Origin of the sequence: Bremerella cremea, assembly GCF_003335505.1 — a bacterium.
Lineage (GTDB): Bacteria > Planctomycetota > Planctomycetia > Pirellulales > Pirellulaceae > Bremerella > Bremerella cremea_A.
The window spans coordinates 1,268,774-1,499,459 of sequence record NZ_QPEX01000010.1 but is presented as its reverse complement, the minus strand read 5'-3'; the positions used below and the strand labels follow the sequence as shown (position 1 = coordinate 1,499,459).

General features: G+C 52.7%; 190 protein-coding genes, 6 tRNA genes and 1 other RNA gene (2 of these 197 cut by a window edge). 86 read left to right on the top strand and 111 right to left on the bottom strand.

Annotation, left to right across the window (positions count from 1 at the left end; all coding sequences use genetic code 11):
* Positions 1-1,999, top strand: partial view of a DEAD/DEAH box helicase gene (locus DTL42_RS07170; RefSeq protein WP_114367947.1) — the 3' portion only. It extends 128 nt beyond the left edge of the window; 1,999 of the gene's 2,127 nt are visible here — the last part of the coding sequence; its start codon lies off the left edge, out of view; it ends in the stop codon at positions 1,997-1,999.
* A 43-nt stretch (positions 2,000-2,042) separates the two neighbouring features.
* Here the strand turns inward: DTL42_RS07170 and DTL42_RS07165 are convergent, their stop codons facing one another.
* The gene (locus DTL42_RS07165) at positions 2,043-3,104 is read right to left on the bottom strand and encodes a tyrosine-type recombinase/integrase (protein WP_114367946.1); all 1,062 of its coding nucleotides are present in this window, start codon (positions 3,102-3,104) and stop codon (positions 2,043-2,045) included.
* 416 nt (positions 3,105-3,520) lie between these two features.
* Here DTL42_RS07165 and DTL42_RS07160 point away from each other — a divergent pair, with 416 nt between their 5' ends.
* Positions 3,521-3,865: a hypothetical protein gene (locus DTL42_RS07160; protein WP_114367945.1), complete on the top strand. Its 345-nt coding sequence runs from the start codon at positions 3,521-3,523 to the stop codon at positions 3,863-3,865.
* Positions 3,866-3,905: 40 nt separating this feature from the next.
* Here DTL42_RS07160 and DTL42_RS07155 read toward each other — a convergent pair whose 3' ends face one another.
* The 4 genes from DTL42_RS07155 to DTL42_RS07140 all read right to left on the bottom strand — a co-directional run bounded on the left by DTL42_RS07155 (position 3,906) and on the right by DTL42_RS07140 (position 8,945).
* Positions 3,906-6,506 (bottom strand): S8 family peptidase, encoded by a 2,601-nt coding sequence (locus DTL42_RS07155; protein ID WP_114367944.1) that lies wholly within the window; start codon positions 6,504-6,506, stop codon positions 3,906-3,908.
* 5 nt (positions 6,507-6,511) lie between these two features.
* Positions 6,512-7,504: an AAA family ATPase gene (locus DTL42_RS07150; protein WP_114367943.1), complete on the bottom strand. Its 993-nt coding sequence runs from the start codon at positions 7,502-7,504 to the stop codon at positions 6,512-6,514.
* 49 nt (positions 7,505-7,553) lie between these two features.
* Complete coding sequence (locus tag DTL42_RS27075) at positions 7,554-7,796, bottom strand: ArsR/SmtB family transcription factor (RefSeq protein WP_114367942.1); 243 nt, start codon at positions 7,794-7,796, stop codon at positions 7,554-7,556.
* A gap of 249 nt (positions 7,797-8,045) precedes the next feature.
* A complete protein-coding gene (locus DTL42_RS07140; RefSeq protein WP_114367941.1) occupies positions 8,046-8,945 on the bottom strand; it encodes an ArdC family protein in 900 nt (299 codons plus the stop codon).
* Positions 8,946-9,739: 794 nt separating this feature from the next.
* On the opposite strand from DTL42_RS07140, the gene DTL42_RS07135 reads away from it, so the two are divergent.
* Complete coding sequence (locus DTL42_RS07135; RefSeq protein ID WP_114367940.1) at positions 9,740-10,264, top strand: hypothetical protein; 525 nt, start codon at positions 9,740-9,742, stop codon at positions 10,262-10,264.
* Here DTL42_RS07135 and DTL42_RS07130 read toward each other — a convergent pair.
* The 15 genes from DTL42_RS07130 to DTL42_RS07050 form a co-directional block, all read right to left on the bottom strand.
* A complete protein-coding gene (locus tag DTL42_RS07130) occupies positions 10,261-10,524 on the bottom strand; it encodes a hypothetical protein (RefSeq protein WP_114367939.1) in 264 nt (87 codons plus the stop codon). The genes DTL42_RS07135 and DTL42_RS07130 overlap by 4 nt on opposite strands.
* Before the next feature lie 777 nt (positions 10,525-11,301).
* On the bottom strand, positions 11,302-11,628 hold the full coding sequence (locus DTL42_RS25960) for a hypothetical protein (protein WP_147274187.1): 327 nt from the start codon (positions 11,626-11,628) through the stop codon (positions 11,302-11,304).
* 233 nt (positions 11,629-11,861) lie between these two features.
* Positions 11,862-12,359: a hypothetical protein gene (locus tag DTL42_RS07115; protein ID WP_114367936.1), complete on the bottom strand. Its 498-nt coding sequence runs from the start codon at positions 12,357-12,359 to the stop codon at positions 11,862-11,864.
* A gap of 169 nt (positions 12,360-12,528) precedes the next feature.
* The gene (locus tag DTL42_RS07110) at positions 12,529-12,996 is read right to left on the bottom strand and encodes a type II toxin-antitoxin system VapC family toxin (RefSeq protein WP_114367935.1); all 468 of its coding nucleotides are present in this window, start codon (positions 12,994-12,996) and stop codon (positions 12,529-12,531) included.
* Positions 12,997-13,009: 13 nt separating this feature from the next.
* Positions 13,010-13,261 (bottom strand): hypothetical protein, encoded by a 252-nt coding sequence (locus tag DTL42_RS07105; RefSeq protein WP_114367934.1) that lies wholly within the window; start codon positions 13,259-13,261, stop codon positions 13,010-13,012.
* A gap of 75 nt (positions 13,262-13,336) precedes the next feature.
* Positions 13,337-13,771 (bottom strand): hypothetical protein, encoded by a 435-nt coding sequence (locus tag DTL42_RS07100; RefSeq protein WP_114367933.1) that lies wholly within the window; start codon positions 13,769-13,771, stop codon positions 13,337-13,339.
* A 2-nt stretch (positions 13,772-13,773) separates the two neighbouring features.
* Positions 13,774-16,482, bottom strand: coding sequence for a MobF family relaxase (gene mobF, locus DTL42_RS07095; RefSeq protein ID WP_114367932.1), 2,709 nt, complete (start codon positions 16,480-16,482; stop codon positions 13,774-13,776).
* A gap of 105 nt (positions 16,483-16,587) precedes the next feature.
* Entirely contained in the window at positions 16,588-16,920 is a 333-nt protein-coding gene (locus tag DTL42_RS07090) for a hypothetical protein (RefSeq protein WP_147274186.1), read from the bottom strand.
* A gap of 159 nt (positions 16,921-17,079) precedes the next feature.
* Positions 17,080-17,475, bottom strand: coding sequence for a hypothetical protein (locus tag DTL42_RS07080; protein WP_114367929.1), 396 nt, complete (start codon positions 17,473-17,475; stop codon positions 17,080-17,082).
* Positions 17,472-18,122 (bottom strand): hypothetical protein, encoded by a 651-nt coding sequence (locus tag DTL42_RS07075; protein ID WP_114367928.1) that lies wholly within the window; start codon positions 18,120-18,122, stop codon positions 17,472-17,474. The genes DTL42_RS07080 and DTL42_RS07075 overlap by 4 nt, the downstream gene beginning before the upstream one ends.
* The gene (locus DTL42_RS07070) at positions 18,123-19,556 is read right to left on the bottom strand and encodes a TraM recognition domain-containing protein (protein ID WP_114367927.1); all 1,434 of its coding nucleotides are present in this window, start codon (positions 19,554-19,556) and stop codon (positions 18,123-18,125) included.
* Positions 19,553-20,365, bottom strand: a complete 813-nt coding sequence (locus DTL42_RS07065; RefSeq protein WP_114367926.1) for a ParB/RepB/Spo0J family partition protein — start codon at positions 20,363-20,365, stop codon at positions 19,553-19,555. Before DTL42_RS07065 ends, DTL42_RS07070 begins: the two co-directional genes overlap by 4 nt.
* Before the next feature lie 37 nt (positions 20,366-20,402).
* On the bottom strand, positions 20,403-21,146 hold the full coding sequence (locus DTL42_RS07060; RefSeq protein ID WP_114367925.1) for a hypothetical protein: 744 nt from the start codon (positions 21,144-21,146) through the stop codon (positions 20,403-20,405).
* Positions 21,147-21,156: 10 nt separating this feature from the next.
* Positions 21,157-21,984, bottom strand: a complete 828-nt coding sequence (locus tag DTL42_RS07055) for a hypothetical protein (RefSeq protein WP_147274185.1) — start codon at positions 21,982-21,984, stop codon at positions 21,157-21,159.
* 309 nt (positions 21,985-22,293) lie between these two features.
* A complete protein-coding gene (locus tag DTL42_RS07050) occupies positions 22,294-22,821 on the bottom strand; it encodes an RNA polymerase sigma factor (RefSeq protein WP_114367923.1) in 528 nt (175 codons plus the stop codon).
* 166 nt (positions 22,822-22,987) lie between these two features.
* Between DTL42_RS07050 and DTL42_RS07045 the strand changes: the two genes are divergently transcribed.
* From DTL42_RS07045 to DTL42_RS07035, 3 genes are read left to right on the top strand one after another with little or no spacing between them, the layout of a single operon-like run.
* Complete coding sequence (locus DTL42_RS07045; RefSeq protein WP_114367922.1) at positions 22,988-24,004, top strand: hypothetical protein; 1,017 nt, start codon at positions 22,988-22,990, stop codon at positions 24,002-24,004.
* 3 nt (positions 24,005-24,007) lie between these two features.
* The gene (locus tag DTL42_RS07040; RefSeq protein ID WP_114367921.1) at positions 24,008-24,991 is read left to right on the top strand and encodes a hypothetical protein; all 984 of its coding nucleotides are present in this window, start codon (positions 24,008-24,010) and stop codon (positions 24,989-24,991) included.
* Positions 24,992-25,017: 26 nt separating this feature from the next.
* On the top strand, positions 25,018-25,776 hold the full coding sequence (locus DTL42_RS07035; protein ID WP_114367920.1) for a hypothetical protein: 759 nt from the start codon (positions 25,018-25,020) through the stop codon (positions 25,774-25,776).
* Positions 25,777-26,341: 565 nt separating this feature from the next.
* Here the strand turns inward: DTL42_RS07035 and DTL42_RS07030 are convergent.
* Both DTL42_RS07030 and DTL42_RS07025 read right to left on the bottom strand, forming a co-directional pair.
* Positions 26,342-26,414, bottom strand: a tRNA-Ala gene (locus DTL42_RS07030).
* 75 nt (positions 26,415-26,489) lie between these two features.
* Entirely contained in the window at positions 26,490-27,995 is a 1,506-nt protein-coding gene (locus DTL42_RS07025) for an ABC transporter substrate-binding protein (protein WP_147274184.1), read from the bottom strand.
* Positions 27,996-28,184: 189 nt separating this feature from the next.
* Here DTL42_RS07025 and DTL42_RS07020 point away from each other — a divergent pair, with 189 nt between their 5' ends.
* Positions 28,185-28,952, top strand: coding sequence for an SDR family NAD(P)-dependent oxidoreductase (locus DTL42_RS07020; RefSeq protein ID WP_114367918.1), 768 nt, complete (start codon positions 28,185-28,187; stop codon positions 28,950-28,952).
* Positions 28,953-28,957: 5 nt separating this feature from the next.
* Here DTL42_RS07020 and DTL42_RS07015 read toward each other — a convergent pair whose 3' ends face one another.
* Positions 28,958-29,461 (bottom strand): TrmH family RNA methyltransferase, encoded by a 504-nt coding sequence (locus DTL42_RS07015; RefSeq protein WP_199590043.1) that lies wholly within the window; start codon positions 29,459-29,461, stop codon positions 28,958-28,960.
* Positions 29,462-29,584: 123 nt separating this feature from the next.
* On the opposite strand from DTL42_RS07015, the gene DTL42_RS07010 reads away from it, so the two are divergent.
* Entirely contained in the window at positions 29,585-30,187 is a 603-nt protein-coding gene (locus DTL42_RS07010; RefSeq protein ID WP_114367917.1) for a TlpA family protein disulfide reductase, read from the top strand.
* A 92-nt stretch (positions 30,188-30,279) separates the two neighbouring features.
* On the opposite strand, the gene DTL42_RS07005 is transcribed toward DTL42_RS07010, so the two are convergent.
* A complete protein-coding gene (locus DTL42_RS07005) occupies positions 30,280-30,771 on the bottom strand; it encodes an ArsR/SmtB family transcription factor (protein ID WP_234824098.1) in 492 nt (163 codons plus the stop codon).
* Between the two features lie 498 nt (positions 30,772-31,269).
* Here DTL42_RS07005 and DTL42_RS07000 point away from each other — a divergent pair, with 498 nt between their 5' ends.
* Genes DTL42_RS07000 through DTL42_RS06980 form a run of 5 tightly spaced genes read left to right on the top strand, consistent with a single transcriptional unit; the run spans position 31,270 to position 37,499 of the window.
* Entirely contained in the window at positions 31,270-33,273 is a 2,004-nt protein-coding gene (locus DTL42_RS07000; protein ID WP_114367916.1) for a peptide ABC transporter substrate-binding protein, read from the top strand.
* Entirely contained in the window at positions 33,270-34,193 is a 924-nt protein-coding gene (locus DTL42_RS06995) for an ABC transporter permease (protein WP_234824097.1), read from the top strand. The genes DTL42_RS07000 and DTL42_RS06995 overlap by 4 nt, the downstream gene beginning before the upstream one ends.
* A gap of 24 nt (positions 34,194-34,217) precedes the next feature.
* The gene (locus DTL42_RS06990) at positions 34,218-35,390 is read left to right on the top strand and encodes an ABC transporter permease (RefSeq protein WP_234824096.1); all 1,173 of its coding nucleotides are present in this window, start codon (positions 34,218-34,220) and stop codon (positions 35,388-35,390) included.
* Between the two features lie 8 nt (positions 35,391-35,398).
* On the top strand, positions 35,399-36,457 hold the full coding sequence (locus DTL42_RS06985) for an ABC transporter ATP-binding protein (protein ID WP_276527737.1): 1,059 nt from the start codon (positions 35,399-35,401) through the stop codon (positions 36,455-36,457).
* A gap of 22 nt (positions 36,458-36,479) precedes the next feature.
* A complete protein-coding gene (locus DTL42_RS06980) occupies positions 36,480-37,499 on the top strand; it encodes an ABC transporter ATP-binding protein (protein ID WP_114367915.1) in 1,020 nt (339 codons plus the stop codon).
* A 46-nt stretch (positions 37,500-37,545) separates the two neighbouring features.
* Here DTL42_RS06980 and DTL42_RS06975 read toward each other — a convergent pair whose 3' ends face one another.
* The 8 genes from DTL42_RS06975 to DTL42_RS06940 form a co-directional block, all read right to left on the bottom strand.
* Positions 37,546-38,067 (bottom strand): YcxB family protein, encoded by a 522-nt coding sequence (locus DTL42_RS06975; RefSeq protein WP_114367914.1) that lies wholly within the window; start codon positions 38,065-38,067, stop codon positions 37,546-37,548.
* A 51-nt stretch (positions 38,068-38,118) separates the two neighbouring features.
* Positions 38,119-38,496: a hypothetical protein gene (locus DTL42_RS06970; RefSeq protein WP_114367913.1), complete on the bottom strand. Its 378-nt coding sequence runs from the start codon at positions 38,494-38,496 to the stop codon at positions 38,119-38,121.
* A complete protein-coding gene (locus tag DTL42_RS06965) occupies positions 38,493-39,848 on the bottom strand; it encodes a M20 metallopeptidase family protein (RefSeq protein WP_114367912.1) in 1,356 nt (451 codons plus the stop codon). The genes DTL42_RS06970 and DTL42_RS06965 overlap by 4 nt, the downstream gene beginning before the upstream one ends.
* A gap of 136 nt (positions 39,849-39,984) precedes the next feature.
* The gene (gene rdgB / locus DTL42_RS06960; protein WP_338065618.1) at positions 39,985-40,668 is read right to left on the bottom strand and encodes an RdgB/HAM1 family non-canonical purine NTP pyrophosphatase; all 684 of its coding nucleotides are present in this window, start codon (positions 40,666-40,668) and stop codon (positions 39,985-39,987) included.
* A gap of 85 nt (positions 40,669-40,753) precedes the next feature.
* Positions 40,754-41,878, bottom strand: a complete 1,125-nt coding sequence (locus DTL42_RS06955; protein WP_114367910.1) for a hypothetical protein — start codon at positions 41,876-41,878, stop codon at positions 40,754-40,756.
* A gap of 164 nt (positions 41,879-42,042) precedes the next feature.
* Entirely contained in the window at positions 42,043-42,999 is a 957-nt protein-coding gene (locus DTL42_RS06950) for a chemotaxis protein (RefSeq protein ID WP_114367909.1), read from the bottom strand.
* A gap of 135 nt (positions 43,000-43,134) precedes the next feature.
* Complete coding sequence (gene mtaB, locus DTL42_RS06945; protein ID WP_114367908.1) at positions 43,135-44,424, bottom strand: tRNA (N(6)-L-threonylcarbamoyladenosine(37)-C(2))-methylthiotransferase MtaB; 1,290 nt, start codon at positions 44,422-44,424, stop codon at positions 43,135-43,137.
* A gap of 86 nt (positions 44,425-44,510) precedes the next feature.
* Positions 44,511-44,870 carry an ATP-dependent Clp protease adaptor ClpS gene (locus tag DTL42_RS06940; protein WP_234824095.1) on the bottom strand — a complete coding sequence of 120 codons (360 nt, stop codon included), beginning with the start codon at positions 44,868-44,870 and terminating at the stop codon, positions 44,511-44,513.
* Positions 44,871-45,057: 187 nt separating this feature from the next.
* On the opposite strand from DTL42_RS06940, the gene DTL42_RS06935 reads away from it, so the two are divergent.
* Positions 45,058-46,428, top strand: coding sequence for a dipeptidase (locus DTL42_RS06935; RefSeq protein ID WP_114367906.1), 1,371 nt, complete (start codon positions 45,058-45,060; stop codon positions 46,426-46,428).
* A 23-nt stretch (positions 46,429-46,451) separates the two neighbouring features.
* Positions 46,452-47,732, top strand: a complete 1,281-nt coding sequence (gene serS / locus DTL42_RS06930; protein WP_114367905.1) for a serine--tRNA ligase — start codon at positions 46,452-46,454, stop codon at positions 47,730-47,732.
* A 93-nt stretch (positions 47,733-47,825) separates the two neighbouring features.
* Here serS and glmM read toward each other — a convergent pair whose 3' ends face one another.
* Entirely contained in the window at positions 47,826-49,169 is a 1,344-nt protein-coding gene (gene glmM / locus DTL42_RS06925; RefSeq protein WP_114367904.1) for a phosphoglucosamine mutase, read from the bottom strand.
* Positions 49,170-49,390: 221 nt separating this feature from the next.
* Here glmM and DTL42_RS06920 point away from each other — a divergent pair, with 221 nt between their 5' ends.
* Positions 49,391-51,208, top strand: coding sequence for a phospho-sugar mutase (locus DTL42_RS06920; RefSeq protein WP_199590042.1), 1,818 nt, complete (start codon positions 49,391-49,393; stop codon positions 51,206-51,208).
* A gap of 142 nt (positions 51,209-51,350) precedes the next feature.
* Here the strand turns inward: DTL42_RS06920 and DTL42_RS06915 are convergent, their stop codons facing one another.
* Positions 51,351-52,928 (bottom strand): sulfatase family protein, encoded by a 1,578-nt coding sequence (locus DTL42_RS06915; protein WP_114367903.1) that lies wholly within the window; start codon positions 52,926-52,928, stop codon positions 51,351-51,353.
* A gap of 543 nt (positions 52,929-53,471) precedes the next feature.
* On the opposite strand from DTL42_RS06915, the gene DTL42_RS06905 reads away from it, so the two are divergent.
* From DTL42_RS06905 to DTL42_RS06895, 3 genes are all read left to right on the top strand, one after another.
* Entirely contained in the window at positions 53,472-54,821 is a 1,350-nt protein-coding gene (locus DTL42_RS06905) for a DUF3237 domain-containing protein (protein WP_234824094.1), read from the top strand.
* A gap of 135 nt (positions 54,822-54,956) precedes the next feature.
* The gene (locus DTL42_RS06900) at positions 54,957-57,284 is read left to right on the top strand and encodes a sialate O-acetylesterase (protein ID WP_114367901.1); all 2,328 of its coding nucleotides are present in this window, start codon (positions 54,957-54,959) and stop codon (positions 57,282-57,284) included.
* Between the two features lie 64 nt (positions 57,285-57,348).
* Positions 57,349-59,682, top strand: coding sequence for an endo-1,4-beta-xylanase (locus DTL42_RS06895; protein ID WP_114367900.1), 2,334 nt, complete (start codon positions 57,349-57,351; stop codon positions 59,680-59,682).
* A gap of 139 nt (positions 59,683-59,821) precedes the next feature.
* Here DTL42_RS06895 and DTL42_RS06890 read toward each other — a convergent pair.
* From DTL42_RS06890 to DTL42_RS06875, 4 genes are all read right to left on the bottom strand, one after another.
* Positions 59,822-59,894: transfer RNA gene (locus tag DTL42_RS06890), tRNA-Asn, on the bottom strand.
* A gap of 148 nt (positions 59,895-60,042) precedes the next feature.
* Complete coding sequence (locus DTL42_RS06885; RefSeq protein ID WP_114367899.1) at positions 60,043-60,468, bottom strand: ATP-binding protein; 426 nt, start codon at positions 60,466-60,468, stop codon at positions 60,043-60,045.
* Between the two features lie 163 nt (positions 60,469-60,631).
* Entirely contained in the window at positions 60,632-60,991 is a 360-nt protein-coding gene (locus DTL42_RS06880) for an STAS domain-containing protein (RefSeq protein WP_114367898.1), read from the bottom strand.
* A 310-nt stretch (positions 60,992-61,301) separates the two neighbouring features.
* Positions 61,302-61,718 (bottom strand): hypothetical protein, encoded by a 417-nt coding sequence (locus tag DTL42_RS06875; protein WP_114367897.1) that lies wholly within the window; start codon positions 61,716-61,718, stop codon positions 61,302-61,304.
* Positions 61,719-61,980: 262 nt separating this feature from the next.
* On the opposite strand from DTL42_RS06875, the gene DTL42_RS06870 reads away from it, so the two are divergent.
* Positions 61,981-62,913, top strand: coding sequence for a hypothetical protein (locus tag DTL42_RS06870; RefSeq protein ID WP_114367896.1), 933 nt, complete (start codon positions 61,981-61,983; stop codon positions 62,911-62,913).
* A 50-nt stretch (positions 62,914-62,963) separates the two neighbouring features.
* Here DTL42_RS06870 and DTL42_RS06865 read toward each other — a convergent pair whose 3' ends face one another.
* Entirely contained in the window at positions 62,964-63,308 is a 345-nt protein-coding gene (locus tag DTL42_RS06865) for a hypothetical protein (protein ID WP_114367895.1), read from the bottom strand.
* Between the two features lie 270 nt (positions 63,309-63,578).
* Here DTL42_RS06865 and DTL42_RS06860 point away from each other — a divergent pair, with 270 nt between their 5' ends.
* Positions 63,579-63,974 (top strand): response regulator, encoded by a 396-nt coding sequence (locus tag DTL42_RS06860; protein ID WP_114367894.1) that lies wholly within the window; start codon positions 63,579-63,581, stop codon positions 63,972-63,974.
* 206 nt (positions 63,975-64,180) lie between these two features.
* Positions 64,181-68,014, top strand: a complete 3,834-nt coding sequence (locus DTL42_RS06855) for an MFS transporter (RefSeq protein ID WP_114367893.1) — start codon at positions 64,181-64,183, stop codon at positions 68,012-68,014.
* Positions 68,015-68,222: 208 nt separating this feature from the next.
* Here DTL42_RS06855 and DTL42_RS06850 read toward each other — a convergent pair whose 3' ends face one another.
* A complete protein-coding gene (locus tag DTL42_RS06850; RefSeq protein WP_114367892.1) occupies positions 68,223-69,284 on the bottom strand; it encodes a hypothetical protein in 1,062 nt (353 codons plus the stop codon).
* A 34-nt stretch (positions 69,285-69,318) separates the two neighbouring features.
* Here DTL42_RS06850 and DTL42_RS26230 point away from each other — a divergent pair, with 34 nt between their 5' ends.
* Positions 69,319-69,585, top strand: a complete 267-nt coding sequence (locus DTL42_RS26230) for a hypothetical protein (protein ID WP_114367891.1) — start codon at positions 69,319-69,321, stop codon at positions 69,583-69,585.
* Positions 69,586-69,697: 112 nt separating this feature from the next.
* Positions 69,698-70,675 (top strand): HEAT repeat domain-containing protein, encoded by a 978-nt coding sequence (locus DTL42_RS06840; RefSeq protein ID WP_147274183.1) that lies wholly within the window; start codon positions 69,698-69,700, stop codon positions 70,673-70,675.
* A 246-nt stretch (positions 70,676-70,921) separates the two neighbouring features.
* On the opposite strand, the gene DTL42_RS06835 is transcribed toward DTL42_RS06840, so the two are convergent.
* Complete coding sequence (locus DTL42_RS06835) at positions 70,922-71,224, bottom strand: hypothetical protein (RefSeq protein WP_114367889.1); 303 nt, start codon at positions 71,222-71,224, stop codon at positions 70,922-70,924.
* 1,030 nt (positions 71,225-72,254) lie between these two features.
* Positions 72,255-72,336 (bottom strand) — tRNA-Leu (locus DTL42_RS06830).
* Positions 72,337-72,526: 190 nt separating this feature from the next.
* Between DTL42_RS06830 and DTL42_RS06825 the strand changes: the two genes are divergently transcribed.
* The 10 genes from DTL42_RS06825 to DTL42_RS06780 all read left to right on the top strand — a co-directional run bounded on the left by DTL42_RS06825 (position 72,527) and on the right by DTL42_RS06780 (position 89,192).
* Positions 72,527-73,192 carry an HAD family hydrolase gene (locus tag DTL42_RS06825; protein WP_114367888.1) on the top strand — a complete coding sequence of 222 codons (666 nt, stop codon included), beginning with the start codon at positions 72,527-72,529 and terminating at the stop codon, positions 73,190-73,192.
* A gap of 134 nt (positions 73,193-73,326) precedes the next feature.
* Complete coding sequence (locus DTL42_RS06820) at positions 73,327-74,100, top strand: cytidylyltransferase domain-containing protein (protein ID WP_114367887.1); 774 nt, start codon at positions 73,327-73,329, stop codon at positions 74,098-74,100.
* Positions 74,101-74,328: 228 nt separating this feature from the next.
* Complete coding sequence (locus tag DTL42_RS06815) at positions 74,329-74,580, top strand: hypothetical protein (protein ID WP_147274182.1); 252 nt, start codon at positions 74,329-74,331, stop codon at positions 74,578-74,580.
* Between the two features lie 148 nt (positions 74,581-74,728).
* Positions 74,729-76,474 (top strand): Nramp family divalent metal transporter, encoded by a 1,746-nt coding sequence (locus DTL42_RS06810; RefSeq protein ID WP_199590040.1) that lies wholly within the window; start codon positions 74,729-74,731, stop codon positions 76,472-76,474.
* A gap of 233 nt (positions 76,475-76,707) precedes the next feature.
* Positions 76,708-77,904, top strand: coding sequence for a glycosyltransferase (locus DTL42_RS06805; RefSeq protein ID WP_199590038.1), 1,197 nt, complete (start codon positions 76,708-76,710; stop codon positions 77,902-77,904).
* A gap of 127 nt (positions 77,905-78,031) precedes the next feature.
* The gene (locus DTL42_RS06800; protein WP_158545267.1) at positions 78,032-80,815 is read left to right on the top strand and encodes a PD-(D/E)XK nuclease family protein; all 2,784 of its coding nucleotides are present in this window, start codon (positions 78,032-78,034) and stop codon (positions 80,813-80,815) included.
* Entirely contained in the window at positions 80,812-83,973 is a 3,162-nt protein-coding gene (locus DTL42_RS06795; RefSeq protein WP_158545266.1) for a UvrD-helicase domain-containing protein, read from the top strand. Before DTL42_RS06800 ends, DTL42_RS06795 begins: the two co-directional genes overlap by 4 nt.
* Positions 83,970-85,229: a metallophosphoesterase family protein gene (locus DTL42_RS06790; RefSeq protein ID WP_114367883.1), complete on the top strand. Its 1,260-nt coding sequence runs from the start codon at positions 83,970-83,972 to the stop codon at positions 85,227-85,229. The genes DTL42_RS06795 and DTL42_RS06790 overlap by 4 nt, the downstream gene beginning before the upstream one ends.
* Positions 85,226-88,786 carry an AAA family ATPase gene (locus DTL42_RS06785; protein ID WP_158545265.1) on the top strand — a complete coding sequence of 1,187 codons (3,561 nt, stop codon included), beginning with the start codon at positions 85,226-85,228 and terminating at the stop codon, positions 88,784-88,786. Before DTL42_RS06790 ends, DTL42_RS06785 begins: the two co-directional genes overlap by 4 nt.
* Positions 88,779-89,192 (top strand): gamma-glutamylcyclotransferase family protein, encoded by a 414-nt coding sequence (locus tag DTL42_RS06780; protein ID WP_114367881.1) that lies wholly within the window; start codon positions 88,779-88,781, stop codon positions 89,190-89,192. The genes DTL42_RS06785 and DTL42_RS06780 overlap by 8 nt, the downstream gene beginning before the upstream one ends.
* Here the strand turns inward: DTL42_RS06780 and DTL42_RS06775 are convergent.
* From DTL42_RS06775 to DTL42_RS26225, 5 genes are all read right to left on the bottom strand, one after another.
* Positions 89,177-90,199, bottom strand: a complete 1,023-nt coding sequence (locus DTL42_RS06775; RefSeq protein WP_114367880.1) for a helix-turn-helix transcriptional regulator — start codon at positions 90,197-90,199, stop codon at positions 89,177-89,179. The two genes, DTL42_RS06780 and DTL42_RS06775, sit on opposite strands and share 16 nt — an antisense overlap.
* 68 nt (positions 90,200-90,267) lie before the next feature.
* A complete protein-coding gene (locus DTL42_RS06770) occupies positions 90,268-91,653 on the bottom strand; it encodes an excinuclease ABC subunit UvrC (protein ID WP_199590036.1) in 1,386 nt (461 codons plus the stop codon).
* A gap of 165 nt (positions 91,654-91,818) precedes the next feature.
* Entirely contained in the window at positions 91,819-92,625 is an 807-nt protein-coding gene (locus DTL42_RS06765) for an FHA domain-containing protein (protein ID WP_158545264.1), read from the bottom strand.
* A 71-nt stretch (positions 92,626-92,696) separates the two neighbouring features.
* Positions 92,697-96,074, bottom strand: coding sequence for a serine/threonine-protein kinase (locus tag DTL42_RS06760; protein ID WP_158545263.1), 3,378 nt, complete (start codon positions 96,072-96,074; stop codon positions 92,697-92,699).
* A 276-nt stretch (positions 96,075-96,350) separates the two neighbouring features.
* Positions 96,351-98,015, bottom strand: coding sequence for an alpha/beta hydrolase (locus DTL42_RS26225; protein ID WP_158545262.1), 1,665 nt, complete (start codon positions 98,013-98,015; stop codon positions 96,351-96,353).
* Between the two features lie 226 nt (positions 98,016-98,241).
* Between DTL42_RS26225 and DTL42_RS06750 the strand changes: the two genes are divergently transcribed.
* The 3 genes from DTL42_RS06750 (at position 98,242) to DTL42_RS06740 (ending at position 102,987) form a co-directional block, all read left to right on the top strand.
* Positions 98,242-99,126, top strand: a complete 885-nt coding sequence (locus DTL42_RS06750) for an alpha/beta hydrolase (protein WP_114367877.1) — start codon at positions 98,242-98,244, stop codon at positions 99,124-99,126.
* Positions 99,127-99,388: 262 nt separating this feature from the next.
* On the top strand, positions 99,389-100,837 hold the full coding sequence (locus DTL42_RS06745; RefSeq protein ID WP_114367876.1) for a Gfo/Idh/MocA family protein: 1,449 nt from the start codon (positions 99,389-99,391) through the stop codon (positions 100,835-100,837).
* Positions 100,838-101,028: 191 nt separating this feature from the next.
* Positions 101,029-102,987, top strand: a complete 1,959-nt coding sequence (locus tag DTL42_RS06740) for a glycoside hydrolase family 32 protein (protein WP_114367875.1) — start codon at positions 101,029-101,031, stop codon at positions 102,985-102,987.
* A gap of 49 nt (positions 102,988-103,036) precedes the next feature.
* On the opposite strand, the gene DTL42_RS06735 is transcribed toward DTL42_RS06740, so the two are convergent.
* The 3 genes from DTL42_RS06735 to DTL42_RS06725 all read right to left on the bottom strand — a co-directional run bounded on the left by DTL42_RS06735 (position 103,037) and on the right by DTL42_RS06725 (position 110,032).
* Complete coding sequence (locus DTL42_RS06735; RefSeq protein ID WP_114367874.1) at positions 103,037-104,149, bottom strand: AAA family ATPase; 1,113 nt, start codon at positions 104,147-104,149, stop codon at positions 103,037-103,039.
* The gene (locus DTL42_RS06730; protein ID WP_114367873.1) at positions 104,146-104,886 is read right to left on the bottom strand and encodes an RNA ligase family protein; all 741 of its coding nucleotides are present in this window, start codon (positions 104,884-104,886) and stop codon (positions 104,146-104,148) included. Before DTL42_RS06730 ends, DTL42_RS06735 begins: the two co-directional genes overlap by 4 nt.
* Positions 104,887-105,109: 223 nt before the next feature.
* Positions 105,110-110,032: a DUF7133 domain-containing protein gene (locus tag DTL42_RS06725; RefSeq protein ID WP_158545261.1), complete on the bottom strand. Its 4,923-nt coding sequence runs from the start codon at positions 110,030-110,032 to the stop codon at positions 105,110-105,112.
* Positions 110,033-110,387: 355 nt separating this feature from the next.
* Here DTL42_RS06725 and DTL42_RS06720 point away from each other — a divergent pair, with 355 nt between their 5' ends.
* The 6 genes from DTL42_RS06720 (at position 110,388) to DTL42_RS06695 (ending at position 116,949) form a co-directional block, all read left to right on the top strand.
* A complete protein-coding gene (locus DTL42_RS06720; RefSeq protein WP_261341593.1) occupies positions 110,388-111,824 on the top strand; it encodes an L-serine ammonia-lyase in 1,437 nt (478 codons plus the stop codon).
* A gap of 279 nt (positions 111,825-112,103) precedes the next feature.
* Positions 112,104-112,982, top strand: a complete 879-nt coding sequence (locus tag DTL42_RS06715; protein ID WP_158545260.1) for a DUF1587 domain-containing protein — start codon at positions 112,104-112,106, stop codon at positions 112,980-112,982.
* Between the two features lie 99 nt (positions 112,983-113,081).
* Entirely contained in the window at positions 113,082-113,627 is a 546-nt protein-coding gene (locus tag DTL42_RS06710; protein WP_158545259.1) for a DUF1592 domain-containing protein, read from the top strand.
* A gap of 27 nt (positions 113,628-113,654) precedes the next feature.
* Positions 113,655-114,416, top strand: coding sequence for a DUF1588 domain-containing protein (locus tag DTL42_RS06705; RefSeq protein ID WP_114367869.1), 762 nt, complete (start codon positions 113,655-113,657; stop codon positions 114,414-114,416).
* Between the two features lie 36 nt (positions 114,417-114,452).
* A complete protein-coding gene (locus DTL42_RS06700; protein WP_199590035.1) occupies positions 114,453-115,730 on the top strand; it encodes a DUF1552 domain-containing protein in 1,278 nt (425 codons plus the stop codon).
* A gap of 196 nt (positions 115,731-115,926) precedes the next feature.
* Complete coding sequence (locus DTL42_RS06695; protein ID WP_114367867.1) at positions 115,927-116,949, top strand: ThuA domain-containing protein; 1,023 nt, start codon at positions 115,927-115,929, stop codon at positions 116,947-116,949.
* Between the two features lie 78 nt (positions 116,950-117,027).
* Here the strand turns inward: DTL42_RS06695 and DTL42_RS06690 are convergent, their stop codons facing one another.
* The 4 genes from DTL42_RS06690 to DTL42_RS06675 all read right to left on the bottom strand — a co-directional run bounded on the left by DTL42_RS06690 (position 117,028) and on the right by DTL42_RS06675 (position 121,413).
* Positions 117,028-117,981, bottom strand: a complete 954-nt coding sequence (locus DTL42_RS06690) for a PQQ-binding-like beta-propeller repeat protein (protein ID WP_114367866.1) — start codon at positions 117,979-117,981, stop codon at positions 117,028-117,030.
* Positions 117,982-118,438: 457 nt separating this feature from the next.
* A complete protein-coding gene (locus DTL42_RS06685) occupies positions 118,439-119,287 on the bottom strand; it encodes a TIGR01457 family HAD-type hydrolase (RefSeq protein WP_114367865.1) in 849 nt (282 codons plus the stop codon).
* Between the two features lie 458 nt (positions 119,288-119,745).
* Positions 119,746-120,123, bottom strand: a complete 378-nt coding sequence (locus tag DTL42_RS06680; RefSeq protein WP_114367864.1) for a hypothetical protein — start codon at positions 120,121-120,123, stop codon at positions 119,746-119,748.
* Between the two features lie 183 nt (positions 120,124-120,306).
* On the bottom strand, positions 120,307-121,413 hold the full coding sequence (locus DTL42_RS06675; RefSeq protein WP_114367863.1) for a slipin family protein: 1,107 nt from the start codon (positions 121,411-121,413) through the stop codon (positions 120,307-120,309).
* A 131-nt stretch (positions 121,414-121,544) separates the two neighbouring features.
* Between DTL42_RS06675 and DTL42_RS26220 the strand changes: the two genes are divergently transcribed.
* Positions 121,545-121,712 carry a hypothetical protein gene (locus tag DTL42_RS26220; RefSeq protein ID WP_158545258.1) on the top strand — a complete coding sequence of 56 codons (168 nt, stop codon included), beginning with the start codon at positions 121,545-121,547 and terminating at the stop codon, positions 121,710-121,712.
* Between the two features lie 151 nt (positions 121,713-121,863).
* Here the strand turns inward: DTL42_RS26220 and DTL42_RS06670 are convergent.
* The 3 genes from DTL42_RS06670 to DTL42_RS06660 form a co-directional block, all read right to left on the bottom strand.
* A tRNA-Pro gene (locus DTL42_RS06670) sits at positions 121,864-121,937 on the bottom strand.
* 143 nt (positions 121,938-122,080) lie between these two features.
* Positions 122,081-122,152, bottom strand: a tRNA-Cys gene (locus DTL42_RS06665).
* Between the two features lie 301 nt (positions 122,153-122,453).
* A complete protein-coding gene (locus tag DTL42_RS06660) occupies positions 122,454-123,149 on the bottom strand; it encodes a protocatechuate 3,4-dioxygenase (protein WP_114367862.1) in 696 nt (231 codons plus the stop codon).
* Between the two features lie 238 nt (positions 123,150-123,387).
* Between DTL42_RS06660 and DTL42_RS06655 the strand changes: the two genes are divergently transcribed.
* A complete protein-coding gene (locus tag DTL42_RS06655; protein ID WP_234824093.1) occupies positions 123,388-125,367 on the top strand; it encodes an ATP-binding cassette domain-containing protein in 1,980 nt (659 codons plus the stop codon).
* A gap of 25 nt (positions 125,368-125,392) precedes the next feature.
* Here DTL42_RS06655 and DTL42_RS06650 read toward each other — a convergent pair whose 3' ends face one another.
* The 14 genes from DTL42_RS06650 to DTL42_RS06585 all read right to left on the bottom strand — a co-directional run bounded on the left by DTL42_RS06650 (position 125,393) and on the right by DTL42_RS06585 (position 141,843).
* Positions 125,393-125,995, bottom strand: a complete 603-nt coding sequence (locus tag DTL42_RS06650; protein ID WP_114367861.1) for a cytochrome c oxidase subunit 3 — start codon at positions 125,993-125,995, stop codon at positions 125,393-125,395.
* 69 nt (positions 125,996-126,064) lie between these two features.
* Positions 126,065-126,424 carry a cytochrome C oxidase subunit IV family protein gene (locus tag DTL42_RS06645; protein ID WP_114367860.1) on the bottom strand — a complete coding sequence of 120 codons (360 nt, stop codon included), beginning with the start codon at positions 126,422-126,424 and terminating at the stop codon, positions 126,065-126,067.
* 20 nt (positions 126,425-126,444) lie between these two features.
* Positions 126,445-127,326, bottom strand: coding sequence for a cytochrome c oxidase subunit 3 family protein (locus DTL42_RS06640; RefSeq protein ID WP_114367859.1), 882 nt, complete (start codon positions 127,324-127,326; stop codon positions 126,445-126,447).
* 55 nt (positions 127,327-127,381) lie between these two features.
* Positions 127,382-129,094, bottom strand: coding sequence for a cytochrome c oxidase subunit I (locus tag DTL42_RS06635; protein ID WP_114367858.1), 1,713 nt, complete (start codon positions 129,092-129,094; stop codon positions 127,382-127,384).
* Between the two features lie 25 nt (positions 129,095-129,119).
* Positions 129,120-130,130 carry a cytochrome c oxidase subunit II gene (coxB, locus tag DTL42_RS06630; protein ID WP_234824092.1) on the bottom strand — a complete coding sequence of 337 codons (1,011 nt, stop codon included), beginning with the start codon at positions 130,128-130,130 and terminating at the stop codon, positions 129,120-129,122.
* Between the two features lie 105 nt (positions 130,131-130,235).
* The gene (locus DTL42_RS06625) at positions 130,236-131,057 is read right to left on the bottom strand and encodes an SCO family protein (protein ID WP_114367857.1); all 822 of its coding nucleotides are present in this window, start codon (positions 131,055-131,057) and stop codon (positions 130,236-130,238) included.
* A 23-nt stretch (positions 131,058-131,080) separates the two neighbouring features.
* Positions 131,081-131,440, bottom strand: coding sequence for a hypothetical protein (locus DTL42_RS06620; protein WP_114367856.1), 360 nt, complete (start codon positions 131,438-131,440; stop codon positions 131,081-131,083).
* Positions 131,441-131,454: 14 nt separating this feature from the next.
* Positions 131,455-132,678, bottom strand: a complete 1,224-nt coding sequence (locus DTL42_RS06615; RefSeq protein WP_234824091.1) for a quinol:cytochrome C oxidoreductase — start codon at positions 132,676-132,678, stop codon at positions 131,455-131,457.
* A 35-nt stretch (positions 132,679-132,713) separates the two neighbouring features.
* The gene (locus tag DTL42_RS06610) at positions 132,714-134,120 is read right to left on the bottom strand and encodes a quinol:electron acceptor oxidoreductase subunit ActD (RefSeq protein ID WP_114367854.1); all 1,407 of its coding nucleotides are present in this window, start codon (positions 134,118-134,120) and stop codon (positions 132,714-132,716) included.
* Between the two features lie 49 nt (positions 134,121-134,169).
* Positions 134,170-135,603: an NrfD/PsrC family molybdoenzyme membrane anchor subunit gene (nrfD, locus tag DTL42_RS06605; protein ID WP_114367853.1), complete on the bottom strand. Its 1,434-nt coding sequence runs from the start codon at positions 135,601-135,603 to the stop codon at positions 134,170-134,172.
* A gap of 65 nt (positions 135,604-135,668) precedes the next feature.
* Positions 135,669-138,884: a TAT-variant-translocated molybdopterin oxidoreductase gene (locus DTL42_RS06600; RefSeq protein ID WP_114367852.1), complete on the bottom strand. Its 3,216-nt coding sequence runs from the start codon at positions 138,882-138,884 to the stop codon at positions 135,669-135,671.
* The gene (locus tag DTL42_RS06595; RefSeq protein ID WP_114367851.1) at positions 138,881-139,564 is read right to left on the bottom strand and encodes a cytochrome c3 family protein; all 684 of its coding nucleotides are present in this window, start codon (positions 139,562-139,564) and stop codon (positions 138,881-138,883) included. Before DTL42_RS06595 ends, DTL42_RS06600 begins: the two co-directional genes overlap by 4 nt.
* Positions 139,565-139,826: 262 nt before the next feature.
* Complete coding sequence (locus DTL42_RS06590) at positions 139,827-140,360, bottom strand: response regulator transcription factor (RefSeq protein WP_114367850.1); 534 nt, start codon at positions 140,358-140,360, stop codon at positions 139,827-139,829.
* Between the two features lie 94 nt (positions 140,361-140,454).
* Positions 140,455-141,843, bottom strand: coding sequence for an ATP-binding protein (locus tag DTL42_RS06585; RefSeq protein ID WP_114367849.1), 1,389 nt, complete (start codon positions 141,841-141,843; stop codon positions 140,455-140,457).
* A gap of 80 nt (positions 141,844-141,923) precedes the next feature.
* Between DTL42_RS06585 and DTL42_RS06580 the strand changes: the two genes are divergently transcribed.
* The 3 genes from DTL42_RS06580 (at position 141,924) to DTL42_RS06570 (ending at position 143,964) form a co-directional block, all read left to right on the top strand.
* Positions 141,924-142,406, top strand: a complete 483-nt coding sequence (locus tag DTL42_RS06580; RefSeq protein WP_114367848.1) for a hypothetical protein — start codon at positions 141,924-141,926, stop codon at positions 142,404-142,406.
* Between the two features lie 143 nt (positions 142,407-142,549).
* On the top strand, positions 142,550-143,608 hold the full coding sequence (locus tag DTL42_RS06575) for a 3-deoxy-7-phosphoheptulonate synthase (protein WP_276527736.1): 1,059 nt from the start codon (positions 142,550-142,552) through the stop codon (positions 143,606-143,608).
* 14 nt (positions 143,609-143,622) lie between these two features.
* Entirely contained in the window at positions 143,623-143,964 is a 342-nt protein-coding gene (locus tag DTL42_RS06570) for a Rieske (2Fe-2S) protein (protein WP_114367846.1), read from the top strand.
* 8 nt (positions 143,965-143,972) lie between these two features.
* Here the strand turns inward: DTL42_RS06570 and DTL42_RS06565 are convergent, their stop codons facing one another.
* On the bottom strand, positions 143,973-144,956 hold the full coding sequence (locus tag DTL42_RS06565; protein WP_114367845.1) for a 3'(2'),5'-bisphosphate nucleotidase: 984 nt from the start codon (positions 144,954-144,956) through the stop codon (positions 143,973-143,975).
* A 147-nt stretch (positions 144,957-145,103) separates the two neighbouring features.
* Between DTL42_RS06565 and DTL42_RS06560 the strand changes: the two genes are divergently transcribed.
* From DTL42_RS06560 to DTL42_RS06545, 4 genes are all read left to right on the top strand, one after another.
* Positions 145,104-145,991 carry an SMP-30/gluconolactonase/LRE family protein gene (locus DTL42_RS06560; RefSeq protein WP_114367844.1) on the top strand — a complete coding sequence of 296 codons (888 nt, stop codon included), beginning with the start codon at positions 145,104-145,106 and terminating at the stop codon, positions 145,989-145,991.
* A gap of 169 nt (positions 145,992-146,160) precedes the next feature.
* A complete protein-coding gene (locus DTL42_RS06555; protein ID WP_234824090.1) occupies positions 146,161-147,243 on the top strand; it encodes a PA0069 family radical SAM protein in 1,083 nt (360 codons plus the stop codon).
* A 103-nt stretch (positions 147,244-147,346) separates the two neighbouring features.
* A complete protein-coding gene (locus tag DTL42_RS06550; protein WP_114367843.1) occupies positions 147,347-147,997 on the top strand; it encodes a 3-keto-disaccharide hydrolase in 651 nt (216 codons plus the stop codon).
* Positions 147,998-148,429: 432 nt separating this feature from the next.
* The gene (locus tag DTL42_RS06545) at positions 148,430-149,383 is read left to right on the top strand and encodes a hypothetical protein (RefSeq protein WP_114367842.1); all 954 of its coding nucleotides are present in this window, start codon (positions 148,430-148,432) and stop codon (positions 149,381-149,383) included.
* Between the two features lie 91 nt (positions 149,384-149,474).
* Here DTL42_RS06545 and DTL42_RS06540 read toward each other — a convergent pair whose 3' ends face one another.
* Positions 149,475-150,725, bottom strand: coding sequence for a PQQ-like beta-propeller repeat protein (locus DTL42_RS06540; RefSeq protein ID WP_114367841.1), 1,251 nt, complete (start codon positions 150,723-150,725; stop codon positions 149,475-149,477).
* A 167-nt stretch (positions 150,726-150,892) separates the two neighbouring features.
* Between DTL42_RS06540 and DTL42_RS06535 the strand changes: the two genes are divergently transcribed.
* The 3 genes from DTL42_RS06535 to DTL42_RS06525 all read left to right on the top strand — a co-directional run bounded on the left by DTL42_RS06535 (position 150,893) and on the right by DTL42_RS06525 (position 153,296).
* Positions 150,893-151,495, top strand: coding sequence for an HAD-IA family hydrolase (locus DTL42_RS06535; RefSeq protein WP_234824089.1), 603 nt, complete (start codon positions 150,893-150,895; stop codon positions 151,493-151,495).
* A 14-nt stretch (positions 151,496-151,509) separates the two neighbouring features.
* Positions 151,510-151,932 (top strand): acyl-CoA thioesterase, encoded by a 423-nt coding sequence (locus DTL42_RS06530; RefSeq protein ID WP_158545257.1) that lies wholly within the window; start codon positions 151,510-151,512, stop codon positions 151,930-151,932.
* A gap of 134 nt (positions 151,933-152,066) precedes the next feature.
* Complete coding sequence (locus tag DTL42_RS06525; RefSeq protein WP_114367838.1) at positions 152,067-153,296, top strand: HEAT repeat domain-containing protein; 1,230 nt, start codon at positions 152,067-152,069, stop codon at positions 153,294-153,296.
* Between the two features lie 11 nt (positions 153,297-153,307).
* Here DTL42_RS06525 and DTL42_RS06520 read toward each other — a convergent pair whose 3' ends face one another.
* From DTL42_RS06520 to DTL42_RS06475, 10 genes are all read right to left on the bottom strand, one after another.
* Entirely contained in the window at positions 153,308-154,222 is a 915-nt protein-coding gene (locus tag DTL42_RS06520) for an aminotransferase class IV (RefSeq protein WP_114367837.1), read from the bottom strand.
* Positions 154,223-154,271: 49 nt separating this feature from the next.
* Positions 154,272-154,505 (bottom strand): FeoB-associated Cys-rich membrane protein, encoded by a 234-nt coding sequence (locus DTL42_RS06515; protein ID WP_114367836.1) that lies wholly within the window; start codon positions 154,503-154,505, stop codon positions 154,272-154,274.
* A gap of 64 nt (positions 154,506-154,569) precedes the next feature.
* Positions 154,570-156,786 (bottom strand): ferrous iron transport protein B, encoded by a 2,217-nt coding sequence (feoB, locus tag DTL42_RS06510; protein ID WP_114367835.1) that lies wholly within the window; start codon positions 156,784-156,786, stop codon positions 154,570-154,572.
* A gap of 91 nt (positions 156,787-156,877) precedes the next feature.
* A complete protein-coding gene (locus tag DTL42_RS06505; RefSeq protein WP_114367834.1) occupies positions 156,878-157,102 on the bottom strand; it encodes a FeoA family protein in 225 nt (74 codons plus the stop codon).
* Positions 157,096-157,335, bottom strand: coding sequence for a FeoA family protein (locus DTL42_RS06500; RefSeq protein WP_114367833.1), 240 nt, complete (start codon positions 157,333-157,335; stop codon positions 157,096-157,098). The genes DTL42_RS06505 and DTL42_RS06500 overlap by 7 nt, the downstream gene beginning before the upstream one ends.
* A gap of 213 nt (positions 157,336-157,548) precedes the next feature.
* The gene (locus tag DTL42_RS06495; protein ID WP_114367832.1) at positions 157,549-158,358 is read right to left on the bottom strand and encodes a transglutaminase-like domain-containing protein; all 810 of its coding nucleotides are present in this window, start codon (positions 158,356-158,358) and stop codon (positions 157,549-157,551) included.
* Between the two features lie 290 nt (positions 158,359-158,648).
* Complete coding sequence (locus DTL42_RS06490; protein WP_114367831.1) at positions 158,649-160,352, bottom strand: FAD-dependent oxidoreductase; 1,704 nt, start codon at positions 160,350-160,352, stop codon at positions 158,649-158,651.
* Positions 160,353-160,402: 50 nt separating this feature from the next.
* Complete coding sequence (locus DTL42_RS06485) at positions 160,403-162,166, bottom strand: arylsulfatase (RefSeq protein WP_114367830.1); 1,764 nt, start codon at positions 162,164-162,166, stop codon at positions 160,403-160,405.
* A 393-nt stretch (positions 162,167-162,559) separates the two neighbouring features.
* Positions 162,560-163,546, bottom strand: coding sequence for a bestrophin family protein (locus DTL42_RS06480; protein ID WP_114367829.1), 987 nt, complete (start codon positions 163,544-163,546; stop codon positions 162,560-162,562).
* 73 nt (positions 163,547-163,619) lie between these two features.
* Positions 163,620-164,435, bottom strand: coding sequence for a universal stress protein (locus tag DTL42_RS06475; RefSeq protein WP_114367828.1), 816 nt, complete (start codon positions 164,433-164,435; stop codon positions 163,620-163,622).
* 327 nt (positions 164,436-164,762) lie between these two features.
* Between DTL42_RS06475 and nhaR the strand changes: the two genes are divergently transcribed.
* Positions 164,763-165,725, top strand: a complete 963-nt coding sequence (nhaR, locus tag DTL42_RS06470) for a transcriptional activator NhaR (RefSeq protein ID WP_114367827.1) — start codon at positions 164,763-164,765, stop codon at positions 165,723-165,725.
* A 444-nt stretch (positions 165,726-166,169) separates the two neighbouring features.
* Here nhaR and DTL42_RS06460 read toward each other — a convergent pair whose 3' ends face one another.
* The 7 genes from DTL42_RS06460 to DTL42_RS06430 form a co-directional block, all read right to left on the bottom strand.
* Positions 166,170-167,168: a glycoside hydrolase family 43 protein gene (locus DTL42_RS06460; protein WP_114367825.1), complete on the bottom strand. Its 999-nt coding sequence runs from the start codon at positions 167,166-167,168 to the stop codon at positions 166,170-166,172.
* A 184-nt stretch (positions 167,169-167,352) separates the two neighbouring features.
* Complete coding sequence (gene groL / locus DTL42_RS06455; protein ID WP_114367824.1) at positions 167,353-168,966, bottom strand: chaperonin GroEL; 1,614 nt, start codon at positions 168,964-168,966, stop codon at positions 167,353-167,355.
* A gap of 73 nt (positions 168,967-169,039) precedes the next feature.
* Positions 169,040-169,372, bottom strand: a complete 333-nt coding sequence (locus DTL42_RS06450) for a co-chaperone GroES (protein WP_114367823.1) — start codon at positions 169,370-169,372, stop codon at positions 169,040-169,042.
* Between the two features lie 622 nt (positions 169,373-169,994).
* Complete coding sequence (locus DTL42_RS06445; protein WP_114367822.1) at positions 169,995-170,312, bottom strand: hypothetical protein; 318 nt, start codon at positions 170,310-170,312, stop codon at positions 169,995-169,997.
* A gap of 170 nt (positions 170,313-170,482) precedes the next feature.
* Positions 170,483-170,788 (bottom strand): hypothetical protein, encoded by a 306-nt coding sequence (locus DTL42_RS06440; RefSeq protein WP_114367821.1) that lies wholly within the window; start codon positions 170,786-170,788, stop codon positions 170,483-170,485.
* A gap of 57 nt (positions 170,789-170,845) precedes the next feature.
* Positions 170,846-171,889 (bottom strand): Gfo/Idh/MocA family protein, encoded by a 1,044-nt coding sequence (locus tag DTL42_RS06435; protein WP_114367820.1) that lies wholly within the window; start codon positions 171,887-171,889, stop codon positions 170,846-170,848.
* 144 nt (positions 171,890-172,033) lie between these two features.
* On the bottom strand, positions 172,034-173,527 hold the full coding sequence (locus tag DTL42_RS06430; protein WP_114367819.1) for a rhamnulokinase: 1,494 nt from the start codon (positions 173,525-173,527) through the stop codon (positions 172,034-172,036).
* Positions 173,528-173,795: 268 nt separating this feature from the next.
* On the opposite strand from DTL42_RS06430, the gene DTL42_RS06425 reads away from it, so the two are divergent.
* From DTL42_RS06425 to DTL42_RS06415, 3 genes are all read left to right on the top strand, one after another.
* Positions 173,796-175,430 carry a cation:proton antiporter gene (locus tag DTL42_RS06425; RefSeq protein ID WP_114367818.1) on the top strand — a complete coding sequence of 545 codons (1,635 nt, stop codon included), beginning with the start codon at positions 173,796-173,798 and terminating at the stop codon, positions 175,428-175,430.
* 169 nt (positions 175,431-175,599) lie between these two features.
* A complete protein-coding gene (locus DTL42_RS06420) occupies positions 175,600-176,415 on the top strand; it encodes a phosphoadenylyl-sulfate reductase (RefSeq protein WP_199590034.1) in 816 nt (271 codons plus the stop codon).
* A 7-nt stretch (positions 176,416-176,422) separates the two neighbouring features.
* Positions 176,423-176,851: an RrF2 family transcriptional regulator gene (locus DTL42_RS06415; RefSeq protein ID WP_114367817.1), complete on the top strand. Its 429-nt coding sequence runs from the start codon at positions 176,423-176,425 to the stop codon at positions 176,849-176,851.
* Between the two features lie 9 nt (positions 176,852-176,860).
* On the opposite strand, the gene ribA is transcribed toward DTL42_RS06415, so the two are convergent.
* Positions 176,861-178,066: a GTP cyclohydrolase II gene (gene ribA / locus DTL42_RS06410; RefSeq protein WP_114367816.1), complete on the bottom strand. Its 1,206-nt coding sequence runs from the start codon at positions 178,064-178,066 to the stop codon at positions 176,861-176,863.
* 151 nt (positions 178,067-178,217) lie between these two features.
* On the opposite strand from ribA, the gene DTL42_RS06405 reads away from it, so the two are divergent.
* The 5 genes from DTL42_RS06405 to DTL42_RS06385 all read left to right on the top strand — a co-directional run bounded on the left by DTL42_RS06405 (position 178,218) and on the right by DTL42_RS06385 (position 184,287).
* Positions 178,218-179,057 (top strand): alpha/beta hydrolase, encoded by an 840-nt coding sequence (locus DTL42_RS06405; RefSeq protein WP_114367815.1) that lies wholly within the window; start codon positions 178,218-178,220, stop codon positions 179,055-179,057.
* Between the two features lie 125 nt (positions 179,058-179,182).
* Positions 179,183-180,064 carry a hypothetical protein gene (locus DTL42_RS06400; protein WP_114367814.1) on the top strand — a complete coding sequence of 294 codons (882 nt, stop codon included), beginning with the start codon at positions 179,183-179,185 and terminating at the stop codon, positions 180,062-180,064.
* An 808-nt stretch (positions 180,065-180,872) separates the two neighbouring features.
* Positions 180,873-182,741: a 2-oxoacid:acceptor oxidoreductase subunit alpha gene (locus DTL42_RS06395; protein WP_114367813.1), complete on the top strand. Its 1,869-nt coding sequence runs from the start codon at positions 180,873-180,875 to the stop codon at positions 182,739-182,741.
* Between the two features lie 58 nt (positions 182,742-182,799).
* Complete coding sequence (locus DTL42_RS06390) at positions 182,800-183,819, top strand: 2-oxoacid:ferredoxin oxidoreductase subunit beta (protein WP_114367812.1); 1,020 nt, start codon at positions 182,800-182,802, stop codon at positions 183,817-183,819.
* 264 nt (positions 183,820-184,083) lie between these two features.
* Positions 184,084-184,287 carry a hypothetical protein gene (locus DTL42_RS06385; RefSeq protein ID WP_114367811.1) on the top strand — a complete coding sequence of 68 codons (204 nt, stop codon included), beginning with the start codon at positions 184,084-184,086 and terminating at the stop codon, positions 184,285-184,287.
* 151 nt (positions 184,288-184,438) lie between these two features.
* Here DTL42_RS06385 and DTL42_RS06380 read toward each other — a convergent pair whose 3' ends face one another.
* Positions 184,439-186,091: a hypothetical protein gene (locus tag DTL42_RS06380; protein ID WP_114367810.1), complete on the bottom strand. Its 1,653-nt coding sequence runs from the start codon at positions 186,089-186,091 to the stop codon at positions 184,439-184,441.
* Between the two features lie 279 nt (positions 186,092-186,370).
* Here DTL42_RS06380 and DTL42_RS06375 point away from each other — a divergent pair, with 279 nt between their 5' ends.
* Positions 186,371-186,850: a thiol-disulfide oxidoreductase DCC family protein gene (locus DTL42_RS06375; protein WP_114367809.1), complete on the top strand. Its 480-nt coding sequence runs from the start codon at positions 186,371-186,373 to the stop codon at positions 186,848-186,850.
* A 37-nt stretch (positions 186,851-186,887) separates the two neighbouring features.
* A complete protein-coding gene (locus DTL42_RS06370) occupies positions 186,888-187,256 on the top strand; it encodes a hypothetical protein (RefSeq protein ID WP_114367808.1) in 369 nt (122 codons plus the stop codon).
* 33 nt (positions 187,257-187,289) lie between these two features.
* On the opposite strand, the gene DTL42_RS06365 is transcribed toward DTL42_RS06370, so the two are convergent.
* Complete coding sequence (locus tag DTL42_RS06365; protein WP_114367807.1) at positions 187,290-189,320, bottom strand: ABC transporter ATP-binding protein; 2,031 nt, start codon at positions 189,318-189,320, stop codon at positions 187,290-187,292.
* Positions 189,321-189,524: 204 nt separating this feature from the next.
* Positions 189,525-190,448, bottom strand: a complete 924-nt coding sequence (locus DTL42_RS06360) for a sialate O-acetylesterase (protein WP_158545256.1) — start codon at positions 190,446-190,448, stop codon at positions 189,525-189,527.
* A gap of 174 nt (positions 190,449-190,622) precedes the next feature.
* Between DTL42_RS06360 and DTL42_RS06355 the strand changes: the two genes are divergently transcribed.
* Positions 190,623-190,997: a hypothetical protein gene (locus DTL42_RS06355; RefSeq protein WP_147274179.1), complete on the top strand. Its 375-nt coding sequence runs from the start codon at positions 190,623-190,625 to the stop codon at positions 190,995-190,997.
* Between the two features lie 61 nt (positions 190,998-191,058).
* Here DTL42_RS06355 and DTL42_RS06350 read toward each other — a convergent pair.
* A tRNA-Gly gene (locus tag DTL42_RS06350) sits at positions 191,059-191,129 on the bottom strand.
* 219 nt (positions 191,130-191,348) lie between these two features.
* On the opposite strand from DTL42_RS06350, the gene DTL42_RS06345 reads away from it, so the two are divergent.
* Complete coding sequence (locus DTL42_RS06345) at positions 191,349-192,455, top strand: hypothetical protein (RefSeq protein ID WP_114367804.1); 1,107 nt, start codon at positions 191,349-191,351, stop codon at positions 192,453-192,455.
* Positions 192,456-192,687: 232 nt separating this feature from the next.
* Positions 192,688-193,149: a hypothetical protein gene (locus tag DTL42_RS06340; RefSeq protein ID WP_114367803.1), complete on the top strand. Its 462-nt coding sequence runs from the start codon at positions 192,688-192,690 to the stop codon at positions 193,147-193,149.
* 34 nt (positions 193,150-193,183) lie between these two features.
* On the opposite strand, the gene DTL42_RS06335 is transcribed toward DTL42_RS06340, so the two are convergent.
* The 3 genes from DTL42_RS06335 to DTL42_RS06325 form a co-directional block, all read right to left on the bottom strand.
* Complete coding sequence (locus tag DTL42_RS06335) at positions 193,184-195,214, bottom strand: redoxin domain-containing protein (protein ID WP_199590033.1); 2,031 nt, start codon at positions 195,212-195,214, stop codon at positions 193,184-193,186.
* A 124-nt stretch (positions 195,215-195,338) separates the two neighbouring features.
* Positions 195,339-196,472: a polysaccharide biosynthesis/export family protein gene (locus DTL42_RS06330; protein WP_114367802.1), complete on the bottom strand. Its 1,134-nt coding sequence runs from the start codon at positions 196,470-196,472 to the stop codon at positions 195,339-195,341.
* 23 nt (positions 196,473-196,495) lie between these two features.
* On the bottom strand, positions 196,496-198,265 hold the full coding sequence (locus tag DTL42_RS06325) for a tetratricopeptide repeat protein (protein WP_114367801.1): 1,770 nt from the start codon (positions 198,263-198,265) through the stop codon (positions 196,496-196,498).
* Positions 198,266-198,614: 349 nt separating this feature from the next.
* Between DTL42_RS06325 and DTL42_RS06320 the strand changes: the two genes are divergently transcribed.
* Positions 198,615-200,258: a diguanylate cyclase gene (locus DTL42_RS06320; protein ID WP_114367800.1), complete on the top strand. Its 1,644-nt coding sequence runs from the start codon at positions 198,615-198,617 to the stop codon at positions 200,256-200,258.
* A gap of 41 nt (positions 200,259-200,299) precedes the next feature.
* On the opposite strand, the gene DTL42_RS06315 is transcribed toward DTL42_RS06320, so the two are convergent.
* The 4 genes from DTL42_RS06315 to hisI all read right to left on the bottom strand — a co-directional run bounded on the left by DTL42_RS06315 (position 200,300) and on the right by hisI (position 203,053).
* Positions 200,300-200,896, bottom strand: coding sequence for a hypothetical protein (locus DTL42_RS06315; protein WP_147274178.1), 597 nt, complete (start codon positions 200,894-200,896; stop codon positions 200,300-200,302).
* A gap of 67 nt (positions 200,897-200,963) precedes the next feature.
* Positions 200,964-202,074, bottom strand: a protein-coding gene (gene prfB / locus DTL42_RS06310; RefSeq protein ID WP_338065617.1) for a peptide chain release factor 2 whose coding sequence is annotated in 2 segments (ribosomal slippage) — positions 200,964-202,004 and positions 202,006-202,074 — 1,110 coding nt in all. Because the reading frame shifts where the segments join, the coding sequence is not laid out codon by codon here.
* Positions 202,075-202,177: 103 nt separating this feature from the next.
* Positions 202,178-202,645 carry a RidA family protein gene (locus DTL42_RS06305; protein WP_114367797.1) on the bottom strand — a complete coding sequence of 156 codons (468 nt, stop codon included), beginning with the start codon at positions 202,643-202,645 and terminating at the stop codon, positions 202,178-202,180.
* Positions 202,646-202,663: 18 nt separating this feature from the next.
* Positions 202,664-203,053 carry a phosphoribosyl-AMP cyclohydrolase gene (hisI, locus tag DTL42_RS06300; RefSeq protein ID WP_114367796.1) on the bottom strand — a complete coding sequence of 130 codons (390 nt, stop codon included), beginning with the start codon at positions 203,051-203,053 and terminating at the stop codon, positions 202,664-202,666.
* Between the two features lie 349 nt (positions 203,054-203,402).
* On the opposite strand from hisI, the gene DTL42_RS06295 reads away from it, so the two are divergent.
* Positions 203,403-204,017, top strand: coding sequence for a glycosyltransferase family 2 protein (locus DTL42_RS06295; protein WP_147274177.1), 615 nt, complete (start codon positions 203,403-203,405; stop codon positions 204,015-204,017).
* 526 nt (positions 204,018-204,543) lie between these two features.
* Positions 204,544-205,077 carry a helix-turn-helix domain-containing protein gene (locus DTL42_RS06290; RefSeq protein WP_114367794.1) on the top strand — a complete coding sequence of 178 codons (534 nt, stop codon included), beginning with the start codon at positions 204,544-204,546 and terminating at the stop codon, positions 205,075-205,077.
* 94 nt (positions 205,078-205,171) lie between these two features.
* Here DTL42_RS06290 and fhcD read toward each other — a convergent pair whose 3' ends face one another.
* Positions 205,172-206,056, bottom strand: a complete 885-nt coding sequence (gene fhcD / locus DTL42_RS06285) for a formylmethanofuran--tetrahydromethanopterin N-formyltransferase (protein WP_114367793.1) — start codon at positions 206,054-206,056, stop codon at positions 205,172-205,174.
* Positions 206,057-206,236: 180 nt separating this feature from the next.
* Between fhcD and hemG the strand changes: the two genes are divergently transcribed.
* Complete coding sequence (gene hemG / locus DTL42_RS06280) at positions 206,237-207,682, top strand: protoporphyrinogen oxidase (protein ID WP_114367792.1); 1,446 nt, start codon at positions 206,237-206,239, stop codon at positions 207,680-207,682.
* On the opposite strand, the gene DTL42_RS06275 is transcribed toward hemG, so the two are convergent.
* Together DTL42_RS06275 and DTL42_RS06270 are read right to left on the bottom strand one after the other, a co-directional pair.
* Positions 207,664-208,251 (bottom strand): hypothetical protein, encoded by a 588-nt coding sequence (locus tag DTL42_RS06275; protein WP_114367791.1) that lies wholly within the window; start codon positions 208,249-208,251, stop codon positions 207,664-207,666. The two genes, hemG and DTL42_RS06275, sit on opposite strands and share 19 nt — an antisense overlap.
* A 455-nt stretch (positions 208,252-208,706) precedes the next feature.
* Positions 208,707-209,843 (bottom strand): glycosyltransferase family 4 protein, encoded by a 1,137-nt coding sequence (locus DTL42_RS06270; RefSeq protein ID WP_114367790.1) that lies wholly within the window; start codon positions 209,841-209,843, stop codon positions 208,707-208,709.
* Positions 209,844-210,207: 364 nt separating this feature from the next.
* Here DTL42_RS06270 and xylB point away from each other — a divergent pair, with 364 nt between their 5' ends.
* The 4 genes from xylB (at position 210,208) to DTL42_RS06245 (ending at position 215,085) form a co-directional block, all read left to right on the top strand.
* Positions 210,208-211,734, top strand: coding sequence for a xylulokinase (gene xylB / locus DTL42_RS06265; RefSeq protein WP_114367789.1), 1,527 nt, complete (start codon positions 210,208-210,210; stop codon positions 211,732-211,734).
* Positions 211,735-211,758: 24 nt separating this feature from the next.
* Positions 211,759-212,718 carry an ornithine cyclodeaminase family protein gene (locus DTL42_RS06260; RefSeq protein WP_114367788.1) on the top strand — a complete coding sequence of 320 codons (960 nt, stop codon included), beginning with the start codon at positions 211,759-211,761 and terminating at the stop codon, positions 212,716-212,718.
* 635 nt (positions 212,719-213,353) lie between these two features.
* On the top strand, positions 213,354-214,682 hold the full coding sequence (locus DTL42_RS06250; protein ID WP_114367786.1) for a sensor histidine kinase: 1,329 nt from the start codon (positions 213,354-213,356) through the stop codon (positions 214,680-214,682).
* Position 214,683: 1 nt separating this feature from the next.
* A complete protein-coding gene (locus DTL42_RS06245; RefSeq protein WP_158545255.1) occupies positions 214,684-215,085 on the top strand; it encodes a response regulator in 402 nt (133 codons plus the stop codon).
* A 29-nt stretch (positions 215,086-215,114) separates the two neighbouring features.
* Here DTL42_RS06245 and DTL42_RS06240 read toward each other — a convergent pair whose 3' ends face one another.
* Complete coding sequence (locus DTL42_RS06240; RefSeq protein WP_114367784.1) at positions 215,115-216,788, bottom strand: hypothetical protein; 1,674 nt, start codon at positions 216,786-216,788, stop codon at positions 215,115-215,117.
* A 269-nt stretch (positions 216,789-217,057) separates the two neighbouring features.
* Here DTL42_RS06240 and DTL42_RS06235 point away from each other — a divergent pair, with 269 nt between their 5' ends.
* Complete coding sequence (locus DTL42_RS06235; protein ID WP_114367783.1) at positions 217,058-219,052, top strand: vWA domain-containing protein; 1,995 nt, start codon at positions 217,058-217,060, stop codon at positions 219,050-219,052.
* 41 nt (positions 219,053-219,093) lie between these two features.
* On the opposite strand, the gene DTL42_RS06230 is transcribed toward DTL42_RS06235, so the two are convergent.
* Positions 219,094-219,711 carry a hypothetical protein gene (locus DTL42_RS06230; RefSeq protein WP_114367782.1) on the bottom strand — a complete coding sequence of 206 codons (618 nt, stop codon included), beginning with the start codon at positions 219,709-219,711 and terminating at the stop codon, positions 219,094-219,096.
* 235 nt (positions 219,712-219,946) lie between these two features.
* On the opposite strand from DTL42_RS06230, the gene DTL42_RS06225 reads away from it, so the two are divergent.
* The gene (locus DTL42_RS06225) at positions 219,947-220,318 is read left to right on the top strand and encodes a hypothetical protein (protein ID WP_147274176.1); all 372 of its coding nucleotides are present in this window, start codon (positions 219,947-219,949) and stop codon (positions 220,316-220,318) included.
* Positions 220,319-220,481: 163 nt separating this feature from the next.
* Complete coding sequence (locus DTL42_RS06220) at positions 220,482-221,795, top strand: leucine-rich repeat domain-containing protein (protein WP_114367780.1); 1,314 nt, start codon at positions 220,482-220,484, stop codon at positions 221,793-221,795.
* 69 nt (positions 221,796-221,864) lie between these two features.
* Here the strand turns inward: DTL42_RS06220 and DTL42_RS06215 are convergent, their stop codons facing one another.
* From DTL42_RS06215 to DTL42_RS06205, 3 genes are all read right to left on the bottom strand, one after another.
* Positions 221,865-222,692 (bottom strand): DNA alkylation repair protein, encoded by an 828-nt coding sequence (locus DTL42_RS06215; protein ID WP_147274175.1) that lies wholly within the window; start codon positions 222,690-222,692, stop codon positions 221,865-221,867.
* Between the two features lie 14 nt (positions 222,693-222,706).
* A complete protein-coding gene (locus DTL42_RS06210; RefSeq protein ID WP_114367778.1) occupies positions 222,707-223,030 on the bottom strand; it encodes a Dabb family protein in 324 nt (107 codons plus the stop codon).
* A gap of 162 nt (positions 223,031-223,192) precedes the next feature.
* The gene (locus DTL42_RS06205) at positions 223,193-223,603 is read right to left on the bottom strand and encodes an FHA domain-containing protein (protein ID WP_114367777.1); all 411 of its coding nucleotides are present in this window, start codon (positions 223,601-223,603) and stop codon (positions 223,193-223,195) included.
* A 117-nt stretch (positions 223,604-223,720) separates the two neighbouring features.
* Here DTL42_RS06205 and DTL42_RS06200 point away from each other — a divergent pair, with 117 nt between their 5' ends.
* Entirely contained in the window at positions 223,721-224,662 is a 942-nt protein-coding gene (locus DTL42_RS06200) for a TIGR01212 family radical SAM protein (RefSeq protein ID WP_234824088.1), read from the top strand.
* A 30-nt stretch (positions 224,663-224,692) separates the two neighbouring features.
* On the opposite strand, the gene rnpB is transcribed toward DTL42_RS06200, so the two are convergent.
* Positions 224,693-225,098: RNase P RNA component class A (rnpB, locus tag DTL42_RS06195), an RNA gene on the bottom strand.
* Between the two features lie 196 nt (positions 225,099-225,294).
* Here rnpB and DTL42_RS06190 point away from each other — a divergent pair.
* From DTL42_RS06190 to DTL42_RS06170, 5 genes are all read left to right on the top strand, one after another.
* On the top strand, positions 225,295-226,047 hold the full coding sequence (locus tag DTL42_RS06190; RefSeq protein ID WP_114367775.1) for an NIPSNAP family protein: 753 nt from the start codon (positions 225,295-225,297) through the stop codon (positions 226,045-226,047).
* A gap of 137 nt (positions 226,048-226,184) precedes the next feature.
* Entirely contained in the window at positions 226,185-227,789 is a 1,605-nt protein-coding gene (locus DTL42_RS06185; RefSeq protein ID WP_114367774.1) for a M48 family metallopeptidase, read from the top strand.
* A 90-nt stretch (positions 227,790-227,879) separates the two neighbouring features.
* Complete coding sequence (locus DTL42_RS06180; protein WP_114367773.1) at positions 227,880-228,407, top strand: ATP-dependent zinc protease family protein; 528 nt, start codon at positions 227,880-227,882, stop codon at positions 228,405-228,407.
* 123 nt (positions 228,408-228,530) lie between these two features.
* Complete coding sequence (locus DTL42_RS06175; RefSeq protein WP_114367772.1) at positions 228,531-229,727, top strand: RimK family alpha-L-glutamate ligase; 1,197 nt, start codon at positions 228,531-228,533, stop codon at positions 229,725-229,727.
* Positions 229,728-230,373: 646 nt separating this feature from the next.
* On the top strand, positions 230,374-230,686 hold the 5' portion of the coding sequence (locus DTL42_RS06170; protein ID WP_158545254.1) for a putative transporter. The gene runs 1,364 nt beyond the window's last position; the window shows 313 of its 1,677 coding nt (coding positions 1-313); its start codon is at positions 230,374-230,376; its stop codon lies beyond the right edge, outside the window.

Sequence of the window (230,686 nt, the reverse complement as noted above, 5' to 3'; positions counted from 1 at the left end):
CTCGGAGGTTCATGAGAATCCCACACCATCGGTTCAGGCGATGTATGTTGGCCCCCTCAAGGCACTCATCAATGACCAATTTGGAAGATTGGAAGATCTATGTCAGCGTGCCGAGATCGATGTTCACCGTTGGCACGGTGATGTCGATGCAGGCAAAAAGAATCGGCTGATGGAGAAACCGTCCGGTGTGCTCTTAATTACGCCTGAATCGATTGAGTCGCTAATGATCAATCGAAACACGCGACTACCTTCCGTGTTTCGCGGACTCAAGTATGTCGTCATCGATGAAATTCACGCCCTGATTGGAAATGTTCGAGGGACACATTTAAGGAGTCTCCTCTTCCGATTGCGGCGATATGTGGAGCACGACTTTCGAATAGTTGGGCTTTCCGCGACTTTGGGCAACGCTTTCTCAGACTACGCCGAATGGATGCGACCTGATAGGGATCGCGAAGTATCACTCATCTCGGCGAAGGACGAAGGAAAGCAGTTACTCTACAAGATTCACGCCTACACGATCTCCAAGCCTGATGCTCACACTTCCTGCTCAGCTGACGAATCGTACAAGTCGACCGGTGCCATGCCGCAGGACATGTTTCGACACTTTTCAGGTCACAAGAATCTGATTTTCGCGAATAGAAAGTCGGATGTTGAATGGTTCGCCGATGAGCTCAATTCACAATGTCGAGCCAAGAACCTACCTGAGGAATTTCTTGTGCATCACGGCTCGCTAAGCAAAGAGATTCGCGAGTACACTGAACAGGAGATGCAGAAGGAGCGTCCGAGGACTACCGTCTGTTCATCGACTCTGGAATTAGGTATCGATATCGGAAACGTACGATCCGTCGGTCAAGTCGATCCGCCATATTCGGTGAATTCTCTGGTTCAACGCCTGGGGCGAAGCGGTCGGAAGAAAGGCGAGCCTCAACGAATGCGACTCTACATACGGGAGGAAGATGTTGATGAACAATCCGAACTAACGGACCGTCTTCATCTTGATTTGCTTCAAGCTATCGCTTTGTCCGAATTGCTGCTAAGTAGGCCTCGATGGGTTGAACCACCACGACTGGTGTCTTGGGACCTTAGCACACTCACGCAACAGATTCTCAGTACGTTGGCGGAAACCGGCGGATGTCAGGCCGGCGTAATCTTTGAACGCCTTTGTCGGCGTGGCGGCTTCAGATCAATGCCGCCGAATGTCTTTAGCGAGCTCCTACGCGGACTCGGAAAACGCCAAATAATAGAGCAGATGTCGCAGGGCGATCTCATTCTAGCTCCCGATGGCGAAAAAGTCGTGGGGCACTACTCGTTCTACAGTGCTTTCCAAGCCCCCATCGAATTCAACGTAATTGCCGGAAGCGAAACAATTGGCAGATTGCCAGTTGAGTCACTTCCACAAGTGAACGACCACCTTCTCCTTGCGGGGCGTCGGTGGCAGGTTGTAGCCATTGACGATGAGCAGAAGGTGATTCTCGTACGTTCGTCGCCAGGCAAAGCTCCCCCAAGGTTTCTGCCCAATGGTGGCGATATCCACGAAAGGGTTCGTCAAAAAATGCGAGAGGTACTGTTGGCGTCCTCGCCAGTGTCCTACCTCGATTCCACCGCCAGTCGATTACTTCAAAACGCCAGAAATGCTGCGGCATTCAGTGACATCGCGAAAGGCTCAATAGTGGCGTTGTCACCCAATAAGATTCTTTGGTTCACTTGGACTGGCACGAGAACTCAACGAGCATTAATGCTAATTGCGGAAGTATTAAAGCTACGCCCCGTGGATCATCATGTAGCTTTGGAGTTGGCATGTTCCCAAACCGAAGCGACCGAAAAATTCTCTGCTTATGCCAAGTCAACTCCAAATGCCATTCAGTTGGCGGAGGAGTTGCCGTTCAAGCACATCAACAAATTCGACTACCTGGTTGATGATACGTTGCTTGTCCAAGGCTTAGCCAGAGACTACCTGGATCTCGACGGTGCCCTGTGGCTGATCGAGACTATTTCGTAGGATTTTGATGCGATCAGGAATCAAGACCTGACCCACGGCGGAGTCAGACCGGCATGTCGTGGCTGGCACTTTCCGAGGTGGAACGCCTACGCTTGTCATAAATCTCTGTCGTGGTGATGTGCCTGTGCCCCAGAAGTTCCTGTACTTTTCGGATATCGACGCCAGATTCAAGTAGCAACGTTGCCGTTGTCGCACGGAGGCTGTGAGTACTGTAAACGCACCGCGAGATGCCGTCACCCGATTTTGCTAGACCACTGGGGAGTCTCTTCAGGTAGCTCCGTACGATATGTTGCATCCCGCTTTCGGACAGGCGATCGTCCGAAAGCTTGTCTGTATTAGGACCCTTCCGGGGCCGGAAGATCGGACCGTCCTCAATCCCGGCTTCTTTCAAGTATTCTGAGAGTGCTTCTGCCGCAGCGAAGTGAAGACCAATTGTGCGACGCTTATCTCCCTTTTCAACAATGCGGACCGTCGCTTCTTCTCCATCGATATGAAAATCGTCTACGTTCAACCGACACGCCGTACTCAGCCGGACGCCACTATAGACATACCATTTCAAAATCGCTCGATCACGATAGTCCACGAGCGACTGTCCCGCTGGCAGTCCCATTAGTTGCCGGGCACGCGTGGCTGAAAGATGTTTCGTTTCGTGGACCGGATCGGTTGAAGCCCTCGAAATAAACTGAGCATGAGCTGGATTCGGCACAGTAATCGGCAGCCTCAACTCCGCCGCCGCTCCCTGAAGATACTTAAAGAAGCTGGAAACCGACGAAACCCGCCGATTCAATGTCTTAGGAGCTTTTCCCTCGGCAATGAGCTGATCTCGCCATGCCTGAACATCGGCGACCGAAAGTCGGAGTAGTTGAAGGCTGTCTTCTGGCCAGCGAATACCCAAGAACTTCAAAAGGGACTCGATGTCCTGCCGGTAGGCCCGCTGGGTATGGCAGCTTTGCCGTCTGGCAATCCACCGCTCAAGCATTTCGTCCAGAGAAAGGTAGAACCGCTCAACCTTCCTTTGAACTTCGATCGTCTGCTGGCCGGACAAAATCGGAGGTAAGAAGTCTGAGGGTGCTGCAATATCATCCGGGGCGAGTAGGGTGGTCATAAGTCGGCTCCTTCCTGGTTGACTTCATCCGAGCGTTACGCTGCTGATAAAATCTGTTATCTGGAGTGACAATGCCACGAGTGAGAGTGCCAGGCAAGCGAATTCAACTGGCTATCACAGAAAGCAGAATCTAAATAGGTTGGAGGCAGGCGAAAAGTTGTGCCATTTAATCTTGAACAAAATGATTACATATGAGATCACCAATGCTTGAGGACGCCCAACAAGTCTGTGCATCTCCCAGTAGATGCACATGCGTTCAATTCCTCGTTTTAATATAGGAAGTGAGTCAGTTGCCCTGGTGAAGCGTCGAGGCAACATCTATCTGCCTAAAGATAAGCAGTCACATTGATCGTCCCTGTTCGCTGAGGACAGGGGTACTAGAGCAATTTAAACGACAGGAATTAGGAATTTACTGGATGTTAACATGCATTTTTCGAGATGAGATCTGGCTGACGATCTATCATGTCATTTTGGTTGCCGCCTTCATCTACGCACTATTTCGGGAATTGAAACCATCTGATGCAACCGTCACCGTAAAACGCGGCGAGCAAGCCTGGACTTGGTTTGTATTCACGTGGGGTATTCTTTCGCTGGTTTCGCAGCAGATACTCAGGGTTAGCGTCGCAGCTATCGGATTTAAAGTCCTTCTTAGTCTCGTGGATTTAGCGATCCTAGCATTTCTATGTTTCTACAGCGATTGGTTCCGTAACCGACTTATAGCCCTATCGATTGTTGTAAAAGACAAGGAAGAAAAAATTTGACCTACAAGCTGTTAAAGGTATGCATGCACCGAAAGTCTTCCTAGATGAAGACCTCCGCCTCGGCTTCGCCGATACCCAGCTCTGCTTCCAACTCTTCAACGGCAACGCGAAAAGGATCATAAATGGCGATTTCTTTCCCCGTGATATCGAAGGTGACGGCTAGTGTGTAATTGGCGATATTATCGGGGTCGGTACTCCATCCCTTGTGCCCGCGGACGGCAATACAAAAATCTTGCGGTAGTTGATTCGACCGGATAATTGCCCAATCTTTCTGGAGTGTACCGATATTTCGTCTCACATTGGGGACTTGGCCATCGGATGAACGGGCATGGATCATCCACGGAAAACTCACTCCCTCGCGAATTGCATCCTCATCATCTTTGACGGCTCTGGAAATGAAGGAGTCAAGTGATTCTTCACGACGGTTGCTCAGCCAGTCGAGCCACGTAGAAAGGTAACCACGATGTCCCATGCGGGTTCGGCGGGGTTCAGCTGCATACGACAGTGTCACATCGACGCGAATTGAGTAATCAGATCCTGCCGCCCGGACGGACGCAGGGATAGGCACTTGGTAAATATGGCATTCGCCCTGTTTGATTTCCTGTTCTTGATTGGTGATAAAGGTCGTCCTGAAGTCGTTATTTGTTGTGGCAACCTCAATGTTTGGAACGCCATAGCCGATGCGTGAAATCAATGCGGCTTTCTCTTCCGCACGAAGTGCCCCGGCCCAATCCGGCCAACGGGCCGATTGCACAATCAATGCCCGATAAAGTAGGCATGAGGCCTCAGGTAGTATCGCTGCAAGTCGCGAAGCGATTCGCGTGACCATTGGTGCCGAAAAGGATGTTCCGATGTCATCGCGATCAAACGCTGGGCCACCACCTAGCGTCGAACGGACAAGCGAAGGATAACAGTCTTTCGCATGAGATGGAGCCGAGACGCTCGGTGATGCACCCGCTGTGCGGAGGAAATCGCCACCAAACTCAACCACCTCCGGCTTGATCGAATTCCAAATTCCAAGACCCGCACGGCTAAACGCGGAGGGATCACCTTTACGAGCACTGAAGCTTCTCCAACCGCCATTTTCATAGGCACCATGACCGACTGATCCGACAGTCAAAGCTTGGAAGCTCTGGGAAGGATTGGCTAAGCGAGAACAAGCTTCTGTGAAATAGTCAGGATAGTCTTTGCCACCATTGACAAGCTCGAAGACTCCGAGCTTGGGAGCAGGACTGGTCATCGCAAGATTGCCGATACTTTGAATAACCAAAATGTCATACTCGTTAGAAAGCCGGTCGATTTCAGCAGCCCAGGCAGACATATGCCGGCGGCGGCACGGCATATCGGCATTGATCGAATGATTGAAGATCCGGGTTTGGCTTGGACCTTCGTGAAAATGTTTTACCACTTCGCGGATGAGGGCGGGAGGCAATAGGGCGACCGGCATACGACAATGGTCGTCGAGAACCCTCGCATTTTGAATCCATGTTTCAAGGTCAATGGACCCGCGGTCCGGAATCATGTTGCCGTAAAGCACCGCACCGGCCACTCTCGTGCCATGTCCTCCGTTGACTACGTAATCCGCCACGTCAGCGGGTGAAATGCCAGGTAGAAAACAATAGGAAGCGTCCTTCTCGATTGCCTGTGAAAGCAGAATGTGTTCTTCTTGAATACCGCTATCAATTACACAGACCCGCGGGGCATCGGCGGCTGGGGGATTGAGAGTAAGCTGGGCGGCAATATCTTCGAGCTGTCGTGTATGGCCTTGGGGTAATTCAATATCTTCCGGTTCGACCACTTCGAAGATATAGGGATGGTTAAGCAAGAGATCCTTAAGTCCCCGGGCAGGCAGGCGAAGACGAAGCTCAAAATAGTCTGGCGGAGCGTCTGAGTTTGGGGCGGCGTCGCCGAGAATCTCACCCTTGTAGAACGTGATAAACTCCTGGATGGTTTCCATTCGTTCATCTTTGAGCTCATCCCAGTGCTCATAAGCCCTTGCCCGTGCTTCCGACCACTCTGCCTCTTTCTTGGCCCATGTCTTGTCTAACATGCGGCCTCGCTTGGGCTTTTTGGGCAACTCGATGTTGCCCTGACAAGAGATACTGATATCGACAATGTACGGGGCATCCCCGTCTAACTTGGGCAGTTCAGCGAAGAGCGTATCTGACAGAATTCTCTTGAGACGGTCTTCTTGCGTGAAGTCAGTCTCTAGTTCATGAATTTTGGCGATCCCTGCCGATCCGGTAATACTGCCGACGAAATCACTAAGTTTCTGCTGAAAAAAAGCAAGCGATCGATCTTCAGATGCCACAATGACAAAGCCGTCGTCCTGTTCCGAGACTACTTCAAACTGAAAATAGTGTCGGAGGGAATCTACGTCGTAGGATTCGTCGATTTGAAGCAGCAGCGGAATACCTTCACCGACGGGCGGTAGATTGTTGTATTCTCGCTTTTGCCGTTCGCCATTCCAGAAAGACGTAACCGCAGAAACCTGGCTCCCCAGATGGGCGGAGTGTTTTGGGCGATCGTCCCGATTTGCACGGGTTTGATCGCTTTCCCGAAATCTGGGCTGACCATAGCGAGCAGGACCTTCTTCCCGCCGAATGAGAGTGAGATACTCAAAGTCGTGGCTACCGGGCATTCCGCTTAACCTTCCTTCAGAAACTCAGACCTCTTTTGGTCGGCGATGGCGTTTTCGAGATACTCACTGGTAACAATCTTCTTGCCGGCAAGAACGGCAGACTTCGCTGCTTCTTCGGCCGTCTTGCAGACCATCGCGGCAGAGGCTCCTTCTAGCGAATGAATGAGATTGTGCCAGCGAATGTCTTTCGCGGTTGCGACAGAAGATAAGCGAGTCTTCAAGAGTTCTTCTATCTGCTCCGGGCCAGGAGTTGGAACAAGAAAGACATCGTCAAATCGCCGGAATAGGGCAGCATCTAGGGACTCTTCGATATTGGTTGTTGCAACCAGTAGTCCTGGGGCATCGTATTCTTCCATCAAGGTGAGAAGCGAGTTGACGATCCGATTGACTTCTCCGATATCTTTCGAATTTGCCCGCGACCGAGCGATAAAGTCACACTCATCGAGCAATAGTACACAAGGTCGTTCCCGCGCGGCATCGAATACTGATCGCAGATTGCTGGCAGATTCTCCAAAGAACGATGAAATCAGGGCGTCGAACCGAACCTTCAAGAGTGGTAATCCAACATTCCAAGCTAATCGCTTTGCCCCTAGCGATTTGCCGCAGCCAGGGGGACCGTAAAGCAAAACCGTTTTTCTCGGTTTTAGCCCGTAAGCCCCCAATCTTTCCCGGGCAGCAAACTCCTGTTCGATTCGGGCGAAGCGTACCTCGATCTCCCGAGGCAGCACCATGTGGTGCTCTAGGGATTCTCTTGGCATGAGAGTCAGGAGCGACTCACCGTGTCGGCGACTGGTGGGAAGTTCGCTCAATTCCCGGGAAGAAGCATCCGGATGCCGTTTGCTGCGAGACCGTGACAAGATGTTTTCCAGCTGATTGGCGAGTCGGGTATGGCCGATTCTTCGCTCGGATTCCACGATCGTGCGCGCAAGCGAATCCAGGTCGCCCTGGGAGCCCTCGGCGATTGCTCGAACCACACGTTTTAGGATGTCAGCATTCATAAATTCAAGCTCTCGCCATCATTCGACTCTTTCTGTGTCCGAGCAAACCTCATTCATGTGATATGTCGACGTTTTCGGCTTCATTGGCCAGCACATAATGCCATTCAGTTCCTCGCCGCTGGGCCTTAATCGCATATCCTCTATTTTTGAGGACCTTGACGGACCGCGAAACTGTAGGCACTGATACCTCCAATGCTTCCGCTAGCTTAGGCGTCGAATAGCCGCCAGCCCGAATCAGGTGCAAAATGTCGTCAAGTCGGCTCTCGATTTCGCGTGATCTGTCATAAAGCATAAAAAACGCCTCTGATCTAGCAGTAAATCAAGTCAGTCATTAATTGATAGACTTGGCGACGGACAAAGTCAACTAGGTGATTGCATGCCCCCAAGCATCAGGGTGTGAGATTCCGTGATTCGATAGATCAAGAGATCCTTCGCCAAGGGGCGTCATTCAAAGAGCTTTACCCTTGGCTAAAGAATGAAAAAAGTGAAAGGAAAGACGCCAGGCCGCTGATGAGCGGCCTGGCGAATTTTGCGAGGCACCTTATTCTTCCGGGGCTGGCTGCCGCCCATGCAAAAACTCCACCGCCTTGCTCGCATAAGACGCAGCCGAAAAAATCGCCCGCTTATCCTCCTTAAGCACTTTCAGCCAACTACCGATATAGTCGGCATGACCTCCCCGCACCTCCGGCGTAATCGCCAGATCCGCACACAAAAACGCCGAACCCAACTCGGCCACAAGCTCCTCCATCGCATACCCTTCATCTCCCCACTTCTTCCGCCCCAAATCTCGATCCAACCGCGAAGAATGCCGCGTCCAGTGGGTGAGCTCATGGGCCAACGTTGCCGCATGTGACTCGGCATCCCGAAAACACTCAAACGGCGGCATGCGAATATAGTCGTCCCCAATCGCATAATAAGCCTGATTGCCCCCAGTCCGAATCTCCGCCCCCGTCGCCGCAAAGAATTTGTCGGCTCGCTCAATCCGCTCCAGCGTTTCCGTTGGCTGCTCCGCCAACGCATAAAAATGCTCCGGCAATCCCTCCACCTGGCACGCATTAAAAACGGTGTACTCCTTCAAGTACGGAATCTCCGCTTCCACCTCCTGTCCATCCTCATCGGTCTCGGTCTTCTTGAGCGTATTGGCATACACGACCGGCGAACCTTTTTCCCCCTTGCGGACGAACCCGCCCAACTCCTTAGCCTGCCGAAACGTCATCCAATAAGGGCAGTGAAACCCAAATGCCTCCGCTGCCATCCAGAGCACCAACACGTTGATGCCCGAATAGTGCTCCCCATTGTGCCGCAGCGGCCGCGACACGCGTCCCGCTGCATGCTCCGCGTTCCAAGGCTTGAACCAGGGCCGCACCCCTGCCTCCAAATCGGCAACAATCTTATCGGTAACCCGCGAATAAACATCACCCTTTTTAACCGTCTGACCCATCACAAAAACCTCCGTCCAAGAAATGAAAAGAACCCCGTGCCAAAAAGCACTTGCTTTTGGGCAGGGGGGACGAAGGCCAAAACAAGAACGGGGACAGGCTGTCACAGGCCGAGCGACGGGGAGGGGCACCCGGTCTACACAAGCGAGTGACAACGAGCGCGGAAGATCGGGGAGGAAACCCCACAGCGAGCGCGGCCCCGAGCCTTGACAGCCTGGGGGTGTCCCCTGAAAGAAAAAGAGCCGCCCGATAGGGCGACTCCTTGAGGCCGAAGGCCGACCCTCGCAATTGTCAGCTTAAGTTGAACTTACGAAACGCTAACATTGGTCCCGTTGCCCAATCTGGCTCATAGGCTTCCACATGAATGAGGCTGATTTTCGAAGGTCGAAAATCAAGTTTTAACTAAGTCCGATGCTTGCGTCGATTTTTTCAATAAAAGTACGGGACCTAAGACCGTTTAGGTAAGATCTCTTCCGTTTTAGAGGCATACCCTCAGGCGTATGCCGGGGTGTACATGGCAGGTTTATGGCTCTGAACAAGAGTCAAACTGGGATATTTGCAAAGCTTAGGGGCATAAGTTTGCGAATCCCGTTCCATATAGAATTAAGAAGCAGTAAAACATGCATGCCATACGCGATCGCCATCTCAAAATTTCTATAGACAAAACCTGCTATTAACTACTACTCTATTAAGGCAAGGATGCTCCTCGGCAAGCATGGAAGCAACCCGCCTCTCCCCCTCGCCCGGTATTAGCTGGGTCTTTTCTGCCAAACGCCCCTGCCTTTGAAAGCTTGCCATGCAAAAAAGAGAGTGGACAAGTGTCGCCTGGGAAACCGACGGAACGGGAAGCGATCAGTCATTGCTTTTGTTGCTCGATGCCATTGAGCAAGTAGCAGGGTCGATGCGGCGGGAATTTGTAGATGGCATGTGGGAAGACGCGGTTGCTAACGCTTGGCTTGACGCATTTGAGTCGGGGCAGGACCGTTTTACTTGGTCAGAACTGCAAAACTTCGTTAATAATCACCGCAGGAGGGATCTTCGATCAAGTCAAAGTCAACCTATTGCACATCCAGTTGCGGATCGCCACTCTATCGCTCGCGAGATCCCCGATGAGATCTTAAAAGAAGCTTTCTCGCAGTCTATGGCAACCAAACTGACGCACGAGTACTACCACAATCCGCTCTCAGATCAATCAGTGGGCATCCGTCAAGCGTTGATGCAAAAGTATGGGCTGTCACAGTCGAAGTTCTACGATCTACTTGCCGAGGGCATCTCGCTCGTGCTGAAGTTCCTCGAAGAAAATGGATACTTCTCAGATTAGCGGGATACGCCGCGATCTTGGGGCAGTCCGAGTCGCTTCTCAACGATTGCGAGCGCCGAACGCCAAACTGGGGAAGAGATGTAAAGCTTGTGGAGTTTTTCCTCTTCTTCGTTGGAAAGCTCCCCTTTGAGCTGAGATTCAATCAGTGCCAGATCAGGCCGCATCCGATCGCCAGCGAGTTCTTGTTGGCCAGTATCTTGCAGCATCCGCTGGAATACTTGCTCTCCGCTCTGAGAATCTGGTAAGTCGTCGTGATTCATCGCGGTCCCTTCCTTGGTCACTTGCGATTGTTGACTTGACGTGTTCCTACCAGTCCTCTTCTGCCGTGTCAATCGATGATTCTTAGTCTTTCCCATGCGTGTTCCGTGAACCCGCCTACCACAGGCGATCCGTAAAATGTTTTCGGAAAATATGGAAGCTTAACCAAAATGACGTGCAGGTAAGTGGCCTTAGAAAGTGAGGGACGTAAACGGGCGTCCTAAAGTTCCCCCTCTTTTTTTAAGGCTTAGCGTTATGTCTTACCAATTCCTCCTGGTTTTACAAGGTATTGCGGGAGCGTCTTGTCTGATTGGGTATTCATGGCTTGCCGTGAATTGCGGTCAGCATAACGAACCTCACACATTTCCTTACTGTATTCTTGCCCTCGCAGCCTTGCTTGAATTTGTCATTTTTATCCGCCGCCGAAGAGGGTAAGCAAGTAAATTCTTCCCCGGCGACGTGAGTAGGCAAAAAAATATGGGAAGAGAAATCCCATATTTTTGGGCCCGCGAATTCATCTATAAAACCAAGTGTTCGCAACGCCATCGTTATTCGCGAGTTTCATGGAATAGCGGCTGATTCCGTGCCATTGTAATTCGATCTACTACGTTTTGAACGGCGTCCTCTAAAGAACGACGGACTGCGGAATCTTCTCCTCGGAAAGGACGTTTAATGCCGGGACTTACAATAGTTCACGATCAGCCGCCTCGGATGGCTAGGGGACAGCGTTGCCCCGACTGCCCGAAAGCCCACTTAGCAATCGGCCACAATTCCAAGGCTCATTTTAGCTGGATCAGCCCTTGTAACGTAGATTCGTCAGATGGTGCCGTGCGAATCGGCTCCGTGATAGGTCCCCCCAAGAATTCGACACCTTCTTGGGGAGTGACTCCGCCGAACATTTTCATGAACGATTGTCCTGACGATTTTGAATCCGCCTCTAGCTTCCGAAAATGAACAGTTTCTTTGGTTGTGACCTTGTAACCCGTCGTTTGGCCAGCAGCATCGAGAGTCCGTTCAACGACCGCATTCGGCCCCGCAGGATCAGTCGTGGCCAGGGTTAGGATGGTCAAAGTAAACCGCGTGAAATCATCCAGGTTTTCGGGCATGACCCACACGTATGTGTCGCAGTAGCGACCTACGTAACAGGCACATTTCGGGACGTCACACTTGCGGCCGCTATAAAACCATCCCCTCGGAAAATTGCAATTCAGCGATTGAAGGAGCAACTCCGCCTCTTTCTGTTCCCGTGATTGTTCGCTGTCGCTGGTCGCTGGCGAAGGTTCCCCGCTTTGGGGAACTGCCGCAATCGCATCCATTGGCTCCGGCGGAGGCACCTTAATCAGACCAACTTTCTTAAGTTGATCGATACACGCAACGCAAGTTGATCGATACACGCAACGCAGTCCGAGTCGTAATCCACTTCTCCTCTCGCACCAACGGCAAGTTGGTAAGCGCATCGCATTCGCTGCAATCGGCCAGGATCATTGACAGGTTTTATTACCCAGTTCTCCTGCTCAGTCGTGTTTCCCCCTAAATTAAATCCCCAACCGTTAAACAGGGCTCGAGTGTAACTGAAGGTCATACCCCCGCTGGCTTGCGCAGCCATTTGTGTAGTCCCGGTATCAGGGATCGAAAAGTGTGGCAATGCGGCCGGATTGACCGAAAACTTAGCAAGGTTGTCGATGACTTGCTGGTGCTCTATCTCTGAAACGGTGGTCGACTGATCCAGAAAATTTTTCTGGAGCGGCACGTGAAGGCAGCCGCTCAATGTCGTGAGAACAAGAAGAAGTAAGCTGAACCTGAGCATTTTGCCCCCCCACAATGGCGTTGCGATCATAATAGCCCTATCGGAAGCTTTACTTCGCGAAAGCCAGCAAATCCGACGTTTTCGTTGTTCACGATGCCACGTTGGAGTGCGGTGAGTTAGGAGGCAATTGTAGCAGTCAGCGTTTCGGGAGTTGCTAGCAAGACACCGCCGTGATCCTCAAAGCAAGCAATAATGTCATCTAGTTCGCTACGATATCGTCTGTCACTTCCAACACTTTCTGCGGCGTCACGATGGTGATCTCGGCATACCGCTGAAAATCCTTAGGATTGAGCGTCAGCACATGAGAAATCCCATGCCGCAGCATGCCCGCTACTAACCGAGTATCATGGGCCTGCTTCCCAATCACTTGATACTGGGTAACTAGCTCCTGCCACTTCTCAAAGATGGCCCGCTCATCCTTCAGGAGCTGAAATAGACTGGCTAGCTGAGCCATTTCAAAGGTCGCCTGCTCGGCGTCCAAACCCAGCCCATTCTGAGCCGCTGGCCGCGTCGCCACGACCCAGTATTCATAGAAGACTTGCGGGACGAGACATCCCTCAAATCCCAATCGAGGCAGTCTAGCCACCGAGTCCCGCACCAAAGAAAAAACGGGAGAGTCGACCTGCGAAGAGCGAACCAGAATGCTCGTATCGACTAAGATCTTCACGCGAGTTTATCCACTAGTAGATGCTCTCGCGGCTGTCATCGACAAAATGCCCCACCGGCTGATGGCCATCCGCCCAGGCCCGAAACTGTTTGCCCCACTGCTCATGCTCAGGAGCCGACTTGGGCTTGGCCCGCTGCGATTCCGACTGCTCGATCGCCAACAGCTTCAAAGCATGCCGCAAGGCCTCTTCCGGGCTCCCAAAGGCCCCATTGGCCACCGCCTGCTGAATCACGGCTTCATATTCACTAGGGACATCAAGCGTCATATCGGACCTTTCCAATCGATTTCTTCCTATCTTGAGAATGTCACGCTTTCCCCAAAAAGTCAATCGAAACCAGGCTTAGCCTGGCTCCGCCGAGAGCAGACCAGGAGCATTATCCTCAATCCGAATCTCGGTAATCACCGGCTCATTCTCCGGCACCAGCCGGGTCGTGGCGTGATCCGCTTCCGCAAAATAAACCACCCGAAAACTCAGTAGCTTAGCATAGGCCTCACCCAGCCTCCGACCGTGAACGGTGACCCGCTTGCCATAAAATTCCAAGCGGATGACGTCTCCGGGCTCCAAGCTCGAATCAACAATCTGGCTATAAGGCAGCCCCCGCTGCTGCCCTGTCTTGAGCACGAAGTTCAATAGGGGAGGACCGCCCCACGGTTGCCGATGTAGACCAAAGGCTTGGTAGGGAGCATCGTCCTGATAGTTCTCGATCTCCTGCTCAGAAGCCTCGGGCCTTAGCCCCAAGCGGTCCAACACCCCGGATGATTCATGATTCGCCATAATTACCTCGCCATTTCTACGTGCTCATGGGCCAGCCACTGTCGCAATTTTTCCGTCTGTTGGTGAGCGAAATTCTCGGCGAAGCGTCGAATCGAAGTTGCCCGCTCCGACCAACGATTTTGAGTCACGATTGTAGGCCGAAGTTCACTCGCATTCTTCACGATCCGTTCCCGCCCAATCGCAGACCGCAGCGTCTGCTTGTCGTCGGTATAGACCGTTAGCTGGCCCCGTCCCCTCGAAGCACTCACATAGGCCTGTTCGGCTGAACTGGCGGGTAGGGAGAGACTGCTCTGAGCCAGGAACACCCGATGGACCGTTTTCCCTTGGCTGGCATAGGACGTCACGGTCACGCCATGCTCGATATGCCCCCACGAAGCGGGAATGGTCTGACCATTGCTGAGCTTCAAGTCCCCCGACTTCGTAAAACCGGTCAGTTCAAACAGCGAACCATTATTGAGCCGCTTCTCGCTGGAATCTTTCGAGGGTCGACGGTTCTTAGTCACACGAACCCGATCCCCGGCCGCAAAGTGTTCCACACGTTCCCGATACACATCAAACGACTTGGGAGACTCAATCGGAACCGCAACTTTTCCACTTTGTCCCTCCGCCCAGACCCGACCGTCGTGAACTTCGGCCACACGTAAGCGATCCCCGGCCTTGTAGCCCCCTTTACCTTTGGTAACGAACTCCACGACATCCCCCGGGGCAAAGGAAAGCGAGTCGCTTCGCTGAGCTTCGGTTAGCCGTTTCGATTGAAGTACCGTCATCTCATGTTCAGGACCATGAATCGTCCCTCGAGCCTTGAGTTCCTGGCGAATGGCGGCTGTCACCTGTTCTCGCTCTACATGGGAAGGAGCGATCACCAAGCTCGACTTGTCTGGCGACAGACTATCGGCATAGTCCTGGGCCAGTTGTCGGTTTCGCAGATCGTCATCGGCGATCTCTTTAATGAAACCGAGATCGTCCAGCTTCTCAAAACCTTCAACGACCTTGCCTTGACTAAGGAGAGTGACCGCCTCCCGGTAATCACCTTCCTGACGACGAATTCTATGGATTGTAAACGGTTGGATGCCCGCTTCGCTTTCCAATAGCTTGAGCGGCGTGCCTCGCGAGACAGCCTTATGCTGCCGCTCATCTCCGCTGAGCACAATGCGGGCGTCAATCCTCTGACCGATGGTCGCCAACTTGGCCATGTCCGAAGTTCCCAAAAGCCCGGCTTCATCAACCCAAACAACACCTCCAGCCGCCGACGCCTGGGCCTTTTCATTCATGAGGAAGGATGCCAGAGTCTCCGCGTCGAATCCTTCCTTCTCTCGCAAGACGCCATGAGCCGCTTCAGCGGTCGGAGCGAGAACGGTCACGTTTCGGCCCGTGTTCTCGATCGCCTCAATGGTCTCCTTCATGAGGGAAGTCTTGCCAACCCCCGCCTTACCAGAGACGATCATCAGTCGGTCATGCGAATTCAAGATTCCGTGAACAGCGGTTTGCTGTTCGTCACTTAACCAATCCCGAGCAATCGCATGCTGCGGAGCGAGTGGGGCCAGCTTACCGCGTCCCGAGCGAGCAAAAGTGAGGAGGGCTTGTTCCTCGGTCAATACCTCTCGCGTTGAAATGAGAGCTTGCTCGTCCTGGCCCTCCCGAATCCATTCTCGCCTTACCACCTCGTTGTGAACCTGCTCAACGGAGACCTGGCCGATTCCATGGAGCATGGCTTGCCTCAGTAGTTCCCGTTCGCGGACGACCGAAGCTCGCTCAAAGACATGTCCTTTCGCAAAGTCCACCGCCGCTGCGGCACTCATCTCGGGTTGATCCGAGATGGCCTCACCTCGCGACAGGCGATCAAAGTGATCGGCTTCTTCCTCATTCAATCGACTTCGCCAAACGCTTGGAAGCTCATCCGGTGGAACCAGTTGATTTTTCTTTTCCCGGGTCTTGGCACCGAGTTGCCCTTTGCTTTCCGGGGAAGTGATCCCATGTTCTTCGGCCATCTTTTCGATGAGACCGGTCCGACGCGAAAACTTTTCAATCGTTTCGCGACCGACTCCCGCAACTTCGAAGTCCCGTTCACTTCGCTCGACCGGATATCCCAGCTCGAGCATTTTTTCCGCGAGTCGAGATTGGAAGATCGCCTCGTAGTAGCCCGAGTCACGGACGACGGCTGAGAGGTCAATGGCCGTCCAGCGTTTTCCGGTATGCGTGGCATTAAGGACGAAGCCATGCACGTGGAGCTGGCAGTCTGGATGGCCATCCACAGGCCGGGCCGTTGTATGGAGCCAGGAGGCTCCGACAATATTGCCAGTCTTTTCCCACGTCAGAACACCGCGGGAGTGATTCACGCGTGTGAGAGCATCTTTCTCCAGATCGGAAAACGTCTCATGGGCCGCCTTCTGCACTGCCTCCAAGATTCGATCGTCCTGAGTAACACCCCACAGCAGCGAAACCGATTTCGGGGCAGAGAGGGTAATATCGGTGCCGACCCGACGGTCGGCACGCTGCCTTTGCGTGAGGCGAGAATCTTCAAACGGATGCTGATTGTCGACGAGGCGATCGAAATGATTCTTGTCGACCTCGCCGGAGAGTCCAAGTAATGCGGCTCCTTTGCCGAACCAGGCCCCTTTGAGCTGGTTCGGACCGGAGTCATAGTAGTCGCTGAACGCATAGTAAGCCTTGGCGTCCGCACTACTCTTGGAATGAGTCACCCGCATGGGCATGACAATAGTCCGGAATTGTGACAGTTCGATGACAGTCCGTATCCCAGTTTGAAACAAAAGCTCGAAACAGGCACACGGAGCTTCGCTCCGACTTGTGTTACGCGTCTATGTCGAGCTTTCTGGTGGGAACCTTTTATTGGTGGAGGCGTTTTGCCGGTCTTGATAAGACTGAATGTACAGTTGGTAGATGATTCGCTTGGCTTCTTCATGAACGTGACGGCGATAGGCTCGACCACTACCAGCATCGGCGATAAAGAAGAAACCGAAACCAACGAAAAACATGAAGATCGTCATCAACAGGAAGCAGTCGCCTCGAAGCGGATGACCGGCCGGTAATATGAGGCCGTGCCAAGCAATTGCCATGCTAGAAATCGTGAGGATGATCAAGCACACGCCTAAAATCAGGAAAGTTAGTAAGTGGAAGATTTTGCGAGTCATCGTTTGAAGTCTCCTGCCGCGCCAACGCGGCTTGATAGGCTTGCCACATTTCAGGCGTGATCAGATTTGGATAGCGATAGACTGCCAGCTTCCGCTGGAGAATCTCCCGCTCCGAAAATGGGAGCGGGGTTTCGGGTTTGTTTTGGGGGGAACCAGGCATCACTGACCCATCTCCTGCTCTTGTTCCGGTTCTTGGAACTCCGCCTGTTGCTGGGCATGCTGGACCAGGTCATCCAGGATGCTAGGCTGCTGGTCGTTCGCCATCTGAACTTCAGCTTGATTCGGTTCGGGCGTGTTCATGGTCGAATGGGTCTCCGGCTGCGACTGGTAAAAGTGGACGGGCTGACTAGCCCCCGTTTGACGGCTTATGGATTGCTGCGTGGCCCTGGCCATTTGTCCAGGCTCTTCCACAAGAGGGGAATGCCCCGGAAATGCGGCAATGATGTTGCCGAGTTCCTTGAATCCCTGTCGCCCAAAGGCCGCGATTGCCCCTTGGCCGATCTTCGGCTTTTCCGGCTTCTGATTCGTGTGGTCGTTGGGTTGCTGTTTGCTCATAGTTGACGCCTCCCACGCACTTCAGTTCGCCACCCGGCCGATCGTAATTTGGCGGCATCTACTCTCTTTCTGAGGTACCATTGGTGCAGAAAAAAGGCGAAGTGGCAGATCAAAATCCAGCCGACCATGACCAGATACCAGTTGGACTGAATGGGCGAAGCACAGAGCCGCAGTAGCCCGGCCAGGGCAAGCCCAACACCGACGTCCGATACTATTCCCGCCGCCGGAGTAGAAAGCCGAGGAAAGTAGCGAGACAGGACACCGCGTCCGAGATCACTATCCCGTGCCTGAGTACGGTAAAGAATATGGATGAACGTTAGAACGAGCCCCACGAGCCACCATACAACTTGAGCGGCGATCAATAGTTCAAAGGGAATGGCATCGATTCGTCCGTGCTTTTGCATGTGTCCGTGCAGGTAAAAGCCTTGCACAAACACGGCGAAAGCCCACGCCACCACCAGAATGGAACCGGCCGAGCCAGGCGTACGGCTGAAGATTTGCAGCGTTCTCCCCATCGCAAACCCGGCGATCAGGAATCCGCCGATTCCATTGCGGATGCTGCGGATTTCTTCTTCCTGGTACTCCTCCGGCTGCTTGGTCGGAGGTGGCCGGTCAGGACGAACGGGTTCATTGTCAAAGTGTGTCATCTAGATTTGCCTCAACGTTTTTAAGGTGAATGGATCGCCTTGCGGTCCATAGGTGCGACCCGCCTGGCTGAGAAAGAAATCAACGAGAAGTTTGTTGTGTGGCCCTCCGCGACGAAGTGATAGAAACCTCTCAGGAGGACAACGAGGAGCCATCTGTTCGGAGATAGAAAATAGAAACCGATCATTTCCCATCAAGAAATTAAGCAGGTCGAACTTCTCTTCTTCCTTCGTCTCGCTGACACTGACGAAGTCTTCCCGATGCTGCCCCCAGCTTTGACTGAAGTAGTCATTGGTCCTGGCACAATGGTTGGAGAGAACCAGTTTCGTCGAATAGTTGGCAAACACGGAATGAAGTTCCTGTTCCGCCTGGTTACCGCCCATGGCGGACTGAAGTGTTGGTAAACTTTGGCAGCCACTGACAAACGCCAGGCGTTGGCTCCGTGAGACCGACTGAATCATTGCTTCCTTGGCGGGATTGTTGATAAGCATCTGGAGTTCGTCCCGCACGACGATCGTCGTCGTCTGCGGATTCAAGCGGCGGAGAGCCGCCTCGCTCAACTGGGTTGTCACGATGCTTTGTAGGAGCATCCCCGCAGGGCCGTGCGACATGATGGGGGCCGCGAGAACAACACAGACCCCGTCCAGAGCCATCTCAGGGGAGAACGTGGAATGTTCGGCACAAACGGTTTCGTACATGGGCGAGTTGAGAAAGGGCACGAGCACCGCCGAGCCTTCACTGATCGCCGCCCCACGTGCCTTCGAGCCAATTTGAATGAACTCGGACAGCAGAAAAGAAGCGGACTGTTTGTATTGCCGCATTTCCCCCGCATTTCGGATTCCATTCTCCGCCTGTTGGAGCAATTGAAAAGCGTACGAACTCGACTGAAAGTCGGCTGAAGCCACTTGAGCGAATGCCGCCGGTAGAGAGAGCATCACGCGGTGAACATCTTCGATGGTTACCTTTTCTCGTTTGGCCAGCCAACCGATGGTAATGCAGCAGGTGAGTAGCATGGCATACAAGTTGGCCCAGAAACTGTCTTGATGTTCTCCTTTGGATTGATTGAGTTGATTGTTGAGATCCTGCAAGAGCTGGGTGGCCGTTGTAGGCGAACCATTTTGGCGAGTCAATTCGAAAGAGAGGAAGTTGTAAGTGAATTCGCCGGGCACCAAGATCAACAATCGATCCTGGGCTCCGGCGAGTTCGATCACACGGCACGCGTTGGCCGCCTCGTCCGGTTTGACGCAACACCACAGGCAGCCGATGTTCGGCCCTCCGCGACGAAGAATGTCGCGGAGGAGAATCTTTAGAACGGATGTCTTGCCGCTTCCCGTGCCGCCAATCGCGAAGATATGGGAGCACACATCCTCCAACGAGATGCCGAGTAAGTCGAGCGAATCTCGGGCTTTCCAGAACGTGAAGCCAAACCAGTTCATGCCATTACCTCCGCAAGCACGTGGATGGGGAGGTTCTGCTTGGCGTGAACTTGAATTCCCGCCTTGAGTTTGGCGATGGCGTCAAACAACTCCTCATAGGAGATCGTACGAGGGAAGGTCAGTTGAAACGCGACCTCATCCATCTTCAGTTCAAAGGTGACTTGCTTGGGGGCCTTCGACTTTTTGCCGCCCGACATCCTGATGATCGCGTCCCGTGACATCCGACCGGCCGCATGTTCCTTCAGCCAGGCTGTCTGCTCGTCTTCCGTCTTGGCTCGGCGAGCCACTTCGTAGGTGATAGCGACACCGATTTTGTTCTCGCGGGCCACTTTCAGCGCCTCCGGGCAAAGCTTTCCAACTGATTTGCGGATCTTGCTCAGGGTCCCCGGAGTAACGCATGCGTGGACCGCGGCTTCTGTAAAGCTACAGCGATGATAACGAGCCAGTTCCGTGACTCGCTTAAAGGTATCTTCTACAGACTCGTCCTTTCGGAGATGGTTCTCGTGTAGGGAAAAGACGAGCATTTGCTCGGGTGGCGTACCCTCGGGCCAAACCAGAGCATCAATCTCAGTGTGTCCCAGTCGCTTAGTTACTTCGTGGCGATGATTGCCGATACAAAGCAGAAAGCGGTTACCGACGGCAACGAGACCAACAGGTTGCAAGACCCCGTTCTCTGCGATGCTAGGTTCGAGGCGCCGGAGATTCTCTTCATCTAACGGACGTCGATTCTCCACCAAGTCGATCTGAGAAAGAGAAACCCGCCGCCACGTGGGTGTGGCGGCGGGCACGTTTTCGGGTTTAACAATCATGACTTCATTCCTTACTTTGCTTGAGAAATCGAGGGAGTCAAGAAGTGATCCTCCGCCAGGCTAACTCGAACCATTTCACGCAGCGGTCGAATTGACTTGACCTGCACCAGACCGCCAAGGCGATCGAGAGTGACACGGGGATCGCCAACAGAAATAGGCCCATCCCCCAGATGCTCGTGCGAGCGACGACCGGAGCCACCACATGTTGCATACTCGATTCGATAACAGGGCGAGCGACGTGTTCAGCCGCTGCCTTCGCGATGTCATCGCCGTGAACCACCAGGGCAGTGATCGCCGCACCTGCGGCGATCTTCTCCCGGTGTTTCCAGAGCATTTCGAGGAGCTCGCCCGGCTTAGGGCTCTTGTTGACCAATGTCGTGACTTCGGCCAGCTTGCCCTGCTTTTTGAGCACAGGAACCAACATTTCCAGTCTCCGCCCATTCCGGGCGGAGACCTTCGTGGTGGCCATGACAACATCGTCCGCCAGCGTGACAGCTTTCCCGGCGACGGACCGCACGATCCGTGCGGCATCGTCTCCTAGCAGTCGTGTCAAGCGAATGGCCGTCTGGCGGGCGGCCGCTTCGGCGGTCTTTCGTGCGAGAGCGGACGTAGCCTGTTTCCCAGCTTGCTGAACCGCTTGCTTGGTGGCAGCCGAGGCTGCCTTACCCGTGAGAATCTTGGCACCAGTCTTCACGGCCCCCGACAAAGGGCCAGCCATTACTGGGCAGCCCGATGCCAGGACGGAACACAGCACGATTAGTGTGAGGACAAAACCTTTCATGGAGACTCTCCTACTTTTGAGGTTCGATAGAAACGTGATCGTAGTAGGCAAGGGCCCAGTCCAAATCCACTCCCAGGTCGCGGATAAAGAGGGCGGCCATGGCGACTTCTTGCTGACGGATCGACTTGACCATTTCGTCGATCAGTACATCGGTCGGGGCCCCGTTGCCGAGGCAATTGACGAGCAGTCGGTTTGTACTCTTTTCGAGTTCGTCGGTGAGATGTTTGCGAGTTTCGAGAGCCTCATTGGCTGCCTGATCGATTGCGTAGTCAGCACCGAAGCCGATCCCAATGGCAAATAACTCCCCGAACAAGGAGACATTGCCTTGTTCGTCACGCATAGCTTCTCTAGCAGCATTGCCCGCGATGACCGCCCCTGCAGCACCCGCAGCAAAAGCCTTGAGTTGACGATAGGTTGATTCCTTGACAGCCAGCATTACGGAATCAATTTCGCGGTCCACGGCTTGATGGAAGCGAGCAAGATCGAGCGGCACGGGGCGGAACTTGCGAGGAATCTCTTCCACATCAAGCATCTGCTCCACCACCAAGTCATGGTCAATCTGCGCGAGCACCTTCGTTAAGGCATCGGAGGTGACTTTCACCTGCTGCTGTAAAAGATTCACCGGTAGGACTTGGTCGACATACAGTCGTCGAAGCCAAGTTTGGTGGCCCTGGGAATCCGTCAGCATGAGCTGTTTCGAATTCAATCCAAGGGCCGCGTCCGTAAACGCGTCGCGACCACTCTTAGTGGCCAGTTCGGCGGCCGAAGATCGCAACTGGTTCAAGAGGAGATCTGCAGCGGCGATCCGCTTCTGATGTGCCTGCTTGAGCGCTGGCACGACTTTCGCCCACGCCCGTTCCTCCTCGGTCTGCGGACCATGCGGAGCAGGTTTCGGTGACGGAGGGCTTTGGGCCTGGCATGCCTGGACGGCTAGCACGGCCATCAAAACGGGGACAGTAAAACGAGACAGAGATACCATGAGAGAGTCTCCAAAAAATGGAACGAAAGGAAGGAGTTGACCCGGATTAAGCCAGGCCAACCAAACGGTTCAAACTGCAAGACAGGACTTGCCGAGCATTGCGGATCTCAGATCCTGAGAAATCCGCAACGAAAATCGGAATACCTCGTTCGGATTTAGAGAATTGAGCTAATGAGCTTGCTTGACGAGCAGCGCCAGACGACCAATGGCCTCGTCGAATCGCCGCTTGACCGTTTTGTCCGAGAATTCAATCCGGCGATGACGGGAAATCTGGCGAAAGCTGTTGCCTCGAAACCGCAGGATTACGATTCGACGGTCGAGTCGATTGAGTCCGAACAGAAACGAGCGAGTGATCGCGAAGAGCTTTTCAGCAGGAGGTCCTTGCAGCAGTTCCCTTTCCGGAGCGGCAACCATGTCCGCTGGAAAGTCACTGATGTTAAGCCGCGGAGATCGGGCACGATTGGTAAGCTCGTTCCGTAGCATCTTGGTTAGATAGCCAGCGATCGAAGAATTGATCGTTCCCCCTTTCGATTTCCAAATGTAATATTGGAGATAAACGGTCTGGACCACATCCAGAGCGTCCGCCTCGCTCAGCCCCGAGCGAAGGGCGAGGCAATACAGGAGTGCATAGAGATCTTCGGGAGCGAATTCTCCCGAGGCCAAACGACCCGTCTGGGTGAAAGGATTGTGATTCACTGATCAACTCCACATCGTTAATACAGTCGAAATGAACCCAAAGTCCTGGACGTGTCATCCGTCCAAGATGCTGAACAGGATTCTGAGTGGCGGGGAGAAAGGAATCGCGCAAGGTTTCTTTTGCGAGGCCAAAAAAGGTCGACGTTTAAATTGAAGGGATGGATCAATGAGGCATTCGGCGAACTGGTCTTCGGTCGGCAGCCACTCGCTGCAGAGCATCACCAGCATTTTCGATGAGCTAGGCGAGTATCGAGAAATCCCGCCGAAGGTTTTGCACCTTCAGGAAGGCCCCGTGCTCGTCGATGAGGATGGCCGAGGGCTTAAGATCCCGTGCAATCTGCTGGTGAGACAAGCTGGAAGAAGTGATTTGATTGCGTCCCGCCGCCGATTCAGTTTGATTAGAAGTAATGTGCTGAGCGACATCGAAGCGATGCACGATCGCCTGCCAGAACCTTGGAGAAGTAGTTGGATAGGACCGCAAAGGTCCGCATTAGAGGAGATCGTGAATCGCTTCTTCGGAAATCGCGATCGAGAATTCGGGACGTTTTCCCTTGTTTATGCACGACGCACCAAGGCAAATCGTTTTCGGGAAACGAATGTGATTCTTCAAGCCCATAAGTTTCGAAGCACATCGGTCGTAGGATTCTGTGGAGGATCGCCCGGTCGCGAGTCGGAACTGGGGGCACGCGTTCGCTTTGATTTATCACGTCTCCAGTGGAAAAAGTTTCGTGATCAAAGAATTGTCGACGGTGATATGCCTCGAATTGCATGCGTGTGCCATGAAATTCGCCTGTCGCACGCCGATTTTCAACATCAGCTCCGAGCCTATCACGAACACCGATGGACGATGGCCCGGTGCCGAAAGTCTTCTTCCGGACGAACGATCGTGAGTCCGCAAGATGATGCTGCCCTGAAGAACGGCGTTATTCCGGTATTAGCCGAAGAAGAAAACTCGGAACTTTACCGCGACCACATGTCTCAGACACTTCTGATTAGTCTTACTCGGTTCGAGCTTGATAATCGATACGCCGAAAACCTAACACTGGAATTGGACCCCCGGACGCTCGAATTGATTTCAATACGGCAGTATTATGAGGAAACTGCGGTCGAGATCGGAGTCGGTGGGACATTCGATCAGGCCTTGCTCGGTGCGTCCGCACTTGAATTTGCCTACAGTGTTTGAACCATGACGATTGATATTCGTAGTATCGCCGAGACGCTGGACATCGTTTTTCAGGCCAAGATGGTGGTCTTGAATAGCGGTGAATTGGAAATTGCTCCGAATGAGGATGAGGAGCCCAAAGTCGTCTTAAATATCGCCCTGAAACACTTCAATGCGACTCACTCTGTTTCCTCTGGCTTTCCCGGGGAAATCGAAGTTCTCATACGGGGCAAACAACCGCCGGATCTTGGGACTTTGCTCACTAGTCTGAGCGGCTGTGCGGCAGCCATTGTCGGCCCGGATGAAGCGAATCACGAAATCTATCTTCCATCTGGGCAGAAAAAGGGAGAGTTCATTGTCGAATGTCGCTACATTCCGTCACAAGAATTCGCCCAACAGGACGAAATATTAGAAGGGGAGAGAAGGGGTATCGAAAGCGAATCTTCACGAGACTTGCGGATTGATCCTCCGAGTATGGATTTTGTTGACAATGAGGAGGATTCTTGGCAAGTGTCACTTATGGAAGAAGTTTATTCGCCAGACGAACTCGAGCAGCAAGCTTCAGCGCCTGGATATGCTAGGCGAGTTGAATTCGTAACAGAATTCAATAAGGATCTTGAGTGTCCGCTGAGCTGGATTTTCTATCGATCGATTCACCCTAAGGATCGCCCCGACAATCTCGAAGCATCGGGACCGGAGGAGCCAACGGACGAAGAATCCTGGCGGGCATATCAGATCAACGGATTTGCTGTGCAGTTCATTGAAAGTGAAGACTTTCGGAGCTTGAGGAACCTAGAGATTCTAATGATCAATAAGGCTCTCGCGTGGAAAAAAACAATCTCGAATTCACAGGTAACCGACGAGCACGGGGCGTTCGAGCGAGATGTTCGTGATTTACTAACACTGATTGACATGGTCTCGTCATATATTGGCGAGGCCTGCAAGCCCACGGCAGCAGATAAGAACACACCAGGTCGGGATCGCGGCGAGGATACGCGGGGTCGTTAGAACTTACGAATTAGAAAGTTTCCGGAATGAGTCTTACCTCGCGGGATCGACCTGCGATTGCCCGCATTTTCGCAAATCTAGTGCGAAGCTGGCCGACCTGCCGCGAGATTGCATCTCAGGATGCCTTGCGGGAATTAAGCCAGCTAGAAGCGTATCGAATGGAGGCACTGCGGGGAGCCGACGAAATCGCCAGTTCGCCTGAGAACAAGAAATTAGATCTCTCCACACTGGATCTTGTCCGTCTGCAAGGGGAGCACTTAAGGATCTGGTTTTTGGACCAACTGATGTCAGCGCATCTCGACTCGCAGGATTTATTTTTGCAACTTAAGGCTGAGATCGATGATGCGTATCAGCGTTGTATCTTACGCAATAAGTCAGAGCGTGGACCGGAAAGAGGTCCTGATTTCAAGGCTTACTACTTAAACATGGTCGTTCCGTCGCCGGATCAGGATGAGGGAGAGGTCACTCGAGAAATCGATGGGAAACACGTACCCTTGAACTTCAAAATCTCGGATAAGAAACGTCGAAAGGCGATTCTGTATAAACTGTGGCAAGCTGGTGAGAAAGGAATGTCGCGTGACCAACTGATTCCATTTGTCTACGATGTTGGGGAAGTTGCGAATACAAAGAGTAGTTTGAGGGCTACGGCAACCCAGTTGAAGCCTATCCTAGCGACAATTGGACTTGCAATTGCTAAGAGCCGAAAGGGCACATGGTACACACTCGTAGACCAAGGTTCCTTACACGGATCACATGGCGGCGTAGATCAAGATGAAGACGCCTAATCAAGGCTTTACGGGTAGGGATGTCAGGACGGAAGCCCGCAGCAACGGGACGTTCATATCGTGAAGACGCATGCTACTCGTGGATTGGCCGGAACGGCAAGACAGAACGTATTGCCTGGATTGAAAGAGAACGTTGAAGCATACGCCTTCTCCTCCGAAGGCAAGGGTATTTTTAGAAACCCATTTTGGAGGATTGAGTCCAAGTTGGTCGGACACTATCTGGACACAACGGATCAAATCTTTGGGGGGACAGCATCCCGCCTCTTTATCTCGCTCTAGCCATTCCATCGAACAACTCCCGTGCAGAAGAGTAATTCAGTACAGGGTCATTTGAGCGATAGAAGCGTAAGGTTTGGCGAAAGACTTCCTTACCCACCTTCCCGTTTGTGATTCAGAACCTAATTTTAGCGGATCTGCAGAAAACGGGTACCAGCCTAGAAATTACGTCGGTATGCTAACGGGCAGAGATAAGGGCAGAGTTAATGAGTGAAAACTACTCTATTTCTCTGCCCTAGGGTCCATTTTCAGTTTCCTGAAAGTCGCAGAAAACCCCGGTTTTATCGAGTGGAGCTGATGAGGATTGAACTCACGACCTCTGCATTGCGAACGCAGCGCTCTCCCAGCTGAGCTACAGCCCCGAATTTGGGTTAATTTTAGGTTGGATTTTCTGGGCCGTCCAGATCTGGCGGCGAGGAAAATCATGGGAGGGGAATTTAAAAAGCGGAGTTGGCGGTTCCTTGGCTGTTGTGGTAGGCGTTGGTTTGGTTCTCTTGGCCTTGTTTTTCTGAAATGGTGTCCCAGGTTTCTCCGGCTTGTTTTAAGGCTGTTTCGGCGTTGGGGGGATTGGGCCCGATCAGCGACAGCAAAGCGGTCCGCAGGGCCTCTTCGTACTCTTGACGATGGGCAATTCGGATGTTGACCATCGAGTTAGGCGACTGAAGTTGGTCGATGCTAATTTTAGCATATTGCCGCAAGGCACCGCCTGGCAGGCCTTTGGGAAGCCAGGCTTCGGCCATTGGTAAAGACGATGTTCGGTAGAAAGTGGTTCGCTGCGATGCCGGAGAAATCAGGCTGCAAAGTTCTGGCCCGGTAAGTAAGACCAGCAAATCGGCTGCGTGCATAGTTTGGCCGGAAGCGGAAGTAACCGAGCCGACCATGCCGGAGGTAGAGAGAAGGGGAACGCTGACCGGTTTGTTGCCTGAGCGGGGAACCCATTGATTGCCTTGAGATTGATAGATCTCGGCTGAGCCTGGCAGGGGGGCGAAGGCAATGTCTGGGGGAAACGTTTCGGGGACTTTCGTCTTGGAATTGAGCCATCCGATGGCCATCACGGACTTCCCAGCCAAAAAGGCCTCTGCGGCTGATTGGGGATCAAGCGTTTTGAATTCTCCAGGGGTTGTCTGGGCCGCCTGGGCGAGTTCTTCTGCGGCTCGCACGAAGCCCGGAGAGGTTAGCCGGGACTTGCCATTGGTAAAGTCGAAGTAGGTCGAGAGGTTCTCGCTGTGTTTCACGTAAGCGGCACTGCGGGCCAGGAATAGGCTGGGAAGGTAGGCTTCGCCAAAGGGTTCAATTGTGGCGGCGCCTACGGTGTCGTTTGACTTGAGGAACTCGCTGTTGTGGATCGCCTCGACGACGGCAGCATACTCTTGCCAAGTGGTAGGCGTTTCCAGATTCAATTGTTTTAAAATGTCGGTTCTTACCATCAGCATCAGCACTGGGCTACCGAGTGGCAGCGCATACGTTTTCTCGCCCCAGTGCATTTCGGTTTGGCGAACACCCAGCACGATGTCATCTAACGCTAGGTCTTGTAACGACAAGATTGACGAAGGAATCGGTGTCAGCCAATTACGCTGGATGAGATCACCCATCATGGCAGGCGGGTAAATCAGTATGTCCTTGGTCTGCCGTTGCTGGTTGAGGAAAACTTTTCGTGGGATGGTCTCGACCGTGATTTTTTCTTCTGTGCGGGCAGACACTTCCAAGCGAATGCGTTCTGCCAAGGCTTCGTCGGCCACCACTCCAATCGAGAGAGGAGGCGTTTCAAGTTTGGGGAGATCGCCGCTGTTTTTCTTTGTGTTATTACACCCGACGACAGATAGAACGATGAAAAGCAGAATCAGCAAAAAGCGGCTGGTCATTGGGCTCACGTCGATGAAGCGAGGAAGAAAAGCGAAGCTTGATTGAACCCGCATGGTAGTCGGATAATGGGTATGCGACAATTAGCAATCGTATGGAAGAAGGTGAGAGAGACCAAGAAAATCAGGCTTTGTCAGGAAACTATACCTGGCTTCAGGCTTGGCGAAATGAGCCCTGGTTTTCACTTGTAAACCTATAAGAACGTTAAGAATGATGATAGCTAGGCCGAGGGTATTACTTCTCAGGCCGAAGAATCAGCGAAAGTGGCGGATATGCGATTTCAAGATAAGGTAGCGATTGTTACGGGAGGGGCGAAAGGGATCGGGGCTGGCTGCGTCAAAATCCTAAGCAAGGAAGGGGGCAATATCGCGATTCTTGATATCGACTCCCAAGCATCCCAACGGCTTTGCCAAGAGATCAACGAGCAAGGGCGGGGCCGAGCTTTTTTCATTCCTTGCGATATTGCCAATCCAGAACAGCTAAAAGGGGCAATCGATGAAGCGGCAAACCAATGGGGACGTCTCGATTGTTTGGTGAACAACGCCGGTATTCATCCCCCAGCGACGACGCTAGAAGAAACCACGCCTGAGCTGTTGCGGAAGGTGTTTCAAATCAATTTCGATAGTACCTTCTTCGCATGCCAGTTTGCTCTGCCGTATCTAAGAAAGTCGCGTGGGACGATTGTAAACATGAGTTCCATGACGGCTGTGCTGGGGCAGAAACACTCGACAGCATACGCGGCAAGCAAAGGGGCGCAGCTTAGTTTCACGAAGGCGTTGGCGATTGAACTGGGGCCGGAAGGCATTCGTGTGAACGCTGTGTTGCCAAGCAATGTCGACACGCCCTTGATGCGGCAGTGGGCCAACACGTTGGAAGATCCCGAATCGGCATTGCAGCAAATCGCCGACCTACAGGTTTTTGGCCGTATGGCCTCGATTGAGGAAATCGGCCGCGTTGTGTTATTCCTGGCAACCGATGATTCCAGCTTTGTGACCGGGCAGGGGATTGAGGTGGAGGGAGGGGCCAGCCTCGACTATTAACTTTCTTAGCCTTCAGGAAACTGGCGACAAAATTCGTACAAGGTCATACAGGTTGCCGTAGCAACGTTAAAACTGTAAGGCATACCGTAAACGGGAATCTCGACCACCGCATCCAGCAACGAGAGGATATCTTCGGTGATTCCTAGACGCTCGTTGCCGATAACCAGCACCGTTTTACGCACAAATGAAAAATGGTGAATATCGTGCGAGTTGGTGGTCTGTTCGAGGCCAACCAGTGTGTAGCCTTGCTGTTTATAATCTTTCAAGACCGGCGCAAGACTGCGGTGACGCGAAATGGGGAGCTTTTCGGCGCCGTCGCGAGCAATCTTGGGATCGATCTTGGGATTGCCGCACACCACCACCTTGCTGACGGCGCAGCACGAGGCAGCGCGGACGATTCTCGAAAGATTTACGTTGCTACGCATCGGGCAACACGCCACGATTAGCTCGCGCGGTTGATCCAACGCAGTGGGGGGCTTATGACGTAAGTGCTCGAAGTCAGGGTCCATGGCGAAATGTTCGTTCTGGCGTGCCGACTTGATCGAGCACGCTTGGCTGCGATAAAAACGAAGTATCGAAAACAATCTCGTATCGTAATGCGAGAGCTTTAACCTGTGGAAGGTGGTTCCCTGATGAATAGGCATTGGTTGGCAATTGGCTTTGTGGTGCTGCTGGCGGGCTGCGGTGGTGGTTCTCCGGCGGAAACGGGAAAACCTGCCGCCGAGGTGACACTTCCTGCAACCGAAACGAAGGAAGTTACGACGAAAGTGATGGACTACTCCGGAATTCAAATGTTAATTGAGTCGTACCGGGGAAAAGTGGTCGTGGTCGATATCTGGTCGACTCAGTGCCCACCATGTATCAAAGAGTTGCCAGGCTTGGTGGCTTTGGATAAAGCGTATTCGGACGAGGACGTGAAATGCATTACGGTAAGTCTTGATTACGGTGGTATTGCTGGGGAAACACCTGACCAATATCAAGCGGCAGATGGCCCTCTGATGAAGATTTTGACCGGACTTGGCGTCACCTGCGATAATATCATTGCGGCGGACGATTCCGAGGCCATGCTCAAGAAGCTTGACCTATTGGCCCCCCCAGCAGTGCTTGTCTATGGTCGAGACGGCAAGCTGGCTAAGCGATTTGATAACGAAGGGGAAGGCGTTACCGAAGAGACCGCATTCACTTACGAAGACATCAAGCCGTTGGTCGCAGAATTGGTCAAAGAAAAGTCGTAACCTTCTGCAGCAGGGCAAAAAAAGAAGGCCATCCTAGGACACGAATAGGATGGCCTTCATGCGAGCCTCGATTATTGAGGTGAAGAAGTGAGCTAGTGGATCGCTACAACTGGCGATTCGTGTTCCACTTCTAGGCGAATGGTGGCCTCGCCAAAGTCCATTTTGTCCTCTTCGAGGCCTGGTACCTGGCGGAACAATACTTCCGCGAAACGGCCGAATTGTTCCGGCATGACACGATAGAAGTTGTTCTTCCCATCACGCCGCGATTCGATCAAACCGCATGTTTTCAGCAAGGCTAAGTGATGGCTAACCGCTGGCTGGCTTTGCTCGAGTAGATCGCAAAGCGAACGCACGTTTAACTCGCCTGCCTGCATTAAGTAGCTAAGAATCTTCAGCCGAGTCTCGTCGGCTAATAGTTTAAAGATTTGCACCAGTTGCCGAGCAACATCTTCGTTTAAGGGTTCGTACGGGGAAACTTCCTTGCCTGGGACGTTAGGCTCGGAAACGGGATCAGGACTATCGCTATCGGGATAGTATCCTTTGGACAACGAGTGCCCATTGGCTGGAGTAGCCAAGAACATCATGGCAGTTCTTCTCCGTGAAAGTAATGCTTGGGGCCTTACCTGAAAAGCTGAGTCTACTGGCCCTAAAAGTGGATAAGTTCGACACTTCGGAGATAGCTTACGCGGCCGAATGCTTATCCCCTGGCGGACCGAAGAGAGGCCTACACGGAGAACGGCAAGTTCCAACGAAGACGCGATAAGTTATTCGAGTGACGCCGAGCGAATCCAAAGTTTCAGGAGACCCAAGCGCTTAAGGCTCTTCCAAAACTGAGCCTCGCCCCCAACGTACGATTGCAGGCGCGAAGTGGTTCGCTCATTTCCGGAGTATCAACCAATTCGAAGCAAACTGCAACTTTTTCCCTGATTAGAGGGGTTTGTTTTGCGCACTTGGGGCGTGTGGCTTGATTGAGATCAGCATATCGTCACGTCTTGCGGAATTTGATACGATCAGGTCATGCAAGCGATGATAGGACTTCGCCAAAGTTCCGCGGCCCGCCCAATCGAGCGAGAAAGCACCGGATGAAACTGACGCTAAGAGGTTTATTTCCTTATCTATTCCCCTTAATTTTCGTGGTTGCGCTGTTGCTGGCCTTGCAGATGGGGTCTTTGCCCCCTGCTGATTTTACGTTCTCGAACGGAACGGAACCGCAATCGGTTGATCCTGCGAAGGCAACTGGGGCCCCGGAAGGAAGGATATTAGATGCCATTTTCGAGGGGCTGTACCGCAAGCTGCCCGATCCGGAAGATCCCTACAAAATGAAGCCCATGCCAGGCATGGCGATCTCGCACGATCTTTCAGACGACAAACGTATTTATACGTTTCACATGCGGCCAGGTGCCAAGTGGACCAATGGCGAGCCGGTAACCGCTTACGATTGGACCTTCTCGTGGATGCGTTTTCTGCATCCGGAATCGGCTTCGCAATATGCGTATCAACTGTGGTACATCAAAAATGCGAAACGCTACACGACAATGGAAGTCAATGTTGGCGACAAAGTGGAAGTCGAATTAACCGACCGCCCCAATAGTGCCCAGTTGTTCCCCCGAGGAACCATCGTTTCCGGCATTGTCACCAAGATTGACGAGAAAACTATCGAGCCGGAAGAAAAGAAGAAAGACGGGGAAGAGGGCAAGGAAGAAAAGAAAACCTACAAGTTTTATCACGTCGATTGCGTTCCTGATGTGGCTGGCGAGCCAGATTGGAATGCCGGTGCGACCAAGCGGGTTTTTTATCTCAAGAAAACGCCGGACAAGCTAGTTGCCGAGTACGCCAACTCAGAGTCTGCTCATAATGTTCTGCTGCATTTTAGTGAAGTGGGGATTAAAGCTCCGGACGAGATGACGCTGGTTGTGGAACTCGACTATCCCACTCCTTATTTTCTAGATTTGGCCGCTTTTTACCCAATGCACGCGGTTAATCGAACTTGCATCGAAAAGTACGGCTACCCCAATTGGACCAAGCCAGAAAATATTGTCACAAGTGGCCCTTACAAGATCCAAACGCGTCGTATTCGCGACCGGATTCGCTTGGTAAAGAACCCTGACTATTACAATGCGGACACGGTCAAGCTTGATGTCATTGATGTTTTGGCGATTCAATCGGATACGACTCAGTTAAATATGTTCATGAGTGGTCAGCTTGATTGGGCTACCACGGTGCCTAGTACCGTCATTCCAGAGCTGGAAGAACTCGACGATAAGAAGCAGGAAGAGCCACGCTACAAAGGCTTGCGGAAAGATCTTTTGCTCAAGCCGATGCTGGCGACCTATTTCTACCGGGTCAACACTCAGCGACCACCGCTCGATAATCCGAAAGTGCGTCAGGCCCTGGATCTGGCGATTAATAAGCAAGAAATTGTCGATCACGTGACGCGTGCTGGTCAGGTTCCGGCGAATTCTCTGGTTCCGCCGGGATTGCCGGACTATACCGGGCCGGAAGCCCCAGGCTACGATCCCGAGCGGGCTCGGCAACTGCTGGCTGAGGCTGGCTTTCCTGATGGCAAGGGAATGCGGAAGATTCAGATTTTGTACAACACTTTGGAATCGCACCGAGCGATTGCGGAAGTGATTCAGCAGCAATGGAAAAGTAATCTCCATATTGATGTCGAGCTTCGCAACGTCGAGTGGGGCGTGTATCTCACGACGATGCGTGAAATGGATTACGATGTTGTGCGGGCTGGATGGATTGGTGACTATCCGGACCCCAATACATTTCTGGATATGTTCGTCACCGACGGCGAGAACAACCAAACCGGTTGGAGTAACAAGGAATACGACGAACTAATCCATTCCGCCATCCAAGAGCCCGATGTGGATAAGCGTCGCCAGATGTTGTACGACGCCGAAAAGATCTTGAACGAAGAGCGTCCGATTCTTCCGATTTACTATAACGTTTCGTTGAATATGGTTCGGCCGTACGTGAAGAACTTCTATCCGAATCTACAAGACCTTCACCCTCTGCAAATCCTGGAAATCGATAAGGAACTACGCGAGAAGATTCGCGAGTGGGAGGACTTGAAGTGATCCGATTTTTAGCTAAACGATTAGTCTGGTTGGGCATCACCATGTGGGTTGTGTTCACCGTAAGTTTCTTTCTGATGTGGATCGTCACGCCAGAAGGGGCCACGCTGTCCGAGCGACAGTTGCCGGCTGCGGTTGAGCAAAATATTCGTGCCTATCACGGCCTAGACAAGCCGCTGCACGAACGTTACTTCCATGAGATGTGGCGGTTTGCCCACTTTGATTTTGGTCCCAGTGGACGCCTGCAAGATAAGACAGTCAACGAAATCCTGCAGGAAGGCTTTCCGATTTCCATTTCCCTGGGAACGCTCGCGTTATGCTTTGCGATGCTATTGGGCTTTGCCACGGGGATTGTTTCCGCACTTAAGCGTCAGTCGTTCATCGACGTGACGTTTCGTTTGGTTGCGACGCTGGGAATTGCGATTCCCAACTTTGTGTTGGCCGGATTCGCGATCATCATCTTCGTGTTCTGGCTGAAGTTGTTCCCCGCAGCAGGTTGGGGGCGTCCCATCGATTTGGTACTTCCCTCGCTTTGTTTGGCGGCTCCGTTTGCGGCTTATATCTCGCGCTTAACACGTACCGGCATGCTAGAGGTGCTCGGCCAAGATTACATTCGCACCGCTTACGCCAAAGGTTTGATGCCGACGACCGTGGTCATGAAGCACGCGTTTCGGGGGGCTATTTTGCCGGTGGTTTCTTACTTGGGACCAGCCACTGCCGGGATTTTGACAGGCTCGCTCGTGCTAGAGCGAATCTTCTTCATCCCAGGGCTGGGCAGCCACTTTATTGAAGCGGTAATGCAAAAAGATCACCAGGTGAGCTTGGCCGTGGTGATGGTGTATACCGTGTTGCTCTTCACCATGAATACGTTGGTCGACCTTTCGTACGGGCTGATCGATCCGCGAGTTAAATTGGACAAATAACGTTTCTCTGAGAAGGCCAGATAGTTGGATTCCTTAGAAAAGAACGATCCTTACGCCGCCGCGTTGCCGCCGATTGAAAAGTATCGGGAGATGTACAACGAGGCCAAATCGATTCGAGGCATCTCGTTATGGCAAGATGCCTGGCGAAGATTGCGCCGCGACTGGGTTTCGATGACGGCGCTGAGCTTTTTGGTGCTGCTGGGCTTGGCGGCTATCTTTACGCCGCTAATTCCGCTTCAGTCACCTCAGCTTCAAGATCTGGGGAGTCGAACCGGCAAGCCGCCAGAGTTCTCCTCGATGACGAAAGTCACCAACGAAAAGGGGGAAACCGTTGAGATCCCCGTAAGTTTGGGGCTGGTTGGAAAGACAGGGGATGATTATACCCGCCGAAAAAGCGAACTTTGGTCCGATCTGACAACCTTCGATGTCATGTTGTTGAATGTTCGTTTGGCCATCTTTGGCGACTACTGTCTGCCAAGTTTGTGTGGCACCGATATGTTGGCCCGCGATCTCCTTTCGCGTCTCTTCTACGGGGCGCGCGTTTCGTTGATTGTGGGGATTGTGGCGACTTTGGTGTCGTTGATCATTGGGGTCAGTTATGGGGCGATTGCCGGCTACGCTGGCGGGATGGTCGACGACTTCATGATGCGGATTGTTGACATCATGTACTCGGTCCCGTTTATCTTTGTCGTGCTATTTTTGATCACGGTTCTCAGCGAAGAAGGGGTCAAGCAGCAGCTTGAAGCCTATGGGATCAGTCGCATTGTGATCTTATATATCGTGATTGGGGCCGTCTATTGGCTGACGATGGCTCGGGTGGTACGTGGTCAGATTATCAGCTTGAAGAACGAACAATTCGTCGACGCGGCACGCACGATTGGAGCGAGTGGCTTGCGAATTGTTTTTCTGCATCTTGTTCCGAACGTTATGAGTATCGTCATTGTTTACCTGACGCTGACCATTCCGGCGGTGATGCTATTCGAGGCGTTTCTCTCCTTCTTGGGGCTGGGGGTCGAACCACCGGCGGTGAGTTGGGGCGTGCTGGCGGAAGAAGGTTTGCGTGTGATTACTCCGGTGAAGATCTATTGGTGGCTGGTCGTGTTTCCGGCGCTGGCCTTGGCATCGACGCTTTACTCCTTGAACTTTCTCGGTGACGGTTTGCGAGATGCCCTCGACCCGCGCATGAAGAACCGATGAGGTAATTGATGGCTGCAGATACAATGAATGCCACCACCAAGAACAGTGGTTCCACCAAAGGGCGAACGCTGCTTGAAGTTCGCGACTTGGCGGTCGAATTCCGGACTGAGGAAGGAGACGTCAAAGCCGTGCGCGGGGTGAACTTCGACCTCCGTGCCGGCGAAACGTTGGGAATCGTGGGCGAGTCTGGCTCGGGGAAGTCGGTAACCAATTTAGCCATGCTGGGGCTCATTCCTCAGCCCCCAGGGCGAATCACCGCTGGTTCGGCGATGTATGGCGGATACGACTTGCTCAAGATGACGGACCGAGAGTTATCTCGTATTCGAGGCAACCGAATCGCGATGATCTTTCAAGATCCGATGACCTCGCTCAATCCGTTTCTGACCATCGACGAACAACTGACCGAAGTAACCCGCAAGCATCTGGGACTTTCTTACAAAGAGGCCTTAGATCGAGCGATCGAGATGCTAGAAAAGGTTGGCATCCCTGGCGCCACGAGACGCGTGTTTAATTATCCGCACGAATTTTCTGGCGGAATGCGGCAACGGGTGGTGATCGCCATGGCGTTGTCGTGCGACCCCGAAATCTTGATTGCCGACGAACCGACGACCGCTTTGGATGTGACGATTCAGGCCCAAATCTTGGAGCTGATGCAGAAGCTTCAAGAGGAACACAACACCGCGATCGTGATGATCACGCACGACTTAGGCGTTATCGCCAATATGGCGACCGACGTGCTGGTGATGTATGCCGGGCGAAAAGTGGAACAAGCGAAGGTGAACGATCTGTTCTCGGATCCGCGGCATCCTTATACGCTGGGGCTGCTCAATTCGATTCCACGCATCGACGAGCATGTGGGGGCTCAGCTGACCCCAGTTTATGGTCAGCCGCCTGATATGAGTCAGCCGATTGTTGGCTGTGCGTTTTATCCACGCTGTCCCTACCGAATTGATGAATGTCTGGCCGTTGATCCCCCCTTGGTTCAGGTTGATTCGGGGACTCTGCACGCGTGCATTCGCGATGTCACGCAGCTTGAAAAGCCGACTCCTCAGGTAACCCCTTCCTAACGTCGAACGAACTGACAGCAAGATGCCGCAACCAGAGCAAGATTCTCCCGTTCTCGAAGTACGCAACTTGAAGGTCCACTTCCCGGTGCGACGCGGAAGCTGGTTTTCGTCGCAAACGGAACTGGTGCGGGCCGTCGATGGAGTGTCGTTTAATGTGAAGCCAGGCGAAACGTTCGGGCTAGTGGGCGAAAGTGGCTGCGGCAAATCAACCACTGCCAGAGCGATTATGCACCTGGTAAAGCCGACCGAAGGAGAGATCCTCTTAGATGGTCATCGGCTCGATAATCTTTCTGCGGATAGCATGCGGCAGTATCGCAGCGACTTGCAGATGATCTTTCAAGATCCGTATGCTTCGCTCAATCCGCGTATGACCGTGGGGAATATCATCGGAGAACCGCTGTCGATTTTCGGCCTGAAATCGGGTATCGATAAGAAGCTGGAAGTGATGCGGCTGATGGATGTCGTGGGCTTGAACCCCCGCTATGTCAATCGTTATCCGCACGAGTTTTCCGGTGGTCAGCGGCAACGTATTGGAATTGCTCGGGCCTTAGCTGCTCGCCCCAAGGTCATCATCTGCGACGAGCCAATTTCTGCCCTCGACGTTTCCATTCAGGCCCAGGTGATTAACCTGCTGATGGATTTGCAGCAGAAGCTAGGCGTCGCTTATGTGTTTATCGCCCACGACCTTTCGGTTGTTCGCCACATCTCGCATCGTATCGGTGTGATGTACCTCGGGCGGATCGTCGAAATGTCGGAGTCACAAGAACTGTTCAAGCACCCCCTTCATCCCTATACGCGGGCCTTGCTATCAGCCATTCCTGTGCCAGATCCGAGTGTCGAACGGCAGCGGAAGCGAATTGTGCTGCAGGGCGAGGTCCCCTCTCCAGATCAGTACTATGGTGGTTGTGCGTTCGCCGACCGTTGTCCGATTGCGAAGGTAGAGACCTGTACTACTAGTCGTCCTCCGCTAGAAGGAACGCCTCACCCGGCAGCTTGTTTCTTTCCCGGGGAAATGACCGAAGAGGGAACGAGGAAGGAATAAGAACCTCGTTCTTGTTTTAACTTCAAGAATTCGAGACCGGCCAAGCCTAGGCCGAGTGCTTGGAATCAACCGGTTGTTGTGTCTGTGACGATCCGTCTGCCATTCTCATAATCGAAGAACCGGTTCTTAGTCTGCGAGATTCCATATAGAAACGGACGGTCGCTTCTAGTTCGCTATTCAGTTTGCGACACGCTAGGTCGATGGAGGCGAAGCCTGCCAAGGGGGAGTCGTCGCGGGTCAGGTACAAAATCACACCGTGGGGATGCGTTTCATAGCGAACAATCTCGCGCCATGGTGTTTTGCGGGTGCCCAGGATCGACGTCTGAATGATTCCGCGCGGGCCGAGATCTATGCGAACTGGGATAAAGAGCTTCCAGGTTGCCAGCAGACACATCAGAACCACGGCAAGCGAACCCCAGACGCTAACGGTGTCCGAGTACGTTAGCAGGGCGAGAACGCTCAACAGAACGGCAATCGCGGCTTGGGCGATGTGGTCGTCGCGGATCGGCAGCCGAACCAGGGATAGCTCTGGCGACTGGCTCTCGAATTCTCGACTCGATGGAGACATACGTCGCCAATCCAACGGCGCCTGCAAGCAGGGCCAACTTAGGTGTCAAAATCAATGGGGCGCATCGTTATTGGGTGACGCAGGAAGTTGATTGGAGGTTCGTATCGCCCCAGCAATCATAATTCCTACGCTCCAGTATAGGATACTCAGAAAAACGACTGCCCAGGTCACAACCGTTGGAAAGTTCTCAGAAAAGAGGATCTTAATTGGTGGTTCGACGCTTCGTTTGGGGGGGCTCGGTTGCGACAGATTTTCCGCCTTCTTTTTTTCGTGCAAAGCCTCGCGAAGCTCTTGCCAATTCTCGGTGGCCTGGGGGGTATCGTAGGTCTTAGCAACCCACGAGCGGGTTTCGAATAACCCCCAAACCGTTAGCCCAACGAGAATTGTGTAAACGAAGGCAAGAATCAGCAGCGTTCGTCGAGGCATCATCGATTGTCCGAGTTCGTCTCGAAGAGGTTGAGCAGGGCAGCCGCCGAGGCCGTTACACCGGTCGTTAGGCAATCTTCCGCATCGGGATAGTAAAGGGGGGAATGCAGCGAGGGAGGCTGCTGGCCGAGTTGCTCGAAGCGGGCCAGACGCTTGGCGTCGACCGATCCAAGGCGAAACATAAAAATGGGTACGCCAGCCAAGCCGTAGCGGCTGAAATCTTCGCCTCCCATCGAGGGATCGACTGGAACGACATTCTCGTCGCCGAGAACTTCGTTGAGGATTTCCACGGTTGAATTGGTCAGACTTTTATCGTTGAAGAGGCTCGGAGTCCCTTCTTTGACGGTAATGTCTGGCATTTCAGCACGGAAGCTTTCGGCGGTTGCATTTGCTTTTCGCTTGATCGCATCCAGAAGTTTTTGACGGACCTCTTCCCCGTAACTGCGGACGGTAAGCTGCAAATGGCATGAATCGCCGATGACATTGTGCTTGGTCCCCCCATGGATGGCACCAACGGTCACGACGGATGGTTCGGACGGGGCAATTTCGCGACTGACGATTGTTTGCAGGTCCATTACTAGCTGTGCGGCTTGCACAATTGGATCGACGGTCATGTGTGGGTAGGCTCCGTGGCCTCCCTTTCCTTTGACCACAATATCCACACTATCGACGTTGGCCATCGCGTACCCAGCACGATACCCGATCGTGCCGGTAGGCAGGGTCGGATCGACATGAAGTGCTAAGGCAAAGTCTGGTTGGGGGAAACGCTCGAAAAGCTTGTCGGCGAGCATCGCCTTGGCACCTTCTCCTTTTTCTTCCGCAGGCTGGCCAATAATCATCAGTGTGCCGTGCCATAAGTCTTTGTGGCTGGCCATGAACTGAGCGGTACCGACCACGTTTGTCATGTGAATATCGTGCCCGCAGGCGTGCATCACTCCGGTCGGCGTGCCATCTTCTAGCGTGACCTTCTTTTGCGAAGCGTAAACAAGCTCAGTCGCCTCGGTTACCGGTAGGGCGTCTAGGTCGGTTCGGAACATGACGGTTGGGCCGGCTCCATTCCGAAGAATGGCTACCAGGCCGTGCCCACCTATGCCAGTTGTGACTTCGTATCCGGCGTCCTTAAGCAGTTGGGCCAGGCGATTGGCCGTTTCTTTTTCGTGAAACGACAGTTCGGGATTGGCATGAAACCATCGATAAATATCGATGAATGAAGCGGAGGAATCGGTGACCCATTTTTGGATCGGTTTAAGCTTCTCTTGAGGGGATTCGGCTTGGCTGAACGGGGGAGGAAAGAGGCAGAAGATAGCGATGGATAGCCAGCAAAATGCCATCGGGTGAGAACGATATCGATTCATTTTTGAATCTCAGCGAAACGAAGGAATTGCCACTTGCACTGCTGGCACGAAAAGGAGTAATATCTCGTTCAGATTATAACACGTTCTAATTTTATTCGAGCGGATGTCTGCGCTTCATTCAACGGCATCCGCTTATTTATTTCTTGCTCAACAGCTGCGGGTTCTTGCGCAGCAGCCCATTTAGTTGGGCAACAAACTCACGAGTGGCTTTGGCCCGGTGGCTGAGTAGCCCTTTCACGGCGGGACCGAGTTCGCCAAAGGTGAGATGGTATTCTGGGATCAAGAACAGTGGGTCGTAGCCAAAGCCATGCGTGCCGTGACGCTCGTGAGCAATTCGACCGTGACATTTGTCTTCGGTCTGGAGAATGGCGTTTCCGGAAGGATCCGACAGCGTGATGTGGCATACATAGTGGGCCCCACGTTTTTCATCGGGTAGCCCTTGAAGCTTTTCCAGCAGCAAATCGTTGTTCGATTCGTCGGTGGCCTCTTCGCCTGAGAAACGTGCCGAATAGATGCCGGGTGCCCCTTTCAAGGCGTCGACGCACAAACCGCTGTCCTCTGCTAAGACCCATCGTCCTAAATGAACGGCCTGCTCGGTCGCTTTCTTGGTGGCGTTTTCGGTGAAAGAAATTCCATCCTCCTCCACTTCGATCGCGTCAGGGTACTCTTTGAGCGTTTGCAACTCGATGCCTAAGGGGGCAAGTAGTTGCTGCAGTTCAGTTCGCTTCTCTTGGTTGTAGGTGCCCAAAACAATTTGCCGCGTGTGGTCCATCGCCGATCGATCATTAGGGGTTAGGCGTATAAAAGGTTCGCCTGTCATCGTAGCGGGATTCGCGCGCACAAAAAAGGTTCCACGTAGTACGTGGAACCTTGTGGTTGTTGTTGGCGGGTAGTTGTCTGCTCGCCTAGCGAGTCGTTCTGCGTGCATAATCGGCGGCAACGCTTACGCGGGGGACTTGGACGGGGACCGGTTGGACATCGAAAGTAATACCCGCCAAGATTTTGGGCTCAAAGGTCGGCAAACCAGTGGCTGAGGGTTGCGAGCTGGCACTTCCCTTGTAGCCATCCATGATGCGTTTGACTTGCGGGTTGATTTCAATCTTGCCATCGCGGCGAGGTGTTCCCACCGACTCGAAACTGCCAACGGTAACGATGCTCTCAGAACGATCGTGGAACGTGTAAGCTTCGACACCTTGCTTACGCAGGGCAGCAGCCAGTTTTTCAGCCTTTGCTGCTGCAACGGCAAGGCGGCTGCCACCAACGATGTTTTTGGCTTCGATTTCTTTGATCTTGTTTTGGTCCAACTCGACGGCACCGCGGAAGGTTGCCACGCGAACGGTGTACTTACCCGGGCAATTTAGCAAGTTGTAAGGGGTGTCTTTGTTCATGCCGATCACAAGTTGATCGGGACCCTGAGGACGGAAAAACTCTTCTGGAAGCAAGGGGTTGCGTGTGACGAACGCATTGCCCATTGGTCCTTTTTCCTTTTTTTCCTCGGTGTTGATCGCGTCTTTAATCTTTTCACGCATGGTCTTGATAGCGTCCGACTTTACGCTGTAGCCGGTTTGGAAGACCTTGGGATGCGCCGTCTTGATTTTGTTAAGCGTACTTTCCACACCGCTGGCATCGACCGAATCGTAGTTGCCCACCATCACGGCGTAGCTGACGAAACTGGCGTCGTTCATGTAGCGCATTTTTTTCGGGTCACCGTAGCGATCGTAACCCTTGCCGACCACACTGTCGGAGAAGTCGTACTTTTGTTCAAAGACGAACGCTTCCATGCCGAAGTCTTTGCGAAGTTCGATAACCAAATTCTTGGCGTCGTTCGCGGCACCGGGGCCGTTGAAGCTACTGGCCATGATCATCCAAGGGCCATTGGCTTCGGTCAATTCGTACGTCTTGTTGACGTCGGCTTCGACCTTTCTGAATGGAATCAGGCTGGCCCAAGGTGGGGCAGCTAGTGACGTGGAACCGAGTGTGGCAATCAGGCCAAACGCCACGGCAAGTCGTAGTTTCGTGCGGACAAACATCCTTGCTTGATCCCCTCATGAGACAATTAGAGCATCGACACCGACCGCCAAGTGGGCCGGAAAATGTCGGGGAACATTAGCAAGTCCCCCTCGGTCGACACAAGGTGGATCTTGAGAGAATTCCGAGGATTTCTCTCAAATGGTTCGGCTCGGTGCTAGCTAGGCTACACTTCAAGCAACTGCGTCATGCCAAGCAGTTGGCGGGCCGTAGCGACAAGCTCGGCGTAGCGTGGTTTCGAGACCTGAGCATCGACCCCGACCTGAGCCCCTTTTTTCTGGTTGTCTTTAGAGACCAGCGACGAGAAGATCAAGATTGGCAATTGGCCTAATACCGGGTGCATGCGGATGTGTTTGGCGAGGCTGAAACCGTCCATCCGTGGCATTTCGATATCGGTAATGATGATACCAACATGGTCGCGAATCGTATCACAGGTTTGATTTTCGGCCAGATTCTCGAGGTATTCCCAAGCTGCGCAACCATCAATGAAACTGTGAACGTTGCTGAATCCGGCTTCTTGGAGGTGGTCGTTGATCATTTCCGAAATCATGCGAGAGTCTTCGGCGAAGACAATCGGCACGTCAGGTGCCTCAATTTTGGTAATCGTGGCATCTTCGAGGTGCTGTTGCTCGGAAATCCCGGCGACTTCTGAACCGATCGACTCGAAATCGAGGATTTGAACCAGCTTGCCGTCGATCAGCACCACACTGGTAATTGGCGCGTTCATACCCATGGTGTTCGGTAATGGGCGAGTCGCTTTCCAACTAACGCGATAGATTCGATGGACGCGATGGACCCGGAAAGCGAGGGGCCGCTGGTTGAACTCGAGGAGCAGCAAGCAGTCGTTGTCTTTGGCCTGAGCTTCCTCGACGTTACCGTACAGAAAGTAAGTCAGGTTGATCAGGGTGACAACGTCTTGGCGAATTCTTACGACGCCTTCAATGGAAGGATGGCCTTCTGGAAGACTGGTGACTTTGCTGATGCCTAGGACTTCTTTTACTTTGGCAACGTTCACCCCAAATGTTTGCCCGGCAACCTCGAAGACAAGGATCTCGGCTTCGTTTGTACCAGCTTCGAGAAGGATGCCCGTGTTAATGCCCAGTTTCGATGACTGTGTCGTCATGTTTATACCGCTTGCAGAGAACTTTAGGTGGTGTTATCCGAAAGGGATGGGGGCTAACATCAATCCTTTCTTCGGCGTGCTAGCAAATGTAGGCCAGCAATTCGGGCATGCGGCAAAAGGTGTCGAATAAAATGATTAAATCGATGAAATGAGAGATCCGAAAAGGCCCTGTGATTGGGCCTGATCGATTCGAACTTGGTATCGCTGGCCGATTTCGACTTGGCTGCGATCGCACGAGACTTGGGCATAGCGGCAAGAGGTGCCGGTGGCCAACAGTGGGTTTTGCCGATCTTCTGCTTCGATCAGCACATCTAATTTCTCGCCCACTAAGCTGCGATAATACGCCTCGCGGGCACGGTCTTCCACTTCTGCCAGGCGTGCTCGTCGGTCGGCTTTGATATCGCCTGGAATTTGGTCAGGCATTTCGGCGGCGGGGGTGCCTCGCCGTGCGCTAAAGGGGAAGATGTGAATTTTGGAGAAACCAACTTTCTCGGAGACGAGGCAAGTCTCTTGAAATTCGGCCTCGGTCTCGCCGGGGAAACCGACAATGATATCGGTCGAGATGGACGGTTTGTCCAGTGTGTCTTGCAGTAGCTTGCAGCGATCGACAAAACGCTGACTTCCCCACCGGCGACGCATCCGACGAAGAACCGAGTCGGAGCCACTTTGCATCGAGATATGCAGGTGAGGGCAGATTTTGTCGGGGTACTTGGCCATTACCTCGATCAGTTCTCGTGTAACTTCGGTCGCTTCGATGCTGGAGAGTCGAATTCGGAAATCAGTTTCGATACGGGAGAGCATTTCCATCAACTGGGCCAAGCGAACCCAGTCGGTTTTCGGTTTCCCTTTGTTGAGATCGACACCATAGTGCCCCAGGTGAATCCCGGTTAGCACAATTTCGCGAAAGCCGTTCTCTGCCAAGCGGCGGACCTCTTCCACGATTTCGCCTGCTGGTCGGCTGTACATCTCGGGCCGAACGTATGGGATAATGCAGAAGCTACAGCGTAAGAGACAGCCATCTTGCACTTTGACATAAGCCCGGTGGCGATCACCAAAACGGGAAATGCCATCTGGAATGTCAATCACGCCCATTCGGCCCAACAAATCAGGAATTTCCCGTTTGTCGGTGACGACTTCGGACACATTGGGCAGCTGCTTCAATTCGTCCGGGGCACGTGTGGCGTAGCATCCCATGACAACGATGCGAGAATTAGGGTTATCCTTGGCCAGCCGCCGAATCGCTTGACGGCTTTTTGAATCCCCTTCGTTGGTAACCGTACAGGTATTTACCACACAGACGTCTGCCGCCTCTGCGGTGTCTGCGTCTCGATATCCGCCGCGGACCAAACCTTCGCGAACAAGTTCGGTTTCATATTGATTGACCTTGCACCCCAAGGTGAGGGTCTTCAGTTTGAGATCGCTCATCGGCAGATAAAATAGGTGAGGCCGCGACCTGCAGGAGATGGCGACCTCTTTAGTAAGGATTGGGGAGGCAACAGGAATCCCCGATTCTAGCACTCTGGCTCGATCGTGGAAGACATCGAACCGCGGCAACGAGCGATCAGTTCATCCTTGCCATAAGCATGGATCTGTTCTCGTTTAAGCTCAGCATGTTCTTTGGTGGTGGTCAAGCAGATTGCGCGGCCATCGGAATCAACGGTCTTGGCAATTTGAAACCCTTTTTCCACGGGGTGCCCAAACAGCTCATGCATCATCAAGATGACATACTCGTAGGTATGATCGTCATCGTTCCAAAGCACGACATGATAGCGTGGCTGACGCTTTGGTTTTGGCTTTTTCTTGGGTTCCGTCTTGGTCGAAACGACCGTTGCTTCCCCAGGTTCAGCTACAGACGTATTTGAATCGCCCACTGGTACTTTCTCAAAGGTCCACGTGAAACTATTGCTTGGCGAAGTCGACCGAATTGACTCGCCAAGTACTGGGTGGAATGTCCAATTCCTGCGTATCGTATTATATTGTACGGCTTTGCCGGTCGGAAGGTAATTTCGGCGTTTCCGGTTGTAAACCACCCGCCACCAGATGCCAATTGGATAAGACATGCCGGATCTGAAAACTTTTCTAGAAGACAACCGCCAAGCATTCGTTGAATCGCTTAAAGAACTGTTGCGTATTCCCAGTGTCAGTACGGACAGCCGCCATAAAGAAGATGTGAAGAATGCGGCTGAATGGGTTGCGGAGCGGTTTCGGGAACTCAATTTCAAGACGCAAGTCGTTTCAACGCAAGGGCATCCAATTGTTTATGCCGAAAGCCCTCCTGTTCCAGGGAAGCCGGTGGCGTTGGTTTATGGACATTACGATGTGCAGCCCCCAGAACCGCTAGAACTGTGGACGACTCCCCCCTTCGAGCCTACAGAGCGAGACGGCAACATTGTTGCACGCGGGGCGACCGACGATAAAGGTCAGATGTTGACCCATGTGCTCGGTGCAATGGCATGGATGAAGTCGGTCGGCGAGTTGCCGATTCAGGTCAAGTTTCTCATTGAGGGGGAAGAGGAAATAGGCAGTGCTAGCCTCCCGCCTTTCATCGAGGCGAACAAAGAACTGCTCGCCAACGATGTGGTGGTGATCAGCGATTGTTCCCAATTTGGGCCTGGACAGCCGGCAATCACCTACGGGCTAAAGGGAATTGCGTATTTTGAATTGAAGCTAACGGGGCCCAATCGCGATTTGCATAGTGGCACCTTCGGGGGCAGTGTGCGGAATCCGGCTAATACGCTCTGTACGATGCTGGGCTCGTTGGTCGACGAACATGGCTGGATTCATATTCCTGGCTTCTACGATGACGTGATCCCCATGACTGGCGACGAACGCGAGAATTTCGCCGAATTGCCGTTTGATGAAGAGAAGTTCAAACAACAACTCGGAATCGATCAAGTTCATGGTGAAGAAGGCTACACTACACTCGAACGTCGCTGGGCTCGACCAACGTTAGATATCAATGGCCTGACCAGCGGTTATCAAGGGGAAGGGGCCAAAACGGTTCTGCCGGGGGTTGCTTCGGCCAAGTTCAGTTGCCGACTCGTTCCCAATCAAGAGCCTCACAAGATCGCAGAAGCGCTGCGCGAACATCTCACCAAGATTTGCCCTCCTGGTATCAAGATGGAACTGAAGGCCCATCATGGCTCGCCAGGGTTTGTGGTTTCCACCGACAGCCCTTACATTCAGGCGGCCCAGGTGGCGATCGAGAAAGGGTTTGGCAATGCCCCGGTACTGATCCGCGAAGGGGGCTCGATCCCGATTTGTTCCGAGTTCGCCAAAGAACTCGATTGCGATGTGCTGCTATTGGGATGGGGGCTAGATGACGATAACACCCACAGTCCCAATGAGAAGTTTAATCTCGGAGACTTTCAACGCGGCATCGAAGCCAGCGCCCAGTTGTGGGCGGAACTCGCCAAAATCACCAAGTAGGATTCAACCCAAAGACCTCACCCATGCTCGACCGGAAGTTTGTTGTTGATAACGTTGAACTCGTTAAGAAGAACTGTGTCGACCGAGGCGTCACCGCCGACGTCGATCAGATCGTCGCACTCGAAACCGCGCGCAAGGCAAAGCTCCAAGAGGCGGAAGAGTTCAACCGCCAGGCGAACGAGATCAACAAAAGCATCGGCAAAGCCTCGGCAGAAGAACGCCCCCAGATCATTGCCGAAGGAAAACGCCTGCGCGAGCTAAAGGATGCGGCATCGACGGAGGTCGACAAGTTCGAGGAACAGATTACGGATATCCTCCGCCTGATTCCCAACTTAACCCATCCTGAGGCACCGATCGGGGAAGACGATAAAAGCAATCTGGAAATCAAACGCGGGACAACCGAGCCACGCAAGTTTGATTTTCCTGTTCTCGATCACGTCGAGCTAGGCGAGAAACTCGACCTAATCGACTTTGAAGCCGGAGCCCAAGTTGCCGGTGCTGGGTTCTACTACTTGAAGAACGAAGCGGTCCTTTTGGAACTGGCTCTGCAGCAGTACGTGCTCAGCGTGTTGATGAAAGAAGGCTTCGTACCGACGATCACGCCTGATATGGCACGAACCGAAATTTTGCATGGCGTCGGATTCATTCCGCGAGGGCCAGAAACACAGATCTATAGCATCGAGAATACCGACCTCAACCTGGTTGCGACGGCTGAGATCACTTTGGGCGGGATGTACGCCGGCAAGGTCTTGGAAGCAGAAGACTTGCCGCAACTGTTCTGCGGAATTAGTCACTGTTACCGCACCGAAGCAGGCGCCGCCGGTCGGGCTTCGCGTGGTCTGTATCGCGTGCATCAATTCACCAAGGTCGAGATGTTTGCTTTCACGCTGCCGGAAGACAGCGAAGCGACGCTCAACAAGTTCTGCGAATTGGAATGCCGCATCTTCGACGGCTTGAAAATCCCTTACCGTGTGGTCGATACGGCCACCGGAGACCTGGGTGGCCCTGCCTATCGCAAGTTCGACCTAGAGGCCTGGATGCCAGGGCGTGGCGAAGCTGGCGAATACGGGGAGGTGACCAGCACCTCGAACTGCACCGACTACCAAGCTCGCCGACTCAATATTCGCTACAAGGTGAAGGGGGAGAAGGGAACCCACTTCGCCCACACGCTCAACGGCACGGCGATCGCTTTGAGCCGCGGTTTAATCGCGGTGCTGGAAAATTACCAGCAGGCCGATGGCAGCATCGAAGTGCCGGAAGTTCTTCGGCCCTTCATGGGCATGGACAAGATCGGCCCCAGATAACGATTGGCTGTCGTGCATGGTGCCATGCCGTTGTTTCGTTCGGCATGGCATTCTGGTTAACGTTCTTTAAGATCCAAGCGTGGCGTGGGTAGGCTAAATGCCCCGCAGCGTGCGTGTTGCCGAGATACACATATCTTCGCTCTCGTCTGCCGATTTCGATTCGGCGATCACGCGGACAATAGGCTCGGTATTGCTGGCACGCGCGATCAACCAGCGGTTTTTCCAGGTAAAACGGAGGCCATCCCCTTCTTGGACTTGGGCATCTTTGTACTGGTATTTTAGGCGATCGAAGCCTTCTTCGAGTTGATCAGGATCCATCTCGACTTTGTGCTTGACGATCTCGTAACGGGGCAGGGCGTCAGCCAGCTTGCTGATAGGTTTTTTCTTTTTGGTCATCAGTTCCAGGATGTTGGCCATGCCGACGAAGCTGTCGCGAATGTAGCCAACTCGGGGGTCGATAGGACCGCCATTTCCTTCGCCACCGAACACCGCATCGCGAAACATCATTTCTTGGGTTACGTTCGCTTCACCCACCGCCGAGCGATAGATGGGGCACTTATATTCTGCTGCCACGTCCTCGTTCATGCGACTGGTCGCACCATTGATGACAACGGGCCCTTTTCGTTTAAAGAGCACGTTTTGCAGGCAAAGAGCCACCGTGTATTCTTCGCCAATATATCGCCCATTCTCGTCGATTACCGCCAAGCGGTCGGCATCTGGGTCTTGGCAGAAAGCGACTTGAACTCGTGATTCGCGGACCCGGTGAGCGACGGTCTGCAAGTTCTCGGCGGTTGGTTCAGGGGAGTGCAGGAACTCTCCGTTAGGTTCTCCTCCCAAGAGTTCTACATCGCAGCCAAGGGCTTCTAAGAGCTTTACGCCCACGATGCTGCCGGCTCCTCCGTTCGAGTCGAGCAGAACGCGGTATTTTTTCTTTTGGATTAGACCTGAATCGATCGTTTCGAGAACTTTCTGGATATGTTCGCTAGTGGTGTCCTCACACAGCGAGGTGTTACCGACCTCGTTCCAGGGGGCCCATGTGGTCGGCTGTTCTTCGTAGGCAGCTTTGATCTGGGCCCCTTTATCGGCAGAGACGACTCGCCCATCGGCCCCCATTAATTTCAGCCCGTTGTACTCTGGGGGGTTATGACTCGCCGAGATTTGGATCGCCCCCATGCAGCGATATTGCCGCAGCAGCACACCGACCGTGGGGGTTGCGGCGATGCCTGCATCGATGACGTCTCGACCGAGTAGGTTGATTGTCCCTTGGACAATATCGCCCAATGCTTTTCCACTGGGGCGTCCATCGCGCGAGAGAAGGATGCTGCCATCGGGCAATTGCTCGACAAAAGCTGCTACATAACGGCTGATTGTATCGGGCGAGAGGCTTTGTCCTAAAATTCCGCGTAATCCGGAAACGCTGATGATCGGGTCTGGCATCGTTGTCTTGTGGGTTCGGCAATAGGTTGTTGGGATCTACCGTCGGCAAAAGCCAAGCGAGTTTCACTACTATAAAACATATTGTGGCTTTCTGCCGCAATCGTTTCGATCGGCACATCACGAAAGTAAAGAATTCACACACCGCTGGTTGCCTGATTGATGATAGCCAGGGTATTGCCTTAAAATCGGGCAATTCCGGCAGTCTTTCCATGGGGACAACTATGAGCGGCAGTAAGATCGATACGAAATCACTTCTCCAACTGGTCAAGCAGGCCACCGCTGATGGCAAAATCACCGCCAGTGCGGCTGATAACATCGAAATCTGGCTAACCGAAGACCGTTATGCCCGCTATGCCGAGCAGGTCGCCGAGCATATCACCTCGGAAAAATGGAAAGAACTCGACGACGCTTTCTGGACGATCATCCCTTTCGGCACTGGCGGGCGGCGCGGAAAGATGTATCCGATCGGCTCGAATGCAATCAACGAGCGGACGATCGGCGAGAGTGCCCAAGGCTTGGCCGAGTATGTAAAGGAAACGGTCAGCGGAGACTTGTCGTGTGCGATCGCCTACGACACCCGGCATCGCTCGCGTGAATTCGCTGAGTTGTGTGCCCGTATTATGGTGTCGAACGGATTCAAGGTTTATTTCTTAGACGACTATCGCAGCACGCCGGAACTGTCGTTCCTTGTTCGATTCAAGAAGTGTTCGTGCGGAATCATGGTGACGGCCAGTCACAACCCACCCAGCGATAACGCGGTGAAGGTTTACTGGTCGACCGGTGGTCAGGTTATGCCTCCGCACGACAAGCAAATCATCGATCGCGTGATGAACGTGCAGGAAATTCCCCTGGGTGTGGAATTCGACGCGGCGGTTGCCGATGGCAAGGTCGTCATCTGTACGGCAGAAACGGACGATGCGTTCATCAACGCCGTTCAGCAGCAGAAATTTGACGGACCACGCAATCTGAAGATCTTGTACTCGCCCCTTCATGGTGTTGGCGCTTCGGCTGTCATGCCTGCGTTGGCCGCCGATAATTTCAAAAATGTCGCGATCTTTGGCCCACACAAAGAACCGAGTGGTGACTTCCCCAATGTGCCGGGGCACGTTTCCAACCCCGAGAATCCGGCTGTCTTTGATGCGATTATTGAGCAAGCCAAGACCGACGGTAGTGAGTTGATTTTGGCGACGGACCCCGACTGCGATCGGGTTGGCTGTGCCGCACCGAAAACGATGGACGTGACCGGCGAGTGGGGGACATTTACCGGCAATCAAATTGGTGTGCTGTTGGCCGATCACGTTCTTTCCGAACGGAAAAAAGGTGGCGGGCTGACTCCAGAGCATTACGTCGTTAAAACCTTGGTTACCACCGAGATGGTTCGCCGGATCGCGGACAGTTATGGCGTACGCACGTGCGGTAACCTGCAGGTTGGTTTCAAGTGGATCGGCGGCACGATGGATGCCGAGGGGCCAGATAAGTTCCTCTTCGGTTGCGAAGAATCGCACGGTTACTTGGTGGGGCAGTATGCTCGCGATAAGGACGCCGCAGTCGCCGCGATGTTATTGGCCGAGTTAGCAGCCAACTGCAAGCAGGAAGGGAAATCGCTGCACGAGAAGTTGGAATCGCTGTGGTGGCAACATGGCTACCATGCCGAGCGTCTTTTGAATCAGAAGATGCCTGGCAGCGAAGGGATGGCCAACATGCAGAAGCTGATGGGCAAATTCCGCGAGGCACCGCCACAATCGGTGGGTGGCTTGAAGTTGACCGCCGTGCGCGACTACCAGAACGATACCATCACTACCCCGGACGGCAAGAGTTCTCCGCTTAATGGTCCTAAGGGGAACATGGTCATTCTCGATTTAGAAGATGGCAACTACGTAGCCGTGCGTCCTTCAGGTACCGAGCCGAAGGTGAAGTTCTACATGTTCAGCTACGTACCGGCCGAGCAGCTTTCGCTACTAGACGCTGCCCAGGAAGAAATGGAAGCGCGGCTCGATGCGTTTGAAAAGGATCTGGTCGCCTTTGCGGACAGCGTTTAGTTGAGTGTGCCACTTGCTGAAAAGCAAGAGAAGTCTTCATTCGAACAACTCGTAAATGCCCCTTTCACGCCTAGCGAGAAAGGGGCATTTAACTTTCGAAACGTCCGTTATTATGCAGTCTCCTAAGCTGCAGTGGCTCAAGCTACTTTGCCTGAGCTGGTTGGGGCAGGGGAGGGGCTTGGTAGACTTTTCGTAGTCGATGAAACTCTTGGGTGAGATTCTCTCGAATCTCCTGAGCGGCTGGGTCCTCGTAGATACTGACCATCTCTTGAGGATCGGTTTGTAGGTCGAACAAGTTCCATTCGTTCGTTAGGGGAAAGTGAATCAACTTGTATCGCTGAGTGCGAACCCCAAAATGCTGCGGAACGGCGTGCTCGCCAAGTTCATAGTAGGCGTAATAAAGGGAGTCGCGCCAAGCGACTGGTTCCCCTTTCAAAATCGGCACCAAGGAGCGGCCTTGAATCTCTGGCGGAATCTTCTCGCCGGCAACTTCCAGCAATGTGGGGGCATAGTCGATGTTTTGCACTAACTCGTCTGGCGTGGAGTTAGGCTGAGTAACGCCAGGCCAGCGAATAATTAATGGCATCTGAAACGACTCTTCAAACATCCAACGTTTGTCATACCAGCCGTGCTCGCCGAGGTAGAAGCCTTGATCGGAGGAATAGATCACAATCGTGTTCTCGGCCAGGCCGTTATCGTCAAGATACTTGAGCAAGCGGCCAACACTTTCATCTACGGCTCTCACCGCGCCCAGGTAGTCTCGCATATAGCGACGATACTTCCAGCGAACAACATCCTGCTCAGAAAGTTTGCCTGCTTGAAAGTCCGCGAGAAAGGCCTGGTTTTGTGGGCCAAAGTGGGCATCCCAGGCCTTTTTCTGGGTCGCATTCATCCGGTTGTATTCCGGCGTGCCATAGCGATCAGGGGGCGGTAGGACAACCTTACCTCGTTCATCCTTGCGCAGCTTGAGGTCATAGGCCCAGTCCATGTGCCGATCGATTTCCATTTCATTATTGGCAAGCGTTGTGCTGCGATTGGCGTAGTCGTCGAACAAAGTTTCTGGTTCGGGGATTTCGACGTCATCAAAGGCGTTTAAATGACGCAGGGGCGGAGCAAACGTGCGATGGGGAGCCTTATGTTGGCACATCAGAAAGAATGGTTTCGAGGAATCCCGTTCGTTGAGCCAATTAATCGATTTGTCGGTGATTAAGTCGGTAACGTACCCTTCAAAACGTTTCGTTGTGCCATCTTGTTGAATGAAATCTGGATTGTAGTAGTTGCCCTGCCCGGGCAGGATTTCCCAGTGATCGAAGCCCAGGGGATCGGTCTTCAGATGCCATTTACCGATGATCGCCGTGTTGTAGCCGGAGGCTTGCAAGGCCTTCGATAGCGTCCACTGCGATTGATCCATGCCTTGTCCTGTGTTACGCATGAATCCATTTTTGTGGCTGTGCTTGCCCGTCAAAATCGTCGCACGCGAAGGGCCGCAAATTGAGTTGGCACAAAAGGAATTGCGGAACAACATACCTTCCTGAGCTAAGCGGTCGATGTTCGGAGTCGGAGCAACTTCAGCCAACGGGCCACCATACGCGGAAATAGCATTCAGGGCGTGGTCGTCCGAAAAGAGAAATAGGATATTGGGCCGTTGGGCCTTTTCCTCAGCCGCGACCATTGCCGTAGCGCCAAAAAGCACCAGTAAGACTAGGAAAGAGCGAATCATGTTGTGTGCTTGCCTGTTTTAGGAGGGAAGTGCGGCGAGGCTTTTCAAAGCGTCTTGTTAGGCATAAGTGGACGCGGTCAGCTTGCATTCTAGCGGAGTTTTTTTCTCGGTACAGGAATTACTTGCTCGGGATATCGCTGGTGTATTCCAGGGGAAGGCATTAGGCAGGCGATTCGCTCTTGCTTCTCTACTGCTCATCGCAAGGGACGATGTGTGTGAAAAATGCCTGGTCGGGTGAGAAAATACTCATGGGTTCGTGGGGGTAAGTCAGGGTTAGAATGGGGGTCTGCGCGGAATACCCCAAACTTTTCGTACCCCTTATGTTCTGACAGCGGGCCTTAAGTAGGCCTCAGCGTTTCCAATCGCTTCTTTCGAGCCGGCCCCAAACCATTTTTCGGCTAATTCGACAAGCTTGCAAGCCACGTCACGACGTGTGTTATGGGCGAACGATTCGCTCGTTAAGTTTTGTTGCTGGCCGCGCTGGTACTTGCTGTTTAGGACCAAATGATTCGTGGGAAAGCTTGTAATACACAGGAACGTTGAATGAAATCGAATTTGAATCTGCTGGTCCCGTTGATACTGAGTGTGCTGTTGCTGCCGGTCTCAATTGCCGTTGCGGAAGATGCTCAAGGAACACCTGTTCCGCAGGGAGAGAAGCTGTTTTATGCCTCGCATAGCTTGATGTGGTATGTGCCAGAGCTCCTGGGCGAATTGGCAGCGGCGCGAGGCATTGAAGGTCACCAACTGCTGGGGCTACAGAAGCTAGGGGCCTCGCGGACACTGCAACATTGGCAACTTCCGGACGGTGACAACAAGGCCAAGCAAGCCTTGAAGACAGGCCAGGTCGGCGTCTTTGTGATGTCGCCGATTCAACTGCCGGATGAAGGATTAGAGAACTTCGTTAAGCTTGGTCTGCAGCACAATCCCGATATGCGTTTTTTGGTGCAGCTCTCTTGGGGTGGAGGTGACATCGACAATCAGGAATTTCCGAAGGGAGCTTGGAGTGTCCCTGATCGAAATAAGACGCCAGAACAACTGGCCAAGATGAATGTTCCTAACATCAAAGCAGGGGAAGCCCAGATCAAAGAACTGAACAAGCGATATGGGAAAGGGAAGGATGTTGTCTTTCTTATCCCCACGGCACAAGCGGCTGCTGAATTAAGATCGAGAATTTACCGCAAAGAAATCCCTGGGTTGACCAGCCAAGACGAACTATTCGTCGATCCGGCGCACCCCTCTCCTCCACTGGAAGCCTTGAACACGTACTTGCATTACGCGGTGCTGTATCAGGAGAGTCCGGTTGGCTTACCGATGATCGATTTGTTGAAACGTGCTAACCGCCCAGAGTGGGACGAAAAGCTCAATCGAACATTGCAAGAGATTGCCTGGCAAACCGCACGCAACTATCCCTATTCGGGGATCAAAGAACCCAAATCATCGCAGGTATCTGGGAGTTTACCTGCGGAGAAATCGTTTGCGGTACCGGAGTTGGAATTGGTCTATACCTCGTACGTCGACATCGGGAAGCCGCTGCATGTCGGAAAGATGCCAGAGGGAGAACGCCGCGTTATCCCGATCACTGGCGGTACTTTCAAAGGGCCCAAGATGCAAGGAGAGATCATACCAGGCGGAGCTGATTGGAACCTCTCTCGTGCCGACGGAGCGACGGTTGCCGAGGCGAATTACTTTCTCCGCACAGACGACGGAGTGGTAATTCGCATTTCTAACTGGGGCGTAGGCGCCCCGCCGACCGGTTTGCGTTTTACAAATCCAAGATTTGAAGCCCCACATGGCAAGTACGACTGGCTAAATCAATCGGTCTTCGTCGGCACGTTGGACGTTGATTTTAGTCAGCCACATCCGATTTGTATTCGTGTGTTTTGCCTGAAGTAAATCGGGTTTGAATTGTGTCCGTTCAGACAGACGCGCGATTGGGAAAATAACCTCAAACGGGAATCGTTTGGCACTTTGTTTCATGCGATTGAAGTTCTTTCTCGTCCCCTCCTTTTCTCAGCGAAAGATCACATCATGCGAAAACTCTTCTTTTGGTTAGCCCTCGGTATCATGCCGATAGGCATGCTCCCCGCACAAGAAGCGACGACAAACTCGGAAAGCTCTCAGGAAGCGATCAAAGACGATTTTAAACCTGCGGTAACCAATCAGGCAGGTCACGACTATCCGCAGGTCAACTCCGAGGGACGAATCAAGTTTCGTATTGTGGCCCCGGATGCCAAGAGCGTCAGCACGACGTTTCGTGATAGCACCGAGTTTGTTAAAGGGGAAGATGGTGCTTGGACCGGTTATTCTCGCCCGCTGGACGAGGGCTTCCATTACTACATGATCAAGATCGATGGCGCGGAAGTCCCCGATCCCAACAGCAAGTATTACTTCGGAGCAATGCGATGGGGAAGCGGAATTGAGATCCCGGCCCATGATCGCGATTTTTATGCATTGAAGAATGTGCCCCACGGCCAGATGCGTGAGATCTTCTTTCATTCGCCGAGCACCGACTCGGAGCGGCGCGCGTTTGTTTACACGCCGCCTGGTTACGACGAGAACTCGGAAGACCGCTACCCTGTGCTCTACTTGCAGCATGGTTGGGGAGAGAATGAATACGGCTGGAGCGTGCAAGGGCATGCCGGGCGAATCATGGATAACCTGATCGCAGAGCAGAAAGTTCGGCCGTTTATTATCGTGATGACGTATGGCATGACCAATGAAATTCGTTTCGGAGGGCTGCGCAATTTCGATATCAGTGACTTTGAAACGGTTCTTGTAGACGAGTTGGTGCCGTACATCGATACGCATTTCCGCACGTTGACCGATCAGCCCAACCGGGCAATGGCGGGCCTTTCGATGGGAAGCATGGAGACCAAGGCGATTACGTTGCGCAACCTGGACAAGTTTTCTCACATTGGACTCTTCAGCGGAGCGACCATCAGCAAAGAGGATGCGGAGAACACAAAAGGTTTTGCAGACCAGGTGAAGCTTGTTTTTGTGAGCTATGGCAGTAAAGAAGTCGGAGGCGATCGGGCGCGTCGTGGTGGCGATCCAGCAGAAACCGTCAAGCAGTTGAAAGAGATGGGAATTGATGCCCATTACTATCTGTCACCAGAAACGGCGCACGAGTGGCAGACTTGGCGGCGAAGCTTAAAAGAGTTTGCTCCGCTGTTATTTCAGACCGAAGATAAGCTCTCAGGAACTTGGCAGGTTGATTTTGAGACGCGTATTGGCTTGCAAAAATATGTCCTCACGTTCGACAAAAAAGAAGGGCAGTTAACGGCAAGCGGTAAAGCAGAGGTGGATGGTCGCACTCGAAACGTTGAGTTTCAAGAGGTGCAAAGGGAAGGTGATACGGTCTCGTTTGTCGAGGTGCTAAACTTCGGCGACAACCAGATTCGTATTCAGTACACCGGCAAGGTTGCTGGCGATTCAATGAAGCTTCAACGGAAGGTGGGAAACTTCGCCAACGAAGAGGCTACGGCCAAGCGTGCGGCAGCTTCGTCCGATAAGGTCTCGTTCTCCAATGCAAAGCCATTGTCACCGCAGCAGGCGGTGGCAATGGAGGACAAGGTCGACCCCAACTTTCAGGTCTACCTTTGCTTGGGGCAATCGAATATGGAAAGCGGCGGCCGTATGAACGACGCCGACCGCGAAGTGGACGAGCGTCTGTTAGTGATGGCCGATTTTGATAATCCGGCTCGCGGCTGGCAGAAAGGGAACTGGTATCATGCCGTCCCGCCAATCTCCGCCCGAGGGCGAGGTATCTGCCTGGTCGATTCGTTTGGAAAAACGTTGGTGGAGGGACTGCCAGAAGATGCCCGTGTTGGCATTATCAAAGTCAACGTGCCAGGTTGTAAGATCGAATTGTTTCAGAAAGACGCATTCCAAGCCTACATCGATGGCGAGCAGGATTGGATGAAGAATATCGTAAAAGGCTACGATGGAGACCCTTATCAGTACCTGATTCACATGGGAAAAGAAGCCCAGAAGCACGGCGTGATTAAAGGGGTTCTGCTACACCAAGGTGAGTCGAATGCCGGCGATCAGCAATGGCCAGCAAAGGTCAAAACCGTGTACGACGCGATTCTTACAGATCTCGATTTGAACGCGGAAGAGGTGCCCTTAATCGCTGGGGAACTTGTCCATGCCGATCAAGGAGGACGCTGCGCTGGCTTCAACGAGATTCTTGCCGACCTGCCAGATACAATTCCCACCGCGCATGTGATTTCTTCGGCAGGTTTCAGTACCGATGACAAACTTCACTTTAACTCCGAGGGATCGCGTGAGTTTGGTAAGCGATATGCCCAGAAGGTGCTTGCGCTGCAGAACGTGAAGACCGCGAAAGATCAATAAGCTGTTACCTCGCTTCAGACGAGTCCTTGCCACTTTTACCGGCGCTCTTTTGGATATCACCCCAATGTCACTAAGAACAATTATCTTTGCCAGTTGCGTGTTGCTGGGTACCGCCATGGTTTTTGGCCAGGAACAAACGCCGACAAAAGAGCCTACGCCAGCAAAAACAACGCTCGCCGGTACTTGGTACGCACAGTTTGAAACGCCGTTTGGAATGCAAACGTATCAATTGCAATTTACGCCCGAAGGCGACGCAGCAGCAAAAGCGACGGCCCACGTTGAGGCCGAGGGGGAAAAACGTGACGTTGAATTTACCGAGGTGAAAATCACTGACGATACGATCTCTTTCGCCGAGGTTCGCCAGTTTGACCAGCGGGAACTGCGGATTGAGTACTCCGGCAAACTAAAAGGAAACGACCTCGTCCTCAGCCGCATGTTCGGAAATCGGAATGGCCAGGAAGTCGTAGCCACACGACAAGTGCCAAAACGACAGCCTACGACAGAAGTGGCACCCCTGGTTGAAGTGAAGATTGATCATTTGCTCAAGGATGCTGGTAAAGATTTCTTTTTGATCGGCATGGCAGGCGACCTCCCGGCCCGTTATTCCGCAGAGGAACTGGCGCTCGCCGCTGAGCATTTTGCCGCAATAACACCTGAGAACTGCATGAAGCCAGAGCGACTTCATCCGCAGGAAAATCAATGGCAATTCGAACGGGCAGACGCCTTGGTGGAGTGGGCTCGTCAGAATCAGATGACCATTCACGGTCATACGTTGGTTTGGCATGCTCAAACGCCTGGGTGGTTTTTCGAGGGGGACGACAAGGAAGTAATTAAGCAGCGGATGAAGGAGCATATTCATACGCTCGTCGGACGCTATAAAGGGCAACTGCAAAGCTGGGATGTGGTGAACGAGGCCATCGACGATCGAGGCGGTCCTCAGGCAGCAAAGACCGAGAACCTGCGAAACTCGAAATGGCTGCAAGCGTTGGGTCCGGAATTCCTTACTTTGGCGTTTCAGTACGCCCACGAAGCCGATCCTACGGCAGTCCTTTATTACAACGACTACAACATTGAATCAGGTTCCAAGCACGAGAGTTCGATGGTGTTGCTACGGCGGCTTTTGGCTGATGGAGCACCAATTCATGCGGTTGGCATTCAAGGTCACTGGCGCAGTGGTAGTGTTCCTTTTAAAGAGATCGAAAAGGCGATCACCGACTATGCTTCTCTCGGTTTGAAGGTCAGCATCACCGAGCTTGATGTCACCATACGTGGCGCTTCTGGCGGGCAGTTTGGGGGCGGATTCAATCGACGCGGTTTCCGTAGCGCAACGCCTCCTTCCCTGGAGGATCTCAAGCAACAAGCGGACGACTATGCCCAGCTCTTTGCCATCTTCAAGAAGCATCAAGATGTGATTGAACGAGTTACCTTCTGGGGATTGAATGATCGTCGGACGTGGCGTTGGGGGCAGCATCCTTTGCTTTTCGATGCCGGCAACCACCCTAAGCCTGCCTATGTGGCGATTGTCGATGAACTGGAAAATCGTGATTCGAGTAAGGCCACTGAACCTCCCCAACAGATCAAGATCGAAGACGGAGGCCAAGGGCCTTTCTCAGCCATTGCTACAGAAGACGCAAGCTTGGCGGGCATTACCATCTATCGCCCGCAAGATTTGTCACCGTTCGGTAGGGAAGCAAAACTACCAATTCTGCTATGGGGAAATGGAGCCTGTGCGAACACGACTGAGGAACATAAAAACTTCCTCAGTGAAATCGCTTCCCAAGGTTACATTGTTCTCGGGATCGGCCCGCTCGATCAACTAACAGATCGCAACGAAGCCTCCCGCCAAAGAACGCAAGCCAAACAGCTATTAACGGCCTTGGATTGGATTATTGCTGAAAATGAAAAGGCCGACAGCACGTATGCAGGCAAGATAAACACCACGAAGGTTGCCGCGATGGGAATGTCTTGCGGCGGGCTGCAGGCCATTGAAATATCGAGCGACCCCAGGATTACGACCACCATCGTGTGCAATAGTGGCATCCTGGCTAATCCGTCACAGATCCCAGCAATGCCCAGCTTGCAAAAGGAAGATCTGAAAAAGTTTCACCGGCCGGTTCTGTACATCATGGGGGGCCCGTCCGACATTGCCTACAACAATGCGATGGACGACTTCGCGCGGGTCGATCACGTTCCCATCGTAATGACAAACTTAGACGTCGGGCATGGGGGAACGTACCGCCAGCCCCACGGTGGCGAATACTCCCGTGTAGCCTTGGCGTGGCTCGATTGGCAGCTTAAAGGGAAGCAAGCCGCATCGAAGATGTTTCTCGGCGAAGACAGCGAACTCAAACAGCACGACCGTTGGTCTATCGAAGTAAAGAACTTCGACTCCCCGTAAATGCCCAAGGCGGGTGAATCAAAGCGTTTACTATCTCCGCTACACTGCAACCAGAAAACAAAAAAAACGCCGAAAGCAAATGCTCTCGGCGTTTTTTTGTAGCTTCAATTTCCAGCGCGTATTCCGCTGCAAAGAAAGGCTCCCCCGGCAGGACTCGAACCTGCGACAAGGCGGTTAACAGCCGCCTGCTCTACCAACTGAGCTACAGGGGATCAGAAGTGACTAAGTTTACTTTTTTCCTTCGTCCTTTCAAGACCACCTCTAACGAAAGTTTTCAGAGTTGGCTTGGGAGAAGGTAGGTTTGTATCGAGAATGACAGGCTAGGACAAAAACGGGTTCGCAGGAAAGGCCCAGAATGATCTAATTCGACTTGGTTTTCGTCATACGAACCGAGTTTCCTTGCTCGTTGTATTGGACGTCCGTCATGTAAGCTTTGATGAGCATTACACCTCGGCCAGAGGGGACGTCAAGATTTTCGTCCAAAGTTGGGTCTGGCACGGCTTCCGGGTTAAAGCCGGGGCCTTCGTCCGTGATATGGATCATGACCTCTTGCTTGCCCACGCGGATGTCGACATGGACCGATTTGTTGGGGTCTTGCTTGTTGCCGTGTTTAATCGCGTTGACGATTGCTTCTTCAGCGGCCAAGTGAATGCCAAACGAATCGTGCGAGGCCCACTCCGCTAGTTCAAGCTGGGTGAGCAACTCTTTGATAAGACGTTGGCCTTCCCCCGTATCGCTAGGGATTGTCTCCACGGTGGACCAGAGCCAGTTATTGTCGTCGCCCATAACTAAGCGCAATCACAAATGGGAGGAGTGTTACGGGAATAGGCAATCAGGTTTGCCTGGCACCTGATTGGAGATCAGCTGGCCACAAAACATCGCACCACCGGGTGGGTGATAGCAATAGTGTAGCGATAAACCCGGGGGTGCGAAAACAGCAGCCACGCAATTAACCACGAAAAGCGGCCAAAGCGTCCGGAACATCTTCTTTGATGTCAAAAAGCTTGTTCAGCCGAGTGATCGCGAAGACTTCCATGATTTCAGGACGGATATTGCTCATTTTGAGCGTTCCGTCTTTCTGCTTCACGTGCTTATCCAGGCTAATCAGCTTACCCAGCGCCGAACTGGATAGGAATTCGACGTTAGAAAAGTTCAATAGAATTGTACGCTTGCCGTCGACCTCGACCAGGTCGCTAAACTCTTGCCCGATCTCTTGAATTTGGATGTCGTCCAGAATCTTGCGATCCTTGAACTCAACCACGGTGACGCCATCCACGTCCGAGATTTTAAGGCGTTTTTGATCCGACATTGATTTGGTTCCCTTTACCTGAAGACTTCGCAGAATTCTAACGTAGCGAGATTCACGAATACAAAGGAAAAACGAAGCATTCTGAGAATCTTTCAGGCCACTTCAGCGCCAGAATCGTTTCTAACGCTAAACCCTATGATAATTTTCACTTATGTAGTGTCAACGACCTATAGATTATCGATCCCAAGATGCGATCACCAGTCAGTAGCCCAGCGAACCGGGGGAGATAACGATCTTGTCGATTGATTGCCAGAGTTCACTAGCTAGCTGCACTTCAGACGTTGGATTAGGCAAACGCTCGAAAAGCGAGCTAGTCGTTCCGTTTTCCGTCTAAAATCACATGCTTCATCAGCAAGAAATTACCGCCGCGGTATTCGGTAATGTTGCCGGTGACCACCCAGATGAGTTTGCTTGTCGAGTTTTCCTGGGCCTGGACGACACGTTCCATCATGCGGTTTTCTAGGATTTTGAAGGTGTGATCCCCATTTTCGGGGGAGAAGCTGAGTCGATCTCCGACCCATTCAAAACTGCCGATCTCATCGACAACTTCCGCGCCTTCACGAAGGCGATTCTTCTTTTGAAACATCTCTTCGGCTTGCTGGGCCCTATCGGTGATGTTGGTATCGGCTTCCTGAGCGGAAACGTTCGGGCGAGAAGGGGGGGCCGTCGCCAAGAAAAAAGCTGCCACGCACAAAAGGCTGACAAAACAAGGTAGCCATTTATTCATGCTGATCACTCATCATTTGATTATTCGTGCTGTTTCCTCAAGATTAGGTTGCGATTGGCGGAGATGCGTTCTTCCCTCATCAATGTTGCGAAAAATCTCTCAGGTGGTGAAAAAGAAACATTCGCGAGTTAGTGTGTGTTCGTTGCAAAGCCTTTGAGTAAATTGGTTTATGTTGTTTGTGTGGCGTCTGGATGGAGTTGGCATTTCGGCTGCATATAGAAGGGGGAAGTAATCTGCCTCTTCCTCTTGCGTAAGATTAGCCATGCACGAATCGATCCTCCCATATTCCTTGGCGCCCTTTGTGGTGGCGCTGCTGTTTGTCCTGAGCGGGCTGATGGCGATTGGGTCGAATATGGTTCTTGCTCAGGATCTTTCGACGAAATCGATTGTCGAGCTAACCACCGCTAGTGGACGCACATTTCGAGGGACTCTATCGCCAAAAAGCAATTTCGATACGGTTCGAATTACCTCGACGCGTGGCTCGATCGAGCTGACTCGCCCTATTGCTTGGAAGGCAATCCGCGAGTTAACGATCAACGAGCAGCCAGCCTCGTTCGAACAACTGAAAACACTGATCCACCGTGTTCACGAAGCAGGTTCGCCCACTGGGATTTCATCAGGGCTGCTAACGATCGGCCCTTCGACTGCTTTCAGCAACGAAAATGAAGTGGCTGTCATTCAGAATGAAGACAGTCAAAAATCGGCTCCCATTGCTTCTCTGTCGGCCTGGGCTACCTATAAAAACTGGGATCAGAACCCTACGGTAGATGGCCTGGAAGTCACTTTTTCGGCGGAAGATGCCGAAGGGATGCCTACGGTAGCGCAAGGGTACTTAGAGGCGGAGTTATATGCTTTTCAGAGTGAGAGCTATTCCGGAGTACCGCAAGGTCAAGGATCTCGATTTGAACGAGTCGGGGCATGGCGAATTCCTTTGAATCAAACCACCGCACGTTACGACTCACGAGTTGCTCGCTTGCCTTATCAGGGGAATTCACCGGCGACCGATGGTGGTATTTCTCCGCATGGCATCCTGGTGTTGAAGCTCATTGTGCCAGGGCAGGGGACTTTTGCGGCTAGCCTCGACGACGTACGACTTCGTCCCTACAGTGCGTTACGCGACGCAAACCAGCTAACTGGGAATCCTCGCTTTACCCGGGGTGAAAATCCCAGGTATCGCCCCTACAAAAACCCGTAAACGCTGGCGGTCTAACGTGTGTTTTCTGCCGTTCCAGAGCTTGGTAGGGATTATCCCGGTTTGGGCATTGCCAGACTATGAAGAACGAGCACTCCCCCCATCGAGATTAAAGCCCAGCCTAGCCACTGGGGAGGCTTGACCGTTCGCTTGGGAGAAATCTGAGCCTGTTCGGCTGCGGCGACGAAAGCGGTAGGAACATCGGAAGTTTCCGCACTTTTCGCGGCAAAACGTTTGGCGAGGAACTGACTTGCTTCTGAAGTCAATGTAACCGAGTCGATCAGGCGAAACTGGATTCCCAGTGCCAACAGCACGATTCCAATCATAAAGTATTGGTTGCGATTGATTTCCACGATTCCGCTCCGCTGTTTCGCTGAACCTAAAGATTCGAGATTCATCCGGCAGAACAACCCGCCACTCTATAAATTCGTGAAATAGGACAGGCCACGACGAGCATTTCTCGTTGAACGACTTCTACACCCTTGGTGATGATTACAACGAAACGGACGATCAAAGCAAATTGAGTGATCAGCGCGAGCAATGCTCTGCAAAGAGAGCGCAAAGTTGAGAGAGGCCCCCCTTGCTTGTCACAACAGTGACCTAGGAATACTAGGAGCGATATGATCCGCGACTTTCTTTGACACGGTTATCACGAAAGAAGTTTTGCCATGAACACATCCGCACCTTCACGTGGGCGAGCATTGGTCTGCGATGATTCTATGTTGATGCGCAAGCTCGTCATCGATTCGCTCACCGAAGATGGCTGGACGATTGTGGGTGAAGCTCAAAATGGGCAAGAAGCGGTCGACATGTATAAAGAGCTCAAGCCTGACATCGTTACAATGGATATTGTGATGCCGGAGCATGACGGTATCCACGGGCTCACCGAGATTATCGCCTGCGATCCAGATGCCAAAGTGGTTATGGTTAGTGCTTTGAACCAGACGACGTTGGTTGCCGAAGCGGTCCGCAAAGGGGCTCAAGATTTTATCGTGAAGCCCTTCCTTCCCGAGCATCTACAGGAGACCATTCGTCGCCTGATTGATGTCGATCTGCCTGCCTAAGTGGCGATTGATTTCGCCGTAGCTGCCTAAAGTGCCCAGGTTCAGGGAAGTGAGTATCCCTGATTTGCCGCATTTTCATGTTATTTCCGCGTAGAAAAGCGTTGGCAAAATCATGCCATCAGCTGGCTTGTGGCGTTGGTTTAACGCCTCAAATCGGCTAGTCTTACGGAATTGCAACCAAGGCATGCAACGCGCGGAATAGACGAATGGCCCCTGGCGTCCACGAGCCCACCATCCGAGAACAAGACGACGAGCGGAAAAACCTTACGTCAATGAGCTTCATTGGCTTGGTTTTAACGCAGTTTCTCGGAGCCGCGAATGACAATATCTTTCGTTGGTATGTCATCGGAATTGGCAAGGAAAAATACCCAGAAGATGTCGGGGCCATCCTTATGGCGGGAACGGCCTGTATGGTTGCTCCTTACCTTTTCTTTGCCCCCCATGCGGCTTTCTTTGCCGATCGATATAGCAAACGTTCGGTCATTCTCGCGTGTAAGATCGCCGAGATCGTCATCATGTTGCTGGGGCTTTGCCTCGCTTGGAATGGACATCTCCCTTGGCTGTTTAGTGTGGTCTTTCTTTTGGGGGCTCAAAGTGCGATGTACGGCCCCGCCAAGTTGGGGGCCATCCCTGAAATTTTAAAGACCAAGCATATCTCGTCCGCAAACGGCATTATTGGCTTAGCGACCGTGGTTGCCACTGCGTTGGGGACCATTGTCGGTAACCTGCTTAGCGACGTTACCAAGCAAGGCACCACCAATCTTTGGATCGCTGGCCTGATTATGGTAGGTTGCGCTGCGATCGGGATCTGGACGAGCACTTGGATCCAGCGACTGCCGGTAAACCAACCAGATTTAAAGTTTCCCTGGAATCCTTTCCGGAGCGTCTGGAAGGACTTGAAGGTGTTGCGTATGAATCACGCGATTTTCCATGTGGCTGTGGGAAGCGCGTTTTTCTGGACGCTGGCCGCCTTAGCTCAGTTGAATATCGATCAGTTTGCCTCCGAAAGCGGAACCACTACCCAGTCGGACGTCGGCCCTCTGCTGGCGGTGCTGGTGGTGGGAACAGCAGTTGGTTGTGTGTTGGCCGGTTATTGGTCGCAAGGACACGTCGAAATGGGGATTCTCCCATTAGGAGCGACTGGGCTGGCCATCTGTTCCTTTCTGCTGTTTCTTACGCCTTCGAATATCGTGAATGAGGTTGGTAGCTGGAACTTCGTTTTCGTTTTCGCGAGCCTGTTATTGTTCTTCATGGGGCTTTCGGCCGGGCTGTTTGAGGTTCCGTTGGCGTCTTTCCTACAGCATCGGGCCCCGGCTGAGAAACGCGGAACCATTCTCGCAGCCACGAACTTTCTTACTTTTGGCGGGATCTTGTTTATCTCGATCGTCTTTTGGGGGCTTACCGAACGGGTCTACGATGGCGATGTAGAGAACATTGGTCAAATTGCCAAGTTAGAGATTAGCCCTGAATTTAAAACGAAAGTTCAAGAGACCTCAAAGCTATTCGAGCAGCAATTAGCCGAGAAGCAAACAACGGCAGATCCGGCAGAGCTGGCCAAAGCGTTGTCGTCTAATGCAGAAGAGGAAAAGTATGCGTTTGCTTCCCTGCTGCTCACCCAGTTGCGACACGCATTTGCTGACAAAACGCCGCTGGAACGCAGCAAGCTGGTGGAAAAATACCCGGATGACAAACGTCTGGTAGGGCAGGTTTTTCTGCAGGCAACCAGGCTGCCTATTCTGAGTTCGCGGCAAATCTTTTTGCTTTGCAGCGCCGTGACGATTCCGATTTTGTTCTACATCCTTTATCTGCTCCCACAGAACTCGCTTCGCTTTTTGGTTTGGTTGGCTAGCGAGACGTTCTACCGAATTCGCGTTCACGATCGCGAGAACCTTCCGGCGGAAGGGGGCGCGCTGTTGGTCTCGAACCATGTGTCGTGGCTCGATGGCGTGCTGCTGATGCTTACCAGTAGTCGCCCGGTGCGGATGTTGGTTTGGGGAGGAAATTTCAAGAGCGAGTGGTTCCGCCGGTTTGTCGAGTACCACGGTGCGATCTTAATCGATAAAGGCCCCAAGGGAATTCAGCGAGCTTTGCAAGCCGGACGCGAGGCAATTGAAAACGGAGAACTCGTTTGTGTCTTTGCGGAAGGTGGAATTACTCGCAGTGGTCAAATCCAGGGATTTCGACCTGGCTTATTGAAGATGGTCGAAGGTACTTCGGCGCCTGTGGTACCGGTTTTTATTGACGAGCTTTGGGGAAGCGCTTTTACGTTTAGTGAAGGACGATTCTTCTGGAAATGGCCGCGAAGCTTGCAAACGCCCATTTCGATTCACTTCGGCGAGCCAATTAACCCGCCGTATGGCATTCATGAAATTCGCCAGGCTGTGCAGCAGCTAGGGGCGATCGCATTTAAGCGACGTGTTGATCGAGTGATTCCACCGGCGAAATCATTGCTGCGTATTTGTAAGGGGCGGCTTTTCGGATCGAAGGTTGCGGATTCTACCGGAGTCGACCTCTCTGGCGGTGTGTTTCTGACACGGATCTTGGTCCTGCGCCGGCTACTGAATCGGCATATCCTTAAGCCCCGCAAAGAAGAACAATATGTGGGCGTGCTGCTTCCTCCGTCGGTGGCTGGTGCTGCCGTGAATGGGGCTCTGGCGCTTGATCGCCGGGTAGCCGTCAACTTGAACTATACGACCAGCAACGATGTGATGAATTACTGCATTAAGAAGTGTGGTATCCAATCGGTGCTGACCAGTCGCAAGTTCATGGATAAATTCGACTGGCAACTCGAATGCAACGTCGTTTACTTGGAAGATTTGGCCAGCAAGCCAACGACTTGGGATAAGATCAGCTGCGCTTTCACGGCGTTTGTGACACCTAGCTGGATCTTGGATCGCGTTTATGGGCTGAACAAGATCGGACCGAACGATACGCTAACGGTGATCTTTACTTCGGGCTCCACTGGAGTGCCTAAAGGGGTTCAACTGACTCACGCCAACGTTTCGTCCAACGTGCAAGCGATTCAGCAGATGATCCATCTCAATCGAAATGACGTGATCATTGGGATCCTGCCGTTTTTTCATTCTTTCGGATACACCGTCACGCTGTGGACGCTGTTTGGCATTGATGTGAAGTTGGCCTACCACTTCAGCCCACTTGAACCGAAGGTGATCGGGAATCTGACTAAGAAGCATAAAGGGACCGCGATTTTAGTCACGCCGACCTTCTTGCGGAGTTACTTGCGACGGGTCGATAAAGAGGCCTTTGCCACATTAGAGATTGTTGTGGCCGGGGCGGAAAAGCTGCCAGGTGATCTGAGCGATGCTTTTGAAGAAAAGTTTGGTGTCCGTCCGGTTGAAGGTTACGGCACAACCGAGTTATCCCCTCTGGTCGCGGTAAATATTCCTCCGGCGCGTTCGATTGATAATTTCCAGATTGATCGTAAAGAGGGAACCGTTGGGCGTCCTATTCCTAATGTGGCGGCACGAATCATCGATCTCGATACCGGCGAGGAAAAAGGAGCCAATGAAGCTGGCATGCTTTACATCACCGGGCCCAATGTGATGAAAGGCTATTACGATATGCCGGAGGAAACCGCCGACGTACTACAGGACGGCTGGTACAAGACGGGCGATGTCGCGTTGATTGACGAAGATGGCTTCCTGAAGATTACCGGACGCGTGAGCCGTTTCTCGAAGATTGGCGGAGAGATGATTCCTCATGTGCGCATCGAAGAGGCGATTCAGTCGATTCTAGGGCCAAATGAGAGCGAAGAAGATGGAATCGAAGTAGCGGTCACTGCGGTAGATCATCCGACCAAAGGGGAACGGATTGTGGTCGTTCACATCCCGATGGAGTTAACCCCAGCAGAGATTTGTCAGCGGCTGAAGCAAGCGGGGCTACCGAATCTGTTCATTCCCGCCACCGATAGCTTTGTCCAAGTCGATAAGATTCCGATTCTGGGCACTGGCAAGCTTGATCTGCGCGAGCTAAAAGAACTCGCGAAAGCTCGCTTCAGCGAGAATGGAACCACGGCCTAGGCTTCGTCTTTTAAGCATCCGAAAGGCCAGGCAATCAGAGCGATCAAAGAAGCCACGCGTAACCTGACGGAACATCAAGGACAGCTTTACTAAATGTAAAAGGGGCCACCATCGGGGGCCCCTGAATTCGTAGGTAGAATGCTAAGCTTGGTTTCGCTTGAGGACGCTGTCATCCGCAAAGTTCGGAGAGCATGCAGCCACACCGCTATTAGCGGCGGAGTTCCGCATGACGCTTGCGTGGGACCGGAGCAAAAACCATGGGGCTGGTTTTATCGGCTTCTGGTTGCCGGCGATGAATCGCAATTGGCTGAGCATAGCTCGGTTCCATCTTCTCAAGAGCCGCAGGTTCTCGAGCAGGGGCAGCGGCTAAGGGCAGTGGTTCGCTGGGGTCTTCCTGAGACAGTTGCTGTTGCAAACCTCTCTCAGCAATTACTTTGCGCTGATAAACACGCCCCACCACACTACCAAACTGATCTCGCACGGTTGGTTCAACCTTGTTCAGTTTGGAGATTAAATTTTGCATGCCAGCGACATTGCTTTCCGCATTCTTCGAGATCTTGCTAATGAAAGAAGATGTTTCGGCGAAGTTGTAGTCCGCTGTCTTACCGATTAGGGGATGCAAAGTGCGGGCGAGAAAGTCTGCCCCGCGACTTTCAAATTTGACGAAGACATCCAAGCGATTCGAGATATAAGCTTTGCCGTTGGCTGCAGTGGTGAAACCAGACTTTAATATCAGAACGCATTGAGCCGTGATCCGTCGTGGGGCTAACGGGCCTTCGTAATATCCTTCGGCAAAATAGACGTTGGTATCGTTATCGGCATAGATAATATCGACTTTGCTGACGGTGCCTGCTCCGTCGTTGGCATGAAAGTTTACCGGGCCAGTTCTTTGTACTTGAACAGTGGTGATGCCCATCAACTCCCAGATGCTCACAACGATCTCGGGATACGTCACCAGAAACGCGTATAGCTCTGGATCGCAATCAATAACCTGGACCGGCAGACGTCGAAAGATGCTGGGATCTTTGACGACCTCGGAAACGCGGTTTTGATCTTGCGGTCGCAAATTTTTAAACGGGATCTGCTGGAGAGCATCCTGTTTTTCTTCGCGGCTGAAGCTGACCAGCATTGCTTCTGGTTCCGCTGCTTGCACTTCTGCATTCATCGGAAACGCATGCCAAGCCAATATCGCTACCCCTAAATGAAGCACGATACGTCGAAAAAAAGAGGGCAACTGTTTGTGTGCGGATAGAGTTTTAAAAATCGGCATGCAAGCATTCCCCCCTTGGCTTCGCGATGGCTAGATGGCCTTACCCTTAATTCGGTCGAATCGCTATGATCGCCACAATCATTCTGAGATTCCCCTGGCGAACCGCATGCTAGCAGGGCCATTCCTGCATGCTTCATGCACTTGCCAGCACCTAAACACCGAGCAATTCGATGCAGCAATCAGCCGGATTCACGAGATACCCGATCCGCATAACAGCCGTGATGGTAGCGGGGCTACTGTTGGCATTCGCGGGATTCAGTACCGTCGCGAAATGGTATCTCCTACCCAATCGGATGGATGATGTGTTGTTGAATGCCTCGGAGGAAGAGGTTCCCCGGCGTATGGCGCACATCATACGGCATACGCGTGCGCCCTATCGCAAACTGGCTGTCTGGATGAGATCGGAGCGACCAGTGATTTCCTTGGAGGCCAGTCGGCAGTTAAATCTGTTGATCGATCGCTGGGAACAACATGCTGGCATGCAGATTGCCCAGGATGCTGTGCTGCTGGCAGAGGCATTGCACGATGAGATACCACACTATTCCGATAAAGTTCGCGAAGAGGTCCACCTAGCTGCCGTCCGTATGGCCAGTTGGAACCTTGGTGGCCCGGCTACTCAAGAGGGGGCCTATCTTGTCGCCGTCGAGCGTCTCATCGAACGCTCGGCTGGTTCGCCATCGCAAGAGATCGCTGCTGCTAGTGATGAGTTACTGGCTCAATACCTTGATAACTTATCTACCAGAGAACCCCAACGCCCTGGTATCGAGCCGTACGATAATCTCAACCAAGTTGCTTTGAATACCGGCTTACCTTGGAACCAGGTTGGTTTGCCGAATTTGCCGCGAGTGTCACAGCAACCAATGGTTGAGGTGCCGCAGTCCACTGAGCAAGTTGCTTCGCCCGTTGCAGAGGCTTTGCCGGCGAATCAACGGGTTAGTTTAGGGAGTCAGCCGCTCAAGCTCCCCCCCTTGGTCTCGTCACCACGACATATCGATCCTGGCCCGATCATGCCAGAGGCTTTGCCAGACTATAAATCACTGACCACGTTGGAAGTGATTTGGAAGCTGCACGCACAGAGTCCTCGCTTAGGGCAACATGCACGGCAAGAGTTGGAGAATCGTCGTTTCTCGGCGGCAGATATCGAACTGGCCACGCGTCTTTCTCACCCGGAGATCGCCCAGCGTTTACTGGTTGTTCGTGAGTTGCCGCTAATGCAACGAGAAGATCGTAAGACTTGGCTGTATTATATGACCAAGGATCCAGACGAGAGTGTCCGCTATGCTGCCGCAGCTGCTTTGATTACCTCTTCGGATCCTCGTCTACTACGGCAGTTGAAGGCTGAGCTAACAGCCGATCCTAGTCCCCGAATTCAATCGTTGATCAAAAGATAGGGGCGATGGCATTGTTATCTATCTATTGGCGACTTTATTGATGTCTGCGTCGGTAATCCAACATGGCAAGGGATCGATTGGCCACGAATCCAGGCCTTACGTGGTTCGCCCCTATGGGATTGATGGCGCAGAGCTCAATCGTGCCAATAAAATTGGGGCGTCCAATGGACGCCCCAGAATTCGTACCGGATGTCAGACCTGGTTCAGATAACAAACGCAGGTATCGATCAGTATTGGTTTCGCCACTTAAACAGAAAGACGGCTTAGCATGTCCACTGCTTCTTTGGCGCGGCCAACACCACCAAGCGTTTCGACAAACTCTTTGGCGGTCATAAGATCTTCTGCGGTAATCTTGCCAGACTTACCAGGTCCTTGCGACTTGCGCTTATCCATCGACTTAATGGTGCTGACATACTGGGGTGTCACATCCTTGTAGCCAGACTTCTTAAGGGCGTCAGCAACAACCGACGGAGAGGCTCCCGGGTTTTCCTTCTGGAAGTTTCGGATAGCATCGGCTTTGGAAGGTTTGTTAGTTGGGCGTTTAGCCATGGTAGATTCTTTTTCTTTGTAGGGATGGCAATTCTGGTAGATGTTTTGTTGACTCTTGTATTCTAGTGTAAGCGGGCGATGGCTATTCGTCGATGGATTACCGAGAATTTCTTATGCGCCGCAAAGAGTGAATTCCCTAGAAAACGTAGAGAATAGATACACTCTTCCGTATCGAGTCAAGCAAACCATCATGTTGGACTGTTAAACCATAGCATGGATATCTTATCTGGCATTGTCATAATTTGCATGGCACGATTTGGATGAAACGCATCGTGGATATCAGGTTTAATTCTTTATTTTTATCCTGATTAGCTCTGCGGGGTGGATTGGTTTTGTCTGTATGTGGGGATCTCGATATTCCCTCTATTAGGTGTATTGTTGCTGGTCGATGGAAGAGTTGCTGGTTGTAATAAAGATCTGGATATCCGTTAGGGTGGTTCTACGTTAGTCACTAGGGGGTGTGGTTTATCTTTGCTTGATGATTTCTTCAGCCTCAAATCTCCTATGTTTTTGGTAAAGAGCTTTGTATGGCTGCCAAGGCAAACGGAGTCTATTGATGTCTGCGCCGGTAATCCAACATAGCAACGGACAGATTTGCCACGAATCCGGGGCTTCCGTTGGTCGCCCCTCTTGGATTGGTGGCGCAGACCTCAATAGAGGCAGTCCTCTCATTGAGAGTTGAACGTAGTAATAAGCAATATTGCTTAATGCACTTAGGTTTTGGGGGCTTATCACCGAGGAGAAAATCAGACCAGCGGTTTGATAGGTTAAGCGAGAAGCTTAACTGTAGAAGTGCCACTTATGTGTGATGAGAAGGCTTTCACTTCGCATCTCAAAATAAAGTCAGGCTTGCGGTCCTGAGTAAGAAAGATGGCGGTAGCCTGGACACTTAATTGGGGAAATTCCCAGTAAGCCACGAGCCGGCTTCTGCCGGTAATCCCCTGTTGTGGGAAAGCGAACAAGCTAAAGAATGGTGTTAGATGTCCGAGAACGATTTTCCTGGACTTAACCATAAGAGTATCAAGTTAAGTGGGGATGACAGGAATCGAACCTGCACTCCTTGCGGAACTAGATCCTAAATCTAGCGCGTCTGCCAGTTTCGCCACATCCCCAGGAAGTTCGTCTCCACCCATGTGGTCGCCAAGTGGAAACGATTAAGTTCCTCACTATATCACGGAGTTACCCCGTTTGGCAACGCGGCCCCTCTTGGGTAATGGCAGAAAAAATGAGACAAACAGGTAAGAGCCTTGGTAATTGCTGCTTTGTTGCTTGTTCTTTCCCCCGTTTTTAGTGGAAGGTAAGATGCCAGATATTCGCGCCGTCGTTTTTGACATGGATGGAACGATACTTAACACCGAGATGCTTTACCCCAAGGTTTCTGCTGAGATTCTACGGCGTCGTGGTTTGGCACTTTCACAAGACCTGACCGATGCCATGATGGGGCGGCCCGCGCCGGTTGCTTTTCAGGTGATGATTGACTGGCATGATCTCGCCGACAGCATCGAGATTCTGGAACGCGAATCGGAAGAGATCTTTGCGGACATTCTTGAAGTGTCCCTTGGGTTGATGCCTGGATTCACGGAGCTGTTTAAGGCGCTTCTGCAAGCCAAGTATCCGCTGGCCGTTTGCACCAGTGCCAGTCGCAACATGGCTGTTGAGTTGCTGGGGCGTTTTAATATTACGCCCGATCTTCAGTTTGTGATTGGCGGCGATGAGGTTCAGCACGGCAAGCCGCACCCAGAGATTTATCTTGCTGCGGCAAGTCGTCTTGCGCTTTCGCCGCAACAAATTGTGGTGTTTGAAGACAGCGAAACGGGCTGCAAAGCTGCGATTGATGCCGGTACGCATGCCATTGCAGTTCCCGGCGATCACAGCAAAAAACACTCGTTTATTGGGGCTCAGATGATCGCGGATACCTTGCACGATCCTCGGATCTATGAGTTGCTAATTCCTACCCGGCCGGTGTAGGTCAATCATTAGGTGTTCGCAGACTCATTTCTCAAGATTGACGAAACTTGTTGGCCGCCGATACACTGAAACTGGACTACCTCTGGTTACGAGCCGTGACCTAGCCCTCCCTCCCGCAGTAAAGGATTGACGCGATGAAACATCTCGCCATCGTTCAGATCGATGACCAGCTAAACTTGGCACCTGGAGAGCCGCAAAGCGGTGGGCTTGCTCCCAGCAAACTGGCTGGCCGTAAACTAGCCGCCAAACCTCTGATCGAATGGCTTGTTCGACGTGTCTCGGAGGCTGAGTTGGTCGACGGAATTGTTGTGGTTATGCCCGATGCCCCCAAGTATCGCGAATTGGGTAGTCTGATTCCGCTTGATATTCCCTGCTATTTTAGTAGCAAAAAGACCCCACTGGCCCGCTTGGCTGACGCTTCGGTCGAGTACCCTTCTAGCTCGATCGTGCGTGTCCCGCTAGAAACTCCTTTCTGCGATCCGGTACTCATCGATCGCTTGCTGACCACTGCTCAGCAGAATCAGCATGACGACTATATCGGGTACTGCTTTGAGGATGGTTCGCCAGCGTGCCGCTCGAACATTGGTTTGTTTGCCGAATGGATTCGTAGTTCGGCCCTCGCCAAGGCTGCCCGCGAGGTGAAGTCTGAAACGGATGCTTACCATATCAATAGCTCCTTCTTGGACTATCCTGAGCTCTTTCAGCAAGAGAGATTGCCGGTGCCGAAATCGCTCGACCGGAACGATCTGCGGTTCTCGGTGACGAATGAAGAAGATTGGGAAGAGCTGCTCGCGATTGTCGACATTTTGGGAACGGAAACGCCCGAGTGGCAGGACATGGTCCGCGTTATCGATGGTCAACCTCCGATGCGCGATCGTATGGCGAATCGGAATCGGGCAATCGCCTAATTAAGCCGTTTCACCTCTACAGCAAAGCAACACGGAAAGACCAGTCCCATGATAAGGCTGGTCTTTTCGCGTTCCGAGGGAGCTCCGTTTTAGATTTGCTAGCAGTTAGTCCCCTTAAAATCGGTTCAACCGTTAAAATCGACTTAACTTGCCAGACCGGACTTGACGATAGAACTACGGAAACGAGATCTACCGACGATTCGGCTCCCTATGCAAGGCTGCGATGCCATGAAAACGTTCCTCTACCTGATTGCTTCTTTCATGCTGACCAGCAGTTTGGGTTGTGCAATGTGTAGTCATCCCTATGACTATACGTATGCTGCATTTGACGAAGCACAGTTGAGTGGTCAGCGCGCTGGCTCGGCATTCGCCCCCTATTCTTCTCATACAGTGATTAGCGAAGGGGTTCCTGTTGAGTCAATTGATGAAGGCGAAATATTGGAAGAAGAAGTCATGTACTACGATTCCGAGAATCCATAGTGCCCGGGTGGCCTAATTCTTATCTGTAGCGCCTTCTCTTCTGCCTGACAGGCAAGTTCTTTTCAAGCCTGTCAAAATGGGTTAGCCTGTACCCAACCTCCTCCATCATCCTCCCGGGACGCTGGTCCCCTCACCTTGTTGCCCCCTCATGAGCGATTCCGCGCCTTCTCCCGGAGAGACTCCGGACGAGATCGATCTTACGGTCGAGCCGCCAACACGCTTCTTGTCGATGCTTACTCACCTTGGGCCTGGCTTGATTGTGGCTGGCTCGATCGTCGGTTCTGGCGAATTGATCGCGACAACCAAAACGGGTGCCGAAGCTGGCTTCTCGCTGTTGTGGCTGATCATTTTAGGGTGCGTAATCAAGGTTTTCGTTCAGGTGGAATTCGGACGTTATACCATTACGTCGGGTAAGACGGCACTGGACGGATTGAACGAAATCCCTGGGCCCGCAGTCCGTTTTCGCTCTTGGGGACAACCGCGCAGTATCAACTGGTTGATGGTCTATTGGCTACTGATGACCTTGGCGAGTCTTGCTCAGTTAGGCGGAATCGTCGGAGCGGTAGGCCAGGCCATGCAAATCTGCGTACCCCTAACGGAACATGGACGTCAGTACAACGCCTTTGCCAAGGCTCAAGCTGAAATCCAAATTCAGGAAACGCTGGCGCGATTGGCTCGCGATCGTGATGACCAGCCTGCTTTGGCTCAGGCAAAGGACAAGCTGAAAGCTTTAGAAGCGGCCCAGTCCGAGACCTCGGCCCAATATCTTGCCCTCCGGCGTAGCATTCAAGCGGACCAGGTGTTAATGGGCGAGACAACCGACAAGGATCAGCTTAAACACCTCAAGCAGCAGATCGCCAGCTCGCAGTCCGTGATGCAAGAATTAAAACAGTCCGTCGTTAGTATCGATGACAAGTTGTGGGCTGGGATCATCGCGGTGGTGACAGCGGGGCTACTTTATTTGGGGCGGTACCACTTTATTCAGCACTTCTCGACCATCCTGGTGGCCAGCTTTACGCTTGTCACCATTGGCAATCTATTCGCCTTGCAGTTCTCGCCCGATTGGGCTGTCTCGGGCAGCGAAGTGCTGCTGGGGCTAAGCTTCAGCCTGCCAGGCAATACTGTTTCAGGGGTGAATCCGGTGGTTACCGCCTTAGCAACCTTTGGCATCATCGGTGTGGGGGCTTCCGAACTCATTACTTATCCCTATTGGTGCATCGAGCGAGGCTACGCCCGTTTTACAGGACCAAGGAGCGAGTCGGAAAGTTGGGCTCGCCGTGCTTCCGGCTGGATGAAGGTCATGCAGTTAGATGCTTGGGGTTCGATGGTTGTTTACACTTTTGCGACAATCGCGTTCTATCTGCTGGGGGCGGCCATTTTAGGGCGTGCGGGTATGAACCCAGAGAGTACCGAGCTGATTCGCACTTTGAGTGTGATGTACGAACCTGTGTTCGGGACGATTGCACCGACGCTATTCTTGTTCGGGGCGTTTGCGGTTCTGTATTCCACCTTCTTTGTCGCCAATGCAGGGCATGCCCGGGTTGATGCGGATGGGGTTCGTTTGTTTGGTCTCATTCCTCCTTCTGACAAGTCGCTGCATAACACGGTAACGGTTTTTAATGTGGCATTTCCGCTGCTTTGTTTTGTCGTGTATGCGATCATACCCGAGCCGGCCAAGCTGGTTTTGCTAAGTGGCGTGATGCAGGCAATCATGTTGCCAATGCTTTCGTTTGCCGCGCTCTTTTATCGGTACCGGCGAATCGATCATCGTCTCATGCCAGGCCTATTGTGGGACGTGGGATTGTGGATTTCTTCGTTCGGGATGCTGATCGCTGGGGGCTATCTCTTCTACGCCAAACTGCCAGAGTTGGGCGAATTGATAGGGCTTAATTGACGCTTGGTTGCCTATTGCTAACAGAAGCGACCAATGGCAGGCGGGGCTCAGGTAGTCGCTCACTAGGTTTGGGGGCTTGCCTGGGAAGAGCCGTGTCGTCAGCGTTTGTCGTTATAATCGTTGCAACCGTGCGTAACACGGTCGTGCGGAATCGGCTTGGGAAGGAATGAACTGCGCTGGTTTGTTAGGGGGAACGTACGTTTGATAAATTCCATTCAAACGACGAGCCTATCATGTCTAATGCCATGCTTTCCCCACCGAACGAGCAACAAGAAACCGATAACACTGAGAGCACGCGGCGCTCCTTGGCAAAAGTGGCGCATGTGATCAATGGCGAGTTCTATTCCGGGGCGGAACGCGTCCAGGATCTGTTGGGCAAGTGCTTGCCTCAATTTGGCTACGACGTGAGTTTTGTTTGCGTCAAGCCAGGTCAGTTCGCCCAGGCTCGCTCGGCGAGTGTCGGGGCGATTTACGATATGCCGATGCGCCATCGCTTCGATTTGTGGCAATCCAAAGCGTTGGCTGACCTTGTAAAAAAAGAACAGTTTCAAATCGTCCATGCCCATACGCCGCGGACTGCGATGATTGGTATGGGGGCCGCCTATCTGGCGAATGTTCCTTTCATTTATCATGTCCACAGTCCGACTTCGCGTGACTCGACGAATCGATGGCGAAACTGGTTCAACCAGCGGATCGAACAGGTTTCCGTGGCGCGGGCGAATAAGCTGATTTGTGTCTCTAATAGCTTGGCTGCCCACATGAAGTCGATGGGAGTCGCTGATAACCGCCTGGCAGTGGTTCATAACGGTGTCCCTCAACTTGCCAACGTGCCTGAACGCGAGCTTCCTGTTGGAAACTGGACCTTAGGAACGGTAGCCCTCTTTCGCCCACGCAAGGGGTTGGAAGTCTTGCTCGAAGCGATTGCCGAACTACGCCAAGCTGGCCAGCCCGTTTGTCTTCGTGCGGTCGGGCGTTTCGAGACGGTTGACTACGAGCAGAAAATTCAAGAGCTAGTTGCCAAGCTGAATCTGGCAGGTGCGATCGAGTGGGTCGGTTTTACCCAGGATGTGAACGCAGAGTTCGCAAAGATGGATTTGTTTGTCTTGCCTAGCCTGTTCGGGGAAGGGCTGCCCATGGTGGTCTTGGAAGCGATGGCAGCCGGAGTTCCCGTGATGGCAACCGATGTGGAAGGTGTCACGGAAGCAATTGTCGACGGTGAGAGTGGCATGATCGCCAAGCCGAACGACGCTCAGAACTTGGCGCAAAAAATCGAGGCTGTTCTGATCGGCAAAGTCGATTGGCGTGAGATTCGCCGAAACGCCCTGGCACGACATGCCGAGTCCTTTTCCGATGTTGCTATGGCTCGGGGGGTGGCGACCGTTTACGACGAGGTCTTACCGCGATCCACTCCAGTTCGCATGGCCGAGTGACCAAACGTGTCACGTCCGCTTGAGAGGCTGAGCTTTCTGCTGCCGCCGCTTTAGGTGACTTCTCCTGCGTCGCGAGGAGCTGTATCCTACGGGTAGCATGGACAAGACCTTCTCCACGGACGGCCTGATGGCAATTACACGTGAATTTTTATCTTGGGATCACCCCATCTTACCGTCGGCAGCTGCTTGGCTGATCCGCACGTTGGCGGTTGTTTCTGACGAGCTTCCTTTGGTTGACCTATCTGGCTGCTTGATTGTGGTACCAGGCGGGTTGGCTAGTCGACGGCTGCAAGAGCTATTGGTTCAACAGGTCGAAGAGGGGGGACGCTCGCTTATTCCGCCTAAGGTAATCACGGTCGGGCTTCTGCCGGAACATCTTTACGATGCGCAGTTTCCGTTTGCTTCGGAGCTGACCCAGCAATTTGCCTGGGGCGAGACGCTGCGAAGTGTCTCGCCTGCGGAACTGGCCCCGCTGATTCCGCACCCTCCTGAGACAAGCGACTATGCCAGCTGGCGAGATTTTGGCGATGCCGTGCGAAAGGTCTATCGCGAGTTGATCTCGAATGCTTTTGACTTTGCCGAGGTCGCCCATAAGGCGCAGTCTCTTGAAGGGTTCACCGAGCAAGCCCGCTGGAACGTGCTGGCCAAGCTGCAAGCGGCGTATCTTCAACGGCTTGATGCCTTAGAAATCTGGGATAAGCAATCGGCCCGGCTGTATGCGGTAAAGCATAACGAGTGCCACTGTGATCAGCATATTGTGTTGCTGGGCACGGTCGATTTGAATCGTGTGACACGCCAGATGCTTGACCAGGTAACGGCAAAACAAGGAAAAATTACCGCCTTGATTGGGGCCCCTGATGCCTGGGCAGATCATTTTGACGAGCACGGCTGCTTGGTTGCCGATGCGTGGTCGGACGAGGCAATCGATCTTGATTGGCAGTCGATTGCGATTGTCGATGGCCCTACCCAGCAGGCCGATCAGGCCGCAGGAACGATAGCTCAAGTTGCTCGCGATTATTCTGCGAAAGACATCATTATTGGCTTGCCAGAAGAATCTTTATTGGGAGAGATCCAACGAGTATTCCAGCAGCATGGTCTCACCTGTCGTTATGGTCCCGGCGAAACGGTCACCGGTACGCTCCCGTTTCGCTTGCTGGAATGTGTCGGCGAACTTTCGCAAACGCATAAGTACCAAGCCCTGGCCGCATCGGTCCGGCACCCGGATTTGTTCGACCATTTGAAGTTCTCGCAGCCAGGGATCGAACAGCTTGATGCTTGGTTTAACGATCGTTTGCCAGATGAAGTGAGCAGCAAGATGAGCGACGAGCAACTGGCTGAGGCCGTGGCCAAGTTGTCTGAGTTGACGTCACCGTTCGCCAATGCCAATCTTCCGCTGACCGAGTGGGCCGAACGCGTGCGTCAACTGCTGCTGACGATCTACGGCGAGCGGATGATCGATCTCGATTCGAGCGATAACTTGCGCGTGGCTCGCCCCTTGTCGGCGATTAACGATGCTTTGGCTGCATGGAGCGAAATTCCAGAGTCTCTTTCGTTGCCATGTGGTTCCGCCGACATGTTGCGAGTTCTACGCAATCAACTGTCCTCGGTGATGGTTCCTGCCGAGCATGACGAGCAGGCCATCGAAGTTCTCGGCTGGCTGGAATTGCCATTGATGGATGCCCCGGTGTGCGTGGTGACAAGCTTTTGCGACGGCTTAATCCCTAGCTCAAATTCCGCTGATTTGTTTTTGCCCAACACACTGCGAAAACTGCTCGGCTTAGAAGATGATTCGCTGCGTTACGCACGCGATGCTTACCAAGTTCAGGTCATTCAGCACACCCGCAAAGTAGCCGCTTGGATCGTACCGAAACGCAATGCGGACGGTGATCCCTTGGCCCCTAGCCGGTTGTTGTTCACCGGCGATTCCGAAGACCTGCCGCAGCGCGTGCAAAAGTTTTTCGGTACGGCCCAGCCACCGCAAAATAGTGCGAAGTCGCTTGCTGTTGAGCAAAGTGACCATCGGCAGAGGATTCCAATTCCTGTGCCTGGTGGGCTAGAGATGCCAGCTTGGGATCGTTTTTCGGCGACACGCATCAATCAGTACTTGAAGTGTCCTTATCGTTTCTATTTGAAATATGTCGCCGGTCTGCAGGGAGACGACGACTGGGCGACCGAACTCGATGGCGGAGCATTTGGAAATTTGGCTCATGATACGCTTCAAGAGTTCGGCGTCGGTGATGTAAAAGACTCGACGGATGAGAAGCGGATTCTTGAGTTCCTTTCAGATACGCTGAGTGATGTGGCGGAGCAGCGTTACGGCAAGAATCCGCTGGCCACGATTAAACTTCAGATCGAACAATTGCGTCTGCGATTGCGTGCTTTTGCCACAGGACAAGCCAGGCATCGCCAAGAGGGGTGGGTGATTAAGCGAACCGAAGTCGAAATCGAAAGTCCCTATCCTACGATTGAGGTCGACCAGGATGAAATCGAATTAGAAGGGCGGATCGATCGAATCGACCAAAACCTAGAAACGGGTGAATGGGCCGTGTGGGATTACAAAACCGGAGATAGCGTGGGCGATCCGGAGAAAGATCATCAAACAGGGCCCCGGAATGAAAAAGTTTGGACCGGCGTTCAATTGCCGTTCTATCGCCACTTGGTTAAAGCGGTCGGAGTCCGTGGGCCGGTTTCGCTCGGCTATATCACGCTCCCCAAGCTGGGCGAAGAAGTTCGCTTTCGGGTGGCCAAATGGAACGAAGACGACTTGGACGAGGCGGATGCCACCATCGTAAATGCCATTCGTAACATCCGAGCAGGGAACTTCTTTCCACCAGCCGAAATGCAATATGTCGACGAATTTTCGCGTATCTGCCAAGACACGGTTCTCGGAAAATGGGAGGCGACCCAATGAGCGTTACTACTCCCTTTCCCAACACGCTTATTCGGGCTTCGGCGGGTAGCGGTAAGACGTATCGCCTTTCCAGCCGCTATCTTGGCATCGTGGCTCATAGTGGTCGACCCGATGAAATATTGGCTACCACGTTTACGCGTAAAGCGGCAGGAGAGATTTTAGATCGCATCATGATGCGTCTGGCCGATGCCGCGGCAAGTCCCAAAAAACTGGCGGAACTAAACGTGTCGATCGAAGGAAAACCGATCACACAAAGCGAATGCTTGCAGGCCCTGCGTCAAATTCCGCAGCAAATGCACCGCTTGCAAGTGAAGACACTCGATAGCCACTTCATTCGCTTGGCTCAGTGTTTTAGCTTCGAGTTAGGCTTGCCGCCTGATTGGAACATCCTTGACGATGTCGACGACCAACGCTTGCGGATGGAAGCGGTCAATCGTGTCCTGGCGCATCCCGAGACCAACGAAGTCGTGCAATTGTTGCATTTGCTAAGCAAAGGTAGCTCGGAGCGAAGCGTCTCGCGGCTGGTGATGAACCTGGTAAACGACCTTTACGGAATTTTTCTTGAGTCGAACGAAGCGTCGTGGCAAGTTCTCACCGTCTCGGCCGCACCTCAGGCCAAGGATGTCGAAGACGCAATTACGTTTCTGGATAGCTATGAAACGGATGCCAAGGCACTCAAGAAAGCAATCGTTGCCGACGTCGAACGATTTCGGGGGGCGAACTGGCCAAAATTCTTCGATACAGGACTTACCCCCAAGGTTCTCGCAGGCGAAGAGGTTTACAGCCGCAAGCCAATCCCGGAAGAAGTTACCCAAGTTTATCAAGTCTTGATTCGCTACGTGCAAAGCATTTTGATCGGACGAACGGTCGATCAAAACCGGGGTGCGTATCAATTGTTGGCTAGGTTTCATGAACAATACGAACGGCTCAAGTGGCAGCGACGCGGGTACCGCTTTGAAGACGTTACCCGGAAATTGAGCGACGCTTTAGAGACGAATTCCGAGATTCAAAATCAGTTTCGCCTCGATCGTAAAATCGAACACTTGCTGCTGGATGAGTTTCAAGATACTTCGCCGACCCAATGGGAGGTCATTCGCCCCGTTGCCCAGAAAATTGCCCAGCAGCCGCAAGATCGATCTCTGTTGTGCGTAGGCGATATGAAGCAGGCCATCTATGCTTGGCGGGGCGGAGTCGCAGAGATTTTCGATGCGGTCGAGAATACGCTTCCTGGGATCGATTCAGTCGATATGGATCGAAGCTATCGTTCTTCCCCCATCATCATGGAAACAGTGAATGCCATCTTTGGTCGGCTCAAAGATTTTCCAGCAGCCGGCAAGATGCGTTCCGGCATCGATCATTGGTTGCGATTCTTTCACGATCATGAAACGGCGCGCACCGAGTTGCCTGGACATGTCACGCTGGAAACGGCGGCCCTAGATATTGAAGGCAAGCCGAGCGAAGAGATGGTGTTGCGACGCACGGCCGATCTGGTGGCCGAGTTAGCGGAGAAGGCGCCCCACGTCACCATCGGCGTTCTGGTTCGACGTAACGCCACCATCGCCTCCATGATTTATCTGCTGCGTCAGCGAAATATCATGGCGAGTGAAGAGGGAGGTAACCCACTAACCGACTCGGCTGCCGTTCAATTGATGCTATCGCTCTTAGAATGCATCGATCACCCTGGTAACTCCGCTGCCCGGTTTCATGTACTGAAATCCCCTTTAGCTGCCTTGTTTGAATCGCAAGGAAAGCCTGCCGATAACTGGGAAACGAGCGCTAACCGTTTACGTAATGAACTGCTCGTCGAAGGCTATGGGGCGGCCATCGGACGTTGGGCGAAGCTACTTCAAGAGCAATGCTCTCCCCGCGAGCAACGACGGCTAGAGCAATTGCAACGTCTGGCGTTTGCTTATCAAACGAAAGCGACGCTTCGCCCCCAAGACTTTGTACGTTTTATCGAGTCGCAGCGGGTAGGCGATTCGTCGAGCGCTGCGGTGCGTGTGATGAACGTGCATCAGTCGAAAGGGCTAGAGTTCGACGCGGTCTTTCTGCCGGAACTCGACAATCGAATTCCTCCTCAGGCAGATAGCTTCGTTTTGGAACGAGAAGCACAAATCGGCCCGATTCGTGGCGTAACGCATTACATTTCCGAGAATTTGCGACAGTTGTTGCCCCAGCCGATCCAGGAGATGTTCGAGCAGACCCAGCAAAAGAATGTTGTCGAGGCGTTGTGCGTGTTGTATGTCGCTCTGACGCGCGCGGTCCACTCGTTGCACATGGTCATTCAGCCACGGCCACAGCCCAAGTCTGGTGGCGATGGCCCGGCCAAATCTTTTGCCGGGATTGTGCTTAATGGGCTGAGCAATACGCCGTATCCTCTCGAACAGCAACTTGTTTACACAAGCGGTTCCCCCGATTGGTATCAACACGTTGAGCAGGATATCGCCACAGAGGATGAACCCGCTTCGGCCAGTGAAACGCGTCTTCCCATTGTTTTGCAAGCGGCAGATCATTCCGCCCTGGGCGAGTTTGTCGCCCCTTCCTCCTTGGAAGGAGGTCGCCTGCGTCGCGTTAAAGATTTGCTCAATAGCGAGACGAATTCCACGGGTATGCACTACGGTTCGGCGATGCACCATTGGTTCGAGTCCATTTCGTGGTTAGAGCAACTACAGGTTGATCGGGCCCAAATGATTGCCTCGGCGCGAACCCTGCTGGGCGAGTTTCCGTATGAAAACGCGTTTCGCCAATTCGAGATAATTTTGAAATCGAAGGAAGCGGTTCGCCTGTTGGCACAAGAAGCTTACGAAGCGAATCCTTGGTGGCCCAATGCGTCACCGAAGTCTGAGGTTACGATTCGCTGTGAATTTCCCTTCGCGATTACGCACGAGGGAGGCGTGTTGCGGGGCTCGATCGATCGCCTTGCCCTGGTGCTTCAAAATGGCAAACTGATCGCTGCCGACGTGATAGACTTTAAAACCGATCAGTTTGATAACGAAGAAACACTCACCGAAAAACTTACACATTATCGCCCGCAAATCGACTGCTATCGCCGAGCGGTTGCGAAAATGTTTCAACTCCCGTTGACCTCGATTCGCGGTACCTTGTTTTTCGTGCATGGTCCCCGAGTTGTCACTTGGCTGGAAGATTCGATCTCATGACTAAATTCTTACACACAGCCGACTTGCATATCGATAGCCCGTTGCGTGGCTTGGCGCTGCGTGACGAGACCATGATGCGAACCGTGCAGCGTGCTACCCGGACGGCGCTCGAACGTATCATCGATTTGGCGTTGAAAGAAAAAGTGGCCTTCGTGTTGATCGCTGGCGATCTGTTTGACGGCGAGTGGAAAGATATGCACTCGGGGCAATGGGCGGCTGGGCAGTTTCGTCGCTTGGACGAAGCAGGCATCGGTGTTTATTACATTCGAGGTAATCACGACGCGGTTAGCCAGATTCAACGCAAGATCCGCTGGCCGGACAATGTGGTGGAACTTTCGCACGACAAGCCCGATACCATTATCTTAGAAGACTATGGCGTTGCCATTCATGGCCAAGGTTTTGCCGATCAGAAAGTCGAGCTCGATCTGGCGGCACGCTATCCGGCCCGAGTGCCAGGGATGTTCAACATTGGCATGCTGCATACCAGTTTGACCGGAAGCGAGCAGCATGACACGTACGCTCCAACTTCGCTGGAAGTGCTGAAGAGCAAAGCGTACGACTACTGGGGGCTGGGGCACATTCACTTGCGTAACGCCGAGCCACTTTGCGTGGAGCCGTACGTCACTTACAGCGGCAACCCTCAAGGACGACATATTCGCGAAGCTGGCGACAAAGGGTGTTTGATTGGTGAAATCGAGGGTGAGACGCTTAAAGGAGTCACCTTTCACCCAACCGACACCCTCCGGTGGCAGGAACTGATTGTCGATGTATCGGAAGACAAGTCGCTGGATGCCGTCCTGGCAAAAGCTGGCCAGGCAATTCAGGCTCAGCATGCTCGGCACGCCGGTTTGAGTTCTGCATTTCGCCTAACGTTTCAAGGGGCGAGCAAGGTTCACGAGGAACTTTCGGACTTGATTCGCCGGGCGGAAATTCATCAACAGATTTTCGCCGCTGCCGAATCGGTAGACGATGAAGTGTGGATCGAGAAAATCCGTTTCGAGACACGCCCTGCCAGCGAGGCAACAGCTCGCGATGCCCATGAACTGTGGCAGGCAATCGCGCAGCAGTTCGAGCAAGTACAAGTCAGCTCGGAAGCAACTCAGCAAATGCAAGACTTGGTTAAACCGGTGCTGGATAAAGTTACCGCAGCTCACATCAATTTAAGTGAAGAAGGCACCTTAGAGCAGCGGATGCCACAATGGATGGAAGCCGCCAAGCAACTTCTGCGTAGCCGCCTGGGGGCACAAGAATCGTGAAATTACGTCGACTTGATCTCAATAACTTTGGTATCCATGCGGACCAGTCCTTTCCGTTCGCCGAGAAGGGGCTACAGCTAGTCTATGGCCGGAATGAAGCGGGCAAGTCAACACTGCTTCAAGCGGTGCGCGAGCTGTTGTTTGGTTTCACACACGCTGGCAGCAACCCGTTTGCTCCGGAGGCGAAATCAAAAAAGATGCTCGCCACGGCCCTGCTTGGGCTGAAGGATGGGACAGAGCTGGAAATCGTGCGACGGCAAGGAAACAAAAACACATTAAGTGGAAGGTTTCCGGCCAGCGATGAAACGATTGATGAAGGGCGTTGGTGGGAGCTGCTTAGTGGTGCCGACCAGCAGATGTACCAGCATGTCTTTGGCTTCTCGCTGCAAGAGTTAGCCACCGGAGAAGATAGCCTGAAAGAAGCGAACCTCGACGAAGCACTGTTTGGAGGGGGGCTCGGCAGACTGCATGACTACAAACAGCTTATCAAAAATATTGATGAAGAAGCAGAAAACCTTTTTAAGAGTCGGGGCCAAAAACAGCAGATCAACAGCATTCTAACCGAGATTAAAGGACTCAAGCAGGAACTAAAGGATTCCTCGCTTCGCCCTGCCGAATATGAAGAGTGGCTTACGCAAGCCGAACGCTGTGAAGACGAACTGACCCGTTTGCAAACGATGCGCGATGAAGCCTTTCGTCGTCAGCAACATCTCGACCGCTTGAAACGTGCCTATCCGCTATGGATTGAACTGCAAACCAAACAGCAGCAATTGGAAAAACTGGACGCTCCCAGTTCATTTCCGGCTGACGCCTTGCAAGAGCTCACACAAACACGCAGCCAAGCCAAAAAGCTAACATCCGAGATCGACGACCTATCGCGCGATCTGGCTCGGATGGAAAAAGAGGTTGGCGAGATTCAATTCAACCAAGCGTTGATCGAATCGAGCGAGGCAATACGCTCGCTCGTCTACGGGATCAAAGAGATTCGCGGATATCGTCGTGATATTCCGATTCGTCAGCAGGAACGCGAACAAGACCTGAACGAAGCAACGCGTATTTTGCGGAGGATTGATCCGAAGCTGCAGCTTGACCAGATCGATCAGTTCGAGCTCACATTTGCCGATCGAAATAGCATTCAGCAGTTGGCTCGTAAAAGGCAGAAAGTGCAAACCGAACTTGAGTCTCAAACTCCGGAATTGGAACGTGTGGAGCGTGAAGTTCGCGAAATGAAAGCGGCGTTGACCGAGGTTCCAGTGAAGTCGCTGGAGTTGGTTGAACGGCTCCGCTCAAGCCGCCAGTCGCTCGCCGATGCGATTAAACGAAAGGCGGAACTTGATGCGGCGATTTCTGACTTGAAACTAAAGTTGTCGCAACGCTCTGCCAGTGTCGAAGTGCTGTTAGAGGGGAAACTGGATACGGAAACCACGCTGCCGATTCCCTTAGAACCGACGATCACAAAATATGATCAAGAGTTGCAAGCGTTGGCGGAAGAGGTGCGCAGTGCCGCACGAACGGTGCGCGAAGCCAACGAGGAGCTTGTCGCCAAACGAGATGAATTGCGGCGATTAGAACAAGGTGCCGACCTGGTTACCCTGGAGGCACTAGAAAAAAGTCGGAGCGAACGCGATGCTTCGTGGGAATCGTTGCGACGAATTTTGCTGGAAGAAAGCGAGAAGCCTTCACCTGAGGAGTTGCAGCCGCAAGCCGATTCATTCGCAGGACAAGTGCACCTATCGGATGACATGGCCGATCAACGCTACCGCAACGCACAATTGTTGGCCGAGCATCAAGCGATTGTGGGCCAGATAGCTATGCTGGAAGAGCGTTTCACAGCCCGGCAATGTTACGCCAAAGAACTGGATGAGAAGCGACAAACATTATTAGAAGCATGGGAGAGCGAGTGGAAACCATGCGGCATCCGACCAAAATCTCCGCGTGAGATGCACGCTTGGCGATTGGCCTATTTAGAACTGGTACAAATCAATGCCGAAATCAAGCGAAAGCGAATCGATCTGAGTCCACTCGATCAACGGATCGAAGCGACTACTACGCTGCTAAGGGAAACGGATGAGCTCTCAGAGCACATTTCCACCACCGAAATGTTAAGTTGGATCGATTCTTTTTTGCGAGAAGCGGAAAGCCAGCGAGAGAAACAGACCGAGTTCAAGATTCGTATCCAATCGCTGGAAGAGCAGCAGCGTTCGTCCCACCAATCTCAAGAGAAGCGGAAGCAGCAATTGGCTGAAATTGAAACCCGCGCACGAGAAATTCTGGTCGTCTTTCAAACGTTAGGCGAGGTCAATGTGGAAATGGCCAGCGACTTAATTCAGGCCATCGACGAGGTTCAAGGGCGTTTGGTCAGTGCGGCGAAACTGGAGCAGCGGATCCACGACAAGCAGCAGGGACTAGACGAGTTCCAGCAACAAGTTCAAACGGTTCTGACGGCCACGGGCGAAGCACTCGAGGATATGCCACCAGAACATGCGGCCGAACGACTGGGAGCATTATTGACCGAAGCAGAAACGCGACACGCACGACGGAAGGAACTGGAGTTCGAGCGCCAGGTCACTTCTCAAACCCGCGATAGCCGTCAGGCTGAGCATGCTGAACTAGAAGCCCGGCTGGCGAAGTGGCGCAAACAAGTTGCCGTCGACAGCGACGACGAGCTGGAAAACGTCTCGCAGTTGGTGCGTGCTCGTCAGAAGATCGAAAGCGAAATCGCGACGAAAGAAAACGAACTGGCGTTGGTACGTCAATCGGAAGAGTCGGTGCCTTTCTTGGAAGCTTTATCGCAGCTTGATCGCGATCAATTAGAACTGGACTTAACAGAAATCACGCAGCAATTCGCCAGCATTCAAGACAACCTGGCCGAAGCAAACCAACAACTGGGCGAGCTTAATTCGCGTTTACGAGAAGTCGATCTTTCGAGCCGAGCGGTGATCGCTCAGGGGAAGATCGAATCGCTGCAGGCCGATCTTTCCGACTGCCTTGATCGACTAGGCCCTCTTTTAATCGCCAAAGAGATGCTTGGGCGGGCGATGAAGGCGTTTCGCGAGGAAAACTCGGGGCAGCTGTTAGCGTCGATTAGCGATCTGCTACAGCAAATGACCGAAGGACGCTATGTGAAAGTGGAACACGATCTAGAGCAGGAAGGTGGCTTGCTGCTGTTGGGGCCGGGCGAGATTCGCAAGAAACCTTCCCAACTAAGCACCGGCACGCGTGAGCAGCTTTACTTGGCAATCCGTTTGGCCTATATCCGTCACTACTGCCAAGGGGCAGAGCCGTTGCCGGTATTGATGGATGACATTCTGGTTAATTTCGACGACGAACGTCAGGTGGCGACGCTTAAGGTGCTGGCCGATTTTGATCCGGAGATTCAAATCATTCTGCTGACCTGTCATCAACCACTTGTGGCCAAGGTACAATCCCTGAAAGGTGAAAACCAAATTCACTTCCTCGATGGTGAAGCGGCAATAGCGGAGCCGCCCAAAGCAAAGCCATCGCGTAAGAAGTCTTCCCCGAAATCCTCAACGCCGAGCTTGTTTGAAAATGCCTGACGAAGTCGTCGCTTTTTTTGCCTATGGAACGCTAAAACGTGGGGAAGTCCGCGAGAAGCATTGGCCTGCCCGACCACTTGCGGTCCTGCGAGGATCGATCCCTGGCTCTCTCTGGGAAGTGGCCGACTACCCTGGTTTGAAGCTGGAAGGGGAAACGCGGGTGCTGGGGGAAATTTGGTTGTTCCCGGCCAGTCAAGAAGCGAGAATATTGGAAGTATTGGACGAGGTGGAAGGCTACCCGTCGCTTTATTCGCGCGAGGTGATCGAGTGTGAAACGTTAGACGGACAGCCGATTTCTGCGATGGTTTACGTTTACAATCAACCAATATTGCCTAGCCACGCGTTGGTCCCTGCCGATGCCCAAGGCTTCGTAACGTGGCGCGGGCCAAATCAGCGTTTCTCGTAGACTTCGGCCATTTTCAGCACGCGGGCCTTGATCGCTTCTCGCGTCGATTTGGGGGCCAGGACTTCCGCTTCCGGGCCTAAGGCTAACACGCGAGGGATAATTTCGAGCTCATGCGCAGCCTTTACGGTCAGAACAATGGAACCATCATCCTGAGGTTCAACCAATTGTTCTGGGTGCCAAGGGTCTTCAATAACCCAGTTGGCGGCGATCGCCGAGATCTTGATTTTAAAGTCCATCGGCTTGTGGGCCGCAAAAATCCCGATCGAACCTCCCAGGTGTTTTTCGAGGTCGAAGTCTTTGGGAAGCTTGAAATAGTCGTCCGTGACTTCTGCCTTCTTGAAACGATCGAGCTTCCAATGACGGATTCGGTTGGGATCGTCTGGAGGAAGTTCATTCGCAGCGGCCACGATATAGATGCTCCCTTGGTGGAAGACGATTCCGTAAGGCTCTAATCTGCGCTGATTGGGAGAAGGTTGCCCAGGTTTTTGGTAGGCGACTTCCACAACCCGATGCTGGTGGATCGCTCGGTTTAAGTTTTTGAGGGTACCTTCCTGCGACGAGTAATTCTTCGCGGCCAAGCCGGTGACATAAAGCACTTGGCGATATTTACGATAGTGGTCCCAGGTTGTTTCAGGAAGCTGTTCCTGAATCTTGGTCCAAAACGATTCAATACCCACCCAAAACGGCGTGCCAGAAAGAGGCAACAGCAAGTCGCGCCCCAGCGAAAGGGCGATCAACTCGGTCGCTGACGCGGTGATCTTGTGCATGCCTCGGCCACTGGAACCAAGTTTCCAGACACGCCCTCGGCCAGAATCGTGGACGTCGATATCGAGACCAGCCGATTGAAGCGACTCGATATCACGGCGCACCGTACGCGTGTGCAGCGATGAGAGGCCCAATTCATCCACTAGCGAATCGCGGATCTCTTCTAAGAGGCAACCATAGCGATATCGTTCAAGGATTTGCAAGATCTTGTGCTGCCGAATGAGTTGCTCGTTGCGAGCCATGCCGCTTGCCTCCGTGCCGAATTGGGTAGGTTCAGGTTACCGAGTTTAGCCGACCGTTTCGCTTGAAGCTATCGATCGAACGTTCGTTTTTCCCGCAGCAAATGGTGGTAGTGCTGCGCGAAGCGGTGAGATTCGTCACGAACGTACTGCAGTAACCGCAACGCAAATGAGTGTCGACTCAAGCGAATTGGTTCGCTTTCGCCGGGGCGATAAATTTCTTCGTCTCGCTTGGCAAGCGAGATGACCGTAGGAGGTTCAATCCGCAGATCGCGAAAAGCTGCCATGGCGGCGTTAAGTTGCCCTTTACCACCATCAATTAAGAGAATATCAGGGAAGACCTCGGAATTGTCACTCAGGCGTTTGAATCGCCGCGCGACTACTTCGTGGATGCTGCGAAAGTCGTCTATGCCGTCAACGCCACGAATCTTAAAGCGGCGATAACCTGGCTTGAAAGGGAGGCCATCCAAAAACTGCACCAGGCTGGCTACCGTGTCACTGCCACCGAGGTGAGCAATGTCGACCCCTTCAATCGTCCGTGGTGTCGTCGTCAGGCCGAGTACTTTACGCAGGCCAGCTAGTCCCTTTTTGGGATCGACATAAAACACCTCGGGTTGGGCATGAGTTTCCAACTCGCCCCGTTCGTCGAGGCGGTCGAGCATGGTGATCTCGTCGCGTAACTTGGCCGCTTTCTCGAATTCCAGGTTTTTGGAGGCTTCTCGCATCTCTTCTTGGAGCTGCTTCACCAGACGCGTCCCGTTGCCTTCCAGAAACATCTGCAGGCGACGAATATCCTTGCGGTATTCTTCTTTACTGATCCTGAGGTTACAGGGCGCGGTGCATTGATCGATGCTGGCGAGAAGGCACGGGCGAAACCACTTCCAGCGTTCATCCGTTTCGTCGATATCGAGGTCGCAGGTGCGAAATTTGAAAATACGCTGCAGCACTTGAATGGCTCCACGCAGCGCACTGGCACTAGCGAAGGGACCGTACAGCTTGGCGTTCTTGTCGCGTGGTTCCCGCGTGAACTCCACCCGTGGGAAGTCCTCACGTTGGGTGATCATCAGGTAGGGGAACGTTTTGTCGTCTTTTTGTTCCTTGTTGTATTTTGGCTGGACATCTTTGATGAGCCGTGATTCGGCCAGGAGGGCGTCGACCTCGTTTTCGGTCTCCAGGAAGTCGGCATCGGCAATCTCGTTCACCCAATAGCCGGTGCGCTGATCGACCGCAGCTTCGGCCAGAAAATAGGAACTCGCCCGCGAGCGTAGGTTCTTCGCCTTGCCCACGTAAATCACGCGTCCCTTATCGTCTTTAAAGATATAGACACCAGAGGTGGTGGGGAATTTGCGCACCTTATCCGCTGTCAGCGTAAAGGGGACGTGCTCCGCTGGCTTGCCTTGCTGGGGGTTCTCTGCCGGAGGGGGGGAGTCCTCTGGAACGTTGGAATTGTCTGCCATGAACTTTGGGGATTTAGGGTGTACAAGATTCCATCATGGAATTTTACCTCGTACCCGCTTTTTGGGCAGCCTAGTTAACCGTGTGACTTCCCAATTCGCCGTATTGGCAGGCGTAATTTAAGAGGCCCGTGCGATTGGGGGAGGCACTAACTCGCTAGACAATTGTCAGGCCCCAAATTTGAGGTGAAACAATTGCTCGCCGATCCGAAATTCGCAGTGTTGGCCGGGAGCGAGGGTGGCCTGGGGCATGCGTAGCCAAACGCCGTTAACGGATTTATTATTTTTGATCGACCACCGACCACTCTCGCTACGCAGCAATAAAGCATGTTTGCGGCTGGCGAAAGCATCGTTCTCGCGGCGAATACGGCACGTTTTGCCTCGACCGATCCAGTATTCCGGTTCTACCAGCAAGGTGGTCGAGGTCTTTCCACCAGGTAAGAGCTCGACCCAGGCCGGGGCTTGGACATCCGTGGCCGATTCCAAGGAAACGGTGCCGCCTGAGGTAATTTCGGGAGGAGAGGCCTGAGAAGGAACGCCAGGGGGAAGTTCAAAACGGTACTTTCCGGCACCGATGATCACTTCAACCTGATCTTCTAGCCTCGACTTAACGATTTTGAAGAACAAACCGTTGCGGCTTTGCAGATCGGCAATCTTGAGTCGGTGCTGATTGTCGACGAATTCTCTGGTAATCGAAACGTGGCGTGACGAGATAAGTTCGTCGTGAGAAAGGCAAAGGTCTCCCTCCGTCCGCCCAATTTGGAATACGTTGTCGCGTAGGCGAAGCGTCTCGCCACTTCGTTTGCCATCGTCGCAGACGGTCAAAATCGAGACTGGAGGACGTTGTGTGGGACGGAAAAGTTCGGCATCGGGGGGATGAGTTTGATTCTGGGATCGCTTGGAAGTTCGTGCTGGAACTGACGCGGAGTCGTCGTTCGATTCTAACAAAGTATGACGATCTTGAAGGTCACTCATGGAAGGCATCTTTGGCAAGAACAGGTATTACGGGTGCCTGATTGCTGGCAGGCAAAACTCTGGTGGGTTGGCTACTTGGTTAAGGGGCGGAAGGAGATATTGTCAAATCTTGCAAAATACTTCGAGCTTCTCTTCCGATCAGAAATCAAGCTAATCCGAGCGAAACGAGCATATTGCGGAATGGGGACAAGCAGGGCAACAGGAGCCCAAGCGTTGTTCTGAGGAAGGCTACTCTCATAGGCCAAAATTGTTGGCCCTTCGCGATCTTTCAGGTAGGTAATGCGTAATTTCGCTTGAACATATTTCGGGTCGTCGTTTTTCAGCATACCGCTAAGCAGAAAGTAATCGGACGTGATGGCAGTTCTCGAAAAATCAATGATCTGAGATATCTCGCCATCCTTTGTGCCGTTGGCAATTAAATATCGCTTTCCAAGATCCGAAGGGTGCTGATGTGGCTCGACCTCCCAATCCCCTGATGCTGCTTTCCAGGGAAGAGGAACGCCATTCACGTCGGTTGTTTCAAAGCTGCCGTTCTCGACCAGCTCTGAGCCAAGCAGTTCGTCCAATAACGGTACAGGGTAGTAATTTTTGAAATACTCTAGCTCTTGTCGTAGTCGATTGGCGCGATTGACGGCGCCTATGACCTTGTACTGGGCGATTGCGTTTTCGCAGGCCGAAATCAATTGGGGCACATCTGGCGGCGGGCTTGAAAGTTGGCTCATGACATTGGGATCGACCACCATAGTGGAGGCAAAATTATCTCTAAATTGAAGGAGCTCTGCCGTGCGACGCATGCCCCCGGAACCGCCGCTTGAATTTGCTTTGGTTTCTTCTTGTTTCAAATAGGTTTCAAGCGAGCGTAAATGGGACGACAACTGGTTGTGGTACGATGCGATGCGCGCGTTGAGTTGCTGTTCTATCATCAATGCTTGCGGCGTCGTCTCAAGATCGGTAGAGGGATCTGAACTTGGCTGGGTTGTTGCCGAATCGCTAGGCTTCGTTGCAATGTCCATCGCCGAATTGGTTGGCGTGGGACGTTTGTTGCTCGGTTGCGCAGCTCGGGTAGAGTCTTGACTTGGTATGCCGTTAAAGCGGATAGAACCGTCTAAGGGGCGATAACGAAGCGAGCGAACCTCGATACCAGGCTCTCGGTAAAGTCCAATTCTGCCCAGTGGGCTACTGACGTCGGTAAAAGCGAAAGTCGCTTTGCCGTCAAGCCAAAATTGAGCCTTGTTGCCTTGGATGACTAGGTCAACCGTGTGCCAATTATTTCGCGAGATCTGCCAATGGGCAAACTTGCCGATTGGGGTTTCCGTGGGATCTGAAGGAAGGTGCAAGTTCACATAGCCAACGGAATCGCCCGCAATTGGAAGTGAGTATCCTTTGAACTTGCCGTTACCTAAGGATTGGCAATTCACCAATAGCGAAGCTTTACCGGTAGCGGTCAACTGACGATAAAGTATGCGTATGTGGGCGTTGGTGACGGGAGAATTGGAAAGTAGCAAACGTTTGGCTGTATCCGCTGTGCCAAGCAAATCGTTGAGGCGATTGACGCGGATGCCTTGCTGGTCGTCGCGTTGCAAACTTGCCAGAGAGGGAGTTACCTGACGATTTTCAAACAGCGGATGCCAATTGTCAGGCTGGTCTGCGGCAATTTTACGGTACGGATAGAACGAGCCAATCTCGGTTACCGCAGGAATGCGAGGAGGAGGGGGTGGCGTTTCTTGCGGCGGAGACGGTTGCTTCGCCACTATTTGATCTGGAATACTTGGACGACTGGGAATAACGGAGTTGTCTGGACGATCGGTTTGCAGGGTAGGGGAGTTCAGGATGAAGTCTGGAGGAGGCTGATAGTGGATCTCGCTTACCATGTCCTGTTTAAGCAGAACTTCTTTCGATTGAACAACGATTCCATTGACCAATATTTCAACTTGGTGCTGCCCATGAGGAAGCGATGCCTGGAACTCATTTGGCTTCGAGTATTTACCATGGGAAAGATGTTTGCCGTCGGCTTTGATTTGCGCGTCCGGGGGAAGATTCCGCACGACTAAAAGACCATCGGCCGGAGCACTTTTGAATAACGACCAAAGCGACCAACCAAATAGCAGCACAAACGCCAGCGAAATAAGAATCGCGTACTTGGCCACGTTCCTTGAAAGTCGCCGGGGCCAAGAAGTGAGTTGATTTGGCATTGTTTCCCGAAGCCGCGTCTGGGAAGGCACCGGCAGGGCTTCGGGGGCGTGGGAATCGGGAGACTGGCTTTCTTCGTTCAAAGAAAGAATGCTCGAACCGTTTTGGGAAATAGGGCCAATGGATGCCGCGCTGGTGAGACTGGAATCTGGCGTCTCGAAAAATGCCTCTTGATTAGGTGGAGGAGCCAGAGGAGGAATACCGTTTGCCAGCATCCGCAGTGTTTGCTGCACCTCGCGTGGAGTTTGGAAGCGATCTGCCGGGTCTTTCGCCATCATGCGTGCTACCACGGCGGCTAGTGCCTCAGGGACATCCGGGCGAACGAGGTTCACAGCAGGCGCATTCTTTTGAGTTTGCGCCATCATCACTTCGTACAAGGTTCCTACAAAAGGTTGGCTGCCGGTAAGTACGTGATAAAGCGTGCAGCCGAGGCTATAGATATCCGAGCGAATATCGGCGCTGGCCGCATTGACGATTTGCTCTGGGGCCATGTATTCCGGCGTACCCAAAGTGGCACCGTCGCGGGTCAAACCACTGGGTGCCGCTTCTGTCATGGCTTTGGCCAAACCGAAGTCGAGCACTTTCACTCGAAGTTCGCCGTCTTGCAGAAAGACCATGACATTGGCTGGCTTCAAGTCGCGATGAACCAGACCGTTCTCATGGGCATGCTGCAGAGCCGCCGCGATTTGTTGACCAAGCGCACAAGCCACTTCAACCGATATGGGATGATTGGCTTTGATATATTGCTGCAGGCACGATCCGTCGACATACTCCATGGCGAATGCCAGGTGATTATCGAGAGGCACCACACGATAGAACGTCACGATCGTCGGATGATTCAGGCGACCACCTGATTGAATCTCGTTAACGAAACGCTGCTTGGCGGAATCTTTGGCGTAGAGGGTTGAGTTGAGAACCTTGATTACTTCAAGACGTCCCATCGCAAGATTCTTGGCCAGATAGACGATCCCCATCCCACCTTGACCGAGATGCTTGAGAATCTCGTAATCAGAGCACTGGGCGAGCTCCGCAGGAATTTCTACCTTAGGCGCCGACCGAACACGGCGGGTACGTGGCTTTGGTGGCTTATTTTCTGCGGGGCTGTCATCGTCGGTTTGCGTCTGGCGAGGCTGGCCTTCTTGCATCTGCTGGCGAAGCGTAGCGACACGGTCTTGCAGCTTGGGGTGTTTCTCGACAAAAGCAGCCACTTTCTCGGCCATGGCAGCATCGAGCTTGCCATGCACAAAATCCAGCAGCATCTGCTTGTCAACCTTGCGCCGCTTCGCCATGCCGTCGAACTTGACCTCCCCCTCGCATTGTGATCCTAAATACCTCTACTAAGTGTAGCTGTGAGATGGGATTAACGCTACACAGTTCCAGCATGGTAAGACAACTCGTCCGATGGAGTAATGAAGGGCTTTTGTTGATGTTTGCGCAAGGAATCCAAGTAGCGATCGATCCGTAATGCCACGATTGCCGGGGATTCCGTTGGTCCCCCTTGTTGGATTTCTGGCGCAGTCGTCAATAGTGCGAACCTATTCTTTCGATGCCTTCAAATACTGATCGAAGAACGCCAAGATTGTCTGGCGTATCTCCGGCGTTTGGAACTCTTTGCCGCCATGCCTAGCACCTTCCACGATATGCAAGGTAGATGGGACGCCCACGGCGCGTAGCTTGTCATGTAGCTTCTGACTTTGGGCTAGAGGAACGCCTGGATCTTGGCTGCCGTGCATGATCAAGAAAGGAGGGTCGTCCTGACTAACCTGGTAGTACGCACTGGCTTGTTTCGCTCGTTCGGGAATGTCTGGCACGGGAGCACCCAGAAGTTGAGCCCCATTCGATTTCGCCACATCGGCTGCGGTCCGTCCGTTGCCGACCACGTTTGGCGGCATTGTCAACAAATCGGAAGGCCCATACCAATCGCATACTGCTTGAACGCGACTTGAGATCTCTTCACCTGCAGGTGCTTCTAAGGTGCCCAGCAGGGCGGCCAAGTGCCCACCGGCGGAGCCACCCCAGACACCGATGTGTTTGGCATCGAGTTGGAATTCGTGAGCATTCAGGCGAAGCCATTGCACGGCGGTTCGGCAATCATCGATTTGGGCGGGCCATTGGGCTTGATCCGTTAAGCGATAGTTGATGCTGGCGACGGCATAGCCATGTGCCGTAAGCCAACTTGCCGGGCAACGGTCTTTGCTGCCGTTTTTCCAACCTCCTCCATGAACCCACATGACAACAGGAACCGGCCCGGTCGTATTCGCTGGGTAATATAAGTCGAGCAGATGGGGTGTGCCATCGGTTTGTCCATAGGGGAGATCTCGATAAACTACCGCCTGATCGCGCGGAAGACTTCCTGGCTGGCGGAGCGGCTTGAGGCCTGCACCGACTCGCGCACGATCGATAGTAAAGTCGACCAAGCTTTGGCAGTGAAAGAAGCCTGGCCAAAAATTGTGCCCTTGTCCTTGAGGCACGATCAATTCCAAAGACTCGGCCGCTTCTGCTGTTTGGTAGGTGTTGGCCAATGTCTGAGAGTTCTCTTGCAAGGGAACCACGCGGTCTTCATTTCCGTGAATGATGTAAACCGGTACCTTCGCAGTCGCCAGGCGGTGCACCTGCGAGATGGGATTGTGTTCGTCGAGACTCTTTTCTAATTCCTCAGCGGAAAGCCCGTATGCCGGTGCGGCACGTTGTAGGCCGGGGTAGGTTCTCAAGTCGAACACCGGATATATCCCGGCAATTCCGGCAACTTTGTCGGCATTGCGAATTGCCCAACTGCTGACCCATAAACCACCCCGGCTGCGTCCTAAGAGACATGGTTTCTTTGCGAAGCCACGCTTCTCGGTCAGTTCGGCATATAAGCGGGAAAATGCTTCCTGCGCCGCGGGGCTGCCATACGCTTCTCCCACATCAATGCCTGCTACGGCAACTCCCGCATCCACGAGCTGCTGGTGCATCCACTTCTCGTGTTGATCTGGATATGCCGGTAGCGTTGGCGCATACAAAACCCATGGTTGAGGCTCTTGGCGTTTATCTGCAGAGGGCCACAAGATGAACGCCGGGTGACCGTCTAACAGAAAGGACTCACCAGGTAGGACTAAATCCTTTACAGGCAAATTCTTTTCTTCCGCCTGTGCAGTGCTGAAAAGAATCAGCAAGCCAGGTCCGATAAGCAACGCGATCAATACCACGGGAAGTTTCATGATGGGAGCCAAGATCGTGTAAGGAGGAGTTTGGGGTGAGACAACCGAAGAAGATTGCGAGGACTCCCTGATTTTCGCATGGTCGTTTTTCACAATCTACCAACCATTCAAAATAGGACGGCAAAATTTAGTAAGAACTGGGCCGATCACGATTGGCACGCGGCGAGGATTTCAGTCAGAATGTCAACTACTTCCTGGTTCACTACTCCCTAAGGAGCCCTGCCTGATGAAACGAATTCTCTTCCCCTTGTTTTTGTTGTTTGCTTTACAGCAGGTTAGCGCGGCAGAACTAACGCCGCAAAAGAATATTGCTTATGGCACGCATCCACGCCAAGTCCTCGATTTCTATCCTGCCAAGTCAGACAAGCCGACGCCGGTTGTCTTCCATATTCATGGCGGTGGTTGGCAAAGCGGTGACAAGAAGACCAACCCCAAGCAGTTTCTCGATCACGGGATCTCGGTGGTTTCAATCAACTATCGTTATGTAAAAAACGGGGTGGCAGATGGAATTTCGCCCCCGGTGAAAGCTCCCCTGGAAGATGCAGCCCGCGCGCTGCAATTTGTTCGCTCGAAAGCGGGTGAATGGAATCTCGACAAACAAAAAATTGGCGCTACCGGTGGTTCGGCAGGAGCTTGTTCTTCGTTGTGGCTGGCGTTTCACGATGATATGGCCGAGCCTGATAGCGATGACCCGATTGCCCGCGAATCGACACGCCTATACTGCGCTGCGGTCAACGGTGCTCAGGTCACCCTCGATCCGAAACCGCTTCGTGAGTGGATGCCCAATTATCGCTATGGCGCACATGCATTTGGCTTGCCTGGCTTAGACGCGGTGCTCGAAAAACGAGAAGAGATCTTGCCGTGGATCGAAGAGTATTCTCCTATGTCGCATGTCAGCAAGGATGATCCGCCGATCTTTATGTTTTATCGCGGTGAAGTTCCCGTTGTTGGTTCGTCGCCAAAGGATCCAACCCATTCGGGAATCATGGGCGTAAAACTAGCCGAAAAGTTGGAGGAGGTAGGCGTGGAAGTCGATCTGACGCACCCTGGTATCGAAGAACCCAAGTACAAAAGTTCGACCGAATACCTGATCGAGCACCTGAAGAATTAATCAGGTCGTTCATAAGGACTAATCGCGGTAAAGGATGCCCTGCTGGCGTCCTTTTTTTGATTTTGGCAACTCGTCGACGAACGTTGACTTTCTCCTTGTTTCTTATGGTATCTCTAGTGAAATTAAAGTGCCGTGATAGGTATTGTGGTGCTACCTAAAATTTGACGACAGAGGGCAATCAGGGCAGAATGCAACTACTTTCCGTTCGTGAGTTTTCGCGAAAACCCTGCCTCCGTTTCTTCTCTTCACTTGGGAGCCTGCCATGTCACGTTTTAATCGTCGTACGTTTCTCCAAACGACTGCTGCTGGGACTGGGCTAATTCTTGCCGGAACCTCTGCCTCAGGTGCTGTTTTGGGGGCCAACGACCGCGTTCGTATTGCGGTTGCTGGACTCAATGGTCGTGGGAAGAGCCATATCAATGGTTGGCTAGAACAAGACAACGTTGAAATTGCTTACGTAATCGATCCTGATGAAAAGGTACTAGCCAACACACAAAAAGCACTGCAAGAGAAAGTCAACGGAAAGTACACCATCAAAGGGGTGCGCGATGTTCGTGAAGCCTTAGATGACAAAAGTCTTGATGCGATCTCGGTCGCAACGCCCAATCACTGGCATTCGCTAATCACCATCTGGGCTGCCCAGGCCGGTAAGCACGTTTACGTTGAGAAACCATTGAGCCACGACGTGGTTGAAGGTCGAGTGGCGGTTGAAGCTCAAAAGAAATATGGCGTAGTCATTCAGCACGGTACCCAGCGAAGAAGTGATGCCGGAATTGCTGGCCTGCACGAAGCAATTCAAGCCGGTAAGTGGGGCAAATTGAAGATCTCGTATGGCTACTGCTGCAAGCCCCGGAGCGGAATCGGCAACAAGCCGTATGGCAAGCCGCCGGAGAAGCTTGATTGGAATTTGTGGCGTGGTCCAGCGGAAGTCGCCGAGTATCACGGCAACTATCATCCTTACAACTGGCATTGGTTCTGGAAAACGGGCAATGGTGATTTGAACAACCAGGGAACGCACCAACTAGACGTGGCTCGCTGGGCAATCGACAAGGACCAAACCCATCCGGTCAAAGCAATGGCTATCGGCGGGCGTTTTCAATGGGACGATCAAGGGGAAACCCCCAACACCATGTTCGCCATGGCCGAGTATCCCAACGGCCAACAGGTATTCTTCAACGTACGAAACGTGAATTATAAGGACTACCAGAAGCAAGTCGAAAACGAGTACTACTTCGAAGATGGTGGCAAGATTGTACGCGGAAAGTATTACGCGAAAGGAAGTGATAAGCCGGAAAGCTTGAACATCGAACGTGGTCACGTAACCCCAGGCGGAAATTGGGCGAGCTTCATCGCAGCCGTTCGGGCAAACGATCCGAGCATGGCCAACGGCAATGTACAAGATGCCCACTATGCGTGTGTGCTGGGGCACTTGATGAATAACTCGTATCGCCTGGGAGAAGAAGTTCCCTTTAGCAAGAAGGCGGGCAAGTTTGGTGACAATAAGGATGCCGCCGAGCACTTCGCTCAACTGCACGAGATTATGGCCAAGGGAGTTGGTGTCTCCGATGGGGCGAAGTATACGGTCGGACCAACGTTAACCTTCGATCCTGAGACCGAACGTCATATCGGCGATCATGCGGACAAAGCGAACGCTTTGTTAAAAGATGAAAACCGTAAAGGATTCCAGATTCCAGCCGCCTCGAAGGTGTAGTTTGCTGGAACCAATTCAGGCCGAATTGATAAACGCCGCGCGAATACTCGTTGCGGCGTTTTTTTGGGGGAGAGTGGAAGTTACTTTTCCTCATCTCAGCTAAGCAGAGGTTGGCGAGCACCATCCTAAGAGCCTAGGATGGAACAGATCCCCCAATCGACTATTTTGCCCCCGGTTAGAAGAAAAGCTCCATGATTCTTACCTCTGTTTTTCGTTTGCTAAGCTTGGGAATGCTCTCCCTCGGTCTACTACTCATTCCTGCCACGCTACCTGCCCAGGCGATTCCGCAGGACGATATCGTCATTGCGAATTTCGAAGACAACAGCTACGGCCAATGGAAGCCTTCAGGAGAAGCATTCGGAACGCAGCCCGCTGCTGGCACTCTGGATGGGCAGATGGAAGTGAGTGGCTATGAAGGCAAGTACCTCGTCAATTCCTATCGTGGCGGAGACCAGGCAACAGGAACGCTAACATCGCCTCCTCTGACAATCGAACGTCCTTACGTGACGTTCCTGATTGGTGGTGGGGCTCATGCTAGAGAAACGTGTTTGAATCTTGTGGTTAACGACAAGATTGCTCGCACGGCGACGGGACCGAATCTTGCCTCTGGCGGAAGCGAACGTTTGATTCAGGTCTATTGGGATGTGAAAGATCTGGTAGGGCAGAACGGGGTGTTGCAGATCGTTGATCTGCACCGTGGCGGTTGGGGGCACATCAATGTCGACGATATCCGGGCCAGCAATCGACCAGCCGGCATACCGGCAGCTGACATCACTAAAGGGCCTGATCTGCAGACGTTCGCTTCGTATGAAGAAGTCGGTTACGACCAGCCATATCGCCCGCAGTTTCATTTCAGTTCGCTTCGCAATTGGCTGAATGATCCGAATGGAATGGTCTATCTCGATGGTGAATACCATCTTTTCTTCCAGCATAATCCCTTGGCCAATAAATGGGGAAACATGACTTGGGGACATGCCGTCAGCCAAGATATGGTGCACTGGCAGCAGCTTCCGCATGCAATTCTGCCGTACGAAGGGGGAACCATCTTTTCAGGAACGGCGGCAGTGGATGTCGACAATACACTGGGCATGCAAAATGGGGAGGTGAAAACCTTAGTGGCAGCTTTTACTTTCGCCAAGTCCCCTTTTTACCAGGCAATGGCCTACAGTACCGATCGCGGACGAACGTTCGAGTTATGGAATGAAGGGAAGGCGGTTGTCCCCAACAACGGTTACGATGACGGTGAACGCGATCCTAAGATTTTCTGGCACGAGCCAAGCCAAAAATGGGTGATGATTTTGTGGGTCAAACAAGCGAAGCCTGGACGCGTGCTGTTTTTCAGTTCCGATGATTTACGAAATTGGACCGAGGTCAGCCAGTTTGACCGCGACTGGGTTTTTGAATGCATGGACTTGGTCGAGTTGTCGGTCGATGGGGATCCCGCCAACAAGAAATGGTTGTTGTACGATGCCAGCTTCGAGTACGAAGTTGGCGAGTTCGATGGAAAAACGTTTACCACCGACAAACAGGTGAAACGGGGCGACTACGGCCCGAATTACTACGCCGCGCAAAGCTTCAACAACATGCCGGACGAACGCTGTGTTTCCATTGGTTGGATGCGGGGAGAGAATCACCCGTTTATTTCTCAGGGAATGCCCTTCAACCAGCAGATGAGCTTTCCCACAACGATGCAGCTGCGAACAACCAGCGAGGGATTAAAGCTTTATCGCTGGCCGGTGCAGGAGATTGAAAAGCTTTACGAAGAGACCGTTACTCTCGAAGCAACAGACCTAAAAGCGGCTGCCCAGAAGCTACAGGAATTTCCTGCCGAGCTGGTCGATTTGAGTATCGAGTTTGAAGCGAAAGAGTCGACCGAACTGCTGTTTTATCTGCGTGGCGAAAAAATTACGTATCGTGATGGGGCTTTCCATTACGGAAACACAATCGTACCAGCGAAACCGCAAGATGGCGTCGTTTCGCTCCGTGTGTTGGTTGATCGAGCTTCAGTAGAGTTGTTCGCCAATCAAGGTGCGGCCGTTTCGACACATTATGCGATTCTAGAGCCCTTCAATCGTAGCTTGGGGCTTCACTCCGATCAGGAAGTGAACATCCGCAAGCTGGTGGTTCATCGCCTGAAGTCGGCTTGGTAGCGGACGGTCTGCCCAGAAAAAAGGAAAGGCTGCTCACCAAATGTTGGTGTCAGCCTTCGAGGAGTGTTAAGTGATGGACTTCCGCCCAGGTCGGTGGTTCGAGCTTACCCGCCAAGCGACGGATGATAGACTCTGGCACCACCGTGTCGCGGGCCTTATTTTGCTGAAAGATGACCTCAAGGGGCGGTTCGATATAAACCAACTCGATTCGGGCGCCGTAATCGGCAAACAAATCGAGCCAACGCCCGCGAGTCATCTGCATGATGTTCGTGGCGTTGAAGGCAAACGAGTTGCCAGTCCGCAAGTGTCGCCGACAAACTGCTTTGGCTTGTTGAATCACTTTGCCCTGATTGTCCGTCGGATCGATCATTAAATCTCCCCGGATTTCATCAAGGGAAACCACGGGAAGGTCACCCTTGTGTTGGGCGAGCCAACGATCTTTGCCACTGCCTGGCAGTCCAGCCATGACGGTTACGTGGCACGAAAAATTTTCGTGCGGAACATAATGCAGGTTCGGGTTCGTCTGACGAAAGAACAAAAAACGAGCATGCTCGCTGGCAAAACGATAAGGCTGATCGTAGCAATGGGCCTCCTCGGCTGCGATTTTCCAGAAGTGTAAATCTTCTTCCGAGCGAGTGTTGGTGTGCGAATCGCGACCACGAAAGTCCGCCAAAGCAAAGAGATACAACAAACGATTGTTGACCAACCAAGAGTGCCGTACCACTTCGCGGGTTGGGTCATTCTTGTGCATTACGAACACCGGACGCCCATGGTACCGGACCATTCGGGCGATCTCTTCGCGAGTTGCTAAATCGCAGCCACAATCCCGCAAAATGGTGCGAGCCAGTTGTTCTCCTTTGAGGGCATGTTTAGGAGAAACCACATTGCCGGTGCCGGGATCAATCTGCGTGGTAAGTGGTTTGGCGACATCGTGCAGCAGCGCGGTAAACACGAGCACGTTTTGCTCGTGTGGCGAAAGATCTTGCCAGGATTCCAGTTCGTGTAGCTGATGCATCACCATTTGGGTATGCGTCCAGACATCGCCTTCGCTGTGCCACTTAGCGTCTTGCGCGCAAGCTTGCATGGCCTTGCACCAAGGATGGCTGGCCGCCCAATCGATAATCGACTCGAGCGAAGCAGATTGTAGTTGATTCCAATTCATGACCAAATGTCAACGCCGGCGGCTAGTTGATTCGGCACCATTGGTTGTTGTTGCCAATGGGTACTTTGTTTAACTTTTTCGGTAAATTCGGGACGAACCCATTTTGCTCGTGCGGTTACCCTGCCACCTGCTTCAGTGCGAAGATAAATGCCTTCCATGCGGTTATCGATTTGTCCGGTTATTGGATTCTCGAAGACACTACTGAAAAGGGACGGCCCAACGAGATCTGCCAATTGTTTACGCGAAACGGCGCCCTGATGAATTACCGGAACGGTCTCGATATTACTGCCGGCTAGAATTTCTAATCGCTGCTCAAGATCGAGGAATTGGTTGCTGCTTTTGTCGTAAATATCAAACTCGTAGAAATAGTGAGATAGCTGGAGGTAAGTGACGGAATGCCGAGCATAGACCCATTCTCCAAAAAGAATGTAACGATCTGCTAGACGCTCTTCCAAGTCGTTACGTTTGACCACAGCCCACTGTTTGAACAAATCGTATTGGGGATGCATTCCTTCGGTGATCAAGTGCCCGCGGCACTGCAGCAACAATTCGCCTGCGCTGGTGAAGTGTACCCCGACGTTGGTTCCATCGAGCTTCTCTTCCACAATCAACGACTCGTCCGCTAAAAAACGTAACGAGTCCCCCTCCGACAAGTGCTTGTCGTCGTCGGTCCCGCGCGATCCAAACAGGTGCGGGGTGCGTGGGTATTTGATGAAATTTCCAGATGACATGCCCATGGCTGGGCTCCATTGACGATGGGCATGAATGAAGCACACTGGTCCAGGTCGTTGTTATGAACGCCTTGTCGCTGTGCAATAAGCAAGGGTAGATGAAAGACCATGCTTAGCGATAAAGGTTCACACAATTAGCCATTTTGTGGCATGCAAAAAAAATCCCCTTTTAAAGTATGCACTAAAAAAGGGGACTTTTGGGTTGGATGCGTTCTCGTAATAAAGACGCCTACTTGGCTTGGAACAGCTTGTCCTCTTGGTTGCCCCCTGAAAGCACAAAGGCGGTCAGGTCGTAGATTTCTTCTTCGGTGAGCCAGTTCATCATTCCGCTAGGCATGATGGTGGTCGCCGTTGCCGATTGCTCTTCGATGTCGTCCTTGTTGATGATGGTTGGCTTGGTGGGGTTCAGCGGATCGGTGACCAATTGAATTTCGTCTTTGGTATCAGCCACCACTAGGCCTGAAATCACTTTGCCATCGACCGTAAGAATCGTTTGCATACGGTACTTGTCGTCGATGTCCTTAGAAGGTTCGAGGATCGATTCCAGGACATGACTTGCCGTCCGTTTCTTGTCGGTCAGCTTAGCCAAGTCTGGGCCGAAGTTGCCTCCCTTGTCGTTCATTCCATGGCACTGGGCACATCCCAGGCGGTTGAAGTAGACCTGACCTACGGCAAAATTGCGTTGGGAGGCATTGACCTTCTGCGGATCGATATCGGCCAGTTTCCATTCTTTGACGAACTTCGGAACCCACTGATCTCCTTGCGATTCGATCGGCTTGCGCCCATCTTCCAAGGGATACTTCTCCATTAGGTCGTTGACATGCCAGAAGGTTGCGTCACCACGATCAATCGCACGAATCTTGGCAACCTGACTCGGTTCGATTGGCTTGGCGCGGTTCGTCCAAGAGTTGCGAACGTAGGTTAACACGGCAGCCATTTCTTCGTCGTTAAGCAGTTGACGGAAACCGGTCATGGGGGGAAGTGGCGGCGAACTGTAGGTCTTGCCTTTCACTTCAATGGTGCCGTGCATGCCATCCAGGGCCAACGCAATCAAGCGATCTTCCGACCCCGTTGCCCAGAGGCTGCCGTCGATCGGTGGATAGAGGTTCGGCATCCCTTGCCCATGCACTTGGTGACAGGTGGCACAGTGGCTTTCGCGTGTGAAAACCTCTTTGCCGAGGGCCATGACCTGGGGATCGGCTTTCACCGGAATACTGTTCCGCAGATCAACCAACGACTTGGAGATGGCATTGCGGTTGGTGGTTGTCTTCGCAACTAGATTGTCGCCCAGCGAGAGCAACGCAGCGTACTGCTCCGATTGTTTCTCGACCGGGTTGGCATCCTTGGCTAATGTAAGTAGCGAGGCTAGGACGGCATCGCGGGCACTGTCCGAAAGGGTGTCGGCCACCGTTTGTGGAGACAGCGTCGACAACGCTTTTAAACCTTCGTCGGAGAGGTCTCCAGAAGTACTTAGGGCGGCAAAGTCAGCAATCTTCTGCTTCAAATCACCAGGCCAAGCGGTTATGGCATCGATCGCTGCTACGCGCAAGTCAATCTGACCGGCTGGTCGCAAAGCAGAAGTAGGAATGGGCTGTTTCTTTATACCTGGGCCTTCCCACATCACGCGCAGGCCATCGCCGCCACCGTTATCGAAGTAGGTCACGACTAACTCGTGTGGGCCGGCGGTGAGGCTGGCCGAGCCACTTTTCTCGACCATTCCGTGTAGGCCATCGTTATTGATCAGTTCAGCGCCATTCAGGTAAAGCCGCGAGCCATCGTCGGAAATGATTGAGAATTTGTAGCTGCCGGCGACAGGAGCTACCACGGTGGTCCTCATCTTTGTCGCAAATTCATCGTGCTTCCCTTTCGGAACATACTTGCCGAAGTTGTCCATTCGACCAGAGAACGTGGGCTTCACTCCGTTGAGTGTTTCGATGGCGACGTTCTGGGCTGGGTTCGGTTGGTAATAATCGAAGGCCACGGCCGGAACATCCTGCGAAGCAGATTCACTTTCAGGACGCAAGTTGGCGGGCAACTCGAACATGAGAGGACGTATCTTAGATAACAGCGGCGCTGCCGCCTTCGAATTGCTGACCTGCTTGGCGCTTCGCAGCAAATCGGCCATCAAGTTAGGTGATTGCGATGCTTGTTCCCAGGCAGCCTCAGCACCTCCACTTAAGATCCAACTGCTGTAAACCGCACGACGAACTAATGGCGTTTTGGTGGTGGCGGCCAGCTTGGCCAGTTCTGCTGAAGCATTCGCCAGTTCGGCAGGACTCGGTTGGGCCAGTAGTTGGGTCAAATCGTTTAAGCTGGCGAGGTTTTCCTGTTCCGCTTTCGAGATCCAGCTCAGCAGTTCTGCGACTACAGAGCGGTTGCCTGCTTGCGAGGCCAGAGCCTGTAGTGCTTCCAACCGGTATTGCGGTGCAACGCCAGCTCGGCTGAGTATTGCCCGGTAGACCGCTTCTGTTCGGTCAAGCTTTAGCAGCAAATCGGTGCTGGCCTTCTCTAACGCATAGCTTGTCGCTGCTGGCGATAGTTTACGTCCTGAGCGAATCGCCTCGACAATCATCTGGTCGACATCGATTCGGCTGCGTGCATACTTCAAGATATTGTTCAATTCGGGATCCAGCGGGTGCGTTGCGGCTTCGAAGATCACTTCGGCTGAGGCACCATTGTGGAATTCCACGGCAGACTTTATCGCTTCAGCGCGAACCAATGGAGATTCGTCTGCAGCAGCGGCAAGCAGTAAGTCTTGCCAGTCTTCCGCAGTATCGGCCCAGTGTCCCAGCGTACGAATAGATGCCGCGCGAACACGAGGTTCGGCTGCCTGGTAGACCTTCTTTACCAAATCGACGTTCGGTAGCCGATGTTCTTCTAGAACCCATAAGCACTCGAGCATGGCCTGGGCGTCGTCTGGATTATTAATGTCTTTGGCGGCAATAAACTCGGCAATCGCGGCTTGAACTTCTTCCGAATCACGACCACTTAGTTCGATGCGAGCCCGATAGCGAGTCGCATTGTCTTTCGCGTAAAACGCGTCGAGGACTTCCGGCAGCGGTTTGTCTTTTAAGCGAACTGGTTCCAACAGCGGACGCCCGGCGGCGGTTACCCGGATGATACGACCATGTTGATGATCACGGTTTGGGTCACGCATGTTATGTTGCATGTGACCGATCAGCGCGTTCGCCCAGTCGGCGACATACAGCGCACCATCCGAGCCAATTTCAACATCGCTCGGGCGGAAGTTGGGATCGGAAGAGACCAAGATCGGTTCGACTTCCTTACAGGTAATATCGGCTCCATCGTATTGCACTTCGTGATTGAGCACGCCGAGGAAGCCGATGCAGTTACAGATTAGAAAATTGTCCTGTAGTTCTTCCGGGAAGTGGCTGCTGGAAAGGATTCCAGTAGCGGCGACCGGACGTACCCGTTTCTCGAACCACTGCTTGTTCCCGATTCCCTTGCCAATATTCACGTAAGAACCGGTGCCGGTGGTCCCGTCGTTGGCAAACTGATAGCCCCAACGATCGAATACGTCGCCATGAGGATTGGGGCCGATGGGATAATGGAATTCCATTTCAAAAGTACGCGGGTTGAAACGATGCACCCCGGTTTGTGTCGAACGATAGGTGTGGGTAGGTGTTTCCATCGTGGCGACATTGAACACACCACGCGACCAGTAGAGCCAGCCATCTGGGCCAAGCACCATCGCGTTGGCGGAGTGGTGCGAGTCGGCACTGGAAAGACCTTGTAGCACGCGAATCTTGACGTCGGCTTTCAAGTCGCCATCGGTGTCTTTTAAGAACCACAATTCCGGAAGCGAGGCGACCAACATACCGCCACCCCAGAACTCGAACCCCGTCACACTGTTCAGGCCATCGGCGAAGACAACACAACGATCGGCTACGCCATCTTGGTTGTCGTCTGGGAGGCAAACGATTCGGTCGGTGCGGGGCTGGGTCGGATTCCAGTGGGGATAGCTCGGCCAGACCGAGGCATACAGATGTCCGTTCGGATCAACCGCCATTTGCACTGGGTTAATCAGTTCCGGGAACATTTCTTCCGAGGCAAAAACGTTCGCTTCCAGTCCGTCGTGAAGAGTTAGCTTTTTAAGTCCTTCTTCGGCGGTGTTATAAGAGAAGCGTCCGTCGGCTAAGTCGCCTTCTCGATTCGATTTGACGATAAGCTCTTCGGGAATGTTGTCATCTTTAACTTCCAAATCGCCCCCTTGCGCAATCGCCCAGACGCGAGCATCGCGGTTGGCGGTCATGACGTCGAAGATCTCCATCTCGCGTTTCATGACGTCGGCATTCGATTGGCCGAACCAAGCCAGCTTAGAACGCCCGCCGAAAACGTTGTAGCCATCGACGACGCGATATCGGCTGAACCAATAGTAGTTCTTGTCTAAAACAGCATCTCGCAGCTTCGCGATCTCTCGCGAGGAGGCATCGGGAGCTGGCTTGCCGAACAGCTGCGGGACAATAATTTCCGCCACTGCTTGGTTCCCATGCTCAAGCAAGTGGATGCCGTTCATGGTCAGCGGGGTTTTTGCGTCGGCGTATAGCTTTTGCGTTGGTGTGAATAGGTCGACGAATAGAACCCCCTTCTTTTCGCAGACCTCTTTCATCGCCTCGGTGTAAAGCTTCAAGTTCGGATTGTTTTGCGAACCATCGGGCAAGTGGCGATTGTAGAGGTTCTCGTGCGCGATAGGAGAGAACATCACGATCTGGGGGGCGGACTCGCCGTTGTATTTTTGGCTGAGCATGCCGTCGATTGTTTCGGCCAGATCTTTCTTGAAACCGTCAACGGCCTGGGGCCCTTTAAGTGCTTCGTTGTAGCCGAAGAAAGCGAAAACAACGTCTGTTTCGTTCTTGGTTAGCCATTGATCAGGATTGCCAAAGTTGTCTTCACGCGGGCGAAGTTTCAGTTCGTCGCCAGGAAACGCTAAGTTGCGAAACGTGAGTTCTAACTCAGGATGCAATGCATGAATGTAGGTTTCGAGCCAGGCATGGTGCTGCATGCGGTCGGCAGTGGTGTTGCCGATAAAAGAGATGTGATCTCCCTCTTTCAGCTTTAAGGTTTGGGCGTGAATATCGGACGATATCAAAACGCTGACCGATGCGAGGATCGCAAGGATAAGAGTTCTCATGGATGCCATTGTTTCAAGAATGGTAGGAGGTTGTCGCAGCGAGGACTGACGTTAGGTAGGAGGTTTTATCGTAACTGCTAAAACTGCTCGGGACCAGAGCCGCCAAGGAATCGTTTAAAACGTTTTTTTGGCGGCTATAAATGGCTGTCGGGCAATCATCGAGATGCTGATCGGAGTGATTAACTTCCTTCGCTTGACGACGCAGGAAGAGCACCTTGTTTTCACTAATGAGAATATCGATACCGAGAATATTCCGTGAACCATGCGGAATGGACCTAATTTCCCCTTCACGAGCTCTGCGCGATAAGCAACAATTCCTAGACGCTCGTCTTCACTCGGTTGCTAGGAAAACACTGTGCCTTCTAAGTCTGTTCAAACAACTTCTTCCTCAGAAGGCCATGTGGAACATCCCTTCGTGGGCGTGTTCGATTTGTTCAAGATCGGCATTGGGCCTTCCAGTTCGCACAGTGTTGGACCGATGCGAGCAGCTGAAATGTTCCTGACGGAATTAAAGCAGAAGAATCAAATCGACCTAGTCGTTAAGGTCGAAGTGGATTTATATGGCTCACTTGCCCTAACCGGAATTGGCCATGCCACCGATATTGCCGTGTTGATGGGGTTGCAGGGCGAGGTGCCGGACGAAATCGATCCCGCTGCGGTCGCCGGTAAGCTGAAGGTTATTCGCGAACAGCATCAGTTATTCCTCGCGGGCAAACGTTGGATTCCGTTTATCGAGAAAGAGAATCTGCATTTTCATCGCAAGACGTTTCCCCAAGGGCATCCCAACACGCTGCGATTTCGCGCTTGGGCCTCGCATGAAGCGGATCAGCCGCTGGCAGAGGCAACTTACTTTTCGATCGGCGGCGGTTTCGTGATTCAGGAAGGATTCGAGGGGAAAGCGATTGAGCATCCCGCTTCGGCGGTGCCGTTTCCTTTCAATTCAGCGGCGGAACTGCTGAAACTAGCAGAAGAAAATCGCTGTGGCATTAGCCAGATTGCCTGGGAAAACGAAAAGGCTTTTCGCTCGGAGGCCGAGATTCGGGCTGGCTTGCAGAGGATTTGGGAGGCGATGCAAGCTTGCGTGGAGAGGGGGTGCCGTAACGAAGGCATCTTACCAGGTGGCCTGAATGTGCGTCGTCGTGCGCCGAGTTTGTTTCAAACGCTTTCCGAGCGACCGGAAGCAAACATGCGCGATCCACTTAATATTCTTGATTGGGTCGATCTCTACGCGATTGCTGTGAACGAAGAAAATGCAGCTGGCGGACGCGTTGTCACGGCGCCTACGAATGGGGCGGCTGGCATTATTCCGGCCGTGCTATGCTATTTCGATCGATTCTGTCCTGAATCAACGCCAGAGAAGATTCAGCAATTTCTGCTCACGGCGGCGGCCATTGGCGCTCTGTATAAGAAAAACGCTTCCATCTCAGGCGCGGAAGTTGGCTGTCAGGGAGAAGTGGGGGTGGCTTGCAGCATGGCCGCAGGTGCACTCACGGAAGTCCGAGGAGGAAATCCGCGTCAGGTGGAAGAAGCGGCCGAAATTGGAATGGAGCACAATCTTGGGCTAACCTGTGATCCCATCAAGGGGCTTGTCCAAGTACCTTGCATCGAACGCAACGCGATGGGGGCGGTCAAAGCAATTAATGCTTGCCGGCTGGCTTTGCGAGGCGATGGATCGCACTTCGTGTCGCTCGATCGGGTGATTCGCGTCATGAAGCGGACCGGGGCTGATATGTCGTCTCGCTATAAAGAGACCTCGCGCGGCGGCTTGGCGGTGAATATCAGCGAGTGCTAATCGCAGAGTGTCCGGTACAGGATTCGATATTCAGGCTCGATCAATCTGAGGAGATAGGCTCGGTGTAACCTATTGCAGTCTATGGGCATAGGGATTGAGGGCGAATTCTCGCTGGTGAGCGTTTTGGTCTCGCAAGGATCCCTCTGCTATACTAGTTCGTATGAGAATACACCGATTTACGCCTGCTTTGCTGGGGGGCTTTCTGCCCTAATCTTGCTATGCGCCCGTGCTCAAGCTGACGAGCAACAAGAGGTACGCCTGTTTCTTGAGACGCATTGTGTGGAGTGTCACGGTGCCGAGACTCAGGAAGCCAAGATTCGCCTCGATACGCTTGAATTCCCTTCCAACGAGCACGTCACCGCTCACGTCTGGAAACGCGTAGTCGACACCGTCGAACGGGGCGAAATGCCACCAGATTATCAGGACCAACCCGAGGACTCCGAAAAGCAGGCCTGGGTTGAGCAAGTTGTTCATGTAATCGCCCAGGCAAATCCGCAGCCCATTGCTTTGCGCCGACTGAATCGGCTGGAATACGAGAATACGGTTCATGACCTGCTGGGAATCGATGTCCCTTTAGCCGATCTGTTGCCCGAAGATGGGAAAGTGCAAGGCTTTGATAAAGGGACGGATGGGCTCAGCTTTTCTTCGGTTTTAATTGAACAATATTTGGAGGCCGCAAACGTTGCCTTCGATGCGGCAATTCGACGTTACGCTCCCCTGCCGGCGGAGATTCGCCGGACTGATTTGATGTCGGTTTCTGAGAATATCGATTCGGTGCGTAAGAAAAAGGGAGGCGTCATCGAAATTGACAATTCGTTCGTTAAGTTTACTCCTGGCTGGCCTCCAGCTCGGCTCGACCCAGTTAATCCCATCGAAGATGGCGTCTATCGGTGCCGTATTGCCGTGTGGCCGCATAATCCGGGGGATCGAACACTTGCTGTTGCCATTTATGAGGGGGCTCTGTTTCGAGGGGATACACGAGAGTTTATAGGGAATTTTGATGTTACGGGAACTTCAAAAGAACCTCGGATAATCGAGTTTACCTGTAAGTTCGCAGAGGGAGATACGATCTACGTTCTGCCCCGAATTTGGCCTGAGCATGTCACCTGGCGAGATAAGCACGAACAGAGGCCGGGGGTTGGGATTGTTTGGGCGTAAACCTACGGCCCGCTTGATCAAAGTTTTCCTTCTGATTCGACCAAGAAACTGTTTGGGGATGTTGCATCGATTCAAATGAAGGAAGAAGAGGCGATTTGGATGCGACACCGAAAAGGTGTTAAGAATCATGTCGTTGACTCTTCCCAACCAGAAGCCGATATCGAACGGATTTTGCGAGAGTTCATTCCTCGTGCTTATCGTCGACCTGTTGCCGAAGAGCAGATGATTCCCTTTATTAAGCTGGCCAAGGATCGGCTTGCTTCGGGGCGAACTTTTGAGGAAGCCGTGCGTAGTGGCATTACCGCCGTCCTCTGTTCACCTCAATTTCTGTTGCTTAACAGCGAACCGGTTGTGGACGATTACGCGATTGCTTCGCGAATGTCTTACTTTCTTTGGTCGACCATGCCCGATGAAGAACTGTTGCAACTGGCTGCAGAAGGGAAACTAAAGGATCCTGCGGTACGGCAAGCTCAAGTCGAACGGATGATCGCAGATCCGAAGATCGAAACCTTCGTGAACGACTTTACGGGGCAGTGGCTTGATTTGTACGACCTCGAGTTTACGACGCCCGACATGCGTCTCTATCCAGAATTTGATCCGCTTTTGTTGGAAGCGATGAAGGAGGAAACGAGACTTTTCTTTTAACATGTATTGCGGGAAGATCTAAATGTCATGAACTTTGTCGATTCGGACTGGACCTTTCTGAATCAGCGGCTCGCGGAACATTACGGATACCTTGATCGGCGCCTGGCCGCTCGCTATGGCTTGCCCAAGGTCGAAGGGCACGAGCATTTTCAAAAGGTGCCTATCCCTTCCGATTTATTACGTGGAGGCGTGCTTTCGCAGGCCAGCGTAATGAAGGTGACCGCAAACGGGACAACGACATCTCCAGTGATTCGTGGTGTGTGGGTAGCGGACAAGCTGCTCGGTCGTCCGGCTCCTCCACCTCCGCCTGGGGTTCCTGCCGTGGAACCAGATATTCGTGGAGCAACCACCGTTCGTCTCCAGCTTGAACAGCATCGCAATAACCCATACTGTGCCAGTTGCCATAAGAGAATCGATCCGGCAGGTTTGGCACTAGAGGAATTCGATGCGATCGGTGGACGTAGGATGCGATACCGGGTGATCGTCGAAGGAAAGAAAGGCAAAAATGTCGCCTATCTGTCAGGTCCGCGGGTGATTTCAGCTTACGATTTACCTGATGGTCGCAAGTTCTCGAACTTTGATGGATTTCGCAAATGCCTTTTGGACGACGACGTTTTCGTGAAGCGGGTAATTGCCGAGAAGCTTCTAAATTACGCAACTGGTCGGCGTATCGGACTGGCGCAGCGTGACACGGTAAATCAAATTGTCGCCGAGTCTGCCCAGCAGGACTATGGCTTGAAGTCAATGATTCATGCCGTGGTGGCGAGTGATTTATTCGTTGCTCCGTAATTTTTGAGTGATTTCAATTTTCCCCAAGGATAAGAAGTGCGTAGCCGCCTCACTCGCCGATCTTTTTTACGGACCGCTGGAGTCTCTATCGGCTTGCCGCTTTTAGGGAGTATGGGGGCTTCGCGATTATTTGCCGACGGAAGTTCTGCCGAGGCCACCGATGTGCGACGCTTGCTGGCCATTAGCGCTCCACTCGGGATTCATACCCCCAACTTCTTTCCGCAAACATCTGGACGGGGCTATCAAATCTCGCCCTACCTTAAACCAATGGAAGGCCTGCGTGATAAGTTCACCGTGATCTCAGGGCTAAAGCACCCCAATGTCGATGGTGGACACAGCGCGGAAACGAGTTTTCTAACCGGGGCTGCTCATCCCGGACAACCCAGTTTTCAGAATACAATTTCTGTAGATCAATTAGCCGCAGAGCAAATCGGCTTCAAAACTCGCTTTGGGTCACTGACCCTGGCAGTGGGATCAAGCAGTTTGTCCTACACACGAAGTGGTGTGAAGATTCCTGCTGAGCGAAGCCCAGCTAAGTTGTTTAGCAAACTCTTTCTCGATGGAAGCCCCCAAGAAAAAGAGAAGCAAATGCGGCGCACCGAGGATGGCCAAAGCATCATGGACTTGGTGCAAGATCAAACACGTAGCATCAACAAAAACATTGGTAAGGAAGACAATCAAACGCTCGATCAATATCTTACGAGTGTTCGCGAATTGGAGCAGCGGTTGGTCCTGGCCGAGGATTGGGCCAAACGTTCCAAGCCACATGTGGATCGGAAGGTGCCTGATGATGTCAAAGACGTCTCGATGCTAACCGAGCGTTTGAGTTTGATGTACGAAATGATTTTCCTGGCAATTCAAACCGATTCAACGCGTTTAATCACATTGATGGGACCCGGCGGAAACGAAGTAGTACAGCTTAAAGGCGTCAATGACGGCTGGCATAATCTTAGTCATCATGGGCGTGACCCCGACAAAATAGCGATGCTTTCGATTATTGAATTCGAAGAAATGCGTTTGTTGGCAGAACTACTCCGGAAACTGGAGAATGCGAAGGAAGGGGATCGTAGCCTCTTGGATCAGACGGCCATTATGTTTGGATCGAGCCTCGGGAATGCATCGAGTCATAACAACTCAAATCTACCCATCCTGGCCGCAGGAGGCCATTTCCGTCATGGGCAGCATTTGGCCTTCGACCCAGAAAAAGCACCGCCACTTTGCAACTTGTTGGTTAGCTACTTGCAGTTCTTGGGTTTGGAAACAGATCAGTTCTCGTCCGGCAACAGTACGCTGACCGGGCTCGATTTTGTTTAATTTGTGTTGCCATTGTTGCGCTGGGCCCATCTTGTCTCCGGCAGCGCATTCTTGCTGTCGAGTCGGTACAATGCCGTTGTCTGATAGCTGTTCGCACGAGCAAATCAATCAGGATTGCTAAGGTAAGCCTACAGCTGTATTGGCAACGCTTTACTTCCTACCTCAAATGCTCCCTTCTACTGTCACGGTTCTTCGTATGGCTCCTATTCGCTGCTTGGTTTTGTTGATCTTGTTCTGTATCTCTCCATCCTTATCAGCCAATCCATTGGTTTATGAAGGAGAATCAGGTGTCGGACACGGCAAGCATATTGTCTTTTTAGCAGGCGATCATGAGTATCGTTCAGAGGAATCCTTACCGGCCATGGCACGTATTCTGGCGAAGCGGCATGGGTTCAAATGCACCGTCTTGTTTTCGCTTGATAAGAAGTCTGGCGAAATAGTACCTGGTTCTAGCTATATGCCAGGGACCGAGGCTTTAGAGTCGGCAGACCTGATGGTCGTCTTTCTGCGATTTCAAGATTTTCCCCAAGAGCAGATGCAGCCGGTAGTCGACTACTTGAAGCGTGGTGGCCCCGTTGTCGGCATGCGAACGTCAACACACGCTTTTAATATTCCAGCGAAATCAGAGTTTGCCCGCTTTAGCTACAACTACGAAGGAGAAGATTTCAAGTTGGGCTTTGGTCGACAAATCTTAGGAGAAACCTGGGCCGGGCACTATGGCAAGAATCACGTGATGAGTACCCGGTTAGACATCGTACCTGCCGAGAAAGATCATCCAATCTTGCGCGGCGTTCAAAATGCTTGGGTGCAATCGGGTGGCTACTGGACCGAGCCAAGGGAAGATTGCGAAGTGTTGGCCATGGCGCAGCCACTTGCCGGTATGAAACCTGATTCGCCGGTGGCAGAAGGAAAAAAGCCATGCCCAGGTGTTTGGGTACGACATTACCAATCCGAATCAGGCAAGCAGGGACGTGTCTTTACCACCACCTATGGCGCATCGGAAGATCTACTCAACGATGGATTCCGTCGCATGATGATTAACGGTTGCCTCTGGGGGGTGGGCTTGGAAGACGAAATTACGCCAGATTTAGCGATTGGTTTCGTAGGCCCTTATCAGCCGGTAACCTTTCGCTTTGGCGGATACCGAAAAGGTGTGAAACCGGCCGAGCTTCAAGACTGGGACTCGCCGATCTTGCCAGACCATGGACAATCACCTTAGTTCTAAAACTAGGTGATTGAATGGTGAGAAAAAGGGGCAGAGGGTACGCCCCTTTCGTGCCTGGGTGCTAAGTCACACTTAGCGAACCACTTCTCCTTCGACATCGAGCAATTGCGAGTTCGGTGCTGAGTTGCCGAAAGTATCATAGCGATCGAAGGTCCACACCACTTCTTTGGTTTTCGGATCGATCTCAACGAGCAGAGGGTTTTCTGGGCCAGCGTGGCAGTTGCCAATCATGTAGTTTCCGTTGGGTAGCACTTCCAACGTGGTAACCCAGGCCAACGTGATCCCGGGAAGTTCGTTTTGGGTAAGTTTCCAAACGATTTCTTTCTCCGGAGTCACTTCAATTACGCTATGCCCGTTGCCGGTGGCAATCAACGTGTTTCCATTGGCCAGTCGCATCGCACTGAAAGCCTTGTTGCCGAAAGCTTCGGGACCGTGTCCACCACGAGGCTCCTGGCCGAACATCGGGACTTCGTATTCCCAGACGATCTTGCCTTGCCCGTCGTACTCACGAATGAAGCCATCGTTTTCTTGGGCGACCAAGTAATTACCGTTGTCTAACTTACGAACCAAGCGGGTATCGGAGTGGGCATTCGGTTGATTTCGTTTGAGGGGAATTTCCTTGAGCAATTTGCCGTTTCGATCGATCTCGATGATTCGTCCTCGGCCAGATTCAGCAATCATGACACGACCATCTTCCAAAGGTTGGAACGCGTGAACTTCAATTCGCGTTCCTGCGTTGCCATTGCTTTGGGCGGAATCGTAGGACCAAACCACTTGCTTGGTCTGCGGATCGATTTCCGCAATTTTGGCAGCGCCTTGTTGGACCATGATGTGGCCGTTGTCGAGCACGTGAATATCATGAATTCCACCCCAAGGCATTTCCCACTCAATCTTCCCATCTTGATCGACGATCGCCAGTTTGTCGTTTCCTTGCATTACCAAACGATAAGGGCCAGCCACCGTATAACTAACGGAAGAAAGGAAGACAGCGATCGTCAAGGAAGCAAAATAGAACCAGCGTGACATGAGAGAACTCCGCTAGAAAGCAAAGGGGGATGGGGAGGTTGCGAGGGATCGGTTTAATGCTTTGCTTTTCGAGCAATGCTCGAGTGCCCGTGGCCTGAGTCGTCAAGCAATAAATCTTGCATGGCGAAGGCAACAAAGAAACCGATTTATCTAAGGTATTGAGTATAGATCACCCAAGCGATGAGCCAATTGTGACAAGCTTACCCCGCCAAAAAAGCAGAGGTTTCTTGCCAGAAATCACGAGATTTAGAGGTCGAATTGAGAGCTATTGCGGAGTTTGCGATCAAAAACGCCGCCCAGAACGTGTCGTTCCCAAGAGATAAGACGCGGACGCCAAGCACTTAACGTAACTAGACGCCCGCCAACGTGCGGATTTTTTAGAAGAGATTCCCATGGGCCGCTAAGGAAAATTGCTGAGCGGCAAGTTTGATTGTGCGAGATCGAAGCGCGATTGGCTTTAGTGCCGCAACGAAGCCACAAAGCGTTCCGCCGACTCTTCGTGATCAGGAACACCTACCGGAGTTTTTAAACTGACTCGATCAACCGATGGTCGAACGAGCTCGGCCACCGATTCGATAATCAAATCGGGGTGATAAGGATGTTCGATAACGTTTTCACGTTTGGTGCCTCCTGAGAGCACCAAGATCGTCTGATATCCCATTTGAACGCCGCCCAGAATATCGGTTTCCATGGTATCACCAATCATCACCGTTTCGGATGTTTCCAGGCCGATCTCCTTCCGGGCCATGCGCATCATCAGCGGACTCGGTTTGCCAATGCTTAATGCTTTGCGTCCGGTCGCCTTTTCTAAAAAGGCAATCGCTGCCCCTGCACCAGGCCGCGTGCCTCGCGATGTGGGACAGTTCGGGTCATCGTTGGTGGCGATGAGCTTGGCGCCATCCAAAATCATTTGCGTTGCGGTTTCTAGCATGTCCCAGTTGAGCGTTCGACCTTCGCCGACGACGACAAAATCGGGGTCATGGTCGACCACCGAATAACCGTTCTGGTGCAACGCATTCAGCAGCCCTCCTTCACCCAGGACATAGGCAGTGCCGTTCGGTTTCTGTTGTGCCAGGAACCGCGCCGTTGCCATGGCACAGGTAAAGACGTGTTGCTCGTCGACATTAATGCCCATGCGTGCCAGCTTCGTCACCACATCTCGACGGGTGCGTTGGCTGTTGTTCGTTAGAAACAGAAAGGGGGTTCCATCTTCTCGTAGCTGTCGGATGAATTGGTCCGCACCAGGGATCATCTGGCTGCCACGGTAGATGACGCCATCCATGTCGATCAAAAATCCCTTACTCATCACTCTTACCTCTTGAGGTTAAATATAGGCCCGCGCCGTTAACCCTGTGAAAGGTGGCTGCTGACCGAAAAACTTCTCAGTCGTTCCTACAAGTACCTTGGCAACGACTGTGCCAATGAATTCGTAAGGGAAGAATCATTTATGATCACTTCCTTAGAACGCGAAAAAGTTACAGCACATGAAAGATTAGAGGTATTAAAGTAACCCTAAGCAAAAAAGAAGACTTTGCTAAAGATCGTTGTTTCACCGAGTGCTTGGAGAATGCGCGGCCTAGCTGCTGAATGTTGCGGCAGATAAAGAACAGGTGGAGTTCAGGCTTCCCCTCATCTGGTGGCAAGTCTGCGTGAAGGAGGCCATTTTAGTGGAATTGCTTAATAATTAATCGCTCGTTTCATTACATCTTATTAATTGAAGCTGCGTAATTTACCTGCTTTACACGGACACAAGCGGATGTCTTACTAAGGAAACTGAATTGGTAGGTTAGGGTATTTCTGCGACATAAATTCTAATGCGAGCCAAGTATGGCAATGCCGGACATTGGGGTTCTTTTGGGTTGGGCAGTTGCAGCCCAAATACACGTCGTGCTCCATGGCCAGTTCTGCCAAGTCATCGAATGCCGTTTGTTCTGACTCAAAACGCTGTGCGAGCAATTTCAGATAGCTTTCCCGAAACTTCGCAAAGCTTACGTCGTTGGGATCGTTTAGATAGGCATCAACGATCGTCGAGTTGGGCCGCAAAATGTGTTTCGTGCGAAAACGAGTATCTTGGCGAATTCCATCTGGAAGTGGAGGAACACCTGCGGGACGCCGACGGTAGATCGTGTAGCGGGAGAGCATGATTGGCTAGCAACATGAAGTGAAGTCTTGGGATTGCTTTTCTATGATTCTCACTTATCGAGCACTGTGCTACCAGGCGAACAGGAGCAGTCGTAAAGAGAAAGTCTGAGCACGTTGAGACAATGCGTGTCGACACAAAATACAGAAAGCTCGGCTACGTAGAACGGAGCCGAGCTTTCTTGATTACAGCATCGTCGTCAAGCGATCGGCTAGGCCTTTTTCTCCTAGCACGATGTTGAGTTTGCCGGTCTGGGCGATCTTTTCCAGAACTTCGAGTTCGCGAAGTCGCATTAAGGTTGGACTATCGGCCAGCATTTTGGCGGTGTTGGCCTGGCTCCGTATTGCGGCGACTTCCTCGCGGCGAGCAATGAGGTTGGCTTCGGCTGCCTTCTTGGCTTCCATTACCTTATTCAACAGGTCCTTCATGTCGCCAGGCAGAATCACATCTCGGATTCCGACGCTGACAATCGCTAGTCCTAATTCACCGGCTCGGCGACGGACGATCGTTTCCAACTCTTCCGCAACCGTTTCCTTGGCAGATAGAAGGGAATCGAGATCCTTGGAACCGATTACACTTCGTAAAGCCAACTGCACTTCCCGGTAGAGCGACTGCTCCAGGCTGTTGCTGGCGGTGACGGACAACTTGGCGTCGACAATCTTATAGGTTGCCACAGCGTTAATCCGCAAAGTTACCTTGTCGGCGGTCATGATGTCCTGACCGCCGATGTCCAGCATCGTCTCGCGCAGGTCGGTTTCTACCAACTTAATGTCAGCAATACCGCGCCAGTACGCATATGTGCCTGGTCCGAGCGATTCGACATAACGCCCGTCGATGAACAACACACCAGCGCAGTCGCGGTTGATGTCGTAGAACTCGAGGTGCTGACGAGCCGTCGTGTTTTGCCACATCGATTTGAGTTGCGCATGCTCGAAGCGGACGTCACGGGCATCGTACGTTTCTACAACGATTTCCCGAAACTTCGTCCAGTAGGCATACAAGCCTGGCCCAAGGACACGATCGAAACGACCATCGACCCAAACCAAAGCACGCTGGTGCTGCTTTAAGTCGAGCACTTTGGCGCGTTCAGCAAGTACGCCAGACTTGACGATCACGTCTAGTTGTTCGTCCGCAAAGAATGCGTCACGCTGCGAATGAATCGCAACGCGGCATTTGTTCCAAGGGTCAAAAAGATGGTGTGTGCCTGGCTCCACGATATGCGTGAAGTCCCCTTCGCGGAACAATAGGCCGATTTCAAACTTCTTAATTTTGATCGTTTTGATGAACAACATGTTGCACCTCCCTTTGGCACAACCAAACATGACCCGCGTAGCGGACCGACTAACAAAACTTCCAGGTAAGATGAAAAAGACACCTTTAGCAAACGGACGTTCGCGGAAGTCCCAGAAAAACACGCGGAGAAATGCGTTCACAAACATGGCAGTTGGCCGCTGGCGATGTTGATCGAAACGCTAACCAAGGAGCGATGTCCCAAGTTGTGCGAATCGACTTCGATCGCTGTTGGCCAATCGCGGATGAAAGTGAACTGTCATCCTGCAAGGCGCATTTCAAGCTGGTGCCGTGGGTGTGAACCAGGTTCCACTTGGTAGGCCGCTTGTCGAAACAAACGGCTCACCTTGGCGGAAGAGGTTCCCTCCCATGGCTGACTTGGCGTCGCCCGCTTGCCGCAGGCACTTGAAGGCCTTTCAGCCCAGTGGTGGCCAATCGTTCGATTAGCCGGGTGTTGTGGACAGGAGTCGAACCTGCAACTTTCAGTTTCCAGAACTGATGCTCTACCAATTGAGCTTCCACGAACTTGAGTTTGCCCCGTTAGAAACCGCACGCGGAACGCAAGGAACTAACCAGCCAAAGCTTGAGCCCCTGCGCCACCGGAAAGACAAACTCAGTCGTTGCTTTTTGACGTCGGCTAACCTCGCTGGGGCCGATGTCAATTGAAGAAGAAGTGGGTGGGAATCGAACCCACGATATGCTGTTTTGCAGGCAGCCGCCGCACCATTTGGCTTTCACTTCCTTTGCAGAGGGAGACACGCTTGCTGCGGATGTGTTCGCTGGGAGGAAGAAAACAATTTTGCGTTGCAAGAGCAAAACGCAAGGGAAGGCCAAGAAAAGAAAACGGCCGAACACAATCGCGTTCGGCCGCAGGCATGACATGGGGCGGCTCGCCGGGGCTAGTTTTCTTGAGGTGCATTGCCAGGCCCTCGTCCAGGACGACCAGAGCCTGAGGGAAAAGGCGAATGGGGAAACGCCAAAATACCGATGGTGGCAGCAACACACCTCTTTCTTCAAGCAGGTCGGTCTGGCAGAGATTCTATTAGCGACGAGGTTGAAGTTGACGATCGGCAGGGGTTTTCCCAAGCACGATATCAAAATTGGCGGCCAGTTCTCCAACCATCGATCCCTTCAGTGGTTTGAAGTCAGCCTGAACGAGTTCGCGGTCGGACTGATCACCGGCTCGGCGAAATACACCGTCGGTCGCATTGCCTTGGAAACCTCGAATGAAGATTTGTGACGTCAGGAGTTCCTGGTCACCTTGCGATACCTTGAAGTGAATATGACCGGCTGGTCGGCCAGGGTAGGGGACCGGCTTGATCGTGCGGAAGCGATATTCGCCAGTCGAATCGGTTTCGAAGCGACCATACCCCTGGAAGTTCTTGTCTTGCTGATTCTTCTTACCATTGCTGTCGCGGGTATGAAGATAGACCGCGTTGGCATCGCACTGCCAGATTTCAATCGTGACGTTCTTCATGGCCGCACCACTAGGCGTCAAAATTCGTCCAGTAAGGTGAGTAATTTCACCGATCGCTGGAGTGGTATTGTCGCCAATGATGACCAGGTCGTTATTCTTGTCCAACGGCAACTTATCGGGATAGAAAGGGCCTTCGGTTAATCGTGGCGTTAGCGAAAGCATTTCTGCAAAGACGCCAGGGGTAAATAAGGCCGTTGCACCCAATGCGGCGGCACCACGAATAATCTGGCGTCGGGATGCGAAGAGAGAGGAACAAGACATAAAGTCAACTCCACGAATTCAAACGGAAAAGAGAAAACCGTGCCAGGGACCGAAGCCGCTACACGTTCCCATTGATAATAGAACCCTGGGAAGCGATTCAAGTTTCGCGACAGCTACGGTTTATTGCGTAACGGAGTGTTTTTCTCGGTAAACAATCTGCCCTGCTTCCCGAAGTGGGCCTTTTGCCGGAAGCCAATTTCCGCGACGATACACATTATGCGCTTCCAGGCACCCCTTCATGCGAGGTGCCTCTCGATCGTATTATATCACCTTGCGTTTGACCAATATGCCGCTAATTACGCTGAAAAACGTTCGCCATTCCTATCACGACCGCCCTTTGTTTACGGACGTGAACCTTGTGCTAGAGCCTGGGCAACGTGTTTGCCTGATGGGAAGAAACGGGGCAGGCAAATCGACCTTGCTTAAGATTCTCGCTGGCGAAGTTGTGCCAGACGATGGCGAAGTTGCGACTGCAGTCGGGCTAACGCGCGCCCAAATGGCACAAACGGTCCCAACGGATGATCGGGGAACCGTTTTCGATGTGGTGGCCGATGGGGTAGGAAAACTGGCAGCCGTTTTGCGTGAATATCACACGCTGACCCACCAGCTAGCTGAAAATGCCAACGACCAGATTGCCAATCGATTGGATGAATTGCAACACGAAATCGATACCAACGACGGTTGGAATCTGCAGAACCAGATTGAACAAACATTAACTCGCACCGGTTTGGATGGAGAGTTGGTGTTTCAGAAGCTCTCTGCCGGAATGAAACGTCGCGTTCTTTTAGCACGAGCATTGGTAAACGAACCTGATCTGCTGCTCATGGACGAACCGACCAACCATTTAGATATCGATTCGATCTTGTGGTTAGAGAAACTGCTGCTGAATACATCGAGCTCCATCGTCTTTGTCACGCACGACCGGGCCTTTGCTCGCAAGTTAGCGACGCGGGTGATCGATGTGGACCGCGGTCGAGTGACAAGTTGGTCGTGTGGCTACGACGACTTCTTGCGGCGGAAAGCGGAAGCCTTAGAAGCGGAAGAGAAGCAGCAAGCGTTGTTCGACAAAAAGTTGGCCCAAGAGGAAACTTGGATTCGACAAGGGATCAAAGCCCGGCGAACTCGTAATGAAGGTCGCGTGCGCGCACTGAAAAAGCTACGTGAAGAATTCAGCGACCGGCGTAAGCACGTTGGCAGCGTGAAAATGGAAGCCCACGTCGCCGACCGCTCGGGGCAGTTGGTTTTCAAAGCCGATAATCTGTCGCACCGCTTCGGCGATTTGCGAATCGTGGACGACTTTTCGACCGTGATCATGCGTGGCGACAAAGTGGGGATCATTGGCCGAAATGGCATTGGTAAATCGACCTTACTGCGTATTCTGTTAGGACAGCTCAAGCCTGATCACGGCCAAGTGAAAGTGGGAACCAACGTTCAAATTGCCTACTTCGATCAGTTGCAAGCTCGACTCGAACCCGAGCAGACGCTGCGCGAAAACATTGGTGAGGGAAACGAGTTTATTCATGTCAACGGCAAGTCAAAGCACGTTGTCGGCTATCTGCAAGAGTTCCTTTTCACGCCGGAGCAGGCCAATCGGGCGATCAAGTATTTGAGCGGTGGCGAGCGAAATCGGCTTCTGTTGGCACAGTTATTTGCCAAACCATCCAACGTGCTCGTGCTCGACGAGCCGACCAATGACCTCGATGCCGACACCATGGAGCTTTTGGAAGATCTGGTCGTCAATTATCCAGGGACCATATTGGTGGTTAGCCACGATCGAGAGTTCCTGAACAATGTAGTGACCAGCACCATTGTGTTTGAAGGAGATGGCAATGTCAGCGAATATGCTGGTGGCTACGACGACTACCTGGTTCAACGTAACAAGGAAAGCTCGTCCTCACTGGCCCCGACCAAACTGGAAGCGAAGCCCGTCGCTGCTGAAAAATCGGCCGCTCCTAAAAAGGGGAACAACGAAGGAGCACGAGGCCGCAAGCTGAGTTACAAAGAGCAGCGAGAGCTCGATAGCCTGCCACAACGGATTGAAGAACTAGAAGCCCAACAAGAAAAGCTGCAAGCGAAGATCGCCGATCCAGGCTTCTATCAACAGCCCCAAGAGGAAATCAAAAAGGTTTCTCAGCGGCTGGAAGAAGTTGGCGAGGAGTTGCTGTTGGCAATGGAGCGTTGGGAAGAATTGGCAACCATCCAAGAATCGGGTGGCTAGAATGTTGCTGTTCTACGAGGACCAGTTAAAACTGGCAGGTCACCAAAAACGTGCCTAGCATAACTATCCACACGACATCGAGAAAGTGCCAATAAAGGGCACAAAGATCGACAGCCCAGTGGCTCTCGTGGTCGTAGCGATGTTGGTAGGCCCGAAAGATCACCCAGCGGAGAAAAAGCATTCCGCCGATCACATGTAGCCCATGGACAAACACTAAAAAGAAGACCACGCCAAATTGTGGCTGGAGCTTTCCAGCATTAATCGCCCCGGCCAGACTTTCCAGTAATTCGCTTAGTCCGATTGTTTGGAAGAAAATAAAGATGATCGCCACGGCAACCGAAGCCCAGAGCCATTGTCGCAAACGCAATTGCTTCTCGCGACGAACACTGACAACGGCTTGATGCAAGGTAAAGCTAACGCCCAGCATAAAGAGCGTTCCGACCGTAAGTGGCCAGGGAATGCTGCTGACTGGGATGGCAATGACTTTGGGAAAAGATCCAATCGCGATGAAAGCGACTAAGCCAGCGAGAAAGAACATCGTGAGCGATGCGATGAACAACGCGAACCCGAATTTGGCCTGATATTCTTCACGCCGCATCGAGATCGCCGAAAAAGAGTTGCGGAGCATCGCGACTTGAGACCTCGTCAGGTGGCTACTTCTTGGGCAGCCACCTGTGCATCGCACATAGCCAGGTAGTTATTCAACCTTAGCTGTGGCGTTGTAGTATTTTTGGATTTCAGGTTGGTATTGTTCGGAATCTAAAAGCGAGAATCCAATGAACAAGGCCACAAAAACCAAGCTAAACACCAACAGCAACACGTTGAAAAACTTGTCGAAGTAAAGGTGCATAAAGAACGCAGCCACTAACAGGGCTTTGACCGTGGCGATCCCCAAGGCAACCCAGATATCGATGCCATGCAATTCCCACTCGGCCACCGAGACCGTGAAGAAAGTCAGCACAAGTAACGCTGCGAACGTTCCCAGTAACATCGGAATGGACATCACGTGGGACAAGCCATGGTCGTGATTGTCAGCAGAATTCGATTGGTCAGACATATCAAGATTCCGAAATGGAATTAGGAACGAATGAGGTACAAGAGCGGAAACAGGTAGATCCAGATCAAGTCGACCAAGTGCCAGTACAAACCGACATAGTCAACCGGACCAAAGTACTCGCTGTCGAAGTCGCCTCGAATTGAGCGACGAATCAGCCAGCCAATCGCGATCATCCCGGCCACGATGTGAACACCGTGTAAGCCCGTCATCATGTAGTAGATACCAAAGAAGATCTGAGCGTTGCGTGGTGCATTGACAAATTCTTCTGGCCCACCGTGCCCATGGACATCGCCATGCTCGGCTGAAGCGTGTTCTGCGGCATGGTCATCAGTACCATGAGCTTCCCCTTCGCCATGCTCATGAGCGGTAGCGTTGGCATGCTGTTCCTTTTCCGCTTCCGCAATCTCTTCGGCTACCTTCGGAAACTGGGTTGGGTGTTGCACCTGGTAAATGATGTTCGCTTCACCAGTAAAGAGCCCCTTGTCAAATTTGTGGGTGTACTCGAAGTACTTAATCACAAGGAACACGCCAGCTAAAGCAAGCGTTGTGATTAGCAAACCGACAAGCAGCTTCTTTTGGCTTAACTGAGCGGCACGAACAGCCCAGGCCATGGACAAGCTACTGACAATCAGCACCACGGTATTGACCGCCCCCAGCATGGTGTTGAGCTCTTTGTGAGCGTACAGGAACACTTCCGGATGGTTGACCCGGTAAATGATGTACGCACAGAACAGCCCGCTGAAGAACAGGATTTCCGTGATGAGAAAGAGCCAAATTCCCAGCTTGCCCGAGTCGAACTGCTGTTGCATCGTCTCGAAGTGGTGAGCCTGGAACGGAGAGTGACCGTGATGGTCCCCCTCTGCATGCTGGGCGTTATCGTGGGTTTCGACGGCGGCGCTCATAGGGCAAATTCGTTTCTAAACGTCGTCACGCTAGGGAATGAATGGGTACTGGCTGTTAGTGATGCGAACTTGGCTTCGGTTTATTCGCCGCTGCCGGGTCTTTGACGAAGCCACCAACCTGAGGATCGTACTTCAGGTCGCTGAAATCGTAGGGGGAACCAACTGCCGGGGCATGTTCAAAGTTGTAGTATGGCGGTGGGCTCGTGCAGGTCCATTCCAGCGTCGCGGCCCCCCAAGGGTTTGCCGGAGCCTTGCGGCCGTTGAACAGCGACACAATCAGAACGGTAACCGCTCCGACCATGCCCAACCCCAGCACGATGGCACCGATGGTCGACAACTGATGGAAGATTTCGTATTCCGGCACATAGGTCGCGTAACGCCGTGGCATACCGCGAGAACCCATGATGAACTGTGGGAAGAAGGTCAGGTTGAAGCCAATGAAGACTACCAGGCAGAACAACCGACCAAACATCTCGTTGTACATCACGCCGAACATCTTCGGCCACCAGTGGTACAGACCACCGACAAACGCGATCACCGTGCCGCCCATCATCACATAGTGAAAGTGAGCCACCACAAAGTAGGTATCGTGAAGGTGAATGTCGGTTGCCAAAGCACCCAGGAACAAACCGGTCAAACCACCAATGGAGAAGAGGAAGATAAACGACAAGGCATAGCACATCGGCGTTGCCAAGTTGATGTTCCCCTTGTACATGGTTGCCAGCCAGTTAAACACCTTGATGGCAGAGGGAATTGACACGCTAAAGGTCAAACCGCTGAAGATCACGGCGGTCATCGGGCTTTGGCCACTGACAAACATGTGGTGACCCCAAACCAAGAAGCCGAGCAAAGCGATCGCGATTGAGCTGTAGGCGATAAAGGTGTAACCAAAGATGGGCTTGCGGCTGTAAACCGACATCAATTCGCTGATGATACCCATCGCGGGCAAAATCATGATGTACACAGCGGGGTGCGAGTAGAACCAGAAAAAGTGCTGGAACAAAATCGGGTCGCCACCCAGAGCCGGATTGAAAATACCAATCTGCAAAATGCGTTCAGCCATCAACAGCAGCAACGTAATACCCAGAACTGGCGTAGCCAAAATCTGAATGATGGCCGTGGCGTAAATGGCCCACATGAACAACGGCATCTTGAACCAACTCATGCCTGGCGGACGCATGGTGTTCACGGTAACGATAAAGTTCAAGCCCGTGAAAATCGAACTGAAACCAAGGATGAACGCACCAATGGTGGCAGCGATCACGTTGGTGCTCGTTTGAATGCTGTACGGCGTATAGAACGTCCAGCCGGTGTCCAAACGGGTTGTCACCAGGGCAATCACGAAGAAGATGCCTCCGAGAACCCACAGATGGAAACTGGCCAAGTTCATCCGCGGGAACGCGACATCCTTGGCACCCACCATCAACGGCAGCACAAAATTGCCCAGTGCAGCGGGGATGCTGGGGATGATGAACAAGAAGGTCATGATCGCGCCGTGCAGCGTAAACAGCTGGTTGTACGTGTCGTTATCGATGATCGACGGCGGGAACAGACCATCTGGCAGAAATAGGTGCAATCGGAGCAGCAGGGCCATGATGCCGCCCAGAAAGAACGAGCTGAAGATGCCGACCAAATACATCACGCCGATCCGCTTGTGATCTAACGTGAAGGCCCACGACAGGAACCCGTGCGAACTGGTCAGGTAGTTCGAGTTAGGGTCATCGTTGTGACCGATGTCGATTTGTGTGTCTGGCGTTATCGTAGCCATGGCTAAACTGCCCTATCTTGATTTCTTACTTAAGCGACTTGAGGTAGGCAATGATCGCGGTAATTTCATTGTCTTTGAGTTGTTGGGGAGTAAACACCGGCATGATCGGCTTACGTCCCACTACGACTTTGGCGTTCGGTTCACGAACGGATTCACGAATGTAATTTTCATCCATGACAACGTTCTCAGGGGAACTAGCACCGCGAGCAATCACGCTTCGTTCGGTGCCCCATTGACCGTTCAAAGGAGGCCCAGCGTACTTGGCCGAGTTGTCTCCGGTGACGGAGTGGCACTGGGTGCAGCCTTTCTTTTCGAAGGCCAGTTTACCACCCTCTTCGGGGGTCTTGCCCTCTAAGTAATTCGCCGCATCTTCTAACCAGGCGTCGAAGTCACTTTGTTCGTGAACGTAGACTTTGGCAAGCATCCGCGAGTGGTCTTTACCGCAGTATTCAGCACAGAACAGATCGTACGGCTTATGTTCGGAGTTATCCTTCCCCTCGCCGGTGATATCTTTGGCGATGACCCAGGTATTGGTGTAACGCTGGGGGACGCAGTCCATTTTGATGCGGAATGCAGGGATGTAAAAGCTGTGCAGCACATCAGACGATTGCAGGATGAAGCGAACCGGCTGATTAACTGGAATATGTAGTTCGTCCGAGTCGGCCCCGTTGGGGTAAATGAACTGCCAGCTCCACTGTTTCGCAATCACCTGAATCTCGTAGGCATTATCTGGCGGCTCACGCATATCGAGATACTTTGTGAAGCCGTAGAAGAAGATAAAGCCGACCAAAATCGATGGAATCACACTCCAGGTGATTTCCAGGACTTCGTTATGCGATGCCGATGGCTGCTCGACGTGCCCTTTGCGGCGATGATATCGCAGCACAAAGAGAATCATCACGGCAATAATCGCGATGAAGAAGAACGCTGAAAGGTAGTAGATAAAATCAAACAACCCATCAACATCAGCGGCGAACGTCGATTGTTCAGGTGGAAAAAACAGGGACGAACTGGCGTCCGCCAAGATGGAAAGCATGGTTGAGCCTATAAGGTGGACCATCGCGTGCTAACTTATTTACTTACTTAAGTCGCTGAGGTAGCCGAGTAGGACTGCCTCGTGCGCGGAATGTATTTTGGTTCTTTAGGAGCTTGCCGCCCGGCGACGACGGAAAATCCAAAAAGGAGTAAGTCCGATTACAAGGCAAAACACCGTTGCAAAGGCGCCCAGTCGCATGATTTTCACCGCTTGCGGCCCGTAACGACCAGAGGTTTCGTCATACATAAAGCATGTCAAAATTACCTGATCAATCGTCGAGCCAATTTTGCCTTGGCTGGCCTCGACAAGCGACAAACGTAACGTTGGCTCGTCGAATTGAATGCCATAAATGTATCGGGAAATACGTCCTTCTGGCGTGCATAACATCAGCACGGCAATGTGAGCGTATTCTTTTTGCTCAGGTACATAGCGAAACTTGACGCCGGTCGCTTGGCTCATCGTGAGGATTGACTTGGGAGAACCCACAAGAAAATGCCAACCACTGCCGGTTCCGGAACGATCGTAGTCATCATAGTAACGCTTGCGAGTTTCTCTGGCTCGCTGGGGAGTTTCTTCCGGATCGATACTGATCGATACGATCTGAAAGTCTTCCCCGACACTTGGTTTCATCTCTCGAAGGGTGGCCACGAGCCCATTGAGTTGCTGCTGGCACAGCATGGGGCAATTGGAATAGTTGAGCGACAAAATAACGGGCTTTTCTCCATCGAAGAAATCACCCAATCGCACAACATTTCCAGTGTGGTCCGTAAACTTCGTATCGAGCGGCAACTGGTCGTTGAGGTGTTCGTCAACAGTCAGATCTTCAAGCGCCTTCGGTGTTTCGTTGATCTGGGCGTTCGCCAGTGTGCAACAAAACAAGCACACACATGCTGCCCAAATCGTTCGAACTAGTTTAGCGCCTCGCATGATGACTGATGCTTTGCCTGGGGTTAGTTGGATTCGTACTGTTCCGCGACTACTTTCATGGCCTGATCAATTGGCATGGCGATAGTCTTCGTTTCTTTATTTACCCAGCTATAACCGCTGTTGAGTTTCGCTTGTTGGGCCGTCACTAGGCTATCAACATTCGAGAATGGAACGTTGCGCATCTCGGCTTCGTGTGTGGTGGAATACTGCAGGTAGGCTGCCTGTAATCCAATGATACAAATAAAAGTGACAACTGCACTGAGAAATCCTATCAGGGCAATCATCGGTGTATTGAGATCGTCGTACGAAGGTGCCGTCGACTCGGCGTGGCCATGTTCGGCTGCCGCTGGCTTGTCGTGTGTGTTTTCAGTGGTATCCGTCATGCAAACGCCCTTAATTAGTGATTCTGAAGGGCCAGCGATTCGTTTAATCGTGGATCTTTGATCGGTACGAGCGGCTTGTCCGTGGCAAACCAAATCAGCGAGCTGATGTAAATGCCGCCAATTCCCAGTAAACAGCAGATATCGGTCAAACCAAACGTTGGCGCGCCTTCAGCGTTACCAACTTGAGGCATGATGATGTAGTAAAGGTCAACATAGTGCATCACCAGGATGAATATTGCCCAGCCAGTCAATGCGTACTTATTTCGGCGAACATGTCGGGACATGACACCAAAGAACGGAATGAAGAACTGACCTAGGAGCAAAAAGATGGCGACGTAAGCCCAGCCATGTTCTTGGCGGCGAAGGTACCATTCGGTTTCTTCCGGAATGTTGGCGTACCAAATCAGCAAGTATTGGCTGAAGGCAATGTAACCCCAGAACAGGGTAAAACCGAACGTGTATTTACCGATGTCGTGGTAATGTTCTTTGGTAACAATACCGACGAGTTTGCCGTCATTCTGTAGTAAAAACAGGATCACCGTGATCGCTGCAAAGAAGCTAACCGCACAACCAGCGAAGAAGTAAACGCCGAAAATGGTGCTAAACCAGTGTGGGTCAAGCGACATCAGCCAATCGAATGAGGCAAAGGTCACCGTCAGGGCAAACACGATGACTGCGAGGGAACTGTTCTTTTGGAGGTTCAGCGTGATCTGCTTATCACCGGTACCATCTTGCTTTAGCGAGTTGGTAAAGAAGTAACGAGCGATCCAAATCCAGGCTCCAAAATAAATGACGGCCCGGATCGCAAAGAATCCCCAGTTTAAATAGGGCTCTTTGTGCGCGATCAGTTGATCGTAATCTTTGCCACCTTTGACCAATAACTCAGGGTTGTTCCAATCGAACAGCGAGCTACTACCAAAGATAACCGGCAAGAGGATGACGAGGAAAAGTATCGACATCGGGATCAGGTTTTGCATCATCAACTCGGCCACGCGGCGAACGACAACGTTCCAGCCAGCCCGAGCGAGGAAGTGAATCGGCACAAAGAACAACGCTCCCAGCGAAATACTGAGAAAGTAGACAAAGCTCGTCAGGAATGTATGGAAGAAGTAGGATTTGTCTTCCTGCATCAGGCCAAGTGCCATGGCGAGAAGCAGGAACACGACGCCAGCGGCGAGCGCGACGACCCGCACCGACTGCCAAGCCGGATTGAGGCGGATCGATTCATCATCCGTCACGGTGATCGTAGGTTTGTGGTGACCGCCCATTTTCGTTACTGACCCTTAATTTCCAATTCTTTCAACTCGACGGCCGGAATCTCATTCACCGTGCCAGTCCGCGTCTTCTGCAGAGCTCGTACGTAGGTAACGATTGCCCAGCGATCTTCCGGAGGAATCTGATCGCCGTAACCCTTCATCTTGCGGATGCCGTGGGTAATGGTGTTGAAGATCTTGCCGTCCGGTTGTGTCAGAAGGTAGTCGGTATGCAAATTTGTCGGAGGAACCCAGGTGGCCTGCTCCCGTTCGATCGCTCGTTGAGACACTAAACCGTCACCGTCCCCGGCCAGGCCGTGGCAAACAGAACAGTAGATGTTGTAGCGAGCTCGACCTCGTTCGAGTGTCGATGGTTTAACCGTGATTGGGGCAAACTTGACCCAGTTTGGTTCGTTTTCAGCAGGTGGGGCAGCAGCTGGAGCGGCGTTTTCGGCAGGTGCTTCCGCTGCTGGTTGTTCCGCGTTATCTTGGGCCGCCTCAGCTTCGGCTGGCTTCTCTTCCATGGGCTGCTCGGCTGTTGGCTTTTCTTCCTCTTGAAGGAAAGCAACGTTTTGCTCAGCGGTTTCCGAGACAATACCGGTCACGAAAACGGAATCTAGCGAGTCACTGCGGGAAACAGTCCCTGCGATACGGGGACGCATGGCCCGGCCATCGGTGAAGATCATCGACGGCATGGTGGTTTGGGTGTCTGCCCGAAGCTGAACATCCATATCTCGGATTGGATTGATACGCGGCACCGTCGCAGTCGAGTTATAAGCTTTCCACAGCAACAGTGGTGGAATCACAGCAATCACGACGGCACAAATGCCAACATATTTCAGGACGGGAGGTAGATTGGCTTCGCTCGGATCTTCATAAACTTCGAGCACAGCGGTTTGACCGCGGAAGCTATCAAAAAGTTCGCGAGTCTTTTTCGGCTTGTATGAGTTGTCCGTGACATCAACGGTCAAGAAGAACTTGTCGTCGGTGGCGCGGGCAAACTCAGGAACTCGAAAAAGTGGGTTCGAGAAAGTGGGCAGCCGATTGAGTGCCAGCATACCGATGAAAACGGCAATCGCGGCGTGCAAAATAACCAATTCGAATATCACCGGAATGTTTGCCGGCAAGCTGAATGTTGGCTTGGCCGAAATCATGAACGGGTAATCAAACGCATTGGTGTAGTATTGAAGAGCAAGGCCAGCCAAGCCACCGAAAATGCCTAAGCTCAGCACGATCCAAGGCAGGATGGTTGGTTTGATACCGAGTGCTTCGTCGATACCGTGAAGCGGAAAGGGAGTGTAGGCATCGGTCTTGGTGTAGCCTGCCCTACGCACTTTTTCGCACGCCACCAACAAAGAGTCGGGGTCGTCGAACTGTGCCATTAGCCCAATCAGCTTTTGGTCGGAGTTGTTCGAATCTTGTGCCATTTATCTCGGCCCTGCGGAAGTTCCAGGGAAAATATTCGATAACTAGTGACTAGTGGTCGACTTCGTCGTCGTGGTAGTCGCCTTGCGGAATGTCGTGAACATCGTGATGCGGATGAGCCATCACCGATTTGACTTCTGCCATGGCCACAATTGGACCGAAGCGAACGAACAACAGAAACAAAGTGAAGAACAGCCCAAAGCTGCCGATCAACATTCCATAGTCAACCCACGTGGGGACAAACTCGCCCCAGGAAGAGGGTAGGAAGTCGCGTTGCAGCGAGGTGACGGTAATCACGAATCGCTCAAACCACATCCCAATGTTCACGAAGATACTGATCACGAACATGATCCAAGGGGTGGTTCGGCAAAACTTAAACCAGAACAGCTGGGGGCTAATCACATTGCAGGAAACCATCACCCAGTACGCCCACGGTGTGAGACCAAAAGCACGGTTCACAAAGGCGAACTGCTCCGTCAGGTTACCGCCGTACCAGGCAATGAAGAATTCCATTGCATAGGCGTAACCAACCATCGAGCCGGTCGCCAGTAAGATCTTACACACATTCTCGAGATGGCGTTTGGTCACCACGTCGTGCAGACCAAAGATCTGACGAGCTGGGACCATCAGGGTAAGCACCATACCGAACCCGCTAAACACCGCTCCAGCGACGAAGTAGGGTGGGAAAATCGTGGTATGCCAGCCAGGCAACTGCGAAACGGCGAAGTCGAAACTAACGATGGTATGCACAGAAAGCACCAAGGGAGCGGCCAAGGCGGCAAACAATGTGTAGGCTTTTTCGTAACGGGACCACTTGCGAGCTGAGCCAGTCCAGCCAAGCGAGAGAACGGAGTAAACGATGCGTAGAATCGGGTTCTTCGTGCGATCTCGCAGGGTAGCCAAGTCAGGAATCATCCCGGTGTACCAGAAGATCACCGAAACCGTGGCATAGGTTGAAACGGCGAACACGTCCCATAGCAAGGGGCTGCGGAACTGCGGCCACATCGATAGCTGTAAACTTGGGATCGGGAAGAGCCAGTAGAAAACCCAGACACGACCGATATGCACAGCCGGAAAAACCCCAGCACAAGCAACCGCGAAGATCGTCATAGCTTCTGCGAAACGGTTAATACTCGTTCGCCAGTTCTGACGGAAGATAAACAAGATCGCGGAAATAAGCGTTCCAGCGTGACCGATACCGACCCAGAACACAAAGTTGACAATCGGGAAACCCCAGTAGACCGGATTGTTGTTACCCCAAACACCAACCCCGGTGAATACAAGGTAGCCGATCAAACTGCCAAACATGCCCAGGGTCATCAGGGACACCGCGAAGGCAATGTACCACGCGATGGGCGTTTTCGATTCGTTGATGCGGCAGACCAGCTCTGTAATCGAGCCGTAGTTGTGTCCGCCAATCACGAGCGGGGTCCGGTTGCCCGGATCGTCGATGGTGGTGTCAATGACTTCGTTTACGGTGGCCATTCGTGCTCTTGGTATTGAAACTCAGGCTAATGGATTTGCTAGGGGCGGTGGTTGGGAAAAGAAGCTTATTGCTTCTCTTCCGCCTTTTCCATTGGGTGCTCTGCGGCCTTCTCGCCGTCAGTGTGCTCGCTCGTCGGATGAGCGTGTTCGTCTTCGCCATGCTCGTGGCCATGTTCCTCATCACCATGACCATGCCCATGTTCAATTTCAGGGGCCAGCCAGGGATGAGGATTACGAATTTTTGCCAAGTAGCGGGTGCGAGGCTTCGTGTTGAGCTCGACCAACATGGCATAAGCACGAGGATTGGCGTGTGCCTTGGCGACTTTACTTTCTTGGTTGTTCAAGTCACCAAATTCAATGGCCTGGGAAGAACAAGCTTCCTGGCATGCGGTTTGAATCTCATTGGCACCGATCGGGCGACGCTCGGCCCGGGCTTCGATCTTGGTGTTTTGGATACGCTGCACACAGTAGGTGCATTTCTCCATCACACCACGATTGCGAACCGTGACTTCCGGATTGAAGATCAACTTCGCAAGTTCGCGATTGGCTGTTTCAAAGCGGTAATCGCTGGCACGCCAATCGAGATAGTTGAAGCGGCGAACTTTGTAAGGGCAGTTGTTCCCGCAGTATCGAGTTCCGATACAGCGGTTGTAAACCATGTCGTTGAGCCCTTCGTTGCTATGAACGGTGGCGGCAACCGGGCAGACGCTTTCGCACGGTGCGGTTTCGCACTGCATGCAGGTAACCGGTTGGGTTACCGAATGAACGTCTTCTTCAGGAGTCGTTTCCGGATCGACACCAGGGGCGAAGCTGAAGTAGCGATCGACGCGAATCCAGTGCATTTCGCGGCCAACGGAGACAGCTTCTTTGCCCACGATGGGGATATTGTTTTCCGACTGGCAAGCAATCGTACACGCGTTGCAGCCGGTACACTTCGAGAGGTCGATCGACATACCCCAAGCGTGACCATCGTAAGAAGGGGTCTCCCACAGCGATTCGAGTGGTGGGTGGTGGACGACATGCTCAGCGAAGTTGGGATGCTCTTCGTATTCTTCCAGCGTCCCCTCGCGGACCAATTGACCAACGCGACGACCAATCTCTTCCATACCGAGCGTGTCGATCGAGAAGTGATCTTGCGTGGTCGCCAGAGGGAACATCTTGCCGGTCCCCTGGATGGTGACCGCATTGGTCAGGTACATCGACTCTTGGGTGCGAAGCGGCCCCACGTCGACACCAACGGTTGGAATGCCGTCTTCGACTTTACCGCCGACCATACCTGCTTGGGTACGACCGTAGCCGAGGCCAACTGCGAGGGTGCCATGCGATTGATTGAGCTGGATATAAACCGGCAGTTCAATCGTTTTCCCGTTAGCGGTAATCGCCAGCAGTTCGCCTTGTTTTAAGTTGTTGTCCTCTGCCGTCTTGCGGCTGACGGTGACCACGTTGTCCCAAGTCACCTTGGTCAACGGTTCCGGCAACTCTTGCAGCCAGCCGTTGTTGGCATAGCGACCATCGTAGGGAGCTGACCCGGCATGGAACATCAATTCCAGCTTGTCGCCTAAACCAGCTCGCCATGCGGTGAAATCGACTTCACCGAGGTTTAAACTTTCGGCGAAGGTGGCCTCTACCGGGGAGCTTGCCGAGTTGGCGATGAAACCATCGTGAAGGGCTTTTGTCCAAGCAGCTTCCGAGGTGTTGCTGGCATAGGAACCAGAAATCGTGTGGCGAATCGCTTCCTGCGTATCGGTTACCGGAGAGCCTGCCAGAAGGCTGATAAACTGAATCGCGTCTTTTGAATTAAAGATCGGTTCAATCAACGGTTGGGTGAGACAGTAACTGCCATCGTAAGCGATCGCATCCCCCCACTGTTCTAAACCATGCGATTCCGGCAAGTGCCAAGTGCACCGCTTGGAAGTCTCGTTCTGGTAGTCGCCAAAATAAATCGTCTTGGCTTTCGAGGTATCCAAGGCCAAAGCGAAATCAAGATCTGCTGGGGCATCGTAAATGGGGTTTCCGCCCAGCACGAGCAAAGTACCTACGTTGCCAGCAGAAAGATCAGCGGTAAGTTGCTCGATGGTGCCAACATTGTCACGGCTTAGTTTGGGCACGTCGATAAACTCGATCGTCTTACCCAAATTTTCGAGCTTATTGTTGATTCGCCAGATGCGGACGAGCGTGTCATCGTCGAGGTAGGTACCACCGACGAGCATGCTCTTTCCTTTATGGCTAATGAGGTCGTTAACCAGAGCGGCCAACAGCTTCTCGACTTTGCCTTCCGGAGCTTCTTTGGTTTCGCCGTTTTCTAGGGCGGCATCAATAGCCTGTTCTAGATCAGCGACGAAGCTGTTCATCTGCGTTGCAGCAACAGCCAGGCGGTGATCAGCAGCGATCCCGGTAACCGAGAAGCGGCTTTCGATCACGTACAAGCGGTTCATCTTGCCGGTTTCTGGCGTGCGTCGCTTGCCAAATTCCAAGCTGTTGTAACCGTGGGTAATATGAGTGCCAAGCAGGTCGGCGCCCAGGTCGACAAGGATATCGGCCTTTTCGATGCGTAGCTGAGGACGCAGAGCTTTACCAAAGGCGACTTCCGTAGCCAACGTTTCACCATTGGCAAGCGAGTCGTACTGATACCACTTGGCTTGCGGGAAACGCTTGGCTAGTTGGTTCATTTGCTCAAGGACGCTGGGAGAAGCGTTCTCTTGATGCAGAATTGCGAACTTGGACGAGCCAGCACCTTCTAGCGACTTGGCTTGTTCATTCCACCAGTCCGTGAAGTTCTCCCACGTCTTAATCTCTTTTTCGTCGTATTTGACGGGGGTTTGGCTGCGATCGGGATCGTACAGTTGCAGGATCATGGCCTGAGCGTACGTATCGGCCCCGGAAACCAACGGGTGAAGTTGATTGCCATCGATCTTGATGGGGCGGCCATCGTAGCTGGTGGCGACGACAGGGCAGACCTTGCCGGCCGCTACCAAAGTAGTCGCGAATTTTTCGGTAGCCCCAGGGATACGGCCTTCTGGGCGACGCGAAAAAGGTGCGATCTTCTCTTCCGGATAGCGAAAGCCAATGACTTGCTCTTCCGGATAGCGACAGCCAGCGGCACCGGTGGTGAGGGCCAGCGAGGCTCCCATCAACTGCATCCAGCGACGACGAGAGACACCGGTCGGCGCTTCTTCGGCTGCTTCCGGAAATTCGCGTTTGAGGAACTGCTCGAACTCGGGCGAGTTGTTGAGCTGTTCCAGGCTACGCCAATATTTCGGTTTTTGATTCTGTTGTGTCATCGATGGCAAGTCGAGCAGTTGGTGGAAGGATTAATGTTCAGCTCTTCGCGGAGTTTTTTACCGATTAGGGCAGCCTCTTCGCCAGCATCCCAGGCGAGGTTGGTGACCTCTTCGACCGGTCGAATCTTGGCATCAGGATTACGATGGCACTCTAGGCACCAAGTCATCGAGATAGGCTCGACCACGGTTACAACGTCCATACGATCGACACGGCCATGGCATTCCACGCAGGAAACACCACGTGTGACGTGAGCACTGTGATTGAAGTAAACAAAGTCTGGCAGATTGTGAACGCGTTGCCAGTCAATGGAATCGCCGGAAGCGAGGCTTTCGCGAATGGGTTCTAAGGCAACACTCTCTGGTAAGACCGACGCGTAAGGTGTCACCCCAGAGGCGTCTTTACCGCTATGGCAGTTACCGCAAGTTGCCGTTGGTGGAACGGCTGCGTGCGCCGCTTTTTCAACGGTGTTGTGGCAATAGCGGCAGTCCATTTTCAAGCGACCTGCGTGCAGCTTGTGGCTGAACGGCACAGGTTGCTTTGGTTGATAGCCGCGGTTCAGGATCTCGGGGGAACTGGCTACAAAGAGCACTGTCCCACCGTACGCGCCTCCTATTAGGAGCACGCCGATCAGCAGCGGAACGAACTTATTAACCCAGCGGGGAAATAGAAACCGGTCCATGACTTTCTCAGGCGTAGGTCGCTTTGATCACAAGACTTGGCGACGGAAAAGGGCTCTGCTAGCAGCTTTAGATGGTAAAAAAATTACCAAAAGTTGTTAAGCGGAGCACGTGGTCGTTAAAGGCGATGTTCAGAGCGATAAGGTATGCTAATTTGCATTTCCTGTGCACCGCTGTTGACGGGTAAATCGTAAAAAAAGCAATGAAAACACACGACGTGACAATAGGTCGCACAAGGATGGGGGGTGAGGTCTGTGTGCTAGTTCACGGAGCGAGTTTCTTTAGTTTGCGCTGTAGGGTTCTGCGGGGAATGTCCAGCAGCCTGGCTGCTTCGGAAAGGTTGCCACCGCAATCGTTTAGCACACGGTGGATATGCTCCCATTCCGCTTCTGCAAGGGATTGTGGATTGTAGTTTTGAGCGTCTGTACTGGGGGCAGCTGCCTCCTTATTTTGGAAGGCAGCTAAGATTTCATCCGCGTCGGCTGGCTTGGTCAGGTAGTTTATCGCACCTAGGCGAACCGCTTCTACTGCGTTGGTAATGCTGCCATAGCCAGTAAGGATTACGGTTTGGGTAAGTGGTGAGACCCGGAGGAGCTCTTTTAGGACTTCAATGCCCGAGGTTTCCGGCATTTTTAAATCGAGGACGGCTCTTTCTGGCTGAGCTTCTTCGGCCTGAGTAATGGCGTCTTCTTTGGTCTTCGCCGAGTAGACATCGAAGCCACGTGAGGTGAACGCACGGGTTAGGCGATTTCGTAAAATGTCGTCATCGTCGACGAGAAGGATCGTAGGTCGCGACATGGTTCCGACGATTCCTGGCGGAAAAAGCTGGGTAATCTCTCCAACTCTGAAGAAGAGCTAGGATTGTCACTATAGAAAAATTGCCCTGAATTGCCTATGCGATACGACCCGAATTTGGCGGTGAATTTCCATTTCTGGGGGCGCGGATACGAGGAATGGAAATGGTGACGGTCGTGCCTTGGTCGGCAATCGAATCGATGTGAACGTTGCCCTCCAGCTTTTCGACGACATTCTTGGCGAGAAAAACCCCTAGACCCGTTCCGGAACCTGGTTCCTTGGTGGTGAAGAACGGTTCGCCGATTCGGGCAAGGATATGCGGCGGCATGCCGGTGCCGTGGTCTTGGATTGTGAGTAGCAAGTTTTCTTCGCTCGCGTTAAGACGCAAATCAATAGAATCTCCCACTGGAGTGGCATCGAGGGCGTTTTTAACGAGCCCGCGAATTGCTTGGGCAAGAAGATGAAGTGGGGCTTTTACCTCCAAGGAGGGTAAGGGAGAGGATACTCGTACTCTCTTGCTCTGTTGGAACTCGATTCGATCGACAACTTCGTTGATAAGCTCTTCGGCAGAAATAACGACAATTGGTTCTCCGGTCGCTTGGCCGGCATCGGTTGACATCTGGTCGAGGATGGTCCGGCAGCGATCGAGTTCGCTGCGGATCAGGTCGATGTCTTCCTTGATTTCAACGGGAATATCACCGGTTTCCAGCTCGCGCTGAACTTCTTTGGCAACGACAGCGATGGTGGCCAGCGGGGTAGAAAGCTCGTGAGCTGCCCCAGCGGCCAAGGTTCCTAAAGCTTCTAATTTCTCGCTGCGGGCTTGCTGCATTTCTGTGCGGCGGAGGTTGGCCTCTTTGCGTTGCAGTTCGACATTCAGACGCGTCGTGAAATAAACCACGACCATCGCACAGGTCGCTAGGGCCATAGAGGAGCCACCCAAGAGAACATGTACGGGGATACCACTTTGGGTTAGGTTTTCGATCTGCCATTTCCCCAAAAAGGGCAGGGGGTAGCTGGCCAAGAGGAGCAGTCCGATACAGCCGACCGTAATTAACGCCAGGATGCCCGTATTGCGTGGGGTAAGCACGATCGCGGCCAGGGCGACGTTGACCAGGTAGAACACAGAAAATGGATTTGAGATTCCGCCAGTAAAATAAAGCATCGACGTGAGGAAGCCTAAATCAAGCAGCATCACGGCGAATAGAAGGGTTTCCCAGGCGGTCAGGCTTTTAAGGTCTCGCGCTCGTAGCTGCTCGAATAAATAGGTGAAAACCAAGTTGCTGCTGGCAGTTACGAAAATAATCAGAGCCAGCGGTTGCCAACGTACTTCGATTCCGAGCAGGAACATCACAAATGCGATGGTGATCCATTGCCCGAACGCAGCCACCCAACGAAGCTTGATCAGCCAAGCCGTATTGATGGTCAATCGCGCCTTGCGCCCTTCCAGGAGATAGGGGCTGTTATCAAAATGGTTGGTTTGCGGCATGTCGTGGGTAGCCGGCAAGCAGGGTAGTAGCGAAAAATAACGAAACGAGCGGGCCTTCCTGCCTGAGGACAGATTACTTTATGAACGAAATAGCTCAAGATCCCAACGCCCTACGGCTCTCGACGTTTGGGCTGACCTGTTTTCTGTTGTCGGTGATTATTATTCCGATTGGAATGATCTTTCTGCTCTGGTTTTCCTTGCCTCAGGCCTCCGATCGCCCTTTGCAGGTCTCGCTTCGTTTCGCGGAAGTCGATAGCCGCCCAACGCTGGTGCTGAAGAACGATTCCGACGCTCCAATCACCAATATCGGCATCACTTTGAACGACTGGTTCAGTTACTATTCTGGTAAACCGCTTCCTGGGGGGGAAGAGATGACCGTCGATCTCGGTTCGTTCGAGCGTAAGAACGGAATTCCCTTTGATCCGAAGAGCCATCAGTTGACTGAGATTGGTGTCTACGCCCAGTTGGAAGACAATTCGCGTGGTATTTGGGAACGCAGGTCCGAGCATCTCTTAGACGATTTGAAACAGGAAGCGAAGTCCTCAGATGGCCCATCCTCGTGAAAATTCCAGTTGTAGCGAGGGAATTTAATGCTTGCCTGCGTGATTTTGCCTATCTTAACCTTTAACCGCCTAGGAGAATTCGAGGGCTCGTGACATGATAGAGGTTTACCCTCGACTCGAAGGCGGCCCTTGTAGGCAGGATCATGCACCAGACCGATAACCTCAACGTCCATCGCATCGAAAAGCTGGCTCCCCCCAGTGAAATCAAGAGAGAATTCCCGATCTCGGAAGTTGCCCAAGATTTTGTCTTCGAGAGCCGCCAGCATGTGCAAAAGATTTTAGCTGGCGAAGAGGAGCGGTTGATTGCGGTGGTAGGGCCTTGTTCGATCCACAACATCGACATGGCATTGGAATATGCCGAACGCTTGAAAAAGCTGGCTGATCAAATTTCGGAAACGATTTTTGTCGTCATGCGGGTCTATTTCGAGAAGCCTCGCACCACAGTCGGTTGGAAGGGGCTAATCAACGATCCTCACCTAGACGATACGTTTGACATCGCGGAAGGGTACCGTATCGCCCGGAAGCTACTAAAGCATTTGGCCGAGAGTGGACTTCCTGCAGCAACCGAAGCCTTGGAACCGGTCACGCCGCAGTACATTGCGGACTTGATTTCGCTGGCATCTATCGGGGCGCGTACCACCGAATCGCCAACACATCGTCAAATGGCCAGTGGGTTGTCGATGCCGATTGGTTTCAAGAATGGAACCGACGGCGATCTGCAAATCGCGCTCGATGCGATGATGTCCTCGAATGCACCACACAGTTTCCTGGGAATTGACGGCGAGGGAGCTACTTGCGTTGTGCATTCCAAGGGAAACCCTTGGGGGCACTTGATTCTGCGTGGGGGGCGTTCAGGCCCAAATTATTCTCGGGAATCGATCGCCGATGCGATTACTCAGTTGGAAAAACGTAATCAGCAGCCACGTTTGTTGGTTGATTGCAGTCATGGCAACTCGTTGAAGGATCACACGCGTCAGGGCGCCGTGTGGCGTGATGTGCTCGATCAACGGATGGAAGGTTGCCGCGCGATCGCAGGGCTGATGCTGGAAAGCAATTTGTTGCCAGGCAATCAAAAGCTGGGGGATGACCCCACGCAACTCGAGTATGGTATCTCGATCACCGATGCGTGTATCGGCTGGGGCGAAACCGAGGAGCTCTTGCTGGAGGCTCACGAGCGTCTGAAATCGCTTGTTTCCGCCTAAGTGAATCGGTAAAAGTGCCTCAGTTCTATCAGCTCGCCACCGTAGCCGACTTGCCTGAGCAAGGTGGTCGGCTGGTAATTGTAGATGACGAGTGGATCGGGCTCTTTCAGTCCAGTGCTGGCGTTTTTGCCATTGATGCCATGTGCCCCCATTCAGGGGCGAATCTGGCCAAAGGTGACGTTTGTGACGGTGTGGTTGCGTGTCCGGTTCACCTTTGGAGGTTTCGGCTGAGCGACGGACGTTACTTAGATGCCGATGTCGAGCGCTTTAATCTCAAGACTTACCGTGTGCAGATCGTTGCCGAGACGATCTGCGTCGAACTGGCGGCGGAACCTAAATCGGTTCGCTTAATCTAGCGGTCAGCTTAGCCGTTGCATTTCTTCACGGCGGCGACTACTTCCTCGTGCAGGACTCCGTTGGTGGCGATAACTCCTTGGTTATCGGCCAGCAAAGCGCCTTTCGAGAAATCGAGTGGGTAACCGTGAATGTCGGTGACTTTGCCGCCTGCTTCTTCAATGACCAGGCAACCGGCAGCGTGATCCCAAATTTTTTCGACATAACCAGGCTTGGTGGGCAAGCGAAGATAGATCTCCGCTTCTCCACGGCCGACCACGGCATACTTGGCTTGGCTGTCTAAGCGTACGGAATCGCGCGAGATGCCAAGTTCATGGGCGATATCAGAAGACCAGCTGTGATCGCTGTGCCCTGATTCGACTGATTCGCAGAATCGGGCCTGGCTGGCGACCGTGCAGCCCGAGGTGGAAATAGGCTGGCGATCATTCGGATCGGATAGCGGGGCAACGAAAGCTCCTTCCCCTCGAACAGCCGAGAAAACGAAGCCAATCTCATCGCTTTCGGAAGTGTCTAGATTGGGGCAAGCTAAGGCAGCGACTTCGACTTGGCCATCGACCAACAACGCCAACGCGACCGCGTATTGTTCCTTGCGTAGAAATCCTTTCGTGCCATCGATTGGGTCAAGTGTCCAGGTGCGCGGCGCTGCATCGCGAGAAACACCTTGGTCGATCCACGCAAGGACGTCGTCCGAGGTTGCCGTGGGAAAAAGAGTCTTAACTTCTTTGGCAACCCGTTCGAGGAGGGAGATTTGATCTGGCAATCGCAGGGCAGCCGAGTCTTCTTCGGCAATGATCGGATCGCCTGGGAAGGCCTCGTGAATCGCCTTGCAGACGACGGCTTGGCTGCCGAAATCAGCGACCGTAACGGGGCTTTTGTCGTTTTTGGACAGCTCTGAAAACCCTTCGGTCGACTGAATGTGGCGACAAATCTTGCTGGCCTCGACGACGGCGTCGATTGCAATACGAAGTTCTTCAGAATAGGAGCTGTTGGTCATTACACCAGTTTCCGAGATGTGGGTTGTCCTTGCAGATCGTCGTCAAGCGCCATACGATCGGCGTAAGCGAGGACTTCAAGCTAATTCCATAGTTTAGGGAGCAGTCGTAAGCTCTCACAACACCCCTTGATCGACGGACGAGAAGCAATGCAAACCTATCAGGCCCAGTGCATTTTCGATATTCAAGCCACGCTCGGCGAAGGTCCTTCGTGGGATTCTGCTACCAACAAGCTGCTATGGGTTGATATCGAAAACAGCTTCGTTAACCGATTTGATCCAGCGACTGGCCAAAATGAATCGTGGACCGTTGAAAAAGAATGCAGCTTTGCCATCGCCACGACCAAGGGGGATATCGTCGCCGGTACACGTGACGGTATTGTCCGACTCGATCCTCGAACGGGGGAAGTCACTTTAGTGGCTAACCCAGATACGAATTCAGCGACCAACCGCTTTAACGATGCCAAGTGTGACCCACGCGGGCGGTTGTTCGCCGGGACAATTTCCGACACGCGTACTCCGGGAGATGCCAACTGTTATCGTTTCGATAGCCAGTTCAATTATGTGACGGTCGTTCCCGGAGTGGTTAATAGCAACGGGCTATGCTGGTCGCCAGATCACAAGATTTTCTATTACATCGATACCGCCACGCGGAAAGTTGACGCGTTTGATTACGACATTGAAACGGGCGATATCACCAATCGTCGCACGGTTGTCGATATTCCCGAGTCGATGGGAATTGGCAAGCCTGATGGGATGACAATCGATTGTGAAGGTATGTTGTGGACCGGAATGTGGGGCGGAGCCTCTGTTTGTCGCTGGAATCCTCAAACCGGTGAACTGATCGGCAAGATCGAGATGCCCTGTCCGAACGTCACTTCTTGCTGCTTCGGGGGAGATAAACTCGATCAGCTTTATATCGCCACACCGCGCAAAGGCCTGAGCGACGAACAATTAAAGCAATTTCCCAATGCAGGCGGTCTATTTCTGTGCCAACCGGGGATCTCTGGTGCGGAAACGACCCCTTTCGCTGGGTAATTTACTCTTGATGTGATAGTGTACTGGTGTATACTTCTTGGCGTATTGAATTCATCCTAATCTCTGCGCCAATAAACAAAACGTGAAGGCACCCGCTCCTTGAACGAGGGCTGACTTGCGGTTTGGTTTGCCTGCGCGGACATCGGTTCTCATTGGACGGCGAGGTCACGTGGAGCCTACTCGAAAAGCAATCGGTCGGGGAACGAGCGACAACCCGACCAATCGATTTGAACTCTTGAGTGTGGCTCAAGACTGGGAGCATTTGGACCAGACCGATGCTGAAGAGTTCGCTTCTCTCAAAGTTCCGACAGAGTACTTTGCGGATGTCACGCAGTCGCTCATTACCAAAAACGACAGTCCCGATATTTCTTTCACCTACAGTTTAAATCCTTATCGTGGTTGTGCTCATGGCTGTAGTTACTGCTACGCCCGACCGTATCACGAGTTTCTGGGACTTAGTAGCGGACTCGATTTCGAGACCAAGATCATGGTCAAACGCGAGGCACCGCGACTGTTTCGTGAGTTTCTCAAGAAGCGAACTTGGCAGTGCGAAGTGATCGCCATGTCAGGCGTGACCGATTGTTATCAACCCGCCGAACGGCAATTCGAGGTCACGCGTGGTTGTTTGGAAGTGGCTCTAGAGGCCAGGCAACCTTTGGGAGTCATCACGAAGAATGCGCTCATCTTGCGCGACCTCGATTTGCTGGGCGAAATGGCTCGGCGAAAACTTGTTTGTGCCAATATCAGTGTGACGTCACTCGATCAAAAACTGGCACGCACCATGGAGCCACGTACGTCGAGCCCGGCCGCCCGTTTGAATGTCATTGAAAAGCTGACCGCAGCTGGGATTCCGGTTAATGTGATGGTGGCTCCGGTTATTCCAGGGCTGAACGATGCGGAAGTGCCTGCGATTCTCAAAGCGGTAGCCGAGCGAGGTGCAATTGGGGCGGCGTACACGCTTTTGCGGTTGCCGCATGCCGTGAAGGATATCTTTATCTCTTGGCTCAACGAGCATTTACCGGAACATGCCGACCGGGTCCGTTCACGCGTGGAAGCTTGCCGGGGCGGGCAGCTTTATGATTCAACGTGGGGAAGTCGAATGCGTGGACAAGGTATCATCGCAGAAGCGATTGCGAAATCGTTCGCCGTTTTTCGAGAAAAACATGGCCTTTCACGGCATAAGATCACGCTCGATACCACCAGTTTTCGCGTGCCGGATCAAAACGGCAGGGCTCAATTGCGGATGTTCTAAAAGCGATCGGGAATCGCTTGGTTGAAGTTGCAGAAGTGGCAAAGGATAATGCATGTCCCGTCCGAAGCCCCATTCCCCAACTCAAATTAGGAGTTCTCTTTCCATGCACAAGAAGTATTTGTTAGCCGGTTTGCTTTTGCTCGGGTTCACCACGCTGGCTCAAGCAGATGAACCCTGGGTCGAACTCTTTAACGGCAAAGATCTTTCCGGTTGGACTCAGAAAAACGGAACCGCCACCTACGAAGTGAAAGATGGAACGATTGTTGGTACGACTAAAACCGGCAGCCCGAACTCGTTCCTTTGTACGGATAAGGAATATGGCGACTTCGAACTTGAGTTTGACGTGAAGGTACACGACAAGCTGAACTCCGGCGTTCAGATTCGTTCGCAAACGACAGACAACACGAACGATGGGCGAGTCAACGGACCTCAAGTTGAAATCGAAGCAGGCGAAGCGGAAGCAGGCTATATCTATGGCGAAGCAACTGGTCTCGGCTGGTTGACGCCTGAGAAAGAGCGGATTCCTCACAAGCATTTCAAAAGTGGCGAGTGGAATCATTACCGAGTGGTAGCGAAAGGGCCACGGATTCAAACCTGGATCAATGGCGAGCCGCTCGCGGACTTGACGCACGAAGAGATTTACGAGAAGTACCCAAAGGGTTTTATCGGTCTTCAGGTTCACGGCATCGGCAAGAATGAGGGTCCTTATGACGTGGCCTGGAAGGACATCAAAATAAGGAAGCTGGCGGACTAGTTCGTCTGTGCTGTTTAGTCTTATTCTGCAGGGGGCCGTCTCTTTTGAGGGACGGCCTTTTTGCTGCGCACTCGATGATCGTCTTGAAAAATGATCGTCCTACGCATTGATTGCCGAGCGACCATGGTTTGTAGGTTAACGATGTGGAATTTCTCCTTGAGGATATTTTTCTGGGGAAGTTTTTGGGAAATAAATTATTGCTAAGTGCTTTGTATTTCAAAAGATAAGTTTGCGGGCTCGCTGAGTCGGCTTTTTGGGGCAAGGGGAATGAACGGCGATTGGCACTTCGCTTGCCATGTTGTTTGGGCAACACAACATCGTGAAAGGCCGTAACGGAAATCTTTTGTTGCCGGCCAGTGGGAGTTTGTCTCGTTAGGCAACTTTCCCAGGACTAAGAAATTTCCCCCCTCTCGAACGACAAGGAAAACCACAATGAAGTTTTCTACCCGCCATTGGATTTTGGGGCTGATCGCCGCAACTGGGATGGCATTAACCAATACTGCTTATGCTCAGGATCTGGGTGCTGACCTCGGAGCCAATGTCAAAGCTGCTGCGGATGCTACCACCCAAGGGACACAGCAGGCAGTCGATGCTGGGGCAAAAGTATCGGGTGAAGTCGCACCACCTGAAACGCCTGCCACACCAACAGTGGATGTCCCCCAAACTCCGGCGTCTCCCAAAGATTTGACCGAATCGATCGAAGGGGCTGCAGACGTACAGCCGAAGGTCGATACTAAAGCCAAAGTGGATGTCGACACTCCCAAAGTAGATGCGGACGTGAATGCGAAATCAAACCTCGATGCCGATGTGAAGGCGAAGCCAGAGGTTAACGCAAACGTGGAAGCTCAGCCTATGGTCGATACAAACGCGAAGATGGACGCAGACGCGGATGCGAACGCCCGGAATCGTGGCCGAGATCATGCTGGTGATCACCGTAATCAGAAAGACCACAATGCCCGCTGGCGTTTCAAAAACCAGAATGGAACGTGGTGGTATTGGACGCCTTCCAACTACTGGATGGTTTACCGCAACGGTAACTGGAACCGATATCACGGCCCTGGGTATGGTCATGGTGGATCGTGGTACGACAACTATCAGCCGCGTACGACCACCGGTTATCGTGGTTCGCCATATTCCGATGGGATGTACTACCGCGATAACGATGGAATGCGGTTTTACTACAACCAGGGGCAACGCTATTACTTCGACAACAACGGTCGGTACTATCTTGGTCCTAACGGAGCACGAACGTACGATCGCCGCTTCGCTGACCCAGACACCATTCGTGGTGCCAATGCTGGTGCCGCGATCGGAGGAGCGATTGGCGGGCAACAAGGTGCCCAGATTGGTGCCGGCATCGGTGGTGCCATTGGCGCTGGTCGATAACGACTAACGTTAAATTGAAAAATGAAAATGGCCCCGCGAAGTATTTACTTTGCGGGGCCATTCTGTTTACGCTGACAGGTGGTCTTAGCACTTATTTTCGATTGCGGAAGCAATAAAGTCCTGCGACGCTACGAAGGTAAAGTGAGTCATCGACAACAGCGCCAGAGGCTTGAAAGCCTGAGGGAAAGTCCGCTTGGCTGACCTCTTCGTATTTGTCGGCGGCTTTGAAGACGGTAGCGTGACCGTTATCGGTAAACGCGTAAATGAATCCACCAGCGCAAACCAAAGACGCGCGATAGTTGCCACCGATTCGTTTATTCCAGATCACCTTGCCCGTTTTGGCGTTCAAGCAAGTTGCCACGCCAGAGTCGTCGATCATGAACAGCCAATCGTTGACAAACACGGGGCCGGGGCGTTGGGGAATCGCTTTGCCGCTGTTCCAAACAATATGCGTTTGGGTGACATCGCCACTTCCCGAGGGATCGACCGCCACAAGTTTGGTTTGTCCTTCGCCAGCCAAAATGTAAACCAAGCCATGGCGATATACCGGGCGGATCGCGGCGTTCATGCCGCCGTGACGTACTCGCCATAGTTCTTTGCCGGTGGGTGGATCGTAGGCGATTGTCGCCGTGGCACTGGGAATCACTAACTGGCGACGTCCTTCATGGGTGAAGATCAAGCCCGTCGAATAGGCTTTGTAGCGATCGCCATTGTCGGTGCCGTAATCGATATTGCGATCTTTCTGCCAGGTCGTTTCGCCGGTCTGCTTGTTCAACGCCACGACGTATTGCAAGTCAAAGCCATCGAATGCGACATACACGTTCTCGTCGTCGATGATCGGGGAAGAAGCTGGCCCCCGGAAATGATCGCATGGGAACTCCCGCCGCTCCCATAGCTTGTCACCAGTTTTCGTGTCGAGGCAGGCTGTGCCATACTTGCCAAAATGGACGTAGATGCGTCCCTCTTCAATGGCCGGCGTACACGACGCATACGTATTGGTAGGATGGCAAAAGTCGGGCTCGGCATTTTCAAAGACTAAGATATCGTGGATCTTCTCGCCGGTATTGCGATCGTAGCAGAGGGCAAATTGCTGCTTACCATCTTCCGTTGCGGTGGTAATCCACAACTGGTTGCCCCAAATCACCGGCGATGACCAACCTCGTCCATGTGGCTTAGTTTGCCAGGCGATATTGCTGGGATCTGCCAAGTCGGTGGGAACCTGAGCGGCCATATCGGTGCCGGCTCCGTCTGCTCCACGAAACTCAGGCCAATTGCTTTCGGCCTGCAAAGTGTTCCCTAAAAGAAAGACAAAGCAGCAAGAAAGGAAAATCAGAAGACGCATTCAGAAGATACCCTTAGAAAAGCTCTATGGTGAGGATCGTGGCAGTAGCCGGTAGGAAGCCCCATTATCGTCCTCCAGGCAATCCAACGTCAACTGAAATGCCCTTCATTGCCAAGGCGATCCATTTACAATGGTGGCAACTGAAAACAGAGGAAGCATAAAACCAAGTGAGATACGACATGCAATTTGAGGGGCTTATTTTCGATCTTGATGGCACCTTGGCCGATACGATGCCCGCCCATTACTTAGCGTGGCGTGAGATCACTCAGAAGCACGGGCTAAAATTCTCGGAAGAGCGGTTTTACTCACTCGGAGGGGTGCCGACTTCGCGAATATTCTCGATATTGGCCGACGAGCAAGGTGTTTCGCTGGACCCAGGAGCCTGTGCGATCGAAAAGGAAGAGACTTTCATTTCGTATCTTTCAGAGGTCGAACCGATTCAGCCGGTTCTCGACGTAGTGCGAGAGAATTACGACAACGTCCCCATGGCGGTCGCTACCGGGGCGATGCACTGGGTGATGGAAAGGATTTTGAATCAGCTGGACATCCACCACTATTTTACGGCCTTCGTTTCTTCCGAAGACACCGTACGGCATAAGCCGTTCCCAGATGTTTTTCTAGAGGCGGCGCGGCGGTTGGGCGTCCCGGCTGAGAAATGTTGTGTGTATGAAGATGCACAATTAGGAATCGAAGCAGGCCAAGCTGCCGGTATGCATGTGGTTGATGTCCGCGACTTTCATACCCCGCGTCGGATTACGGCAGGGGCTTAGCTAGAAGAATGGGTATGCTGACGAACGTCTACCATCACAAAATTGAGGTCGTTTCCGACAACATTGACGTGCAAGGGCATGTCAATAATCTGGTCTATTTAAAGTGGATGCAAGACGCTGCCGTTGCGCATTCGTTAGAAAAAGGATGGGGCCAAGAGCAGTACGATCAGCTACGTTGCGGGTGGGTGGTTCGCTCTCACCAGATCGAATACCGTTGGCCTGCGTTTGAGAAAGATTCGCTTGAGATCGTAACCTGGGTCGAGTCTTTCCGGCGGGCCTCGTGTGTGCGTAAGTACGAAGTCCACCGCTTGAGCGATCAGAAGGTATTGGCGATCGCCGAAACCAATTGGGCCTTTCTGAACCTAGATAAACGTATTCCAGCCAAAGTGCCGCAAGAGATTATTCTCGCATTTCAGGCCGACGGGGCCACTATTTAACCTTATCCCCCCCCTTATTACCCGAAGAATCTGCATTTCTGAAATTCTTCAGCCATTCTTTGGAATCGTAGGTAAAGGGTTCCTATAATTAGGGATAGGTTTTGTTCGAGACTATTTTCCCACCGACCTAATCTGTGACGCGTATTCACCGCTATCTTTCGTTTTGTACAGCAGCGATCGCATCGTTGGCGATCTTAGGGGGAAGTTGTGCAATCGCCCAGGCAGAAGTCTTTCATTTGGCCAGTGGCGGAACGCTAGAGGGAACGCTGCTTAATCCCGACCAATCGCCGCGAGTCACGTATGAAGTGCAGACCGAAAAAGGCAAGCTTGTCTTAGGGCGGTCGAGCGTACGAGACGTGGTAGCCTTCTCGGCTCAGTTGAAGCAGTACGAGACATTCTTGCCACGCATGCCCGACACCGTGGAAGGCCAGTTTCAAATGGCTCGTTGGTGCGAGCAAAATAATCTGCCGGAAAAGCGAGACTATCACCTCAACGAGATTCTTAAGCGCGAGCCTGACAACGTCGAGGCCCGCAAGGCTTTGGGGTACGAGAAGTTTCAAGGGAAGTGGATCATCCGCGACGAATGGAATCGCCAGCAAGGTTATGTTCGGTACGGCGGCGGCTGGCGATATCCGCAAGATATTAAAATGAGCGAACAGGAATCCGCCATCGAAGAAAAGCAAATCGAGTGGCGAAAACAAGTTCGCATCTGGCGAACCTGGCTGAAGCGAGGTGGCGATAGGGCCCAAGAAGCCGCAGCCGAGTTTCGCAAGATCAACGATCCGTATGCAGGGGTGGCGATTATCGACTTGTTGAAGGACGAGAAGAATTCTGCCGTCAAGCAATTACTGGTCGAAGCACTCACGAATATCAAAACACCAGAATCAACGACAACGCTTACGGAAATTGCGGCCAACGATCCGGACGAATCGATTCGTGATCAAGCCACGATTGGGCTGGAAAACCGGGACAATCGCCAGGCGGTCAATTACCTGATCTCAAAGCTGACCAGTTCTGACAACGAAACGGTCAACCGGGCCGCGATTGTCTTAGGCCGGTTAAAGAGTCCGGCTTCGGTACGTCCTTTGATTGACGCCTTGGTGACAACCCACAAAGAAACGATACAGTCTGGTGGTCAACCGGGACGCACGACGGCTGGTTTTGGCACCGGCGGTGGTGGGATGTCGTTTGGAACGCCCAAAGCTCAAGTCATCGAGCGAGATATCCAAAACCCAGGTGTTCGCCGCGCGTTGTTGGAAGTGATGGATGAAGGGGTCGACTTCCAGTACAACGAAGATGCCTGGAAAGTCTGGTACGCTAACAAGAAAATCCCGTTGAATGTCGATCTTCGCCGGGACGACTAACACGCGATCGGCTAGGAGTGATTCGCGAAGCGGATAGCTTGCTTGCGAATATCGAGCCCGACCATATCTTCCCAGGCCGCAATCAACCGCTTGTAAATCGGCCCTGGCTTGCCGACGCTGACGGGTTTTCCGTTCCATTGATTGCACGGCACAATACACGGAGAAGTGCTCGTCAACAATATTTCATCTGCCGTCCGGAAGTCTTCTGGCGTAAGTTGCCGGTGCGTAACCGGTATTGCCAATTGGTCTGCCAATTCGCACAGGGTGGCGATGCTAATGCCTGGCAGCACCAATTCCGCTGGAGGGAGTTCCAGGCCGGTATCTGGATGGTATTTCGCAATGTTAGCCGTGGTCGCTTCCATGACGTATCCGGCTTGATCAAGCAGTACGGCCCGCGAGGCCGGGTCTTGCTTTTTGGCTTCCAGGTCGGCCAGATAATAGTGAACACGTGATCGCACTTTGAGTTCGCGTGGCCAGCAATCTACGGGAACTTGGCGTGTCTCAGGAACGTAAAGCGCTTGTCCGTCTTCGTACAAGTGAGCGAATGTGTTGAAGGCGACCATTTGCGTATGAACGGCCAGACGCCCTGTTTTGTGTGGCTTGTAGGCTTGTTCCATCGGGCCAGGTGTGACGAAAATCGTCACGCCTAAGTCTGCTCCAGAGGGAAGCAGGGGGTGGTTGTGTTCAATTATCTGATGAACCACATCGGTCAACGATTCACGCGATTCGGGGGATTGAACATCAACGATCGACAAGCTTTGCCATAACCTGTCGAGGTGTTGCTCTAGACGAAAGATTTTGCCGTTGAAGGTGCGGAGCTGCTCGGCGATGGTGGTCCCTAGAACGAAGCCCGTGTCGTTAAGAGGGATCGTCAGTTCGCTATGAGGCTTCCATTTTCCTTCCCAATAGGCAATCGGCTGGGCCATGGAGATGTCCTTTCAAGGCGGCAAGGTGAAGACAATCCAAAATCAATCGTCATCCTTGCGAGCTTACCTCAGACCGATCTTTCGCGGTAGCGGGTGTTTCGTCTGGCGAAGGGGTGGTGGTTAATTGAATAAGGTTTTCTCCACCGGCGGTCTTCGAGCCGCACGAACCGCAGCCGCCACCACACGAGCCTCCGGCTGCCTTGGTGATGCCGCGATAGATGTTCCAAATCACGTAACCAACTGCCGCTGCAACGAGTCCTAGCACGAGCAGGTTTTGCCACATAATGAGTTAACTCCTTGGTGGGAATCGTTACGGTTGGACGCGTGGAGTCAACGTCCTGCAGTGGTTAGCTTAGCAGGAAGAACGCCGACACCTGATAGGTAACCAATGCCCCGAGATAGGCCAACACGGTCATGTACGAGAACGTAAAAATGGGCCACCGCCAACTGTTGGTTTCTCGCTTGATTACCGCCAAGGTAGCCGCACACTGGGCACACAAGGCGAAGAAAACCATGATCGATAACGCGACGGGAATGTTGAAAACGTTTTCTTCCGATTGGTGCCACTTGGCGTTTTTGATGGTATCTTTCAGCGACTCGGACTCTTCATCTTCCTCCCCACCCAGGTTATAGAGGACACCCATCGTGCTGATGATTACCTCGCGGGCTGGGAACGAAGCAATCGCTGCGCTGCCGATTTTCCAGTCCCAACCAAGTGGCTTAACAACCGGCTCGATCCAATGCCCGGCCATGCCGAGGAAGCTGTTGCGAAGCAGTTCGCCGTCGATCTCGTTTTGAATCTCGGCCAAGCGGTTATCGATCTGTTCGGCTTGCTGCTCGTCAGCTCCAGTACGCTGCTGTTTCAGTTGAGCGATTTCATCCGCAAACGGAGCTTCGACGCCGCTTTCGTTACGTGGAAAGTAAGAAAGGGCCCAGATGATCACGGTCATGGCAAAGATTAGCGTCCCGGCCCGTTTCACAAACGCCCATCCCTTTTCGACAACAACCCAAAACACGCCCGTGATTGAAGGAAGTTTGTAGGTGGGCAGTTCCATGACAAACGGAGGTGTCTCGCCAGGTAGAATCGTCTTGCGCAAGATAAACGCGACGCCCACCGCCGCCAAAATACCCAGCAGATACATGCTAAGCATCACCAGCACTTGCAATGGGAAAAAGCCCAGTAACGCTTCATCTGGAATAAATGCCCCGGTTAATAGCACATAAACGGGCATCCGCGCGCTGCAACTCATCAGTGGTGCAACCAGGATGGTAATCAAGCGATCGCGGCGGTTTTCGATGACGCGAGCCGCCATGATCCCGGGAATTGCACAGGCAAACGACGACAAAAGTGGAATGAACGACTTGCCGCTTAAGCCCACTTTGCTGAACAGCTTGTCCATCAGATAGGCCGCACGAGCCAAGTAGCCGCAGTCTTCCAAGATGGCGATAAAGAAGAACAAGATGCAGATCTGTGGCAAAAAGACGAGCACGCCTCCGACCCCTGCGATTACGCCGTCGGTCAGCAGCGATTTAAGGGCACCATCCGGCAGAACGGCGTTGACTCCGTTGGCGAGAAGCTCGAAACCATCTTCAATCAAGCCCATGAAGATGCCAGCCGAGTAATTACTGAACACGGCCATGAACATCAACGACATCACCAAGATGAAAAAGATCGTCCCAGCAATTTTATCGGTTAGAATTTGATCGAAACGGTCGGACCAGCTTACCTTGCGCGATGTTTCGCGTGTGACAATGCCATCGAGCGATTGTTGCACCCACTGGTATCGCGAGATCGCTTCAATCGCGGGAACGGGTTGCCCGATCTCGGCCAATTGATTGCGGGTTTCCACAATCCAATTGTGCAATTCATGGCCACCGTGCAGTAGTTCTGTTTCGAGGTAGCCGCTGGTATCGAGCAGCAAACGCTCGGCCAGGTAACGGGGAGCGTCTGGCGTTTGTGCTTGTAGCTTGGCGTTCAGTTGGGCGACCTTCTCCCGAAACTCTTCCGGAAACGGGCTCTGCGGTTCAATCGATTCCTGCCCAGAAAGTGAGACGATCGTTTCGCGTAAACGGTCCATCCCTCCGCGGCGATTCGCTTGGGTTGGCACGACCGGAATCTCGAGACGCTCTTGTAACTTCGCCCCGTCGATAGAGATGCCCTTCTCTTGAGCGATGTCGACCATGTTAAGCGCAACAATCATCGGCAAGCCAAGCTCTTTCACCTGACTGACAATGTAAAGGTTGCGTTCCAGGTTGCTCGCATCGACAATCACCAGCACAGCGTTAGGCTTGGCTTCGTTCGCTTGTCGGCCCAGTAGCACGTCGACGGTTACCATCTCATCTGGCGAACGCGGAGCCAAACTGTAGGTACCAGGCAGGTCGATTAAGGTGACCTTTTGTCCCTGGTAAGTGAAACTACCGTGCTTCTTCTCGACAGTCACGCCAGGATAGTTGCCGGTTTTTTGACGCACCCCAGACAACGCATGGAAGAGAGTCGATTTGCCGGTGTTCGGATTTCCGACCAGGGCAACATTTAAAGTGCGGGCAGGGGCGTCGACGGACATGCGGCAGGATTTACTGGGGAATACGGATTAAGGAATCAGCGGGTGATGCATTCGATAGCGATAATCGACATCGCAAACAGAGTAGCAGGCATTAACTTTCCAGCTTGACCAGATCGGCTTCGCTACGGCGCAAACTGAGACGATAACCGCGAATCTCGATCTCTAGGGGGTCACCAAAAGGAGCTGTGCCGACCAGTTTCACCTGGCATCCAGGGGTCATGCCCATTTCCATCAACCGGGTAGCGGCAACACTCGAACAATCGATCGAGGCAATCACGCCTTGCTCGCCGACTACCAACTCTGACAACTTCAACATCCCACCTTATCCGTGTTGACCAGAATATTGAGGATGTCCGACGGCCGAAAACAAAGCTTCGACTGCCCCACCCGAAGAATGCAGGGACTCCCACTTTGCAGCATCTCGATCTCGGTGCCATCGCGCAAACCGAGTTCGGCCATTCGCTTTACATCATCGCAACCGCCAATGATCTGCGAAATTCGAACCTTTGTGCCGGGGCGGACCATGCTGAGAGGAATATCGGGGAGCATATACGTTTCCTGCTAATTGAGAGCAATTCTCATTAATGAATCTTACCCGAGGTGATCCGTAGAAGCAAGGGTCACTATGGCAACTTGGGAGTGCTCCGCTTGATTGCGAGAAGGGGCTGTGCAATCAGAACGCCACCTGCGACGACGGAAGGGATTCCGCATCCTCTTTGCTGGATAGCGAATAGGGAAAGTCAATTCAATTTTGACGGGCAGCTAATCGACTTTGTCTGTCGAGACGACGAATTTCTTGAGTTCGCTTACACCAAAGGTGGTGGTTAACGCCACGTCAGCTGCGTCACGTCCACGCGCCATAAGGACTCGCCCAACGCGTGGCGTGTTATTGCGAGCATCAAACGTATACCATTGCCCGCCAAGATAGACCTCGAACCAGGCACTGAAGTCCATCGGGGCTGTGGTTGGTGGCACTTCAATATCGCCCAGATAACCGGTGCAATATCTTGCCGGAATGTTGCAATTGCGACAGAACGTGATGGCCAAGTGGGTATAGTCGCGACAGACACCGACTTTCTCTTGGTAGACATCGAGCGCTGTACGATTGGCGCTGGCCTGAAGATAATCGAATTGGATGTGATTATGCACGAAATCACAAATGGCCTGAACTCTGGCCCAGCCCGGAGCCGTCTGCCCAAAGAGCTGCCACGCGACATCTTTCAATTGGCTATCAACCTCGCAATAACGACTAGCCAAGAGGTAGACCAGCGTTTCATGGGGTAGATCTTGGACTTCCGCCTGAGTTGCTTGGGAAACCAAGAGATCAGGTAAACCGCAGTCTTCTACCAGGGCCGTATTGCGGAATTCAATTCTTCCTTGCGGCGCCACCACTCGGCCGCACCGGTTTCCGTACATGTCGTAGTACTCGGAAATCGGAAGATTGGGTGTTGTCCGGAGTTGATCGGGCTGTCGTGTTGTTAATTCGCGTGTTGGATGCAAATACAACATTAGCAACATGGGGGCCGGTTGCGGTAGTTCGAAGGCAATCTCGTAACCGACGCGAATGAGCATGGGCAGCCTGTTTGAGCCGAAAGGGATACAGCCTCACTCGTTCGAAGGAAACGAAACCTACTGCGATGCAAAGCTATTTTATCGGGAGACCCGATAGAGCTTTGCATCGTAGCAGGAACCAAGATGGAATCCGCGATAATTCGTGAGATGAACAGAAAAAGAAGCATTATTGATGCCTGCGCGTGGAATCCAGCAGGGAACGGGCCGCATTGACACGAATCCGGGGCTTGCGTTGGTCGTCCCTGTCGGGGTGCTGACGCAGACCTCAATAATTGCTAAGCAAACGCCCGTTATTCATCATTTGGGTAGGGCAGGGGCTTACCGCTCGCGACAAGTTGCTGGCCATCCTGGACGAGCTGCTTTTGCAAATCGGCATAGGAAAGATCCTGCACGGCAAGCTCTTGATCGATGGCCAGCGAAGCAGCCGTGGCGGCGCTTTGCCCTAAGATCATAAACACCGGCTCCATGCGGATGCTGCCGTAAGCAATGTGCGAACTTGAAAGGCAGACCGGCACCAACAGGTTCTCGGCTTCCCCTTTCTTCGGAACGATTGAGCGGTAGCTAATTGCATAGCTGCCTCCGGTGGCGACTTGCACGTCCCCTTCGTTTTGCACGGTTCCTTCTGCGGTGACGAAACGTTGTGTGTTGTGCGAGTCCATGTTATACGACCCAAGCCCCACGCTATCTTCACACAAACGAAGACGGCGACAATCGCTTTCGGTTTGAACGTAATCTGAAACCATACGGCGGGCTTCGCGGACATAGATTTGGTAAGGCCAGTGGTTGTTTTCCACAAACTCGTCTTTAGCTAGCCCCCACTTGGCCATGGCATCGCGGACCGATTGCGGGACGCGAGGATGATTGGCCAGGGTCCACATGAGCCCTTGCTGGTAAAGAGTGTGCTGCTGCAAGATCGCTTCCCGCTGCTCGTAGCTGGCTTCGGGATAGTCGTAGTTCATGCCGATGTTATCGGTCGAGAAAGCACCGTTGTTGTTGGTATCGGTCTTGCCATTCGGGGCCGGACCAGGATGCAGAGGCACGCGCAGGTCGCCCGCTTCGAAGTTGCGGAAGAGCAACTCGAACATCGCATCGTCGTAGCCTTCCGGTTTGGGAAACGGCACACGGTTCTCAGGAATACGCGACATGCACATGCGGTAGCAATAGGCTTGAATACGATTGTCGCCAGTTCCCTCTTCGCCAGGGCCGTTGTTATGCACGCCCCAAACTAAACCGCTCGTAGGGTCGCCCGGCTTCACATAGGGATCGACGGCAACACGGAACCGATGATTCTTGTTGTTCATCGCCACTTCAACGCCGTTGCCGATTTCACCATACTTCGCATTGCTTTCGCGACCAGTTGTAAAACTAACCCCTGCCGCAGCGAGAAGGTCGCCTTCGTAGGTTGCATCGATGAACATCTTGCCTGCGAATGTCTTGCCGGAAAGAGTTGTGATCGCCTTGATCTTCTGTCCATCCATTTGGACACCCTTTTCCCGGTGGAGAAATTCTCCGCGAAAAACGGGAAGCGAGTACTCTGCGACGAACGATTCAAACACTTTCTCAGCGACATGCGGTTCAAAGATCCACCATGTCTGATTGCTTTCATTCGAGGCACGCCGGGCTTCGGCTTGCGCCAGGAACTGCTGCTTGGCTTGGTGTTTCCAAGCATCCTCTTGGGCATAGTGTTGATAAACGCGGTGATAAAACTCTTGCGAGAGTCCGCCGATTGCATTTTGCCGACCGCTGTCGGTCAGACCGAGGCCGCTGCTAGAGAGCCCCCCCAGATGTTGATCGGGGCTGACCAACGCCACGCTTTTTCCCATTTGCTTGGCTTGCACGGCAGCAATCACGCCAGCACTTGTGCCGCCGTAGATGACTAAGTCGTACTGCTTGGTTTCTTGGGCCAATAAAGGACTTGGGGATGTCAGCACTGCGGCTGCCGCGAGCGACAAAGCCAGCAAGGTTCGAAAAAAAGTGGTTGAGAGGTTCTTCATAAGGCGTTAAGTATTCAAACGGAATAATAGAGAGAAATAGGGGGGAGAACCTATTGGCGATTGAGCCACACATAGCGAACTTCGATTGCTCCGCCGCCGGGAATCTTTGGGGCTGAGAGGGTCAACGTGCCATGCCCTTGTGGAAGTTCAAGTGTACCGAGCGAAAACGGTTTAAAGTCTTTCACGGGCGATTCGGCACCCCGATGGAAGCGATCACGTTCTGGGCCGTAGGCTGCGGGATCGTGAGCTTGGTTGATCGTTGCGGCTGTCTTCTGGCCAAGCAGTTCGGCTTGGATTTCGACGCCAACATTCTCAGTGGGACAAGTGTAATAAACAATCGCTTCATACGTGCCCGGCTCGCCAACTTCGACATCCCACGTAATCGTTCCTTCTGTGGTTTTCCAATCGGTAAAGTAAGAGCAATTAGGGGCGGGAGCACTCCGTTTGATTTCACCATGAGCGACACCATCGCGTGCGGGAAGCGGGGTACTGGCGGAATATCCTACTGTGAAAGGACGATGATCGTCCTTCGGCAACATCTCGGTGCGGTATTGTTGGGCGATTTGTTTCAGCTCTTGGGCGACGTCTGGATGCTGTTGAGAAACATCGTGTCGTTGTCCGATATCTTCGAGAATGTTGTACAACTTGCCGTCGTTATCGAGTCGATACGCTTGATTTCGCACGCTAATTTGATGGTTGCGGGAAGCGATCAGTGCTCGATCTGGCCAGGCAACTTCTTTGCCGGTTAGCAGTGGTTTTAAGCTGCGCCCATCAATCGGTTGGGGATACGTGGTTTCGATCCCGGCAAAATCTAACAACGTCGGGAGAAAATCGACGGCACCAGCAATTTCGCTGATTTGCGTTTCTGGTTTGATGGTGCCTGGATAACGAATGAAACAAGGAACCCGCGTTCCTCCTTCATCGATTGATCCTTTGCGTCCTTTCATGTCTCCATTCCAACGCCAACTATTGGGGCCGTTGTCGGAGAAATAGATAACGATGGTGTTCTTGGCCAAATCAAGATCGTCCAACGTTTTCAAGATTCTGCCGACGTTCCAATCGACATTTTCGCACATGGCCAAAGCGGCACGAGTCATTCCGACTTGTTCCTTTTCTGGATCACGATTTTTCATCGATGGATCCATATTGGCAAACTTGTCGTAATACTGGTCCGGTACCTGCATCGGAGAATGAGGTGTGCAGTAGGGAACGTAGCAAAAGAACGGCTTGTCTTGATTGGCTGCGATAAATTCGATCGCGTGGTTGGTCAAATCGTCGGTAATGTAACCCTCGCACCGGACCAGCGTGTTGTTGTGGTCTAGTTCCGGACTGAAGTAATGTCCCCAATGCCCTGAACAAAATCCGTAATACTCGTCGAAGCCACGAGCATTGGGATGATAAGGAAATTGCATTCCGTTGTGCCACTTCCCGAAAGCCCCCGTAGCGTAGCCCGCTTCCTTGAAATATTGGGCGATGGTTTTTTCGTCTAGGTTCAAGCGCTCTTGCCCGGTCGAAACACCACGGACACCGGTCCGACCATAGAATCTTCCGGTCAGCATTTCTGCCCGCGTTGGTGCGCACAAATGGCAAACATAAAACCAATCGAAGCGTGCCCCATCTTTCGCCAATTGATCGATGTTGGGTGTCGCAATGTTCTGATTGCCATGAATACTCAAATCCCCCCAACCTTGATCGTCGGCCAGGATCATCACGACGTTGGGACGCGAGGCGTCTGCGGCTAGGGTTGGAGTAACCAGGCATGTCGTGGTGGAGACGGATGTCAAAAGTGAAAGAAGCATCAAGAGGCGGGGCATGACGGTTCCTCAAATCAAGGTGGGAGAGGTGCGAACTGACTGCTATTGTCATCGCGCAGGATGCCCCGGTCAATTATTGCCTGCCTGTGCGAAAAATCTTGAATCAGAAGTTCGCTAGGTATATCCCAGTACTTCGGAGGGTTGCTCTATGGGATGGAAGGTGCTGGGTGTCGTAAGAAGACTTGGGGAAAACGCGACGAGGCTGATGAGGCGTTTCTATCGCAAAACGAAGCAGTGGGAGAAGTCTGCCCAGTTGAAGCATGTCTTCCCCCCCTGTTCGCTGCTCAGGCTCAAATAATTCGGTGGATATCTGCACGCTTAGTGCACGCGTCAAAGCCTAAGTATTTCACGCTTTTCGTTCGTCGCTCTGACCTGACAATGACATTGCACGCATTAATAGATATTTTGAAAAGCTATCGGTACTGGCTCTGGTGATGCGTGAGGAGCAATCGGCTTGGCTGCAGGTTGCGTGACGTGAGGTGGTGAGGCGGAATAGGGGATCATGGCTGGCAACTCGTCTATCGAAGCCATGACATTGCTCCGAATGGTTTCCGAAATTTGATCCAGCGGAAGATGATTCAAACGTTGTTCCGAGAATGGATTTTCCAGTTCTACGCCGATTTGATCTAAGGCCAAAAGGGGATAGGCAACAAGAAAGACAACGAGCGGAGTCAGCATTCCGGCCGCGTCGACAATTGCGATGGGCAGGAATAGCAAATAGAGAAACAGGAAGCGGCGAATCTTGATGGAGAACGCCTGAGCGAGTGGCGTTCGTAAGATCCGCTCGCAGCCGCCGATATGATCGATTAGCCTGGCTCGTTCGGCCTCTGCCTGCAGAAAGAAGAAACGGTCCATTTCGCCAGAAACAACTGCTTCCTTCAGCATGTTGGCAATGCGCCGGACGACATACATCGGCATGTGAGTGGTCTTGCTTAGCCGCTGAGGTTCTTCGGTACCGATGGTCTCGCTGAGTTTGGCTATTTCGTCAAACGAGTGTTCACCACGAAGACTATGGCAGCACGCTGGCGAGAACGTGGCTACCCAACGGGCATAGTTCTCTCGCCACTTCCGATCTTTGGGCCCATAGAGCATCCCGATCTGAGCTAAGTTGCGCGATTGGTTGACGATACCTCCCCAAATTTTTCGTGCTTCATACCACCGATCGTAGCCTGCATTGGTTCGTAAGACCAATAACAACGCCAAGACAACGCCAATGTATTCGTAATGGGCAGTTGCTAGGCCATTGTGGACTTGGAAGATGTCGAACAGCAGATAAACGGCGGCACCGAATAGCGTAAACCCTAGAAGTCGACCAGCAACGATTGGGGTTACGGATCCTCGTAGCTTAAATACTTCGACCCAAAAGTCTTCTCGAACCATGTTCTTCTTGTCTTTCGTTGGTTTGCGAACGTGTCCAATTGCCTGCCTGCGGTTGGTTTATCGCAGAAAACATTTACCCGACGAGATACAAGTCGTGTTTTGTTTTTTGCAGAATATCTAAAGGGGTAGCGCCGGTGAGTCGGCTCCAGAGTCCCAGGCTAGGCGGTATGCCTAAAACCAGCACATCGGCTTCCCATTTCTCGGCATAGGGAATCAAGACACGTCGAGCAGATCCTGACAGGCAACCCGTTTCCAGAGCGTCGCGTTGCGTTTGGCAGTAGTCACGCATCGAGCAAAACGCCAGCGACTTCTGATTCGCGGCCGCGCCAATGCCCAGCAAGCGACAGTGCGCATTTGGCAAGGGGTTTTGCGATAGGAACGTACGAATGGCCTGTGCGGAAGCGTCAGACCGGTCGTAAACAAGTAAGACTCTTTGCGGTTGAGTGGTTATTCCCCGTGAAATGTAATGGGGAAGGCGTGCTCTCGAAGTGAGCTCAAGATGTTGCCAAGAAGTCAGATCGTGAGAAAACGTTTGGCCCTGAGCCGGAAAGCAAGAAACAAGGAGATCGTGGTAATGCGACTCACGGACTAAACTTTCGATCGTTTCCCCAGCGGTTCCACGTGAAGTCACTTCAATGTCAAAACGCTCGCCGACTTCCATTAAATGATCGTGCGAGAAAGACTGCCGTAGTTCTAAGTGAGCTCGTTTGCTTGAAGCAGCCAACACATGGGCGGCTGAAACGATATTCTCAGTAGCAGACTCCTTAGGGGACAAAGCCGATTGCCCATGCAGTCGGGCGCGAGCATCTTGGGCGATACTCGCAGCCAACTCAATCGCTTTTTCGCTGCCGCTGCACCCGCTCAAGTGGATGAGTATGCTTTTCAGCATGGGCCCTCTTTCTGAACGTGATCTTGGTGACGTTGTTCGCCTGCAAACTTCTATTTGGTTTATACGTGTTTTGACTCCCTGCGGGCATAGTCATTCTTTCGTGGCTCGCTATCGAAAATTTCTATGCGAGCCGATCATTGAAGGGGGGTATTCATTTTTTCTATGTGAGTGAAAAATCTAGGGGGAAATAAAGGGTTAAACGGAGTGGAAATTGGCCGATTCCGGTGCTTGCTTGCTAGAATGTGACGCACTCTTCGCCTTGCCCGAGCGTAATGAGCTTACGAAAAACGCAATAATTGTCACGAACATGATGGACAAGTTGACTGCATGATTGATCGTTTACAGGATCTGAATTTCTTACATTTGTTCTACTTTTGGGTTGCTGTACGCCAAGGAAGTATCACGGCTGCTTGCGATCATCTGCATTTATCGCAGCCCACGGTTAGCGCTCAGATCAAGAAGCTCGAGAAATCGCTGGGGCACCAATTGTTCGATCGTAGTGGACGCGAGTTGCAACTGACCGAGGTTGGCTCGATGGTGATGGAGTATGCCGACGAAATATTTTCGACCGGTCGAGAGATGTTGGGCAGCCTTCGTGGAATGGAGGCAGAACAAACGCTGCGATTGAATGTCGGCGTGCCAACGTACGTGCCGAAGCTAATCACGTATCGGCTATTAGAAGTGGTGCTACGTTTACCGACGCCAGTTCAAATCGATTACCATCAAGCAAACATGGAAGATCTTATTGAGGGCTTAGTGCAACATCGGCACGATGTCATTATTTCGGATTGCCCGATTCCTTCATCCGGAAAGTTGAGCAGCTTTAACCATCCGCTTGGTGACTGCGCGATTGCCTTCCTCGCAATCAAGCCTCTGGCCGAGCAGCTTCGTGCTGACTTCCCGGCTTCTTTGAAACGAGCACCGCTGCTGCTGCCCTCGCCAAAAACGGCTATGCGTCGTAGCCTTGATCATTGGTTCGATCTGAATGGCATTAGCCCGACAGTTATCGCGCAGTTTGACGATAGTGCGATGCTTAAAGAATTTGGAAGTGGGGGGGCTGGCGTTTTTCCTGCGCCGGTCGCCGTGATCGATCGAGTTTTCAGTCAGTACAACGTGGAGCTAATCGGCACGTTGAAAGACGTGCGAAGTCATTTCTTCGCGATTACTGCCCAGCGAAAATTAATCCACCCGGCAGTCGTCGCGATTTCCGAAGAAGCCCCTAAAATCCTGCTCGATATTCGCGCCGGAAACAGCCTGTCAGAAAATCCAAAATCATCATCACTCGATTAGGTGTTTCGAGTTTTTGCTCGATGGATTTTAATCGCTCTCCGTTTTATGCTGCATGGTTCCGCCAGAGTTGTAAGCGATAAACGAGCCCCCCTAAATAATCTACGCGCGCGATTTCACGAAGAAATCTGGGACGTGCTAGACACGGAGTTGGAAGCAGGGCTTGGAGAGGCGGTGCTGGCCCAAGCTTTGCCTGGGGAGCCTGAAAACTATCAAGATCGGTTGCTACGACAGGCTTGAACGGGTTTTGGGGTTCTGTACCGAGAACCAGCAGGAAGAGCCTCTTCCGCACCCATGTTCACGAAGCCCTGTGGTGGAGGCAGGCGACAAGAAGCGGGCTCGTTTGAACTGCATGCTCCACTTCCGGCAGCAGGTTCCCTCGCGTCAGCATGAACAAGGGGACCGATGTCAGCCTCTGCCGGAAGTTGTCTTCGTGCCGTCGGTGGACTAGTCGTTCGAGGTCGTTGGCAACGGTCGAGCGGCCACTCCTTCATGCGTGATCTTAATCGGCTTGATGCGACCATTCTCGTCGAATTCCATCCGGTCGATGCAGGTCACCCGCGAGTTGCCGTCGGTTTCGCCAAGTGGGCGACGATGATAGACAGCGTAATACTCGTCGGTGCCTGGAATGTGAATGACCGAGTGATGGCCAGCACCGGTTGCGATTTTCGGGTCTTGTTGTAAGACCTTGCCAATTCGCTGAAAGGGACCGAACGGCGAATCTGCAATCGCATAGGCGACGCTGTAGTTTGGGCCAGTCCAGCCTCCTTCGGACCACATGAAATAGTACTTCCCGTCTCGTATGAACATGAACGGGCCTTCGACGTAACCTTCCGGGGTGATTTCTTGGAATGTAGTCCCGTCTTCAAATGGAATAAAACCGGTGAAGTCGTCGTTGAGTTGGGCAATGTTGCAGTGTCGCCAGCCACCATAAATCAGATAAAACTTGCCGTCCTGATCCTTGAAGACAAACTGATCGATTGGCTGAGCGCCGTTATGGAATTTGTCGATCAGTGGTTTGCCGAGATGATCGTGGAATGGCCCGGCAGGTTGGTCGGCAACGGCAACCCCAATGCCGCCGAGTTGGTCGTTATTCTGGATATCATTCGCCCCGAAGAAGAAATAGTACTTACCTTCTTTCTCGATGATCGAAGGGGCCCACATCGCGCGACGAGCCCACTTGATTGCCTGGGTGTCCAAAATTCGAGGGTGCTTGGTCCACGTCACCAGATCTTTCGACGAGAAGCAATCGAAAAATGTTTGCTGATCATAGGGGGCCGAGTACGTCGGATAGATCCAATAGGTATCACCAAAGACGATACCTTCTGGATCAGCATACCAACCTTTGAAGACAGGGTTGCCGGCATGCTCTTGCTGGTCTTGAGCTTGTGCAGAAGTTGTCAGGGTCACTAGCAAGAGCAAGATTGGAAAAAGAATGCGAGTCATGGTTTCTTCAAATGGCAAAGAGGGCTATCGAGAGTAACCATTTCATTCTATTCATCGATAGCCAAGGGAAAGGGGCGACGCGGGTATTCTCCTTAAAAAGTTGGTGGCCTTGGCAGCGAAGCACAAAAAAAGCCTGCCAGATTGAGATCTGGCAGGCTTTACTGTTTCGGAATGTCCTTACCGATTAGTACATGTCGTCGTGGCTGTGGCCACCCTTCTTGTCACCCTTTGGCTTCTCGGCGATGAGGGCATCGCTGGTCAGCAGCAAGGTGGCGACACTAGCCGAGTTGGCCAGGGCGGTCTTGGTGACCTTGGCTGGGTCGATGACGCCCGACTTGACCAGGTCTTCGTAGGTATCGGTCAACGCGTTGTAACCCTGGTTGCCTTTGCTTTCCAGGATCTTTTCGCAGATGATGCTACCGTCTTTACCAGCGTTGGTCGCGATCGTGGTGATCGGGGCTCGGCAAGCACGGATAACAATGTTGAAGCCGATTTCTTCGTCGTGGGACAGACCGTCAGGTTTGACCTTGGACGAGGCTCGCAGCAGAGCGACACCGCCACCTGGCAGAATGCCTTCGGCAGCAGCGGCACGCGTGGCGTGCAGGGCGTCTTCGACGCGAGCCTTCTTTTCCTTCATTTCGCTTTCGGTCGCGGCACCCACGTTCACCTTAGCGACACCACCAGCCAGCTTGGCTAGGCGTTCTTCCAGCTTTTCCTTGTCGTAGTCGCTGGTCGAGTTTTCGATCTCGCGGCGGATCTGAGCGATGCGATCCTTGATGTTCTGGGTATCGCCAGCACCTTCGATGATCGTCGTGTTGTCTTTGTCGATGATCACCTTCTTGGCACGACCAAGTTCGGCTAGGCCAAGGTTTTCCAGCTTGATGCCCAAGCTTTCGAAGATGGCGGTACCACCGGTCAGGATGGCGATATCTTCCATCATGGCCTTACGGCGATCGCCGTAGCCAGGAGCCTTAACGGCAACACACTTGAAGGTACCACGCAGGCGGTTGATAACCAGCGTTGCCAAAGCTTCGCCATCGACGTCTTCGGCGATGATCAACAGCGGCTTGCTTTGCTGAACGACTGCTTCCAGAACCGGAACCAGGTCCTTGATGTTGCTGATCTTCTTCTCGAAGACCAGAACATAGCAATCTTCTAGTTCGCAGGTCATCGTCGAAGGATCGGTGACGAAGTATGGCGACAGGTAGCCGCGATCGAACTGCATCCCTTCGACCCATTCCACTTCCGTGGCGAGCGACTTGCCTTCGTCGACGGTAATCACGCCGTCTTTGCCGACCTTTTCCATGGCGTCGGCCAGGAGTTCGCCGATTTCACGATCATTGTTCGAAGCGATGGCACCCACGTTGGCCATTTCTTCCTTCTTCTTGATCGGAATCGCCATGCCGTTCAGTTCGGCGGTGATCGCGGCAACAGCCTTTTCGATACCGGCTTTCATCTGAATCGGGTTCACGCCGGAAACTACGGCCTTCAAACCTTCGTTGAAGATCGCTTCGGCCATCAGCGTGGCGGTCGTGGTACCGTCGCCGGCAACGTCCGAGGTCCTGCTGGCAACTTCGCGAACCATTTGAGCGCCCATGTTTTCATAGACGTCTTCCAGTTCGATTTCCTTGGCCACGGTCACGCCGTCTTTGGTGACGGTCGGGCTACCGAAGCTCTTTTGGATGATGACGTTGCGTCCCTTGGGGCCCAGCGTCGTTTTGACGGCCTTCGCCAGCTTCGATACGCCGCGGCGAATCGCTTCGCGAGCTTCTTGATCAAAAGCGATGATCTTTGCCATCGATGGTTTCTCCTAAAAGTTCTTAATCGTCAGAGATTTTGTATTGGGTAGGGATGGACGAATCCAGCTGGTCTTAGCCTTCGACGACGGCCAGGATGTCGTCTTCGCGTAGCAAGATGACTTCTTCGTCACCAACGGTGAACGTGTCGCTGCCGGCATACATGCTAAAGACGACCTTATCGCCTTCTTTGACCTGCAAAGGGCTGCGGCTGCCGTCTTCCAGCAGACGACCTTGACCAACGCTAACAACCACACCGCGGGACGGCTTGTTCTTGGCGGTTTCTGGCAGGAAGATCCCACCAGCGGTCTTTTCTTCCAATTCGTCGCGACGGACCACCACGCGATCGCCCAGCGGCTGCAAACGTTGTTTGGTGCTCGAAGCCTTCTTTTTCGTAGCCGTTGCCATGCTCTTGCCTTCCTCCAGAAAACTAGGGGGTGCTGTCTCCAAGTAATTTAGGAGACGCCGATGCGGGATATGATTGGTTTTTGGCAGCCAAGCCGGGGTCAGTCTAAACCTCGACCGACTGCCATTGTTGCGCGAACAATTGCGTGCCCAGAATAGAAGCAATTACCGTGCCGAAGTTCCAGTTGTGTCTTGCAAGTTATTTCGTAGCATAGGTTTATGGTGAATCGAAATTCTGCTGTGGCACTAAGAATGGCGGTTCTGCCCAGGGCTGCCAATGTGGCAGAACTGCAAATGCGGCAAGACGCAGTCGTGTGGCCCTGTAGAGGGGGCGGAAGAATGCCTCCCTCAGAAAGATGCGTCTGTTATGCCAGGAAAGATTACGACTGGGGTGGCTGACGATCGCGGACAAGGACTTCAATCCAGCCGATCAACACGTCTCCTAAGGCACCTAATAATTCAATGACGGCTCCGGCAATTTCCATTGGGCGAACTCCAGACTAAGCGAGATAAAACCTGCTAGTAGGTATTCGCCGATCTGCGAGCAATATCGGGGAAATCTCGGTACGGAAATCAGGCTGCTACCGAGGGCTGCAAAGATGCCTCATCGGCCTGAGAGTCGTGTTTAGCGATAACTCAAGAGGCTATTACCTTCCTGCATCAGAGTCAGAACGTAGGCCACCGCGAACAGCAATTGGGCGAAAGAGATTAACGACCAGAAGCCCATCAGGCGTAGTGAGTCGTATTTGACAACGTTTACCCAGCCACCGACAAACGCAATCAGCATTCCTGTGCCTGTGCAGACGGTTAGCACCAGCGAAATTAAGGCCAGCCCGAAGTCTTCGTTGGAGAACATCTTTACCAAGACCAGCACGAAGCACACCAAGTTGACGATTGCGAGCCCCCAGCATATAGCCAGCAGCATAATACTTACCCACGCCATCCGGTCGCTCCCACGAATCAAGGTCTCTGGGCGAGCGACCCACGGCGGGTGCAATCGTCCAGTTTTTTCTAGGTCATAAAGCGTGGCCTGGCAAATCGGTGCTGTACGTTTGCCGTAAGATTATCTCTGAAAGATAGTTTCTAGGTTGAAAAATAGCGGCGGGGAGCGACTTAATCGCGGGCGAGACGATCTGGAGACAACCAGCCTGCCAGCAAGCCGGTTGCCAACGCTACTAAGATAGCAACCGTCCAGATACGCATCACCCCGCGGCAGTCATATTTTTCTGCATCGAGCCAGCCAAACAGAAACGCGATCGCTGAGCCGATGCCGATCGGGCTGAGGACTAGGCAAATAATCGGCAGAAAAATTTCTTCATTCCAGAACATCAAGTAGATAACCGTTAGCTTGCAACCGAGGCAAACAATAATCGAGATTCCAAAAATCACGATCAGCACAGTTGTCAAAAAGGCAATCAAAAGAGCCGTTACTCCACTTGAAGTCGAAAATTTAGGCCATGGCGTAAAGTGGCTTGGTTAGACCCGAACCGCTTTTCCCTTGGCAACCGAATCGGCCTGCTTCTGGCAGAGAACCAGGGCATCGACCGCCAGATCGCCGGCTAGGATGCTAGATGGTTCGCCGGAAAGAATGCTCTTTTCGACTTCTTTCAGCTCGGCCACAAACGAATCGATGGGATCGGTGCTCTTCAGCTTTGGCTGCTTCGATTTCCCCTTGCGTGGTAAGACGGTGAGCGGCATCGAACTGACCGGCGCTCCGTCGATCACGGCGAAGTCCATCAGCAGCGTGGCGTTCTCAAAGTGGATTTCAAAGCCGTGCGTGAACGAACGCGTGGCCTGATGCAGCACACCACTGGTGGCGGTGACGACGTAATCTTGCTCGCCAAAACCAAACTGGGTGGTGCAGTATTCGACGCAATCGCCATTCATGCGGCCAACGCTGCTTACGCTGGTTGGCATACCAAACATCAAGCGAATGTAATGGGCATCGTGAATGTGGAGATCTAGGAGGGGGCCACCGACCTTTTCTAGGTCGTAGAAATCCTTCAGCCAGGTTGGGTTGCTGATCAGACGTTTGAAGTGACCACCGAGCAGCTTGCCATATTTACCGCTCCGGGCCGCTTCCAAGGCAAAGTTAAACTCGGCGAAGAAAGGAAGCACGTGCGCGGTTAGCATCAGCTTGCCACTCTTGTCGGCGGCCTTCTGCATCGCTTTGGCCGCTTTGGTGCTGAGGGCGATCGGTTTTTCGACCAACACGTGCTTACCGGCGTTCAGTGCCGCAATCGTTGCTTCTTCGTGCATGGCCGGGGGCAAGCAGATATCGACCATGTCGATCGAATCGTCGGCCAGCAGTTCCTCGATGGTCGCGTAGACGTTCATCTTGGAGACGTCGATTTTCTCGCCCGGAGGGCCAAAATTCCCTTGGATGCCGCGCCAATCCCCTTTTTGTTTCTTGACGTCACGCGAGCAAAACGCGGCAACCTGCATCCCTCGAATCTTCTGATAGGCCAGGTAATGAATCCAGCTCATAAACCCGACGCCGACGATTCCAACTTTGATCATGTTGTTTCTCTTTTGGGAATACTCGTGTTGAAAGTGGTAAAGGGCGATGGGGTGGGAAGTGTTAAAGGGAAGAGAGGTTGTTGGGTGGAAAGCGTATCTTGCTGTTCCCAGGTAACTCTTCGCTGAAAACCTCAAACGGAATAATTATTCCGCACAGGTTTTCTCGAACCGCGGGAACGCATCGTCCCACATCGTGGGTGTCTTGGGCGTGTAAGTAACAACCGGGAAGCTGTTGCGAATGACTTCTCGTCCTTCGGCCAGGCTGCCGATGTCTCCGGAAGCGACGGCTTGGAGCATCAAGTTTCCAATAGCGGTCGCTTCGACCGGGCCGGCAATCACTTGGCAGTTGCACGCATCGGCAGCCATCTGGCAGAGCAGTTGGTTTTGGGTACCACCGCCGACGATATGGATGGTGTCGATCTTGGTTTCGGTTAGGTCTTGCAATTTGCGATGGACCACCCGATATCGCATCGCCAGGCTTTCTAGCACGCAGCGGATGACCGCTCCGTCGTTGTTGGGCACGATTTGCCCGGTTCGCTGGCAGAAGTCGCGGATCTCGGCGGGCATATCTTGGGGGGCGACGAAATCTGCATGGTCAGGATTTACGAAGCTGGCCAGCGGCGTGGCTTCTTGTGACATACGGACGAGGTCGGAGTAACCGTACTCGTGCCCGCGCTGCTTCCAGATGCGACGACATTCCTGGACAAGCCAGAGGCCGGCAATATTTTTCAGCAATCGCGTTGTGCCGTAGACGCCCCCTTCGTTGGTGTAATTGAACTCAGCGCATTGCGAGTTGATGATCGGATGAGGTGTTTCGACTCCCATCAACGACCACGTTCCGCTAGAGATATAGCACCAGTTGGGCATCTTGCCCGGCGAGCTATGGGCAGGGACAGCTACGACTGCCGAGGCTGTGTCGTGCGTACCAGGACGAACGACCTTGGTCCCACTGAGGCCGATTTGTTCGAGAACCGTGTCTCGGAGCGGACCAACTACCGAGCCGGGGTCGACGATTTCGCCAAAGATTTTTTCTGGCAAACCAAGGCCATCGATCAGCTTCTGGGACCACGATTTGGTCACCGGGTTGAAAAGCTGGGTCGTGGTGGCGTTGGTCAGTTCGTTCCCTTTTTCACCGGTTAGCAGCCAATGGAACAAGTCGGGCATCATCAGGAAGTGCTCGGCGGCTTCCAAGATCGAACTGTTCGCCTCTTTCATGGCCAACAGCTGATAAAGCGTGTTGATCTCCATGAATTGCAGGCCAGACTCGGCGAAAATCTCTTCGCGGCTGACCTTGGCGAAAGCTCGCTCGAACATGCCGTTGGTGCGAGGATCGCGATAGTGGTAGGGATTGCCGAGTAGTTCGTCGTTGCGTCCTAACAGGGCAAAATCGACGCCCCACGTATCGACCCCCACACTGCTGATTTCGCTACCGAACTTTGTCCCGGAGGCGGTAAGGCCATCTTTGATGTTCTGCCATAAACGGAGCAGATCCCAGTGCAGGTGACCGGCCAAGGCAATCGGGCCGTTTTCGAAGCGGTGAACTTCCTCTAATTGCAGCGTAGAACCATCGAAACGGCCTCCGAGAACACGGCCACTGGAAGCACCCAGGTCAACAGCAAGGTAAGTCTTTTTGGACATATCTGAAAGTAAATTCTATGCAGGATGAGGGGGCAAAGTGGGCCCAAGGGATGGCCCAGCGAAGTAATGGGCATTGCAGTTTAATAGACGTAGGCGGTGTCAACAATCATCGCTCAGGGGCATAAATTCTAAACAAACTTTGCGATTCCCTATTCGCGATAACCTGGTAGACGGCGTAAAACTGTTGGAAGGCTGCCCCCTGGGTTGCCGAAACCAACAGAGATTCGACTTCTTTTGAAATATTGTTCAACCAACTAGAAAATCACCTGTGGACCCACTAGAGACCCTGGCACTCGATCTGATTGTGATTCTCGCCGCCGGATTCGTGTCTGGGGCGTTTTGCCGGTATTTCCACTTTTCCACAATTGTGGGGTACCTGATTGTTGGGGCGATCATTGGGGAAGGGGGGCTTCGGTTTCTGCATACCGAGAGCCACGATCTGCAGATGCTGGCCGAAATGGGGGCGTTGTTCCTGCTATTTTCGATTGGCACAGAAATCTCTTGGGAAGAACTTAAGCACGTTGGCCCCTGGATTTTGGTCGCAGGCTTCATCCAACTGATCGCGGTTAGTATTCCGGCTGGTGTTCTTTTTGCTTTGATCGGAATTCCATGGCAAGGTGCCTGCCTGATGGGGGCGGCCGTGGCATTAAGTTCGACGGTGCTGGTGTTTCGCGCCTTGCACGAACAGAACGTGGCATCGTCGCCAGCCGGTCTGCGGAGCGTGGGGATTCTGCTGTTTCAAGACATGGCGATTGTGCCGTTGATGCTGGCCGTGCCGCTGTTGTCTGCCTCAGGCGAACATTCGGTTTACGAGTTTCTTCGCCTCGGGGTGGTCTCGCTGCTGTTTGTTACCACGATTCCGGTGCTGGCTTTCCTCACTCACCGCTTCGCGCTTCCCTTGTTCTCGCTGCTGAGAAGCCGCGAATTGCTGCTCTTGTTCGCCTTGGCTCTGTTAGGGGGCGGGTGTTTTGTGGCCCATCGCTTGGGCTTGCCGGCGGCGTTTGGGGCGTTTGGGGCTGGTTTGATTTTGGGGGGAAATCGCTTTACTCAGCAAGTCGACGCGCTGACGCTTCCCTTTCGCGAGAGTTTTGCGGCGGTGTTCTTTATCTCTCTTGGAGGGCTGCTTAATTTTGCCCTGCTGATTGACGATCCGCTGGTGGTGATAATCGGCTTTCCGCTGGTTCTGATCGTAAAAACGATCGGAGCCGGACTAGCGCTACGGCTTTCCGGAATGAGTTGGAAGGTAGCCGTGCTAATGGGATTAGGGCTATCGCAAATCGGTGAATTGAGCTTTTTGCTGCTCTCGGCTGGAATGGCCTCGGAGTTGATTACTGCCACCAACTACAACCAGATGTTGGTATTGGCGATTGGTACGATGATTCTTACGCCGGGCTTGATTAAGTTTGCGATTCGCAAGCTGGGAGACCATCAAGCGTTGCATACCAAGAAGGAAGAAAAGCCAATCGAGGCACGGGAAGAAATTCGCGAGGCGGTCATCATCGGTGTCGGCCCGGTCGCGCGGCAAGTCGCTTCCCGAATTGAAACCTCAGGGGCCGATGTTCGCTTTATCGATCTGAATTCGGTCAATACCTATCCCTTGATCCAAGCCGGTTTTCGCGCTGTCACCGGCGATGCCACCAAGCGATCTACCTTGCGCGAAGCGGAAATCGCGCATGCCAATTTGGCCTTAGTGGCTGTGCCTGACGATGAAGCCTCGGTGCAGATCGTTAAGAACATCCGCAGTATGAACCGTCACTGCACGATCTTGGCTCGCTGTCGATACCAACGAAATCGTGAGCGTCTGCACTTGGTCGGGGCCGATTACGTAACCGACGAAGAATCGCAGACTGCTTTGATGTTGATCGGCATGATCGAGAAGCTGGAAGCCAGTCATTCTTTTTAAGGTCGTTACCTCTAGCTAGGGGGTGGGGGTTCTGCTGCGTCCCCTACAACCGACAGAATTCATCCTGAAGATCGTTGCCCTATGTAACCGATGACAATTCACGGCATCGAACCCATTGTTGACTAAGTTGGTCATGATAGTTAACAATGATTTCTCAGGGCAAAAACCCATGCAATTGATTAGCCTAACTACGGACGTCCCAATTCAAGTGAATGCCATGTCGGCCGGCAAAGTAACTCAAGCTACAGACACGACTTCCGAGATGCTCCAGCCTACGCCAGAGCTGTTTGCTGAATTGGAAGAAGCTTCCCAGCGGCTCGAAACGGCGGATCCAGCGGAGATTATTCGCTGGGGGGCCGAGCGATTTGGGTTAAAGCTAACGATGGGAACCGCTTTTGGCCCGGAAGGGTGCGTTATCCTTTACCTGCTTTCGCAGGTTGCCCCAGACACCCCGGTGTTCAATCTCGATACCGGCTATCAGTTTCAGGAGACGCTCGACGTGCGGGATCAGATTCGGGAAAAGTTCGGCATCGATGTCGAACTGCTCAAGCCCGAACACACGGTCGAAGAGTACGAGCAATTGCACGGAGGCCCGCTCTATAAGACGAACCCGACACAGTGCTGCTTCGATCGAAAGATCAAAGTCTTGCAGCGTGGGGCAGCGGGGAAGCATGCCTGGATCAGTGCGATTCGCCGCGATCAAAGCCCTGACCGAGCCAAAGCGAGCATCGTGGGCTGGGATAAGAAGTTCGGCCTAGTGAAAATCAACCCGCTCGCAAACCAGACGAAGTCGTGGGTTTGGCGAATGATTACCGAGCATGACGTTCCTTACAACGTGCTGCACGACCAAGGCTACACCAGCATCGGCTGCTGGCCTTGCACCCGGGCCGTGATGGCTGGCGAGGACGAGCGAGCCGGGCGTTGGAGCGGGACCGGAAAGACTGAGTGTGGGTTACACACCTTGGACGATAGCCCCAACGTATAAGTGAGTGATGAACGTTTCGGCGAAAACAGAATACGCATGTATCGCGATGGTCGAACTAGCGGCCCGCTACGAAGCCGGCCAGCCAGCTCGCTTGCGCGAGATCGTCGAAGCCCAAGGGATTCCGCAGCCGTTTCTCGTCCAGATCATGGCCCAACTCAAAGCTGCCGGACTCGTGCTTACTACGCGTGGTGCGACCGGCGGTTATCGGCTCGCCAAGTCCCCTGATCGCATTACGCTGGCGGATGTCTTTCACGTGATCGAAGGGGCAGGGGATCAGGCCGATTCCAACCTGCAACGGCCAACGCCAGCGACTGAGGCATTATGCGGCGTTTGGAGCCAGATTTCTCAGGCCCGCGCAAAGATTCTTGAAGAAGTCACCCTGGCCCACCTAGCTGCCCGCGTTGCTGATCAGCCTGACGAAATGTTTTATATCTGAAACGATTAGCTACGGCAGCCGATGCCCCATTTTGTCTCGTTTGGTGTCGAGATACTTTTGATTGTGGGGATTGGGTTGCGGCATGATCGGGACCTGGTCGACTACTTCTAGATCGAACCCGCCATAGATAAACGCGTCGGTTTTCTTCGGGTTATTTGTTAGCAGGCGGATTTTGCTTAGGCCGAGGTCTTTCAAGATTTGAATCCCTACGCCGTAGTCGCGCATGTCGCTCTTGAAGCCTAGGGCGTGATTGGCTTCGACCGTGTCGAGCCCTTGATCTTGCAGGGCGTAAGCCCGAATCTTCGCTTTCAGGCCGATGCCACGTCCTTCCTGCGGCAGGTAGATGACAGCGCCGACTCCTTCTTCGCTGATACGGCGAAGGGCCATATCAAGTTGGTCGCCGCAATCGCAGCGGAGCGAGGCAATTAGGTCACCGGTAAAGCAGCTGCTATGCAGACGAACCAAAGGGGCTTCGACCGAAGTAAGATCACCCATGGCCAAAACGACCGGTTCCTGAGTTTCGTATTTCACATCGTAGACGATGATTTCAAAATCACCGTACTTGGTGGGAAGATGGGCCTGGGCGCCCCTTTCCACGAGCTTTTCATTAACACGTCGATGGGAGATCAGTTGTTCGATGGAAATGATTTCCAGGTTGTGCTTCTTAGCCAGGGCGGTCAGTTCGTCGCGCGAGGCACGGTCTCCTTCTTCGTTGAGTATTTCGCACAACGAACCAGCAGGCGTTAGGCCGGCCATGCGAGCCAGGTCAACCGAGGCTTCGGTGTGTCCAGCACGTCGCAGTACCCCCCCTTCTTTGGCTAATAGGGGATAGACGTGTCCAGGTCGCACGAAATCATCCACGGTTGAATTGGGATCGACCATCGCCATGATGGTATCGGAACGTTCGCGCGCGGTGATGCCGGTGCGAGCCGTTTTATGATCGATGGGCGTGGTGAACGCGGTACGGAGCGGGGCGTTGTTGTTTTCGACCAGCGGCGTCAGCTCTAAGCGATCGCAAACATCGGGTAAACAGGCCGCACAAAGCAGGCCGCGGCCTTGGGTGATCATAAAATTGACCACTTCAGGGGTTGTTTTTTCTGCCGCAGCGACAAAGTCCCCCTCGTTTTCCCGGTCTTCCGCGTCGACCACAATGATGACTTTTCCGGCTTTGATCGCGTCGACGGCAGCCTGGACGGTGGAGAATCGGTGAGTCACGGGAAGCAGTCTCCTGAAAACTTAGGGCAATGCCGATCAAAAAAAGGATGCCCTTCGCGATCGTCGGGGTTAATAATTGAGCTAGTTCGGCGGGATAACTTATTATAAGAGCCGTGCATTCGCGGCATAGTTCACCTTGACGGAGTCCATTGTGGCTGGTCGGAAAATCATAGCATTCGTCATCTTCTTGCAACTCGTGGGTGGGGCTTGGGTTCAAGCTCAAGAGCCTGCGGTGCGGATGGTCCCGAATCAGCTTGTTGTCGAGCGAGACGACAAGCGATTATGGGCAGACGTTTATTTACCAGCTGGAGAAGGACCTTTTCCTGCCGTGCTGATGATTCATGGAGGCGCTTGGGCAGGTGGCTCGCGGAGTAATATGGCGGCAAATGCCATGTTTTTGGCAAACCATGGATATGCCGTGGCTACGATTTCTTACCGTTTTGCCCCGAGCCATATTTTTCCGGCTCAGCTAGAAGATTGTCAGGCAGGTCTGAATTGGCTGGTTGAAAATGCGGAACAATTTCAGATCGATACCAATCGATTGGCAGGCTGGGGACACTCTGCTGGTGGCCATCTGGCTTGTTTGATTGCCGCCATTGAAGCGGAAAAAGTGGGGGCTTCGCCTCTGTTGAAAGCAGTGGTCGCCGGAGCAGCTCCCTGTGATTTCACTCAGGAACCACTTCAAAGCAATCGTTTGTCGTTCTTTCTGGGGGGATCTAGGGAAGAGAAGCCAAGCACGTATGTAATGGCCTCTCCGGTTGCGCATGTAACGGCTAAATGTCCACCAATCTTCTTCTTCCATGGCACAGAGGATAACCTCGTGCCGATTCAGGAAGCCGAGGCCATGCACGACAAGTTGTCGAGTTTGGGAGTTCCTACCGTGTTCTACAAATCGCTGGGAAGAGGGCACATTGGTAGTTTGATCGATCCAGACGCTCGGCGAGAGGCATTGAAATTCCTCGACGGACAACTCAAACTCGGTGGGTCGTGATCGACCTGAGGCGTCTTTCTGGTCCCTGGTTGCACGTCAGGAAGGCGGTTCAATGGAAATCTACCGCGTTCTTTTCATGATGCCGGTTCGCTTGCCGCGAGCCCCTTTGAGACGGCGGGAAACGCATGAGTGACGCGGAGAGCCAGGGACCGGGACTCGATGTGGAAGAATACATCGAGCAACAGCATTTCTTTCAGGGAATGCAAATTGGTTTGGACGACAATCGTCCCATGCAAGACATTCTGAAGTCGGTACGTGACGAAATCTTGGTGACGACGAAGTTACCGATGGCGATCGACTATTTGGCGGCCGAATTACGGCACAGTGGGCTTTTCTATCCCGCCATGAAGCGATTGGCTCACTATTTTACCGGCTTTCAGGCATTTATCGTGGAATCTTCAGAAGACGATCGAGGGAAGTTCGACTTTCTCTCAGGGTTGGAAATTCTGAAGCTAGAAGCGAAATTACGGGCTGGGCATGCGACGGCGCAATCTCTCTTTCTCTATCAATTCGAGACCATTTGCCGTCATCGCTTGAAGTACGACCAGGGATTCGCTGCGATGGCCAACGACCCGCTTTATGACCAATATTGGCGGGCTTTCCTGGAAGTTAATCGTCGGCGTGTTGGGCTGATCGACATTGCTGACATGATTTATACCCGCAGCGAGCATTACATCACGCAGCAAGTTCGCCGAGGGGGAAAGCTGCCTGGTTCTGACTTTCCGCCTCTGTTTGGTGAGCGCGAAGGACGTATTGCCTTAGCGAATCGTAAGCGAGATCCACTGCTTCTCTTTTCCGCCCTGCAAAGGCAACTGGGCTACCCCAAAGTGCCGGTGAAACGCAAGGTGGACGAAGCACAGTTCCAAATCCCCCAAATGATGCGGCGGATGGAGCGACTAGAGGCACGCATTAAGCTGCTAGAAGATGAAAGCCGGGGAGGGATCGACCTGACGAAGTTCTACGAGCCGGAAAAGGGACCGCCTAGCTTCGGCGACTTCAACGACTGATAGCATTGCCAGCAGCAAAGAAGCTCGCCTTTCGGTCTTCATGAAATTCTGAAATCAGATTAGGGGTGTCATTTGCTAGGCATCGCATGCGGTATTTTCTGCCTATTTTGCCACGGTTATAGCGATCGACTTGTTCTCCGCTTAGGGGGATATTGTTAGACTATATCAGTGCGTGAACCCCGAAAAATCGGCATAACCGGCAAATTTGTCACAGAAACGATAGGTGCCTCGTCGAAATCAGATTTAGTCAACTTTGTGCGTTGGCTAAGTGAGGTTCGGAAGTCACTAAGACCAGGTAGAAGGCGGATCGTTGCCGTTTAGGGTGGCGATTAATCGGCTTTTTCAGAGGCCATGAAGAACAAAGCGGATTTCGTCCGGCAGTTCTCTGACGGTTATTTTGTCTACCAGAACAAGGTGGATGAAGTTTCGGTCGCAGGTGCGCTGCTATCTGAATCAGCCCCGAAGGAATCCCTTCGGAGGCACGCCTCAGCTGTCGAAAGCGGTTATGACGCCCGATTTGCGGCAAGTCGCTTTTCACGCTTCGCGATAGCTTCGCACGTCGATAGTTTAAGTCTTTCTTGCCGGCGTCACTCCCAGATCGGGAGCGTAGCGAGCCCAATTTGCCTGGCAGCGATTCGTACTATTTGGTTAAGTAGTTACTCACAAATTCACGAATCGTTATCCCATTTGCCAGCATCACGATATCAGTCCCCAGGAAAAGATCTGAGCCACGCGAACTTATCACTGGCATCGAGATCTTCATTACTTCATTAGAAATCCCGTTGTTCCTCGGATACCCCGATAGATCATGTCCACCACCACCGACGAAAACGCCACTGCCCTAAAAGAGATTCAGCCTTTAGAAGAAGCGACGGTTCGTTTCTGCGGCGACTCTGGGGATGGGATGCAGTTGGCCGGGACTCAGTTCTCGAATACTTCTGCTCTCGCAGGGAACGATATTGCCACGTTCCCTGACTTCCCGGCTGAAATCCGGGCACCACGGGGAACCTTGGCCGGGGTGAGCGGATTCCAGATTCACTTCGCTTCGCACGATATCTTCACACCGGGCGAAACGGTTGACGCCTTGGTGGCGATGAACCCGGCCGCTTTGAAGACGAACTTGGGCGACCTGAAACGCAACGGTGTGTTGATCATCAACAGCGATGCGTTCGATAAGAAATCTCTCGGTCAGGCTGGCTACGAAAACAACCCGATTGGAGATGACTCGCTGAGCGGCTTTCAGGTGTTTGCTGTCCCGATGACCAGCATGACTCGGGGGGCCGTCGACGGTTTAGACCTGAGCGTGAAGGAAGCGGATCGTTGCCGCAACTTCTTTGCCATGGGGTTGGTCTTCTGGCTATATGGACGCTCGATGGAGCCGACTTTGCGTTTTATCGACGCCAAGTTCTCGAAGCTGCCGGCGATTGCCGAAGCCAACCGCCGCGCGATCAAAGCGGGCTATCACTTTGGCGAAACGACCGATGCGTTCCGTAGTAGTTATAAAGTCGAAAAAGCCAAATTGCCTGCCGGCACCTATCGCAACATGACCGGCAACCAGGCCCTGGCTTGGGGCTTGATGAGTGCAGCGAAGTTGAGTGGCAAGAAGCTGTTTTTGGGTTCGTATCCCATTACGCCTGCTAGTGATATCTTGCACGAGCTGAGCAAATACAAAAACTTCGACGTGCTGACGTTCCAAGCGGAAGACGAGATCGCGGCCGTATGTGCAGCGATTGGTGCGGCTTACGGTGGCGAGATGGCGTTGACCACCACCAGCGGTCCCGGCATGGCCCTGAAAGGCGAAGCCATGGGGCTGGCCATGATGTTGGAATTGCCCCTGGTCATCGTCGACGTTCAACGAGGTGGGCCAAGTACCGGTTTGCCGACTAAAACGGAACAAGCCGACTTGTTGCAAGCTATGTTCGGCCGCAATGGTGAGTCGCCGATTCCCGTGATCGCCGCATGCAGCCCAGCAGATTGCTTTGATGTGGCTATCGAAGCTTGGCGAATTGCCACGCGTTTCATGACCCCCATCATTATTTTAACCGATGGGTACATTGCCAACGGAAGCGAGCCTTGGCGAATTCCCAAGGTAGACGATTTGCCCAAGATCGAGATCAAGCATCCGGGTCCGCGCAACGAAGACGACCCGCCGTTTATGGCCTACAAGCGTGACGAAAAATTAGCACGTCCGTGGGCAATCCCCGGTACCCCTGGCTTGATGCACCGCGTGGGTGGTCTCGAAAAGCAAGACGGCACCGGTAACGTTAGTTACGATCCACAGAACCACCATCACATGGTGAAGACGCGGGCTCAGAAGGTTGCCAACATCGCTGATTTCGTGCCCGAGCAAGAGTTGATGGGCGCTGAAAGCGGCAAAGTCTTGGTACTGAGTTGGGGAGGGACTTATGGTTCGTGCCGCACAGCAGTAGCTCGATTGCAGGCTCAAGGGAAAGCGGTGAGCCATGCTCACTTGCGATATTTGAACCCTTTCCCGAAGAACCTGGGAGCGATCTTAAGCAGCTTTGAACAGGTTTTGATTCCCGAACTCAACCTGGGACAACTCCGGATGTTGATTCGCGATAAGTACCTGGTCGATGCGATCGGCTTGAACAAGGTGCAAGGTAAACCATTTACCACCACCGAAATCGCCGACAAGATCGAGTCGCTGCTCGGTTAACCTAACACCCTAACATTCAAATTTGCATAGAACTCCCATGATAGAGAAGCAATCCACCATGGCATCCGCAGAACTGCCCGTTTTGAAGCCCGCGGACTACGGCACCGACCAGGACGTGCGTTGGTGCCCCGGCTGCGGTGACTATTCGATTTTGGCCCAAATGAAAAAGGTCATGTCGAACCTCAACATGAGCCGTGAAGACACCGTCTTCGTTAGCGGTATCGGTTGCAGTAGCCGCTTTCCGTACTACATGAACACGTACGGTATGCACAGCGTGCATGGCCGTGCCCCGGCATTTGCCACCGGCTTGAAGTCCTCTCGGCAAGACCTGACCGTTTTCGTGATCACCGGCGATGGCGATGCGTTGTCGATCGGTGGTAATCACCTGATGCACGTGCTTCGCCGCAACGTGAACTTGAACATTATCTTGTTCAACAATCGGATCTATGGCCTGACCAAGGGGCAGTACTCGCCTACTTCCGAAAAGGGAAAGGTTACCAAGAGTACACCGATGGGCGCGATCGATAATCCGATTCACCCACTTTCGGTGGCTATCTCTTGCGAGGCGACCTTCGTGGCGCGTTCGATTGATGTGCATATCAAGCACCTTGCTCAAACGTTGGAGCGAGCTGTCGCTCATAAGGGTGTTTCGTTTGTCGAGGTCTATCAGAACTGCAACGTGTTTAACGACGGTGCCTACAAGTGGGCCACCGATAAAGACACGAAGATGGATACCGTGCTTGAGCTTGAGCATGGCAAGCCACTGATCTTTGGAAAAGACCGTGACAAGGGGATTCGCTTGAACGGCATGACCCCGGAAGTGGTCGAGTTAGGCAAAGGGATCAGTGAAGATGATTTGCTGTTCCATGACGAAAAGACCGCCGATCCGACGTTGGCCTATTTGCTGACTCGGATGTCTCACCCAGAGTTTCCCGAGCCGATTGGTGTACTGCGTGATATCGACGCGCCGTGCTACGACGAGGCGATCAATTATCAAGTTGCCCAGGCCAAGGAAGTTCGCGGAGAGGCAAGCTTGGACAAGCTGTTCAACTCGGGCGATACCTGGGTGGTTGAGTAGTAGACAGGCCTGATTAACCCAATAAACAGAAGAGTCGGTCACCTTAAATGGGACCGACTCTTTTTCGTGGTTCCAGGCAACTCGCAAGCAAGCTGCCAGTTATAGCGGTTTCAACGGCGGCTTGCTTTTCACGCTAGCGGATTTCCCTTAGGTTCCGATAACTGAGACAACCAACGATTCAATTAACAAAGCAGCCCACCAGCGCTGCCGCCGGTGTTTGTTTTCCGGCGAAAGAGGTTGTCACGGAGGAAAGGGAATCTTGCCATGTGGCGTTCGCTATTTTTGGCAGTCGGGATCACGCTGATCATTGTCGGGGCCGAGTGCTTGGTCGTCGATTCGGCCATGATGGCCAGCGAGGGAGGTCCTAAGCCATTCACCCCGCCTGATTGGGCTCCTTGGAGCATGATGTCGAGCGGCGCAATTGTGATCCTCTACAGCTTTACCATTCCCAAACGAATGAATGGTTAAGATCCAGCTTGAAGGGATCCGTTTTCAGCAAGGGATGATCTATCGCTACCGCTTTTTGGTGACTTCGAAACAAAAACGGCGACCGCAAAGCGGCCGCCGAATGTTATTGCCGAACAAGTCTAACTAAGTGGCGATGCCGACCTCACTTCTCTTATCGCCCTTCGCGGACCCGGTTGAAGTATTCTTCGGCATTCTTCTGGTGGTCTTTCGAGAGCCGCGTTTCGGTCAACGCATCGCCACCCAGGGACGATTCGGATTCCATGGCGGCCTTAATATCGATTAGCGTGCGGCCTGCTTTGTTTTTGCCATCGACGTAATCGACAATCACCCCTTTGCCATTTTTCGGATCGGCACGAACCTGAGAATCGTACGAACCGGTCTGATTTTCTTCTTCCGGGCGGTCGCCTTGCCCCGGGCCTTGTCCTAAGCCGTTGCCTTGGCGTTGGCCCATCATGCCTTGTCCCATCATGCCAGGCATGCCTCCTTGGCAGGCTTTGCACATTTGGTCACGAGCCATTTCCATTTGATCCATTGCTTCGTCCAGCATTTCCAACTCGTCGAGCTGAGCTTGCAGTTCTTGCATGTCTTGGGCCATCTTGTTGAGCTGATCAGCGGCGGCTTGCTGCTGGCCGTTCTGCATTTGCTCGGCTGCCTTGGCGAGCTGATCTCCCATTTGCTGCATCCGCTGCATCTGCGAGTCTTGCATGCCCATTTGGTCGAGTTGCTTTTGCAGGCGTTCTGCTTCTTTCTGATCGCCTGCTTGTTGGGCTTGGTTGATCTGCTCTTGTAGGGCCTTTTTGGCGTCGGCGTGGGCTTTGGCCATCTCTTGCAGCTTTTTGCCCATTTCCCCAAGTTGTTTCTGCAGTTGTTCTTTTTCGGCTTTGGTCAGCTGATCGTTGTTTAGCTTGTTTTGCAGGTCCTTCATCGCTTGCAGGGCATCCTTTAGGTCACCCTTCTGCATTGCTTTGGCGAGTTCTTCGGCGGGCCCACCCTTGAGCATGTCTTTCAATGCTTCCAGCTTCTTTTTGAAGTCTTCGCTTGAAGCCAACTCGTCGCGGCGTTTCTTAAGTTCCTGGGCCAAGTCGTTCAGTTCCAGCAAGGTTTCTTTCTGCTCGACCTTGTCCTTTTTGGCGATATCTTTGGTCCCTTCTTCCAGTTTACGGAAGAGTTCCTCAGCTTCTTTCAGACCCTTTTCTTCCGCTTCTTTCTTTCGGTCTTGCAGCTCCTTACGAAGCTGGTCCGCCGTTTTTTTGACGACCTTGGTTTGTTCCGCGTCGAGCTTTCCGGTGTTGGCTTCCGCTGTATTGGGATCGATTACTGCATCCGGAATGAACAACGCCATCAGCAGAGCACCTGCCATCACCACAATTGGGGTCAGACCGCCCCAACCGCTACGGATCGGAAACCGTTCGGAAACATCGATGCGTTCCACTTGGTGGGCCGCATCGTTCATCAGGGCTTGTCCCCATTGCGTTTGACGAGACTCTTCGTCCATCGAGAGTGAGCTAGAGACCCGTTCTTTCAAGCCGTAGCGAATATCGACTTCAATGGCTGCCGCCAACGAAGAAGCACGTTTTACGTAGGTCCAGATACTAGCCGCAATCAGCCCTACCGCGCCGGCACCACCGATCCAACTCCACATCCAGGCAAAAGGATCGACCCCTAAGTGCCAGATTTTTGGGACGAGCACCGCCACTGCTGCTAGGCTCATCGTAACGGAGAGGCAAATGATCAACCTTCCAACGAATTGCTGTAAGATCATTCGCCATTGGGCTTTACGAACGTGCTTTTGCAGCGTATCCATCAGCGTCGTTCCTTTGAGTTTCAATGCAATTCGGGGGGCTCTTGCCTACCTAATCGTACGCAAGACAGGTTCATGATTAAGTGTACCGGAAAGCAACCGGAGAAATCCACTGATTTTCGCCGCAAAATCACCGATTCCAGGTACTGAAGTTGCAGTGGTGTTTCCGGCAGAGTTGCGGGTAACATGAAATGTCAGCGAGGTTTCGCTCTTCTTTAGACGGTCTTCCCCGAGCGGGGGATTCTTGTTTTTGTGAAAAGCAAACCCAGAAGAGCCTTAAAGATGAGTGCCAAAGCGCAAAGCCGAGCAACTGCTGCTGTTCTCCCCCAGCCTAGCCAGCGTCCCCAGGCGGATGTTGTGATCTACGATGGGGATTGTGTTATTTGCACCGGCGGAGTCAAGCTTCTTCATCGATTGGACTGGTTTAAGCGCCTGGCTTATCTTTCTTTGCACGATCCCCAGGTTTCGGAGTTTGCCCCAGAGCTTTCTTTCGAACAAATGATGGAAGAGATTTGGGTGATCGATCAACTTGGCCGAAGACATAGCGGAGCAGAAGCGTTTCGCTATTTAACGCGACGATTAGTTTTGTTGTGGCCGGTGATGCCTCTTTTGCATATTCCTGGTTCGCTTCCGTTATGGAAATGGATCTACCAAAAAGTGGCGGCTGCGCGGTATCGTTTCGGCAAGATGTCCGGCGAGGATTGTGGGGATGCCTGTGAAGTTCACTTTGGCCCGCGCAAGCCGGAAAACAAAACTAGCTAATTGATGTGAGCGTGTTTGTTCAGAAGGAACCCTGTCGATGTTTGATCTTCGCAAGCACCTCTCTCACGGATCCGGCAAGCCGAAGGCCATTCGACGCGTCGGCATGCAGTCTCCCATCATCGAGACCTATCAGGACTACCAGGTCGAGATCTCAGAGCGGCCAGCTAGTCCGATCTCGAAGCGAGTATGCTTCAGCGTAAAGATCGACGGCGGAGAGCCGCTGTTGCAAGCTTATCTGACAGGGTTTCTAACGGAAAAAGCGGCGCGAGCGGCAGCTCACGCAGAGATCAAAAATCTGGACTTCAAATACGGCCAGTACAATTCGCCCATTCAAGGCATTCTCAACAGCCTCAAGCAGCAACGGGCTGTCCGTCGGCTGCGTGATTTCAACAGCCGACGTGGCTAATGGAGCGTTGCAGTGAGTTGTGTCGGCAGCGATCTAAGCTGCCGATTTTTTCTCGACGAGAGAATCGGAACTGCTCGAATCGTCCTCGACATAAAGCCGTCGGTAGGTCTTGCTGCTGAGGATTAGTTCTTCGTGAGTTCCGGTTGCCTCGATCTGGCCGTGATTCATCACAACGATACGACTGGCCAGTTTCAACGTACTAGCACGATGGGTGATTAGAATTGCCGTTCGTCCGACAATGCAGTTTTTTAGACTCTCGTGAATCAACCGTTCACTATCCATGTCGATTTGGCTAGTCGCTTCGTCCATGATGATGATATCTGGATTTCGCAGCAGAGCTCGCGCGATCGAGATTCGTTGACGTTGCCCGCCAGAGAGGCTCGTACCACGGTCGCCACACATCGTGTTGTAGCCATCGGACATGTGGGTTTGCACAAATTGATCGACGTAAGCCAACTTAGCTGCTTTCAACACCTCTTCATCGGTCGCATCCATATTGCCGTAGCGAATGTTCTCGCGAATCGATTCGTCGAAGAGCACCGTCGACTGTGTTACGAGCGCGATTTTTGAACGTAAATCGTGCTGAGCGAATTGTCGCAGGTCGGTTCCCCCAAGCAGCACTTGGCCGGAATCGGGGTCGTAGAAACGCATTAATAAATTAATGATCGTACTTTTCCCACAGCCGTTGGGGCCTACGATAGCAATCGCTTCTCCTTGAGCGATGGTTAGGTTCAGTTTCTTCAGCACTGGTGTGTCTTCGATGTAGCAGAACTCCACATCTTTCAACGTGATATCGCGACCAACGCTTGCGGTGGGGATGGGATCTTTGGGATCGGAAATAGGCATTTCCATTTGCAGCAAAGGGTAAACCAACTCGGCACTAGCGATACCAGCTTGAATCGCTCCGAACACATCACCTAGTTTTCGTAATGGGTCGGTACAGCCAACAAGCAATGCGTAGAACGCGAGAATCGAACCGAGCTCCATCGGTTTGTCGGCCAAGGGAATTCCGAAAATATGAGTTTCCTTATTCAATACCAAGTAGCCCCCGGCAATCAAAGAAAGGCAAACCATGCCCAAGCCGAGAACTTCGTTGTTCACTCGCACCATCGAATTGAAGAACCGGATTTTGACTTGCTCCCAATAGGCCTGGCGTGATTTTTCCTCGAAGCGAGCTTGCTCGTATTCTTCGGTGCCATAAGCTTTCACCACGTAATAACCGTGCATAATCTGAATAAAGAACCCGGTAATTCGGGCATTGATCATGATTTGCGATAGGTTCAAATTCTTGATCGTGCGGGCCAAGCGGTACAGCACGAAGGCTGCCGCCGGAGCAATCAAGAGCGAAAGGATCAATAACCGCCAGTTGATATAGGCAGCCCCAGCTAAGCACGCGACCATTTTGATTGGTTCGCGAACCGTCTTACCGAACAAGATCTCCAGGGAGCCACCAATCGAGGCGACGTCGCCGTTCATGCGGCTGGTGGAATCTCCGGTTGAAATATGAGTTTTGCCCAGGCGAACTTCGAGCAACTTCTTGAAAAGCTGTTGCTTAAGATCGAGTGTCGTTAATTGAGTGGCCCGCGCGACGAGCATCATACTGAGCGAGAGAAAAATCCCTTTGAGAACGGTACCAACCAGCAAGAACGCCACCAGCGCCAACAACGTGTTGAAGGGACCATGAGGAGCATAGGCGTCAATATAGGGCCTCGATTTGTTGACATTCCCTAATTTCGACTCCCAGCTTTTGAGCTCGGTTTCTGCGAAATCACGAGACGCTTTCAGCTTAGAAATTTGGGCTGGGTCTTGTGCCGCAGCGATTTTCTGGTCGAAGTCAGCGATTTCAGCTTCGACTTCTGCGATCTTTTCGTTGCAGTTGTTCGTTTCGGTCTCGGCCCATTCGTGCAGACTTTGCCCTTTAAAGATCACCTCTGCGAACGGATAGACAGCCCCGATGTTCGCTCCCCATAACACACCAACTAACAGAGAGCAAATCAGCGAACCAATGATCGACCAGCGGTAGTGGGAAACACAGTGGCGTATTGCGAGTAGCAGGTAGTTCATGCTTGAATCGTGCAATTTCTGAGCCGGCAATCGTACGATGCCATTGGCAGCGTACTACACCGTCGGGCGTCGCCTTCGGCTAGGGCACATCCGTGGCCTCTGCCAGCATGGCGAAATTAGGAACCGGAGAAAGCTACAACGATTCGCGATGTCCAGCAATATCAGTCACCAGCATCAAGCTATTTCCTAGCAGATGCTAGCAAACTATTTGCCCGATTCCTTCTTCTGGGCCAGCATCTGCAGCATGTTCTCTGCTTCGGTTACCCCTAAAGCGAAGGAGGTGCCCAGCATTAACTGCCCTTTGGTGTCGTAGTGGACGGTGTCTGCTAGCAGGGGCATTCCATCGGTAGAGACATTCCAGACTCCAGAGATCGCGCGAGGAGAGCCAGATCGCATATCAGCTGCTTGTTGAGCTTGGCGGATTGCCGAGCGATGGGTGAAACGTTCCAAAGGTGGATCGTGCGGTAGGATCTCGCCCATCACAAAGGGAACCGGACCGCTGGCACAATCTTCTTCAATTCGCCGTTTGAGGAGGTCAATCGATTGATCATAAGTGAGCGCTGAAACTTCTTGCTTGGCGTCTGCTTCGCCCTGCATCCAGACAATCCCACGCAGCCGAGGTGTTTTGCCTGCCTGCTTAAGGGCCGTTAACGCTGCTGAAAACTGGCCGTGGAGTCGTTTGTAGTGATTGCCACGGTTCGGATCGTCTGCGGCTTCTCCTGGATAGAACGTGTTGCGATTGGGGCCTGGCTCCGCTCCCATCCATTTTCCGCCATGAAATCCGGCATGTAAGGGCTGGCCGCTAAGAGCGAACTTTACGATGTAGAAGGTTTGGTCTGGATTAAGAGTGCCCAGAGTGTGAGCGAAACCAAGTTCAGGCCCGAACCGGTCTTTGCCATTTAGATTAAGTTGCCCTGGATCAAAGGTGACAAACGCTTCCCCGTTCCAATACTGGACGTTGGGAACCGGCGTTTGCCAATGCTCTGGCAATTGCTCTTTCCGCCCGCTACCAGCCATATTGGACTGTCCGGAAAGTAGATACACCTCCGCTACTTCCTGGGCGAACGTCAGGGAAGGAAGAGAGCAAACAAGGACGAGCAGCAGTAGAGCAGGGCGACAAAGCAGCATGGTTTTTTGTGGGGCAAGGAAGCGGGATGAGCGAAGTAGGGCTCTTATCGTACCAATTACCAAAACCATTTTGAAATAAAAAAATGGCCAGCAAAAACGCTGCTTCAAGCTGGGGCGTCCTATGGTTGGGAGTTGATGCTAAATGCTCGTTTTCGAGATTGGGGTATGTTTGTAATGAAAAATTTGATTTTCACGCTTAGCCTTGTCCTGGTAGCGTCGTTCGTCGGTGGTAACGCCGAAGGGGCGACTTTGTTCGTGCTTGAGGGGAATGCGAGCCGTGAGCCCATTCGGATGTCGATTGAAGACATCGCCACGATTCAGCCATCAGCGATTGCAGGCTCGGTAATCACCACTTCGGTCGAAGGACTGGCGCAAGCACGACTATACGACGTTCAAAAGATCAACGGCGAGATGCCGTTGTTAGGGCCTGCGAACAAGCGGGTCTTGGTTTTGCCGGTTGGCAGAGGCAAAGTGAAGGTCCACGTAAGAATCAAATCACCTACCAGCAACTCGCTGCAGATCGAGACCTACGAATTCGAGGTGAAATAGATCGGTTTCCGTAGCTAGATGCACAAAAAAAGCCCACACCGAAAGATGTGGGCTTTTCTAAAGCGGGTGAAGGGAATCGAACCCTCGTAACTTGCTTGGGAAGCAAGGGCTCTACCATTGAGCTACACCCGCAGGCGTACTTGATAATATACCGCCACTAGCTGCCAAAGCAAGGATGCCGCTTTGCTAATTCCACGGCTAGGGCAGGGAACGGTCGTACGGATCGATCGGGCTCTAACGAACAGGTTGCGCTTAACCTCCAGGTTTCTCGGCAGGTTTCTCTCCCGCGTCCTCCTCTATCGCGCACACTTTGGAAACTCTCCCGAGAACCAAATCCCGGTCGAATGCGGTATGTCTTGTTATTGGAAGGAATCTGAACGTATCTTTTGGCTGGCCGTGTACATTTATGTCACGGTGATGCTTGTGTCGTCCTTTCCCGGCACGGCCTCAGCCCAGACGATCTCGCGGCCGGCGACATTGGCCGAACTGAGCTGGGCAGCTGAAGGAGATCACCTCGCCGCAGCCGAGCGAGAGCAAGCGCAACAACGTCTCCGCGACCACTGCACATGGATGGAAAACCATTTACCATCGCAATGGGGCCGAATGGGATTGAAAGAGCGGGGGGAGTGGGTTTTTCAGTCGATGCACGATCAACTGCTGACTGGAGAGTACGATGAAGACCAGAACTTGCTTAGCGTGGCGCTGCTTGAAGGAAATTACAACTGCGTTTCGGCGACCATTCTCTATCAGGTGTTGGCCGACCATGCCGGCCTACCCACCATGGCGATGCAAACGCGAGGGCATGTCTGGTGCCGGCTGTTAAGTCGTCCCATTCTCGATATCGAGACAACGTGCCCGACTTGGTTCTTGTTGGAACCGCACGACCAAGAGCAAGCACCGGCAGTCCAAGCAGGCGATTCGGCAAGTGTCCTTTCCTCGCGTGGCTTAGCCGCCAAAATACCTTATAACCAAGCCAGCTTGGCAGCGGCTCAAAGCGAGTATTCTACGGCGATCCAGCTACTCGATCGCGCGTTGGCCCTCGATCCCCAAGACCCTGCCGCCATGAAAAACCGCGTGGCGATCCTCAATAATTGGGCGGTTCTTTGCGTTGGTCAGCATGATTGCGATCAGGCTTTCAAGGTGCTCCAACAGATCGAAGCTCAAGCTGTTGGCGACGAGCAATTAACAGAGAACCGCCGCCGCATTGTTGATGCTGTCATCGACCAATGGTGCCGCGATGGTCGCTACGAGGATGCCGTGCGTTTGGCGCAATGGAAGCCTGGGGAAAGCCGGCTTTCTGTACGTTCTATCTATGAGAGCTGGATCGATGATGCCAAATCGCGGGGCGAATGGTTCGAGGCCAAAAACGTTTTACATTCGGCGATGGCCGCTCTGAGCGACGATCCGCTATCCGTAGCCCAGCTTAAACGTCAATATCGGCATCTTCTCCCCAGCTAACGAGAATTGCGACCATCCGCAATCGTTTATCTTTAGATTTGCCATCAGCATATCATGAAGTATTTATTTCAATAGTTCCGCAGCGATTTTCGTGACGAAGGTAGCAGCAACTGCCTGGCCTTGCGGCTTAGCTATTGTGCCAGAATACGCCTGCCAGATTAAACCTGGCGATGGAACTCGTCGTACAGTCTCTAGTCTTTCGACTCCGATTTCCCCCACCAGGTGATGCACCATGGCGAATGGATCACACGCCGTTTCGATTGTGTCTGAGTTTGCTTTCAGCGCGATTCCTGCCTGTTCCGAATGCAGCGAAGTGAAAGTGCGTTCCACGGTAGGACAATTAATTGGTCGCATTCTTCCGAAGAAGATCACCGACGAACGCCGCAAGGACTTTCGATATCCGTATCCTCACCTCCTGTACATGACCCCAATCGACGCGTCTGGCCAGCCACTAAACGAGCTGACGACGGTGGTCGTCGGCAAGAACATAACGGAAAGAGGAATCGATTTTTATCATCGAGAGCCGTTACCCTATCGCCGTGTGATCTTGACGTTAGAGTCGGATGACGGCACCCGGGCTTCCTTAGTGACCGACCTGTTGTGGACCCGTTTTACGCGGCAAGGATGGTATGACAACGGAGGTCGCTTCTTGCACGTACTGGACCAGAATGGTCCCGATAGCTTGTCGGCCTAACGGGATTTGGGATCAGACAAGATTACGTGTTGAACTACTTCAACTTCCGTAGGGCTTGAAGCAACTCGATGTTTCCTTCCAGGTTATGGTGAACTTCCTCGATGGTGACCTCTTGGTTGCCATTGAGATCAAATTTCTTGAACAGCCCCAGCCCAACCAGCGTGACTTCGTTTTGCTGCACAATGTTGTCTCCGTTTTTATCGAAACGCCGGACGATATCTTGAGCCCGGTTGGCTAGATCTTTTTGGCTTGCCCCGAGAACTAAAAGTCCGATGCCAGGATCGGGGGCCACGCCATCTTTGGGAACTGCAACGTCGAAGTAGCCAATCATCATTTCATCACTCGTTTGATCCCCCCAGCGAACCGTTGTTGTTGGATCGGGATTAAACAGATTATTCTTCGAGTTGTCGAAATGCGCGACAGCGTGAATGTACGAACCTTTCGGCATCTCACGCGGTTCGGCCAGGATGTAGGCGGTTTGCCAGTTGAAATCGTAGTGAGGAATATCGATCAAAGTTTCTTCTTGCCCATCGGGAGAAACATACATGTAGCGGAAGGATTTGCCGCGTAGGTGCATGTGCGGCATGAAACCAAGCAATACCGTCTTGTCATCTTGAGAACGAGGAGAATCGGCTTCGACCTGGTGATTGGCGTCGCCAGGTGGAATCGCGAGACGACGCTGCAATGCGCTGGTTGTATGAATTTCGTGCTTCACCTCTTTTTCGTCGATAAAGGACAGCCCAAGTTGGCTGAGGTCTTCCTGAGGTGAGCCGATTGGCGTGTAGTGCATCTGAAAGATCAAAGCCGAGCCCGCTGGAATTCGCTTCGCCATGCCGTCAGGGTAGTTTTCAGCGAGCTTGCCCGGTACGTAGCCCACCAGAAAGCTGCGCGCTCCTCCTTGGAACTTCTCCATATTGGTACCGGGGGGAATCGCAAAGCAAAGGATGTGGTGAACAACTTGCAGATTGCCAGGGCGCAGTTCGGCTCCCTTAATCCAGACATCTTCCTTGAAGCCAGGATCGACGCGGATGTATTTGTATTCGACTTCCCCTTCCGCCGGGACTAGTTCTGGTTTCCCGGTCTGGGTGATATCTAAGATCAAGTCAGGCTTCTGTGGAAGTGACCAGCCTGGCACGAAGGTCTTGGGTTGGGGGAGTTGCTGAGGATCCCCTTGAGGGGCGCCTGCTTCTACCCAATCGAGAATGGTCTTTTTTTCCTGCTCGCTCAAACTTCGGTCGTTCGAGAAATGGCCATACTTCGGGTCCGCGTGCCATGGTGGCATCCGTTGATCCTCAACCACTTCCGCAATCATCTCCGACCAGCCCACCACCTCGTCGTAGTCTGTCAAGGCAAACGGGGCAATCTCGCCCTCACGATGACATTCAATGCAGCGATTTTGAAGGATTCGGGAAACTTGGTTCGAGTAAGTTACCTGGGCCGATTCGTCCGCTTCTAGGATTCGGCCAATATGGCAGCCCACCGGTTCGGTTTCCTTAACGGTAACGGGCTGGCCAGCGAGAACTTCCTGAATCGCGATTTTGAGATCGTCGCGGGTCGATCCTTCACGGACATTGCCCACCAGAAAATGATCGTCAACGCGGCCTCGATACTGAATGGTTCTCCCTTGGTCCAAAAGGATCACCTCAGGGGTTCGACGGGCGCCGACTTGGTCGGCTAAACGGTTGGCTAGGTCTTTCAGGAAGGGAATTTCCAGGGAATGGACCTTGGCAAAAGCGGCCATTTCGGTAATCGAATCGTGCTGATTGGCGTCGATGGCCAGAATGGTGACGCCGTCGTCTTTGAATTCCTGGGCCAGCTTTTGCAGCGTCACCGTGTACCTTTTCGCCACAGGGCATTCACATCCGATGAATGCCAGCACCACGACGTTACTATCGCTGTAGTCGGATAGCTTGTAGGTTTTGCCGCGAAAGTCTTTTAGCTCGAACTGTTCAATATGCTTGCCAATCGGTTGCGGTTCGATCTTCGATTCGCGGGCGAATGAAGAGACAGCGAGGAAACCGAAAAGAAAAGTGGCGACGGCGAAGCAACGAAGAGGATGGTTCACGATGCGAACACTCCTGGGGATGTTGAAGCGAAGGACTTCCTACTTCGTAAACTGTAACGAAGTAGAGAAAGTTTCGCCAACGAACAATTTTTCCCCAGGATTGGTCGCCAATTTCACCAGGCGGTTAGAACGTAGTCAGCTTGTTCACGCTGATATTAACCCCTTGGAAGGGGACGACGCCGTAGATGCCTTTCGTAAAGACCAACTCGATAAACTCGTCTGCCCACAAAATAGGGCTTTTGGGGACGATTACGATATCGGCGTCGCGAATCCAAAGTTCATCGGATGGGGCTGGGCGTTTGCCGTACAAAGCCCCTTTAAGATCAAGTTTGGTGGCCACCAAACGCCAGTCTTCGGCTCGACGAAAAACCACGATTTCGCGGAGGTTGGCCCCGACGTTCCAGCCGCCAGCCATGGCGACACTTTGAATTGCCGTAGTGGGACCGGTCAACTCATACCGACCTGGGTTGGGGACTTCACCCAGAACATACACAAAACGTGCTGCCCGTTGAATGAGTACCGGTGTGACCTCAATTCCTTCAATCTCGCGAGCATAACGTTCATCAATTTCACGCTTCAATTCGTCGAGCGTCAAACCTTGAGCCGGGATGCTACCGAGCGCGGGAAGCTGGACCGTGCCATCAGGAATGACTCGGCTGCTTCGCTGTTGACCACCGACGCCTGCCCGGCTGTCGACCGTGGCGCGAAGGTCTTCTAGCTTCGTATTGATTTTTACCGGAGTTACCGTGATCGAGGGAACTTTGTAGTACTTCTGGTACTTCTTTTCGAGGTCATCACGCACCTCTTGAATGCTGCGCCGAGCGGCCTGAACCCGTCCCAGCAGCATCACCGTAATAGAACCGTCCGGCATAACCTCGACCCGCTCGCGGTCTAACTGCTTGTCGGTTAAAGACTCGATCTTAATTTCGTCGCCGACATTCAGCCGGTAAACCTGACTGGTCTCTTGGCGTGATAAGCGAAAGACAAAGTCAATTTGGTCGTCGACACGCAAGCGATACTCGGGAACATGCGGCGTTCGTGCAGGACCAACGTATTCCCCTTGGGCAAACACCTGCCAAGGAATCGGACGCCGTGCGTTCCAATGCGGTTCCCCTTCACAGGTCGGGTCGGTCGAATCGACGCCAACCAGGATATCGCTCGTACGAGGATCGTAACCTTGCTCGGCGTATTGAGCCCAAGCTGGCGAGATGCAGAAAGCGAACACCAGTCCGCTGATGATAAAAATCGAGTTACGCATGGGAGGTCGAATCCTTGACCGTCTTATCGAGTCGATTGAGTAGTGCGACGCTGTGCGATCGGCGGAATGTTATCTGCGGGAACCGATTGCTTTAAGTTGGCATTGGCTTGGCCATGGCGCGCCATTTCTTCCGGAGTAACCCATCGGACCGTGTTCAGGTCGCCGTTTAGCTGAACGAATTGTTGAGCCATTTCCGCTTCTTGCTTGGCTCGCTGGGCTAATTCCAATTCTCCCAGCGTTTCGTGAATCGAAGCGAGGTTTTGCCAGATTTCAGGACGGGGAACCGATTTTACGCCTTGCAGCAAAGCTTGCTTGGCTTCCTCGAACTGGCCGTAACGTGCCAGCAACACGCCCAATTCGTTGGCTGCTTCAAAGTTCCGTCCATCGATTGCCAAGGCGGTTTGAAACAAGGCAATCGAGCGAGGCCCGATCAAGGTCCGATTGTCGCCGGCAGTTTGATACAGGTATTCCTGGATTCGCCCCATGCCAACCAACGCACGTGATGTTTCGGGAATGCCCGCACAGGCCACCATTAGTTTCTGCTGAGCAAACGAAAAATACTGTTGCGTTGCGGTAAGCGTGGTTTCGTGTTCTAGGTCTTTGTCTTTGAGCACCGGCGTGCGATGCGAGCTAACCACCAAGTCAAGATCGACATTCGCTTCTAGACGAGCCCCGGAGGGAATGAAGTCGCCCGCCTCGTCCAAGGCTGCCAGGGCTTCGGCCAAGGCATCGCTATGGCGGTGTGTTCGTTCCGCCGTATCGAGCGTTTGAGTCGCGAGCCGCAAGGCCTGAATGAATTCTGCCCGAGCGGAAAAGTAAGCACCTCGTTGGGCGAGAACTAAGCCATGATCGACTAGCGAGTTCATCCTTCCTCGCACGGCGATCAATGCATGATCGATCTCCGGACGTGATTGCGGCGGAGGTGTTACCTGTTCGGGCGAAGGTCGTGCCGGCTGCCGGGGGGCAGGGACAGATAGGCCAGGCCCTTTGAGGTCTTCGACGGTATTGCGTGCAGGCGCTAAAGCTGGATTGGCCGGAGTGGCAGCAGGAGCAAGGCTAACAAAGGAAGCTGGTGGTCCGCTGACGAATGGCCCCTGGGGAGCTTCAAAATCAAGATTGGGCTTGGGCTGCGCGTTATCTTGCGTGAATCGGCCTGTGGGAGGCAGGTTCCGAAGATAGTTTGGCTCGATGGTTTGACGTGGCACCGGCGCTGGTTGAGGAGCAACCGTTTCGAAACGCGGATGCGATTCAATCGGCGGGGCAATCCGCTGGGGAAGATCTTGGGGCGATGGTTCGAGTATTAACGCCGATTGTTGCGAAGGAGGAGCAATTGTCGGCGGATTCAAATCCAGCGGGGCTTGGGGGGTATCGAAGTGGCCTGGTGGTTGGCTGGGGCGATTTATTGGGGCTGCAGCGACTTGCGGTGTTATTTCACTTGGTGCGGATTGTTCCGGTTTGACCGAGCGCTCGATCTTCAAGGGAAAGCGAATCTTATCGAGCGAGACCGAAGGGTTGGGGGCCGACTCCGATTCGACCGGAGGAGTGCGCTCGGGCGAGATGTGCGGGTTATCAACGATGTTCTTGTAGGCTTCGCTGATGGAAAGGTGCGCTGCCAATTGGGTCATTGGACGCACATTGTCCGGCGCATTAAACGGTTGCGGAGCGGATACTGGGGTAACCGGTTGCTCTGGCTTGTTGGCAAGTTCCGAACCACGCTGACACCCGATAACGGTTGTAACCGTTAAAGTCAGCGCGATGGCAACTCTTCGAGCTGGGGGCAGAAGTCGATTCATCAGTCCATCCATGAAAGGGGACGGCAAGACACACTCCGATCCGTGGAATGAGGCCGTTAATTCCTATCAACGGAATCGACCAATCCTAAACGATGCAATCACTCAAATCGACGCAACACGGCTACCAACTAGGGCGCTGGGCTGGCACACCTGATACACATAGCAGGAGGGGAACCTTCCTAACAATCGTTACCATCCGCAAACGATGGATGGAAGACGATACGTGTGGTGGTGTTAAAATTCTCTAAGAATTCAATAAAAGACTACCTCTCAATCAATTGTAATCTACCCTTGGAAGATCTTAGATTGGGAGAAGTCGGCGCAGAATCTCGTAATATAGAGAGCGGAATTGAATACTCCAGCGGATCCACAATTCGATTGCTGTCCGATTCGCAGCCGCGTGTTGGTTGTGGATGACGACAAGCTTATTCGAACTCTCATCTGCGAGTTTCTGACGCGTGAAGGATACGAAATTGTCCAGGCTGCAAATTGCTTGGAAGCCCTTGAGCTATTAGAAGACCCCAAGCATAAATTCAAGTTCATGGTTACCGACTGGGAGTTGCCAGACGGTAACGGTATCGACTTGATTCGCCATGCTCGCCACTTGGTCCAATCGCATTACATGTATATCGTGATGGCCACATCGCATGGCAATCGCGAGAATCTGACAACGGCGTTCAATGCTGGTGCGGATGATTTTCTCACCAAGCCCATCGACCGAAGCGAGTTGATCGCGCGGATACGGGCCGGGCAACGAATTCTTAATCTAGAAACGCGCCTGACTCAACTGGCAAACTCCGATGAGTTAACAGGGTTGCCAACACGGCGGGTCTTCGAGGAATTAGTTGCTAAGGAATGGAGCCGGGCACAACGCTACCGTTTGCCGTTGTCTTGCGTGATCTTTGATATCGATTTCTTTAAGCGAATCAACGACATTCATGGCCACAAGGCCGGCGATCAAGTTTTACGCGAAGTATCGCGTGTGTTTGCCGCTTCGGTGCGGAAGTCCGACATTATCTGTCGGTATGGTGGGGAAGAATTTTGCGCTTTGCTTCCGGAAACAACTTCGGCGCAGGCTTATATCTGGGCGGATAATTTCCGCAAACGCATTGCAGCGACCGAGATTATCCTTGATACGGCTGTCGTTAACGTATCAATCAGCCTAGGGCTGGCTGAACCACTGTCGGAAATGGAAGAATTTACTGACTTGATCGAGATTGCGGATCAATGTTTGCTTGAAGCCAAGGGAAACGGACGAAACCAGGTGGTGGCCTTTAACAGTCTGCATACCCAGATTAGTTGCGACCCGACTGGGCACCTGGAAGATTTTTTCCAAGGGGCAATCGCGGCCGACGCCATGATGCCGATCGTGAGTAGTGTGACACCTCAATCCAGTGTCTTGGCTGTCAGTAAATTCTTTCTCGACTACCGAATTCCTTCTGCTCCGGTAGTCGATGATAGTGGAACGTTGGTTGGCATCGTTTGCGAGAAAGATTTATTAGCGGCGGCGATACGATCGAACGCACACAAAATTCAAATCTCCGAAGTCATGCGGCGCAATTTGATCTGTTACCCTCCGGGGATTAGCCTGCGAATCGTCTGGGAATTTTTCAACCGTGTTTCGATCCGCACGGTCCTGATCGCCGATAATGGGAAAGCTGTCGGCATTATCAGCCGCCATAGTATTCTACGGTGGTTTGCAAATACGGCCTGGAAGAGAAATAGCCAAGATGCTCAGTTCACCTTCCAAGGCGAGCAGGAACAACGCTTGGCGGTACTACGTTTAGATCATGCCGCCAAACTGCTGGCAGAAACCTCGCGGCAACTTACTGCGGATGTCCAATCGCGGATTCCGGAAGAACATGGAGCGATGGTCGTCGGAACCGTTTCGAAAATGCAAGACCTCATGGTCGAGCTACTTGCATCGGTTGGCGGTATCGACTGCAATGGCGTGCTTAACATCGATCCAACGATTGAGTCTTGCGGCGAGTGACCGCGACCTGACTTTTGCCAAGTCGACAAGTCTAGCGTTCTTTAACGAACCCAGATCTCATAGATCCATTGAATCGTCTTGGGGAACGGCTCTAAATCCAACGATGCGTTGACCTCAAAGCCACTCTGATTCGCGGGAATTTCAGGCGTGGGGAATTGATCTTGCGGAATCACATCGACGCATAGTTCGACACCATTGATCTTCCACACCCACGGTCCGTCTTGTTCCAGTGTGGGTTCACTTTTCTCTTCGAGAATCAAGCCATAGCGACTGCAGATTCGCATCGGGTAACCCTGCATCCGGCAGGCAACCGAAAAGCGGATTTTGCCTGGTTCACTGGTTGGTTCGACGGCAGCAGACCAGTGGCTGTCGCCTGCCTTGCCGACCAACATGGCAATAGTACCGGTACCACGTTCTTCGAGGTGTATCTCTTGAAAAGGAGGACTTTCGGGCCAGTCTTCGTCGTCCTGCGAACCTTCGATCGATGCAAAGACTGGCGTGCATTGTTCCCCTTGAACCAAAGCAACCACGTGCGCAAAGCGATCTTGATGCTTTACAAAGCTGACAAACAGCCCGGTCTCGTCCGCGCGGATCGATTCCACGAATGGGTCGGTGGGTTCTGAAGAGGCTTGCGACACGACGTTGAACTCCTGATATTCCAAAGGCGTGTTGCTAAGGCTCCTGAGAGCAACACGCCGGAGGGGCTTAATTTTGAGGCGATTCCTGGCCGACTCGCCAGCGAAGGTAAGAATCGAGAAATCCTTGGATTTCCCCATTCATCACGCTATGAAAACTACCCACATAGAAACCCGTCCGTGCGTCTTTCACACGTTGATCGGGGTGTAGGAAGTAGTTCCGAATCTGAGAGCCGAAACCGATCTTGGCTTGCGTTTTATACTTTTCCGCTTGCTCGCTTTCCCGGCGTTCTTCTTCAATTCGGGCAATTCGTGAACGTAGCATCTTCCAAGCTTGCGCCCGGTTTTTATGCTGGCTGCGTTCATTCTGGCACTGCACAACAATCCCGGTGGGAATGTGGGTTAAACGAACCGCGCTATCGGTCTTGTTAACGTGCTGACCGCCAGCGCCGCTGGCACGGTAAGTGTCGGTACGCACATCGTCTTCATCGATATCGACTTCTTCGCTATCAGGAATTTCTGGCGAGACGTCTACTGCCGCAAAGCTCGTTTGTCGCTTGCCTTCGGAGTTGTACGGGCTGATTCGGACCAAGCGGTGCATGCCCGTTTCCCCTTTAAGGTAGCCATAAGCCATCGGGCCACGCACGACGAAGGTCGCATTGTTGATGCCTGCTTCTTCGTTTTCGGTGCGATCGATTAACTCGACCGCGTAGTCGTGTTGATCGGCCCAACGACCATACATAATCAGCAGCATCTCGGCCCAGTCGTTGGCATCGGTGCCGCCGTCGCGAGCGTTGATCGTAACGATCGCTCCGCAGTTATCATACGGACCGTCGAGCAGCGCCTTCAGTTCTAACGCTTCCAGGGTTTGTTCTAGTTGCTCGACTTGCCCAGGTACCTCCGCCGCTAATGAATCGTCTTCCTCGGCCATTTCGAGCATGACATCAAGGTCTTCAATTCCACCCAGGCATTCGTCTAAAGGCTCGATCAAGCTGCGCAACGATTTCATTTGGCCCACGGTCTCTTGGGCTTTTTCTTGGTTGTCCCAGAAATCAGGGGCAGCCATACGGGCTTCGATCGCTTTTAGTTGTTGCTGTTTAGTAGCGTAGTCAAAGAGAGTCCTTCAGTTGAAGGAGTCGTTCGCGAATGCTTTCCGCGCGATCGTAGAATTCACGTTCCATGGCAAGGGCCTTTGTCCCAAAGGGGGTTATGCGCTGAGATGGGGAGCGGTTGAAGTATATCTCTTGGCCGAGCAGGGCGGGAATCTCCCGCCCTGGCCAGTTGCTACTCGGCGTTGAGTTCGAAGATGGCTTCGACTTCCACCGTCATGCCAGCAGGCAAGCTGTTTACGCCAATCGCACTCCGGGCGGCCACGCCGCAATCTTCGCCGAAGACTTCTTTCATCAACTCGCTGAAGCCATTGATCACTGCCGGCTGTTGGGTGAAATCGTCGACGCAGTTGACCATACCAAATGTTTTCACCAAGCGTTTGATCTTGTCGAGACTTCCCAGGTGCGCCTTGAGTGTCGCCAACATGGCGAGCCCCGTCTGGCGAGCAGCCGCGTTGCCCACTTCTTGTTCGACGTCTTTCCCGACTTTACCCAGTTGCAACGTCCCGTCGGGGCTCAAAGGGCCGTGACCTGAAAGGTAAACCAAATTGCCTACGGTAATCGCCGGCTTGTACAGCCCCATGGCCTTTGGCGCAGGGGGAAGTTCCACATTTAAAGCAGCTAAGTTGGCTTCGAAGCTCATGCTATGTCTCTCTGTTATTCACTTCTTATAAACGTCGCTCGGATCGACCAAGCGTGATTCAACAATCTTGGTTTCGTCGGTTCCCACTTCTCGGAAGAAGCACGTACGGTACCCCTCGTGGCAAGCGGCCCCCTTTTGTTCTACCTGGAGCAGGACCGTGTCGGCATCGCAGTCGATCAGAATTTGGCGAACTTGCTGCTGGTGACCACTTTCTTCCCCTTTTCGCCACAGCTTATTACGGCTACGGCTGAAGTAAACGGCTCGACCGGTGGCCAGGGTTTCCTGGAAGGCTTCACGATTCATCCAGGCCATCATTAATACTTGGCCGTTGGCCGCATCTTGGGCGATCGCAGGCACCAAACCGCCTGCCTTATCGAAATCAGGCTCGCGGGGCAAGGAAATCGACATCGCACAACAACTCGTACAAACAGCCAAGAAATGGGAAACCAATTTGATTTAGTGTGATCTTCCGCGACGCGATCGGCAACCGGGTTAGGCCACGAGAAGTGGGTTGGCAGGGAGCGAGAATCGCTTTCTACTGCCCCCGCTCCCGGGCAAGTGGTACAGGCAAATTGCCGAGATCAATCGTCTTACTCGGAAGACTCGGCAAATTCGATCCGAGTTCGCTAGCGTTGTAGTCACTGGAATCACTTTGCCGAATGGTTAGAAGGTTGACCGGTTATTCGGACAACTGGGGCATTCCGCTCCCCAGTCCGCATTGTTTTATCCCCCCAATGGACAAGATCGAGGTTCCGTCGTGAAAAAGTCTCTTAGCATCGTCATGCCGGTTCACAATGTCCAATCGAGCATCGCCGCCGAAGTCGATCGCCTCTTGGAAATCATGGCAGATTTGGCGACTGAATTCGAGCTGATGATCATCGATAACGCCTCCACCGATGGCACCGAAGAAGTGCTATACGATCTCACTTGTCGGTTTCCTCAAGTCCGCTCGCGCCGCTTCACGCCCAAACGGGGCAATGCTTCGGCGATTGATCTAGGATTGGCGGCGGCCAGTGGCGAAGTGGTTATCATCCAGGACATGAATCGAAAATTGACCACGGACGATATTATTTCGTTGTGGGCAATGCACGTCGATGCAACGGCCGCCGGTCAGCAGCAAGTGATTTGCCCGGTAACCCCTCCGAACTACGATCATTTGCTGCCTGAGGATCCTCAACCGCTGACCGAAGACCTACTGCGGCGCCTCTCGGCGTGGGGGGCCGATATCAGCGAGTTGGAAGAAATGCCGGAAGCCTTATTGCCGGAAATGAACGGGACGGCAGAACGTAACGACGTAGTGAAACCCCAAGCTCCGAGATTGAGAATGCCTCGCTTTTTGAAACGTCTTCACGAATTCGCATCTGGCGAATAACAGGCAAATTGGGTTGAGTTTTTGGTTAGTTCAGATGCTGCCCCTTATCGCTTGATCTGGGGCAAATAACTTTCCAATAAAAAAGATAAACGCTTGATTTGACGAATCGCATTCGATAGAATCACCCAGTGCCGAGAAAATGATTCAGGCTCTTTTTCCTCATCATCTCACTCAATTGGCCAACTGTCCTAACTGACTAGGGCGGTCATTTGAGAAAGCTTCGGACTCATTCCGATGCTTGAAGCGTTTTCAGGCACACTTTTCACGAAGTTTAGTGACGTCCTGACTCTCCTCTAGGATGCTACTCGGCTTCAAAACAAGGCTTCGCCGATGGGACTAGGCACCCCTGGCAATTGGGCCTCGATCAAAACTACCGGAACAGACAATCTACTACTTTATTTCCTACAGGCATTTCTAGACGTTGCATGCGCCTAGCTAGTGCTTAAAGAGATTGTTTCGCTTCGCTGGTGGCGATTTTGCGGTCACAGGCCAATCGGTTGAGCCTCCGGAATAGGGAGGACTTCTCATGGCAACGGTTCCATTAAGCATGGACCACGCGGTAATTCCGTTTGCGCCTTCCGAGATGGGCAAAAAGTCCCCTCGCAAGCTGCATCGCATCCGCGAGCTACGTAAACAACAGGGAGTTTCCCTTCGAACGGCCTCTCGGAAGCTTGGCATGCCGGCTTCCCAGGTTCGCGAAGAGGAAAAGCCCGACACCGACCTTCTCGTCTCAGAGCTACTGCAATGGGCCGAGATTTTGGATGTTCCGATCGCCGATCTCCTGGAAGAACCACAGAACAATCTTTCGTCTCCGATTCGCGAGCGGGCCAAGCTGGTTCGCATCATGAAGACGGTCAAAGCCATTTCTGAGCGGACTCAGGAACCCAACATCGGTATTTTGTCGGAAGTGCTGGTGGATCAATTGATTGATCTCATGCCTGAACTGGCGGAGATTAATGCCTGGAATAACGTGGGCCAGCGTCGCTCGCTGAACGACTTAGGCCAGATCGCCGAACGCAGTATTTCGTGCGATTCAATTATCAGTGCGATGCGCGACTAAATCGTCGGCAACACAGCGCTTCACCCACCGAACACTCCCCATTGTGCCCCGGATTTGGCTTGCCTGAATCCGGGGTATTTTTTTGCCGTGTTGGTTAGATAAGATCTTTCAGGTGAAAGTGGAATTTACCAAGCTTTCCACCATAATTTCCCGCTCCAATCGCCAAAACGCCGTCGATTGCCGCAGCTTGCATGGTGGCTTTCATCCCGGTAGCGATGGCCTCTTCGCTGGTGCCATCGAGTACGATTTCTAGAACCGAATTGGCACCTTCCACCACCAGCGAATCGACTCGGCCACGCAGCGTGGGGCAATTTCGGTCAGACGTGGAAGCCGACAGCCCTTTGTATTTCGAGCCAACCTTGCTTCCGCTGCGCGCGACTCCGCCAGGGAATGGAGCAATAACATTGGGTAGCGGGGCCAACGCTTCAATGGCTAGGCGTGCTGCTGTTAGGGCGGTTGGTTGGTCAGTCGCCTGAAAAATGATGTTGCCGCCTGCCACACCTTTTTCGATTCCAAGGGTCTCGACACAGAAAAACTCGCCGTCCATCACGGGAATTCGCCAGTAACGCGTTCCACCGATGACCTTGCTTTTCTGGAAACCATCGCCAAAGTAACGCAATGTTTTTCCTAGGGGCAGGCGTTTTTCCGCTGCCGGAAGTCCATCGAAGACCGCTGTCGAGGCACAGGTCATCACGCATTGGCCAACTCGTTTCGAGATGGCTTTGGCCAGGGCATCCGCCGAGAAACCAAACGCAAGGACCGCAGCAGCAGGGCGGCCGTCCGGCGATTCATTAGTCGGCAAGAGGCGTTCGACGCCCACTTCGGCATCGCAAGCGATTACGCTGCTACCGTAACCGCAAAGTTCGTTCGTGGCGGCTGAAAGCCAATGCTCGTCGTAGGCGGTCACAATTAGCCGGGTATAGACCATCCCGAATGCTTCGGCGAAAGTATCGACGACTTGAGTTTTGCCAATCCGCACGAGATCTTCCGATAGAACAAGGACTTCCAGTCATTTGGGGAGTATGCGAAGCCCTATCTTCCCTTGCGTCTTCTTTTCTGCCAACCCCGCCCAGCGTCGTATGGGTAACCAATTCGGGCTTCTCTTTCTACAATAAAGGGAGGAACTCAAGACGCGAACACCTATGAGATCGAGCCCGCCATGTCTCAAACATCTGAAAATCCACGCCGAGTCGCTGTCATTGGAGGGGGGATCTCTGGCTTGGCAGCCGCTTATCGACTGAACGAACTTGATCCGTCCACCGAGATTCACTTGTTTGAATCCGATTCGAAGCTGGGGGGCGTGCTACAAACTTCCCAGACGGATGATGGTTTTTTGCTGGAACATAGCGCGGATAATTTCATCACCAACATTCCCTACGCGCTGGATCTTTGTAAACGTTTGGGCATAGAGGGCGAACTTCTGCATACCAACGAAGCCCTCCGCAAAGCTTATGTGCTTCGCCAAGGCAATCTGTACCCGGTGCCAGAAGGCTTTGTGCTGATGGCGCCCAGCCAGATGTGGTCAATCGTGACCACGCCCATTCTGTCTTGGGGAGGTAAACTTCGTCTGGCTCAGGAGTATTTTGTGCCTCGGCGCGAAAGTACGGCGGATGAAAGCCTTGAGTCGTTCGTGACACGGCGACTGGGCAAGGAAGTGTACGATCGCCTGGTGCAGCCGCTGATTGGTGGTATTTATACAGCAGATCCGCAGAAGCTAAGCGTGCAAGCGACCTTGCAGCAGTTTGTGGGCATGGAACGTGAGCACGGTAGCTTGATAAAAGGAATGAGAAAACGTTCCCAGACCAGTGGAGAAGGGAAAGAAAGCGGGGCTCGCTATTCCATGTTTGTGGCCCCCAGGCAAGGTATGGGGCAACTCGTCAGTAAGCTCCAAGAAAGCCTAGCCAATCAAACAGTTCATCTCGGCGTGAAGGTGACCGGCGTTCAGCCTGGCGAGGAAGGTTGGCAAGTGCAATGCGATGGACAAACGCAGTTATTCGATGCGGTTATTGTCGCTCTCCCGGCGCCTCAGGCAGCGGAAGTTCTTGCCCAGCAGGAGACAATTGCCCATTACTTACGCCAGATTCCCTACGCTGGTTGCAGTGTGGCAATCGTAACCGTCGACCAGGCGCAGATTCGGCGGCCCGTTGAAGGCTTTGGCTTTGTGGTGCCTGAAATTGAGAACCGGAAAATCTTGGCCGTTAGTTTCTCAAGTGCTAAATACCCAGGCCGGGCACCAGATGGCAAAGTCATCATGCGCGTTTTTGTTGGCGGGGCCTGTCATCCTGAGCTGGCAGACTTGAGCGACGAAGAGATTCGATCGATCGTCCAAAGCGAACTTGCCGAACTGATTGGCTTAGAGGGCGAGCCTGAGAAGTATCTGGTAACGCGTTGGAATGGCAAAATGCCGCAATATCACCTGGGGCATCTTGACCGCGTAGCAGCTTTGGAAGCGGAAGTGGCCAAGTTGCCAGGGTTAGAAGTGGCTGGCAATGCCTATCGAGGCGTAGGCGTTCCGCAGTGCATTCAAAGTGGCGAAGCGGCTGCTTTGCGTGTGACCGATTTTCTGAAGAAGGACATAAGCCCCTCTTACACGGAAACCAACTGATAATTGGTTGGCTCGCCACCAACAAAAGTAACACTGAGTGAAGTCTGTTTCTGTTGATCTTGCGAGAGAGCTTCGACGGCTTCCTCAGGGTTTTGATTGTATGTTTGGGCAAAGCGTGCCTGATCGGCGGCAGCTTTCAACGCGTTCGTTTGAGCGGCTATATTCGCCAACAATGAAGCGGCTTCCGGCGAGCTTTCTAGCAGCGAGTTTACCTGCTGGGCGAAAGGGTCGCCTGGATCGTCTTGAAGTGTACCATCGGAATTGAAGCGAAGCTGATAGGACTCCGGCAACTTAATTCCAGAACTATGGGCCGAGCGGCGGAGGATGTCTTCAAATCTCGATAGCAGCCGTTTGATTTCGTCGCGGATGTCTTCCGCTTGTCCGTTAAGTTGGCCATTGGCTGCCAGGAAGGTGTCGAGGGCCTGGCTGCTTTCGGAAGAAGCCTCGGCTGAAATCTCTTCCGTATCTCTTTCCAGCAATGAAAAGAAACCCTCGGCGGCGGACTGAATGGTCCCGGCCGCCAACGATGCGGCTCCGATTCCAATCGGTAGTGCGGCTGCGATATTCATACGCGATGTTCTTTGGCAGTGTGAGAAGTGACGGTATTCGCTTTCATCGTCCCTTGCGTTAGGGCGACTTTAGCGATTGCGTCGATTTTGCGGCCTGCTGCCTGGTAAGGTTGCTTCGAGAAGAGAAAAAGTTCCCATTACCTACGAACACAATTACCTCATCAAAAAAGAGATAACCGCGAATCCACCTGGTATCAATTTGATATCCTGCCCCAGGCGGCACTCAAATAGGTAATGGGAACCAATTCTACCTTTTTGCCACAATAGCCATGGAATTAAGATGAGTACGACGCCAAGAATAGCCATCATTGATCGCGTAAGCATCGTTTTGACAATACTTTATATCGATAAAAGATAGACGTTGGCTTGAGAGGGGTCAAGATTAAAATCCCATAAAAGGGAGTTAATGCGCAATCTCTCTCCCTTGTGGCTACCTTATCAGAGGGGGGATCTGGCTACGCAGCAGCCAGTTTTGGCTTTTCGACTTGAGACGCTGCGATATTAAGCACTTGTTGGTAGAGGTCGACATATTGTCGAGCCGATTTTTGCCAGCAGAATCTAGCCGCAGACTGTTTCAGTTGGTCGGCGTAATGCGGTGTTTGTTGGAAGGTTGCCATCCCTTGCTGGTAGACTTCGACCATGTGCTCTGAGGAGAAATCGTCCCAGTAGAATGCCTTCTTGCCCCCAACCTCGGGCAGGCTTGTACGGCGGGCCAAGAACACGGGCTTGCCAACGGTCATGGCTTCAATGGGGGGAAGTCCAAATCCCTCGGTTAACGAAGGAAAGACAAACGATTCGCAGTTCTCGTACATCCATTGTCGCTGTTGATCGCTAACTGGACCTGGCAAGATCACGCGATCGGCGATCCCCATTTGGGCAGCCATGCGTAAGATCTCGGTTGCGTAATCCGAATCGTTCTGTCCGGCGACAACTAAATTGCGGCCAGGTAGTTGGCGTAGTAGCTCTAAGAGAACGTGGAAATTTTTCTTTCGGTCGATGATCCCAATCGAAAAGAGAAAGGGAGAGTTTTCATTGAGCCAACGAGGACGTTCTGCGGGAATCTGAGAAGTATCTGGCCGTCCATTATAAATCACATGCAGCGGTCTTTTGCCAAGGTCGAAGTGTTGTTGAACTTCCTCGGCGACAAACCGTGAGATAACGGTAACTGCATCGGCACGGCGAATTAGACGCTCGATTCGGCGGTGCTCTCGAACGATCTTTTTACCATTCTTCTCGCGTAAGTAGTTCAGATCATGGATCGTCAGAACGACTTTGGTTTTAGGATTGAGGGGGAGATATCGAGCCTGCTGATGGGTGGCATGCCAGAGGGCAATATCTGGTGCTGTGATTGCTTGTGACCAACGATACCAGCGTTGGAATATCTCTTTCCGCCAAGCTTTGGCTAGAAGAACATCGCATGTTTTGAATTCATGCCCTTGTGACGCAGCAACAAGCGGTACCGGCTCTAGCTCACGAGCGGCCATTTCTGACGTCAGCGCATGCCCCAAATGGTAGGCAAATTGGCCTAGTCCGGAACAACGGTTCCGTGACTTTTCCAAATCGAGAACAACGCGTATGGGTGAATGATGCATGAAGTTTGCTGTCGGAAACTTCCCTTGGGAAAAGTTATCTCCGCTTGGGCAGCGATAGTTCGACTTCAATTCTGAATAGATCCAAGGAAACCATCAACGGCTTTTCATGGAGACTATTCAGGGCCCAGAGAGTACCTCTTTCATCGACTGGGGGGAATACGAATCTACACGATTGCTTGACCTATTATTTCAGCTGCTAGCACTAAGCTCCCGGTCACAATCGTCATAAGAAGTTAACAATGCCAGCACTCGCCAGGGCCAGGATGCTTGGTTCTGTGGTTTAATTAGGGCAGAATAGGCGTTTTCGCCCGTCAGTGAAACCCTCTACATCTTCTCCTTCGCCCCATTTTGAGGATCTGCCCCTGTGAATATCTATTTGGGAATCGATATCGGTACGTCTGGAACCAAAACCATTGCCATGGCCGAAGATGGCACGATTTTGGCGGAGTCTTCTGCGACTTACCCAGCGCTGCATCCCAAACCGCTTTGGAGCGAACAAGATCCAGAACATTGGTGGAAAGCCACGGTGAAAACCGTCCGCGGAGTTGTGAAGGCCGCCAAGGCGAAGCCAGAGGATGTCAAGGCGATCGGTTTATCAGGGCAGATGCATGGTTCGGTCTTTTTAGACAAGGATGACCAAGTCATTCGTCCGGCTCTCTTGTGGAACGATCAGCGTACCGCTGCGGAATGCGAAGAGATTGAAACCCGGGCTGGTGGTCGTAAGAATCTCATCAAAATGGTCGCCAACCCTGCCTTAACTGGGTTCACGGCTCCCAAGATTCTTTGGCTGCGTAATAACGAACCCAAGAACTTCGACCGCTTAGCCAAAGTGCTGCTTCCAAAAGATGACATCCGACGTCGCTTGACCGGAGAATACGCGACCGAAGTCAGCGATGCCAGTGGTATGTTGCTGTTAGACGTCGCCAAAAGAAATTGGTCGACGCAATTGCTTTCCAAGTTAGAACTCGATCCGAGTTTGCTCGGAACGGTTTACGAATCGGAAGATGTCACCGGTACGTTGACCAAGCAAGCCGCTAAGCAGTTAGGCCTCACAACCGATTGCGTGGTTGTGGGGGGGGCAGGGGATTGTGCGGCCAATGCGTTGGGCAACGGTGTGGTTAAGAAAGGGATCTTAGCCAGTTCGCTCGGTACTTCGGGTGTAATGTTCGTTCACAGCGACGAAATGGCCGCAGATCCAGAAGGTCGCTTGCATACTTTCTGTCATGCCGTACGAGGAAAGTGGCATATGATGGGAGTTACCCTATGTGCGGCAGGCACCCTGGAATGGTTTGTCCAAAAGCTGTGCAGCGAAATGCGTAGCACACGCGGCAAGGGAGATCCGTACTCACTTTTAATGAAAGAAGCCGAGTCGGTACCATGTGGTAGTGAAGGTTTGATGGTGCTGCCCTATCTCGCTGGTGAACGGACGCCTCACGCCGACCCCGACGCAAGAGGTTGCTTTATTGGCATTACACTCAAGCACGAGCGAGCCCATCTGACCCGAGCGATCATGGAAGGGGTTACCTACTCGTTGCGAGAAAGCCTGGAGGTGCTGAATGAAATGAACATTCCGGTCCGCCAAGTACGTGCTGGTGGCGGCGGTGCTAAGAGCCCACTCTGGCGGCAAATGCAGGCCGACGTCTTCGGTAAGAAAGTGGTTACTTTGAATGCCGAGCAAGGACCGGCTTATGGGGTGGCCTTGCTGGCAGCAACCGGGGCAGGAGCTTATAAAAATATCCAGGAAGCCTGCGCGGCGACAATTCGCGAGGTGAGCGAAACGAAACCAGATCGTGCCGCGAAAAAGTATTACGATAAGGCTTTCCCTGTGTATCAAGATCTATACCGAGCGTTGAAAGACGACTTCAAGAAGCTGGGGCGTCTCGACGACTAACCCAAGAGCGAAAGAGGTGACGACATGACGTGCCGTTTTTATCGCGAGCAGGAAGTGGCCATGTTGTTGGACATGGCCACAACAATCGAAGTCGTCGACGAATGTTTTCGCCAACTGGGCATTGGTGGGGCCGAGAACGTGCCCCGCCATCGTGCCCGGACTCCTGGGTTTGTCTTGCATGGCATGCATGCGGCGGCTGAATACCTGGGGACCGCCGGCTGGAAGATGTATTCCACGACACGCACCGGGGCAAAATTTCATGTCGGGATCTACGACATCGAATCAGGACAAATGCTTGCCCTGATCGAAGCAGATCAACTTGGCCAGCTACGCACGGCCGCCGCCTCGGCGGTGGGAGCACGCTATCTGGCCAAAAAGCCGATAACCCAGCTTGGTCTCTTTGGTACCGGCTGGCAGGCAGAAGGACAGCTAACCGCCATGGCCACCGAGTTTCCCCTGACTCAAGCGTTTGTTTACTCACGCGACGAAGAGAAACGCCAGGCGTTCGCCGAGCGGATGTCGGAGAAACTGCAGATCGAGATTGTCCCAGTTCACGACCCGCGCGAGGCGGTGGAAGATCTTCCCCTGATAGTCACAGCGACGACCAGTAAGCATCCGGTTTTCGATGGAAACTTATTGGCGGAAGGAGCGTTAGTTTGCGCGGTGGGGGCGAATTGGACCTTCAAGCGAGAAGTCGATGTCGTAACCGTTCGTCGGGCGGATAATTGGGTTTGTGATTCAATTGAAGCTTGCCGTGGTGAAGCAGGTGATTTTGTCATCGCTGCTGAAGAAGGCTATTTCGATTGGACGACGGCCGTTTCCCTGGCAGATGTCATCGCCGGCAAGGCGATTGGCCGGAACAATCAGGACAGCATCGTCCTATTCAAGACCGTTGGGCTGGCGCTACAGGACGTGGCGTTGGGAACAAAGTTCTTGGAACTCGCCGCCAACAAGCCAGACCTTGGCATGGCTTTGCCTTTCTAGGCTTCGCCGATGATCGGTAGAAAAACTATGTATTGACTGGCTTATATGGCTGTTGTGGCGAAAAGCTATCGAGGAGGTATTCGATGCTAAGCAACCAGTCATGGCGTCCGTTGGTAACGCAGTAGCCACCTCGAATCGTTTTTGCCTCGGGTTTCTCTGCTTCTGATAGTCGTGCGGATTGCTCCTGAAGAGACGCTATTTCTGCCAGAGCGAATTGCCTGAAAAGTTCTACTGGAAAGGCTCGGTATGTCGCCAGTCGCAGCATTTTTAAGTTGGCTATTCCAATGCGTGATCTAGTTTTTATTGGCGTGTCGATTTGTTGCGGTCTTTTCGGAAAATCACTTCCTGGCTGCGATGAATCGATGTCGTGCTGATGTTGGTGTTGCTTAGCGAGAAGTTCCAAGATTGTGGGTGCTGAAAAAAAGGCCACGGTTTTGATTCGGTGCCACAGACGTCACTAAGTTGCCAGAAGCAAAATCCAGAGCCTTAGCGAGTCGTTGGTTTATCGGCGAATTGAAGTGTTCGTCGGTATCGCCCCTTCAACGGTTTGTGCGGGTAATTTTATCCAGCTAAAGAGTGTGACCTTTGGCGGGCGAGAGTCGGAGCTTCACGGATAACCGCCAAGGAGTAGGGGCATGAAACGCGATTCGATTGCGATGAAGCGGATCTTGGCGAGACGATTTGTCATCGCCATGGCCGTCATTGGTATCACCAGCGCTATTTCTGTCGCAGCGGTTTTCACTCAGCTTCGCAAGGTCGAACGCGATGCCCGCTTAATAAACATCAGTGGTCGTCAGCGCATGCTTTCTCAACGCATTGCCCTTCTTTCGGTACTCGTAGATGAAAAGCAGAATGCGGCTCAACTTGCAACGATCGATTCGTTAGAAGCATGTTTGCATGCCATGGCGAAAGCACATGCTGAACTTTCTGCAGATAGTAAAAGCTCAAGCATTCGACAAGAGTTATTTCAAGGGCCAGTCGGCCTCGATCAGTTGGTACCTCAATACCTTGCCGCTGCCCAGCAAGTAGTCGAACAGAAGGGGACCACTGACGATATCGCTCTTGTCGAAAGTATGGCTACTAAGGGTGTCTTGCTGGGAAAGCTCGATGCGGTCGTCGCTGCCTACGAAGCTGAGTATGATTCGCGAAAAATGGGGTGGTTGATTTCGCTCGAAATCGTGCTGCTTGCGGTTTCGTTTCTCGCGATTGGGGCCGTTGCGTGGTTTGTGTTTCGCCCAGTCGTCAAGTTAGTTTCTAGTTCGCTTGAATCGCTCGAGCGAACAAACGCAGAGTTGACCGAATTCTCCTATCGGATTTCACATGATCTCCGCGCGCCGGTGGTTTCGTGCCTAGGGATTGTGGCTCTTGCTGGTGATGCCCTAGCCGAGAAGGACTGGGAGACGTCCCAGGCCGCGATCGAACACATTCGCAAATCACTCGTACGATTGTCTGCGACGACAGAGGATATCGTGGGGCTCATCCGCCAACGCTTGACCGATGTTTCCCCAGAAACTTTCAAGCTAACCGACGTCGTTAACGAATCGGTCGAATCGCTTCGTCATCTGCCAGACTTTGATAAGGTCGATCTGCAAATCGATTGCCCACAGGAACTAGAGCTACGGACGAAACGCGTCTATGTCAAACAGACAATCGAAAATCTATTGTCGAATGCTGTGAAGTATCGTGATCCGGATATGGGCATTTCCAAAGTTATTATTTCAGCCAAAGTGGAAGCCCGTGATTGTCATATCACGGTTGCTGATAATGGCCTGGGAATTGATGAAAACTATCGCGAGCGTGTCTTCTCGATGTTTCAGCGGTTCCATCCCCGTGTATCGTTTGGTAGCGGGTTAGGGCTTTATCTGGTCAAGCAAAATGCGACATCACTCGCTGGGGCAGTCGAGTACATTCCTAATGAGAAGGGATCTACTTTTAAATTTTCCTTTCCGACGATGGGGGCATAACATGCGCAAGATTTTGGTGGTCGACGACGATGAAGGATTTCAATTTCTGTGCAAGATGGTGTTTAAGAGAAGTGGCGAGCCATTCCAGATTCTGGAAGCCTACGATGGAGTTCAGGCCCTAGAGATCTTGCAGAGCGATGATCCTAAGCCTGATCTCATTTTGCTTGATATCAACATGCCGAGAATGAACGGGCATCAGTTTTTGGAGGAATACTCCAAGCAAGCGGTTGGCGAAGTGCCGATTGTGGCGATGCTGACCAGTTCAGAACAGCAACGAGATCGCCAAAACGCCCTGAGCTATTCGTTTGTGCAGGACTATCTCCTCAAACCGTTATGTATAGAGCATATCCAGAAACTCAAACGGTTATACCAACATGTTTGTAATCAGCCTGTGGTAAGCTGAGCGAACTCGGGGGAAATCAGTCACACAAACTAGCGGACCTCTTGGGCTGGATTCTGTGGTGCTTCGGCTACTTTTTCTGCCGCTTGCGATTGTGCGGAAAGCTGCGGTTCGGCCTGCGCGGTGATCGATTCTGCGTTCGCCACACGCAGTTGAATCTCGGTAGCATACTTCGTCACCGGTTGGGCACAATGAATTTCAGGGCGAACAATGAAGCTGCCAACTTGGCGTGTATCGATCGTCACTGTTAAGCGAACGCTCTGGCCGGGCTCGATCGTAAGTGGATCGAACATCGCTTGACCAAGACCAATTTTACCGGGGTGTCCAGCCACTTTAAGCGGTTCGATCCCTTCGGACATATTCACCACGATCTGGACCAGGTCGGTTACTTTATCGCTGAGGTTGGTTACCTCAATTCCGTAATTAACCGGTATCCCTTGGATCGCTTTCTCGCTGGGGGTGTAGACCTGAAGTTTCAAAGCGTTGATTGGATGAACCGAGATTTTCGGCACTAAAGATTCTGTCGAGGCAAACTCTAGGCGTTCCTCTTCCACCGGCATTTCTGTTTGAGCGATGACTTCTGCTGGGGGAAGTTCAGGAGGAAGAGGTGTTTTCACCGGGAACCAATTCAAATTCAAGCTAACGTCTGTCAGCGCTAGCAGCAGGGGCCAATGGTTTTCGGCGACTAAAATAGAATTGGGTGCCGGAATCAGGCCTTCTGCGTCTTTTACCAAGGCAACGGGGCCCATTTGCAACGTATTGTCATCGGCCGTTTTTGTGATGACGTTGGTGCCTGACTCGGTTACCTCGAACTGCCCGATCGACATGCGTCCGGCGTACAGGTCGCCCACTCGCAGGCGGATTTCCTTGCCGTTCAAATCGACCGCCATAAAAACGGGGCCTTGCAGCACTTTGATGGAATCGCCAGGCGTTGGGCCTTCTGTAGCCGTCCAACCGTTAATCAAACGAAGGAAACGAACCGGAAGACGATGCGTTTCGGCAACTTGTTCTAAGGTCATGCCGGGAAGAAAGGTTACCGGCGGTTCGGCCAGATGTTTGTTCGGAGCGTAGATCACCGCTTTGGCGAGGAAGTCGCCCTTCTCGTGGATCTGTTGTAATTGCTCCTCGGTGTAGTTCCAACTGCTGCTCACCTTATCGATTTCCTGCAGAGCTTCTTTCCACTGAAAGGCAGCTTCAAGTTCGGCGACTTTGGCGATGAAGTCATCAAACGCAGGAACCTTGGGCGTGATGTCGGGGGCAGGTGTTGCCGCATCGATCGTGGTTGGCAGGGAGGTGGGCTTGTCCGTGGTAGCTGCTTCCGAGAAGCGGCTAGTTTTCTTCGGTTCCAGTGGCATTTCAGCAAGGGCGGTGCTGGCCGGAGCTGTTTCGAGCGGGGGTGCTTCAACTGGAGCAGGGGGAACTGCCGCCTCTACAGGAGCAGGTGTTTCCAGAACTGGATTGGAGACCGTAACCGTTCTCTCGGGGGTGGTTTCCGGGGTTACTACGGTGGGTGGTAACGCGACCTTGGCTTGGCTCCGATTTTCCGCCAATTCCGTAAACGCCGCCGCGTTGAACAGGGGGGCCTCCGAAACTTCAGGAGCGTCGCTCGGTGGCGCGGTGACCATTTGATTGCGGTAAATGACGTAGCCGTTATAAGCCACGCAGACCAGGAGTCCCACGATCAAAAGATTACGAAAAACAGACACGGCAAGCCTCGGCTGGAGCGAGATTTCACGGAATAATTGCGCAAGTTAGCAGTGCTGTATCAAATCCGCCCACTTGGCTCCAGACCAATCGTGGGGAATTTCAACGTAAATTCCGGTGAAGCTGCTTTTCCGTGGCGATAATTACAGACGTCTTCTACGATTAAGGAATGAGGTTCAACAGACGATTGGAAGAACGTGCGATGATGCGCCAATCCCAAAGGTCGTCCTTGTTCTTACGCTCGAAACTCTTACAAACATGACCGGTACGCATGCAGCGATCTGTTTTGCCAGAAGAAGGGGCTCGCTCCCAGCAGGCCAACCAAGCTGAAGCCCTGCTGGCGGTACGCGCAGAGCAAAAGGGGCGGCGGCGATTTTTCTCCTGGGAAAATATCACCCGTTCGGCGTCGTTTCTGGTTTCGTTCGCGTTTCACTTCGCGCTAATGCTAGCGTTGGCGTTGTTTACCATTTTGGAGTTGCCGAGCGACCAAGTCGAATTGGTGGTGGTTGAGCCAGAAAATGAAGAGTTGGAACGCCCCTTAGAATTCGAGCTAGATGAGTCAGAAAAGATCGCCACAGAAATGACGATCGCCAACCTCAGTATCTCGGAACAAGGGATGGAAGGATTGGTCGACTCCTCGGTGAGTGCCCCATCGTTGGAAATGCCTCCGTCGGAATATTTAGACGGTCCTGAAGTGACGCTGGAAGTTAATTCACTACTCACCAAGAACACCGATTCGCTATTAGAAGAGATACCGGTCGGAACCGTGGGATCGGTGCAAGCAGTGGTAGGAGACTACCAAGAGGCTATGGATCAGATTTCGCAAGAACTGATTTGGATGCTCTCGAAAAACAAAGTCCTTGTCATCTGGCTATTCGATCAGTCGGAAAGCATGAAGGACGATCAGGACCAAATCCGTCGTCGGATTCATCGCATCTATGGCGAAGTGGGACTAAGCGAACATTCGCAAGGCGACGCGTTAACGACAGCGGTGGCCAGTTTTGGGCAAGGGTTTGAACTTCATACCCGTGCGCCCACCAGCAACGCCGAAGCGATCGATCAGGCCATTGCCGATGTCCCCGTCGACCCATCCGGAGAAGAGATGTTCTGCTCTGCCGTGGCCGAGGCTCTTAAACTCCATCGTCGATACGCCAAGACCGCCGATCGCAAGATTGCATTGATTGTGGTGACCGATGAAAGTGGTAACACGCAAGACAACGAAGGCCGTTTAGAAAAAGCAATCTCGGTCGCCCAGGCGAGTCAGGCTCGCGTTTATGTTTTAGGACGAGAAGCCGTTTTTGGTTATCCGTATGCCCATGTACGCTGGGTTCATCCAGAAACCGGTAGCACGCACTTACTGCCGGTCGATCGCGGACCGGAAGCGGCGTTGATCGAACAGTTGCAAACCGATGGTTTCGGCAAGCGAACCGATGCAATGGCCAGTGGCTTTGGGCCGTACGAACAAGTCCGTTTGGTCAAAGAAACCGGTGGTATCTTTTTCATGCTGCCTGGCGAAGAATCGAACATCAATCAGTCGATCGATCGCCGATACGAACCCCAACTGATGAATCGTTACCGCCCAGATTTAAGGGCACGGGTCGAGCAGGTCAACGATCTGAAGAAGGACCCGCTCAAGACGTTGGTAACGAAGATTATCTACGATTTGAATCCTTATCAGCAAAACGTTGCGGATGTCATCGAGATTCAGCAAACATTCAGCGCCGACCCTCAGCGTTTTATCCGGGATGTTCGCAAGCAACAAGCGAAGATGATCACCTATATCAGCTATTTGGATCGGGCGATTGAAGTGGCGGAACAGAATCGCAAATTGCGAGACGACTCGACTTCCGTGCGATGGATGGCCAACTACGATTTGCTGTACGGGCAGCTTCTTGCCTATCGGGCCAGGGCGTTTGAATATGGGGCCTATCTGACGAAGTTCATGGAGAACCCACCTTCGCTACCACCGCAACCGGCCTATATGGAATTCTGCGGCTGGCGACTGGCGACGACTCGCGAACTGGCCGCCCCTGAGCAAACCGAGGCGGATATCGCGCTATCTCAGGAAGTCTTGAAGGGGGTGATTGATGAACATGCGGGAACTCCTTGGGCAACCCGCGCCAGTTGGGAGCTTCGCCGAGGCTTTGGCGTGAAGCTTGAGCCAATGTTCGTCGACACCCGCCGAATCAATCGCCCGCGACCAGCCCCAGTGGCCCCTGTTCCGAATATGCCGCAGCCACCGCCGGTGCGCATCCCAAAGCTGTAATGTCCGCTACGGGTGAAGTTGAGAGAGCAAGGCGAAGAAGCTCACTCGTCGTCGTTGATCAGAAAACGAGTCGATGAGAGGCCGTACTTGTCTTGATATTCTTCTTCACAGGAATGATGCGCTTCACTTCCAGCAGCTTCACGAGATGACAGTTCGGAAACCGTTGCGTTGTCGATCGACGCCTGGCCTGCTTCTTGGTATTGCTGCTCGAAGTACTCGTAAGAACAGGGCGTGGGATCGCTCTTAGCAATTCCAAGCAACACGGCGACATCCAAAATGGTGCCCGCCACAAAACGGCCAGGCCCTAAAGTTCCGCGCCAGAATAAGAGCGAGCGATTCCAATCGTCGGAGTAATGGAACGGATCGTCTAGCATGCCGCCCATCCAGCCGAGGTTGTCGACGTTGGGACTGGGAACAAAAAAGAAGGCAAGACCGATATACAGCAGGACAATCCCAGATGATACGGCAACGGATTGCCAGCCCTGCAAGGGTAAGAAATAGTAGGACAGCATAAACATGCCTGCGGTGATGAGCAGGGCCGCCAACAGCTTGAACAGAACAACCGTGGGATTGGTTTGTGCGATGTGCTCGGTGTTGACATCCACACTGCCTACCGGCTGCGGGTCGTATTGTTCGCACCAATATTCGTAAAGGCTCATGGGGTTCTCTCAGGCATTTTATTCCAGCTTTTGCTTAAAGCTTATGCCATGTTTATCAGGGAAACCGATCGAGGTTTCTGTTGAGAGTTTGTCTCAGTTGTTTGCTGGCAGAATTTCATGGATGGGGGAGAGAAATCTGGTACGCAGACGACTACGATAAGAGCCAATGCGCGGAATCTGACGGTTCCGCTGAATGCCTGTTTTCCTGCTTCTATTTGTTGGAGAGAAATTGGTTATGAAGAAGTCTTTGCTCGTTGCGACCGGGCTCCTTTCTGTTGTCATGCTATGCGGTGTCGTCATGGCCGACAAAGAAAAGGACGCGAAGTACAGCACCGAAGAGATCATGAAAAAAGCTTTCAAGGGCAAAGATGCCCTTCTCGGTAAAGTAGTCAAGGGAGAAGCCGACGAAGAACAATCGAAGCTCTTCTTAGAAATGGTCGAAGCGCTCGGCAAGAACGAGCCGCACAAGGGTAGCGAAGAAAGCTGGAAGAAAAAGACTTCCGCCTTGCTGGTCGCCGCCAAAGAAACCGTCGAAAAGAAGGAAGGCGCTGCCGAAAAGCTGAAGAAGGCTGCCAACTGCAAAGCGTGCCACGACGAGCACAAGTAAGCAAAAGATTAAAGATAAATTGAGAATCGAAAGGGCCCCTGGGTTTATCACCTGGGGGCCTTTTTTGGTGTTGGTTGCCAATTTGAGGCTCGTCCGGTAGCCTAAGGGGTTTGCCTGCTATTGATTAGCGTCAGCATTATCCCCTTTAAAGGAAGCTCCATCCATGAACCGCGTCTGGATTCTCGGTCTGATACTGTTCGCTATGCCTCTTTGTGTCGGTTGCCCGAGCAATACACCCACGGGAAAAGACGATAGTGGGAAAGCCAAACCTGCCGCTCCAAGCTTGCCAGCCGACGATCCAGAAGCGGTCGCGGCGCTGGAAAAGCTGGGGGGCAACCTTACCAAAGATAGTGACGGGAACGTCATACGAGCCGATTTCGCAAGTGTGCGTTTTGAAGAAGGGCAAGACGACACCGTCTTCGAGCCCATCTCAAAGCTCGCCCATTTGCAAATGGTAAAGTTCTATGGGGCGGACATTACCGATACGGTAACCACCTATATGAAAGACCTGACTCAATTGCGTGATGTCACGTTCGAAAATTGCGTGATCACGGACGAAGGACTTGCCAATCTGACGAACTCGAAGGATCTCTCTGTGTTCGGACTGCGCCGCACCAACATTTCCGATAAGGGAATCGAGATTATCTCGAAGTTCCCCAAGGTGCGTTACCTCGACTTCCGTTATTGCAACGTGAATGACGAAGGGATGAAGTTCGTCAAGGACATGAAGAACCTCGAAGTGCTGCGTACCGAAGGTTCCTTTATTGGAGACGAAGGTTTAGAGAATCTATCTGGTCTGACCAAGTTGAAATTCCTGAACTTGCGAGACAAGCGAATCACCGACGCTGGGATCGAGCATCTCAAGGACCTGAAGAACCTGGAAACGTTGGAACTGAACGAAGTCGCTTGTTCCGATAAGGGGCTTTCCTACTTGGCTGGTTGTACCAAGATGAAGAAGCTCCACCTGTTCCGGACCAAGGTGACCGACGCCGGGATGCAGTACCTGAAGGACATGACCGAAATGGTCGATCTGAAGCTGCGTCAATCTCCGGTTCGCGGTATGACCATGGACCAGCTGAGCGGCATGAAGAAGTTGAAAGATCTTGATGTCAGCGAAACGGGCTTCAGTGATGAAGGGGTGGCAATTGTCAGTGACTTCAATACGCTGGAGTCGTTGAACTTGTGGAACACATTTATCACCGACGCTGGCCTAGAGCCGATCAGCAAGCTTAAGAACCTGAAGAAGCTTGACCTGCAGAATTGCAACTTGAGCGACGAAGGCGTGAAGCACCTGAAAGGAATGACATCGTTGACCAGTTTGTCATTGAAAGAGAATAGCTCGATTTCAGACGAATCGATTCCGGTTCTACTGACACTGACTAACTTGAAGAAGCTAACACTGAACTTCACCCAGATCTACGACGACGGTGTCGAGAAGCTGAAGAAGGGCATCCCCGGCATCGATGTGACCTTCTAAGGTCTTGCGGTCAAGAACGAATCATCGAGAAAGCCTCCGTGCGAAAACGTACGGAGGCTTTTTTATGCGTTAAGCCTTCTTGCGAAGCGTCCTCAGGGCCCGATGCGTGATGCGCCGGGTATGTGGTGACTCGCTTTCCGCCAGCCAGCGTTCACACAATTCCTGGACAAAGTCAGGCCTCGTTTTACTGGCGTCGTTCAGCCAGTTGGCGACGGAATCTTGCACGTACTTGGTATCGTCTTCCCGGCACAGTGTGAGTAGATCTTCGGCAATCTCAGGCCGTTGTTTCAACTCGGTAATGTGTTTGCACCAGACCCCACACGGACGCGAAACTTCAATCGCAAATCGCCGAGCTAAATGGTTCTTATGATTGGCCAGCGGGTAGAGACGTTCGATATCGGAGACGATCGATTCCGCCGCTGGCAGGCGAACCGACATCCAGGCAATTTCCCGCACGCCCATGTTCGAATCGAGTGCGAATTTACGAGCTTGTTTTAAGCGTTTGGCAAACGTCAGCGTCTCGTCCGCTGCATCCATATACGCGGCCCAGCTTCGTAGGACGTCGCTGGGGTGTTCGGTTAATTGCTGATAAACGACTTCCCGCGCGTCGCTACCGACAAGGGCTTCATGAAACGCTGCCCCGGTTGCCGTCAGCCGTTGCATCACTCCTGCAGTGGCTAGGTCTTTGATGATACGGCTAAGCTTTTTGGCGACAGCGTCATCCAGGGACAAGCCAGGGCGAACGGCTTTGAACAACTTGACGTGGTCGATAACCAGGAATTCGACAAGGTTGACCGATTCCAATTCACCTCGATTAAGCCCTGCGACAACGTTCGCCGGAACTTCGCTTCGCCGAACGGCACCTTTACGGGCTCGCAGTTTTTCGAGATCCGTCACGCTTTGACTCACGGTTAGCTGCCGACGGTGGAATCGAAGACGCGAACCGATTCCCAGCCCTCTTTGTTTTCTTCGATGAATTGCAAGTGCCGCTCGGCAACTTGGTAGGCGTTTTGCGATTCCAGTGAATCAAAAACGACATGGAGGGCAACTTGAAAATTGCGATCGTTCACCGGACGATCCAATTCTTCGGTCAGTACGCCAGCGGCAAAAAAGATGCAGCCAGGATGGCCCGAGAGATACTTTTGGCAAGCTTCGACCAACTTCTGTTGGGCTTCGGGCGACTTATCCTTCAAGGTGAAGAAAACGTTGTGAGCGATTTGTGTCAGGTTTTCCATAGCAGGCAGTATGTCTTCTATGTGAATAAAGGGAGAATGTGGTGAAGCAGTGCAATGTAGCGGGACAAGGTCTGGTGAACAACGCAGGCGCATGAAAAATGCCATGCTGTGTTGACCACGGCATGGCAAGCGTATCTTGGTTTAAGACGACTCGATCGTCAATTAAGACTTGCGACGCGTCGTTCCGATGCCAGCTCGCTCTAAAAGCGACTTGCTGAGGATCTCTTCGGCTTGATTGTTTTCCGAAGGGGGAGGGCCGGTGGCACCTAGATCGAGCGGGTCGTAATGCAGCTCGTATTCATGTTTGGCGATGGCAATCACTGTGCCGGGATCGATGCGTTTATCTGTTTCTCGTACGCGTTTGCCGTTGACCTTGGTGCCGTTGCGGCTGCTTTGGTCTTCAACGAACCAGTAACCCTGCTTTACGTATAGCTGACAGTGATTGCTGGAAACATTGGCAAACCGAAGGACGACATCGCACGTTTCGCGTCGACCGACGAGAAGGGTTTTCTTTAGCAGTGGGATTGGATCTCCCCCACCAACTGGGATCAATTCCCCAAATTTCTGGCTCATAAAAAGTGCCTCGTTCCGCTAGTGCCTGGAAGATAAGTCGTAAATCGATAAGAATACGGCATTGTCCACTCTATCAATTCCTTAACACGAGTCAACATTTCATCAGAAGAGATTGATTTGTCTTCAACGGCGAAAACGACCTGGCGAGATGCCGGACTCCGTTATTATGCGTACAGCTGGTATCTTCGGAAGCGATTTGGCGAACGAATCCAGAAGATCAGCCTCGATGCGAAATTCACTTGCCCCAACGTTGACGGCACCGTCGCGAAAGGGGGATGCACGTTTTGTGACAATCGGAGCTTTAGCCCCAGCCGCCGCGAGCCGATTCGTGATATTACCGACCAGTTGGCCAATGGGATAACCCGGCTTAAACGTCGCTATAAAGTTGACCGTTTTATTGCCTACTTCCAGCCAGCGACCAATACCTACGCTCCGGTCGACCGCCTCAGGCCGCTGTACGAACAGGCAATCGATCACGAAAAAGTGGTCGGGCTAAGCATTGGTACCCGTCCCGATTGTGTGGCGGAAGATGTGATGGATCTCTTACAAGAGTTCGCTGGGCGGACCTTCATGTCGGTAGAGTACGGCATGCAAACGATTCATAACAAATCTCTCGATTGGATGAACCGCGGGCATCATCACGATGCTACGATCGACGCGATCGAGCGGAGCCGGGGAAGAGGCTTTGAAATCTGTTTACACGTGATTTTGGGTCTGCCTGGCGAAACGCATGAAGACATGATGGCCACCGCCGCTGAAGTGGCGCGGCTGAATATCGACTCAGTCAAGATCCATAATCTGTACTGCGTGAAGAACACCAAGCTGGCCGATCAGGTTCAGTCCGGTGAAGTAACGCTGATGGAACGCCAAGAGTACATCAAGACACTGGTCGATTTTCTCGAACGTATTCCCTCAGATGTTTTAGTCGAGCGAACCATTGGTGACGCCCCGCCGCAGTTTTTTGTTGGCCCCAGCTGGTGCCTCGATAAGTCGGCCGTGCTGCGGGCGATCGACGACGAATTGGTCCGCCGCGATACTTGGCAGGGCAAGTTGCTGTAGCAGAAGCCTTTTGAGAGCGGCGCAGCAAAAAGCTCAAGTGGATCGGTAAGCCGGGTTCTGTCCCGCAACAAGTTGCGGGGATAGCCATTCCTCTAGGGCGGCGATTGCTCGACGCCTCAAGCAGCGTACCCGGCAGTGGTTGACGGGCCGGACGAGCCCGTGTGTTGTCTGTTGCCAAACAACCCTTCCGCCTGTTTGCCTTGCTCCGGGTGGGGTTTACCAAGCCAAGCGAGTCACCTCGCTTGCTGGTGCGCTCTTACCGCACCTTTTCACCCTTACCGTTCCCCCAAGGGGGACTTAGGCGGTTTGTTTTCTGCGGCACTTTCCCTAATCTCACGACCGGTCGACGTTATCGACCACCCTGTCCTGAGGAGCCCGGACTTTCCTCCCGTTGCCCTCCAAAAAGAAGGCAACCGGCGGCTATCTGATCCACTTGAGCAAGCGTAAGCATAAGACAGAACGACGTTGTTGACCACTTACGCAAGCCCTCTGGTGGGGGCGATATACCATAGGGATACAAAAAAGTTCATACACTGAGATAAAATATTGGCGAAAAAAAGCTCTGAAGTCATTAGAATGGAACTTTCTAAAACCCACCTCGTCCATCCTCCACTTCTCGGGATTTTTGCACGATGCACTCTACCTTGCTCCCTGTCTGGGCTGCTGCTTGCCTTCTTGTGGCCAATTGCTTGATGACACCAGCGGTTGCTGAAGAACGTGTTTACGAGCTGCGAACGTATACCACCAATGAAGGCAAGCTCGACAATCTAAACGCCCGTTTTCGCGATCACACGACGCGGCTTTTCAAAAAGCACGGCATAGAAAACCATGCCTATTGGGTACCGGTTGGCGAGGGAGAAGAAAACACCCTGGTCTACATCATTTCGCATGCCGACAACGATGCCGCAAAGGCCAGTTGGAACGGCTTTCGGGAAGATGCGGAATGGCAGAAAGTTGCTGCTGAGTCGGAAAAAGATGGCAAGATCCTGTCCAAGCGGCCAGATGCCGTTTATATGGAGGCAACGGACTTTTCCCCACAGAATTTTGAATCGGCAGAGGAACCTCGCCTATTCGAATTGCGTACCTATACCACTGCAGAAGGGCGATTGCCGGCTTTGCTTAAGCGATTTCGCGAGGGCGAACTCAAGCTCTTCGAGAAGCAAGGCATGACCAACATCGCCTACTTTACCCCCCAGGATAAACCCAACACGCTGATTTATGTGGTGGCCCATAAGGACGCCGACGCTATGAAAAAATCGTGGGAAGGTTTCCGCAATGACCAGGAATGGCAACAATTGTGGGAGAGTTCGACAAAAGACGGCAAAATCGTGATCAAAGTCGATCGCCAAATTTTGCGTCCGGTCGATTATTCTCCTCTGAAGTAATTTGTAAGGTAACGTTGCTTCGGATCGAATAGTCCAGCCGATAACTCTGGAATCCCTTAATCTTATCGTTATTCGCAATATCCTTTCCCGCTTTACCCAGTCGCGCCTGGCCTAAGCGGTTCAAGGTTAGCCGTCGAATGAAAATTGAATTTCGTTGCCACGGTTGCCATCAGAAGCTGAAAATTTCAGCCAAGGCAGCTGGTTTACGGCGCAGGTGTCCACGATGCCAGGCGGAATTAGTCGTTCCGTCTTCGTCGGGGGGGGCAGCTACCGATAAGACGGGGGCGGCAGCACATTCGAACGATTGGCTGGCCGAAAGTGGTTCCACCGAACAGTGGAAAGCCCCACCTCAACGACCATTTCCCGCTCCATCGCAGAAGTCGGAGCATTTCGAGCGACGCCTGCCCATTTCGGCACCGGAGTTTCCTGCCGATGGGTTACGGATTCTGAAAGCGTTCGGCCCGCCGATAAGCAAAACCGAGACAACCTGGGCGTACAAGCTTGGCGTTCTGGTTGTTGCCATGGTGATGATTGCTCTGCCGTTGGTCTACTTCACCTTTGTCGGCAGCATCTCTTATGCGATTTATTGGTACTTCTCGCAGGGACAGTATTGGTTGTTGCCGGGCGCAAGCATGGCGGTTGGGCGATTTTTCGTCGGTGGGGCTATTGGTGTTATTGGCAGCGTAGTGGTGTTCTTCCTGCTCAAGCCAATCTTGGCTCGCCCTGTTAATATCGTCCGGACGCGTTCGATTACTCCGCAAAGCGACCCGATGATGTTTGCGTTTGTATCGCGGGTGTGTGATGTAGTTGGGGCCCCTTTTCCTACCCGCATTGATGTAACCTACGACGTGAACGCGTCGGCCAGTTTTCGGTCTGGCTTGCGTAGCATTTGGAAGGGGAATGACCTCGTTTTAACGATTGGGGTTCCCTTGGTTGCCTCGCTCACAATGCGGCAGTTCGCCGGGGTGCTGGCCCACGAGTTTGGGCATTTTGGCCAAGGTACTGGCATGCGGCTGACCTTTATTATTCGTTCGATCAGCGATTGGTTCGCCCGAGTCGTCTTCGAGCGAGACGAGTGGGACAAGGCTTTGGAAATGGTCTGCGGTCCTGAATTTCTGCCCTTAGCGGTCGTGACCTGGCCAGCCCGATCTTGTGTTTGGCTTTCGCGACAACTGTTGCGACTGCTAATGAATATGGGGCTGTTGGTGGGTGGTTTTCTGCTCCGTGAGATGGAATACGACGCCGACCGTTACGAGGCCAGAGTAGCCGGCAGTGACGAGTTCGCTCGGACCAGTTGGCGAATCCAGTTGGCCGGATATGCTTGGCTGCATGCCCAATCGCAAATATCGCAACTATCCGAGCGTGACGTCATGATCGACGATGTCGCTTTGCTGGTTCGTCATCATATCGCCAGCATGTCGGACGCAATCATGGAGCAAGTCCAGCGCGAGAGCAAATCGGGCAAAAGCGGCCTGTTTGATTCGCATCCTAGCGAAGCGTCTCGTTCGCAAAACGCTAAACGCGAGAACGCCCCTGGGATTTTCACGGTAGAGGATGACGCCAAGAACCTGTTCGCCGATTTTGAAACGATGGCCAAGAACGTGACGTGGGATATGTATTGTCAATTCCTACGGCGCACCGTGAAGCGTCAATCGTTACAAGATACGCAAACCGTCCTGATGCGCTATCGCATTGGGGTAGGAACCGTCCGGCCTTGGAACGGGCCGGACTACTACTCGTAACGCAGGTCGCCTACAATCTTAATAGCTTGAGTCGCTCGTTTGAGGTGGCTCTCTTGTTTTGTCGACTAAGCCACGGTTTACGGGTAAGGCATGCCGTCTAAAGCACAACCGGTCAAGCTTCCGATCATTGGCTGGCGAGAATGGGTCCAGCTTCCCGATTTAGGCATCGCGAAAGTGAAAGCCAAGATTGATACCGGTGCTCGTTCTTCTTCGTTGCATGCTTACGACTTGAAGTATGAAGAACGAGACGGCCATCAGTGGGTCCGTTTCAAAGTGCATCCCCGTCAACGTAGCTCGGATGCTCCGATTGTCGCCATGGCCAAGATTCTGGAATTTCGCAAGGTGCGAAGTTCCAATGGGCATGTCACGAAGCGGCCAGTAATTCTGACAACGGTCGATGTACTAGGCGAGCACTGGGAAATCGAACTGACACTAGCCAACCGCGATGCAATGGGCTTCCGGATGCTGATTGGGCGAGAGGCAATCCGGGGGCGACTTCTTGTCGATTCAGGAGCTTCGTATCTTTCCGGAGTTCCTAAGCGGCTGAAACCCAAAAAAACAACCAATGGGGCTCCTGCATCGCGTGCTTCTGAGAAGTCTCAGCGGGATGCCACCTAGCATTCCGGTTGCCTCGCGTCAAAATGTCTCTACCATGACGCAAGTGGGAAGCGCACTTTCCACCTGTCCAGCCACCTTGGGGGTGGCATATTTCAAATTCTGTCCAGATGGATATGCGACGTTATGAAGTTAGGGATTCTATCGTGCAACCGCAACTGCTACAGCACTCGACGGTTGCGCGAGGCAGCCATCGATCGTGGGCATCAGGTTAAAGTACTCAATACGCTAAAGTTTGCGATCGATTTAGAGCAGGGAGAGCCTGATCTCTATTTCCGTTCGAAGCAGCTAACTTCTTACGATGCGATACTTCCCCGGATCGGTGCCTCGATTACGTACTTTGGTACAGCGGTGGTGCGGCAGTTCGAGCAGATGGATGTCTTCCCGGCCAATAGCTCGTCGGGCATTACCAACTCGCGCGACAAGCTGCGTAGCCTGCAGATCCTGAGTCGGCACCATATTGGCATTCCCCAAACGACCTTCGTGCGCGATCGAGCCGATATTTTGCCTGCGATCGAGCGAGTTGGCGGCGCACCGGTGGTGATCAAATTAATCGAAGGAACCCAAGGGGTCGGTGTTATCCTGGCCGATTCGGTGAAAATTGCCGAAGCGATCATCGAAACCTTGCATAGCACGCGCCAAAACGTGTTGGTGCAGAAGTTCGTCGCGGAGAGTCGCGGCCGAGATGTGCGGGCTTTCGTGGTTGGCGACCAGGTCGTTGCCTCCATGCGTCGCGTAGCTCAGGGGGCCGAATTCCGCAGCAACGTTCATCGAGGCGGTTCGACAGAGCCGGTAGAGCTTGATGAGAACTATCGAGAAACGGCCGTGCGAGCCGCCCAGATCATGGGATTGCGAGTAGCTGGTGTCGATATGCTGGAAAGTGCAAGTGGTCCCCAAGTTATGGAAGTGAATTCCTCGCCCGGCTTGGAAGGAATCGAACGCTGTACGAAGCTCGACATTGCCGGCGCAATTGTCGACTACATTGCGGCTCAGGTTGATTTCCCCGAGATCGATATCCGTCAACGCTTGACCGTCAGCCGTGGTTATGGGGTGACCGAACTACGAATTCCCGAGGGGTCTGAGTATTGTGGAAAAACGATCGACGAGTCGGGCTTGCCTGATCACGATATCAACGTACTGACGCTCTATCGCGGAACTTCGGTGATTCCTAATCCGCGTCTAAAACGCACCTTGGAACCTGGCGACCGCTTGTTGTGCTTCGGCAAACTTGATGCCATGCGTGGTCTGATTCCAGAAAAGACCATCAAGCAGCGTCGGCCGAAAGTGAAGAAGCTGGCTAAGTCGGTGCTGAAGGGCGAATAGGCTTTTCGTGGCGGCCTGCTAGAGAAAAGCTAAGCCTCTGCGTTTGTTTCTGCGAATCCGGGGCTTCCGTTGGTCGCTCCTTAGCGTTTGGTGGCGTCGTCTTCCACATTGTTCGCCACGTTATGGCAAGCCAATACGTGGTCGCAACTTTTTTATTATTGGTATCAACGATGCCGATCATAACGCTACGGTTCCGCGTGTTGGGCATCCGGTGAATAGGTTTTTCTCATTTCCTCAGCAGAAGGTGTTTTCTGGGGAATGCGGTCTGTTTAAAAAACGGCTGCGTGAAAAAAGTTAGAAAAAATTTCTCCCTTGTTTCTGGGGAAAGAGAGATCGGCATGTTTCCAGCGTGGAAACTCCTTGCCCTTAATCTCATGCATTGCGCGACCCAATCGGCCATTAGCTAGTCGCAAGGCGTAAAGCAAAAATTGCCCAGGAATACAACCTATTCTTGCATGGGAATACGTTGGATAGAAAAGTAATGTCGGGTAAAACATCAAGCAGCCTGACAGACGATAAAGAACCTATTCCCCGGTCATGCAAATTGAACTGCTCGCAATGGAATCGACGTTAGCGGCCGATTCATCGTTGCTCATGTTCGAAGCCTTACGTCGATGAAGTCGTTTCTTGGATGGGAACAGGTCAAATGAATTGGCTATTACAACTCGCCGAAACCAACCCAACCGCGCAGGCATTCGCTGTCATATCGTTGGTGTGTATGCTCGGCATGGTGTTGGGGAGCTTCCGGTTTAAGGGAATTGGCCTGGGGACTTCTGGCGTACTGTTTGCAGGTATTTTGGTCGGTAATTTCAGCAAGCCAATCGATCATCATACGCTCGACTTTCTCAAGGAGCTTGGCCTGGTCTTGTTTGTGTTTTGCATTGGTTTGCAATTGGGACCAGGGTTCTTTGCTTCGCTACGGAAAATGGGTCTGCAGTTGAATCTGCTGGCAGCAACCA

Excerpts from the sequence above, each read along its gene's own strand:
- DTL42_RS26225 (WP_158545262.1), bottom strand. The coding sequence starts at position 98,015 with ATGAAACTTCCCGTGGTATTGATCGCGTTGCTTATCGGACCTGGCTTG.
- DTL42_RS07150 (WP_114367943.1), bottom strand. The coding sequence starts at position 7,504 with ATGAATGCTGACATCCTAAAACGTGTGGTTCGAGCAATCGCCGAGGGC.
- DTL42_RS06390 (WP_114367812.1), top strand. The coding sequence starts at position 182,800 with ATGGCATCCGCAGAACTGCCCGTTTTGAAGCCCGCGGACTACGGCACC.
- DTL42_RS06635 (WP_114367858.1), bottom strand. The coding sequence starts at position 129,094 with ATGGCTACGATAACGCCAGACACACAAATCGACATCGGTCACAACGAT.
- coxB (WP_234824092.1), bottom strand. The coding sequence starts at position 130,130 with ATGCTTTCCATCTTGGCGGACGCCAGTTCGTCCCTGTTTTTTCCACCT.
- DTL42_RS06340 (WP_114367803.1), top strand. The coding sequence starts at position 192,688 with ATGGCGAATGGATCACACGCCGTTTCGATTGTGTCTGAGTTTGCTTTC.
- DTL42_RS06180 (WP_114367773.1), top strand. The coding sequence starts at position 227,880 with ATGCCGTCTAAAGCACAACCGGTCAAGCTTCCGATCATTGGCTGGCGA.
- DTL42_RS06380 (WP_114367810.1), bottom strand. The coding sequence starts at position 186,091 with ATGGATACGCTGCAAAAGCACGTTCGTAAAGCCCAATGGCGAATGATC.
- hisI (WP_114367796.1), bottom strand. The coding sequence starts at position 203,053 with ATGTCGATTTCCTTGCCCCGCGAGCCTGATTTCGATAAGGCAGGCGGT.
- DTL42_RS06820 (WP_114367887.1), top strand. The coding sequence starts at position 73,327 with ATGAAACATCTCGCCATCGTTCAGATCGATGACCAGCTAAACTTGGCA.
- DTL42_RS07065 (WP_114367926.1), bottom strand. The coding sequence starts at position 20,365 with ATGATTGTTAAACCCGAAAACGTGCCCGCCGCCACACCCACGTGGCGG.
- DTL42_RS06210 (WP_114367778.1), bottom strand. The coding sequence starts at position 223,030 with ATGGAAAACCTGACACAAATCGCTCACAACGTTTTCTTCACCTTGAAG.
- DTL42_RS06585 (WP_114367849.1), bottom strand. The coding sequence starts at position 141,843 with ATGCCGCAAACCAACCATTTTGATAACAGCCCCTATCTCCTGGAAGGG.
- DTL42_RS06885 (WP_114367899.1), bottom strand. The coding sequence starts at position 60,468 with ATGGGCGACGACAATAACTGGCTCTGGTCCACCGTGGAGACAATCCCT.
- mobF (WP_114367932.1), bottom strand. The coding sequence starts at position 16,482 with ATGCCCATGCGGGTGACTCATTCCAAGAGTAGTGCGGACGCCAAGGCT.
- DTL42_RS06770 (WP_199590036.1), bottom strand. The coding sequence starts at position 91,653 with ATGGCAGACAATTCCAACGTTCCAGAGGACTCCCCCCCTCCGGCAGAG.
- DTL42_RS06270 (WP_114367790.1), bottom strand. The coding sequence starts at position 209,843 with ATGCATCATTCACCCATACGCGTTGTTCTCGATTTGGAAAAGTCACGG.
- DTL42_RS07035 (WP_114367920.1), top strand. The coding sequence starts at position 25,018 with ATGAGTCTTACCTCGCGGGATCGACCTGCGATTGCCCGCATTTTCGCA.
- DTL42_RS06975 (WP_114367914.1), bottom strand. The coding sequence starts at position 38,067 with ATGTCTCCATCGAGTCGAGAATTCGAGAGCCAGTCGCCAGAGCTATCC.
- DTL42_RS06480 (WP_114367829.1), bottom strand. The coding sequence starts at position 163,546 with ATGGTTCGAGAAGACTTTTGGGTCGAAGTATTTAAGCTACGAGGATCC.
- DTL42_RS06370 (WP_114367808.1), top strand. The coding sequence starts at position 186,888 with ATGTTTGATCTTCGCAAGCACCTCTCTCACGGATCCGGCAAGCCGAAG.
- DTL42_RS06705 (WP_114367869.1), top strand. The coding sequence starts at position 113,655 with ATGAACTTTGTCGATTCGGACTGGACCTTTCTGAATCAGCGGCTCGCG.
- DTL42_RS06245 (WP_158545255.1), top strand. The coding sequence starts at position 214,684 with ATGCGCAAGATTTTGGTGGTCGACGACGATGAAGGATTTCAATTTCTG.
- DTL42_RS06250 (WP_114367786.1), top strand. The coding sequence starts at position 213,354 with ATGAAACGCGATTCGATTGCGATGAAGCGGATCTTGGCGAGACGATTT.
- DTL42_RS06825 (WP_114367888.1), top strand. The coding sequence starts at position 72,527 with ATGCCAGATATTCGCGCCGTCGTTTTTGACATGGATGGAACGATACTT.
- DTL42_RS06795 (WP_158545266.1), top strand. The coding sequence starts at position 80,812 with ATGAGCGTTACTACTCCCTTTCCCAACACGCTTATTCGGGCTTCGGCG.
- DTL42_RS06485 (WP_114367830.1), bottom strand. The coding sequence starts at position 162,166 with ATGCCCCGCCTCTTGATGCTTCTTTCACTTTTGACATCCGTCTCCACC.
- mtaB (WP_114367908.1), bottom strand. The coding sequence starts at position 44,424 with ATGAGCGATCTCAAACTGAAGACCCTCACCTTGGGGTGCAAGGTCAAT.
- DTL42_RS06725 (WP_158545261.1), bottom strand. The coding sequence starts at position 110,032 with ATGAGAACTCTTATCCTTGCGATCCTCGCATCGGTCAGCGTTTTGATA.
- DTL42_RS06685 (WP_114367865.1), bottom strand. The coding sequence starts at position 119,287 with ATGAGTAAGGGATTTTTGATCGACATGGATGGCGTCATCTACCGTGGC.
- DTL42_RS06205 (WP_114367777.1), bottom strand. The coding sequence starts at position 223,603 with ATGAGCCAGAAATTTGGGGAATTGATCCCAGTTGGTGGGGGAGATCCA.
- DTL42_RS06595 (WP_114367851.1), bottom strand. The coding sequence starts at position 139,564 with ATGGACCGGTTTCTATTTCCCCGCTGGGTTAATAAGTTCGTTCCGCTG.
- DTL42_RS06915 (WP_114367903.1), bottom strand. The coding sequence starts at position 52,928 with ATGATTCGCTCTTTCCTAGTCTTACTGGTGCTTTTTGGCGCTACGGCA.
- DTL42_RS06575 (WP_276527736.1), top strand. The coding sequence starts at position 142,550 with ATGCACCAGACCGATAACCTCAACGTCCATCGCATCGAAAAGCTGGCT.
- nhaR (WP_114367827.1), top strand. The coding sequence starts at position 164,763 with ATGATTGATCGTTTACAGGATCTGAATTTCTTACATTTGTTCTACTTT.
- DTL42_RS06985 (WP_276527737.1), top strand. The coding sequence starts at position 35,399 with ATGGCTGCAGATACAATGAATGCCACCACCAAGAACAGTGGTTCCACC.
- DTL42_RS06810 (WP_199590040.1), top strand. The coding sequence starts at position 74,729 with ATGAGCGATTCCGCGCCTTCTCCCGGAGAGACTCCGGACGAGATCGAT.
- DTL42_RS06850 (WP_114367892.1), bottom strand. The coding sequence starts at position 69,284 with ATGCCGATTTTTAAAACTCTATCCGCACACAAACAGTTGCCCTCTTTT.
- DTL42_RS06695 (WP_114367867.1), top strand. The coding sequence starts at position 115,927 with ATGGCTCCTATTCGCTGCTTGGTTTTGTTGATCTTGTTCTGTATCTCT.
- serS (WP_114367905.1), top strand. The coding sequence starts at position 46,452 with ATGCTCGACCGGAAGTTTGTTGTTGATAACGTTGAACTCGTTAAGAAG.
- DTL42_RS06590 (WP_114367850.1), bottom strand. The coding sequence starts at position 140,360 with ATGTCGCGACCTACGATCCTTCTCGTCGACGATGACGACATTTTACGA.
- DTL42_RS06230 (WP_114367782.1), bottom strand. The coding sequence starts at position 219,711 with ATGAGCCTTTACGAATATTGGTGCGAACAATACGACCCGCAGCCGGTA.
- DTL42_RS06875 (WP_114367897.1), bottom strand. The coding sequence starts at position 61,718 with ATGAATAAATGGCTACCTTGTTTTGTCAGCCTTTTGTGCGTGGCAGCT.
- DTL42_RS06580 (WP_114367848.1), top strand. The coding sequence starts at position 141,924 with ATGAACGAAATAGCTCAAGATCCCAACGCCCTACGGCTCTCGACGTTT.
- DTL42_RS07010 (WP_114367917.1), top strand. The coding sequence starts at position 29,585 with ATGAATAGGCATTGGTTGGCAATTGGCTTTGTGGTGCTGCTGGCGGGC.
- DTL42_RS06805 (WP_199590038.1), top strand. The coding sequence starts at position 76,708 with ATGTCTAATGCCATGCTTTCCCCACCGAACGAGCAACAAGAAACCGAT.
- DTL42_RS06900 (WP_114367901.1), top strand. The coding sequence starts at position 54,957 with ATGCGAAAACTCTTCTTTTGGTTAGCCCTCGGTATCATGCCGATAGGC.
- DTL42_RS06520 (WP_114367837.1), bottom strand. The coding sequence starts at position 154,222 with ATGGCCCAGCCGATTGCCTATTGGGAAGGAAAATGGAAGCCTCATAGC.
- DTL42_RS06760 (WP_158545263.1), bottom strand. The coding sequence starts at position 96,074 with ATGCTGCTGGATTTTGTGCATGGCAAGCTCGATGCTGCCATGGCCGAG.
- DTL42_RS06450 (WP_114367823.1), bottom strand. The coding sequence starts at position 169,372 with ATGGCAACGGCTACGAAAAAGAAGGCTTCGAGCACCAAACAACGTTTG.
- DTL42_RS06560 (WP_114367844.1), top strand. The coding sequence starts at position 145,104 with ATGCAAACCTATCAGGCCCAGTGCATTTTCGATATTCAAGCCACGCTC.
- DTL42_RS06655 (WP_234824093.1), top strand. The coding sequence starts at position 123,388 with ATGCGAGGTGCCTCTCGATCGTATTATATCACCTTGCGTTTGACCAAT.
- nrfD (WP_114367853.1), bottom strand. The coding sequence starts at position 135,603 with ATGGCCACCGTAAACGAAGTCATTGACACCACCATCGACGATCCGGGC.
- DTL42_RS06920 (WP_199590042.1), top strand. The coding sequence starts at position 49,391 with ATGAGCGGCAGTAAGATCGATACGAAATCACTTCTCCAACTGGTCAAG.
- DTL42_RS06800 (WP_158545267.1), top strand. The coding sequence starts at position 78,032 with ATGGCAATTACACGTGAATTTTTATCTTGGGATCACCCCATCTTACCG.
- DTL42_RS06260 (WP_114367788.1), top strand. The coding sequence starts at position 211,759 with ATGACGTGCCGTTTTTATCGCGAGCAGGAAGTGGCCATGTTGTTGGAC.
- DTL42_RS06330 (WP_114367802.1), bottom strand. The coding sequence starts at position 196,472 with ATGCGTAACTCGATTTTTATCATCAGCGGACTGGTGTTCGCTTTCTGC.
- DTL42_RS07155 (WP_114367944.1), bottom strand. The coding sequence starts at position 6,506 with ATGCCCGGTAGCCACGACTTTGAGTATCTCACTCTCATTCGGCGGGAA.
- DTL42_RS06950 (WP_114367909.1), bottom strand. The coding sequence starts at position 42,999 with ATGACGACACAGTCATCGAAACTGGGCATTAACACGGGCATCCTTCTC.
- DTL42_RS06345 (WP_114367804.1), top strand. The coding sequence starts at position 191,349 with ATGTCTTGTTATTGGAAGGAATCTGAACGTATCTTTTGGCTGGCCGTG.
- DTL42_RS07080 (WP_114367929.1), bottom strand. The coding sequence starts at position 17,475 with ATGAGCAAACAGCAACCCAACGACCACACGAATCAGAAGCCGGAAAAG.
- DTL42_RS06750 (WP_114367877.1), top strand. The coding sequence starts at position 98,242 with ATGAAACGAATTCTCTTCCCCTTGTTTTTGTTGTTTGCTTTACAGCAG.
- DTL42_RS06660 (WP_114367862.1), bottom strand. The coding sequence starts at position 123,149 with ATGTCTTGTTCCTCTCTCTTCGCATCCCGACGCCAGATTATTCGTGGT.
- DTL42_RS06400 (WP_114367814.1), top strand. The coding sequence starts at position 179,183 with ATGAGTGACGCGGAGAGCCAGGGACCGGGACTCGATGTGGAAGAATAC.
- DTL42_RS25960 (WP_147274187.1), bottom strand. The coding sequence starts at position 11,628 with ATGCCCGAAAACCTGGATGATTTCACGCGGTTTACTTTGACCATCCTA.
- DTL42_RS07075 (WP_114367928.1), bottom strand. The coding sequence starts at position 18,122 with ATGACACACTTTGACAATGAACCCGTTCGTCCTGACCGGCCACCTCCG.
- DTL42_RS06435 (WP_114367820.1), bottom strand. The coding sequence starts at position 171,889 with ATGATCAAAGTTGGAATCGTCGGCGTCGGGTTTATGAGCTGGATTCAT.
- DTL42_RS07130 (WP_114367939.1), bottom strand. The coding sequence starts at position 10,524 with ATGAATCACGACGACTTACCAGATTCTCAGAGCGGAGAGCAAGTATTC.
- DTL42_RS06935 (WP_114367906.1), top strand. The coding sequence starts at position 45,058 with ATGCCGGATCTGAAAACTTTTCTAGAAGACAACCGCCAAGCATTCGTT.
- DTL42_RS06775 (WP_114367880.1), bottom strand. The coding sequence starts at position 90,199 with ATGGCTCGCAACGAGCAACTCATTCGGCAGCACAAGATCTTGCAAATC.
- DTL42_RS06505 (WP_114367834.1), bottom strand. The coding sequence starts at position 157,102 with ATGTTGAAGTTGTCAGAGTTGGTAGTCGGCGAGCAAGGCGTGATTGCC.
- DTL42_RS06190 (WP_114367775.1), top strand. The coding sequence starts at position 225,295 with ATGCACTCTACCTTGCTCCCTGTCTGGGCTGCTGCTTGCCTTCTTGTG.
- DTL42_RS06905 (WP_234824094.1), top strand. The coding sequence starts at position 53,472 with ATGAAATCGAATTTGAATCTGCTGGTCCCGTTGATACTGAGTGTGCTG.
- DTL42_RS06610 (WP_114367854.1), bottom strand. The coding sequence starts at position 134,120 with ATGGCACAAGATTCGAACAACTCCGACCAAAAGCTGATTGGGCTAATG.
- DTL42_RS06495 (WP_114367832.1), bottom strand. The coding sequence starts at position 158,358 with ATGCTCATTCGCGTCGGTTACGAGATTGCCTTCGAACTACCGCAACCG.
- DTL42_RS06460 (WP_114367825.1), bottom strand. The coding sequence starts at position 167,168 with ATGACTCGCATTCTTTTTCCAATCTTGCTCTTGCTAGTGACCCTGACA.
- DTL42_RS06955 (WP_114367910.1), bottom strand. The coding sequence starts at position 41,878 with ATGTTTGTCCGCACGAAACTACGACTTGCCGTGGCGTTTGGCCTGATT.
- DTL42_RS06965 (WP_114367912.1), bottom strand. The coding sequence starts at position 39,848 with ATGAATCGATATCGTTCTCACCCGATGGCATTTTGCTGGCTATCCATC.
- DTL42_RS06680 (WP_114367864.1), bottom strand. The coding sequence starts at position 120,123 with ATGCTCTCCCGCTACACGATCTACCGTCGGCGTCCCGCAGGTGTTCCT.
- DTL42_RS06225 (WP_147274176.1), top strand. The coding sequence starts at position 219,947 with ATGAAGAAGTCTTTGCTCGTTGCGACCGGGCTCCTTTCTGTTGTCATG.
- DTL42_RS06870 (WP_114367896.1), top strand. The coding sequence starts at position 61,981 with ATGCACGAATCGATCCTCCCATATTCCTTGGCGCCCTTTGTGGTGGCG.
- DTL42_RS06765 (WP_158545264.1), bottom strand. The coding sequence starts at position 92,625 with ATGAGTGACCTTCAAGATCGTCATACTTTGTTAGAATCGAACGACGAC.
- DTL42_RS06545 (WP_114367842.1), top strand. The coding sequence starts at position 148,430 with ATGAAGTTTTCTACCCGCCATTGGATTTTGGGGCTGATCGCCGCAACT.
- DTL42_RS06550 (WP_114367843.1), top strand. The coding sequence starts at position 147,347 with ATGCACAAGAAGTATTTGTTAGCCGGTTTGCTTTTGCTCGGGTTCACC.
- DTL42_RS07020 (WP_114367918.1), top strand. The coding sequence starts at position 28,185 with ATGCGATTTCAAGATAAGGTAGCGATTGTTACGGGAGGGGCGAAAGGG.
- DTL42_RS06375 (WP_114367809.1), top strand. The coding sequence starts at position 186,371 with ATGAGTGCCAAAGCGCAAAGCCGAGCAACTGCTGCTGTTCTCCCCCAG.
- DTL42_RS06290 (WP_114367794.1), top strand. The coding sequence starts at position 204,544 with ATGGCAACGGTTCCATTAAGCATGGACCACGCGGTAATTCCGTTTGCG.
- DTL42_RS06835 (WP_114367889.1), bottom strand. The coding sequence starts at position 71,224 with ATGGCTAAACGCCCAACTAACAAACCTTCCAAAGCCGATGCTATCCGA.
- DTL42_RS26230 (WP_114367891.1), top strand. The coding sequence starts at position 69,319 with ATGGCCTTACCCTTAATTCGGTCGAATCGCTATGATCGCCACAATCAT.
- DTL42_RS06325 (WP_114367801.1), bottom strand. The coding sequence starts at position 198,265 with ATGAATCGACTTCTGCCCCCAGCTCGAAGAGTTGCCATCGCGCTGACT.
- DTL42_RS06650 (WP_114367861.1), bottom strand. The coding sequence starts at position 125,995 with ATGCTCCGCAACTCTTTTTCGGCGATCTCGATGCGGCGTGAAGAATAT.
- DTL42_RS07090 (WP_147274186.1), bottom strand. The coding sequence starts at position 16,920 with ATGACTCGCAAAATCTTCCACTTACTAACTTTCCTGATTTTAGGCGTG.
- DTL42_RS07165 (WP_114367946.1), bottom strand. The coding sequence starts at position 3,104 with ATGACCACCCTACTCGCCCCGGATGATATTGCAGCACCCTCAGACTTC.
- DTL42_RS06640 (WP_114367859.1), bottom strand. The coding sequence starts at position 127,326 with ATGAGCGCCGCCGTCGAAACCCACGATAACGCCCAGCATGCAGAGGGG.
- DTL42_RS06475 (WP_114367828.1), bottom strand. The coding sequence starts at position 164,435 with ATGCTGAAAAGCATACTCATCCACTTGAGCGGGTGCAGCGGCAGCGAA.
- rdgB (WP_338065618.1), bottom strand. The coding sequence starts at position 40,668 with ATGACAGGCGAACCTTTTATACGCCTAACCCCTAATGATCGATCGGCG.
- DTL42_RS06865 (WP_114367895.1), bottom strand. The coding sequence starts at position 63,308 with ATGAATCTCGAATCTTTAGGTTCAGCGAAACAGCGGAGCGGAATCGTG.
- DTL42_RS06880 (WP_114367898.1), bottom strand. The coding sequence starts at position 60,991 with ATGTCGGATCAAAAACGCCTTAAAATCTCGGACGTGGATGGCGTCACC.
- DTL42_RS06360 (WP_158545256.1), bottom strand. The coding sequence starts at position 190,448 with ATGCTGCTTTGTCGCCCTGCTCTACTGCTGCTCGTCCTTGTTTGCTCT.
- DTL42_RS06735 (WP_114367874.1), bottom strand. The coding sequence starts at position 104,149 with ATGAATTGGAATCAACTACAATCTGCTTCGCTCGAGTCGATTATCGAT.
- DTL42_RS06235 (WP_114367783.1), top strand. The coding sequence starts at position 217,058 with ATGCAGCGATCTGTTTTGCCAGAAGAAGGGGCTCGCTCCCAGCAGGCC.
- DTL42_RS06420 (WP_199590034.1), top strand. The coding sequence starts at position 175,600 with ATGCAATTGATTAGCCTAACTACGGACGTCCCAATTCAAGTGAATGCC.
- DTL42_RS06175 (WP_114367772.1), top strand. The coding sequence starts at position 228,531 with ATGAAGTTAGGGATTCTATCGTGCAACCGCAACTGCTACAGCACTCGA.
- DTL42_RS06675 (WP_114367863.1), bottom strand. The coding sequence starts at position 121,413 with ATGTTGTTCATCAAAACGATCAAAATTAAGAAGTTTGAAATCGGCCTA.
- DTL42_RS07000 (WP_114367916.1), top strand. The coding sequence starts at position 31,270 with ATGAAACTGACGCTAAGAGGTTTATTTCCTTATCTATTCCCCTTAATT.
- feoB (WP_114367835.1), bottom strand. The coding sequence starts at position 156,786 with ATGTCCGTCGACGCCCCTGCCCGCACTTTAAATGTTGCCCTGGTCGGA.
- DTL42_RS06185 (WP_114367774.1), top strand. The coding sequence starts at position 226,185 with ATGAAAATTGAATTTCGTTGCCACGGTTGCCATCAGAAGCTGAAAATT.
- DTL42_RS07115 (WP_114367936.1), bottom strand. The coding sequence starts at position 12,359 with ATGATCGCAACGCCATTGTGGGGGGGCAAAATGCTCAGGTTCAGCTTA.
- DTL42_RS07105 (WP_114367934.1), bottom strand. The coding sequence starts at position 13,261 with ATGACGCTTGATGTCCCTAGTGAATATGAAGCCGTGATTCAGCAGGCG.
- DTL42_RS07015 (WP_199590043.1), bottom strand. The coding sequence starts at position 29,461 with ATGGACCCTGACTTCGAGCACTTACGTCATAAGCCCCCCACTGCGTTG.
- DTL42_RS27075 (WP_114367942.1), bottom strand. The coding sequence starts at position 7,796 with ATGCTTTATGACAGATCACGCGAAATCGAGAGCCGACTTGACGACATT.
- hemG (WP_114367792.1), top strand. The coding sequence starts at position 206,237 with ATGTCTCAAACATCTGAAAATCCACGCCGAGTCGCTGTCATTGGAGGG.
- DTL42_RS06710 (WP_158545259.1), top strand. The coding sequence starts at position 113,082 with ATGCGACACCGAAAAGGTGTTAAGAATCATGTCGTTGACTCTTCCCAA.
- DTL42_RS06500 (WP_114367833.1), bottom strand. The coding sequence starts at position 157,335 with ATGCTCCCCGATATTCCTCTCAGCATGGTCCGCCCCGGCACAAAGGTT.
- DTL42_RS06740 (WP_114367875.1), top strand. The coding sequence starts at position 101,029 with ATGATTCTTACCTCTGTTTTTCGTTTGCTAAGCTTGGGAATGCTCTCC.
- DTL42_RS06895 (WP_114367900.1), top strand. The coding sequence starts at position 57,349 with ATGTCACTAAGAACAATTATCTTTGCCAGTTGCGTGTTGCTGGGTACC.
- DTL42_RS06745 (WP_114367876.1), top strand. The coding sequence starts at position 99,389 with ATGTCACGTTTTAATCGTCGTACGTTTCTCCAAACGACTGCTGCTGGG.
- DTL42_RS06490 (WP_114367831.1), bottom strand. The coding sequence starts at position 160,352 with ATGAAGAACCTCTCAACCACTTTTTTTCGAACCTTGCTGGCTTTGTCG.
- DTL42_RS07140 (WP_114367941.1), bottom strand. The coding sequence starts at position 8,945 with ATGGGTCAGACGGTTAAAAAGGGTGATGTTTATTCGCGGGTTACCGAT.
- DTL42_RS06645 (WP_114367860.1), bottom strand. The coding sequence starts at position 126,424 with ATGTCTGACCAATCGAATTCTGCTGACAATCACGACCATGGCTTGTCC.
- DTL42_RS06515 (WP_114367836.1), bottom strand. The coding sequence starts at position 154,505 with ATGTGGCAAAACCTGCTCGTGCTAGGACTCGTTGCAGCGGCAGTTGGT.
- DTL42_RS07070 (WP_114367927.1), bottom strand. The coding sequence starts at position 19,556 with ATGAACTGGTTTGGCTTCACGTTCTGGAAAGCCCGAGATTCGCTCGAC.
- DTL42_RS06980 (WP_114367915.1), top strand. The coding sequence starts at position 36,480 with ATGCCGCAACCAGAGCAAGATTCTCCCGTTCTCGAAGTACGCAACTTG.
- DTL42_RS06395 (WP_114367813.1), top strand. The coding sequence starts at position 180,873 with ATGTCCACCACCACCGACGAAAACGCCACTGCCCTAAAAGAGATTCAG.
- DTL42_RS06565 (WP_114367845.1), bottom strand. The coding sequence starts at position 144,956 with ATGACCAACAGCTCCTATTCTGAAGAACTTCGTATTGCAATCGACGCC.
- DTL42_RS06730 (WP_114367873.1), bottom strand. The coding sequence starts at position 104,886 with ATGGGCATGTCATCTGGAAATTTCATCAAATACCCACGCACCCCGCAC.
- DTL42_RS06530 (WP_158545257.1), top strand. The coding sequence starts at position 151,510 with ATGCTGACGAACGTCTACCATCACAAAATTGAGGTCGTTTCCGACAAC.
- DTL42_RS06690 (WP_114367866.1), bottom strand. The coding sequence starts at position 117,981 with ATGTCACGCTGGTTCTATTTTGCTTCCTTGACGATCGCTGTCTTCCTT.
- DTL42_RS07040 (WP_114367921.1), top strand. The coding sequence starts at position 24,008 with ATGACGATTGATATTCGTAGTATCGCCGAGACGCTGGACATCGTTTTT.
- DTL42_RS06790 (WP_114367883.1), top strand. The coding sequence starts at position 83,970 with ATGACTAAATTCTTACACACAGCCGACTTGCATATCGATAGCCCGTTG.
- DTL42_RS07160 (WP_114367945.1), top strand. The coding sequence starts at position 3,521 with ATGTTAACATGCATTTTTCGAGATGAGATCTGGCTGACGATCTATCAT.
- DTL42_RS06355 (WP_147274179.1), top strand. The coding sequence starts at position 190,623 with ATGAAAAATTTGATTTTCACGCTTAGCCTTGTCCTGGTAGCGTCGTTC.
- DTL42_RS07005 (WP_234824098.1), bottom strand. The coding sequence starts at position 30,771 with ATGATGTTCTTGGCTACTCCAGCCAATGGGCACTCGTTGTCCAAAGGA.
- DTL42_RS06540 (WP_114367841.1), bottom strand. The coding sequence starts at position 150,725 with ATGCGTCTTCTGATTTTCCTTTCTTGCTGCTTTGTCTTTCTTTTAGGG.
- DTL42_RS07135 (WP_114367940.1), top strand. The coding sequence starts at position 9,740 with ATGCAAAAAAGAGAGTGGACAAGTGTCGCCTGGGAAACCGACGGAACG.
- DTL42_RS06970 (WP_114367913.1), bottom strand. The coding sequence starts at position 38,496 with ATGATGCCTCGACGAACGCTGCTGATTCTTGCCTTCGTTTACACAATT.
- DTL42_RS06815 (WP_147274182.1), top strand. The coding sequence starts at position 74,329 with ATGAAAACGTTCCTCTACCTGATTGCTTCTTTCATGCTGACCAGCAGT.
- DTL42_RS06275 (WP_114367791.1), bottom strand. The coding sequence starts at position 208,251 with ATGAATATCGCAGCCGCACTACCGATTGGAATCGGAGCCGCATCGTTG.
- DTL42_RS06305 (WP_114367797.1), bottom strand. The coding sequence starts at position 202,645 with ATGAGCTTCGAAGCCAACTTAGCTGCTTTAAATGTGGAACTTCCCCCT.
- DTL42_RS07100 (WP_114367933.1), bottom strand. The coding sequence starts at position 13,771 with ATGGCGAATCATGAATCATCCGGGGTGTTGGACCGCTTGGGGCTAAGG.
- DTL42_RS06860 (WP_114367894.1), top strand. The coding sequence starts at position 63,579 with ATGAACACATCCGCACCTTCACGTGGGCGAGCATTGGTCTGCGATGAT.
- DTL42_RS07060 (WP_114367925.1), bottom strand. The coding sequence starts at position 21,146 with ATGAAAGGTTTTGTCCTCACACTAATCGTGCTGTGTTCCGTCCTGGCA.
- DTL42_RS06430 (WP_114367819.1), bottom strand. The coding sequence starts at position 173,527 with ATGTCCAAAAAGACTTACCTTGCTGTTGACCTGGGTGCTTCCAGTGGC.
- DTL42_RS06780 (WP_114367881.1), top strand. The coding sequence starts at position 88,779 with ATGCCTGACGAAGTCGTCGCTTTTTTTGCCTATGGAACGCTAAAACGT.
- DTL42_RS06385 (WP_114367811.1), top strand. The coding sequence starts at position 184,084 with ATGTGGCGTTCGCTATTTTTGGCAGTCGGGATCACGCTGATCATTGTC.
- DTL42_RS06365 (WP_114367807.1), bottom strand. The coding sequence starts at position 189,320 with ATGAACTACCTGCTACTCGCAATACGCCACTGTGTTTCCCACTACCGC.
- DTL42_RS06620 (WP_114367856.1), bottom strand. The coding sequence starts at position 131,440 with ATGACGGATACCACTGAAAACACACACGACAAGCCAGCGGCAGCCGAA.
- groL (WP_114367824.1), bottom strand. The coding sequence starts at position 168,966 with ATGGCAAAGATCATCGCTTTTGATCAAGAAGCTCGCGAAGCGATTCGC.
- glmM (WP_114367904.1), bottom strand. The coding sequence starts at position 49,169 with ATGCCAGACCCGATCATCAGCGTTTCCGGATTACGCGGAATTTTAGGA.
- DTL42_RS06445 (WP_114367822.1), bottom strand. The coding sequence starts at position 170,312 with ATGGCGTGGGTAAGTATTATGCTGCTGGCTATATGCTGGGGGCTCGCA.
- DTL42_RS07045 (WP_114367922.1), top strand. The coding sequence starts at position 22,988 with ATGAGGCATTCGGCGAACTGGTCTTCGGTCGGCAGCCACTCGCTGCAG.
- DTL42_RS06855 (WP_114367893.1), top strand. The coding sequence starts at position 64,181 with ATGGCCCCTGGCGTCCACGAGCCCACCATCCGAGAACAAGACGACGAG.
- DTL42_RS06625 (WP_114367857.1), bottom strand. The coding sequence starts at position 131,057 with ATGCGAGGCGCTAAACTAGTTCGAACGATTTGGGCAGCATGTGTGTGC.
- DTL42_RS06600 (WP_114367852.1), bottom strand. The coding sequence starts at position 138,884 with ATGACACAACAGAATCAAAAACCGAAATATTGGCGTAGCCTGGAACAG.
- DTL42_RS26220 (WP_158545258.1), top strand. The coding sequence starts at position 121,545 with ATGCGTTCACAAACATGGCAGTTGGCCGCTGGCGATGTTGATCGAAAC.
- DTL42_RS06415 (WP_114367817.1), top strand. The coding sequence starts at position 176,423 with ATGAACGTTTCGGCGAAAACAGAATACGCATGTATCGCGATGGTCGAA.
- DTL42_RS06220 (WP_114367780.1), top strand. The coding sequence starts at position 220,482 with ATGAACCGCGTCTGGATTCTCGGTCTGATACTGTTCGCTATGCCTCTT.